Here is a 230,686-nt window from a genome sequence, read left to right as displayed (position 1 = left end):
GGCCCGCAGATACGAGCGCGCCCAGAGTTCGAGAGCGACGTCCCAGGTGACAACGCCGTCCGAGCTCTTCGCCGAGGCGGACGTGCCCTGACTGTCGACGGAGCGGAATGCGCTGACGTCGATGCCGGCGACGATCTGCGCCCGCATCGCCTCGATGAGGTCGTCGCGTCCGCTGATGTGGTTGTAGAGCGAGGAGACCTGCCGGTCGACGCGGTCGGCGAGCACCCGCATCGACAGCGCCTCGGCACCGTCGGAGTCGACGAGGTCGAGGGCGGCGGCGACGAGCCTGTCCCGATTGAGCCGCATGATCACATCCTGATTCGCACTTCCCTCATGTCCGTGACGAGTGTATCGTGCTGAAGGTCACAGATACGAACAGTGTTCGTATGCACGGCAGCGAAAGGATTCCCACGGTGGCGACCACGCTCTTCTCCGGCGGCACGATCTGGTGCGGGGCAGACCGCGAACCCAGCGACGCCCTCCTCGTTGAGGACGGCATCATCGCCGCCGTCGGCGCGAGCGCCTGCGCGGACGAACTCGGCCTCGGCACCGGGGCCGACCTCGCGGCACCGGAGGGTGCCCGGCACGTCGACCTCGCCGGCGGATTCCTCATGCCCGCCTTCGGCGACGGCCACGCCCACCCCCTGTTCGGCGGCCTCGAAGCCGCCGGCCCCCAGGTGAGAGGGTGTGAGAGCGTTGAGGAGATCGTCGCCGAGGTGGCCCGCTTCGCCACCGCCCACCCCGAGGCGGAATGGATCATCGGCGCATCCTATGACGGCAGCCTCGTCGAGGGCGGGCTCTTCGATGCCCGCTGGCTCGATGCCGCCGTCAGCGACCGTCCCGTCGTCCTCCGCGCCTGGGACTATCACACGGTGTGGGTGAACTCCCGTGCCCTCGAGCTCGCCGGCATCACCGCCGAGACCCCGGATCCGGTGCTCGGGGAGATCCCCCGCCGGTCCGACGGGACGCCGCTGGGCACTCTGCGCGAATGGGGTGCCGTCGACCTCATCGCCGCCGTCCAACCACCCCAGTCCGACGACGAACGCCTCCGTGCCCTCGAGCGCACCGCCGCCTACTATCTCGAACGCGGAGTCACGTGGGTCCAGGACGCCTGGGTCGAACCCGCCGACGTCGACACCTACCTCACCGCGGCACGCCAGGACCGCCTCGGGATCCGCTTCAATCTCGCGCTCTACGCCGATCCGCGCCGTTTCAGCACCCAGCTGCCAGTGATGATCGCATCGCGGAAGCGCGTCCGGGACGCCGCCTCACCCCTGCTCACCGCCGAGACCGTGAAGTTCTTCGCCGACGGCGTCGTCGAGAACGAGACCGGAGCGCTCCTCGAACCGTACTGCTCGTCCCTGCACAACCATGGGATGCGGGTGTGGGAGGGAGACACACTGGCCGAGGCGGTCACCGCCGTCGACGCGGCCGGCTTCCAGATCCACATCCACGCGATCGGCGATGCCGCCGTCCGCCAGGCCCTCGATGCGATCGAGTCCGCGATCACCGCCAACGGTCCGCGCGACCGGCGCCCCGTCATCGCCCACGCCCAGCTCGTCGCCGCCGCCGATCTCGATCGCTTCGCCGAACTCGGGATCATCGCCACCATGCAGCCGCTCTGGGCGCAGCTCGATGCGCTCATGACCGTGCTCACGGTGCCCCGCCTCGGCGAGGAGAGGTCCGAGGAGCAGTATCGGATGCGCACGATCCTCGAGACGGGGGCGACCCTCGCCTTCGGATCCGATTGGCCGGTGTCCTCCGGTGCCCCGCTCGAAGGCCTCGCGATCGCGACGAGTCGGCAGACGAGCGAGGGCCGACCGGTGGGCGGGTGGACTCCCGATGAGATCGTCGATCCCGCCCGTGCCCTCGACGCGTACTCGGCGAGCGTGGCCCACCAGGCCTTCGCCGACGCCGCACCGGCGCCCTGGGGTGAGATCCGTCCCGGGGCGAGCGCTGACCTCGTCATTCTCGGCACCGACCCGCGCACCCTCGGCCCGGCGGAACTCGCGGCCCTGCCCGTGCGCGCCACGTACCTGCGCGGGACCCTCCTCCACTCCTCCGACGCCGACCCGGCACAGGCCCGATAAGCCCCGGCACGGGCCCGATAACACGGAATCGATCACGCAAAGGACGATGATGTCCCACCACCCAGACCCTCAGTCACAGCCGACCCCCGCACTGTCAGCGGACGCGACCTCGGCATCCACAGGTCACCTGCGTCGCGCCCTCGGCGTGCCCTCGCTCGTCTTCTTCGGCCTCGTCTACATGGTGCCGCTCACCGTGTTCACCACGTACGGCATCGTCACCGAGATCACCGGCGGCCGCGTTCCGCTCGCCTATGTCATCACGCTCGTCGCCATGGTCTTCACCGCCCGCTCGTACGCGAAGATGTCCGCAGCGCTGCCCTTCGCGGGATCGGCGTACACGTACACGCAGAAGACGTTCGGGGCCGGAGTCGGGTTCGCCGCCGGGTGGGCACTGCTGCTCGACTACCTCTTCCTCCCGATGATCAACTACCTCGTCATCGGCCTCTACCTCTCCGCCGCCCTGCCGATGATCCCGGCCTGGGTCTTCGTGCTCACCGCGATCGTCCTCGTCACCGTCCTCAACATCATCGGCATCGTGTCCGTGGCGCGGGCGAACATCGTCATCATCGCCGCGCAGGGCATCTTCATCGTCACCTTCGCGGTCCTCTCCGCTGTCACGCTCTCCGGATCCGGCACCGTCGACCTCGCCGCACCCTTCACCGGCGACGGCTCGGTCGACGGATTCGGCGCGGTGATGGCGGGGGCGGCGATCCTCTGCTTGTCGTTCCTCGGCTTCGACGCGGTCTCGACCCTGTCGGAGGAGGCGAAGGACCCGACGACCTCGGTGCCGCGCGCGATCGTCATCGCCACCGTCACCGGCGGACTCATCTACATCGTGCTCTCGCTCATCGCGCAGCTCGTCTATCCGTCGAACGCCTTCGCCGACCCCGAATCCGGGTCCCTCGACGTCATGGCCGCGGCCGGCGGTCAGTTCCTCACGATCTTCTTCACCGCCGCCTACGTCGCAGGAGCGTGCGGGTCGGCGCTGACCTCCCAGGCCTCGGTGTCGCGGATCCTCTACGCGATGGGCCGCGACGGCGTGCTGCCCCGGGGATTCTTCGGCCGTCTGTCGAAGCGCTTCCTCACCCCGGTGTGGGCGACGATCACCGTCGGGGTCGTCTCCCTCCTCGCCCTCGCCGTCGATCTCACGTTCATCTCCGAGATGGTCAGCTTCGGGGCGCTCATGGCGTTCTCCGCGGTCAACCTCGCCGTCATCAAGCACTACTTCATCGACGGCGGGCGCCGGGGCGCCCGCGCGGTCCTCAGCTTCATCGTCCTGCCCGGCATCGGCTTCGGGCTCACCGTGTGGCTGTGGACGAGCCTGTCCCCGCGCACCCTGCTCATCGGGCTCGCGTGGCTGGCGATCGGCATCGCCTACCTCGCCGTCGTCACCCGCGGGTTCCGTCGGCCCACGCCCTCACTCGATCTCAGCGAATAGGCCGGCATCGGCGCGCTGAGCCGGCATCGTCGGAGCCGCGGTCCGCGCAGCGCCGGCTGCGCCACCGCTCAGCCGAAGATGCTCAGGTCTCCGCGCCAGCGCGGGTAGTCGGCAGGCAGTCCCTCACCGGAGAACTCGATGCTCAGGGCGGTCTCGATGTCGGTCTCGCTGAGCACGTTGATCGTCGGCAGGTCGAGGAGGAAGGCGGCGTTGACAGCTTCGAGCGCGGTTGCCGCCTCGGCGGTGTCGAAGGCCGAGCGGAAGGTCTCGTCGTCGAGATCCTCCTCGATCGCACGGACGACGAGGTCGAGGTGCTCGCGGGCACCGATGAGCTTGAGCCCCTGCAGCGCGAGCTCCCTCGCCGTGCGGGGCACGCGGTCGCGGTACCAGGCCCACCCGCGCTCGGTCACCGCGGCCTGGTAGAGGTCGACGTAGCTGCTGCGGACGGAGTCGCGGGAGAGATCCTCGATCGTCGCCGCGCGGTCGAGCGAGCGGGCGACGAGTTCGCGATTGCAGTCGACGACCTCGGCCGGTGTCCCGTCGAGTGCCGCCTTCGTCAGCAGCACGGGGTGCGAGGTGTCGGTCGTGCATTGGAGGATGTCGTCGACCTCGGTGTATTCGATGCGGTCGTAGGCCACGCTGTCGTCATTCATGCCCCGACGGTAGGTCCGCCACATGAACAACAGGTGACATGGACCACAATGTCGTTCGAGAGGTCCGGTCAGCCGTCCGCCCGGCTGCTGACGACCGTGAACTTCGCGGTGCGCGCCAGCTGCTCGCTCGGACCGATGAGCGACTCGAGCCGGTCACGGTAGCGCAGATGAGAGTTGAAGACCGTGACCACCCGTCCGCCGGATCGCAGGTGCGCGGCCGCGGTGCGCATGAGCGCGCCTGCCGTGTCCGTCTCGATGGCCGTGCCGTGGTGGAACGGCGGGTTGAGGAGGATGAGGTCGAACTCCCCGGTGAGAGCATCGGCGTCGGTGGCATCGGCGAGGATCGTCGCGATGTCGAGTCCGTTGGCCGCCGCCGTCTCCTGCGCCGAGGCGACCGCCGCCCGGGAGATGTCGACGCCGACTCCCGTGCCCGCCCCCGTCACGCGCAGTGCCGCGGTGAGCAGCCACCCGTTGCCGACGCCGAGGTCGAGAACGGAGGCCGGACGGGTCAGGGCGGCCGGCGCATCCGGGGCGGCGCCCGCCTCGGCGAAGGCGGTGAGCAGAAGCGTCGACCCCTCGTCGGCTTTCGTCCCGGAGAAGCACGCCCCGTGAGCGCTGACCTCGAGGGGGCCGGTCGCGGTCGCCTCGATCGTGCCGCGGCGCGGGAAGGTCGTCAGCGACGGTGTCGACAGCGGGCGGCTGCCGATGATGAGCCGGTGCTTCCCGACGCCCGGGGAGACGTCGACCCGGCCGAACCCGCGCGCGAGCTCCTTGTTCACCGCCCGGCTCATGACGTCGCTGCGGCCGATGACGATGAGCGTCGACACGAGCGGTTGGAGCACGGCGACGACCTCGGCGAGGGCGCTCGTCGCTTTCGGCGCGTTGACGACCGCCCACACCTCAGGCTCCTCGTGGGCCTCGGACGAGTGTGCGGCTTCCACCTCGGCGAGCCGCGTGGACACGTATCGTCCCAGGTCAGCGACCACCTCGGCGCCGGGAGCCGCAGCGGTCACGGCCTCCGCTTCGTCGAGACGGTCATTGAAGGTCGCGACGGGAGCGAACTCGCTGAGCACGCGCGCCTGCAGACCGTGCGGGTCGTCGACGACGATGATCCGGGCAGGGGCATCGGCGGGTGAGGCGTGCGTGCCGTCGGTCGTCCGACCGGAGACATCGAGGACCCCGCCGCGGCGTCCGATGACGTAGTCGGCGAGCAGCCTGGCCTGCGGCAGACCCGGGGTCTGCGCGGTCAGCGGCAGACGGGCGAGGATCTCGTCGCGGGTGCGCAGAGCCTGGGAGTCGGGGGCGAGGAGGGAGCCGGGCATCCGCTCAGTCTAGTGCGGCGAGGTCATGGCCGCGCTCACGCCAGGTGAGATGTGCTACTAATTGAGGGAGCTCGAATCCCCACACGCATCCAGGAGTGAACATGACCATCCTCGTCGGCTATTCCCCCTCGCCCGAAGGCAAGGCCGCGGTCGCATTCGGCATCGAACAGGCCCGGGCGTTCGACGACACCGTCATCGTGCTCAATGCCGGCATCGGTGAGACTCCCGACGAGCGCGGCGTGGCGACGAACGCCGACATGGAAGAGCTCAAGACGACCCTGCGCGACTCGGAGGTCTCCCACGAGATCCTCCAGTTCCTCCGCGGCAACGATCCCGTCGAAGAGCTCCTGGCGCTGGCCGAGGCGACCGACGACACCCGCATGATCGTCATCGGCTCCCGCCGCCGCTCCCCCGTCGGCAAGCTCATCATGGGCTCGACGGCGCAGCGGATCATCCTCGAAGCCGAGGTGCCCGTCGTCTCCGTCAAGGCGCAGAGCACCCGGTGACGACCATGGACACGACTCCTGCAGTCGTGTATGGTCTAACTTCTGCGCCACCTCGGCGCAGTTGACACCCACTGCCCCGCCACCTCGGCGCGGCACAGATACGAAGGACGACACTGATGGCCACTCTCGCTCTGCAGCGTGAGCAGAAGGGATCGACGCACGTCGAATCCCGCCGTCAGCCGGCCCTTCGGTCGCGCGACATCTGACTCCGACGTCAGATTGCCCCGCACCGATCACCGGTCCGGGGCTTTTCTCTTCTCGCAGCTGTGTCCTCCTTGGCCTCTGCGGTGGTGATCGTCCCGGACATCACCACTGAAGAAGGCAAGGAAAGGAACAATGGAGAAACTCGACAGACGGCTCATCTCCTGGGCCTCTCTCCTCGATGAGAGGACCCGGGAGCAGGCGCACCAGACGGCGCGCATGCCGTTCATCTACCCGCACCTCGCGCTCATGCCCGATGCCCACCTGGGCAAGGGCGCGACCGTGGGGTCGGTCATCCCGACGCTCGGCGCGATCATCCCGGCCGCCGTCGGGGTCGACATCGGCTGCGGCATGATCGCGGTGCGTACCCAGTTCACCCTGTCCGAGCTCGCGGCGCGCGACCTCACAGCGCTGCGGGAGGCGATCGAGCGCGCCGTGCCGACCTCTGCCGGGGCGTACAACCGGAAGATCGTCGCCACCGCGGCCCCGCGCATCACCGAACTCGAGGAGCTCGCGGAGAAGGCAGGCTTCGACCCCGCCTCCTACGCCGGGCACTGGCGCCACCAGCTGGGATCCCTGAGGTCGGGCAATCACTTCATCGAGGTCTCCGTCGACGAGGCCGACCGGGTGTGGATGTTCCTCCACTCCGGATCCCGGGGCATCGGGAACAAGATCGCGACTTTCCACATCAAGGTCGCCGCGAGGCTCAACCGTCAGTGGTGGATCGATCTGCCCGACCCCGATCTCGCCTACCTCGTCGAGGGCACTCCTGAGTTCACCGCTTACATCAGGCAGCTGAAGTGGGCCCAGCACTTCGCGCTGCTCAATCGTGAGGAGATGATGGATCGGGTGGCCAGGCAGCTGTCCGAGACGATGGGTGAGCCCGTTGTCGAGGCGGAGCGGATCAACTGCCACCACAACTTCACGCAGTCCGAGGAGCACTTCGGCAAACGGGTGTGGGTGTCGCGGAAGGGCGCGATCGAGGCCGATGCCGGTCGGCTCGGGCTCATCCCCGGCTCCATGGGCACGGCCTCCTACGTCGTGGCCGGAAAGGGCGACCCGGTGTCGCTCAACTCCTCCCCGCACGGCGCAGGCCGGCAGTTCTCCCGGAGCGCTGCGCGGAAGACGTTCACGCAGGAGCAGCTGCGGGAGGCGATGGTCGGCATCGAGTACCGCGACACGGATGCCTTCATCGATGAGATCCCGCAGGCGTACAAGCCGATCGACCAGGTGATGGCCGATGCGGACCCGCTCGTCGAGGTTCGGCACACCCTGCGGCAGCTCGTCAACGTCAAGGGAGACTGAGAGCCCCGAGGCGGGGCCTGCGCACTGTGACATGTGCACAGGCCCCGCCTCGGCGGTTGGGGTCCGCTCGCTTCCTGGGACTCGGGTCACCCGTCGCCGTCGGCGGCACCCGTCTGCGCGAAGGACTGCCGATACTGGGATGGGCTCGTGCCCACCGCGCGTCGGAAGTGCTCGCGCAATTGGGTGGCTGAGGCATAGCCGACCTTCCGTCCGATCGCATCGACCGAGAGGTCGCTGACCTCGAGGAGCTCCTGCGCGGCCCGGATCCGCTCCTGCGTGAGCCACTGCAGCGGAGTCGACCCGATCTCCTGCTGGAAACGACGCCCCAGGTGACGCACCGACAGATTCGCGTGGCGGGCCAGAGCGGCCGCATCGATGTCCTCGCCGAGGTGGTTCGCCGCCCACTCGAGCGTGGCCGACAGTCCTGAGTCCGGAGTCGGCGGCAGCGGGCGGGCGACGAACTGGAGCTGATTGCCGTGACGGGTGGGAGCGACGACCATCCGGCGGGCGATCGCCGCCGCCGTGCCCGCCCCGAGCTCCCGCCGCACGATGTGCAGGCAGGTGTCGATCGCTGCGGCGGTTCCGGCCGCGGTGATGATCTGACCGACGTCGGTGAAGAGATTCGCCTCGACGACGTCGACCCGCGGGAAGTCCCTGGCCAGCTGCTCCGTGAACAGCCAGTGCGTGCTCGCACGGTGCCCGTCGAGGAGTCCCGCACCGGCCAGCAGGAACGCCCCGCTGCAGAGAGAGACGATGACGGATCCGGCGGCGTGTGCTCGGCGCAGCGCTCGACGTTCCGCCTCGGTGCCGGTGTGGGGCAGAGTCGCACTGACGATGACAACATCCGCCCCGATGAGACCGTCGAGGCCATGAGTGGATTCGACTCGGACTGCCGACACATGCTTCGTCCGCAGCCACCCCGGCCCGCCCTCTGAGCAGACCCGATAGTCGATCGGCGGCACCCCCGCAGCGGTCCGGTCGATCCCGAAGACCTCGGCCGTGACGCCGAATTCGAAGAGGGAGAGTCCGTCTCTGACGAGCACCGCTGCAGTCCACATCGTTCCAGTATGACCGAAATCCGGTGATCCATGTCGTTTCGGCCACTCGTCGGCACAGGGCCTCAGCGGTTGAGTGGAGCCATGACATCTCACCAGCAGCCAGCGGCCGCTCATCAGTCGTCGACACCATCGTCACGCAGACACACTTCCGGGTGGGTGCGGATCGCGGCACTGAGTTCAGGCGTGGCCGCAGGACTCGCCTCCGTCGTCGGGGCCGGGCTCATCGCGGTGCCCGCCGCGGTGCTCCACGAGACGGGCAGTGGCGCCGTCCTCACCTGGCTGGTCGCAGCATTGGCGTGCCTGCCCATGATCATGCTCTTCCGCGACACCGTTGTCGGGTCCGCCCGCAGCGCGGATCCGCTGCGCGCGACGATCCGCGCCGGACTCGGACATCGCGCCGCGGCCATGGTGCCGCTGATGTTCACGATGGTCGTAGTCGTCGGACTGCCCTCGGGCGCGGTCATGGCCGCGCGCAACCTCACGGCGATCGTGCGGGCGCCCGTGCCTGAGATCGCACTCGCCGCTCTCCTCCTCGGCGTTGCCGTCGCGATCAATCTGCGCGGTCGGACGCTCGGCAGCGCAGTCGAGCGCAGCGGCGCAGTAGTGCTCGTCGCGGCCCTCATCGGCGTCGTCACGTGGTCGCTGCTCCACCCGACGCGCTCACCCGACGTCCTCCCCGACGGCCCGGCGCTCGCGCTCGTGCCTGCAGGGGCGCTCATCGCCTTCTGGGCGTTCATCGGGTTCGAGAACCTCACCTTCCTCGCTCGCGAACTGCCCGATCCTCGTCGCGACTTCGCTCCGGTGGCGATGACGACCCTGGCACTCCTGCTCGTGCTTGTCCTCGCCCTCACACTGGCCGTCGTCGTCCAGACCGCTCAAGCGGATCCGGTCACCGGAGTCGTCGATGCCGTGCGGTCCACGCCGTGGGGCGGGACGGTCGCCGGAGTGCTCGCCGCCTCGGGACTGCTGGGCATGGCGCTCAACGCCGTGGCCTGGACGCGGGGTGTGGGCTCGGTCATCTCCGCGGCGGCCGCCGACGGGATCCTGCCTCGGGCATTCGCCGCTGCCCCCGATGCGGCTCCGCGTCGCGCCGTTCTGCTGCTGAGCACCGGCTTCACGGTGTCGCTGACGATTCTCCTCGTGCGACCCGACCTCGTCGTCGACATGCTCGGCGCGGCCAGCGGCGTCTTCGTGCTCATCTACATCATGTGCATCGTCGCCTACGTCCGCACAGTCGGCCTGCGGGTATGGAGCGTGGCGAATCTTCTGCTCGTGCCCCTCATGGCCTGGACGCTCATCTCCTCGGGGAGCCGGGCGATCTTCCCCGTCGCCGTTCTCCTCGTCGCCGCGGTCGTCGCCGTCGTCCGGACGAGGACCGGCTCACTCGCCGACGATCGCTGAGACGAGGGCGTCGACGTCCTCCGGCGTCGTGTCGAAGGCGCACATGAGGCGGACGACGTTCGGCTGCAGCGGCCAGTCGGCGAAGGCGAAGCGCTGTCGGGTGCGGGCGGCCACCTCGGCGGGCATGCGAACGAACACGACGTTCGCCTCCACCGCCTGGACCACGGAGAGCCCGGGCACACGGTTGTCAGCGGCCACCTCGGCGAGTCGATCGGCAAGGTGCACGGCCATGTCGTTGGCGTGATTCGCCGAGGTGCGCCACAGCTCACCGTCATAGAGAGCGCCCAGCTGGGCGGAGAGGAAGCGCATCTTCGACGACAGCTGCAGGTTCATCTTCCGCAGGAACCGCATCCCCTGCCCGATCTCGGGGTTGAGGACGACGACCGCCTCGGCGCCGAGGAGGCCGTTCTTCGTCCCGCCCAGGCTGAGGATGTCGACGCCGACGTCGGTGGTGAGCTCGCCGAGGCCGGTGCCGAGGAACGCTGCCGCATTGCCGAGGCGGGAGCCGTCGATGTGGAGGATCATGCCCTGGTCGTGGGCCGCCTCGGCGATCGCGCGGATCTCCTCGGGCGTGTACGTCGTGCCCCATTCCGTCGACTGCGCGATGCTCACGGCCAAGGGCTGGGCATTGTGCTCGCTGCCGCGGCCGATCACGGCGGCGGCGATAATGTCCGGGGTGAGCTTGCCGTCGACGGTCGGGGCGCCGATGATCTTCAGTCCGCCGACCTTCTCGGGGGCGCCCGTCTCGTCGTAGTTGATGTGGGCGCTGACGGCGGTGATGACGGCCGCCCACCGCGGCAGCGCGGACTGCAGGGCGAGCACGTTGGCGCCGGTGCCGTTGAAGACGGGGAACGATTGCGCATCGGGACCGAAGTGCCCGCGCATGACCTCGTGGAAGTGCGCCGTCCACGGATCACCGCCGTAGGCCGGAGTGTGGCCGACGTTGGCCTCGGTCAGCGCCGCCATCACTTCGGGATGGGCGCCGGCCCAGTTGTCGGACCCGAAGTTGCGCGGGTGATCGGCGGGATCGGAGCTGACGACGGGCGCGGTGACGGTGGTGGCGTTCTTCTGTGCTTCAGCGGTCGCGGATGAGGGCGTGGCGTCATTGTTCACCCGCTCAGCGTATCGCTGTCAGTGAGCAGACAGCGAAGAGGGAGCGACCGCGGTCGCTCCCTCTTCATTCCCCCTCAGGTGGTGCTCGGTCGGATCAGCTGTCTGCGCTGATCTTCCGACGCCGGACGAGTGCCATCGTCACGAGACCGGCCACGAGCAGTGCTGCGCCTGCGGCGAGCGTGCCGAAGCTGTCGACACCGGTCCGGGGCAGGTCGCCGCCAGGGCCGGGAGCCGTCGGCTTGTCGGTCGGAGTGTCGCCCGGTCCGGGAGCCGTCGGGGTCTCAGTCGGGGTGCCCGTCGGAGTCTCGGTCGGGGTCTCGGTGGGAGTTTCCGTCGGAGTTTCCGTCGGGGTCTCGGTGGGAGTTTCCGTCGGAGTCTCAGTCGGGGTCTCAGTCGGAGTCTCCGTCGGAGTCTCGGTCGGGGTCTCAGTCGGGGTCTCGGTCGGAGTTTCTGTCGGGGTCTCCGTCGGAGTCTCCGTGGGAGTTTCCGTCGGAGTCTCGGTCGGGGTGGGCTCTTCGTCACCGTCGCCGGTGCCGCCGCCGCCCTGGCGCACGACCTTGCCCTTCTTGATCACGGTCTCTTCGCCCTCGATCTCGAACTTCGCCGAGTTCGTGTACGAGTCAGACTTGCCGCCGTCGGTGACGGTCGTGCGGTAGATGACGGCGTAGACCCAGCCCTCTTCCGAGGTGAAGTTCACGGTCGCGCCATCGTCAGAGACGGTGTAGAAGTCCTGGGGCTTCGGTCCCCAGCCCACGGGCTGACCGTTCTCGTTGAACGTGTTCGTCCCCGACAGACGGGTCTCGCCCGGGATCAGCTCGATGTTCTCGCCGCCGAGGTCGGTGACGGTGACCTTCTGGCCGCCCTTCATGCCGCCGGCGGGCGACTTGATGTTGACGTGCCACTGGATGTAGTTCTCGTCGTAGTTGTAGTTGCCCCACTTGTACGAGTCCTGACCCTTCCACTCGCAGTCGCCGACGCACGGGCCATCGGGCGGAGTGACGGTCACGGTGTCCGAGACGTCGCCGAAGTCGTAGGTGACTTCCTTGGTCTCGGTGGTCTCGGTCTGCACCGACACCCAGAAGTAGAACGTGCCCTGGATGTTGAGCGGGTTCGCGTTGAGGTAGTCCGAATCGAGATCGCAGTAGAGCTGCGTCTCGGTCACGGTGCACTGTCCCATGGTCACGCCATCGGGATCCTTGAGTTCGAAGGAATCAGTGCGTCCCTGGAGCTCGTCGGGAAGATCGACGACGAAGCCGGCGGGCGTCTGAGGATTGTCGGGAAGGCTCCACGTGCCGTCGATGCGAGCAGTCGAGCCGCTCTTGATCGATTCCTCGTGGAACTTCAGCGAATCGATGTTCGCGTTCGTCTGGTATGGCGGTGCTGCCACAGCGGGGATCGCAATCAGCGCGGTTGCCACGAGGGCAAGCATCGCAAGGATTGCGGCAGCTGCGCGAGATGTCGCAGTTGTCATGTGATTCCTTTGTGTTGGTCGACGCAGACCGGCACCAAGGGTGCAATCCGGGAGGGGGACCGGGGCCAGCATCGAACGGGGACTGAGCTTCCAAGGTAACAACTTGGATACGATCTCCACAAATCATGCAAGTTTCCCGGGTGTGGCGGATCGCGATGGTTGCGCCCGAGACCGGGCGACCGCCCCGGCGCGAGGCGCGCACAGGACCGGGCGACCGCCTCGGCGCGAGGCGCGCACAAGACCGGGCGACCGCCTCGGCGAGGAGAGGCCCGGACAGCACGAAGCCCGCCTCCGGGTCAGCGGAGGCGGGCTTCGGACGGATCGCCGCGGAGCGCACTCAGCGCACCGCGGCAGCGCCTGATGTCGCAGACCGACGGTCAGCGCATCAGGCGCGCAGGCTCACTTGGCGTTGAGGAGTTCGCGCATGAGCTCAGCGGTCTCGGTCGGGGTCTTGCCGACCTTGACGCCTGCGGCTTCGAGCGCTTCCTTCTTCGCCTGGGCGGTGCCCGAGGAACCGGAGACGATGGCGCCGGCGTGGCCCATGGTCTTGCCCTCGGGGGCGGTGAAGCCGGCGACGTAGCCGACGACCGGCTTCGTCACGTTCTCCTTGATGTAGGCCGCGGCGCGCTCCTCGGCGTCGCCGCCGATCTCGCCGATCATGACGATCGCCTCGGTCTCCGGGTCGGCCTCGAACGCCTCGAGGGCGTCGATGTGCGTCGTGCCGATGACGGGGTCACCGCCGATGCCGATCGCGGTCGAGAAGCCGAGGTCGCGCAGTTCGTACATCATCTGGTAGGTCAGCGTGCCCGACTTCGAGACGAGTCCGAGCTTGCCCTTCTTCGTGATGTTCGCCGGGATGATGCCGGCCAGGGACTGCTCGGGCGAGATGATGCCCGGGCAGTTGGGGCCGATGATCCGGGTGGTGTTGCCGGCCTTCTGGGCGCGGGCCCAGACCTCGGCGGAGTCCTGGACCGGGATGCCCTCGGTGATGATGACGAGCAGGCCGATGCCGGCGTCGATCGCCTCGATCGCCGCGTCCTTCGAGAAGGCGGGCGGAACGAAGGCCACGGACACGTCGGCACCGGTCTTCTCCATCGCCTCGGCGACGGAGGCGAAGACGGGAAGCTCGATGTCGTCGCCGTTCTTGTCGACGTGCTTGACGGTGGTGCCGGCCTTGCGGGCGTTGACGCCGCCGACGACGTTCGACCCGGCCGCGAGCATGCGGGCGGTGTGCTTCGTGCCCTCCCCGCCGGTGATGCCCTGGACGATGATCTTCGAATCGGAATTCAGGAAGATAGACATGGGTGTGAGAGACCTTTCCTTACTTGGCGGCTGCCAGTTCGGCGGCCTTGTCGGCTCCACCGTCCATGGTGTCGACCTGGGTGACGAGCGGGTGAGCGGCCTCGGCGAGGATCGCCCGGCCCTCTTCGACGTTGTTGCCGTCGAGGCGGACGACGAGCGGCTTGGTCGCCTGGTCGCCGAGGATCTCCAGGGCCTTGACGATGCCGCGGGCCACCTCGTCACAGGCGGTGATGCCGCCGAAGACGTTGACGAAGACGGCCTTGACCTGGTCGTCGCCGAGGATGACGTCGAGTCCGTTGGCCATGACCTCGGCCGAGGCGCCGCCGCCGATGTCGAGGAAGTTCGCGGGCTTGACGTTGTCGTGCTTCTCACCGGCGTAGGCGACGACGTCGAGCGTCGACATCACGAGGCCTGCGCCGTTGCCGATGATTCCGACCTCACCGTCGAGCTTGACGTAGTTGAGGTCGAGTTCCTTGGCCTTGAGTTCGAGCGGGTCCTCGGCGTCGATGTCGCGCAGCTCTTCGTGGTCGGGGTGACGGAAGTCCGCGTTCTCATCGAGCGAGACCTTGCCGTCGAGGGCGAGGATGTCACCGGCACCGGTCTTGACGAGCGGGTTGACCTCGACGAGGGTGGCGTCCTCCTTCTCGAAGACGGTCCACAGGGAGGTCAGCACAGGAGCGACCTTCGCTGCGGTCTCGGCGTCGAAGCCGGCCGCCTCGGCGATCTCCTTGGCTTTGGCGTCGTCGATGCCGTCGATGGCGTTGACGGGGATCTTCGCCAGCGCTTCGGGGCGTTCGACCGCGAGCTGCTCGATCTCCATGCCGCCTTCCTTCGAGCACATGGCGAGGTAGGTGCGGTTGGAGCGATCGAGGAGAACGGAGAAGTAGTACTCTTCGGCGATGTCCGCACCTTCGGCGATCATCACCTTCTTCGTGATGTGGCCCTTGATGTCGAGACCGAGGATCTCGTTCGCACGTGCTTCGGCCTCGTCCGGATTCTTCGCGACCTTGACGCCGCCGGCCTTGCCGCGGCCGCCGATCTTCACCTGCGACTTGACGACGACCACGCCGCCGCCGAGCTCTTCAGCTGCCTTCTTCGCTTCTTCTGGTGTCGTGGCGACCTGGGCCTTGAGCACGGGCACTCCGTGCTTCTCGAACAGGTCACGCGCTTGATACTCGAAAAGATCCACGTGTCTTCCTTCGTTTCGTCTGCAGGGATTTTCCACCCAGCATTCGTACGGGGTCGTTTGGCCCCGCAAGAGCGTTGACGGATGCAACAACCAGGCACCACTTTATTCCCAACAGCACCCGAGCATCCAAACACGCAGGCCGCGAACGTAACGAATATCTCGTGAAAAAGTATCTTGGTCGTCAAGATTCTTGATCTGGACGTAATATCGGATCATGGATGAGGTGGATCGGATCGTCGCCGCGTGGCGACACGAACGTCCTGACCTCGATGTCTCCCCCATGGAGATCCTCTCCCGCGTGAGCAGACTGTCGCGTCAGCTCGACCGCGCACGGAAGTCGAGCTTCTCCGACTACGGCATCGAGAGCTGGGCCTTCGACGTGCTCTCGGCCCTGCGCCGCTCCGGCGAGCCCTACCAGCTCTCCCCCTCGACGCTCCTGCAGGAGACGCTCGTGACGAGCGGGACCATGACCAACCGCATCGACCGCCTCGTCACCGCCGGCTGGGTCGAGCGTCTGCCCGATCCCGACGATCGCCGCGGAGTGCTCGTGCGCCTCACCGAGGCGGGGCGGGCGACCGTCGACTCCGCCCTCGCCGATCTCCTCGTCAAGGAGCGCGACATCCTCGCCGGGCTCACCCCGGCCGGCCGACGCAAACTCGCGTCCCTGCTCCGGGAGCTCTCGACCGGCTTCGACGGCGACGAGGACTGAGCACGATGGCCGATCCCACTTCTGCCGCCGAGGCGACCGCCGACTCCCTGCGCCACTGGACTCCGGTGGCGCCGCCTCGGCGGGAGACGATCGTCGGGACGTCGGTCGACCTCGTGCCGCTCGATCCCGCCCGGCACGGCGACGGCCTCTTCGCGGCCGCGATCGCCCCCGGCGCCGAGGAGCGCTTCGCCTACCTGCCCGAGCACCCGCCGCGCGATCGCGCGGAGTTCGACGCGTGGCTCGACACTGCTGCCGCCTCGGCCGATCCTCTCTTCTTCGCCGTCGTCGACCGCGCGACCGGGCGGGCCGAGGGACGACAGGCCCTCATGCGCATCGACACCGCCAACGGCGTCATCGAGATCGGCAACATCCTCTGGGGTCCGGCGATCGCCCGCACCCGTGCGGCCACCGAGGCATTCTTCCTCACCGCCGACGCCGTGTTCGCGGCCGGGTACCGCCGGTTCGAATGGAAGTGCAACAACGACAACGCGCCGTCGAAGCGGGCGGCCACCCGGTTCGGCTTCACCTTCGAGGGTGTCTTCCGCCAGCACCTCATCGTCAAGGGACGCAACCGCGACACCGCGTGGTTCTCGATCCTCGACTCCGAATGGCCGGCCCTGCGCGAGGCGTTCGTCGCATGGCTGGCTCCCGACAATGTCGATGAGACGGGCGCTCAGCGTCGTCGGCTCGAGGATGTCAGGTCCGCCCGGCTGCGCTGAGCGCCGATGACGGCCCTCCCAGCGCGTCCTGCCCGGGTGTGAGCCGACCGCCGATTACGCTGGAGAGCGGGGTCGGTCCTCGGCGCGGAACCGCAGCGGATCCCGCGCCGTCCTCGCCGCCTCCCGCCGGTCCCATCCGACCGTGTCCGCTTCCCACGACCCGCACGAGGAACCATGCGCTTTCGCTCTCTCGCCGCCCTGACCACCGCCGCCGTTCTCGCCACCTCCGCGTGTGTGCCCACGTCGAACGAGACCCGACCGCAGCCCCGGCCCTCGGTCAGCGAGGAGGAGGTCACCCCGATCGCCACCCCCGACGACGCCCCCGCCGTCACGGTCGTCGACTCCTCCCCCGGCGGTGCGAAGGACACCGATCCGCTGTGGCAGGGGCTCTCGACCGCCGCGGCGGATCAGACTCCTGCGTACCTCAAGGTGTGGGTGCGCACGGCGAACCCCGACCTCCCGGAGTCCGGTGAGGTCACCGTCACCGCCGACACCCCCAACAGCGTGAGCGTCACCGTCGACGGCGCGAACGTCAACCGCGACAAGTCCCCGTTTCTTCAGATCCACGGCCTCTTCGACGTCGAGGAGATCGGCGAGTCCGCGTACACGCTGACGACCGTCAACTCCGATGACATTCCCGAACTCGACCCGCAGGGACCGAACGACGAGGAGCGCTGCACGGCCGATGATGCCCAGGATCGGATCTCCCTGGCCGCCGAGGACCTGTCGAACGACCCGTCGAAGCGCGAGGAGTTCCGTCAGCAGTGGGGTGCGTCCCCGCAGGTGTGGAGGGGCATCCAGAGGACCGCTCAGAGCCTCAGCCAGGAGGGCGGCGTGGCCGGCGACTACCTCACCGAGGCGTGCGGGGAGTACCTCGGTCAGTGACGTCCCGGCGGAGACGCTGACGGCCCAGCGGGTTCAGGCCGCGGACTGACGTCGGTTCATTCGGCGAGCGCGCGGTTGTAGGCGTCGACGACCGGCGGGGTGAAGTAGCCGAGGATGACGGCGATGGCCGTGATGAGGCACGCGAGGCCGAACCACAGCGAACCGCCGATCGTGCTGAAGCCGAAGACGATGACGAGGAGTTCGAACGCGATCGCCGCGGGCCGGGCCCAGCGGTGCAGACGCCACGACCCGCGGGCGGCGGCGAGCAGCCCGGCGGTGAAGATGAGGAACATGACGGCGAGCCCGATGAGGGAGGTCGCAAGCGATCCCGCCGAGAACGCCGTGACGATGAACGACACGGCCGTGCCCGCGAGGACGAGGGCCTGAAGGAGGAGGACGATGACGGGGAGGAGCATCGCCCGCGGCGTGGGAACACCGTGTCCGGCGGGTTCGACTCCCCCGCCGGATCCAGCGTCGGTGCTCCCCGGTCTCACACCGTCACCCGGGCGAATCCGGGGATGAGGATCTCGTCGAGCATCCGCTCGCGCACGTCGAGGGGAAGGAACGCCGCGGTCACGGCGTTGACGGTAGCCCATTCGAGGTCGGTCTGCGTCCAGCCGGCCTCGTCGACGAGCAGCCGCATCTCACGGGTCATCGAGGTTCCGGACATCAGGCGGTTGTCGGGGTTGATCGTCACAGCGAAGCCGAGGTCCTTGAGGCCGGTGATCGGGTGGCTGGCGATCGTCCCGCCGATGTCGGTCTGGAGGTTCGAGCTCGGGCACAGCTCGAGCGGGATCTGCTGGTCGAGGACCCAGGCGGCGAGGCTGCCGAGCTGACCCTCCCCGTCGACGATGTCCATGTCCTCGACGATCCTCGCGCCGTGCCCGATGCGCTGTGTGTGGCAGACGGTGACCGCCTCGTGGATCGATTCCTTGCCGGCGGCCTCACCGGCGTGGATGGTGAGCGGAACGTAGGCCTGGTGGAGGGCGTTGAACGCCGAGAGGTGGACAGACGGCGGGAAGCCGTTCTCCGGTCCGGCGATGTCGAAGCCGACGACGCCGGTGTCCGCGCCCTTCTCCCGGTGGCGGATCGCGAGTTCGGCGATGGCCATCGAGTTGTCGGCCTGGCGCATCGCGGTGAGGATCTGTCCGACGGTGATGAGCCTGCCCTCAGCGGCCGCCTCGGCGACACCGGCCTCGAGGCCCTCCTGCACCGCTTCGACGACCTCGTCGAGGTCGAGTCCCCCGGCGAGGTGCTGTTCGGGGGCCCACCGGGCCTCGGCGTAGAAGACGCCGTCGGCGACCTGGTCGAGCACCCATTCCCGCGCGACGCGGATGAGGCCCTCCCGCGTCTGCATGACCGCGGTCGTGTGGGCGAACGTCTCGAGGTAGCGGACGAGGTCGCCGGAGTTCGCGGAATCGGTGAACCACTGGGCCAGGGCGTCGGGTTCCGTGGCGGGCAGTTCGTGGCCGATCTGCGCGGCGAGTTCGATGATCGTCGCCGGCCGCAGACCGCCGTCGAGGTGATCGTGGAGGGAGACTTTGGGCAGCTGCAGGATCGGATCGTCGTGGGCGACGCCGGCGGGAGTATTCAACACGAGCCAAGTCTATCGGTCATCACCGCAGCAACGGGTCGTTCTCACTCCTGCGTCGGATCGATGTCGCCGCTCTTGATCCGCTCGCGCAGGTCGGTGATGCTGCGCCCGGCGTCGGAGACCCGGCTGAGGAAGCCGTCCTCGGCCGAGATCCCGATCCCGCCGTTGTCGATCGTGCCCTCGTACCGGCGTTCGGCGACGAGGATCCCGTTCATCTCCTCGGGGTCGACGTCGCCGGGTTCGACGATCTCGTCGGGGTTCTTGCTCTGCGGCCACTCGGGGAACATCGTGCGCAGGCCGCGGCGGATGTTCGGTTCGATCGTCGCGACGACGGCATCGCTGAAGTCCCCGGAGGCGCCATACCAGATGAGCTTCGGCAGCACCGGCGGTTCGGCGTCGTCGGCGGGGTCCGGGGTGGCGGTGGCCGCAGCCGTCCGCGTCTCGTCGGCGGCGCCGAGCACGCCCATCGCGGCCGCCGATCCGAAGGGCACGATGACGTCGGCATCGGCGCGGGATGCGGAGTCGAAGAACTCCCGTCCGCCCTCCTCGGTGTCGTCGACCGTGCGCGCGGCGATCCGCGAGTCACGGAACGAGGTGACGTCCGCGGTCTCCTCGTCGGCCTCCTCGTTGTAGAGGGCGACTCCCGCGTCGAAGGCGGAGAGGATCTCCTCGGCCTGGGGGAAGCCGCGGGAGACGAACGCGGCGACCTCACCGGACTCGCTCGCCGTCGCCGCGATGTAGCCGGCAATGAAGGCGGGGGGCACGAGGTCGAAGTCGATGCTGAGCACATTGTCGGGCAGATCCTCGCGCCCGCTCGCGACCCCGAGGAAGAGCGCGTCCGGGTTCTCCCGCGCGTAGGAGTCGAGTTCCTTCGCCCCGCCCGGTCCGACGACGGTTGTCAGCGTGCACTCCTCCCCCGGTGTGCGGGCGAGTGCCGCCGAGGTGGCCGAGACATCCGAGACCCGCTGGCTCGAGGTGGCGGTGAAGACCCCGGCCGACCGGGCGAGCTCGGTCTCGGCGAGGGTGAGCGCACCGGCCGAATGGTCCTCGAATCCGGCGGGTGCGGAGATCATGCAGGCCGTCGTCGGATCAGGGGCCGCGGCGGGGGTCGTCACCGAGCACGCACTGGCGCCGAGGAGGCTGAGCACCCCGAGGCCGGCACCTGCCATCCTGGTCACGAGCGTGGTTCTCATGACAGACAGGGTATCCGGCTGGGCTGAGTGCCGTCCGTCAGGCCGGTCGCGGGAGGGCAGGCGGCCGCCCAGTGCTGTCCCGTGGCTATCCCGTGGGCTGGAGCGCCTCGCGCTTGCCGTCGAGGACCTTGAGCGCGGTCGCGGTGAAGATCCGTGCGGCGATCGGCACGCTTCCCTCGTCGATGAGGAGGTCGCCCTGGTGGATGTCGTACGTGATGCCGCCGGGGGTGCGGGTGCCCATGCGCACGAGCGCGCCCGGGCAGTGCGTGAGGTACCACGCGAAGTCCTCGCCGCCCATCGACTGCGGGGTCAGCTGCACGGAGTTCTCGCCGAGTTCGGTCCGCACGGCCGACTCGATGAGGGCGACCTGGTCCTCGGTGTTGACCACCGGGGGGACGCCGCGGCGGTGCTCGAGGTCGACCTTGACCCCGTACGGGCCGGCGATGCGCTCGACGAGCTCGGGGAGCACCTCGGCGACCTGATTCCATCCGTCGACGTCGAGGCACCGCAGCGTCCCGCGGAGGATCCCCTCCGAGGGCACGACGTTCGCGGCGTGACCGGCGCTGATCTCGCCCCAGACGAGCGAGATCGCATGGCGGGGGTCGATGAGGCGTCCGAGCGTCGAGGGCAGGTCGGTCGCGAGCTTGCCGAGGGCGTAGACGAGGTCCTCGGTGAGGTGGGGCCTCGAGGTGTGGCCGCCGTGGCCGGTGAGCCGGATGGTGACGGTGTCGCCGGCCGCGGTGATCGCACCGATGCGTGAGCCGATCCGGCCGACGTCGACGTTGGGGTCGCAGTGGACGGCGTAGATCTCCGGCACGTCGTCGAGGGCGCCCTGGGAGATGACGCGCAGCGCCCCGCCCGGGGTGACCTCTTCGCCGGGTTGGAAGATCAGGCGCACCCGCCCGCCGAGGCCGCCCGGGGTCGTCTCGTGGGCCCGCTGCAGGGCGATGCCCGCGCCGAGGAGGCCCGTGAGATGGACATCGTGACCGCACGCGTGGGCGACCCCGGGCACAGTGGAGGCGAAGTCCTCGGCGATGAGGTCGTCGATGGGCAGGGCGTCGATGTCGGCGCGCAGGGCGAGCGCGATCGGTCCCTCGCCGACGTCGCAGACGAGACCCGAGCCCTCGAGGCGCCGCGGAGTGAGCCCGGCGGCCTCGAGTCGGGCGGCGAGCTTGTCCGTCGTCGCGAACTCCTGGAAGGACAGCTCCGGGTGCGCGTGGATATCGCGGCGGAACTCGAGGAGTTCGGGCGTGAGCTCGGCGATCGCGGCTGCCGTGGTGGCGTCGGGGGTGGAGGTGCGAGCCGCATCGGCGCGGGGCGCATCAGCATTCACCGCTTCCGGGCGTGCGGCATCGTTGCCGGCCGCCTCGGCGTCGGCCGCATTCGGGCGGGTGGCGGTCGGGCGGTCCGCGTCGGCCGTCGCCGCTTCGGTGAGCGGCGCACCGCCTGCGGTGCGGGGATCGGGGTTGAGTGACATTGAGGCCATGCTAGACACTCGGACGCGGGTGTGGGCCTCGGGTGACCAAATTCGACACGATCGGTGACGTCGAGTGACCATCGGTGGTCGCCGGCATCGCGCGGCCGGGCCCGCCGCTCAGGCCGGTTGGGCCACGCCGCTCAGGCTGGTTGGGCCACGTCGCCGGCGGCCTGCAGGCGGAGTTCGCAGGTGGTCGCGGTGAGGAACGGCTGGACCTCGGCGACCCGCAGGGGCCCCGGCACCTGGGCGAGAACATCGTGGAGCAGGCGCGCATGCACGGCGCACGCCATCGTCCGCTCATCCCCGACGAGCTCGAGGTGCGGGCAGGCGGCCAGCGCGATGCCCAGACCGGTGTCGTCGGCGACGGGCTCGAGTCCGGAGTCGTCGAGATGATCGACGAGTGCGTCGAACTGCTCCCCCGCTCCGTCACCGAGCCTCCGGACGGGCTCGGGCACACACGAGTAGCCGACCCGCGCGAGCACCGGCCCCAGCGCCCTCGCCCGGTCGATCCGACTCTTCGCCGCCGGGTTCATCTCCGCATCGTCGACTGCGCGGTAGACCGTCGGTGGTCGCCCCCGGGTTCCCGACGGTCGCGGCCGCGCACTGACGAGTCCTTCGTCGATGAGGACGCCGAGGTGGTCCCTGGCCGTGTTGATGTGAAGGCCGACCGCCTCGGCGAGGTCCTTGAGAGTGCGGTCAGGCCCCTGCTGAACGGCACCGAGGAGGCGGACGCGGTTGAGTTCGGTGAGACCGCGGTAATCGGTCGTTCTGCGCGGCATGGGGACATCCTCGAAGTCGGAGAGTCGTGCACTGCATCTGTGATTCTACGCCGTGTAGAAAAAAGGGGGCCAGCCTCCCAGGTGGGGCGGTGTGCCCATGCCGCAACCGCCTCGGGACCGCCGAGGCGGTGAGCGCCGGAGACCGCACCGAGATCCCGACAGCCTGCGAATAAACACGGTCGAAAGGCGCGCGGGCCGCCTCGGCGAACCGGCACCCTGGAACCGCCGAACCGTCCTGGGCCCGCACACCGCACCCGGCACGGTTCACCCGGCCGTCGGCTCCACCGCCACCCGCCGCCGGGGATGAGCACCTCCCCTCGCCGCCCGGGCGCCCACCCATCGCCACCGCAGAGACCGCACTCACCACCCACCGATCGACAAGGATGACCATGGAACTCAGCCCCCGCTCCCACGAGGTCGTCGCCGCGACCGCCGGTGTCGTCGCCGAGCACGCCGACGAGATCACCTCGGTGTTCTATCCGACGATGTTCGAGGCGCACCCCGAGCTGCTCGGCATCTTCAACCTCGCCAACCAGGCGATCGGCGAGCAGCCGAAGGCACTGGCCTCCTCCGTGGTCGCCTTCGCCGTCCAGCTCATCGATCCCGACGCCCCGGAATTCGCGCCCGTCCTGCGGCGGATCGCGCACAAGCATGTGTCGCTCGGTGTCCGCGCCTCCGAGTACCTCATCGTCGGCCACTACCTCCTCGGCGCGGTGAGAACCGTCCTAGGCGATGCCGTCACCGAGGAGGTCGCCGCCGCCTGGGACGAGGTCTACTGGCTCTTCGCGACCGCGCTCATCGCCGAGGAGGCCCGACTCTACGCCCTCGGCGGCACCGAGCCTGAGCATCCATGGCGCGACTTCCGGGTCGTCGAGCGCTTCGACGAGTCCGACGAGGTCTTCTCCCTCCTCCTCGCGCCCGTGTCCGGCGAGGTCCCGGCCCACCTCACCGGGCAGTACGTGGCGATCCTCGTCGACCTGCCCGACGGATCGACGCAGCCGCGCCAGTACACGATCTCCTCCGGTCCGCGCGGCGATACCCTGCGCGTGACGATCAAGCGGGTGCGCGGCGTCGGCGGCGCCCCGGACGGCGTCGTCTCGGGGTGGCTGTTCGACAACGCGCAGCCGGGCACCGTGCTCACGGTCTCCCAGCCCGCCGGCGACGTCGTCCTCGAGGAGTCGGACTCCCCGCTCGTCCTCGTCTCCGCCGGCATCGGGATCACCCCGATCGCCGCGATCATGGAGGACCTCTCGCGGCGGCAGCCGAACCGGACCGTCCGCCTCTACCACGCCGATCGGTCGCACGCCCATCATGCGCTCTACGCCGGTCTGCGCCGCCAGGTGCTCGCGATGGCCGACGCGCAGGCGATCAACTGGTACGAGGAGGGCGCGACCGAGGCCCCGACCCTCCATCCGGCCCGCAGCGGTTTCATGGATCTCAGCGGTATCGCCGTGCCCGCCGAGGCGGAGGTGTTCATGTGCGGCCCGCTGCCGTTCATGCAGGCCGCCCGCGCCGAGTTCATCGCCAAGGGTGTGCCCTCCGAGCGGATCCACTACGAGGTCTTCGGCCCCGACCTCTGGGCCCAGAGTCCCGCATAGGGGCAGCGTGCTCCTCCTGCGAGCGCCGTTCGGCTCACCCTGGTTTCGGGGGCTCAGTTTCTGAACAGAGCCCTCGAAACCAGGGTGAGCCGGAGCGCGTTCGCCGGGCCGCGCGGCACCCGCAACGGTGCGAACGAGGCTCCTCAATTCGGCCGAGACTCCTCAGAGCAGGTCGTCGAGTCCCCGTTCCCCGGCCAGGGACACGGCCTTCTTGACGTCCTGCGCGTGGGAGCGGGAGGTGATGAGGAGGACGTCCTCGGTGTCGACGACGACGAGGTCCTCGAGGCCGACGATCGCGACCGTGCGGGGCTGCTCGGAGAAGACGACCCCCGAGGCGTCGACCTCGAGGAGGTCGCACGAGCCGCCGATCGAGATGACCCCGCGCGGCTCCCCGGGCACGGGCTGGCGGAGCCGGGCCACGGAGTCGAAGTCCCCGACATCGTCCCACCCGAAGTCGCCGGGGATGACGATGACCCGACCGGCCTCGGCGGCGGGTTCGGCGACGACGTAGTCGATCGCGCGCTTCTCGAGCCCCGGCCACACCTCGGCGAGGACGGACTCCTGGGCATCCGTCCCCCACGCCTCGGCGATCCGGGACAGGCCGGCGAAGAGCGTGGGGTCCTCCTCGGCGAGGATCTCAAGCAGCGCTGAGGCCTTCGCGATGAACATCCCGGCGTTCCACCGGTAGCGGCCCGAGTCGACGTAGCGGCGGGCCGTGCTCGCCGCCGGCTTCTCCGCGAACGCGAGTGCGCGGCGGGCGGTCGGGGCACCGGCGATGCCGAGGGGTTTGCCGGTCTTGATGTAGCCGTACGCGGTCGCGGGGTTGCGCGGCATGATGCCGACAGTGACGATGTCGCCGGATTCGGCGGCGACGCAGGCCTGTTCGATGACGGAACGGAATTCGTCGACGTTCGTGATCGAGTGATCGGCGGAGAAGGACCCGACGATCGCCTCGGGGTCGGTTCGGTGGATGAGGAGGGTCGCCAGCCCGATCGCGGCGGCCGAGTCCTTCGGGGAGGGTTCGGCGACGATGCGGCTCGGGCACAGCTGGGGAAGCTGTTCGGCGACCTGCTCGGCGTGGCTCTCACCGGTGACGACCCAGACCTTGTCGTCGCCGACGAGCGGGGCCACGCGGTCCCAGGTCGACTGGAGGAGGCTGCGACCGGTGCCGAGGACATCATGGAGGAATTTCGGGGACGCCTTGCGGGAGAGCGGCCAGAGTCGGGTGCCCGATCCGCCCGCGGGGATGATGGCGTGGAAGTGTGTGTTCACCCCCTCAGTGTCTCAGAGTTCGGGCATGACATCACCGATGTTGTCCGCCGTGTCGGGGTGAGGAGAACCAGAACACATCGCCGAGGGAACACCCGCGTCAGACCGGGCGACCGCTTCGGCGACAACGGATTCCGCACCGCCGTTCCGCACCCGCGAATTACCGCACACGTTTGTGCGGTAAATGTCCGCCGTGAGACGCGGCGTGACCGATTGTGAGAGAACTGCCAGGGTGACAATGTGATCCAGCCCGCTCAACGGGGAGCCGACTGGCAACTGGGCGGTGTTCGGCGTACTTTCATGATGTACATCGTCGATTCATCCAAGATGGAGGATGCTCCGTGGCCCAAGCGTCTACGAGCACTCTGTACCGAGGTGGAGAAGGAATGTGGTCCTGGGTCGCGCATCGCGTGACAGGGGTCGGGATCTTCTTCTTCCTGTTGGTTCACGTGCTTGACACTGCACTCGTTCGCGTTTCCCCCGAGGCGTACAACGCCGTCATCGGAACCTACAAGACTCCGGTCATGGCCTTCGGGGAGATCGCACTCGTCGCCGCGATCGCCTTCCATGCGTTCAATGGCCTGCGGGTCATCCTGATCGACTTCTCCAAGGGCGGCCCGAAGAACCAGCGGAAGCTGTTCTGGGGTGTCATGATCCTCTGGCTGATCATCATGATCGCGTTCGTCCCTCGCCAGCTGATGCACACGTTCGGAGGCTGACATGAGCACAACATCGATTCCGGCTCCGCGCACCGGGTACTCGCGCAACAAGTCCACGAGCTCGAAGTTCGAGATGTTCGCGTGGCTGTTCATGCGCATCTCGGGCATCATCCTCGTCGTCCTCATCTTCGGTCACCTCTTCGTCAACCTGTGGGCCGGCGAAGGCGTCCAGCAGATCGACTTCGGCTTCGTCGCCGGCAAGTGGGCCAGCCCGTTCTGGCAGATCTGGGACCTCCTCATGCTGTGGCTGGCGATGCTGCACGGCACCAACGGCCTGCGCACGATCATCATGGACTACGCCGAGAAGCCGCGCACGAGCATGGCGCTCCAGCTCATCCTCTACATCGCCTCGGCCGTCGTCCTCGTGCTCGGCACGCTCGTCATCTTCACCTTCGATCCCTGCCCGGCCGGAGCCGACCCCGCTCTGCTCGCGTCGTTCTGCCAGGCCTAAAGGAGAAACATGCAGGTTCATCACTACGACGTCGTCATCGTCGGCGCCGGTGGCGCTGGCATGCGCGCCGCCATCGAGTCGGGCCAGCGGGCACGCACCGCGGTCCTGACCAAGCTCTACCCCACGCGTTCCCACACCGGCGCAGCCCAGGGCGGCATGTGCGCGGCCCTGGCCAATGTGGAAGAGGACAACTGGGAATGGCACACCTTCGACACCGTCAAGGGCGGTGACTACCTCGTCGACCAGGATGCCGCCGAGGTGATGGCGAAGGAAGCCATCGACGCCGTCCTCGATCTCGAGAAGATGGGGCTGCCGTTCAACCGCACGCCCGAGGGCAAGATCGACCAGCGCCGCTTCGGCGGTCACACCCGCGACCACGGCAAGGCGCCGGTGCGCCGCTCGTGCTACGCGGCCGACCGCACCGGCCACATGATCCTCCAGACCCTCTACCAGAACTGCGTCAAGCACGGCGTCGAGTTCTACAACGAGTTCTACGTCCTCGACCTCGTCATGACCGAGGTCGACGGTGAGCGCCGCCCCGCCGGCGTCGTCGCCTACGAACTCGCCACCGGTGAGATCCACGTCTTCCAGGCGAAGTCGGTCGTCTTCGCGACCGGCGGCGTCGGCAAGGTCTTCAAGACCACGTCGAACGCCCACACCCTGACCGGCGACGGCATGGCCGTGACCTACAACCGCGGCATCCCGCTCGAGGACATGGAGTTCTTCCAGTTCCATCCCACGGGCCTCGCCGGACTCGGCATCCTCCTCTCCGAGGCGGCCCGCGGTGAGGGCGCGATCCTGCGCAACTCCGAGGGTGAGCGCTTCATGGAGCGCTACGCCCCGACGATCAAGGACCTCGCCCCGCGTGACATCGTCGCCCGGTCGATGGCCAACGAGGTGCGCGAAGGCCGCGGTGCGGGACCGAACAAGGACTACGTCCTCCTCGATCTCACCCACCTCGAGCCCAAGCACATCGACGAGAAGCTGCCCGACATCACCGAGTTCGCCCGCACCTACCTCGGTGTCGAGCCCTACACGGAGCCGGTGCCGGTGTTCCCGACCGCGCACTACGCGATGGGCGGCATCCCGACGAACATCGAGTCCGAGGTGCTCGCCGACAACGACACCGTCATCCCCGGCCTCTTCGCCGCCGGTGAGTGCGCGTGCGTGTCCGTCCACGGCTCGAACCGCCTCGGCACGAATTCGCTGCTCGACATCAACGTCTTCGGCAAGCGCGCGGGAATCGCCGCCGCCGAGTACGCCAACCGCGCCGAGGTCATCGACCTGCCCGAGGACTCGCAGGCCGACACGGTCGCCGTCCTCGAGCGCCTGCGCAACTCCGACGGGCCCGAGCGCATCGGCGCGATCCGCAAGGACCTGCAGGAGATCATGGACGCCAACGTCCAGGTGTTCCGCACCGACGAGACGCTGCGTGCGGCACTCGCGGAGATCGAGAAGCTGCGTGAGCGCTACGACAACGTCGGCATCCAGGACCGCGGCAAGCGCTACAACCTCGACCTCCTCGAGGCCGTCGAGCTCGGCTTCCTGCTCGAACTCGCCGAGGTCATCACCGTCGCGGCCATCCACCGCAAGGAGTCCCGCGGCGGACACTTCCGCGAGGACTTCCCGAACCGCGACGACGAGGGCTTCATGCACCACACGATGACGTACCTCGACCCGGATTCGGAGGCCGAGGGGGTCCCGGGCATGCGCCTGGAGACCAAGCCCGTCGTCGTCACCCGTTACCAGCCGATGGAGCGTAAGTACTGATGAGCACCGATACCGAAACCCCGGAGCCGGCATCGAAGGTCGACCTGCCCTCGCACCTGAGCGGTGAGGGCGGGGAGATCCCGTCCTTCGACTGCACCTTCCGCATCGCGCGCTTCGACCCGGAGACGGACGAGGCACCGCACTGGGAGGAGTACAACGTCACGATGTACGGCACGGACCGCGTGCTCGATGCCCTCCACAAGATCAAGTGGGACATCGACGGCTCGCTGACCTTCCGTCGCTCGTGCGCCCACGGCGTCTGCGGCTCTGATGCGATGCGCATCAACGGCCGCAACCGCCTGGCCTGCAAGACGCTGCTCAAGGACCTCGACACGTCCAAGCCGATCACCGTCGAGGCGATCAAGGGCCTGCCGCTGGAGAAGGACCTCATCGTCGACATGGAGCCCTTCTTCCAGTCGTACCGGGAGATCATGCCGTTCCTCATCACGAGCGGACACGAGCCCACCCGTGAGCGCCTGCAGTCCTCCGAGCAGCGCGAGGCCTTCGACGACACCACGAAGTGCATCCTCTGCGCCTCGTGCACCTCGTCGTGCCCCGTGTTCTGGACCGACGGCCAGTACTTCGGTCCCGCGGCCATCGTCAACGCGCACCGCTTCATCTTCGATTCGCGTGACGAGGGCGGGGACATGCGGCTGGAGATCCTCAACGACAAGGAAGGCGTGTGGCGCTGCCGCACGACGTTCAACTGCACCGATGCCTGCCCCCGCGGCATCGAGATCACCAAGGCGATCGCCGAGGTCAAGCAGGCGATCCTCCAGCGCGCATTCTGAGACTGCGCTGAGGTCGACCTGACCTCACCAGCGCCGAGGCGGCTGTGCACTTCATCGTGTGCGGCCGCCTTCGTCGTCCCCGGAGTTCTCCTCCCGGCCACGAAGTCTGAGGATCCGCGATACCCGGGATCCGTACACTGGTGCGCATGCGTTCTCCGTCCTCGACTCCTTCTTCAGCGCGTGCTCACCTGCGCACCGCGGCCGCAGCCGCACTCGCGCTCCTCCTCGTCGTCGCCTCGCTCGCCCTCTCCCCCGGCGCGGTCCAGGCCGCACCCGAGCCGGGTGAGAAGATCTACGTGAGCCCGAACAACCTCGGTGACGGAACGCCGCCGCCCCAGCCGATCGGCACGTCGTGGCTCGTCGGCGACCTCGACACCGGTGAGCTCCAGGTCGCGGAGAACATCGATGTCAAGCACGCGCCGGCCTCGACGATCAAGCTGCTCACCGCGCTCGCGCTCATCGACGTCCTCGACGACCCCGAGCAGAAGGTCGAAGCGGAGTTCGAGGACATGGAGATCGACGGGACGAAGGTCGGCCTCATGCAGAAGAACGAGTACACCGTCGACACGCTCTTCCACGCGATGCTCATGTCGAGTGCCAACGATGCCGCGAACGCCCTCGGCCGCGCCGCCGGGGGTCAGGAGAAGGCCGTCGCCCTGATGAATGAGAAGGCGAAGTCGCTCGGCATGACGAACACGAACGCGATGAACACGTCCGGCCTCGATGACCCGAATCAGTACACGACCGTCGCCGACATGGCGAAGCTCGCGTACGCGGTGACGGAGAACCCGACCCTCATGGAGATCATCGGGACGACGACGTACACGTTCCCGGGCGGGACGAACCCTGAGACGAAGGAGAAGTTCAAAGGCTACGAGATCCAGAACCACACGCAGATCGTCGGCAACGTCGAGGGCGGGCTCGGGCTGAAGAACGGGTACACGAAGACGGCGAAGGGCTCCTACATCGCCGTGGCCGAACGCGACGGCAAACGCGTCGTCTCAGCACTCCTCGGAGCGGAGAACAATTCGCGTCAGGCCGCCGTCGACCTCCTCGAATGGGACTTCGCGCAGACGACCCCGGAGACCGTGGCGACGGTTCCCGTCGGCGCCGCCGCCGCCCCGACGCCGACGGCCACCGCCTCGGGCAGCGGCAGCGACGCCGGCAACAGCTCCGACGACCAGGCGGACGACACCGGCACGGCGAGCGATCCCTCGGCCTCGTCGACCGGGGGCGTCGATCTGCTGCCGCTCGGCCTCCTCGGCGGGGGCGTCATCATCCTCCTGCTCGCGGGTCTGCTCTGGTTCCGGCTGCGCAAACGCCACCGCACGCAGTGACGGGAGCCGCGGCTCGGACGTCGCGCGGCCTCCCCGGGTGCCCGCGACGGCGCCGCTGCAGCCCGGCACCGTCGACGTTTTGACTTCGCCGCCCGCACCGCGTTATGCTGTTTCCTTGCGCTGACGCCATCGGCCCAGTTCATCGGAGTGCATCGACCGATCGGGCAGCGACGGCAGGCCGCTGGGTTCCGCTCCAGCCGACCTTGTCGCAGCGCATCTCCCCCACCGTGAGGGACTGACCCAGATCACGGCGACCTCCCACAGGCCACTTCGTCGTCGACGTCCTGTGAGGTCAGGCGACTCCCCCGTCGCCGCCACAGACCACCTGGCTAAACGGCATGCGTCGACGCATGCCTGTTCGCCGACGAGAGAAAGGAATGGAACCCATGACTGAGTTCCCACAGTGGGTGCAGCGTGCCGTCGAGCACGCCGGCCTCATCGACCCGCAGATCAGCACCGCGGACGGGGAGGTCACGATCAGTGACTCGACCGGTCGCACCGTGCTCTTCACGGGGTCGTCGCTGCGTGAGACTACGCCGCTGGCCGCCTGAGAGCTGTCCCCGGTGAGCCCCGCGACAAGGTCTGTGCTGCCGGGTATGACGCAGCACTGATCCGACGGGCTTCACCCGAGCGCCCGGCTTGCACTCCTCCTCGTGAGGAGCGCAAGCCGGGCGCTTCTGTCTGCTTGCGTTTCCGAATATCAGTAAGTTACCTTGTTTTCGTCGCATCCTCACGGTCGGCTTTCGCACGGTGTCACACGCCCACCGAGGTGGACCGCAGCCCACAATCGGCCCCGGCCTGCGCCGCAGACCGCGGCGCTGACCAGCGACGCCGGCCAGCGCGCCGACCCTGAACACTGCGTGAAAGCGAGGCAACCCTCCCCGATGACCTCACATCCCAGCAGCATCATCGAGTTCTTCCGTCGTCCCGAGGTCGTCACCGACATGCTGCAGATCGCCAAGACGGTGATCGCTGCGACCCTGGGCTGGTGGCTGTCGGTGTGGGTGCTCGACTCCCAGATGCCGTTCCTCGCCCCGTGGGCGGCTCTGCTCACCGTCCACGCCACGATCCACCGGACATTGGTGCGCGGGGCGCAGACCATGGCCGCCTCCGTCGCCGGTGTCGCCCTGTCCTTCGTCATCGGCCATTTCCTCGGCGTGAGCCTGTGGACCTTCGCCCTCGCTCTGCTCGCCGGAGTCGTCCTCGCCCGCGTCCCGTGGATCCGCGAGGAGGGCATCGCGATTGCGACGACGGCGATCTTCGTCCTCGGCAGCGGGTTCGGCAGTCAGCAGCCGTTCCTCGACGAACGCCTCCTCGAGCTCGCGCTCGGGGTCGGCGTGGGCGTGGTCGTCAATCTCCTCATCGCCCCGCCGCTGCGCGATGAGCAGGCAGCGCGGCACATCAACAGCGTCAATCGGCGGATCGGCGAGGTGCTGACGAACATGAGCGACGAGTTCGCGACCTCGTGGGACACCGACCGCGCCCACGTCTGGTTCGCCGAGACCGAAGCGATGAGCAGAGATCTCGACGCCGCGTGGCAGACGGTCAACCTGGCCAACGAGAGCCGCCTGGCCAACCCGCGCCCCCGCCTGCGATCCCTTCGTCGGGCGCTGCTGCGCAGCCGCGGCACAGACGCCGTCGAGGAGGAGCTCAGCCCTGAGAACATCCTCCGGCGCCTCGACGAAGGCGTCTCCCACCTGCGCCACCTCACCCGCACCTTGGAGGCGGCCACCTACGACGACAGCAGATGGGATGATCGGTTCCGCACCGAATGGGCGGACATCGTCCGCGCGGCCGGCACCGCGATCGCCGACCCGGACATCGGCGTGGAATCGATCTATGATCGCCTCGACGCGCTGTCGGTCGGGATCGCCGACGGCGACGATCTGCCGAAGACTGCGTGGCCGCTCTACGGCGCACTCATCACGAGCGTGCGCCACATCGCCGTCATCGTCGACGATGTCGCCACCGCGCGCGAGGTCCGCAGCGAAGCTCACCGAGGCGGGTGACCGCAGGCAGACGCGCGTCACCTGCCTGCGGTCAGTGGCTCAGGACTGCGGGTGATCCTCGTCGTCGAAGCCGACGTCGATCGCCTGCTCGGCCACATCCGCGCTATCGGCCTCGACGACAGCAGGCGCCGACCCGGTCGGTTCGGCATCCTCACCGGTGAGGACCTCGGTGGATTCGATGTCCTCGGACTGCTCCTCCCGATCGGCTTCGGGCACTTCGCTCAGCGACGGATCCGTACTCACGATCTCCTCCTCGGTGCGGGGCCACGGCCGCGCCGCCGCAAAACGCAGCGACGGCGGGTACTCGTGATGGTAATCGTGTGGGTGCGCATGTCAAGGACGACCGCCCACACTCAGTACTCACTCCTCGTAGGCGATGACGCTCATCATCCCGGCCTCACCGTGGTAGATGTTGTGGCAGTGCGTGAGCCACCGGCCCGGATTGTTCGCATCGAACTCCACGGTCAGCGTCTTTCCCGGCAGGACGATCGCCGTGTCCTTGCGCGGTCCCCCGCCGGTGAGCTGGAACGTGTGCCCGTGGAGGTGGAGGGGATGCCACATGTCCGTCTCGTTGACGAAGGAGAGTCGCACCCGCTCCCCCTCGGCGATCGCCTGGGCAGTGTCCATCGGCTTATTGTGGTCGTACGGCGTCTCGTCGAACGCCCAGTCGTAGGCGGACATCGACCCGGTCAGCCGCAGGGTGAGCTCCCGGTCGGCGGACTTGGTCGGCAGAGCGACATCGCTGCGGGCCTGCAGCGCCTCGGCGGACAGAGGTGCGGCCGCGAGTTCCGGGACGTCCCCGTCGGTCGAGGGCGCTTTGCCGGATCCCGTGCGGACGACGGCGTGGACGCGTTCCTGTTTGCCCTCCGCCTCGGCGACGAGGCCGAACACGCCGTCGCCGAGCGTCACAAGTGCGTCATAGCGCTCCCCCATGCCGAGGAGGAGCGACTGCGTCTCGGCGGCTTTCCCGTCGACGGGGAAGCCGTCGGTGTGGGTGACCGTGAGCGAGTGCCCGGTCAGGGCGATGCGGAACGCGGTGTCGCCGCCGGCGTTGATGATCCGCAGCCGCACCTTCGCGCCCGGCTTCGCCTCGAAGGTCGCGGGGTCGTCGGCGGGGCGACCGTTGATGAGGTACGTGGGGTAGTAGACGTCGCCGGCGTCGCCGCCGAGGACGTCCGAGGCGGCGCCCATGAGCATGTTGCCCATCCGCATCGGCCCGCCCATGCCGCTGTGGTCCATCCCGCCCATGCCGCTCATGTCGCCCATGTCACCTGAGCCTGAGCCTGAGCCGCCCATGTTCCCGTGGTCCATGTCGCCCATGTCGCCCGAACCAGAGCTCGAACTGCCCATGCCCTGCTGGAGCTCCGTGAGCACCTCGGCGGGCGTTGCGGTCACTCCGTCGAGCCAGTCGTCGAGAATGATCACCCACTCGTCGTCGTACTCGAGCTGCTCGTCGGGGTCGTCGACGATGAGCGCGCCGTAGAGTCCGCGGTCGATCTGCGTGCCGACGTGCGGGTGGAACCAGTACGTGCCCGGGTCGGGGGTGATGAAGTCGTAGGTGAAGGACTGACCGGGGGCGACGGGGTCCTGGGTGAGCATCGGCACGCCGTCCATGTCGTTGCGCAGCGCGAGACCGTGCCAGTGGATCGTCGTGTCCTCGGTGAGGTCGTTGGTGAGCGTGGCTTTGAGCCGATCGCCCCGGCTCATCCGGATGATCGGGGCGGGGATCTCCCCATAACTCCATGTCTGCGCAGTGGTGGTGCCGAGCGTGAGCGCCGAGGCGGCCGCCGTGAGGGCGACCTCCACTGTCCTTCCCGTCGTCTCACGGTCGTCCTCGACGTCGGCGACGCGTTGGGAGTCGGGCATGAGGAAGGCTCCTTCTCCCCGCGGGGTGCACGCGGCCAGGGCGAGCACGCTCAGCGATCCGACGAGGAAGCTGCGGCGGCCGGGGCGGCGTGACGGGCGTGCGGGGTGGATGTGGTCGGGGGTTGTCGGGGTCGCTTCCGTGAGCGATGGACTGGTCGGCAGTCCGTCGAAGCGGCGTTCGGCAGTGTTCTCTGATGGGTGGTTCACGGTGTGTGCTCTGCTTTCGTTCGCAGGCCCATTCCGCGCATGCCGTCGTTCCCGGACAGCGCGTCTGGGGGCGCTCAGGTCCGTGGTGCCCAGCGGGGCGCTGGTTGCGCGCGCTCTGGTCGGCCGTGGTCGCAGTCGCGTGCGGTCACGGTTTCGGTTGGTCGGGGACTGGCGCGAATGGGCCGAGTTCATCGGTCGGCTGATGCATCGAGAAGCCTCGATGCGGGGACGCCGGCCTACGTGCGACTGATGCAGAGGTCGGTGATACTCGGCGCGCGGGCGTGCCCGGGTGACGGGTTCGGCACGAAGGGGGTGGCGCGGTGCCACAGGCCGGCGCGGGGAAGCAGAATCGCTGTGCGACGCAGCATCCGCAGGGCGATGATGAGCAGGACGACGCCGACGATGCACATCGTCGCGAGTGCGCAGACCATCACACTGTCCCCGCATCCGGAACCGGTGCACTGCCCGGAGTCGGCGTCGTCATCGGCCGCCGCGCCGGGGTCACTGTCGGGGGCCTCGCCCGTGGGCGGTGCACGGTGGGCAGACATGGCGTCCATCGCCATCGAGTCCGCGCTGTGGCCCATCGCCGCCGGTGACTCAGCACCCTCACCTTTGCCCGACGAGACCGCATGCGTCATGCCCATCGAGGCGCCGGGTTCCATGCTCATCCCCATGCTGATGGGGAGCACGACGATGCCGATGACAGCGGCAACCGCAGCGACGAGGTTGAGGATCGCTCCGGCGAGCTGAGGTCGGACGCGACGACGATCCTGCATCGCGCCCTCCTCCCGACGATTGCCTGAATACCCTCTGAGGGTATCGTCTCGGATTCCGCGCGGCAACGTCGGCACACCGTCGACGCGGCGCCCGGCCGCCGCGGTGTCTGAAGGCTCTGCCTTCTTGACAACAGAGCTTTGTACGAGCGCCACGCCGGGTCAGACCGTTGGGAAGGGCTGGACGCTGCGACTAAGCACCTAATCGATGACGTCGTGATTCAAGAATCCCAGCATGCTTTAGGCTCCCCGGATTCCCGCGGCATTTCGACGTCGTCGTCGAGTTAGTGAGGTCTACACACCACTTTCCCAAACCTTCAGCAGTCCCGAGCCGGTGGTAACTTTCCGCGGGCGAGGCGACATCATCACATCGTAGACAGCCCGTCAGTGTCCCACAAGCGAACTCTGCAACCCTGCCACCAGCACCAATGCGACAGAAACCACAGTAACCCCGATCAGTTGTGGAAGTCAGACCTCAGGTTGCAAGCTTGTTACAGATAGATGACTTCAGCTGGGGTATGTAGGTTATGTCAGTGGCCCGATCGTATACTGTCCTCAGCCCCCGGGAGTGAGCAAGCCCACCCGGCCCAGAAACACGTGAGGGGCATTTTTCCTTCACTGTGAAAGGCTTGAAGTCTGTGAACATTTGGTCAGTCCTCACGTGGACTGTGTTCGGAATCGCCCTGGCCGGCATCGTTGTCTTCTTCATTCAGTTCCTTATCGCTGCGGTTCGCGAGAACAGAGCCGCGAAATCACGGATCTCCGAAGTCCACACTCTGTTGGATGCAGCAAAGAACTCACGCCTCCAAGCGCGACAAGAAGCCGCAGAAGCCTCAGCTGCGGTCCGTGATGTCTGGGTCGAGTTCGATGAAACTCTCGTCGATGACCTGCAAGCGGGAAGGACTCGGTCGACAATAGACGCCGCGTTCTTCTTCAATTCTCACTCCCTGGCATCCCCGCTGTTCGAAAATCGATGGATCCAGGCACTGCCGGGAACGCTCATCGCCATCGGCGTGGGTGGAACGTTCTTCAAGCTGACCTTTGGACTCATGGGTCTCGATCTGACCGGCGACACAGACATAGACGCATTGCAAGAGAGCGTCATGACGCTCCTGACAACAGCTGGCCTGTCGTTCTCTGCATCTGGCGTCGGTGTCCTGATGAGCTTGATCGCCACAGGCATCCTCTCCAAAATTCAAACTCGCACTGCGCTGGCGATCAACGGACTGGTGTCAGAGATCGACAGCTACTTCGAGCGCTACTCAGCTGAGTTTGGCATTCAGAGAGTCGACCAGAACACGCGAGAGATCGCTCAGTCCCTCAATGAGCTCCACGAGAAGATCGGTGTTGAGTTCCAGAAGTCCGTACAGGGTCTGAGCAGCGACATGCAAAATGCCATCATCGGCGCCATCAACCTGGCTCTTGCGCCGGCGATGGAGAATCTCTCCGAAGCGACGTCTCGGCAGTCGGGTGAGGTGTTCGACAGCCTCGTAGGTCGTTTCAGCGAGGCATTCGAGGGCATGGGCCAGTCACAGGCGACTGCGATGAAGTCCGCATCTCGGGATCTCGTTGAATCAGTCACGTCGTTGAGCAGTCAAGTAGAAAGCACGCTTGAACGAATCGAGAAGACGACCGCCGACAGCTCTCTGGCGACCAGCTCAGGAATCAGTCAAATGCTAGCGGCGGCGCAGGAACAGGCGAAACAAGACCGCGAGCACCACGCTCTCGCCTCAACAGCTGCGCGGGAGCAGGCTGAGGCCGACCGTGTTACCTACAGTGAAGCACTTTCACAGCTGCAGACGTCGTCGGCTGAGTCCTTGGCACGATTGAGGGCCGAAGCCAGCGAACAGACCGATGTGCTCCAACGGCAGTTCGGCGAGCTGGCCGAAAAGGCTGACGATCGTCAGCAGTCACTTGAGGCGAACATCGCACATCTCGCTGAGCTCACATCCCGGACCCAGGCACTGATGGAGACCTCCGCAAAGAGTATGGCGGCAAGTTCTGCTGATCTCAAGTCAGTCGCCGACGGATTCTCGACAACGACAAGGACAGTCGCTGGCAACCTCTCAGACGCAGTCTCGAGCATCCAAGCGATCAGCCAGCAGCAATCACAGTCCTTGCGGGCTCTTGATCAACACTCAAGCGCCATCAGCCAGATCACCAGTCATTCGAACAGTGCGGGCGAACAGCTCGCCGCGGCCGCCCATGAAGCAAAGACAGCCTTCGACGAGATGCGTCAGCACCAGACAGAGTTCCTCCTGGGCCTCGGCGACTCACTCGATGGAGCGAAGACGAACCTGACCCAAAGCATCGAGCAGTCTGCGAAGAAAATGGCCGATTGGCTTGCCGCATATTCGGACGCGGTGAGTTCGCAGACCGATGAACGACTCAACGACTGGAACAAGCAGAGCACCGAATACGCCTCCAGTATGCTCCAGATCGCCAGATCCCTTGCGGGCGTCATCGACGAACTCGAGGGGGTGAACAAGAGTGGCGCTTACACGCGGAAGGCGGTCGTCCGCTGATGGGTCACAAGAGACCAACTACTGGTCTTCATTCACCGATGTGATGACTGGAGTGCTATTCGTCTTCATCCTGGTTGTTGTAGTCCTCGCGATTCAACTGATGCAGGCGCAGAAGGACTTCAAGGCTCAAACCGACGACCTCAGCGAGCAGATCGAGAATTCGAGCAAGGCGGAGACCATCCGCAAAGACATGCTTGACGAGATCCGCGACCAGCTCGAATCACAGGGCATCGAGGTCGTCGTCGCTCAAAACGGTTCGGTCATCAGCATCCCCAATGACTCACTGGGTTTCGACCGCGGCTCTTACGAGATCAAGGAGCAGTACAAGGACGAATCGCTGGCGATTGGCAAGGTCATAGCTACGGCCATCGAACAACACAATGGCGCCAAATTCCTCGACACGGTGTTCGTCGAAGGTCACACTGACAACGCGAACTACGAAGGTCTGGAGGGCACAGGCAACTGGGGGCTCTCGACATTTCGGGCCATCTCGCTCTGGAAGCTCTGGGAGGACGATCTGCCCAGCAATGAGCAGCTGGCAAAGATGCAGGGACCTGACGGTAACCCATTGTTCTCGGTGTCGGGCTATGGCGAAACTCGACCGATGAACGACGACCAGTCGACTGACGCCGGTGCCGCGGCCAACCGCCGGATCGACATCCGTTTCACGATCATGCGAGCAGACTCCGACCAGCTCAAAGAGATCGAGCGCGAAGTCACAGAACGATGACTCTGGACTTTCCGCTCCCACCAGCGCACGCGAGCCTTCTTGGGTGGAACAACGATGACAAGACGGCTTGGGACAAGCTGACTATGGACGCTCAGGCAATGAGCAGAAGAATCGACAATCCCGGCCTGAGCGCGAAATCAAATCAAACGGCACGAGCTGTGCTCGGATCGGAGCGCCCCGAGCTGCACCCCGAGTTAGCTGACCGCAAGATCTGCCGTGCAATCGTCACGCTGTGGTCAGGCGACAGAAAGCTTGCGGAAGCATCCATGAGGACCCCAGTTCTCCAGACAGTCTGCGACAACGGCAGTTTCACCAGGCTCTTCACATTCGCTCTCGCAAACGTGTACTTCACATACTTTGATTGCCTAGACGACTGGGACGTTGGGCTGTTCACAATGACGGCAGAACGGCTGCAGCAAGCCGTCTCACAGCAGTCGACCACGCACAGCCGGGACGTCCTGTTTGCTGTCCGTGCGCGTCCCGAGGTCACCATCGGCAAGGACGCTCCGAGCGCAATAGCACGGCTCGCTCTCGAAGAGGATCGAGACCTGCCCACCGTGATGAAGGATGCGGGGCTAGGGGACTATGCCACAGGGCGCTATGCCGAAACGGCCCGGCAGCAGCTCTACCTCGATCGCATTGCTCAGGCCGATCCTCAGCAGTCTTACGACTGGTTGTCTGATCTGTATCAGTCCGAAATCGCTGACGCACCCGCATCCGGAGGACGCCGTTTCGGGCATCTCGTCCTTGAAGCGATGACCAACCACCGTACGGACAACCCGAGCCGCGACTGGGAGAGCACGATTCTCAAGATCGGGGATGATCCTCGCGCGCGCGGAACTGTCAATTGGAACAAGTGGTGGGCACGTATTCCGCTCGAAAACGTGCGACGAGTCATCGCGTGGCTCTCCGGGGAAGACATCAGACTGTTCCTTGAGGCCGTCGAGGTCTACGGCAGGAAGAATCACCATTCGGATCTCCTCCGGATGTTCTCCGATCGTGAGCGGTTCTTGAAGGGACTTCTCGAACTCAATATGGTGAAGGAGACTCGACTGTTCGCGGGTCGCTCGGCACGGTCTGCGATTCGACAGATCATGGGCACAGACCTGAGGACGAGCATTACGCCGATCACCGGAGGCAACTACAGCAGCACTGCAGTGATCTTCATGAACTGCGGTGATTTCCACATCGTTGAGGGATCCCACAACTTCAAAGTGCGAGTGCTCCGCGGTGATCCGCCTGAGATCATGTCCGACTGGGAAATGGCACAAATCGACAACTACTCCTTCCTCTACGGCGTCGAACGGGACCGCCTCTACGGCGAAGACTACGTCTCACTCACGCACGACGTGCACAAGAAGTGGATCTCGGATGCGCTCCTCTTCATCGAGCAGGCGGGCCAATATGTGTCCCCTGAAGACGTGATGACAGCCGAGACCTATCAGCATGTCTCTGCCACGAGACCGCTGCCCGTGCGGCCGAAGAATTGGCAACGCCCCAACCGGAGAGGACAATGATGAACCTCCGTGAGACTCTCAAGCGCATTCTCGGGGAACGAGCCGCTCCGGCGGCGGACGAGCAACCGTTGCCCGAATTCGTCCCCGATTTCGACTCAACTGCTGCGAACTTCCGCATCGGTGCTCAGGGGTGGGCAGAACTGTCAGAGGGCGGCGGTTCTGGCCGTGCTTTGCAACAGTACACGGTACTCGGACTGTTGGAAGAGCAAGGGGATGCGATCCGTCTCCCGAATGGATTTCGAATGGAGTCGAGGAATGTCTCTCGACTCGATGCTGAGATCTCTGCTCTCCTCGGGCTTCCTGGCCATGTCCCTGGTACCTTGCGCACGGAGGTCACAAGCAACACCACAAGCAGCCATTTTCGTGTCACACCGTATTTCGAGGTCGAAGGCATTCGAGTACCTGTCGAACGGCACGGCGCGGTCATCACCATTGGGACAGGCGAACATGTTCTCACGCTCACGGAACTCGACGTCCTTGAAGCGATCGAGCACCACGCATGTTTACCGCCAGCTGAACGCACCGAGGCCGCAAATGTATCCTTAGTTGCTCGGCTTCACGAAGCGAGACATCAGTCGTTGAACGACTACCAAGGCCGCCCCTTGGACATCGACCTGGGTCACCTCGAGAAGTTTGCCACGACGGCGCCGAACAAGGTCGAAGTGACCGTCACACAGCACTCTGACGGCTCTCTTGAGCTCAGCCCCAACCTCGGCGAGGGCACCGAAGACATCGATGTATTGGATTACGAACAGCAGCTCGAGAGAAGTGATGTCCTTCGGATCGACGACCGCTTGATCCTGCTTCACGAACAGCAGAAGGCTGGGGTCCGAGAGATCAGCCGCAATCGCAGAATCTCGGCGACGCAACGCGACGCGTTTCTTGCTGCCCCCGGCGAATTTCTTGACCCGTCGCTCGTCGACCTCGAAATCACCTTTGGGATCCGCGTCGAAGGCATCGGCGCAATCGTGCCACTCACCTTTGCCGAAGCCGAGAAATCGGGAATCGATTGGTTGACGGCGGCCTCGGAGATCCTTGCTCCCGAAGCCCTCGAGGGGCTCATCCGTTCCGATGAAGAACTCGAGGATGTTAAAGAGAAAATCCAATCAGCACGGCAACTCGAGCAGTCGACGATCACCCATGAAGAGAAGATCGTGGACATCTCCGACCCGGAGACGACGGACGAAGCAATCAATAAGGCAGCGAGGAAGGTTGCTGCACGGACTGACGAAACCGATCTCCCTGAAGCCACGAACGATACCGTGCAAGTCGGCATGTACATCTCCGACAGCCGCGATCGTTCCGAAGAGCTGCGAGTAATGGCTGAGAACGCGGCGAAGAATTATGCGCCCGACCTCTCGAGGCTCAGGTTCACGCCGTTCCCCCACCAAAGAGACGGGATCGCCTGGGCTGCGGGAATGATGGCGGCATCCCTGGCCGCTCAAGATACTCAGACACGAGTCGAAGGCGGTCTTCTCGCAGATGACATGGGGCTGGGAAAGACTTTCATGACGCTGGTCGCGCTACGAGACTTCATGTCCGAGCAGCAACACAGATCCGGCCAGGCAAAGCCGATTCTTGCGGTCCTTCCGCTCTCACTCATCGAAAACTGGGAAGACGAACTCCGAAACGCTTTCGAGGAGCACCCCTTCGACGACGTAGTCGTGCTGCAGTCCTCTAGGGATCAGGACAGGTTCCGGATTCAGGGCCGTGGGACCGAGTCCCGAGCATCAACGACTCTGCTCGATGACCATGGAATGGTGGACGAGTCAGCGCTTCGACTCTCGCTTCGAGTAGGTGAGACTCAGAAGGAGCGCCGCCTCGACATGCCTGGCAGATTGGTGCTGACCACCTATCAGAACCTCGGGCGCTACCAGCTGTCATTGGGTCAGGTGGATTGGGGTGCTGTCATCTTCGACGAAGCTCAGCAGATCAAGAACCCAGAAACACTCGCGTCTCGAGCTGCCAAGGGTCTGAAAGCTGACTTCAAGCTGCTCTGCACTGGTACGCCTGTTGAGAACTCGCTTCGTGACATCTGGAACCTTCTTGATACTGCTCAGCCGGGTCTGTTGGGTGACTGGAGGACCTTCCGGGAACGGTGGATCACGAGTGCCGAGAACGAAACTGCTGAGGACCAAGCCACGCGCGGCAGGGAACTTCGCAAATTGATCGGCCGTTTCATGCTGCGGCGAACTAAGGAAGACAGTATCGACGCGCTCCCGTCGAAGACCATCTACACCGGACTTGGCAGCAGCTCCTCAGCCTCAGCTCTGGGACAGGGGTACGAATACGATGATCGACTGTCGAACGAGATGCCTTCAGCCCAGAGAGCGGCATACGATCGCGTCCTTCAGATGCATCGTCCTCGGAAGGGCAGTGCGCTCGAAACTATTCAACGTCTGAAGAACGTGAGTCTGCACCCGGCGACGCTCTCCGAATCGGGCGCGGCCTGGGACCCGGAACTGTCCGCACGTGTCAACGGGATGGTTCAGGTCATCGATGACATTCGAGATGCCGATGAGAAGGCAATCATCTTCGTCATCAGCAAAACCGTCCAGGCGCGCCTGGCAGTTTGGCTCCACGAGCGATACGGATTCACCCCCAAAATTGTCAACGGTGAAACAAAAGCAGTCGAGAGCAGCTCTTCGAAGACGAGAGGAACTCGCAAAAGCATCATCAACGACTTCGAATCTAAGCCGGGATTCAACCTCATCATCATGTCGCCTTTGGCAGTCGGTGTCGGGCTGACCGTTGTCGGTGCGAACCACGCCATTCATCTGGAGCGGCATTGGAATCCGGCCAAAGAAGCTCAGGCAACAGACCGTATCTACCGGATCGGGCAGACGAAACCCGTGCATGTCTACCTGCCTCTGGCGAATCATCCAACTCTCAATTCGTTCGACGTCAACCTAGATGCCCTGTTGCGTTCGAAGACTGATCTGAAAGACTCTGTGGTCGTTCCGGGAAAGGTCGAAGACGAAATGATGCATCGGATGGGTATTTTAGATGCAAAGCAGGCCGTCACCAGCACAGACTGAAAGTAGGAGATTCTGGGACTGCTGATGATTTGGTTGGCTCCGGGCTTGTTCCGCCAGGGCGACCGGCTTGCGGTGAACAAGTTCGTACTCAACCGGGTCAAATTACCCAAACCCCGCTGCCGACGTTTCCGGTGATGCGTCTCCTCGACCCAGTATACGATCGCCGGCCCGGTCTGATCGATTGTGCCGGTCTTGGTTGCCGCCGGCATTACGACCATGATCATCAGGCAGAATCTCCGGGCGAACGATAGTCGGTAGCGATGGGTGCCCCGGCGGTTCGAGCGGAGTACTCAAACCACAGGGACACATTCACTCGTGGCCGTCGAGCAAGTCTCGATATCGGCCCGGCCGATGTTTGACGGCGGATTATGGGTATTCGCCTCGGCGTCCCGCACACTCGTGACCGTCACCCTAGTGGCACGGGAACGTCGCGGTCGGCTGCTCGAAAGTCTCCCAGTCGCAGGCGCGCAACTCCTCATCCACGGTCGTAGTCGAGAACCCCGACGCCAAATGAGTCTGCTGATGGTGCGTTAGTGCCCCCGTGCCATACCGAACGGATACCGCCGCCCGTCCCTGACCATTTCTGTTCGTCGAGCAAAGGCACGGAAAAGGCCCGGACCTCACAGATTCCTGCAGGTCCGGGCCTCTCGTCAGCCTATCCGGGCCCCAAACAAGCGCTGGGTCTCAGAAGTCCCAGTTCTTGCCATCTCAGAACGCCCAGTCCTCGTCCTCCCTGATGAGAGGCGGGAAATCCTGCGGCTCCTCCAGCTCCGATGGCTGCTCGTGCCATCTACGTGCCACTCACGATCAAAGCCGCTCTCGCCGACCAGATCGCTGCCGTCGCACATGCCCAGTTTACCGCCGGGCAGCTCCATCCGCACGGGAACTTGTGGGGCTGTGCGCAGCGCGACGCACGTTCTCTCCGCCAGCTCTGGTTCACCCGGGGAGTTCGCTGGCTCTTCCCATGGTCGGGGGCGACCGAGCGACCTCGTACCGGGATGTTGTCTGCTGTGGCGGGTTACTGAGTCGTCATGCCTCAGTTGCCCCAACCACGCTGCGTGTTGCCTCCGGGGGCCTCGCGCATTAGGGAAGCACTCGGACGCGTTGGTAGCCGTGCACCTCCAAGTACTGGCCACCGACCCAGGAGGAAGGACCAACCATGAAGATCACCGACCACACTGGCGGATACGCTGTCACCCAAGTCGAAGAACTACATACCGGCGCGTTCACTGCACGAATACTTCGGAACGGCAAGCACGTCCTCGACGTCGAGAATGAAGGGCGTGGCGGAGTAAACCGATACTACGCCGCGTCGCCCGATCAAAGAGGCGAAAAACAAGCCCTGTCTACCTATGCCGCAAAGGATTTTGGAGATTTCGAGCCAGCAGACGCTTTCGTCAACGCACTCATGGACATCGACATCGTCCGTCGAGCCGCGCGCCGCAATGGAACCACCTTCGCGGAGGAGGCCGAGGTGATCATCACGGATTTCGAAGAGACCTCGTACCCGGAGTTGATCCCCGAAATGAAGCCGCACTTTGACCTGTTGCGCAGGATCGGGGCAGCGCAGAACGCGGACGAAACCCCGGCGCGCGCTTCCTCCGTTCAACGATCAGCGCGCCGAACCCTGCCGTCGGATATCGGGGCCCCGTCTCGTCGCGGAGGTACCTCGGATCCTCGACGGGATCCGTTGGGCCTCTGAGTACACGCAGACGGGCCCCGGTAGATGACTAAGAACCTATTGGCGCCCTTCTCCGCCACCCGACATTTCTCTCTTCACGTGTGTCCGGGGTGCTACCGCCGCTGATGTGTCGGCGCAACGTCGCCGCTCTAACGTTCGCTGTTCATGCCTAGTCTGCCTACAGATCTATCCCCTCATCCTGGAGCTAGTCCTTCCTGTGTCCCCTCGTCGCCACTTCGAAACTGCTGTGCTTACGAAAAGGCGAGCTACCGCATCCCACGGATCCGCTTCCAATCCTGCCAAATCTGCTTGAGATCGCGCGCTTCGTCCGCCTGCAGTGATACCCCTCGCTCACCTGTACGACGGGTACGCCCACGAATCGTCATCATTCTCGCCGTGAACAGCCTCGACGCCGCCTGCTGTTGAGCTTCCTCGAAGAACGTTGCGTCGATGCAACCGGTACCGTCGTCGAGGCTGATGAATACCGTTCGCCTACCGCTGCGCATGGGAGGCGTTTGGGTTGCGACACGGACTCCAGCAACGAGCACTTCCGTACCTGAGCGAAGGCCCAATAGTTCTGACGCGCGGGTGATGCCGAGTTCGTCGAGCATCGGCCGGTACAGGTCCATCACGTGGCCATCGACCTCGGTGGAGAGCACGTCGAGGTCGGTGGCGATTCGTTCCTCGGCACTGGGGTCGGGAATGGTCGCGTCGAGGAGCACCTCATCGCCGAAGAGCGGAATCTGATCCGGCTGCGGCGCCGGCGTCTTCTTGTGAGTGCGGGCGGTGAGTTGTCGGACGTAGGCGATGATGCCACCGCGGCTGGCTTGTCCGTGCTCGTCGCGGGTGAGGTTGTCGAACGCGCCGATGCGCGCCAGGCGCATCATCAGAGGTCGTGACGGGCGTGCGCGTTCGTAGAGGTCGGTGATCGAGGTGTACGGCTGGCCGTTGAGGATCCGGGTGAGCTCGGGGCCGGTGATGCCAGTGATGTCCCGAAAGGAGAACCGGATGGCCTTGGCGCCAGGCGATACTCGTTCCACACGGTACTGATCGGAGGACGCGTTGATGTCGACTGGCAGCAAGGTGATTCCGAGACGGCGGGCCTCAGCGGCCAGGAGTCGGCGCGGGTACATGCCGGGGTCGTGTTCGAGGATGCCGGTGAGGAACTCCACCGGGTAGTGCTGCTTCAGCCAGGCGCTCTGGTAGGTCGGCAACGCGAACGAAGCGCCGTGGGCTTTGCAGAACCCGAACGACCCGAAGGCGACCACGTTGGTCCAGATGCGGTCGATGTCGCGGTCCCGGAACAGCCGCCGACCCCGCTGGTCGACGCGGGCGGCTGTCCGTATACGGAAGCGGTGTTCGATGGCCGCGGTGTCGGTGGCAAGGGCGCGGCGGATCTCGTCTGCTTCGGCGAGGCTGATGTCCATGCAGTCGGCCAGCACCCGCATCAGCTGCTCGTGGTAGATCAGCACCCCGTACGTCTCCGCGAGGAACGGCCGGAACCTGGGGTGCAGGTAGGTGACCGGCGCGTAGCCGAGTTTGGCGTCGATGAACGGGGCAACCATGTTCGCCTGCATCGGGCCGGGCCGGAACAACGAGATGTCGGCGACGAGGTCTTGGTACTGATCGGGTTGCATCTTGCCGAGGAGTTCCCGCTGTCCGGGTGATTCGATCTGAAAGCACCCGAGCGTGTGCGTGGACCGGATGAGCTCGAACGTGGGCCCGTCATCGTGCGGAATCTGCTCGAGGTCGATCCGCCCATCGGCGGCGACATAGGGAGCATCGACAGGCAGCCGGCCTTCGACCACGGCGGTCGCGCCGTTGACGCGAGCGATCTCGGCGAGGGTGTGAGCGATAGACGATTGCATCCGGACGCCGAGGATGTCGAGTTTGAGTAATCCGGCATCGTCGATGTCGTCCTTGTCGAACTGCGACATCGGCAGCCCCATCCCGGACGGCTGGGTTGCAGTTAGCGAGAGAAGGTTGCTGTCGCCGAGGATCACGCCACACGGGTGCATCGAAATGTGCCGCGGGAGCCGATCGAGACGGGCCGTGAGGTCAATGAGTAAGTCGAGTTGCGCGTCGGTCTTCACCTGCGCGGCGATATCACGCAGCTCGGGCTTCGTGTCCAATGCTTGCCGGAAGTCCTCCGGGTTGAATCGCCAGATGTTCTTCGCGATCCGGTCGATCTGTTCGAGGTCGAGACCGAGGGCGGCACCGGCGTCGCGGACAGCACCACGCGCACGGTACGTCGACTGCATCGACAGCAGCGTCACCCGGTGGTGGCCGTAGCGGTCGAAAACGGCTTGGTAGATGTCGTGGCGGCGGGCGGACTCGACGTCGATATCGATATCCGGCAACGTGCTGCGGGCGTTGCCGAGGAACCTCTCGGAGAGCAGGCTGTGTTCGATCGGGTCAACGGCAGAGATGCGCAGCAGGTGGTTGACGAGACTGCCGGCGCCGGACCCGCGCGCCTGGACCCGGATGCCCATGTCGCGGATGAGGTCGACGACGTCAGCGACGGTGAGGAAATACGCCTCGAACCCGAACCCGCCGATCGTGGCGAGCTCGTCATCGAGCCGGTCCCGCACCCGGCGCAGGCTGGCGCCGTAGGCGTCAGGGAATCGGTCGGTTATCGCGGCCTCGCACCGCTGCCGCAGCACCCGCACCGGATCGGCGCCGGCCAGGCCGATCGCCTCGAGCTCAGGCACTTTCGGTCGCCGCCACCGTAGGTCACTCTCTGGGTCGAGACGACACTTGTCGGCGACCTGCTCAGTGTGGGCGAGCAGATCGATGGCATCGTCGCGGCACCGCCCGGCGTATTCGCAGATGCGGAAAGCCAAGTCGTGCATGGCCGGGGCGGGCTTCAACCATGCCTGGGCGGGCTGAGGTTCGAACGTCCCGAGGGGCTGCAGCAGTGCGGCGGCGTCGAGCACGTCACCGGTGATCGCATCGTCGGGGCGAAGGAACCGGACGGCATTGGTGAGCACGGCCGGCACCCCCTGGGTGCGGGCGAGCTGAAGCATGTCAGCGGCATGCCGCAGGCTCGCGCCCATGCCGGGGCGGGTGTGGTGGCAAACGATCTCCACGACGACTCCGCCGGGCAGCCTCCGCTCCCACGCCTCGAGCAGGGCTTGGGCGCGCGACCGCTTGCCTTCGAGGACGGCGCGACCAACGTCGGAGCGCGGGCCGAGGAGCACTGCGGCGACGGGACCGGTATCGCCGAGCAGGAACGCGGGTGCCTGGTCGGGGGTGATCCAGGCGCTGCGGTGGGCGGTGCCGTGAAGGGTGCGTTGCCGGCGTCGCGGTGAGTGCGAGGCCGAGATGAGCCGAACCATGCCCGCCCACCCGGCACCATGGTTGTGGCCGCGCGCGAGCACGGTCACCGTCGAGAGCCCGCCCTCGTCGTCACGGATTTGCAGGTTCGCGCCTACGATCGGATCGATCCCGGCCGCAAGGCAGGCACGGACGTGCCGGATCGCGCCGTAGATGCCGTCGTGGTCGGTGATCGCCGCCGCGTCAGCGCCGCCGTCGACAGCCGCTGCCACGAGTGCTTCGGGGTGCGCAGTGCCGTGGTGAGCGGTGAACGCCGAAGCAACATGGAGATGAGTGAAGGAGGGCACGGACGGTCTTAGTCAGAGACGACCCGGATCGACCAGTGCGGCCCGTCGGCGACCGCGAGGTCAAAGATGAGCATCTCGCCATCGTCGAGCGCCTTGGCCTGGACCTGCCACATCGGCCGCTCGACCATCCGGGCGTTCCTTGCGCCCACGAGGTCTGTGTTGTCCTTCCACCAGCGCACACGAGCCATCCACGGGATCGGGCGGGCGCAGACGACGAAGCGGCGACGGTGCCAGATGAACCGCTCCGGGGCGCCAGAGATGGTCGTCCAGACGGTCGCGACTTCCTCGCGGTGCATCGTGTCCATGGCCCACTCCCTCCAAATCGAACATATGTTCGATGCTTCAGTGTAGATCCACGCACCGACATGGCCAAGGCCCCGGCCCCACTTGCACGGGTCCGTTCGTGCAGTTATCGGGCGGCGTGGACGGTCCTTGGGCTGGTGAGACGGCATGTCAGGGCTCTTCACGCACAGAGAGCGCAGCCCGCATGCGGAGCCCCGCGCTCGAACCCGAACACGTCGTCTGGCCGTAAGGGAGCAGTACCTCGACGGACTGGGACCACGCTGGCTGCAGTCTGGTGTCGCTCGATCGCGTAGAAGCAGAGCAAGGCCGGGGGAAGATGCCAACGTCGCGGAATGCGATACCGACGGCAGGAAAAGCGTGCTCGCGGTATCGGCAGGCGATGCCTAGACCGCCCGGAAACAGCCATATTACCCACTGTCGCCCTTCTCTCCAAAGGAATGGCGCCGGCGGCGGAGAGTATCGATGATCAGAAGCACATAGCTCAGGGCTGGCGAGACATCACGGCAGAGACTGCGGAGTGTGAGATAACGCTCGGCGAGCCCGAATGGCACGATACTTGCGATGGAGCGTTGCGCCGATGGCACGTGCAGCATGAAAGTCTGAAGAGATACCGTGGCGGTCTCGCGCGACGCTTGGCACTCAGTTGATCTACGTGCAGGTGGGATCACCTCTGGCAGCATCATTTACCGTGGAAACTGGAGTGCCGGCCCCATGGCGGAAACCCTAGGGCCGGCACTGAACCCTATATCGAGCCAAAGTCGCTACCCGTCGACCAGCGCGAACGCTCAAAACATTAGAACGGTTGGACCGCAAACATCCTGCTGGTTATCTCGGGCCTCTAGTCTGTGGGCTCAGTCTCGGCTACTGCCCGGTAGCGAGGAAAACCGTGGCGCGAGGCCAGCACGACGATAAGCGTTGGCAACAGTAGGACAGGCAGGGCCCAAGGGAGTGACAAGGTGCCCAGGCCTGCGAGGATAAGGCCGCCCGCTATGCCCCCCAACGCCATGGACAGGTTCCAAAGGGTAACCAGCATTGACTGAGCCGTGTCAGCCGCCTTCCCCCCAGCGTCGTTGGCAGCGGTCTGGGTCAACGTCGGGACTCCGCCCCAGCCGAGACCCCAGACGATCACAGCCACGTAAATCAGTACGTGGTTGTCGAAGACGAGCGCTAGCGCCGTCGAGGCAACTCCGACGAGCACCGTCGTGAAGATCATAAGCGCTCGCAAATGCGTCTGGATGAACGTTCCTGTCACCCAGATGGAGACAAGGGAAGCGAGCCCGAAGGCGAGCAGGACCAAGTCGACCTGTGCTCCAAGCCCCACTTGATGTAGATATGTTGCTATGTAGGTGTACCCAATGGTGTGGGCGAGGACGAACAAGAGCACGACGACCAGAACCGCGACAACGCCGGGAGTTGCAAGCGTTGCCCGTACTCCGGTGCTCCGATCCCGTGTTGTTCCTGCCTGATCCGGAACAAACAAGAGCACCCACAGGAGGAGGATGAGCGTGAGCACGGTCATCGCGAGGAATGCCGCCCGCCAGTCGATGAGACCAGCGAGGAAGGCGCCTGCAGGCACGCCGAGGCCCAGAGCAAGCGGGATTCCCGTCATCACCACTGCGATGGCCTTCCCCTGCAAGGAAGGTACGACCATCCGGCGCGCGTAGCCTGCAATCATTGCCCAGGCCAGTCCGGCCGCTACGCCGGCCGCAAATCGGGCGATCATGGTGAGGAGATAGTCGCTGGAGAAGGCCGTTACCGTGTTGGCGACAGCGAACAGAGCCATGGTCACCAGCAAGAGTGGCTTTCTGCGCCACTTCGCAGTGAGAATGGCAAGAGGGATCGTTGTCAGCGCAGTCGCAATCGCGTAGATGGTCACAGTCTGGCCTACCGCCGCCTCGCTGGCTCCGAGACTTGCACTCATGCCCGGAAGCACACCGGCTGGCAGAGTCTCGGTGAGGGCTGTAATGAACACTGCTGTACCGAGCGCGAGCAAGGAGCCTACGGGCAGCCGCTCGGAAGGCGGACGACCAACGCGCGTTGACGTAGTTGTATCTGTCATGCAACCATGGTGAAACCCTCACATAAGTGTGAAGGTCAAGCCGAATCTGAAAGTGAGATGCGACACATGCGCATTGGCGAGCTCTCCGAGAGGACTGACACTTCGCGGCGGCTGCTGCGCTACTACGAAGAGCAGGGGCTCATCATGGCCGAGCGTAGCGAAAACGGCTACCGCTGGTATGAGGAGGCCAACATCGACCGAGTGTTGCAGATCCGTGGGTTGCTCGATGCAGGGCTCCCAGTGCGCATCATCAAGCAGGTCCTTCCCTGCCTGGATAAGCCGCGAACGATCTTCTTCAAGGATGCAACGCCGGAGATGTTGGCGCTACTCAGGCATCACCGTGATCGTATGGATGAGCGTGTTCGATGCTTGGCGAAGAATCGGGATGCCATCGACGAATACCTCAGCGAGGTTGAGAGCTGCGCTGCCGACAAGATTGCGTAGGAGGTCTCTCAGCTCCGGTGGCCTGAAGTCTCTCTTCGCGGCCAACGTGGTTCGCATCGTGGCGCGGTCGGCAGCATGGGGGATGGCTGGGGCGCGCTGCACCTCTTCCAGTGGGCCCGAGCGACGCTGCGCACGAGGGGCGGTTGGGGTTTCAGGCCACCATTCACTTCCCGCCTACGCTTGACGGGGCGCTCGCCGTTTGCAGCGGCAGGGCATGTATGTGAATTGCGCTTTCCGACCACCCGCGAGAGCACGTGGAAGGTGTTCGCACCTTCCGCAGTAGCCCGTCAATGACAGCCACTACAGGCCGGGCTCGGGACCGAGGTGATTGCCCGTTGCTTGCGAGCACTATAAAAGTATGCCTGTCGGGTCGATACTGTGCGGGTTTACTGAACTGCGAGTCTTAACCTCGGATTCGTGGCATTACTTCTTCAATGATTCGGTTCACGTCTTCGGGGATGACGGCTGGTCTCAGGCGAACTCCCGAAAAGCGTTCATGCTGGGTCCATTCCTGGATGAGGTCGATCAGTTCCGGCGGTGTGCCGACGAAAATGTGAGTATCGGAGCTCCATTCGCTTCCCAGACAGCCATCGAGTTCTTCTTTGCGGGATCGGGCATGCTCTTGCGAATCGCCCAGAATCACAATGAGGTCACAGTAGATGCGTGAGGTTGAGGCCATAGGGCTCAGTTCCTCAATGTCTTGTAGCACGCTGAGGATTTTTGCCAGTGATGTGTCGCCGTCCGGGGTGACAAGGACGCTGTCTGCGGCGATGGCCGCGAAGCGATATGGCTCGAGGGCGTGATGTGCGAGTGCCATTGTCTCGGGTGGTTGGAACACTGGCACGTTCAGAGGTCCGGAAGCCTTGTGCTGGCCTGCAGTTATCGGATCCCTTGATATACGGGAAGGGTCTAGGAAATCTCTCGGGGCGCTTGTGGTTTCGGTAGACAGAGCTGAGCCGGGGAAGGTTTGCCATAGTGCTTTGACGACCGCGACGAAGTCTGCGGCGTCGTCAAAGAGTGAGCGGAGCCTGTGGGCGATCCGCGTGGGGACGTAGATGTCTTCGGGCATGAGGGATGGTGTGGGTTTTCCTCCGATGATGGCACTGTCAGCGGCGTTGGACGACACCTGGGGGCGCCACCCAACCCGCCCCGGGGCAAGGTTAGCCACCGACGCGAGTTGGGAGGCGACGAGGAATGCTGCCGTGTGGGTGACGTTCCGCGACATGATGACTTTGAGGCACGATGTGGCATTGAGCATCACGGTACCGAGGACGAGAGAGTCCATGCGTCCACGATATTGATCGGCTCTCTGGTCAGCGAAGCCGAATGATGACCCTTGAAGGCTGATCCCGTCCTCGATGGTGGCGAAGTCGACTTCGGCCTGGTCGAGGCGCAATGCCATGTCCTGCCAGAAGCGAGGCTGGAACAGCTGCTCGGGCTTTGTGATGGAAGAGGCCGACCAGGATGCTGGGTGCCAACCAGACCCTTCGAGTGCGATCCCTATGTGGAGGCGCCTCGGTAAATTCATGTCTGTCCCTTCAGGTGTTACAGGGATGTCTCGACAGAATGGATAGTGTTTGTCAGATTCACCCCGTGCTCGGGGATGCTGATGGAGATCGTGTCCTTATCGGCGATGCGGAAGCCGTCATGGAAGCTCGCCAGGTCCGCCCCGAGGTAGATGTAGTTGACCATACCAGGGCGGTGCATGGCGGGGAAGGTAAACAGGTGGGAGACCATGGCGTCCACGGGGAACTGTAGTGCGTCTTCGCCGCAGTCGAACGTGCCCTCCCAGACCGGCTGGGAGTCCCGCGAGATGCGGGTCGTTCCCTCAGCATGGGCTGGGGGCCGACCTGTGCGAATCCCGTCCAGGATCGCCGTGTCGCAGAGCTTGCAGTAGGGGTTCCATCCTGGGTTCTGGCGGTGGAGGCCGATGTCGCAGAGGTCGTTGCCGAAGGTGTAGCCAACGTAGTGAGGGGTCCCCTCGTCGTCGTTGATGTAGACAACGACGAGTTCTGGTTCTTCGATGAGGGCTACGGCGCGCTGGGGCACGACGAGGTTTTCGCCGTCGAGCTTGAGCCAGCTGCCGAAGCCTTTGAAGAACCAGTTCGGCGGGAAGCCACTGCCTTCGGGCTCGCTATCTTCGAACTTGGAACGGTGGGTTCGCATGAAGCCGCTGACGAGTGACTCGCGACCGTCGCGGGGCAGTGCGGGGATGAGGCGGTCGACGGTGGCAGGGCCGGCGGGCTCGACGGGGTCAGTAGCGTGTTTGAGTGCGTCGATCGCGAGCTCTAGCGATCCGTGAGCGATGGTGGCTTTTCCGAGGTCGAAGTCCGGTGCCTTGTAGAGGAGTGTGGAGGTGCTGTCGGAGACGCCAATGTGGCGCTCACCCTGGTTGACGCACTCGAAAACTGTGATGGTCATGATGTTCTCCTGTTGGGTTTAGTCGGTGGACATAAGGGTCTTAAGGGCTGCTTCGAGCCGACGGATGGGCTCTTGGACCCAGGGAAGTGTTGTGGGGTCGTGTGACTTCAATGACTCCTCTTGCTCCTGTGCTGTCTCTCCGTAGAGGTGGGAGACGCTGAATCGCAGTGTCAGGCGATCAGGTGGGTCACCGAAGGCGTTGCCGGGCAGGCAGTAGATCCCATGTTGGAGGAGTGCTTTCGCGAGTTCGTCACTTGTGTGGATCTGCTTATGCTGCGCGAGTTTGTCGGCGAGTCGATCGAACGAGGGATAGAGGTAGCAGGTGGCCACCGGGTGTGGCAGGTCCGCGCCGATGTTCGAAAGAGCGGCAGCGAGGGTGCCTGTCACACCTTGGTGGAGCCGGCGGGCGGCTGAGACCCACGATCGCACTTCGGCGGGTTCATTGAAGGCAAGGACTGCTGCTTGTTGGATTGGTGCGGCCACGCTGGACCAGACTTGGCTGGCGACGGCCTTGATCGCGCCATGGACTCGCGCGCCGAACTCTGTGGCAGGCGTGCGGAGCACTCCGAGCCGCCATCCGCCTAGGGCAAGGGACTTTGTCAGGCCGGTGGTGGTGATCGTTCGTTCGGGGGCGAAGCTGGCCGGGTGAGGTGCGGTGCCTTCGAACACGAGGTCGGTGTAGATCTCGTCGGAGATGATCACCAAGTCCAGCTCGCGTGCTACCGATGCAAGGTCTTGAAGCGTGTCCGAGGATGCCACGTCGCCTGTCGGGTTGTCCGGGATTGTCACCACGACGATGCGCGGGTCAGCACCGGCGCTTCGGGCCGAGCGAATGCGGTCCGCGAGAAGTGCGGGGTCCGGTATGCCCCCTTGAGTTGATCTCGTCGGTACCCGGTGGACACGTTTGCCGGCGAGTTCCGCCTGGACGGCGTAGCTCACCCATGAGGGCTGGGGCACAACCACCTCTCCTTGCATCGCGGAAATGGCCGCGTAGATGAGAGGTTTAGTTCCGGGGCCTGCGATCAGCTGATTGGGGCCTGTGGCGAGTCCGCGTCTAGTCCAGTAGCCGGCGGCCGCTTGAAGCATGTCGGGATTCCCGCCGACCGGCCCGTATGCAGACTCTCTGGTGCTGAGCGCGAGCTCGTCGGCGAGAACTGGTAGTGCGGGCAGTCCAATCTCTCCGCTGGCGAATGAGATAATCTTTCGCCCCGCTTCCGTGAGCGCTCGCATTTCTGCATCGGCTGCGAGGGTGGGTGAGGTGGGCAAGGTGGTGAGAGAAAGGTTCGGAATATGGCGACTCAACGTGGCTCCAACCTGGTTCGCAGTTCGGCTTTTCTAGCCTTCCCGGTGAGGGTGCGCGGGATTTCGGGAACGATCTGCACCTCGTCGATAGGGAAATCCGTGAAGTCGATACTCAGAGCTTCTTGGACTTCGGGAAGGGGCACGTTGCGGCGCGCAACGAGGACGACGGTGACAATGGGGTGATCGTCTGCCGTGCTACGGCTGAGGACGACGGCGTCGTTGACGGACGGAACCTCGAGGAGGCTTGCTTCGATGTCGGCGATGGGTGCGACCTTGCCGTCACGAACGATGGAGTCCGTCGCCCGACCGAGGATCTTGATCTCACCGGCTGCGTTGCGCCGCGCAAGGTCGCCGGTATCGAACCACCCGTCTGCGTCGAGTGCCTCGTTCATCTTGTCTGGTGTTCCGGCGTAGGTGATCGCGCGGGAAGCGCCTTTTGCGTAGAGCCGGCCCGTTCCGTCCGTGGCCGGGGGGAAGTCCTCGAGCTTGAGGGCGACGGAGTCCGCAGGACGGCCGTTCGTGCGAGTTGTCTTGTCATCGAGAAACAGGGGCACGGTTGTCGTGATGGGGCCGAACTCTGAGAGTCCCCATACAGAGAAGACCCGGGCGCGAAAAGCGTGTCTGACGGTATGGAGCAGTCGCGGAAGAACTGGTGCTGTTCCGACAACGACGCGGGTGAGCGTGTCTACCGCGCTGCCCGTGCACGTTTGCTGGAGTGCTGCAATTGCTTCGATCTTCTTCGGCGGACCGTAGACGAGGGTTGCGGAGTTTCGCGAGATCAGTTGCAGGTGGTCCTCAGGTTCGTTCTGTGGCGTGAATGCGGCGGTCGCACCAGCGTGGATGGTTCCAAGGATGCCCTGTCCGATGCCCGAATAGTGGACGAGAGGTGTGGTGATGGCCGTGACGTCCTGGTGGGTCAGTAGGAGAATGTCGACGTAGGCTCGTATCGCTGCGTAGAGCGTATTGCTGGTGTGCACCACTCCCTTTGAGAAACCTGTCGTGCCGGAGGTGAAAAGGATGAGCGTGGGGTCATCAGAATTGATCGATTCAGCACGTCTGTGTGTAGCTGGTGGCTCCGGTTCAGCGGGGTTCCCTGCGTTGAGCTGGGTTAGGGCGTCGACATGCAGGACTGTGACTGAGGTGGGGATGGTGCTGTTCTCGCAGTCGCGTAGCTCCTCGTCTGCGTCGGCGGGGGGCGGCTCATTGGAGGTGATGAGGAGTTTGACATCCGCGACGGTCAGTCGATGGCTGAGTTCGCCCGTCGGGCACTCGGGTGCGATCGGGCAGAACACCGCGCCAACGCGCATACATGCGAACAGCAGTATCGGGAGTTCTCTCCGATTGCCGAGCTGAACAGCGACGACATCCTGGGCGCCTATTCCAATGCGGAGGAGTGTCTCCGCGTGAATGTCGACCGCTGCACTCAGCTCGTGATAGCTGACGTGGGTGGAACCTTCAGGCCGCATCTCGATGAGAGCAGTCTTGAGCGGCGTCTCGCGGGTATGCCGGTCGAGGTCGTCGAGGAAGGTGACGTCGCGCCACCAGCCCTGCGACCGGTAGGTGTCTGTGTCAGGAATCGTTCGTGGGTTCACAGCACAGCCTTCTTCCGATTCGTTAAGAGGTCAGCGATGGGGTCGTCGCTGGTCTTGGCCGCTTCCAGCAGGTCGCGTGTGTTCACAGCGACTCTTTCGGCCACCCAGTTGAAGACCCATGCCTTGCGCTCCGGGCCGGGCAGTTCGAAGGGGACAGTGCGTGTAAGGGCAAGGCCGGCTGCGGCCGCACCGCCTACGTTGGCGATCGTGTCGTGCACCACGGTGATGCCACGTTCGGCCAAGCGCTTACGGGCGCCGGGGCTGATGCACTGGTTCCCGCCTTCGACGACGATGGCTGCGTCGACCTGGTCGACGTTGTCGTCGTTGATGGCGTGCTGGTTCGCGGCGAGCACGAGGACGTCTGCGGGTGTTGTGAGCCATCCCGGCACATTCTCGACCGTGTGAGTTTCTGGGAGGAGCTGGTCGCGGTCGATGACTCCGAAGCGGTTGGTTGCGGCGAGGAGCTTGTCCAGCGGGAGACCTTGCTGATCGATGACGGTGCCTCGGACGTCGGCCACACCGATGAGCCGATGTCCGTGGGCGACGAGGAATGCCGCGACGGCACGTCCGACGCTGCCGAACCCTTGAAGGACGACGGAGCGCGCCGCTCCCTCGCCGAGCTGGTCCAGTGCTGTCACGGCCGCGGTTCCTACGCCGTGGCCGGTGCAGTCTTCGAGGGGTTCGTAGTAGGTTCGCCAGTCGTAGGGCATGTCGACGCCGTCGAACTTGCGACGAGGGTCGTAGTGAGCTGCGGAGAAGAAGGTGGCACGATCGGCCGGGGTGACTCCCATGTCGACGCCGAGGTGAATTCCGCCGTGCAACAGTGGGGCGACCGTTCGGCCGAAGGACTGCATGGTGTGGTCACGATCGGTACCGTCGGAGACGATGCCTGCCTTGGCGCCGCCGATCGGGAGGCCGACGAGGTGGAGCTTGCTGGTCATCACACGTGCGAGTGCGGCGACTTCCGACAGGGAGACGTCTGGGGTCATTCTCGTTCCGCCCATGGCGAGGGAGTCGACGAGGGAGTCGACGACGACCCACCCGTTCAGGTCCCCATCGGCTCCGTTGAGATTCACGGTGAAGACCGGGTCGCGGTGCGTCTGGTGCTCAGGCACAGTTCTGTTCCTTTCGTGCGGTGTCGAAGGCCCTGCTGGGTCCTTCGGTGATGCGGTCTGCGAAGCCGCGGAGAATTTGTTTCCCGTCCGGCCCGAATTCGAGGTGTGCTTGGGAGCCGAAGATTCGGTGGTCGTCTGAGCGGACGAATTCGACGGGGGCGAGCTCGGATCGACCGATTGATGTGAAGCCCGGTGGCACTGTCTTGACGTAGAGAGTGTGGCGATGGAATACCCGGACGGCCGTGTCGACGTAGTCGAAGATTCGCTCGTCCTTGTTCACGGTGGCCCAGTGGCCTCCCACTCGCTGTTCTCCGGGTTCGAGCTGAGCACCGCGCGCGGTGAGCATGAGCTGCATTCCGCCGCAGACACCGAGAACAGGCTTGTCGGTGTTGTCTACAACGTGCAGGAGATGTCGGTAGTGTTCCGTGTCGTAGGCCCTTACCTTGGTGCCGCTGAGTACCAGAGCGTCGAAACCGGAGAGGTCAGGCGCTACGTTTCCGACGTCGACGGTGCGTGTGTTTGCGCCGAGTTCGTTGAATCGGGTGACCAGTTGTCTTAGCGAGAGCGTGCCGTTGTTGACGACGAGGACTGTTTTGCCGGTAAGGGGGGCTGGGTTGAGGATAGTCATGGAGAAATCACCGTTCCGGTCTTTTGGGAGTTCAAGGACGTGAGCGTGCCCGAACCGATGTAGACGCGCTCTACGCCGGCCTCGATCGCTTCACCTGCTGCTCGGAGCTTCTTGCGCATGCCTCCTCGGGCGTTCGTGTCTCGGACTCGAAGCGCTTCGGCGAGGGACAGCTGGCGCTGCACTTTACCGTCGGCGATGACGCCTTCGACGTCCGTGATGAGGTGGAGATTGGGAGTTGCCGTGGCGCCGGCTATTGCTGCGGCTGCCCGGTCGGCGTCGGTGTTTACTTCGAGTCCCTCGGGGTTGCGCGCTAGAGGGGTGATCAGGTGCACGGTTCCAGGGAGCGGCTCTGGTAGAAGGCTGCTGTCGACTTGGTCGATGGGGCCGACGCGGTTGTCGAAGTGTGTGAGCTTCTTGTTGATCCACCATTTGGACTCACTTGGCCCTGTGGTGAGGAGACCGTCTGTTCCGAAGTGGTGGATGAGGTTGATGCCGCGCGCCCGAAGTTGGCTGCATACGCTAGAAGCGATTACGCCGCTGACGTGTCGTATGTCATCGATGACGTCTTGCGTAGTGAGCCTGCTCTGGTTTCCGTAGCGGTCTGTGATGAGCACCGTTTCGACGCCTTTTTTCTGCTGGAACTCTCGGAGGGGTTTGGACCAGCCGTGCACAGCGATAACAGGGTATGTGAAGGCATGCGAGGCGAAGTCATCCCACCAAGCCGTGGCCATTCCTTCGAGTTGACTGCCTCCGAGTTTGATAACGGATGCGGCATTCATGCCGGGAACACCGGCAGCTGGCCGATTCCTTCCTCTTCGGGTCGGCCGAAGGCGAGATTGGCAACTTGGATCGCTTGACCGGCGGCCCCCTTGATGAGGTTGTCCAGGGCTGCCATGACGACCAACGGTCCTCCGTTGGGGTCGCGAGCGACGGTGATGTCGCAGTAGTTGGACGCGACGAGGGCGTGCGGATCAGGGAGTGGGATGGTGGATTCGGTGTGAGAGCGGACCCGGACGAAATGTTTCCCTCGGTAGTGACCGAAAAATAGCTTGCGCGCTGCCTTCTCTTCGAGGTCGGTCTGCGGGAACAGGTACGAGGTGGCGAGGAGACCTCGTACGTGAGACACACCGTAGGCGGACATTGAGATGCTCGCGTTCGAGGTTGGTTCCCGGTCGTTAAGAAACTCTTCGACCTCGGCGGAGTGGCGGTGGCCTGCGGGCGCGTAGGGAGTGACTGATCCCGTGCGGATGGGGTGGGAAGCCCCACTGCGTCCTGAGACTCCGCCGCCGCTGGATCCGGTCTTTCCGTCGACGATGACCCGCCCGAGCGGGATCCCGCTGTCGACGAGCGGGGCCAGGCTCAGTGCGATCGCGGTAGCGAAACAGCCCGGGAGGCTGATGAGCTGCGCTGAGGTCCACTCGGCGTCCGCGACGAGTTCGGGCACTCCGTAGAGGAATCGCGTCGCGAGGTGCTCGTTGCGGTGGACGCTCGGGTACCACCTGCTGTGGGTTGTGGCGTCCTTGATGCGGAAGGCACCGCTGAGGTCGATGACGCGGGTCGTCGTCTCTGCGAGCAGCTCTGCGATCCGGGAGGACTCTGCTGGCGGGGTCGCGAGGAAGACCACGTCGCACTTCTGCTCGATGTCGTGGGGGTCGATTGGTTGGACGGTCAGTTTGGTAGCATCACGGAGGTTGGGATGCAGTTGGTGGATGAGCTTCCCAACACTGCCGGAGCCGCAGACGATGGTGATCTCGAAAGAGGGGTGTTGGGTGAGCAGTCGGACGAGCTCGCCTCCGGCCAGGCCGGATGCGCCGACTATGCCTGCGCGAATCATAGGTCCATCCCTTCGATGTATCGGCAAATCTCGTCACTCACATCGACGCCGGAGCCCTCTGTGACGCCCCGGAAGCCGGGCGCGTGGTTGATCTCATTGACGACTCCGCCGTCTCCTCGACGGAAGATGTCGATGCCGTAGATTCCGGGTCCGATTTGATCGACGACGCCGCGAATGACTTGCTGGACCTTGGGAGTGAGTTCCAGTTCGTTGTGACCACTGCCCAGTGCGGCGTTGCTGCGCCAGTCGCCGGGCGCGGGTTGGAACTCCGCGGCGGCCACGATGCGTGTTCCCACAACGAGCACGCGCCACGAGTTCTCGCTCATGTACTCCTCAAGGAGACAGGCTTGCTCGAAGCCGTGCCCGAGATCCGCTACATAGTCGAAGACGGATTCTGCGGTTCTCTTGTCCGTGAGGAGGGTGACGCGCTTGCCGAGTCCTCCGTATATGGGTTTCATGACGACGGGAAAGCGCATGGCTTCAACGGCTTCACGAAATGATTCTCTCGAAAACACCAGCCGGTACTCTGGGACTGGAATCCCGGCTCTGCTGAGAGTCTGACGGGTGATGAGCTTGTTCTCGCAGATCTGTATGGCGGACGCGGTGTTAAGCATGCGCGTGTTTCCGGTGGATCCGGAAGCTGCGATAAGTCCGCCTCGTACGTAGCTCTTTGACCTGACCAACGCGACATCGAACGGTTCGAGTGCCCGAATCCCGTGTTGGTCGATGGGCAAAGATGCGTCGTTGATCCACTCAGTTCGCATCCCCATCGCTGCTGCGCGATCGACGATTTGGCGTTCTTCCCAGCCGACTCTGTCGGAGAGTATTGCTATTGATTTAGTCATCTCGTGGAGCCTTCCTGTCTGGCCTGGGCAGTCTCACTGACCCCAGTCGCGGAGGTCGACTTCGACCGCAGTCAGGGAGAGCGCTCGTTCGGGCGTGACCTCATCGACGCGCAGGGTCAGCAGGCACTCAGGGCAGGCAAGGGTTTCGCCGGCTGTGAGGTCTTCGGCTTCGATGGTGAAGTCGCACTCGGGGCAGGTTCCTGCGAGCTGGGTGGTTGCATCAGACATGGGTAGCCTCCTGAAGGGTTGTGTGGGTGAGATATGTGCGGGCGAGTTCAGCGATCTGGTGCTCGTCGATCTCGTTCCGTCCGTTGGTCTCCTGGTGCTCGACCAGCCAGGCGGTGAACTCGGATAGGTCGATGTCCAGGGTGGTGTCGGCGCGGTCGAGGGCGACCTGCACGAGGGCTGGTGTGATTCGGGTGCGAACTCTCAGGGAACGGTGGTTGCCGACCGTTTCGGGACCCAGAGTTTCGTAGGCGGTCGGGTGAGTCAGCTGACCGGGGAGTTCGTATGCGAACGCGTGGTCAGTCGTGGGGCCGGATTGGAACTGATTGCCGAGGCCTGAGCCGGCGAGGGCGATACGGGTGAGGTCGGTCAGCGGCGTGAGGTCATAACGGCGGATGCCGTATGTGATGCTGAGCGTGGCGAGCACCTCGGCAAGTGGCGCGTTTCCTCCCCTCTCGCCGATTCCACCAACTGTGGCCGAGACCCATTGAGCACCTGCGCGGCAAGCAGCAATGGAGTTGGCGACGGCCATCCCGAGCATGTTGTGGGAGTGGATCTCGACCTCGCCCTTGTCCATATCGACGAGAGGTCGGACCTTCTGCTCCATTTGCCAGGGTGTGAGCGTGGCAACGGTTTCGGCGAGCCGGAAACGGTCACCGCCGGCGTCGAATCCGCTGGCCACGTAGTCACGGAGACGCTGATCTTCGGTACGAGCTCCATCTTCGCCGCTAAACACGACGGTCATTCCGTGTCCTTTGGCGGTCTGAATTGCGTGGCGGGCGAGGTTCATAACGAATGCCGCGCTTCCCGATGCAAGCTTGAGGGCGGCGTGCTCCTCCGAGGTCGGAATAGAGAACATGACGGTCTGAACGTCGAGTCGCTTGGCTTCCTTGAGTGCCTCTTCTACCTGCCTTTTCGTACGTACCATGACAAGCGACATGGCGCGCTCTGGACCGATTGCGTCGTGGACTTCGCGTATGAGTCGCGAGTCGGCGGAGTTTGATCCTGAGATCATCCCGACCTCCACGAGCTCGACACCCACACTCGTAAGCAACTGCGAGATCTTACGCGCGTGGCGTGGATTGAATTCGACCCCGGCCATATGAGCGGAATCTCTGAGCGTCGCATCGGACAATCGAGGAATCTGTGGCAGTATCTGCGAGTTTTCTCCGGTGGTCATTGCGTGTGTTCCCTTCGCGGTCGGGAAACCTTGAGTAGTGATGCCTCTGAAAGACAGTCACCCTTGGGTTCTTTGACGGATGCGTGCGCATTTCCAGCTTCCCGATGTTTCACGACAATGAACAACACGTGATATGTAAAATCTTCGACAAACAATCATCAACGTTCGCGCTAGTTGTCACGTGAGCGTCAATCTGAGACCTCGTTCAACATCGAGGCGCCGCGTTGACGCCAAAGGGTGACTCAATACGGTGCTCACGATGGGCACCGTGGATGATGCTGGCCGACAGTTTCGCAATGCCACGACCGACGATGGTCGGTTCCGGCAGCGGAGCTCCGCTGTGCGGGCGAACCCTGAGTGCCATGGATGTGATGGGAGTCGATCTAGACTCCGCCCAAGCGGCGAATGGGCCAGACAGGCATCGAGTAGACGTCGCTACCCCGTCCACCGTCGCCACCCCGAGGGTCGACGGACATGCGGGGACGGGGGCAGTGGTGTCGTAGATTAGTGCTTCTAACGTCATGAGGAGAGTGATGGGCGCCACAGCGAGGTATGTTGATCCTGAACCGGTCGGCAGTGGGCCTGCGGCTGGCCTGGGAGCTAAATGAGTCGCGAAAGGATGTGAACAAGCGATGATCAGATCGGGGCGAACGTCGTCACCACCATGCACGTGGCAGCCACGAAAGCAGGACGCGGTTGCTATGGTGCTCTGCCCAATCAGTCACAGCTCAGCGTTGAGCGGCCGCGGGAGCCGCAGTCAGTGCCAAGAGCTAGGCGAGCGGCGGTACGGTGGCCGCTCGCCGCATCCGGGGAAGGTCATGGAATGGTCGCCATACTGAAGACCGTTGGGGCAGCGCTCGATGGTGATGTGACGAAAGGGCTGCTCGCGCTCGGCCACCAGATCGTCGCAGTTCCCCTCGAGGAGTTATCGAAGAGGATCACGCAAGAGACAGAGTTAGTCTTGCTCGATATGGGTTGTGACGAGACCCAGGCAATCGAAGTTTGCCGGCGCGTCCGCGAGAAGACGAGGGCCCCGATCATCGCGGTTACGGGCGAAACGTCCGATATGTTCGTAGTGCTCGCACTTCGTGCCGGAGCGGACGATTGCGTCAACGGGGATTGCAGTGTCCATGAGCTTGCCGCGCGGATTGAAGCGGTGACCCGACGAGGCCTTTTGAAGACCGTGGCGAATGAGTGCAGAGCCCTTGCGCTCGGCGGGGTTCATGTCGATCCCACAACACGATCCGTCCATGTGAATGGCTCAAAGGTTGCCCTCACGAATAAGGAATTCGAGTTGATCCGTCGACTTGTCTGCAACTCCCCGCGAATTGTGAGCCGGGAGGACTTGATTGAATGCGTGTGGGGTGACACTTGGGCACCGCGGAGCCGAACTCTGGACACACACATCAACAATCTGCGCGTCAAACTGGGTCCGACGGTGTGTATCAAGACTGTTCGGGGGATTGGGTTCCGTCTAGAGACGGAAGTCGTTGGTTCACCGAATGACGAGGAATCCCCCCCCCCCCCCGCAGAATGACATCCAAGCAGAATGACATCCAACGGGAGCCCCGCACAAGGAGTTCAAGGAGGATCCCCCCCCCCGAGTGACGGCAGCATCTAGCTTGGATCCGCGTGGTTCGAGAAGGGGTCGGAGCCTCACAAGCAGGTGTCGCTGATAGAAGCGAACTCTGAATTTGAGAGTTGTCCTCATCAGCCTCTAAGTCGTTATACGGTGTGAGCTTCGAACACGAGTTGGCGTTCAGGGTGTCACGGTCGTGGGTCCGAACAAAGAGAGATCTGAAAGCTTCTTCGCTCCCAGACTGCTCCAGTTTCCCGACAGGCGATGGGCGGTAACCGCGGATGCAAGGTTCGAACTTATGGCGAGACGGCCGTCTCGCCTGAGGTCACGCATGACAGCAAGCGTCCGCATACCCGTGCCAGAGAACAGGAATGTCGTATTCTCTGGCACCTCCGTCGATAGCAGATTGTCGCGAATACTTTGGGCTGTGATGGCGTATGGGTTAAATCCGACTTCGGCGCCCAGTTGCATGGTGCCTTCGACTTCGACACCAGCCTCACGCCAATACCGTTCGGCAACGTTGGTCAGCCAAGGTTCGTAAGGGGAGACAAGGAATACCGAGGAAACTCGAGTCTCAGTTAGATAAGCGAGGAGTGCCTGTGTCGCTGGAACGACGGGGTACCCGGCTCGATCCGATAGCTCTGCAGCAAGCTTTTCGTCTTTTTCAGGCCCAAGCAAGTAGTGGGAGCCTGTACAGGAGATTATCTGTCCTGAGAGTTCCATTCCGTCAAACCCGTCGATGGCTTCTGGGACCACCTCGTTGTAGTAGGAGAGCATGCCGTGTAGGTCGCGCCCCGGCGTTGGCGGAAACCGGGCGACAAAGGTGTCAAGGGCAGTTCCGAGCAGTTCTCTGAGCTCAGGCTCCAGGGTGGGATTGGCAGGGGGAACGATGAAGCCGACTCGGCGCGCGTCATCCGGCATGAACGGAACCTCTCTTAGCATGAGTGAGCTCGATGAACGGGACTTCACTCAGCTTGCAACGTTGACACTTGTGTGAAGGTCAATGCACGTGGCAGACGAGGTTCGGCGGGGCTCGAGGACGTGGACCGAGACGGCTGCTGCTCGCAGGTCGTCATGGTCCGCCCAGAAAGTGGTCGAACCTGAACTCGGAGCATTCGACGGAGTCCGCCGGCAGCACAGCTTGCAGGCCTGAATCTGTCACCCGAGACGGGCGATGGGATGCTCACTTCAGCCAGCTGGGCCGATGACACGTCGTTACAGGTCGCGCTCAGGATATCGGCGCTCAGAGGTGCGCTGTGGCGGAGGGGTCACAGCCGAGGAGTGCTGCGCCCGTAGACGCGAGTAGGCCCTCAGGGCCGCGCGTCGCTCGTCCGCCTGTTGCGGGGACTTCACTTCCTCATCTGCCCCTAACGGCGCCGGCCCATGGATGCCGTAGCGCTGCCGGTACAGCGCAATCGTCACCGCGTAGCCGCGCAGCTGCTCGCGCTCCCCCACTATGGTCGACGGCGTTTCGAGCTGAGCCACCCAGGCGGCCTCATGTTCTATCGCCTCTTCGAGAGCAGCACTAGCCGCCGCGACGATCATATCTTCGCGTTGGCCCAGTGCAGTGCTCAGGTCCTCGTCCAGGGGCCCTGCGGGACGGGCGATGAGACCAGCGACCCGTCCCCGAGTAGAGGTTCTGCCGCGGGGCAACTGGACCGTGGCGGTATCGATCATCGAGGCCAGCTGTACGGCGGGGTCGGCGTCGTCACTGGCTGGTTGGAGACGTGGAGCTAGTGCGGTGAGGATGCGGGTGGGCGAATGCCCGGTCGCTTCGTGGCGGGTGATGGCGGCTTCGAGTTGTTCATAGTGCGGGCTGGTGAACACGTCGTCCGCGACGGCTTCAGGGAACGGCGCGACGTCCAGATAGGTGGCCACCCGCTCGACCTGCGCTTCCCGGGCAAGCACATCGTACTCATCCAGCAGCGTGGCCAGAGAGGCGTGCCGGTCGACTTCCTGCTTCAGGGTCTCGGTGGCCGAAAGGTCCGCCTCGCTGCGGGCCAGCACGCGATGCAGCTGCTCGATCCGGGTTAGCGGTTCCGTCGTCTCCAGATGGGGTTCGATCTCATGGGGGTCCGGCTGGAGGATGTAGGCGGCGTTGTTCTGCTTGCCCCGGGTCATTGCCACGTAGAACAGCTCGCGGGATGCGATCTCGGGGTCGACGAGGGCGTGGGCGGTATCCACGCTCGCACCCTGAGCGCGGTGGACTGTAGTGGCATACCCCAGCTCGACTTCCTCAGCCACGTACTGAGCAGGCAGAACCAGCTCGGAGCCTGCGGGCTGGTCGCCCGAGCCGAGGCGACGGACTGCCAGTCCTCCGTCGTCGAGACGACGCGCTACCTGCCAGCGGTCTCCGTTCTTCACCCAGGACCGGCCGATGCTCAGCTTCCGCTCGTTGGACCGCGTCACGATCAGATCCCCCACCCCGGCAGTCGTCCCATCGTGCAGAGCGGCTCCGTCGCGTTCGACGGCCCCGGCGGCAATGAGGTCCTCACGGGCGCGGGTGTTCAGTTCGGCGACCATCTCGGCGTTGCCCGCGATCATCAACGTCGACAGCCCCTCGCTCCGGTCGTGCTGCCAGTTGGTGTAGGCGGCGTCGAGCATGGCTTCTAGGCTGCCGTCGGTGAGCCTCCCATGGTGTTCGTAGTCGTCGAGGACGTCCGGTTTGCCATGGCGCAGGTCGAGGCTGGCCTTCTTCTCCCACTCGTGGATGAACCGGCGCGCGTCGGTCAGGGTGGGCACGTTGGAGCGGTGGCGCACGAGCATGCCGAAGGCGCCGCCGGTCTCGACCGAGCTCAGTTGCGCCCAGTCGCCGATGAGTACGAGTTTCGCCCCGACCTGAGCGGCATGGTCGGCGATCCGGTCCAAGGTAAGGGTGCCGGCGAGACTGGCCTCATCCAGGAGGATCAGTTGGCCAGGGCGGAAGTCCCAGCGGTCCTTTCTGTGTTCGTGGAGGAATTTGGCGGTGTTCTCGGCCCGCACACCGAGGGAGTCGCCGAGGACTTCCGCCGCGGCCGCCGACGGTGCGAGACCGATGACCGAGTCCTTGCCGTGGCGGGCGATCCACGCCCGTCGCAGACCCCGCAACGCAGTGGTCTTACCGGCACCGGCCGGGCCGACCAACAGGTCCAGACTCCGGCCGGAGCGAGCGATCCGGGTGATGGCTGCGGCCTGGTCAGAAGCGAGGGTGACGCCCTGGATCTTTCGGAAGAGGTGCCGGGTCACCAGCCTGGTCGGCAGACGTGCAGCGGTGGTGTCCTCGGAGTGGGCGAGCAGGCGTTCTTCGGCGTCGAGGATCTCCTGGCTGGAGTAGGCGATCTGGTCAGTCGACTGGAAGCGGTTCCCGTTCTGGTCCCGGTAGTGCCCTGGCAAAGCGCGGTCGTAGTCCGGGGTCAGGCGCAGCGACTGTGCCTCGGCACCGGTCACGATCTGGTCTAGAACGGTGGTGCGTTCGGTCGGGGTGGTGAAGCGGGTGGACATGAGCTGGCGCATGGCTTCGGCGTGCAGGTTCCAGCGGGTCCAGGTCGCGCGGCGGTCGGCCACCGTCATGAGCACGAGCATTGCGAGATCCTCGATCCGTTGCGGGTCGATGTCATCGGCGCGCAGCCGCCCGCTTGCGGTGGTTTGCGCGAGCAGGGTGTGTGCCCAGATGGTTGCATCGGTGCCGAGCAGGCTGGTTGCACGCTCGCGCCAGTCTGCGGTGAGCTCGGCGAGAGAGTGCAGTTCTTTCTCGGGTCGAGTCTCGAGAGTGGCTTGCTGGCGTAGCCGGGCGATGGTGTCCGGGCTGGGTCCATGGCCGTGGGTCTTGGTGTACTCGGCGATGAGACGGTTCTTCGCCTCCTCGATGCCCTCCACTCCCGTGCTGCCACCGGTGGTGCGGCGGGAGAACTCCGTGATCAGCTCCGGCGGGACGCCGGTGAGCTCCCATCCGGTGTTGCGGTCCTTGCCGCGGTCGACGGCCTCCCAGCTCAGGCCGAGGAGGTCTGCGGTGTGGTCGGTGAGGTAGGCGTTGTAGGAGGCAGACAGCGCCACCGTCGCCTTGTGCAGTCGTCGAGAATCCAAGGTCCGCCACTTCCCGTCTTCGCCTTGGACTTTGTTCGAGACCACGAGATGCGTATGCAGTTGGGGGTCTGATGCTCTGGAGTCGTAGTGGGCGAAGGCCACGGCGATGACGCCGGTGACGGGCATCCGAGCGATCCCGCCCTTGCCGACCCGGGTGGAGGCCACCCTCTCCTCGAGCAGCGCCACCGTGTCCCGCATGGCCGCGTGGTGTGCTTGCGCGAGGAGCTCTTGCGTCGGGGCATCGGCCACGCCCCACAGTGCGCTGAGTGACTTCGGAGGTGAGAACGTCAGGTCGAATCCTGCAATCGCGGTGCGCGGCTTGCGTGCAATTTCTTCCTCGCGGATGTCCTGGATCGCAATCTCACGTTGCGCGGTCGGTAGCCCGGAGCTGAGCTTGGCAACCCGGTCGGCAATCCTCTGGCGTGGTGGCGGCAAGGCTGGGTAGGCGTGGCCGAGCTTCTGCCCGGTGATCGGGTGCACGCCCTGGCCGAGGAGGCGGACGAGGTGTTCTTCGGTGACGGTCGCTCCCTCGGGAATGCCGGTGCCGGTGCCGTCGTTGAGGGCGTTGAGGCCGGTGCCGAGCCAGGTGCCGGGCGGACTGCCGGACTCGGTGTAGTAGCGGGTCAGGGGCGTGCCCATGTCTCGGTCGCCGTCGCCGGCGGCCACGGTCTTCAGGAGGTACTCGTAGCCGCGGCCTGAGGACATGGGGCGGATCGTCATCACCACGATGGCCCCTCTCCGAGACGGGCTCAGGAAGGGGCCGCCTCAGCGGGCAGGTGCGCGCAGCGTACCGAGTCGCACCCTGGTGCCAACCGTGTGTGGATCTCTCTGTGGTCGAAACGCTATGGGAGTGGCGACTGCACGTCGCGGTCGCAGCGGCTTAGTTCTCCATGGACAGCAAGGCCATCGATACGCAGTCCTCTCCTGCAGGATCTGTCCCGTGGGGAGGGCCGCTGCAGTAGCGATTCGTAACTCAGGGCCAGGGCGCCGGGGGTTCGAGTCTCCAGGCAACCCGGAGATGACTCTCACCGCACCACATCCCGTGCGAATCCAGCGAGACCGCCTCCCCAGTGGCAGTCGACATCACGATGTCCCGGTGCGCGTCCGCGGTCGGCGAGGGTGTTGAGGCGATGCCGAAGGGCATCGCTTGCAGCCCCACCCCTAGGGCCTTGCCAGCAGCCTCCTTGGCTGTCCAGATCTCAGTGGCGGTGCACTCCTCCGCAACCTCGCCTACAAGCTCCCTGCCCTCCTCGGGGGACCATGCCCAGGCAAGATCGGAGCAGGCCTGCCGGGTGAGTCGCTGTTCGACGTCGACGCCAATTGGCACCCCCGCGACCACGACCACGGTGGTCGCCGGGGAGTGAGCTACTGAGAAGTACCGACCCTCATAGAAAAGAGGGAAACACCGCTCTGAGCTGCGAAAATACTGCCGCGCCTGGGATCCAAGAGCGTACTCCACTAGGCGAGCGGCCACGTCCTCGCCGTCGACTGAGGGGGCACGCCAGAGGCCGCAGTCCGGGGGTGATCTGCGACATACTTCGAAAAATTCTCCGTCACGACTTGATGCATGCACATGCACTAGTCTAGGTTGATGCATGTACATCAATCAAAACGCCGAGAGGCCAGCACCTGGCAGCCAGGAGAGCCCACTCCTCTCGGACGAGACGAACAGGAAGGAGCACCCATGACCCTGACTGCGACAACTGCCAAAGCAGCGGCACCTCGCCTCGAGCTGTCCGCCGGAACCATCGTCGAAGGCGAGGACAAGCGCACCGACGACGTCGCCAGCCTCGAGTACGGGATCTACCGCGCGACCAAGAACCGTCGGCTCATCGATGAGTGCGCCGAGGTCCTCAACCGCGGAGGCGTGGCAGCATTGGTCCCGACCACAGCCACGGAGACCTATCTGAAGTCGGTTGCCGAGCAGGTCGAACAGTTCGCTCGGTCCCGGCACCAGGCAGAGGGCACCGCAAGCGGCGGGATCCTCGCTCTGCCCACCTCCGGCTCGACGGGCACCCCAAAACTCGTCGCCATCCCCGTCGCAGGGCTTGTGCAGTTCCTCCAGTGGGGACAGGACTACTTCAACTTCGACGCGACGACCCTCTCCCTGAGCCTGAGCCCCTGGAACTTCGACGTCTCCCTGCTGGACACCTGGGCAGTTCTGTCCTCCGGTGGCACCGTGGTCGCCGCCGAGGCCGCACGACTGCACGACGCTGCCTACCTGGCGCGCCTCCTCGATGAGCACCGGCCGACCTTCGTCCAGGTCGTGCCGTCCACGTTGGACGCGCTGATCAACGCCGCAGGTGGCGCGACCTACCCCTCGATTCGCAATGTCGTGCTCACCGGTGGAGTCGTCGCACAGCCAGCGCGTGCCGCCGCGGCCAAGTTGTTCCCCGAGGCAACCTTCCACAATGTCTACGGCGCAACCGAGGTCAACGACTGCCTCATCGAAACGCTCTCAGCCCAGCAGTTCGCCGGCACTGAGACGTTGCCGCTCGGCATGCCGATTGCCGGCTGCGAGATTTACCTCGATGCCGACGGGGAACGCCAGCCGCTCCATGAGGCGGCTGAGGCAACTCATGGAGAGTTGCTCGTACGCACCCCATGGATGGCTGACGGCTACATCCACGAAGGCAGCATGACGCCCTTGCCCGTGACGGCCGATGCGCTCTATCCGATGAAGGACCAAGCCCTGTGGGCCAACGGACAGCTGATGTATCAGGGCCGACGCGATCGAGTGGTCAAGGTCCGCGGTCAGCGCGTCAACCTCGAAGAACTCGAGAACGCCGCACGCCGGACAGGGCTGGTGGGAATGGCTTGCGCTTGGCTGACGGACACTGCACCCGCCGAAGAACTGCACATGGCCTACACCACTCCAGACCATGGCACAGCCACAACCGGACTGCAGCTACGCATGGCGATGAGCGCGACTCTGCCCGCCTTCGCGATGCCGAACCACCTCCACGCATTTGCCGGACCGTTCCCGCTGAACGGCAACGGAAAACCAGATCTTCCCACCATCAAGTCCCGAGTAGAAAGCGAGTAACTCATGCCCACCATCAACGACGTCAAGCAGTACATCGCCGAAACCTTCGCCACCGACATCACGGCGGACCAGCTGCCCTCCGATGTCGATCTGCTGAGCACCGGCATCCTCACCAGTGTGACCACCGTCCAGCTGCTGGGCTGGTGCGCGAGGACCTACAAGATCCCGATCAACACCATCCCTATCAACCCCGATGAGCTGAAGACGCCAGAAGGCATCGCCGGGTTCATCGAGACCAACCGCACCGACTCCGTGACTGCCTAGTCCACATATCCCATCAACCATCAGACACATCAACTCAATTTAGAAGGAGTACCACCATGTTCACCAGGTCCAAGAATGACGTTTCCGCCGTCGAGTGGGGCAACGGCACCAGCCACCGCCTTCTGGTCGAAAAGGACAACATGGGCTTCGCCGTCGCCCACACCCTCGTGCGAGCCGGCACCGAGTCCAAGCTCGAGTACCAGAAGAACCTCGAAGCCTGCTACTGCATCCGCGGCTCGGGCAACGTCGAAGACACCGAGGGCAACTTCTTCGAGGTCACCCCTGGCGTGGTCTACGTCCTGGACGGCAACGAGCCGCACTACCTGCGCGCGTCGGACCACGAGGATCTCGAGCTCGTCAGCATCTTCAACCCGCCGATCCGCGGGGACGAGAAGCACGTCCTCAGCGCCAACGGCTTCAGCACCTACTGAGGAGGCGAGCATGAGCACCACCACACTGACCGACGATCCGTGGTCGGGCTTCCTCGACCACCTGCGCGATCGCACCTCCACCACCTCGCGTTCGCGGGCAGAGGGTTTCTCCACTGAACTGTGGAACGCCACGGCTGGCAGCGGACTGTTCAGCACCCTCGCTGTCGAAGGCATCGGAAGCAGCGGAATGCGGGCCGCCATCGACCGGATTCGCGCGCTTGGACGTACCAGTCCCGACCGAGGCCTGACCTTCTCAGCTGTGACCCAGCTGGCCAGTACCATCTACTGCCTGCGGGCCTTTGCGGACAAAGAACTGCAAGAGCACTACCTGCCTGCAGCCGAGGCTGGAAACGCCATCGGCGGTCACGCCATCACCGAAGCTGGAGCAGGCTCCGATGTGATGAGCATGAGCACAACGGCGAGCCTTCGAGACGGACACTACGTGCTGAACGGCACCAAGCGGTTCATCACCAACGCACCGATCGCCTCGACTCTCGTCGTCTACGCCAAGACCGTCGAAGACGGCGTCGACAAGGGGCTCTCAGCGTTCCTCATCGAGACAGGGTGGCCTGGCGTCGATACCTCACAGCCCATGCCTACCGCGGGGCTGAGCACATCCCCCATCGGGGAAGTCTCGTTGCAGGACGTCCAGGTGCCGGCGCGGAACCGCATCGGCCACACCGGCGCCGGACTGCTCATCCTCGACCAGGTCATGAAACGCGAGATCCTGCTCGCCTTCGCCGGCAACATCGGCGAGATGGAGCAACTGGTCTCCCGCTCGGTCCGCTACGTCAACGACCGCAAACAGTTTGGTACCAGCATCGGCAGCAACCAGCTCGTGGCCGACCGGATCGTCGAGACCCAGATGGCCATCGAGCTCGGCGGGGCCCTCCTGGAGTCGATCGCGGAACGCCTCGACGGGTTCGAGGACGTCACCATCCCGATTGCGGCGGCAAAGGTATTCATCAGCGAGGCCAATGTCGACTCTGCGATCAACGCCATCCGAGTCCACGGTGGCAACGGCTACCTGGCCGCATCACCGCTGCCCACCTTCCTGCTCGATGCCATCCCCGGAGCAATCTACTCCGGTTCGAATGACCTCCTGCGCACCAAGATCGCCACCATGTTGGGAGTGACCTCATGATCGCCCACGACCCGCAGCTCACCGACGCAACCGCGGTATTCGACTACGAGGACCCTGCCGTCTCCCGGTTCGTTGAAGAGGCCGGCTGCTACAGCGAAACGAACATCGCCAAGGCTGTCGAGCGCCTGCACGATGCAGTCCGCGACACCATCGACTACAACGTCTTCAACGTCCCGCTGAACACAGAGCTCAGCGCCTCCGGCGTCGTCGACGAGCCCTCCGGCTTCTGCCTGCACAAGAGCATCCTGTTCGTTGCCGGCTGCCGCCGGCTGGGAGTGCCTGCCGTCCTCTGCTCCGACGTGGTCACCAACCACGTCGCCGACGCGGCAATGCATGAACTTGTCGGAGGAGAGGAGTTCCTGCACTGGTACGCACGGATCTACCTCAACGGTCGCTGGATCAAGGCCGCTCCGATCTTCAACACCCTGCTGTGCATGCTCTACGGAATCGACGTCCTCCGCTTCAACCCGAGCGGCGACGCCATCGAGCAGCGCAACAGCGACAGCACGAAGATGCACTATCGGGGCGAGCAACGCTCCTATTCCGACCCGACCATGGCCGAGCTGCTGGAAGCCATTACGACCAAGCACCCGAAGATGGTCACCGATCACGGCCGGACACCGACCTCGCTCAGCCTGGCCGGAACGCCGCTGCCGAACTAGAAAGGAAGACACACATGTGGAAATACGACGGATGGGAATCCGACTTCAAACTCGGAATCGTCACCCCTCACGCTGACATCGGCCCGGAGGCCGAAGCCCAGGCGATGCTCACCGGCACGCGCAGCACTGTCCATGGAGCCCGTGTCGATTTCAGCCCGATGCACCCGGGCGGGACGATCGACGAGAAGATCGCCCATGACCCGGTTTTGCAGTTCATCTCCCCGGAAATCATCGACCGCACAGTTGAGAGCCTCTCCAGCTCACCGCTGGATGCGATTGGGCTGGCCTTCACCAGCTCCTCGTTCAAGATCGGCGCCGAGCGCGAGCAGGAGCTACTTGCGAGACTGTCCGGGGTCAGCCATGGAATCAAGCTGAACACCACCGGCACGGCGGCCAGCGCAGCGATTCGGCAGCTGGGGCTGGAGAAGATCGCAGTCATGGCCCCTTCCTGGTTCGACGAGGAGCTCTGTGCTGCTGGGGACTCCTACTTCCGAAACCAGGGCTTGGATATCATCTCGGCAACGCCCAGTGGCCCTGTCGGAGGTCCGCTGACGATCGACCCGGCCTCGACGGCCGCCGCCGTGGAGAAGCTGGTCGCAGACACCGGTGCAGAGACTGTCTTCATCGCCGGCAACGGGCAGCGAGCGATCGGTTCGATCGACTACCTCGAACGTCATCTGGGAATCACCGTGCTCACCGCCAACCAGGTTCTCGTATGGGCCAGTCTGGAGGGCACTGAACTGAGATCGCAGGTGAGAGGATACGGATGCCTCTTCGAGCAGGGGTGACCCGGAAGCACACCCATGGTACTATTACGTGCATGTACATGGAATCTTCCGAGTCAGTAGAGACCCCCCCGGTCCGCAACCTCAGCGCGTCGTGGGCGCAGGTTGCAGCGATCGTCGCCGCGGTCGACGCCACACTAGGTAAGTGGCTGGTCGACAACTACAACATCGGCCTCACCGAGTACCGAGCCGTGCTTCATCTGAGCCGTACATCCGATCGGGAGCTGCGGATCACCGAGCTCGCGAACCGGGTCGGCCTCACCCAGAGCTCGGTGACTCGACTGGTCGGACGCATGGAGGACAAGGGGTTGGCCTTCCGAGACACCTGCCCTGACGACGGACGAGGGGTGTACGCGGTCATCACCGATACCGGCCTGGACGCCGTGACGGAGATTCGTGAGCCATACGAAACGAAAATCTGCGAGCTGCTCAGCGGTGCAGCCAAACAGTATCCGCAGCTGGACCTGGTTGATCTCGACCAATCGTTCGAAGCGATCAGCAAGCTCATCTCCTAAGAGTCACCCCGTCAGTCGGGGCCGACTTGCACCCATATACATGTATGCACATGCACACTTAACAATCACTGAATTGAAAGGACTGATCCATGACTACGAAGATTGATGTTTTTGTTGACTACGTCTGCCCCTTCTGCTTCCTCGTGGAGGGAGCCATCGAAGAGCTCAAGCAAGACCGCGACGTCGAGGTGACCATCCGGCCCTTCGAACTACGCCCCGACCCTGTCCCCACTCTGCGACCCGAAGACGACTATCTGCCGCGGATCTGGAAGGACGCGGTCTACCCGATGGCCGAGCGCCTCAATGTTCCCATCAGCCTCCCGACGATCTCCCCCCAGCCACGCACCGAGAAGGCGTTCATGGTGCTCCAGCTGGCCCAGGAGAACGGCAAGGCCGATGCGTACTCCGAGGCAATGTTCAAAGCGTTCTTTCAGGACGACCGGAACATCGGCGATGACGACGTGGTCGTTGACGTCGCCACCTCGGTAGGACTTGACGCGAGCGAGGTTGAAGCCGCTCTGCACAGCGAGGACCGACGGGCCAAACAGCAAGCCGACCAGGACTACGCGGTCAACGCCATCGGCGTCACCTCTGTGCCGGGCATCATGGTCGACGGACACCTTCTGGCCGGAGTGCCCAGCGCCACACGGCTGAAGAAGACCGTCGACGACCTGACCACCGGAACTGCCACGAGCGAGGTTCGCTCATGAGCGCGACTTCCCCGAACGCCCTCGCCGAAGTCATGGACCAGGCCGTTGAGAGGTGCGTGGAGCACGTCGAGGCCGGAGGGTTGCCCTTCGTCGGCGTAGTCATCGATGACTCGGGCATCATCTCCGGCTTCGGGGTCAACCGAGTTCGCGAGACTCGCGACCCAAATGCTCACGCCGAGATCGTCGCCATGCGTGAAGTCCTCGAGGAGGACGGCCGGGAGGACCTATCCGGAACCACGCTGCTGGCCACCGGCGAACCCTGCGGGCTCTGCTATCGCTTCGCCCTCGACCACGGCATCGAAGCCATCTGCGTGGCCGTCGACCGCGACGTCGTCGCCAGATGGGGGTTCGACTATCGCGCCAGCTACCCCTCGCTGGGTATCACCGATGGGCTCCGGTCCGCCGTCTTCAATCATCTGCCCACCGAGCGCGGCAACGAGCCGTTCTCTCGATACCTCCAGACACAGAACAACCACGGACGCTAACCAGCGCTCCTGTGCCCCCCCCTGAAAGGAAACTCACCATGAGTTGGCTCTACCTCGGCATCGCCGTCATCTTCGAAGTCGCAGTCGGCATCTCCGCCGGAAAGGCACAAGGCTTCACCAAACTCTGGTGGAGCATCGCCACCCTCGTCAGTGGCGGCATCGCCACCTTCTTCCTCAGTCTGGCCCTGCTGACCTTCGACGTCGGCGTCGGCTACGCACTGTGGACCTCTCTAGCCGGCGTCGGAATTGTCATCCTCGGCGCGCTCTTCCTTTCTCAGAAACTGACTTGGAAGAAGCTACTGGGTATCGGCGTCGTCATCGCAGGCGTCGTCGGGCTCAACCTCGCCGGTACTGCCTAATCACTCTCCCCTGCCCAAGCTTAAGAAAGGAGTGCAGTCATGACCACCACTGCGACCCGCGACACCACCGCCCCGGAAACCACTGAGAAAAAGGCGGGCCCCTGGCTGGCCCTGCTACTCGCCGGAGGATTCGAAGTTGGATATGCCCTCAGCGTTAACGGCAGCGAAGGATTCACCAATCTCACTTGGTCCCTCGTAGCGATCGTCTTCTTCCTCTTCACTCTGTTCTTCCTCAGTGTGGCTCTGAAGAAGATTGACGTTGGCATCGGTTACGCCGTCTGGGCTGGCATCGGCGCCGTCGGCGCCGCCCTACTGGGACCTGTCTTCTTCGATGAGACCCTCACCCTCGTGAAGGCGTTCTGGCTGGCGGTCATCATCGGCGGTGTCATCTGGCTCAAGCTCGCCGACAGCCCAAAGCTCGAGGCGAAGAAGGGCGATGACCAGGCCATCGCGGCCCCGGAACAGCACCAGTGACATCCCGTCGGCCCGCCCCCGCCCGCTCTGTGGCTCGAATCGCCACGGCAGCGGGCGGCGGGTTCGCCGCGTTCTACACTTTCTACACGACAGCATCGAGCACTCTCGATGGAACCGGGATCTCAGCCGGTACCCGCGTCGGCATCGTGATGTTGGTTGTCGTCGCCGTCCAACCGCTCCTGCTCCTGGGACGAAACTGGGTCAAGAACCGGCGCCTCGCCGTCATGCTCGCACTCACGTCGATGGGGGTGGGAAGCGCGGTTTTACCGGTGGCGAACCAGTGGCCAGGTTCGCTCCTTCTCGGTCTCGGCTTCGGGGTCTTCGTAGTGATGAGCACCGTCTGGGTAAAAGAACAAGCGGCACCGGGGCAGACAGGCCGTGCCCTGGGCACATACGGCTTCGGTTCGGCAGCGGGTGGAGCTTTAGGCGCTCCGATCGGCCTCTACGCTGTCGAGCAGGGGGGTCAACTGGCTGTCGCCGTCGTCGGTTGCGCCTTCGCACTGTGCGCCCTCCTCCCTGCCTGGCAAGCGAAGGCAACGACAGGGCACCGTTCTGATTCACAGGCAGGTCACGGACCCGAGGAGGCCACGGTCGCGGACCAACTAGCGGGTCCGCGGGCCTCTTCCGCTACTGCAGTTGTCAGTATCAGTCTGCTTGGTCACCTACTCGCAGTGAGCCTCTACGCCGCCGTTCTGTCCTCCGTAGGCAATACAAGCGGCGCTTGGCTGCCCGTCCTGGCCGCATTGATCATCCAGGTGACCTTGGCACCAGGCCGCCTGGTCGGAGGACATCTCTCCGATCGGTACCCACCACTGCTCATCCTGGTGCTGGCTGTCGGGCTCCTCACCCTGTCAACGGTGGGCTTCTCTGTCATCACTTCTCAGCTGGGCATCCTCGTTGCCGTTGCAGTCATCGGATTTGCCTCAGGTGTAGGCCAGACGGCTGCCCTGACCGCCATGATGCGGCGCGCCCGGACCTCCCGAGCGACGGAAACGGCCAGCGCAGGATGGAATATCGCCTTCGATGGCGGTTTAGGAATTGGCGCACTTGCCGCCGGCTGGCTGACGATTCAAGGCTAGTTGCAAACCGTAGACGAGGCATTTTTCTGAGTACCACAGTCCGGCTCCTAGTTAGGAAAGGATCATCTTCGAGAGAAGGGAAGCAGTATCCGTCCCGCACAAGAAATGGAACACGACGACCCCCGATAGGACATAGGAGATCCTCTCCCCTGCGCGTACGCAAATTGATCGAACGCTCAAGCCGAAGGTTGAGAACAGGAAACCGGAAACCACGAAGGAGACAGGCGAAATGTCAAAGAAGATCATGGTGTCAATTGGTATCGATGTGGACGCCGTCGCAGGATGGCTCGGCTCCTACGGAGGACAAGACTCCCCAAGTGATATATCCCGCGGGATGTTTGCGGGAGAGCTGGGCGTACCACGACTGCTCAAACTAGTGAACGATCGCAGGGTTTCAGTGACGTGGTTCTGGCCCGGACACTCGATTGAGACGTTTCCCGATAAGTTCGAAGCTACGGTAGCCGCGGGCCACGAAGTCGGGATGCACGGCTACAGCCACGAAAACCCGCTGTCGATGACGCCTGAGCAGGAGGCAGAAGTCGCAGACTACTGTCTGGAGCTGTTCGAGTCACGCATGGGAGAGCGACCGCTGGGTTACGTGGCACCCTGGTGGGAGTTCTCAACGGCCACCCATGAGATCCTGCGCGAGCGCGGGTTCCTCTACGACCACTCGCTCATGCACCACGATCACACACCGTACTATGTGCGCGCCGGAGATGAGTGGACGCCGATCAATTATGAGGCGGCTTCCGCGAAGGAGTGGATGAAGCCACTCGTGCGCGGCACAGAGACCGACCTTGTTGAGATCCCGGCAAGCTGGTATCTGGATGATCAACCTCCCATGATGTTCGTCAAGGGAAGCGCGAACAGCCACGGATATGTAACTCCTCGGGCAATCGAGTCGCTATGGCAGGATCAATTCGACTGGGTATACCGCGAGATGGACTACGCCGTCTTCCCCATGACAATCCATCCGGATGTGAGCGGTCGCCCACAGAACCTCCTGATGCTGGAGCGGTTCATCGAACATATGTCAAAGCATGACGGTGTCGAGTTCATGTCTATGAAGGACGTCGCATTCGACTTTAAGCAGCGGTTCCCTCGCAACGAGTCCTGATGGGCTCACATGACTCGTGGGTTGGGGGCGCCAGATGTATAGCTTCTCTCTGGCGCTCCCAGCCAGGGAGTTTCACTTGGCTATAGAAGTCCATAACGGAGAGGGAGACGGAAGGCGCTTCCAGGTTCATGATCCAAGACTCCCGGAGGCGGGACGTGTCATTACTCGTCGCATCACGAATAGGTTTATCCGCTCTTATAGATCGCATAGAAGTCAATCGTGACTTCCCCGGAAATGTGTTGGCAGGGATCGCAGCGATCAGGCGATGTGGATCTCGATCCGTATGCGATGGCGACTCGGTCTAGCACTGGGATGTGTCAGCGTGGCACATCTTGGTTTCGACCTATCGTTGCCCGGACCACCACGGTCTACCGACCGTCAGGCCCTTTTGCATATGACTGTGTGAAGCTCATTGTTGTCCGCGACGGCTCCGCAATCCTCTACAGCCACTACTTTGGTGAACACCACATTAAGCTGGGCGACGCGGTGCTTTTGGGCCCTGGTGTCCTTTGCGGTAGCGAGCCCGAAGGGCATAACACGGTCACTACGATCTACCTCGATATCGACTACGTGCTAGACCAGCTCTTCTGGCAGCACGTGGGTGTCCTGAACAGTAGGCTCGACGCCTATACCTTGGCCAACACCCTCTATACCGAGCCCGCCCAGGTGCTCTCACTTGGTGAGGAACAAGCGAGCCTTCTCATGCCCTGGCTAGATGAGCTGGTCGGCCTCAGCGTCGCCGGGGCCCCGAGAGGTCGCTTCCACAGAATGCAGTCGCTCTGGGCATCGATCGCTGATCGTATCGCGCCGTTCGTCCAGACCAGCACGCCACAGACGTTCGTCGGGTCCGGTCCGAGTCTGACGACGCGTTACCGCCGTTTTCATCCGCTACGACGAGAAGCACAGAAGGTCTATGAGGCGATCACGGCTGACCTGGCTCGGCGTTGGACGGTGAAGGAACTGTCAGACGTCGCTCATCTCTCCGAACGTCAACTTGCACGTGTTTACCGCGAGGCCTATGGGAAAACGCCGCTGGCACACCTGGTGTTGCTCAGGGTGCAGGAGATGGCTCGTCTACTCCGGGAAACAGACCTCACGATCGGTGAGATCGCTCTCTCGGTGGGATGGCGCTCGCGTGATCACGCCTCGAAAGTCTTCCGCGCGGCTACCGGAATCTCGCCGCAACGGTTCCGAAGCATGGAGGTCAGTGCCGAGTCGACCCGTCGGATTTAGACATCGGCACGTGCTGATCAGACATCTTTCGCAACTCTCATCACCACGCGGCTTCTTGGCTTGCTATGCCAGATGAACGTCAGATGCGACACGCGGTCTGACGGCCAGACTACTCACCGACCGTGAGTACGACCGTCTCGACTCGCCGGGTTCCACCCGCGCACCTGCCGGTAGCAGGACTTATCCCACACCCCGGGATAGGAACTGCGGTGAGGAGACCTGGTGATGAGCACACGATGGAGCGGAGCACACAAGAGCGACGCTAGCCCCAGAGTCGAGAGCGTGGGCATGCGCTTCACGCGAGAGATGCGTGCGTGATGGCTGAGCACGGCGCCGTCTCCTCAGTCCTCCTGCAGATCGACGATTCGTGGCCGACCGGTGCGGCTGCACGCGAGTTCGCCCGTGCCGGGGTGCCCATCTTCCCCTGTGCGCCGAACGGCAAGCGCCCTCTGACCCACGGTGGGTTCCATGACGCGACCGCGGATCTTCATCAGATCCGGACGTGGTGGGATCAGATCCCCAACGCCAATATCGGCCTGCCTACCGGCGGCACCAGCGGCGTGGTCGTGGTCGACGTCGACCTGCACGAGCGAGTCAACGGTTTCGACGCGATCAACCGTGCTCACGACGCGGGCATGCTCGGGCATTGGGAAGTCGTCACTCGTACACCCTCGGGCGGGGCCCACTTGTTCTACCCCGCCACGCCTCAGACCCCGCAGCGTTCCTGGCAAGCAGCGCGTGCCGGTGTCGATTTCCGCGGGGACGGCGGCTACATCATCGTCCCGCCGTCTCATCGCAGCATCGACGGGCAACAGCGTCACTACACGCTCGAGCAGATCAATCACGGGCCCGCCTCCGCTTTGGATGCCCAGCGGTTGCGGGACTTCCTTGACCCCAGGCCGCAGGTCCCTGCCCCTGAGTCGCGCGGGGCACCCCGTTCCGCGAATGTCGCTGCCCTGGCTGAGCGGGTGGCGAGTCTGCGCGAAGGCGAAAGGAACCTCGGTCTGTTCAAGGCTGCCTGCCGTCTCGCCGAGAACGGGACGTCTCCCAACGATGCTCTGGACGTTCTCGGTGCTGCCGCGGGTCAGGCGGGTCTAGGGCAGCGGGAGATCAGCCGGACAGTGCGCTCGGCTTACGCCAATGTCCACGGCACTGGGGCACGCCAAGGCTCATCCGCGACTGATCAGCAGAGCTCGTTCACTCCGGCACGAACGGGCCCATCGCATCCGCCGGTGTACCGGGTGATGTGATCATGGTCGGTTCGCAACGGTGGGGGTGGGCGGTCATCACGGCTGCCGGCGGAACGATCGGCATCGCCCTGGGCGCATTCTGGCTGTCCTTCACCGCCCTGGCGGATCTGGCCCGGCGCTCCGGTATCGCCGGCTCCCAGGCATGGGTGTGGCCGCTGCTGGTCGATGGGCTCATCGTCGTTGCCACCATCGCTGTCGTGGCCCTCGATGGACGCCCCGGCGCCTGGTACCCGTGGGGGTTGCTGGTCGCCGGTGCTCTGGTTTCGGTCACCGCCAACGCGATGCATGCCGTCGTCGCCGCTGAGGCATCAGTACCGGGTCTGCTGGCCTCGGTCATCGCCTCGGTCCCGCCGCTGGTGCTGCTGGCCTCGACACACCTGACCGTCGTCCTGATCCGCTCCACCCACCACACGCCAGCCTCGGAGCCGCCCGGCGCAGAGGCGGTCAGCGCTCCGCCCAGGCCCGACCGCCTCCTCGAGGTCGACGTGAGCGAGGAGCGGCAGACCCCGGACGAGGCTGTGCTGACCTCGGCCACCGTGGCAGACCTGCCCGCGCCGGCCCTGACGCCGACGGCACCGGAGCAGGCCGAACAAGACTCAGCCGCACCCCGCCAGACGACATCAGACGAGAGAGCCCACGTCGCCTGGCCAAACGCCGACTCTGAGACTCCAATGCCGGATCGGAGGGCTGAGGCGGCTCGGCTGTGGGAGGCCGGGTGGTCGAACAAGGCCATCGCCGCGCACCTGAACGTTCACCCCTCCACCATCGGACGCTGGCGCACCCGCCAGACCACCACCGCCCCATCCCACCCGGACGAGGCTGCAGAGAAGGAGAGCACATCATGGGTTCCGAGAACGCCTGGGCGGCAGAGAACTGGGACAGCTTCACCCCACCCGATCCCGAACCCTGGGACGCGCTGAACACCGCGCCCACCCCGGACTCAGGCGCCGACCACACCCCGGGGCGGGACCTGCCCGAACCGGAGCCAGAGCAGGAGACCGCGCGGATCGCCGAGGGACACGGCACCGGTACCCCGGAGGCGATCGAGCACGAGAAAACCGCTACGCGTCGGGCCAGCCTCCTCCAACGCCTGAAGGCACCACAGGGCCGCGGGGTCGACTGGGTGCGCCCGACCGATCTGGTCGCCCGGTCCTCGGCGGCGATGGCCGGACGCGGGATCGCCCTGCAGGAGCACCTGGCCCGCAAGGTCGACCGCGGCCTGGCCACCGCCGGGAAGACGGCAGGGGCCTATGCGGCGAAGAAGCTGCCCTCGCTGAAGTCTTTCGGCCGCGGATTCACCCGCGAACCGGCCACCCGGTCGGCCCTGGGACGGAACTAGGCGATGAGCACCCATGAGACCCCAACCGACCCCCATCCGCATCCGTGGGCAGCGATGTGCACCTGAGTATCAGGAGGTAACCCCGATGAAGACCAGCTTGCTCGAACCCGAAGACTTCACGACCAGCGAGGGCTTGCGCGCCCTACTGAACCGCCTGCACGAGACCGGCGCCGAAGCCTGGCGGTCTGATCCCGTGGCGGCGGATCTGATGGAACACGCTGCCGCGAAGTACGCGCCGCTGGCTCGCAAGCACGGCCTCGACCCCTGGGAGGCGGCGAGCGCTGCCTTCGATGTCATGCGCACCCGCTCGGCGAGGACCGCGACAGACCCGTGGGGCGTGATCACCCATGCGGTGCGGATCACCTGTATCGCCGAAGAACGCGCCCAAGGCCTGCTGTGCTCGGTCCACCAGGCGAGGCGCCCGCATGTCTCGGCCTTCCACGACCCCGAACGGATCTCCGACCGGGAGAACCCGCTGACGGACTATCACGAAGCGTTCCACGTCACCGATCCTGATCCCACCGAGGATCCCGTCGAGCACGACGAGAACGAAGACCGGCGGGAGTACGACACCTACACCACCGCGACCAGCCTGATCGAAGACACCGTCGCCTTCGTGACCGCGATGACCTGGCCACCGGCACTGGCCCGGGCCGCCGTCGAGCACGTCTGCCAGGAACTGGGCCGCGCCGGCTCCCGGCGCACCGCCTATGAGTCCCTGCGCCGGGACAAGCACGCCCAGGCACTGCTGGATATCGAGGCCGAATCCTGGTCGGTACTGCTCAAGGCCATGCTCGGCCACCCGCACCCGGCCTACGCCTCGACCAACACCGGCCGCGGCATCCTGCTGCGGCTGCTCATCGGCGAAACACTGCCGATCCTGATGCGCGATGACGACCTGGTCCTCACCCTGTCCCTGGCCGCCCCGCACCGGAGAGGATCGCACTGATGGGCCAGGGACACGGTCACATCGAGCTCCGGCGGGCCGTCGCCTCGATCACGATCGGGCACCGGCACCGGACCGATCTCGGCGACATCGAGGCCCTGGCCGCATCCATTTCTGAGCTCGGGCTGCTGCAGCCGCCGACGATCACCACCGATGGGAACCTGGTCTGCGGCGCTCGCCGCCTAGCGGCGGTGAAGACGCTGGGATGGCGAACGGTGGATGTGTGGGTGCGCTCGAGCATCTCGGATCGGCTCGGACACCTGCTGGCCGAACAGGATGAGAACACCCAGCACAAGGACCTCACCCCTGTCGAGGCCGCTGCCCTGTACCGGGAGTTGAAGGCGCTCATGGCCGAAGACGCCCACCGACGCAAGCAGGCCAGCCAGTTCAGTGATCAGCAAAACCCCAGGTCAGACGGTCCCGCAAAATTTGCGGGACCGTCAGGGGCTCTCGGCGAGGCCCGTGAGCAGGCGGCGGCGATGATCCCGGGCGGGGCCTCTCACACCACGCTGGACAAGATCAACTACCTGCACCAGCTCGCCACCGACCCCGAGACCCCTCAGGCACTGCGGGACCAGGTCTCAGCGGAGCTGGAGGCGATCAACGACGGTGGCCCCGTCCACCCGGCCTATGAACGCATCCGTGCTCTGCAGCAGTCCGAGGCCACGATGGCCGGGACTCCGAATTTGCAGAGCATCGCCGACGAGGCGCTGGCCAGGGTTCACCGGGCCAAGGACGCCCCGGCCCCTACCAGCCGTGACGACACGGGTGCTACCGGTGAGGAGCCGGTGGCCCGGATCGTTCGCTGGCCGCTGCGGGCGTTCCTGGCGACCTGGCTTGAGCTGGAGAACTGGTGGGTCCACTACAACGCCGAAGCCCTGGCCGCTGAGCTGACCGAGGAACAGATCACCAGCTTCCTGGCCACCGCGGAGGGGACCAGCGAGTTCGCCCACCAGCTGCGCGCCGCCCGCGACGAGCAGGACGACGACCCCCGACGAGGCCACTTGCGCGCCCTGTAGGGACCTACTGCTTCGACCGCCGTGGGTGCGAGGGTGCACCTGGGTGGTATGACGAGAACTGATGACTCACCGCGGCTACGCCGCCGCCACATCGCCCTGGCCATCGCCGCGATCATCCTGCTGATCCTCACCGGGGTCGGGGTCTACGGCATCATCATCGGCCCCGCCAACCCCGAGCGCACCGCCCCAGATCCTGGCCCTCTCATCACCGAGGCACCAACGCCGTCGGGGAACCCTGCCGAGATCGAGATCCCTGGCATCACTGCCTCCACGGATCCGGAGGTCTTCGCCCGCAGTGCCGCCGAGGCCCTGTTCACCTGGGACACCGCCAGTGGGATGAGGCCTCTGGATTACACCGCCACGCTGTTGGAGTTCGCCGACCCCAGCGGGAGCGAGCAGGCCGGACTGGCCTCTGACATCGCCGGCTACCTCCCGACCCGCGAGGCCTGGGTGGAGCTGCGCAAGTACTCCACCCGCCAGCACCTGAGCATCGAGAAGGCCTACGTGCCCGAGCAGTGGGATGAGGCCCTGGAACAGGCCAGGCCCGGGCAATTGCCCGAAGGGGCCACGGCCATCACCATCGAAGGCACCCGACACCGAGACGGCATATGGAACGAGGAACCGGTCGCCTCCGAGCACTCGGTCGCCTTCACCCTCTTCCTCACCTGCCCACCGGCCACCAGCCCAGCAGAGGCCACCGCGACTGGGTCTCCTTCTGCTGACGGGCAGGAGGCGTCGTGCTTTCTGATGCGGCTCTCAGCTCTCGATACGCCTCTGCGCTGAGTCGGTGGGATCACGATGAAGAAGGCCCTTGCCGCTCTGGCCGTGCTGGTGATGCTCGGGCCGATGTTCGCCCTGGTCGGGGTCGGCCTGGTCATGAACCCGGCCGCCTCAGCTCAGTGTCTGGACCCCGGAGACAACGTCGACGTCGGTGATGTCCCTGGCGAGCTCACCGCAGAGACCGTCAACGGGGAGACGATCACGCTGGGCAAGAAGCAGCTCGAGCACGCGGCCACGATCATCGAGACCGGCTCGAACACCGACGGCATCACCCGTGACGGGATCCAGATCGCCCTGATGGCCGCCTTGACGGAGTCCGTGCTCAAGCAGCTGTCCAACACCAGTGCTTACCCCGAGTCCGGTGATCTGCCCAATGACGGTGATGGCGGGGACAACGACAGTCTCGGTCTGTTTCAGATGCGCCCGCAATCCGGGTGGGGCAGCGTCGAAGAACTCATGGACCCCGACTACCAAGCGGCAGCCTTTTACGGCGGCCCGGACGGGCCGAACGAAGGCTCACCGCGGGGCCTGCTGGATATCGACGGATGGGAGGAGATGAGCAAGGGCGAGGCCGCCCAAGCCGTCGAAGTCTCCGCCTACCCCGACCGGTACGCCAACTACGAGCCCGTGGCCGAAGCTATCCTCGCCGAGCTCTCCACCACAGGAAGCAACGACGACGGTGCAGATGACAGCGCCCCGGACGTTGAGCCTGTCGCCGCGGAGACCTCGCGTGTGGTCTTCCCTCTGCCGGAGGGTACGTGGGTGGCGACCTCACCGTTCGGGCCGCGCACACACCCGATCACCGGGGAAGAGACGCTGCACACCGGCGCCGACTTCGCCGCCGAGGACGGCACCGAGATCCTCGCCGCCGCAGACGGCACGGTCACTCAGGCCGACTACACGGACTCCGGTGGTGGGGTCATCGTCATCGACCACCAGATCGACGGGCAACGCGTGGCCACGGCTTACATCCACATGTGGGAGGACGGCATCCACGTCCAGAACGGAGACGAGGTCACCGCGGGGCAGCACATCGGTGATGTCGGAAGCTCCGGCCAATCCACGGGCGCGCATCTGCACTTCGAGGTCCGCGAGGGCGGACCCGATGGGGACTACACCGACCCCGCGGTGTGGCTGAACGATCACGACGCGGCCGATCTACCTGAGGCCGAAGGCGGTGACCCCGGTGAAGGTGAAGACGGGTGCGAGACCGAGGACGGTAGCGGCACGGGTGACGAGCCGGGTGACTTCGACGGGGAAGATCCCGGCAAGATGGTTGATGACCCCACCAGCGACGGGCAGATCACAGCACGCATGCTCCACGTCCACGACCAAGCGTTGGAGGCCTACCCCGATACGTCTTGGGCCTGCTATTCACCACGTCCCGGTCAGAAGTCCGAGCATCCGCTGGGTCGGGCGTGCGATGTCACGTTCGGCAATCCCATCGGGCAGATGCCCACACCCGAGCAGCTTGAGGCCGGCTGGGATCTGACCCACTGGATGCAAGACCACGCTGAGGCACTGGGCGTGGAGTATCTGATCTGGCAGGGCAAAATCTGGTCCGTGGGCAGCGACAAGGACGGATGGCGCGACTACGACGGCGGAGGCATGCACAGCCCGGAGGACATCACCGGCGGACACTACGACCATGTCCACATCACCGTGAAGGAGAACTAGCAATTATTACACTAGATGTAATCGGCTACAGCAGGGAAAAGACGGATGCTTCTTTCCAGCGGTGGATTCCACAACGGGGCCCGAAGTGTTCACTTTCGTCTACCAGACGCCGCGGTCTCTCCACTTCTCAGCGAGCTCGGTTCTAATCGCATCCTCCGCTGTCTGAATAGCAGAATCAAGCGAGAAGGATGCTGAGGGCACGAGGGCACGGATGCCTGACACCGCGGGAAGTAAGAGATATCGGACTGCCGCAGGATGATGCCACAGGTCGGGCGAGACCGCAGAGCCCACAATCGCCAGCACGGTCCCCTTCTCACGGGCCGTTACGGTGGTGGTCGACCACGCGCTTGCTACCGGTTTTGCAGCAACGGAGACGGCGTTCGGGTAGGTCATCTCCTTGATCATCTTTACTGTGTTACCGGCGTTGGCACGCGGGTGGCGAGCCTGATCGAACACCGTAGAGACGCTGCCGGGGAACGACCCGATATCGGCAGGCGACACGCTGGAACCCAACGTTTGGGCGCCGGATGCTGCGGCCAACATGGATCCCCAGAAGTAGCCGCTGACTTCATCGTGGGGACCAGCGATGGCCGCAATCTGCGTCACGATCGACCCCCAACTCGCCTGAATGGTCAATGCATTCAGAAGGCTCGACCACCCGGGCTTTGAATGCGGTGGCATGGCATGCACGATACGCAATAGGTCGCGCAGAGCGACGTCGACGACGCGTTGTTCAACCTGGCTTCGTTTCTTAGCGGTCGACGCCGAGGCCATCGGCTCCCAGTTATCGCGTCGATCTCGGTCCGGCGGAACGGGGTCCATGGACAGGGTCGTGAATGGCGAACCGAAAAGTCGGGTCAACTCACGGTCGAAGTCTGCAGGGGTGCCGCGAGACTCGAATGCGGCAATGAGGACGTCGCGTTGGTGCATCATGCCATCGCACATGCAGTAACAGTCGGGAGATGCCGCGCGCTCGCATGAACTCTCGTGAACGGCGGGTGCCGGACCTTGGCTGACTGCCATCGTTCCTCCTCGTTGAGGTAGTGGCCTGCCCGCACTCGTATTGCTGGCGTGTACGAGCCTGTCTACTTGCCAGGCTAGCTACTCTTCACCGCCGGTAGGACTCCGTTTCCCAATTGTGTCCTGCCGTGTTCAATCTCCATCTGGGCAACCCTCCCTTGCATCAGGGCAAAGGCGTGTGCAGGCGGGCTCAGCAACCGGTGGCGTACCTGGCCGGCATGGATGTGTTCCCCGACTTCGAGGGTATGAGCGGCATCGGTGACCTCATGGAGGTTGCCGGTGCCCTGCTCATGGCCGCCCTGATCATCGCCGTGCTCATGGTCCTGATCTCCGCGATCATCTGGGCCATCGCCGCCAGCACCGGCAACTACAACCTCGCCACCAAAGGCCGCATCGGCGTCCTCGTCTCCCTCGGCGGCGCCGTCCTCACGGGTGCGGCGACGGCGTGGCTGAACTGGCTCATCGATCTCGGCGAGCAACTCTGAGACTGCCCCCAGCCCCTTGCGGGGCCCAGGCGCCCACCCGGTCACCGGGTGGGCGCTTCTTCATGCCGTGAGACCGCCCGCGCACCTTCTCGCAGACAAGCACCAACGTCTCTGCGTGAAGGAGCACCCGTCGTGATCGACATCGACCCCAATGACTCCGGGCTTCCCGGTATCGACCAGCTGCGCGACATCGTCGGCGCCGTGATGACTGTGGCCTTGATCCTGTCCGTGCTCGCTTTGATTATCTCCGCGGTGGTTTGGGCTTACGGCTCCAACTCGAGCAACCCGAACCTCGCGGGACGAGGGAAAGTGGGCGTGCTCATCTCCTGTGGCGCTGCCGTCCTGTCGGGGGCAGCCGTCACGTTGATCAATTTCTTCTGGGACGTCGGACAGGGCGTCTGAGATGGGCTTCTGCGATGTACCCGTCCTCTCCTCGGTCTGCGATACCGCAGGAGAAGCCGCGGCCAGTCTCATCTCCGCACCGTTTGAGTGGCTGGCCGCGGGCATGGGCGCGGCAGCGGAGTGGATGTTCGAGTCCGTCTGGCAGATCTTCGACACCACCACCATGGTCGATGTCACCAGCGGTGAATACGTCGAGGTCTACAACCTGATCTTCGGTATGGCGATCTTCGTGATGCTGATCTTCTTCTGCCTGCAGCTCATCACCGGCATGATCCGGCGAGAACCCGGCGCGCTCTCCCGTGCTGCGTTCGGGCTGGCCAAGAGCGTCCTGGGCTCCTTCGTCGTGCTCACCTTGACGGGATTGCTGCTCGAGATCGTCGATCAGCTGTGCACCGGCATCATCCAGGCCGCCGGCGAGACCACCGAGTCCATGGGCGCGAAGATCACCGGCCTGGTCGCCGCCCTGGCGACCTTGAATCTGACCGCGCCGGGCGTCGGCGCGATCATCACCATTTTCCTCGGCGGGCTCGCGATCTCCGCGGCCGCGATCGTCTGGCTGAGCCTCCTCATCCGCAAGGCACTGCTGCTGGTAGCGGTGGTCCTGGCCCCGTTCGCGTTCTCCGGGGCCTCCTGGGATGTCAGCCGCGGATGGATCGGGAAGTGGGCAGGATTCGTCCTCGCACTGATCCTGAGCAAGTTGGTCCTGGTCATCATCCTGCTCGTGGCCGTCACCCAGGTCTCGGCACCGATCGACGGAGATCTCGCCTCCGTTGCTGACCCGCTGGCCGGGATCGTGCTCATGGCGCTGGCCGGATTCGCGCCATATCTCACGTATCGGTTCCTCTCGTTCATCGGCGGCGACCTCTACAACTCGATGGGCTCCGAGCAGGAAGCCAAGTCCGCGCTGAACCGCCCCCTGCCCACGCCGGGCAAACAGCAGGGCAACAGCCCGAGCAAGGTCCTCGACGACAAGGGCAGCAAAGACGGCAGCGGAGGTGGCGGGAAGAAGTCCGGCAGCAGCTCCGACCCGAGTCCGAAGCCTGGCCCGAGTGGAAACACCGGCGGCGGTACGGGAGGCTCCACCGCCTCCGGGTCCACGGGTGCGGGAACCGCGGGCAGTGCCGGAGCTGGCGGGGCAGGTGCTGGTGCCGGTGCGGGTGCGGCGGCAGCCGGACCGGCCGCGGCAGTCGTCGCTGGTGCTGCGGTCGCGAAGAAGGCCGCCACCGCCGGGCCCGAAGCAGGTCAGGCCCTGGCAGGTCAGGCCGAGACCGCCACCGACGGGGCAGAGCAGCCAGGCCAGGAGTCCACGACGTCGAAACCGGCCCCGGCGAACACCCCGGCGCCGCAGGCAGGTCCGGTGACTTCGCCGCTGCCGAAGACCCCACCGGATACGCCCTCACCGAAACCCTCCGCGCCGCGACAGGACCCGAAGCCGTCCGGCCGGACTGGTGGGAAGGAGTAAGCCCTCATGTCCACGGGAACGAACACCGAGACCACCGGGGCCGAGCTGGTGCCGGCGAAGTTCAGCCGGCTGACCCGACGGGGCGTCTTGCTCGGGCTCTCGGCCTCCCAGCTGGTGACCCTCGGCATCGCCGGGGCGAGCCTGGTCGCCTCCTTCTATGGCGGCGGCGGGATCCTGTTCCTGCTCACCGCCCCGATCTGGGTCCTGGGCGCGGCACTGACCTGGATTCCCGTTGCCGGACGCCCGGCTGTGGAATGGGTGCCGATCGCCGGCTGGTGGCTGTGGCGCACGAGCGTGGGCCAGCTGATCTACCGGCGCCGCATCGTCATGCCTCGCCCCACCGGCACGCTGGCCCTGCCCGGTGATGCGGCCCGGCTGCGCGAATACTCCGATCCCGAGACCGGGGCAGGGATGATCCACGACCCCACCGGGGCGACGCTGACGGTGATGATCGAGCTGAAGCATCCGGCGTTCGTGCTGCTGGACCCGGCCGAGCAGAACCGTCGCGTCGAATCCTGGGGCCGCGTGCTGGCCACCATCTGCCGCTCGGGTCGAATCAGTCAGCTCCAGGTCCTCGAACGCACCCTGCCGGACTCCGGGCAGGGCCTGGCCGAATGGTGGGCCGCCCACGGCAGCGACGACGGCTCCTGGGCGGCGACGACCTACGCCGAGCTCATTGACCGGGCAGGACCGGCCGGGGAACGGCACGCGACCACGCTGAGTCTGAGCCTGGACATGAAATCCGCCGCCCGCCAGATCCGCACCGCCGGTGGTGGCCTGCGCGGGGCGGCGAACATCCTCCGCCAGGACATGGCCACCCTCGCCTCGGCCCTGCGCGCGGCCGACCTGTCGTTCACCGACTGGCTGAGCACCGGTCAGATCGCGGTGATCCTGCGCTCGGCCTACGACCCGGCCATCGCTGCGACTCTGGAACGCCACGGCGAGATCGGCCAGGATCTCGCGACCGCAGGCCCCGTCGCGGTCACCGAACGCTGGGGGCATCTGCGCACCGACTCCGCCTTCCACGCCGTGTTGTGGATCAGCGAATGGCCCCGAGCGATGGTCCACCCCGGCTTCCTCTCACCGGTGCTGCTCTCGACCGGTATCCAGCGCGCGTTCTGCCTCATCTGCACCCCGCTGCGCACCGATCAGGCTGCCCGCGACATCCGGAAGAAGAAGGTCGAGTACATCTCCGACCGGACCCAACGCGCACGGATCGGCCAGATCGAAGACGCCGGACACACCGCGGAATTCCAGGACGTCCTGCAGCAAGAAGCCGACCTGACCGCCGGCCATGGAGTGGTCCGCTACACGGGCCTGATCTCCGTGTCCGCGGAGACCCTCGATGACCTCGACCGGGACCTGGCCGCGATCGAACAAGCGGCAATCCAAGCCTCGTGTGAGACCCGCCGCCTGGTCGGCCAGCAAGCCCGAGCCTTCACCGCCGCCGCCCTGCCGCTGTGCCGCCGGGTCTGACCCGCCCAGCGACTTGCGCACCCGATTCTCAGTCCCGCCCGGCACCGGTGCGGGCCCGTCCGTTACCGACTCAGGAGACCTGATCATGCCGACCTACTCCGATCCCACCAGTGATGCCGCCGAAACCGCCGACGCCACTCGCGGGCTGGCCCACGCGATCCACGACCTTCACCGGCCCGAGGTCATGCCCGGCATCGTCGGTGATCTGCTGGCAACGACCCGTCACCTGCGCGAGACGCTCGACGCGCTGGCACGAGCCCACGTGCACTACATCGACCGGGCCAGCACCGATGCCGGAGACCTGAAGACCGGTGAGGCCCACGCCTGCGCCACTGCAGACGCGCTGGACGAGGCCGTCACGCTCATCGATGACGTCGAGGCACGCCTGGACTGGGCCAGCACCCACGCGCACCTGATCGCCTGGCAGCCGGCCCTCGCCCCGGAACCGCAGTGGCTCAGCGTGGTCTTCCTCCAGGGCCAGGACGCCGATGACGTGCTGGCGCTCATTGACGAGGAGGGCGAGGCCGCCGCAGTCGGGCACCTGCAGAACTTCGACTACGGCACCGAGACCACCGACGCGGCCCTGTCCAACGGCTACGTCTACGCCACCCCTCCGACCACGGCACTGGCCACCAGCGTCCGAGGCGAGGACTACACGATGGTCTACGACCGGGCGTTGGGTCACGTCGGTCTCTACCGCACCTTCACCCCGGACCCCGACGACGCCCTCGACACGACGGACCCGCCCACGCAAGCACCGGAGCGTGCTGCGCACGTGCCGGGGGCCCCGCGCCCGGTGATCAAACCGGCTCCGCGCCAGGCGCCGACCGGCCACGCACCCACCGACCAGCCCGGTGCCTCCCGGCGGGATGCGTCCTGGTTCGAACATCCTGGTGTCGCCGCGGTCAAGCAGAGCCGGGGGCTGGGCCGATGAGCCGGGACGAGGACGAGCGGCTGCACACCTCTGTGCTGGTGGCACCGACTGCCGAGCGGCGTCGTTCGCGCAAGGCCCGCCAGGCGGCGGCCGCCGCGATCCAGGCCAAGCGGCACCGCAAGCGCATGGCCGAGGCCAAGGCGAAAGCTGAGGCCGAGCGCGCCGAACGCCGCACCCGCGCCTACCTGCCGACAGCGGGCGAAGCCGGCCCGGCTGCCCTGCGCACACCGGGCAGGTTCCGGCTACCCCGGCATCAGGACACCACTGCCAGCCTCGCTGCCGCCTACCCCTTCTTGGCCGAGGGCGGGCTGGGCAGCGAAGGGGTATTCATCGGCCAGGACCTCTACTCGGGCGCTTCGTTCGTCTACGACCCGTGGGTGCTCTATGCCCGCGGCGTCATCACCGCCCCCAACGTGGTCGTCGCGGGCATCGTCGGCTCTGGCAAGTCCGCCCTGGCCAAGAGCTTGTATACGCGCAGTTTGCCGTTCGGGCGGCGCGTCTATGTGCCAGGCGATCCGAAAGGGGAACATACGCGCGTCGCCGAGGCTGTTGGTGGTCGGGCTATCGCTCTGGGCCACGGCCTGCCCAGCCGGTTGAACCCTCTCGATGAGGGCTACCGGCCCAGCGGGATGACCGATGCCGAATGGGCCTCCACCGTCGCGTCCAGACGCCGCGATCTCATCGGGGCGCTGACCGAGACGGTGCTCACCCGTGCGCTGACGCCGCTGGAGCACACCGCCATCGATACCGCTTTGGCCGCGACCGTGCGGGAGAACACGACGCCGATCCTGCCCATGATCGTCGACCACATCCTCAACCCGGCAGAGGACACCGACGGGCGGCTGGCCGAAGACGGCCGCATCGCCGGCCACGCCCTGCGCCGGCTGGTCGTCGGAGACCTCGCAGGGCTGTTCGACGGACCCTCGACGGAGGTTTTCGACCCGACGTTGCCGATGATCAGCCTGGACTTGTCGCGGGTGACGGAGAACAACACGTTGATGAGTGTGCTCATGACGTGTTCCTCCGCGTGGATGGAAGCGGCCTTGCTCGATCCCCGTGGAGGGCAGCGTTGGTGTGTCTACGACGAAGCGTGGCGGATGATGAGCCATCCACCCCTGTTGCGGCGGATGGACTCGCACTGGCGTCTGGCCCGGCACTACGGGATCGCCAACCTCATGCTCTTCCACCGGATCTCCGACCTGGAAGCCGTCGGTGACCAGGGTTCGGCGATGCGCTCGATCGCCAACTCCCTGCTGGCCAACGCCGAAACCCGAGTCATCTACCGACAAGAAGCCGACCAGCTCGGCTCCACGGCGAAGGCCCTGGGCCTCTCCGGCACCGAACAGGCCTTGCTGCCGACTCTGGGGGTGGGGCAGGGGCTGTGGAAGATCGCATCGAGATCCTTCGTGACTCAACACCAACTCCACCCCGCTGAGATGGAATTGTGGGACACCAGTGCCCGCGCGGCTGGCATCAATCCCGGCCCGGACCCTCTCGATGAGGCCCAGCCGTGAGCCCCGATACCGACCCGGAGCGTGAGCGCCTGGGCGGCTTCATGGACCGACTCGACGCCGGACTCAAAAGCGTCCATCGGGACTATGGCCGGTTCGTTGATCTGGTCGATGAGGATCCGGAGACGTTCGGGGGCGGGCACTTCGTGTTCTATCGGCCTGACAATGAGGCCCGGTTCGCCATCGAAGAGCAGTACACCGACACGGATTGGTCGGATCCTGACCGGTTACCGACCTCCTGGTCCTGGAGGGCCGAGGAACTCCGCAGCCGTCCCGATGGGAGCGGGGTGTGGGAGGTCCGCGATCAGGGCCACGTCCAGGCCGCAGACGTTGACACGCTCATCACCACGGCACGGGCTTGGGCGAGCTCGGTGCGCGCCGAGGCACTGCGCGCTGAGTCGTTTGCAGCGACCGGGCGAGCCGGACCCGATCCGCATCCGCCAGGTCATCGTCTGTGACCGGTGAGGCCCGCCAGGACTGTCCCTGGCGGGCCTCCCGTCTGTCTGCACGTGGTGGGGTGTGAGGGCGCGGGTGCACCTGCCGGCATGAGCAAGAATCCCAGCCCGACCGGCCCGCCGGTGTCCATGCCCACTGTCGTCCTCGATGTCCATGACGACGGGACGATCACCGTCACCGTCGACGAGATGATCCTGCCGCCCCCGCCGGACTTCGGGGTATGGCGGCGTGGCGCGTTCGCCCAGATCATCGACACAGCCTCCCAGGACCGGGCATTCCCGGTGCGGGTCGAGGTCCACGAGAACGACGGGTCCACCTTCACCGATATCGTCCCGGCGATCATCCGCCGCACTCCAGCCCCGGACCCCCTGGCCCCTGACGCGGACCTCGAACCCGACACCACCGCCGATGAGGACGAGAAGGCGCCGGCGGTGGCCACGCATGCCGGAGTGGCAGACCGGGTGGAGATCACTGCAGGCCGGGCTGGGTTCAAGCCCGGTGAGGCCGTCGCGGTCGCGGTGATCACCGGGCAGACCGAGGCCACCGAACACGGCGAGGCCCTCGCGCAGCTCGACCGTGACCTCGTTGACGGGTTGGGCATCAGCGAGGTGATCCTGCTCGGGCGAGCCTCGGGCACCCTGACAATCCGGGAGCTCTCGTGAGTTCGGCGGCCGGACGCCAGGCCGGTTCCATGGGTGATGAGCTGACGACGTTCGCGATCATCGGGCTCATCGGCCTCTTCGCCGTTGCCCTGATCCTCCGCCTGGCAGGCACCCTCACCGCCGTAGTGACCGGTGCTACTCAGCCGAAGGCCGGTCCGGCCGCCGGTGCGCTGGTCCTTTTCCACCCCCTGGACCCGGGTGCACCGCTGGAGGCCGAGGGACTGAACGCGCTCGTGTACTGGCTGATCGCAGCGCTCCTGCTGTCCTTGGTGGCCGCGGGCATCACCTGGGTGTGGACGCTGATCCGGCGGCGCAGCCACCGGGTGGAGAAGGACCCGAGGCGTCTGGCCGGAGTCGCCACCCGTCAGGATCTCGCCCACGCCACCTCGCCCAAGGCGCTGCTGGGGCGTGCCGGGAACCTGCGCCCCTCGGTCGAGGAGCCGACACCCGAGGATGTCGGCTACCTGCTGGGCACCTCGCACGGCAAGCAGGTCTGGGCCTCGGTCGAAGACTCCCTCTTGCTCATCGGTCCGCCGCGTTCCGGGAAGGGCCTGCATGTGGTCATCAACGCCATCCTCGATGCCCCCGGCGCGGTCGTGACCACCAGCACCCGCCCGGACAACCTGACCGCGACCCTGCGGGCGCGCAAACGCATCGGCCCGGTCGCCGTGTTCGACCCCCAACACTTAGCCGAAGGCCTGCCCGCCGGGCTGCGCTGGTCACCGATCCGCGGCTGCGCCGACCCGCTGACAGCGATGATCCGCGCCAACGGCCTGGCCGCGGCCACCGGGCTGAGCTCCGGCGGCGTCGAAGGCGGCGGCTTCTGGGAAGGCAAAACGCGCTCCGCCCTCCAGGCTCTGCTGCACGCGGCCGCCATCGACTCCCGCCCGCCGGAGGAACTCTTCCGCTGGACGCTGGACCCCAGTGCTGCCAGCGACGCCGTCGCGATCCTCACCAACTCTCCCCAGGCCGCCGGCGGGTGGGCGGACTCCCTGCAATCGATGATCGATGCCGACCCGCGCACCCGCGACTCCATCTGGCAGGGCGTGAGCCTGTCGCTGAGTGCTCTGGCCGATCCGCGCGTGCTCGATGCCGTCTCCCCACGGCCTGGGGAGGATTTCGACCCGGAAGAGTTCCTGCGCGAGTCTGGCACCTTGTACCTGCTGGCCACCGGGTCCGGGGCCGGGGCCAGTGCTGCGCTGGTGGCCGCACTGGTGGAGGACTTGATCGAGACCGCCCGCCGCATGGCCGCCCGCGCGCCCGGCGCACGTCTGGACCCGCCGATGCTGCTGGCCCTGGACGAGATCGCCAACCTCGCACCGTTACCGAGCTTGCCGACGTTGATGGCTGAAGGCGGCGGCACCGGCATCACCACGATGCCGGTCCTGCAGTCCCTGGCTCAGGCCCGCGATAAGTGGAACGAGCACCAAGCCAACGCCATCTGGGACGCCGCGATCGTCAAGATCATCCTCGGCGGGGCCTCGAACAGCAAGGACCTCCAAGACCTCAGCAGTCTCATCGGCGAGCGCGATGAGTACACCGACAGCGTCACCCTCGGTGACCACGGGTCACGGTCTAGCCAGCGCTCGATCCGCCGGGTCTCGGTCCTGCCGCCCGAGCGGATCCGTCTGTTGCCGTTCGGGACCGCGGTGACGCTGCTGCGTTCGGCCCCGCCGATCATCACGGACCTGCGCCGATGGCCCGACCGGTCGGACGGGAGGCAGCTGGCCAGTGATCGAGGCGAGATCGAGGCCCTGTTGCAGACCACCGATGACACCTGACCTACCCACCCCACCACCGTTCGGCCACCGCACCGGGTGGCGGGTGGGGTGCGGTGTGCTGCTTGAAGGAGGCTCCTATGGCACGGCGTAGCCGCAAGCCCGATCCCGGACAGCTGGAATTCGACCTGTGGGGTACTGCCGAAACCGAGGCGCAGACCCAGATCGACAACGACCGCACGCCGTCCAACCCAGAGGCCGGAGAGGCCATGGTCGAGCCGGCGATGCCGGAGGGAGAGGACGCAGATGAACCACTACGGCCGGAAAGCCCGGGAGCACTGGGCCCAGCACGACCCGCAGAGGCTGGCCCAGATCGAGGATCAGGAGACGTTCTTCACGGACTTGGGCGAGCAGATCGCGACGCAGATCAGCCTGCTGGCCAGCCAGCTGGAGAGCAGGCGCTTCGGGCCCCTGGCGATGGCGGGCTCTTCGCGAGAGAATGGGAGGTACTTGCAGGAGGTGTCGCGTCGGATGACGGCGCGCAGGATCGCGGAGGAGGTCGTGATGGACGAACTGGTCTGGATGCACGACCCGAGCCTGTCGATCGACGAGGCCCGCGAGGAGTGGGAGCAGACCCGGCCGGCGGATTCGAATCTGATCAGCTGGGCCGAGAGGATCCAGGACGCCCCGGACCTGGCACCGGCGACGGTGGAGCTGGAGCAGAAGGCCAAGGACTGGGCTCTACCGGTCTGGTTCCTCGAGGGCCTGATGGCAGCGGAGATCCCGGGCCAGTACGCGAGGGCGCACCAGCAGGTCCTGGAGGAGGCCGCCAGCGTGCGGTTCCTGCGCGAAGTCCACTAACCCCCACCCCTGAACGGTTCGATCCGCGGACCCATGCGGGTGTGCCCAGCGGGGCACGGGCACGGTTTCGCGCCAACATCGACGCCCTGACCCTGGCCCGTGCACTCGACGAGCAACAGCGCACGGCCACCGCGGAGGAACAGGCGGTGCTGGCCGGGTGGTCCAGCTGGGGCGCCCTTCCTGAGGTCTTCGATGCTCGCAACGAGCAGTGGGCGGACCAACGCGAGGAACTGCGCTCCCTCCTCTCACCCCAGGAATGGGATGACGCGGCCCGGACCACGATCAACGCCCACTACACCGACCCGCACGTCGCCGAGGAAATCTGGACCGCTCTGAGCTCGTTGGGCTTCAGCGGCGGTCAGGTGTTGGAACCTGGCTCCGGATCGGGCAGCTTCATCGGCCTGGCCCCACCATCGGCGCAGATGACCGGGGTCGAACTGGACCCGGTCACCGCTGCCATCAGCGGTCACCTCTACCCGCACGCTGAGATCCGGGCGGAGTCCTTCGCCGATACTCGCCTGGCCCGCGGCGGCTTCGACGCCACCGTCGGCAACGTCCCCTTCGGGAAGGTCACCCTGCACGATCCGATCGACAACCCCACCCGGCAGTCGATCCACAACCACTTCATCCTCAAATCCCTGCGCCTGACGCGCCCCGGCGGCCTGGTCGCGGTGCTCTCCTCCCACTACACCCTCGATGCCCAGAACCCCGGAGCGCGGCGGGAGATGAACCAGCTGGCCGACCTCGTCGGCGCGGTGCGCCTGCCGACCGGCACCCACCGGCGCACAGCCGGCACCGATGCCATCACCGACCTGCTGATCCTCCGCCGCCGAGAAGACGACCAGCCACCGGCAGATGACCTGTGGGAGACCGTCACCCCGATCACCCTCGAGGGAACCGAGCTGAGGATCAACCGGTACTTCGACGAGAACCCCTCGCACGTGTTGGGCACCCTGGGCACCAGCCACGGCATGTACGGCGCCGAGACGCTGAGCGTGACCGGGGACCTCGACCACGTCGCCGAGGACCTGCACACCACCCTCGAGCAGATCACCTTCACCGCCCGCCGGGTCGGCCTGACGATGACCGAGCGCACCACCCCGATCGCCGACGCCCCACCAGTCGCGGCAACAGGCACCACACCGGAGCGGTGGGATGGGACCATCGTCGCCACCGACGATGGCGGCTTCGGCACCGTCAACGGTCAGAGCATCGAGCCGCTGAAAGTCCCGAAGAACGCCACCGGTGAGATGCATGCCCTGCTCGGCCTGCGCGAGAGCGCGACCCACCTGCTGGAGCTGGAAGCCGCGAGTGCCGATGACACCGAGGAGATCACCTCCACCCGGGAGAGCCTGTACCGGGACTACCGGAAATACCTCGGCACCTATGGTCCGCTGAACCGCTACACGCTGCGCAGAACCGGGCGCACCAATGAGACCGGGGAGGAGACCTACGCCCGGGTCATGCCCACCCCGCTGCGCCTGCTGCGCACCGACCCGTTCGGGGCGCTGGTCACCGCCTTGGAGGAGTTCGACGATTCCACCCAGACCGCGACCCCGGCGACGATCCTCACCCGCCGCGTCGTCGCCCCGCGCGCCGAAGTCCAGGGCGCGGACACCCCTGCCGACGCGGTCGCGCTGAGCCTGGACCGCACCGGTGGCATCGACCTGACCCTGATCGCGGACATGCTCGGCATGGCCGAGGACGAGACCCGCACCGCATTGGACGGGCTGGTCTTCACCGACCCGGCCACCGACACCCTCGTCCACGCCCCGGAATACCTCAGCGGCGACGTGCGCCAAAAACTCGCCCAGGCCAAGGACCGCGCCACCGAGGCACCGGAGTTCCAGACCAACGTCGACGCGCTCACGGCCGTGCAACCGGAAGATCTGGGCGTGGAGGACATCACGGCCCGGTTCGGTGCAGTGTGGATCAGCCCGGCCATCCATCAGCAGTTCCTCAACGAGATCCTGCGCACCGAACAGGTGAAGGTGGAGAACCCGCTGCCGGGGATGTGGGAAGTCCGCGGCGGACGCGGTGGCCTGCAGTCCACCAGCGAATGGGGCACCGAGCGCCGCCCGGCCCCGGACCTGGCCAAATCGCTGATGGAGCAGAAAGCGATCATCGTCAAAGATGAGATCGAGGGCCCCGACGGCAAACCGCAACAGGTCATCAACGGTACCGAGACCACCGCGGCGCAGGAGAAGGCCGAGCAGCTGCAGGCCCGGTTCTCCGAATGGGTGTGGGAAGACCCCGAACGCGCCAAGACCCTGGTCGATGAGTACAACACCCGGTTCAACAACATCGTCTTACGCGACTACTCCGGCGCCGGGGAGTACCTGAGCCTGCCGGGGGTGGCCGAGACCTTCACCCCGCGCCCGCACCAGCGGGCCGCGGTCGCCCGGATGATCGCCGAACCCTCGACCGGGCTCTTCCACGAAGTCGGCGCCGGAAAAACGGCCGAGGCGATCATGGGTGCGATGGAGATGCGCCGGATGGGCCTGATCAACAAGCCTCTGATCGTCATCCCCAACCACATGCTCGCCCAGTTCAGCTCCGAATGGCTCCAGATCTACCCCCAGGCCAGAATCCTGGCGGCCTCGAGCAAGGACGTCACCGCCGATAAGCGCCGCGCGTTCGTCGCCCGTGCTGCAGCCAATGACTGGGACGGGATCTTGCTGACCCAGTCGGCGTTTTCGAAGATCGCCCTGCGCCAGAGCACCCAGCAGGACTACATCCGCGGACAGGTAACCGCCCTGCGGCGGGTCTTGGAGAACGCGGAGGCCGATGATGCGATGAGCGTCAAACGCCTCCAACGCAAACTGGTCAACCTGGAGAACAAGCTCAAAGAACGCCTGGACACCAGCCGGGATGTCGGCGTGTGCTTCGAAGACACCGGGATCGATTACTTGATCATCGACGAGCTGCATATGTACAAGAACCTGGCCACGGAATCAAATATCTCCGATGCCGCGATCGAGGGCTCCGTGCGCGCCAGCGACCTGGACATGAAGCTGAACTACCTGCGCTCGCAGGGCAACGAGCGGGTGGTGACCGGGATGACGGCCACCCCGATCTCGAACAGCATCAGCGAAGCCTTCGTCATGCAGAAGTACCTGCGCCCGGACCTGCTCGACCGCGCCGGTACGGATGCCTTCGACGCGTGGGCGGCGACCTTCGGGGAGACGAACACGGACATGGAGATGTCCCCGACGGGCAGCTTCCGGCTCAAGACCCGCTTCTCCCGGTTCACCAACGTCCCAGAGATGTTGCGGATGTGGTCCACGTTTGCTGACGTGAAAACCGCCGAGGACCTGCACCTGCCGGTCCCGGAAATCATCGAGCGCGAGGACGGCTCCCGCGCCCCGAGCACCGAGGTCGTCCAGCCGACCGTGGAGCTGGAGGACTTCGTGGCCAGCCTCGGTGATCGGGCCGAGAAGGTCGCCGCGCGCCTGGTCTCCCCGCGTGAGGACAACATGCTCACGATCTCCACCGACGGCCGGAAGGCAGCACTGGATATCCGCCTGGTCCTCGACGATGCGCCGTCGGGGCCGACGAAAGTCGACGTGGCCGCCGATACGATCGCTCGCGTCTGGGAGCAGACCCGAGAGAACGATTACCTCGACCCCGTCACCGGGGAACCGGCGGCGACGCGGGGGGCACTGCAGCTGGTCTTCGCTGACATCGGCACCCCGAACCCCGATCAGTGGAACGCCTACGACGAGTTGGCCGCACAGCTGGTGCTGCGCGGAATGCCCGGCGAGTCGATCCGGTTCATCCACGAAGCGAAAACGGACGTCGACAAAGCACGGCTCTTCTCCGCCGCTCGCGCCGGGCATGTCGCCGTGCTCATCGGCTCGACCCAGAAGATGGGCGTGGGCACGAACATTCAGGCGCGCGCCGTGGCCTTGTATCACATGGATTGCCCGTGGCGTCCCTCGGATATCGCCCAGCGGGAAGGGCGGATCCTGCGCCAGGGTAACCAGAACGAGGAAGTCGGCATCGTTCGCCTGGTCACCGAGAAATCTTTCGATGCGTACATGTGGCAGGCCGTGGAACGTAAAGCGCGGTTCATCTCCCAGATCATGCACGGCTCTCTCGATGCCCGCGAGATCGAAGAGATCGACTCCGCCGAGCTCTCAGCCGCCGAGGCAAAGGCGATCAGTTCCGGCAACCCGCTGCTGCTGGAACACTCCACCATCCAAGCCGAGGTCGCCAAACTCCACCGCCTCGAACGCGCCCACTCCCGTAACGAGTCCATGCTCGAACACACCCGTGCCCGCGCCCGCGAGGACATCGCTACCCACCAGGACGAGATCACCGGGCTGGAGAACGCCACCGGGCAAGTCCGGGACACCTCCGGTGAGAACTTCCGCATGACGGTGGCCGGACAGGCCCTGGATTCTCGCACCGATGCCGGGCATGCGGTGGCGCAATGGGCCCACCGCGAGGGGCTGAAGTGGGCGCCGAAACACGTCAGCCGCGACTACGGCACGCTCGGGCAGATCAGCGGCTTCGACATCACCGTGGCGACCGTGCCCTCCCTGGGCACGGATGCCTCGGTCGAACTCGCCCTGGCCGGTGTCCCGCGCAGCGGCACGATCCTCGGGCGGGAAACATTCCTGGCCGGTGGGGCCGGGGTGATCCAGCGGATCGAGAACCGCGTCTCGGGCATCCCGACACTGTTCGAACGGGCCCGGAACGACCTGAGTGAAGCCGAACAGGCGCTGACCGATGCCCAGGAGCGCATCGGTCGGCCCTTCCGCCACGCCGAGGCCCTGGCCGAGGCCGAGCAGAAGCTCCACCAGGTGGAGAAGAAACTGGCCGCCTCCCGGAAGAAGGACAACCCCGATCGCACACCACCGACCGACCAGCCTTCCGGAGGGCAGCGGGAGCTGACGGTCGAGACCGTGCGCGCTCACCGCCCGGCCCTGGGGGTGCGTGCTGATGCGTCCAGGACCCCACCGTCGGCTCCAGAGCCCCGGCGTGCGAGCACTTCTGCCGGGTTCGACCGCCACCTGTGACTTCTCGGGTGCTGGGTGTGCACCTGTCAGCCAGCAGCGAGCAGAAGTCCTGGTCGCCACGCACACCGGAAGGAGGTCGCGTCATGGCCATGAAGACCGGCTCATCGGTCTCGGGGTTCATCGCCACGGACCCACAGTTGACCTATGGGCAGCAAGGAGTCGCCCGGTTCTACGCCCGGATGGGCATCGAACACTACAGGCGCGAAGACGACGGCACGTTCACCCAGCTCGAGCCGAGCTTTCACAACCTCGTCGTCTACCGCAAGACCGCCGAACACGCCGCCGAAGCCTTCGCCAAGGGGGATCGCTTCGTCGCCGACGGGTACGTGCGCGAGTACACCTACGAGCGTGAGGGCCACCAGCACGGCGGCGAGGAATTCGTCGCCCGCAAGATCGGCCACGACGCCGCCCGCTCGAACTACACCGTCGAGCGGACCCCGCAGAACGAGGGAGTCACGCAGGAGCAGGTCACCGCCCAGCGCTCCCAGGCGTTCGAGGCGCCCGAGCGGCCGGCGCAGCAGCCCGAGACCGTCGCGATGGGCCAGTAGGAGGACCCCATGGATGAGGACGACCTGACCCCCGGCCCCGAGGAAGCGCCCGAGCAGGACGAACCCGAGCCCGACGCACCGGCCCGTCCCACTGGCGGGCCCGCGGCTCTGGATGAGCCGCCGGGCCCGGTCAACTGGAACCTCCTCGGTGCGGAGGAGGCCGAAGAAGCCTGGCTGGAGCTCAACCGATGGGTGGACTGGTTGCGTCACGAGTTCGGACTGCCGGCGGCGGTGATCCCTCCGTACTGGCACCGTCACCCGGAGCTGGTCTGGGAACTCAGCGCCTTGCACGTCCACTGGTTGTGCGCTTATGACCCGCAGCAGAACGGGTCAGCACCCATCGGGTGGCTGCGGGACTTCGCCGAGTCCCGGCAGCGGCTGCGCGACTGGGTCGCAGCGTCGGGGACCAGGCTGGATCGGGACCGCCCGACCCGGCAGACCGTCTGGCCCGGGGAGGAGCAGTCAGAACCGATCGAGGACACCGCGATCACGGACCGGGATGCCGACTTCGTGAACTTCGTCGTCTCCGACGTCGCTCGCCGGGAACAGATCGAAGAGGACATCTACGCCCGCCTGAACCCCGAGACGGGCGAACTGACCTGAGCGCCGATCACACCAGGTGGGGGCCGGAACCGGTATCGGTTCCGGCCCCTCATCATGCCTAGGATCACCGGGTTAGATCATGCCCGGCGGGCCTCGTGTGCCCGGCCGGGGAAGCGGGAGTAAACGGGCGGAGCTCGCGCCGCAGTGCCGGAGAGGTGGACTCTGCCAAGGCAGGTCGTTCGAGGGCGGTGTGGGAGATGTCGTAGCCACCCCACGGCGAGTAATGGTGCACGTGCCGGGTGCCGTGGGGGCTGCGCTCGGTGATGATCGGGGCACCAGGGACTTGCATGTGCTGTGGGTAGCGTTCGGTGATCCACTTCATCGCCAGCTTCGACAGTGTCGCTCCTCCATCGCGGACGCGGATCGTCGCCGGGAGCACCGGCAACTCACGCCAGCCGGGCACCGCGTGATCGTGCCACGCTTCCACGGCCGCGTTGTCGTCCTCCGCGATCACGTGCCACTCGCAGGGCTCGCAGATCATCTGCGTGAGCATGCCTCCGGGACCCTCGTGCCCGTCCTCTGGGCCGAGTTCGGCGCCGACAATCTCGCCACGGTGGTCACCGAACTCGGTGCCGTCGCCATTCCATCCCTCGCGATGCCACATGTGGCTGCGCTTCCAGGAGCCGAGAGACCCGTTGAGGAACTTCCAGTGCTCGAAAGCTTCATTGAGCTGAGTAGGCGTGAAATAGTCGCGGGTGAAGCCCAGCGGTGCGCCTTCCCATTCATCTAGGCGTGCGCGGGCGTCTTCGCGGGCCATCGCGTCGAAATCAAAGGCGAGTTGCCCATCAGTGTGCTCTGTCATGGTGGTGACCTCCCTCGCAGGGCAGGTACACCCTGCGCCGCGCAACGCAGAGCACTCGACGAGGACTGCACAGACCCGTCGCCCTTCCAACGTGGTGGATGAGTCGGTAGGCTGTGGCGTAGGCGATACAAGTTAGCTACGCTGTCGCATTCTCTGGGTGCGGTGGTTGACAGTTCAGGGGACACCGCCCCTGACACGTCCCTCCCGAAGATGAGTCGCCTCTTTGGAGGACTGTGTCATGCTCCGCACCATACTCGTCACCAGCATCCGTACCCGCGGGATCCTGCGGGCCTGGCTACCGAGCAACATCCTGCTCGACGTCATCCGCACACGCGCTGGCCTGAAGTGGGGCATGCCGGCCATGCTCATCGGCGGGCTCTACTTCGCGATCGCCTACTGGTGCACCATCACGATCGACAACGACGGCCCCGGATGGCTACACCTGGTCTTCCTCGTGTGCGTCTGGTCAGGGTTCAGATTCATCATCATGGGACCGGTCAGCCTCATCACCCTAATTGCCGTTCGGGCAAGAGAACGCACCCATGGTGGACGCGACAATAGCTACTAGCGGCCCACCCGGTGGACGGATTTCACAAGCGTGAGAGCGCCGTAGCCGCGTAGGCCTCCGGCTTTCTCGCTGCGCTCGCAGCTGGATTGACAGACCGCCCAATCACATCTCAAAGACCTGGCCAATAACTCCAGCGCCCCAACATCGCTACTGGTTCCGCCACGCACCCCGAGGAGCGCCGGATTCCGGGCGGAAAACCAGGTGCAACCCGCCTGAACTTTGGTATCCGATTCTCCTCGCTATCGCATCCTGCAGGGTGGTGGTCTCCAACGAGTGCTTAGCTCGAGCCCGGCGCAAGTGCCTAAGGTGACAGGTCAGTGTCCCCAACGACACGTTGAAACGTTGTCACAGACTTGCCCGGCCTTCGCGACAGCCGTCATCCGGAGGAAGTTGGAAGCAATCTGCTGCTCCGCAGAGCAGGGAGCTAGACGCTGCAGCGCACCCGACGCCTGGGAGGCACGAAACGACATAGGCTAGACAAAACGTTGCAAAGTTGCACGGGGAGGGACTACATGCCCAATATCGCTTGCGAGCTCAGGGATTTCACACGTACCAATCTGTCGAGACTACAGACAGTGATGGTGACACCGAAGATGCTCATGGACTGCGCGGCGACAGTTGGGATGCCGACGATCGTCTCCCATCCAGCTCACCGTCGGCCATTCGCTGAGATGCAATGGCGCATGGGCATAGTCGCCGCCAATCTGCGCCCTACCACCTCTGGTAAAGGTTGGACCCGGACGAAGGCATACAACCGTCTTGATCCATCCGAGAAGTCCGCTGTGAGCTATTTCCTGGGCATGACACAAGCTGCTCTTACAAGCCGGTACGTTCTCGGTTACCCGCATCTAGTCCATGTGGACCTGCTACTTCAACACGCTAGCCACCCATTGTCTGGTAGTCGCCCAGACTTTGTTGCCGTTGACCCTACTTCGAAGCTTCGCAATGCCTATAGTGCGGTAGTCGAGGCGAAGGGTCGCACTAATGGTTTCGACGAAGGTCCGCTCGATCGGGCAAAAGCTCAGGTCGCAAAGACTCCCACGATTCGCAATCTTTCTCCGGTTGAAGGTATCGCGTCAGTGGCCTACTTTGACGATAACGACCATTGGGCGTCCGTCTTGAAAGATCCGGAAGGGGCCGGAGAGGAGTTGGATCTCGGGCTCGAGAGCTTCCTCCTTCTCTATTATCGAAACATTATCGAGGCCGGTCGTCAGAGTCAGACCTGGGAACTCGTGAACGGGGCCTACGAATTCTTGGTAACGGACTTCCAGCTGGCGTTCCAAATCCCAGAATCGCTGGTCGATGCGTATGATGCCTCTTCTGAAATCACGACCACCAGAGCACGCGACGCTGAGGCACCGATTCTCAACACCTACTATGAACTCGTAGAGTCATCAGTTCATACTGGCGACCTTATCTCAAGCACCTTCCGCGAGGGGTCCAGCGAGGAATCATTGGCCACGCTGCTCGAAATCTACAACGAGGAGTAGGCAATGCAACTGGGGGACGGCATCCTTCTCTGCTGCCGTCTCCCAGCGCATTGCATCACCGACAGAAGGGGATGCTAATGCAGGCGGGCATGCCACCTGCTCGCCACTCATCGTGGAATCAGCTCACCGCCGGCATTTCAACCAGTAGTCGTTCACGCAGCTCCTTCATATCGACACGGATGAGTCGCCCTACTCGGTAACCGTGAATGGTTCCGTCTGAGATCCTGCGCCGCAGCGTCTTCACCGAGACACCGAACTGTTCCGCCGCGTCCGCAAGCGACACCAAGTCGAGCCCCGATGACCCTGATTGACTCCCAACTTCCATGACCTGTCCTTTCAGCTAGTGGGTTCCTCTCCCTCATAGGTGTCCATCGGTGTCCGGTGAAGACTCTGCTGACTCACTTGTCTTACTTGCGAGCTGTGCCTCGACACGGTCGCTCATCCGGTTGGCCAGCTCCCGGTCTCGGGTCATCGTGGAATGCTGGTAGCGGATCACTACTCGCATGTCAGCGTGACCGCCGCGGCGCATCAGCTCGGCTAACGTCGCGCCCTCTTGCGCAAAGAGGGTCAGTCCAGTGTGCCGAAGATCATGGAACCGGAATCCCAGCGGCACGCTCTTGGCCGCATCGCGGGCGTCACCCCAGAGGTGCCCCCACTTCGTGTGAGATAGCGGCACGCTGCCGCGGACATTGGTTGGAACCACTGGAGCCTTCGCCTCGGGCGCGACGTTGTCTCGCAGATGCTCCTTGAGACGCTCCACCATGACCCGCGGAATGCTCAGCGATCGCTTGCCGGCCTCGCTCTTCGGATCCGACATATCGCCCGTGTTCGCGTTGAACTGCCGGCGCACATGCAGAGTGGCAGTGCCGTCGTCGTGCCACTGGATGTCCCGGCGCTGCAGTCCGAGGCACTCGCCGCGGCGCAGCTGGCACCAGGCGGCCAGGAGGACCATGATCGAGTACAGATCCGGCGTCGCCGCGTAGAGTGCTTCGACATGTTCAGGACTTGCAACGTCATCTTCTGGATCATGGTCGTGATCATGCCGTACCGATTCCTGTTTGGGGATCGAAATGGGAGGTGCCGCCGGGATGATTCCGTCTCGAGCTGCCTGTCGCAGGATCATCATGAGCACGATCAGGACAGGACGGGTGATGCCGTTGAACTTCGACTTCGGATTCAGCGGTGCTGGAATCTGATCCAGACGATGGGTCATGACCCGAATGCGAGCCATGTCAATGTGTCGGATCTCCGTGTCGCCGAACTCTGGAATCAGGTATCCGGTGACCTTGCTCTTGTAAGAACGCACCGTGGCGATCGCCCGCTTCTTCCCTCCGCGGGTCGGTTCGATACGCACGAACTCAATCCACCGCTCGGCGTACTCGGCGAAACCGATCGACCTCGCCTCCATTGCTTCCGCCTCTGCTCGACGGCGAGCAGCAACCGTCGCGGCTGACTCCCATTCCCCACGCGCGATCTTCGTGTGAGTGCTAGCGAGCCATGTGCGGGCGTCTGTCTTGGTGAGGAACGTCAACGGCTTGTCGTCCTCCGTGCGGGCCGAGTGCATCTGCCCGTCGGGGGCCGGGTAGCGTGCCTGCCACCGTCCTGACGGGAGCTTCCGAAGGCTTCCCCAGGTCTCGCGCTTAGCCGCCGTCTCACGCTTCTTCGTGGTGCTCATCGTGTCCTCCAGGTGCCGCGATTGGACTCACGCGGACCGTCGTGCCACTCCGTGCCACTAGGTCGTGCAATCCCTTCGAACCGGCCTCTCACCTGGCCTTTTACGGGCCATGACGCAGGCCCAATGGCACGCTGTGGCACGCAGCCGGAAGCGCGCTGCCCCCAAATTTCGGGCTGCGAGCCACCCCGCGCTTGACTGGAAGGTGTGCTCGTGCCACCCCCGTGCCATACCGAACGGGTCGTGATGTTCATCTGTGCTCTCCTCTGTCCTTCGGATGGAGGCACGAAAAAAGGCCCGGACCTGCAGAAACCTGCAGGTCCGGGCCTCCCATCAGCCCTTTCGGGCCTCAAGCAAGCTCTGGGGTCTTAGAAGTCCCAGTCCTCGTCCTGGGTGTTCTCGGCCTTGCCGATGACGTAGGACGAACCCGAGCCGGAGAAGAAGTCGTGGTTCTCGTCGCTGTTGGGCGAGAGCGCCGCGAGGATCGCCGGATTGACGTCCGTGACCTCCTTGGGGAACATCGCCTCGTAGCCGAGGTTCATCAGCGCCTTGTTGGCGTTGTAGTGGAGGAACTTCTTGCAGTCCTCGGCCAGCCCCACCGAGTCGTAGAGCTCGTGAGTGTAGGAGACCTCGTTCTCGTAGAGCTCGAAGAGGAGGTTCATCGTGTAGTCCTTGAGCTCCTGACGGCGCTCAGCGGACTCCTGCTCGAGACCCTTCTGGTACTTGTAGCCGATGTAGTAGCCGTGCACGGCCTCGTCGCGGATGATGAGGCGGATGAGATCTGCGGTGTTCGTCAGCTTCGCGTGCGAGGACCAGTACATCGGCAGGTAGAAGCCGGAGTAGAAGAGGAACGACTCGAGCAGCGTCGAGGCGACCTTCCGCTTGAGCGGATCATCCCCGCGGTAGTAGCTGAGGATGATGTCGGCCTTCTGCTGCAGGTACGTGTTCTCCCGCGACCAGCGGAACGCCTCGTCGATCTGCTTCGTCGAGGTCAGGGTCGAGAAGATCGACGAGTACGACTTCGCATGCACGCTCTCCATGAACGCGATGTTCGTCAGCACCGCTTCCTCGTGCGGGGTGACCGCATCAGGGATGAGCGAGATCGCACCGACGGTGCCCTGGATAGTGTCGAGCAGGGTGAGACCGGTGAAGACGCGCATCGTCAGCGTCTTCTCCTCCTCGGTCAGCGTCGCCCACGAAGGGACGTCATTGCTCAGCGGCACCTTCTCGGGCAGCCAGAAATTGCCGGTGAGGCGATCCCAGACATCGTCATCGACCGGGTCGACGACGCGGTTCCAGTTGATGGCATCGACATGCGAGGCCAGGGTCAGGTTTTCCAACGCGATCTTCTCTCTGTCTTCGAAAGTTGGTGCGAGGTGCCGCGGAGTCGGCGTCGGCCGACCCGCGGCACCCCAGCGGATGTCACACGGTCACAGCATGCAGGAGACGCAGCCGTCGACCTCGGTGCCCTGCAGCGCGAGCTGGCGGAGGCGGATGTAGTAGATCGTCTTGATGCCCTTGCGCCACGCGTAGATCTGCGCCTTATTGATGTCGCGCGTCGTCGCCGTGTCCATGAAGAACAGCGTCAGCGACAGGCCCTGATCGACGTGCTTCGTCGCCTCGGCATACGTGTCGATGATCTTCTCGTAGCCGATCTCGTACGCGTCCTGGTAGTACTCGAGGTTGTCGTTGTCCATGAAGGGCGCCGGGTAGTAGACGCGCCCGATCTTGCCCTCCTTGCGGATCTCGATCTTCGAGGCCACCGGGTGGATCGACGAGGTCGAGTTGTTGATGTAGGAGATCGATCCCGTCGGGGGCACGGCCTGGAGGTTCTGGTTGTAGATGCCGTGCTCGGCGACCGCGGCCTTGAGCTCACGCCAGTCGTCCTGCGTGGGGATGTGGACGCCTGCCTCGGCGAAGAGCTCCGCGACCCGCGCGGTGCGCGGCTGCCAGGCCTCCTCGGTGTACTTGTCGAAGTACTCGCCCGTCGCGTACTTCGAGCGCTCGAAGCCGGCGAACGTGCGTCCGCGCTCCTTCGCGATCTCCATCGACGCCCGCACGCAGTGGTAGGCGACGGTGTAGAAGTACATGTTCGTGAAGTCGAGTCCCTCGTCGGAGCCGTAGTAGACGTGCTCACGGGCGAGGTAGCCGTGGAGGTTCATCTGCCCCAGCCCGATCGCGTGCGACATGTCGTTGCCGCGGGCGATCGAGGGCACCGACTGGATGTCGGAGGTCTCGGCGACAGCGGTGAGGCCGCGGATCGCGGTCTCGACGGTCCGGCCGAAGTCCTCGGAGTCCATCGTCAGGGCGATGTTGAGTGAGCCGAGGTTGCACGAGATGTCCTTGCCGACGACGTCGTAACCGAGGTCCTCGTCGTACTGGCTCGGTTCGGAGACCTGGAGGATCTCCGAGCAGAGGTTGGACATGATGATCTTGCCGTCGATCGGGTTCGCCCGGTTCACCGTGTCCTCGAACATGATGTACGGGTAGCCGGACTCGAACTGGATCTCCGCGAGCGTCTGGAAGAACTCACGCGCGTTGATCTTCTTCTTCCGGATCGACGCGTTGTCGACCATTTCCTCGTACTTGTCGGTGACGTCGATGTCGGAGAACGGCACCCCGTAGACGCGTTCGACGTCGTAGGGGCTGAAGAGGTACATGTCCTCGTTGCGCTTCGCGAGTTCGAAGGTGATGTCGGGAATGACGACGCCAAGCGAGAGGGTCTTGATGCGGATCTTCTCGTCTGCGTTCTCCCGCTTCGTGTCGAGGAAGCTGTAGATGTCGGGGTGGTGCGCGTGGATGTAGACGGCACCGGCGCCCTGACGCGCACCGAGCTGGTTGGCGTAGGAGAAGGAGTCCTCGAGGAGCTTCATCACGGGGATGACGCCCGAGGACTGGTTCTCGATCTTCTTGATCGGCGCGCCGGACTCGCGGATGTTCGTCAGGCTGAAGGCCACACCGCCGCCGCGCTTGGACAGCTGCAGGGCGGAGTTGATCGAGCGGCCGATCGACTCCATGTTGTCCTCGATGCGCAGGAGGAAGCACGAGACGAGTTCGCCGCGCTGCTTCTTTCCGGCGTTGAGGAACGTCGGGGTCGCCGGCTGGAAGCGGCCGGTGATGATCTCGTCGACGAGCTGTTCGGCGAGCGTCTCATCCCCGCGGGCGAGGAAGAGCGCGACCATGACGACGCGGTCCTCGAAGCGCTCGAGGTAGCGCTTGCCGTCGAAGGTCTTGAGCGTGTACGAGGTGTAGAACTTGAACGCGCCGAGGAACGTCTGGAAGCGGAACTTCTGCGCGTACGCGCGCTTCGACAGCGCCTCGATGAACTCGAACGAGTACTGCTCGAGGACCTCGGGCTCGTAGTAGTCCTTCTCGACGAGGTAGTCGAGCTTCTCCTTGAGGTCGTGGAAGAAGACGGTGTTGTTGTTGACATGCTGGAGGAAGTACTGGCGAGCGGCCTGCTTGTCGCGCTCGAACTGGATCCGCCCATCCACGTCATAGAGGTTCAGCATGGCGTTGAGCGCATGGTAGTCGAGATCCGTCTCTTCGCGGATGATGTCCTCTACATTGCGGTCTTCAGCGAGCTCACGCACAGTTTGTCCAATCCTTGATTCACAGCAGCGACGTCCTCGGGGGTTCCGAGGAGTTCGACCCGATAGAGCACGGGCACTTGGCACTTCACGGCGATCTTGTGCGCCGCGCGGCAGTATTCTGCGCCGAAGTTCGTGTTTCCGGCGCCGATCACGCCGACGAGGTGCCGGCGATTCGATTCGATATTGAGGAACTTGACCACCTGCTTGGGGACGGCCCCGCGGTTGGGACCGGCCCCGTAGGTGGGGGTGACGAGCACGAACGGCTCATCGACCAGCAGCGTCTCGTCCTTCGTCAGCAGGGGCAGACGGCGGGCGGGATGATCGAGTTTTCCGACGAAGCGGTGGGTGTACTCGGAGCTGCTGGAGTAGTAGACCAGGAGCATCTCAGGCCACGACGGTCGCCGTCGTCTGCTGGCCGGCCAGGGCGGCGATCTTGTCCGGACGGAATCCCGACCAGTGGTCGTTGTCGGTGACGACGACCGGAGCCTGCATGTAGCCCATGGCCTTGACGACGTCGAGGGCGTTCTCATCGACGCTGAGATCGACCGAGGTGTACTTCAGGCCCTTGGCATCGAGCGCGCGGTAGGTGGCGTTGCACTGGACACAAGCGGGCTTGGTGTACACGGTGATCATGATGACTCCTCGATTCTGCGCTGCGGCTTGGGATTTCCACGGTCGGCCACGCCGTTTCCGCGGCCTCCCGACGTGGGAGGGATCACGGTGAAGGGGACCGGCTGTGACCACTAGATGTTGTGTTCGGGTAAAACCCTACCCCTATATCCAGTGTTAAACCAGTGTCATTTACACCATCCACAAGGTGTGTTCTCAGCCCTCCACAGTCGTCCACAGGGTGTGAACGACACCTGTGTAGTTCGGTCACCTGCGCGGACACGGGCGACACCGCGGATTCCACCGAGATCCCGGCCGCGCCGGCCCGAGGTTATCCACCGTCGTCCACAGGAAAAATTCCTTCTTGTGGGCATGTCGTTCGGCGTGTCGGACTCGACCTCGACGTGATCGGCTCCACCCCGCTGACCACCCCTTTCCGTGGTAGCGGACCACCGAGGCGACGATCTCTGCCAACCGGGCGACCGCCTCGGCGATTCCTCTGTTCTCACCTCTCCACACTATGTGTCGGTACTGACACGGATTCACCCAGTCACATGTCAGGGTCGGCCCATATCCTTGTGGAGACGGCCATCACAGCACCGGCCGCCGCACCACGAACGACACCGAGAGGGCCCTGAGACGCATGACGGCAACGGCAACGGCCAACACGCAGGAGATCGCGCACGCCAAATCCCTCCTCAGCGGACTCGAGTCCTATCTCGACCACTTCGTCGTCGGCCAGCAGCGACTGCGCGAATCCCTCCTCATCGGCCTCCTCTCCGGCGGACACCTCCTCCTCGAAAGCGTCCCCGGACTCGCGAAGACGACCGCGGCCGCGGCTCTGGCCAACGCCGTGGACGGGAAGTTCTCCCGCATCCAGTGCACCCCCGACCTGCTGCCGGCCGACATCATCGGCTCGCAGATCTACAACGCCCGCGAAGGCTCGTTCAACACGGTGCTCGGACCGGTCCACGCCAACATCGTCCTCCTCGATGAGATCAACCGGTCCTCGGCGAAGACGCAGTCGGCGATGCTCGAGGCGATGCAGGAGCGGCAGACGACGATCGGCGGGCAGCGCTTCGACCTGCCGCGGCCCTTCCTCGTCATGGCCACGCAGAACCCCATCGAGCAGGAGGGGACGTACCAGCTGCCCGAAGCGCAGCTCGACCGATTCATGATCAAGGACCTCCTCACCCATCCCAGCCCCAATGAGGAGGTCGAGATCCTCTCCCGGCTCGACTCCGGCGTCTTCGACAAGGACTCGGTGCCGGCGGCGAGCTGCACGCTCGACGACGTCATGACGATGCAGCGCTACGCCCGCACGATCTACATCGACCCGTCGATCACCCGCTACCTCGTCGAACTCGTCCATGCGACGCGGAACACGCAGAAGTACCTCGGGCGCCTCGCCCCCTACATCGAGTACGGTGCGAGCCCGCGCGCCTCGATCGCGTTCACCAACGCCGGCCGGGCGCTCGCGATGATCCGGGGCCGCAACTACGTCATCCCCGAGGACATCAAGGACCTCGCCCACCGCGTCCTCGCCCACCGCATCCAGCTCAACTTCGAGGCCGCGGCGGAGAACATCACGAGCGCCCAGGTCGTCGATGCCCTCCTCATGGCCGTGCCGACCCCGTGACCCGGTGATGACATGACGGCTCTGCTCAATCGGATCAAGGCGCGGATGACCATCCACGCCCACCGGCGCACGCGCAGACTCCTCGACGGCGACTACTCGTCGGTCTTCCACGGCCACAGCCTCGACTTCGACGACCTGCGCGACTACATTCCCGGCGATGAGATCCGCGACATCGACTGGAAGGCCACCGCCCGCCACGCCGATCCGCTCGTCAAGCGCTACGTCGCCCACCGCCGCCATATCCTCGCGCTCGTCGTCGACTCCTCGCGCGGCTTCGACGCGATCACCTCGGCGGGCGCGGACAAACGGCACCTCGCGATCCTCATGGCGGGGATGACCGGCTACCTCGCGGTGCGCCACGGCGACGACGTCATGCTCATCCACGGCAACGCCGAGCAGACCATCGCCTCCCCCCGCAAGGGCAGCGAGGCCCACCTCGAGAACCTCCTCCAGCAGATCCTCGCCGAGTCCGGCACCGCGGTCGACGGGTCGATCAACACCCAGCTGAAGTGGATCGCCGACCACATCACCCATCGCATGCTCGTCGTCGTCATCTCCGACCAGGCCCCGCTCGGACCTGAGGAGGAGGCGACGATCAAGCGCCTGCGCGCCCAGCACGAGATGCTGTGGATCACGATCACCGACGCCGATCTCGCGGAGCTCGCGACCGCCTCGGCGCCCTATGACGTCGCCCGCGCCGAGGTGGGGCTGCCGATCTCGGTGATGTCCGATCCGAAGGTGCGCGGTGAGTTCGTCGCCGCCGAGGCGGCCCGCCGACGCCAGCGTCTCGACCTGCTCACGAAGCTCGGCATCTCCCACACCGAGGTCGCCGACCCCGAGCAGGCCCTCGGAAATCTGCACGCACTGCTCTGGAGGCATCGTCGTGGGTCCCGCTGAACTCATCGGTCCGCTGCAGATCTCGGTGTGGTGGTACGTCGCCGCCGCCGTCGTGCTGCTCGCGGCGCTCATCAACTTCTCCGCCCCGCTGCTGCGCGCGGCCTCGGGTGCCGGAGCCCAGAAGCCGTCGCGGATCCCCATCCCCGTGCGCAGCACGTACATGGCGCGGATCTCCGCCGTCGAATCCGACCTCGCCGCAGGTCAGACGGATGTGCGGGAGGGCGCGAAGGAGCTGGCGAAGATCGTCCGCGAGTTCGCCCGCGACGCGTGGGGCGTCAAGGCCGAGCACCTGACCTACCGCGACGCCGCGGTTGCCGGGCTCGACGACCTCGCCGACTCCCTCTGGGGCCTCTACGAAGCCGAATTCGCCGAGGACGATGCGACGGACCTCAGTCCGCAGATCGCCGAGGCGAGGAAGCTGGTGGCGCGATGGTCCTGATGCTCTGGTGGCTGGCGCTGGGCCTCCTCGTCCTCGCCGGCATCGCCGTCTTCGTCTTCCGCCGTCCCCGGCGCACCGAGTCCTCCCTCGCCGTCGCCCACAGCGGCCGGATGACGCAGCTGCCCGGCTTCCGCCGGGCGATGCGACGGAAGTTCCTCACCACCGCCGCGTTCCTCGGCGTCATCGCCATCACCGGTCTCGGAGCGCTGGCCGGGGTGGCGCGCCCGGCGTGGGTCGAGACGGTCAACCCGGAGAAGAAGCTGCGCGACGTCATGCTCTGCCTCGATGTGTCCGGGTCGATGCTCGGCTACGACGCGGATCTGCTCGCCGCCTACCAGCAGCTCGTCGACCGCTTCGACGGTGAGCGCATCGGGATGACGGTGTTCAACGCGACCGCGGTCTCGGCGTTCCCGCTCACCGACGACTACGACATGGTCCAGAACTACCTCGAAGAGGCCGAACAGGGCTTCCGGACCTGGGGGTCGGAGGGCACCGACTACTCGTGGTCGACCTCGCCGCCGAACATCGGCGGATCCTCGCTCATCGGCGACGGACTCGTGTCCTGCATCGACAACTTCGACCGCAAGGACGAGGACCGGTCCCGCTCGGTCGTCTTCGCCACCGACAACATGCTCGCCGGCGAACCCCTCTTCGAACTCGACGAGGCGACGAACATCGCGATCGACGCCGGCGTCCGCGTCTACAGCCTCTCCCCGCCCTCGATCCTCGCGACGACCCAGACCCAGGAGCTGCGCTCGGTCTCCGACCGGACCGGCGGTGAGCAGTTCGAGATGGGCTCGGCGACGACGATCGACAGAATCGTCTCGGAGATCCAGAGCCAGGAGGCGGAGAACACCCCGGGACGTTCGTACACGATCGTCCACGACATGCCCGCCGTGCCGCTGGCGATCGCCGTGTTCGGGCTCATCGGCGTCTTCGTCCTCGCCTGGAGGGTGCGCTCATGATCTTCGACCCGCTCTTCGGATGGATCGGCGTCGGCGTCGTCGTCGCGATCCTCCTGGCCCTGTGCATCATCCCGCTCGTGCGCGGAGACGGCCCGCGGTGGAAGTGGTGCGCGCGCATCGGCGTCGTCGCCCTCCTCGGGCTCGCCCTCGCCCGGCCCGGCTTCCCCGTCGAGTCGACGACCGAGGAGTACGAGGCCGCCGCCGACGCCTACTTCCTCGTCGACACGACGACGTCGATGGCCGCGGAGGACTACGACGGCGACGGCACCCGCCTCGACGGCGTCAAAGACGACATGCTCGAACTCGCCAAGCAGCTGCCGGGTGCGCGCCTGAGCATCATCACCTTCGCCTCGACTGCCTCGACGGCGATGCCGCTGACCACCGACCATGCCGCATTCGCCTCCGCCGTCGACGTCCTCTCCCCCGAGATGTCGCAGAACTCGAACGGGTCGTCGATCACCGAGGCCGGCGATGAGCTCGAGGAGCGGATGAGCGCGAACGCCGAGGACCGTCCCGACAACCAGACCCTCGTCTTCTACTTCGGCGACGGCGAGCAGACCGCGCAGGGCAGCCCCGATTCGTGGTCGTCGTTCGCCTCCCGCATCGACAGCGGCGCCGTGTTCGGCTACGGCACGAGCCAGGGCGGACGGATGAAGGAGTCCCAGCCCTTCGGCTACGGCCCCGGCAGCGGCCAGGACGGCACGGGTCAGGGCGGCACCGAGGAGTACATCCGCGACGCCCAGGGCAATCCGGGGATCTCACGGATCGACGAGGGCAACCTCCAGCAGATCGCCTCCGACCTCGGCCTGCCCTACCACCTGCGCGACGCCTCGACACCGCTGGCCTCGGTCTACACCGCTCCGACCTACGATCAGCGGCTCGTGCAGAAGGACGGCCGCCTCACCGTCGACGAGTACTTCTGGGTGCCGCTCATCCTCGTCTTCGCGTGGATCGCCGTCGAGATGGTCTTCGGCGTCCGTGAGCTCATCCGCGTGCGCTCGGTCATGCCCCCGCGCCGAGGCGGTCGCCGGGCGAATGCAGCACCGCCGTTCCCGGGTGGTCCGGGCACCGGCGCTGCCGGCTGGGGTGGTCCTGGTCCCGGGGGCGCGGGCCCCGGGGGTACACCTGCCCGCACGCAGCCTGAGCCGGTGAACGGAGGACGGTCGTGAACAGGATCACGGGTCTGTGGACGCGGCGGCGCCTGGTGACGAAGGTCAACCTCATCATCGGCACCGTGCTCACCCTCGTCTTCGCCTATATCGCGACCATCGTCTACTTCGGCGCTTCCTCCCAGGTCCGATACGACTCGAACGACTTCCCCGGGGCGGAGCGGGCCGCGACGACGTTCCTCGCCCTCAGTCCGCTCGAGCGGCACATCGGGTACTTCAACCGCGGCACCGCGAAGGCCGCGGTCGGCAGCTTCGAACCGGCGCAGGAGGACCTCGAGACCGCGCTCGACCTCACACCGCCGCGCGACGAGTGCGCGGTGCGCATCAACCTCTCCTACGTCTACGAGAAGCTCGCCGATCAGATCGTCGATCAGGATGAGAAGAAGTCCGGGGAGCTCTACGACCAGGCGCTGCAGACCCTCGCCGACGCCCCGGCCGAATGCCGTCCCGACAACAGCGAATCCCAGCAGAAGAGCGACGAGGCCACCGAACGCGTCCAGGACAAGAAGGACGGCGGCCAGTCCCAGGACCAGGGATCGAGCAGCGACGATTCGCAGGACTCGCAGGGCGATGACCAGCAGAACGAGGGTGACAGCTCCGGCGGCCAGACCGACCAGGGCGATCAGGGTCAGAACGACCAGGGCAGCGAGGATCAGTCGGAGAACAGCGACTCGGGCCAGCAGACCGAGGAGGAGCAGAAGCGCGACGAGCTGCGGCAGCGCGGCGAGGATTCGAACCGCGAACAGCAGCAGCAGGGACCGTTCGGCAGCGGAGGACGGACGACGCCCGACAAGCCGTGGTGAGCGTGTGCCATCATGAGTCCATGACGACTCCTGAGCCCTCCGTCGACCCTGCCCGCCTCCCCCGTCTGCGGGCGGCCCTCGACACCTTCCCGCCCTACATTCCCGGCCGACAGCCGCAAGAGGTCCCGGGGCTCACACCGCTCAAGCTCTCCTCGAACGAGAACCACCTCCCGCCGCTGCCGGCCGTCAGCGAGACGATCGCTCAGCACATGTCATCCCCCGCTTCCTACCCCGACGATGCGGCCACCGCCCTGCGCACGGGACTGGCCGACCGCCTCGGCGTGAGCGTCGACAACCTCATCGTCACCACCGGTGCCAGCGAACTCCTCGTCGCCCTCACCCAGATCACCTCCGATGCGACGACCGAGGCGATCTACCCGTGGCCGTCGTTCGAGATGTACCCGCAGACGACGGGGCTCGCCGGTGCCACCCGCATCGAGGTGCCGCTGCGGCCCGATGGCACCCACGACCTCGAGGCGATGGCGCAGGCGATCACCGAGGCGACGACGCTCGTCATCCTCTGCTCCCCGAACAATCCGACCGGACCCGCTCTGCGCGAGACCGAGGTCAGGGAGTTTCTCTCCCAGGTCCCCGATCGCGTGCTCGTCGCCCTCGACGAGGCGTATTGGGAGTTCGCGACCGCCGAGGGCGTCGTCGACGGCCTCGGCCTCGTCGCCGACTTCCCCAACGTCGTCCTGCTGCGCACCTTCTCCAAGGCCCACGGTCTCGCCGGACTGCGCGTCGGATACGCGGTCGCCGCTGCCGGCGTCATCGCCGGCCTGCTCAAGGCCGTCATCCCGTTCGGCGTCACCGACCTCAGCCAGGCGGCGGCCCTGACCTCGGTGCAGCACTGGGATGAGGTGATGGCCCGCGCCGCCGAGATCGCCGAGCTCAGGGACTGGTTCGCCGCCGAGCTGCGGGGCCAGGGCTGGGACGTGCCGGAGGCACAGGGCAACTTCGTCTGGCTGCCACTCGGTGAGCTCTCCGACGCCTTCGAAGAGGCCGCCGTCGCCCGTGCGGTGGCCGTGCGCAACCTCGGCGACGGGGTGCGCATCAGCATCGGCGATCGTGCCGGTCTCGACCGGGTCCTCGAGATCACCGCGGACTTCCGCGCCGCGCACTTCGCCTGAGCGCCGCGGGCGCGAGCGCCGCAGGATCACAGCGTCGCAGGGTCAGGGCACTGCGGGCTCACAGCTCCGCGAGCTCGAGGGCGATCGCGACGGCATGGACCGTGTCGGGTCGGGAGAGGTCGCGGCCGAGGAGCCGCTCGATCCGCTGGACCCGCGCCCGCACCGTGTGCCGGTGGATCCCGAGCTCGGCGGCCACGGCGTCACGGACCCCGCCGGAGGCGATGAACGAGCGCAGGGTGACCAGCAGATCCTGACCGTCCTGCGAGGCGAGGAGCGCGCCGAGGACCTCATCGACGAAGCGCACCGCCGCTGCCTCGTCGATCACCGACAGCAGCGCCCTGACATCGGAATTCACTGTCTCGTTCTGCGTCCGCCACACCGTCCACGTGTGATGGACCTGCGTCAGCGGCAGCGACTTGACGAACAGCCGGTCGACTCCGGTCACCTCGGCGACCCGGGCGACGAGGGGATCCCCGGAGTGGAGGACGCCGATCATCGACCCGGCCCGGGCGGTGAGCGTGCCGCCGCCGAGATCGCCGAAGAGCTGCTCGGCGACGTCCCCACGGACTCCGCCGACGATCGTGAATTCGGCACGCGAGAGCGCCGGGGTGCCGGTGCGCTGCACCCATTCGGCGCGCGCCTCGGAGGCCGACAGGGTGGTCGAGAACAGCGTCGACTCCCCGGCGCGCGGCGGCTGGTCGATCACCGAGAGGCCGAGGAGTGCGGCGGCGGTCGCGAGCAGCAGTCCCCGGGTGCGCGAGGCCACCGCCGCGTCCCGCCCGGCAAGCAGCCACCCGCTGACCCGGTCGTCACCGATCGGCACCGCCTCGAAACGCCCGCCGACGGCACGGAGCAGCCGCGGGGCGAGTGACGTCCCGACCGCCTCGGCGATGAGTTCGGCACGCACGTCGGTCGGGGCGTTCTGCCCGGTCAGCCCCCTGCCGGTGGGAGAGACGAAGTGGACTTCGGAGCCCAGGGCGGCAGAGACCTCGGCGACGAGCGCGGCCGGACCCTGCCGCGCGAGCGCGGTGGCGAACCGACGGCCCGCGCTGCCGGCCCGGCTGACCTCACGGTTCGACTCCTCCTCCCGCATCCGCGTGAACGCGTCGACGACGGCGACGAACGGCACGGGTTCGGGCACGCCGAAGAGCGCGAGGTCGTGAGCGCGGGCGTGGGCGATGAGCGAGGGCGGCAGCTGCGCCGACGGCAGGTCGCGACCCAGACCGATCCCCAGCGCATGGACGCCCACCCGCTTGAGTCTCGCGATGTAGTCGCCGGCCGAGTCCGCGGTGAGATCCTGACCGACGCCGATCGTCAGGAGCACCTCTCCCCCGGCCAGCCATTCGTCGACCTCCGGCAGCTCGGAGGAGTGGACGATCGTGACCTCCCGGTTCCTGGCTCCGACCGGGTCGACGGCGATCTCGAGGGCGAGTTCGCGCCGCGCCCACAGCTGTCCCAAGGTGACCATGACGCCCAGTCTATCCACTGTGGACATCTGAGGGTCCGCTCCTGTCCAGACTGGATATCTGTGACGGGGATGACAGGTCCTAGGCTGATGGCACATCAGTCCCGAACCGCGCCGGCTTCCCCGGCGTCGTGCCAGCTGCAAGGAGAGTCAATGCCGTCTCAGCCCCTCGGCCCTGCCGACTACAGCCAGACCCCGCGCTTCGCCGGACCCCCGACCTTCGGACTCCTGCCCCGCCTCGACGAGGTCGAAGCCCAGCGCCCGGGCGAGAAGATCGACGTCAAGGTCGTCGGCATCCCCTTCGACGCCGGTGTCAGCTACCGGCCCGGCGCCCGGTTCGGGCCGGCCCACATCCGCCAGTCCTCGAAGCTGCTGCGCCCCTACAACCAGGCCACCGGCGTCCACCCGTTCACGTGGCAGCAGGTCGCCGACTGCGGTGACTTGGGCGTCAACCCCTTCGACATCGAGGAGGCCATCGCCACGGTCGAGGAGAACGCCGACGCCCTGCGCGCCGACGGCGCGAAGGTCCTCACCCTCGGCGGCGACCACACCCTGGCCCTGCCCAATCTGCGGTCGCTGCACAAGACCCACGGCAGGATCGCCGTCCTCCACTTCGATGCCCACCTCGACACGTGGGACACGTACTTCGGCGCCCCCTACACGCACGGCACCCCGTTCCGCCGGGCCAGCGAAGAGGGGCTCATCGACCTCACCGCCTCGATGCACGTCGGCATCCGCGGGCCCCTCTACGGCAAGAAGGACCTCGAGGACGACGATGTGCTCGGCTTCCAGATCATCCGCAGCGACGACTACCAGTTCACCTCGGTCCAGGACGTCGTCGCCCGCATCCGCCACCGCCTCGGCGACGCTCCCGTCTACCTCTCGATCGACATCGACGTCCTCGATCCGGCCGCCGCCCCCGGCACCGGCACTCCCGAGGCCGGCGGCATGACGAGCCGCGAGCTGCTCAATACGATCCGCGGCCTGCAGGGGCTCAACGTCGTCGGGGCTGAGATCGTCGAGGTCGCTCCCGCCTACGACCATGCGGAGATCACCGGCATCGCCGCCGCCCACGCCGGCTACGAGATCCTCTCCCTGTGGGCGGCCGACGCCAACGGGATGACCGAGCCCTCGGGGCCGAGCGGAGGAGTCCACAGTGCCTGAGGCCGATCGCTTCCGCAACGGCGGCAGGGCCGTCGTCGCCGCACTCGCCGCCCACGGTGTCGACACGATCTTCGGGATCCCCGGCACCCACAACCTCGAGTTCTACCGGCACCTGCCGGAGTTCGGGATCCGCGCGGTCACGCCCCGCCACGAGCAGGGCGCCGGCTACGCGGCCGACGGCTACTTCCTGCTCTCGGGCAAGCCCGGGGTCGTCATCACGACCTCGGGACCGGGGCTGACGAACGTCGTCACCGCGGCGGCGACGGCGTATGCCGAGTCCCGCCCGATGCTCATCCTCTCCCCGGGTGTGCCGACCGGGCTCGAACGCGCCGACATCGGGATGCTCCACGAGACGAAGGACTCCTCCGGGGCGCTGTCGCACCTGCTCGTGTCCTCCCAGCGCACCCGCACCGCCGAAGGTGCGGCCCAGGCCGTCGCCGAGGCGTTCGCACTGTTCGCGTCATCCCGCCCCGGTCCCGTCCACATCGAGGTCCCCCTCGATGTGCTCGAGGGCGACTGGCACGGCAGTGTGCCCGCGCCGATCCCGGCGCGGCGGCCCGGACTCGACCGCCAGGCCGTCACCCGTGCCGTCGACGCGATCGGCAAGGCCTCCCGTCCGCTCATCGTCGCCGGCGGCGGCGCACGCTCGGCTGCCGCTGAGGTCCAGGACCTCGCCGAGGCGATCGATGCTCCCGTCGTCACCACCGCCAACGGGAAGGGCATCGTCGCCGAGGACCATCCGCTCTCGCTCGGATCGAATGTCCGCTTCCCGAGCGTCCAAGCCGAGTCGGCCGCCGCCGACGTGCTCATCGTCGTCGGCTCCGAACTCGCCGACTCCGACCTGTGGGGTGGTGTGATCGGCGCGCAGACGGCTCCCGGGGTCCGCGACGACCGGGCTGAGCAGGTCGTCATCCGCTGCGACATCGACCCCGACCAGTTGGGGAAGAACCTCCGCGGGGACATCCTCGTGTGCGCCGATGCCGGCGAGTTCCTCTCGGCTCTCATCACCGCGCTCGACGAGGCTGGAGAGACCGGGTCGGGAACCGCCTCGGCGGGGGAATCCGGAGCCGCGCGCACGGCTGGACTCAAGGAATCCTGGGCCGAGGATTTCGATGTCGAGTCGATCGGGGCACGGGTGACCCGCCTCATCGCCGACGGTGCGGGATCCGATGTCGTCATCGCCGGGGACTCGTCCCAGGTCACCTACGACGGGACGGTTCACGCGCTCGAAGCGCACACCCCCGATCAGCTCCTCTACATGCCGGGATTCGCCACGCTCGGGTACGGGATTCCCGCCGCGATCGGGGCGAAGCTCGCCGCACCGGACCGCCCGGTCGTGTGCCTCCTCGGTGACGGGGCGGCGATGTTCTCGATCCAGGAGATCATGACGGCGACCGAACTCGGCCTCGGGATCCCCTTCGTCATCGTCGACAACGGCGGGTACGCCGAGATCGAAGCGCAGATGGTCGACCGGGACATGACGCCCTTCGCCGTCGAACTCGCGCGCCCCGACTTCGCGAAGCTCGGGGAGTCGATGGGCGGGGTCGGGGTGGCGATGGCCGAGTCGCAGATGCCGGCCGAGCTGCCCGACGCCGTCGCCGCGGCACTGTCCCGCACCGTTCCCACGATCATCCACATCACCGTCGGCACCTGAGCCTGCGGACCTGAAGATCTCAAACGGAAAGAAGGAGTCACCGTGGACTCACTCGTAGTCATCGTCTACCTCGCCGCAATGGTCGGCTTCGGCATCTGGGGCCGATTCAAGGCGAAGAACCAGGACGACTTCCTCGTCGCCGGCCGACGGCTGGGCGGACTGCTCTACACGGGCACGATGTCCGCCGTCGTCCTCGGCGGGGCCTCGACGATCGGCGGGGTGGGCCTCGGCTACACCGCAGGCCTGTCGGGGATGTGGCTCGTCTTCAGCATCGGCCTGGGCATCATCCTGCTCTCGCTGCTCTTCGCCCCGAAGATCCAGAAGCTCGAGATCTACACGGTCTCGCAGATGCTCGAACTGCGCTACGGCAAGGGCTCACGGCTCGTGTCGGGGGCGATCATGACCGCGTACGGTCTGATGATCTCGACGACGTCGACGGTGGCGTACGCGACGATCTTCCACGCGCTCTTCGACCTCGACAAGTTCTGGTCGGTCATCATCGGCGGCGGCATCGTCATCACGTACTCGATGCTCGGGGGCATGTGGTCGATCACGCTCACCGACTTCGTCCAGTTCCTCATCCAGACCGTCGGCATCTTCCTCATCATGCTCCCGCTCGTCCTGCAGCGGGCCGGCGGCCTCGGCGAGCTGTTCTCCGTGCTCCCACCCGAGCAGACGTCCCCAGTGGGCATCGGCTGGCAGGCGATCCTCGGCTACATCCTCATCTACACCCTCGGTCTGCTCATCGGCCAGGACATCTGGCAGCGCGTGTTCACCGCCCGCACCCCGGCCGTCGCCCGCTGGGGCGGGCTGTCGGCAGGCGTGTACTGCCTGCTCTACGCCGTCGCCGGGGCGCTCATCGGCATGGCCGCGCTGCGGATCGTGCCCGGCATCGCAGTGCCCGACGATGTCTTCGTCGCCGTCGTCGATGCCTCGATGTCACCGGTCGTCGCCGGCTTCGTCCTCGCCGCGGCGCTCGCGGCGATGATGTCGACGGCCTCGGGGTCGCTGCTCGCCGCGTCGACCGTGTGCCGGCAGGACATCGTCGAGCCGCTGCTCGCGAAGCGCCAGATCGTGCCGGTGGCGCAGACCGCTGAGAGGGCGGACGGTGCCGATGCGGCGACCTCCGCTGGCCCGACGCGCACGTTCGCTCAGTCGCTCGTCCGCGAGACCGGTGATGAGGTGCGCGATTCGCGCATCTATCTCATCGGACTCGGCATCGTCACCCTGGCGCTCGCGCTCATCATGCCGAGCGTCGTCGAAGCCCTCACCGTTGCCTACAACCTGCTCGTGGCCGGGCTCTTCGTGCCGATCCTCGGCGGACTCGTCTTCCGCCGCGGCACCATCGTCGGCGTCATGGCCGGCATGATCCTCGGCTCCGTGACGACGATCGTCATCATGATCACCGTGGACATCTACGCCAACGAGGCGATCTACTTCGGCCTGCTCGCCTCGCTGCTCGGCTACCTCGTCGGCTCGCTCGTCTCGAAGCCGACGTCGCCGGAGATCATGGCCGCGTGGCGGGAGCGTCTCAGCCGGTAGGGGGCGGGAGCGGTGGTCAGTGTCGGCCGGAGCCCTTCCGCTTCGGCCGGCAGACCTCCCACACCGCGTAGGCGATGAGGAGGCCGGCGACGATCCAAATGCCCGTGCGCTTCTGGTCGGGAGTCGTCAACTGGGCGACGTAACCGACGAGAGGGACGTGGTAGCGGACGACACCGCGCACCTGCACGCTGCGCACCGGGTCGGGGTCGGGTGCGTTGTTCGCGTCGCCCTGCGTGCGGTAGACGGTCTCGCCGTCCACCTCGGCGACGTCGATGATCCGGTGGGTGATCATGTCGTCCGTGCCCGGTCTGCGCAGGTACGTGATGATCTGCCCTTTCGTGAGCCCCTGGGTCTGCTCCGGCCGCAGGGGTTTGACGACGACCTGCGACCCCGGCGGGATCGTCGGCTCCATCGACCCGGTGAGCACCGTGAGCGGCACCCATCCCATGGCGAGCGGCACGACGACGGAGGCGAGGAGCACCCCGATGATCGCGGCGAGCAGCACCCCGCACAGCCAGGAGATGACCGTCCGCAGGCGACGCTTGGGTCGAGGCCGTCGCATCGGGTGAGCGTCAAGGTGCGTGGGGGCGGCGCCGAGGCGGTCGGCACGTCCGTCGGCGTGAGAAACCTCGGTTGCTTTCACGGTCATATCGTCGTCTCTCCCCTCTCAGCGCGGGGTCGGCGGGCGCCGGCGATGAGGACGGCACCGAGCCCGATCGCGATGCCCGCGAGCGCGGCGAGTCCGGCGCTCTCAAGACCGGTTCGCGGCAGCGCCCCTCCCCCTTCGCTCGTGCTCGTCGCCGAGGCGTCATTGGCCGTCACCGCCTGCGCCGAGGTGGTTCCGCCGGCGGCCACGTCAGCGTCGGTTCCGTCGGCGTCGGCGGTGTCGTCGGCACCGGCCGTGTCGTCGGCACCGGCACTTGCGGTGTCGTCGCCTCCAGCATCGGAATCGGCCGAGGACGCCGCATCCGCTCGGACGTCGGCCTGCGCATCCTCGGCTGCGCATTCGTCGCCGGCGCCGACCCCGAGGGTGAATCGCAGCGGCCATGTGCGCCTCTGCGTGTCGTTGTCCCGCTCGTCGACCGCCGGCAGTGCGACGTCGACGGCGAGAGTCTCGCGGGCACCGGGCGCGAGGGAGCCGAGTTCGATGCTCGTTCCGACGATGTCGCGGTAGGTTCCCTCGGCGACGGTGCGACCGGCCCACGTGATCGTCACCTGGAGGTCGCGGTCGGGATTCTCCACCGGCGTCGTCTGCGGTGCGACCCGGAGCGTCGCGGTCACCGGCACCTCGGCGATCGAGCGGATGGCCAGTGCATCGTCGGCACCCGCACCGGGGGCGAGCAGCTCGGGCACATCGGGGAAGGCCCGGGCGAGATCGCCGGGCGCGGTCTCCTCGCCGCCGTCGGTCTCGGACACCCGGATCGCGTCATCGATCGATGACGGACAGGCAGCCGCCGAGGCGGGGACGGGGACCAGGGCGAGCGCCCCGGCAACGGCGAGCGCGATGAGCACGGTCACCGTCCTGCGCAGCGCCGTCGCGGCCGGGAGGACATCGCTGATGCGCTGAACTCCTCTCATAGCGACGCCAGACTGACGCTGCAGGTGGGGAAGATGCTGAAGCGCTCGCGCTTCATCGACAGGGTGTACACCGGCGATTGGGTGGCTCGTTCGCCGTTCGGGCCGGGCACATGAGTCCCGGCTCCCCCGGTTCCGCGGATGACGAAGGTGAACGTCAGGTCGTAGCCCTCTCCCACCTCGTACGGCTGGCGGACGACCTCGACGCTGGTGCCGGTGAATCCGGACCCCACATCGGGAATCGGCGCGTAGGACCCGTAGTTGCCCGGGTTCGAGCCCTGCAGCTCCCGGGCCGTCTTCGCCAGTCCGCTGTAGGCCGCCAGCGTCGACGTGTTCACCGAAAACGTGTGGGAGAGGTCGAAGTTGTCGGTCACACTGCAGGCACCTGTGGTGTTCGATCCCGTCGCCACCGTGACCACGGGTCGCTTCACCGTCGCGACGACGCCACGGCACTCCTGTGCTGCGGTGGCCCCGGCCGGGCATGCCGCCCTGTCGCCGGGATTCGGGCCGAGGGCGCCGTGAGGGTAGAGCTCGGCGCTCTCTGCGCTCGAGAGACCGTCGACGCGCCAGTTCACAGCGAAGCGGAAGTCGAACTTCGCTCCCGCGGCCCCGACGAGACGCTGATAGAGGAGTTGAGTCGAGTTCGATTCGACGCCGACGACGATCTTCTGGCTGGCTCCCGGCGCGAGCGTCCAGCTGAGGTTCGCCTCCGGGAACTGTGTCGTCGTCCGTGTCGTCGTCACGCTCGAGGCGATCTGCTGCTTCGCACCGGTCCGGTCGACGACGTACGCCCGCGCTTTCCCCGATGCCTGACCGGTGTTCGCCCCGGTGAGTGCGACGGATCCGATGGCGACGGTGGCGACCATCGCCGTCGGCGATGAGTTCGTCACCGTCAGCGAGGTCTCGTTGGTCTGCCGATCGAACCAGTTCCAGTCGCCGTAGTCAGGCGTGATGACACCCTCGGTCGTCGCCGCAATCTGCTGTGAGGACAGGGTCGCTCCCGAGGAGTCACCGGCCTCGTCGAAGTACCGTGCGAACGTGGCACCACTGGGCACGAGCGCGACGGCGACGACCACGGCGACGAGGGCGAGCACGCACACGGCGGCGAGCACGCGGTGCCTCGGGCGCTGCCTGTGACTCATCGGTCCTCCTGAACGGCTTGCACAGTGATGTCGGGAACTGTGACGTCGCCGAAGGCCGCGGCCCAGTCTCCGGCGCCGACGGGTCCGGAGAACTCGAGTGTGCGCTCCACAGTCACGGTCTGCGCACCGGTGAGCACACCGCCCGGTGTCACCGTGTCCTCACTCGTCCACCCTGGTGAGGGGGTCTGCTGCAGCGGCGTCACCGTGATCGCATACCGCAGATTCGTCCCGGTCGCGGTGACGTCGAACCGGGATTCCACGGTCAGTCGGTCACCGCGCATGAAGCGGAAGTCCCCAAGCTGCGCTGCACTCGCCTCGGCGCAGTGCGCAAAGCCCTGTGGAGCGGTGCACGCAGTCAGCCCCTCGAAGCGGGTGTCGGTCGGATACCTGCCGAGGACCCGATAGGCAACGTCGCTCGAGGCGATGGCGAGTTCGCCGGAGGTCACCGTGATCGGATCGTCGGCGAAGCGCAGCTCCTCATACCACCTGGCACTCGTGCCGAGCCCGCTCGAGAGCAGCACCAAGGCGGCCGCCAGGGCCACGATCACGCGCACTCTCATCCGACAGCTCTCATCCGGTCACCGCAGTCCTCCGGCCGTTGCTGCGGGCCGGAGGACTGTCCGTCAGCGGTCGTTCTGCACCAGCTGCAGCTTGATGTCGCCGGTGTTGAAGGAGTAGTCCGTGTTCTGGTTCTCCTCGCCCCACCACTGTGCGGTGTCGGTGCCGGGGTTGTCCCGGTTGAGGGAGTTGTCCACGGAGTCCTTGAACTCCTTGAAGTAGATGGAGAAGCCGACGTCGAAGGTGTCGCCGTCGTTGGCGGCGGTGAGCACGATCGGGTCGCTGCTGCCGTTGACGGTCGCCTTGAGCACGGCGAAGTCGTCGTCGACGAGCTGCGCGAGGGCTCCGGTGGGCACTGCGGTGAGCGTGGCCCGCAGGTTCTTGCCCTTGATGTTCGTCACGACCTGCGAGCTGCCGGTGCACTCCATGGTGTCGCCGGGCACGACGAGGTCACCGGGGACGACGTTGTCGCCGCCGTTCGCCCACTGGCATGCGAGGTTGTCGATGGCGAAGTTGAGCTCACCGGACTGGACGTTGGCCGCCTCGTTGCCCAGAGATGCTTCGTCGTACCAGCGTGCGAAGGTGAGGCCGCCTCCGATGAGGAGGACTGCGGCGGCTCCGCCGGCGAGGACGGCTTTCTTGTTGACATTCATCGATGTGTCGCTTTCCGGCAGAGGATATTGCCAATAAAGGGTGTCGGAATGAGAGGGAGGGTGCGGGCAGCGCGTTCTCGATAACGCATACCTGTCACAATGAGATTAACATTCATTTCAGTTAGTAACACACTGTCGTTATCGTTTCGCAACCTTGGATGACTCTTTCATTGCGTGCATCACTCCTGCAATGACAATGTTGTCAAACAATTCATTTGTCAGAAGAGATGACGATCACCATGCCTGATCACAAGGCCACTGACCATCCGACTCGGACTCTCTCCCACGCTGCCACCACGGCGCAGTCGCGACTGAGGAATGCCTCGTGAAAGGCATCCGGAAAACCGCAGACGACATTACGACAAGGCCACTGGAGATCTCGGAACTCACCACGGCTTCCGTCGGAGTGCGCCGCCTCACCGGCGAGCAGATCGCATTTCCTGGGACTGATCAGGCATTTCGCAAAGTGATTGAAAAGTCTATTTCCCACTTTATCATCACGCATTCATGGTTCTGTTCAATGGGAATTCAATCACCGTTTGCCAGTCTCCCCGGAACGCATTCATCGAACTCGGCATGGTCCCCCGGACTTGGCACCGGTGCCCGCTGCGTCCTATATTCGTACCTGTCAGGTTCCCGACGCTGCGCCTCATCCAGCGCCCCAGGAGCCGGTGCTCGAAAAAGGAGCGCGAAGCCGCACGCGAGACATATATGGACGGCTCTCCATATCTCGCGAAAGGCACCCTCTTGGCGCACACCTCGGCGCACGTCGCGCACACGCTCGCCCGCCACATCGACGACGTCTTCGGACTCATGGGCAACGGCAACGCCCACTTCCTCGATGCCCTCCTCACCTCCACCTCGGCGACCTACACCGCGGTCCGGCACGAAGCCGGCGCCGTCGTCGCCGCCGATGCCCACTTCCGCACCTCGGGTCGCCTCGCCGCGGCGACGACGACCTACGGTGCCGGGTTCACCAACACCCTGACCGCGCTCGCCGAAGCCGCGCAGGCCCGCGTTCCGCTCGTCCTCGTCGTCGGCGACGAGCCGACCTCCGGTCCCCGTCCGTGGGATGTCGATCAGATCGCGATGGCGTCAGCCGTCGGAGTGCGCACGTACACGGTCGGGCGGGTCGATGCCGCTGCCGCGACGGTGACGGCCATCGAGCATGCCCTGACCTACCGGGTGCCTGTCGTCCTCGCGATCCCCTACGACGTCGCGACGCTCGAGATCGGCGAGATCCCCGAGGTGCCGGGTCCCGGCAGGCCGGGTCCGCTCGCGCCCGGCGGTGAGTCTGCCGACGCCGCCCTCGACCGTCTCGCCGCGGCCTTGGCCTCAGCGCAGCGTCCGCTCCTGCTCGCCGGTCGGGGCGCGTGGCTCTCCGGTGCCGGCGCCGCCCTCGGGGACCTCGCCGAGGCGGCGGGCGCCCTGACCGTGACGACGGCGCTGGGACGCAACATCTTTCCCGCGCCCGAGCACGACCTCGGCGTCGCCGGGGGCTTCGGGGCGCCTGCGGCGATGGACCGCGTCCGCGAGGCCGACGTCGCCGTCGTCATCGGTGCTTCGCTCAACCAGTTCACGATGCGGTTCGGGGAGCTCTTCGGCCCGACCACCTCGGTGTGGCAGATCGACGTCGACGACCGGGCGACCCACGCCCGCGTCGGAGGCTTCATCCGCGGTGACGCACGGCTGACGGCGGAGGCGCTGACGGAGCGCCTGCGGGGACTGACCGGTCCGACGGATACGTGGCGGGGCCGGGTCGACACCGCCGCTGATCGGGTCTATGACCAGGGTGGGGAGTTCGGCTCCGACGGTCGTCTCGATCCGCGGGCCGCTGCCGCTCGCCTCGGCGAGCTCATGCCTGCCGAGCGGGTCGTCGTCTCCGACGGCGGGCACTTCATCGCGTGGGCGAACATGTTCTGGGAGCCGGCTGCACCGGAGCGGATCGCCATGGTCGGCACGGCCTTCCAGTCGATCGGGCTCGGCTGGCACAGCGTCGCCGGCGCCGCCCGGGCGAACCCGGAGGCGACGATCGTGCTCACCACCGGCGACGGCGGTGGGGTGATGGCGCTGTCGGACCTCGACACGGCGATCCGCTCGGCCGGCGGCCGGGGCATGGCCGTCGTCTTCAACGACGCCGCCTACAGCGCCGAGGTGCACCTCTACGGGCGCAAGGGCCTCGCCGCTGCCCCGATGCTCATCGACGAGATCGACTTCGCGGCGCTGGCGACCGCGGCCGGTGCCCAGGGTGTCGTCGTGCGCTCGCTCTCCGACCTCGACGTCGTCACCGAATGGGCGGCGACACCGGTCGAGCAGCGACAGTTCCTCGTTCTCGACCTGCGCGTCTCGGGCACCGTCGTCGCGCCGTATCAGGAGGAGGTCATTCGCGTGAACTCGTGAGGGGTCGGGTTCGACCGACCCCGCCTGTCGGGGTCGATGAACCCATCCCGCCCGCGGGGCATCATGGGACGACAACGGCCCCGGCAACTCGGATTCAACCGAGCGGCCGGGGCCGTGACATGAGTGGAGATGGCGGGAATCGACACCGTCAAGCCGCTCACCAGACGAAACGTCACCGGACCCCCGCGATAGGGGCTGCATGGGGGCCGAACGTTATCTCACGCCGCCTCCCACTCATCCGCCACCGAGCGCATCTGGGATGCCATTCACTCAATGTCAGCTGCTCCAGCTGATCTCTAGAAACGCTTAGGTCACCGACAGTGCATCGGCCTGCTCACCTTTACACCGTGACGCCCTCCACTTCTCGACAGGCCGGGAGTCGGCTACGAGTTGCCGCGCGTCCGCGTGCCTCGGCCGACAGTGCGTATGGTTGCGACCCGGAGTCAGGTGCGACAACATCGTGTAGGCTCACCCACTCGAAAAGCAGCCTCCCCAAAGTGTCCAATATGTAAGCGACGTGGCTCAACTCGATACGCACCACGCGGCACCAGTTGGACCGGATACGGGTGGTCACCAAGTCCGTGGACGCCCCGTCCACACCAAGGCCGGTGACGTGATCGACACCAGAGCATTGCGCACGATCCGCCCGAGCGTGGATTCCCTCCAGCGGCACGCGTTCGACCACACGAGCGTCTGACCCCACGAACCGGGTGCAGTTGGGAGAGGAATCCGACCGCACCCACCTGGGAGAGATCGGGGTAATCCGACAACGGCCCTTCCCTCCCATAAGGTGTTCCTGTGGGCACCCACTAGACACCAGGAGACAATATGACCCCCATCCGCATTGGCGCGGCCGCTGTAGCCGTTGCCGCACTGACCCTGACCGGTTGCGGCAGCAACGAACCCTCCAACACCCCCGCAACCACACGGGCCGCCGTCCCGTCCGCGACGGAGACACCCGTCACCGACGAGGAAGCTGCCGCCGCGACCACGACCGCCCCGGACGCCGATGGCGTGAAGGAACTCGCCGGGACGGGAGACGAACTGTTCGAGTTCGGGGACCGGGTACGCGCCCCCGACACCGGAATCATCGTCAGCGTCAAGTCCCTCGGACCACAGCCCGTCAGCGACATTGCGGCCACCGACGCGTCCGAAGCCTACGTGTTCGAGGCCACCATCGAAGTCCCGGAAGGGTCACCGTTCAACGCGGAGCCAGCGACCGTGCAGGTCACCGACGCGACCGGAGTTGTTGACGTGGTGATCGACGGCGACAATGACTGGGCCGCGGTCCCCGACTTCGGGACTATCGAGGGCGGGGACTCCAAGACCGTGACCCTCGCCTACGCGATCAGCGACCCGTCGTGGGTGCAGTTCGGGATCGCGCCCAGCTTCGCCCCCGACACCTTCTACTTCGGCGGGGAGAACATCTGATCCCACCGTGTACGGCGCCCGTCTCAGAACTGCCGAGGCGGGGCAAATACTGTTCTGCACGTCATGCCCGAGGCATGTGCGAACGTGGGCGTTGGTACCGGTACTCGCGGGTCTGCACGGTCCTGGGCCTCCGGTTCACGCGCCGAATCCTCTTCGGTACACTGGTCGGCCGCGGACCGATATTCTCTGGCGGTGGTCATGGCGTTCGTCGGGAACACCTTCGACGGTCGGGTGCCGTCGGGCGCGTTGTACCGTGCGCGCAACCGCCCGTTTTTGGTCTCGATGGTGCCGAACTGTCTGGATGCCAGTGTGTCTCCTCGGGTGCCTCCCCGCCCTGGGAGGTGTGTGGTGGCCCGTGGGGGCTGAGTGGGGGCTGAACTACCGCCACCCGTTTCATACTGTTTCATATTAATCGAACGCAAACCACCCGGTCCGTGTCCCGAAATCCCAGCCCAGACACGAAGAAGCCCGGCAACTCAAGGGTCTGAGTCGCCGGGCTCTAATCGAAAGTGGAGATGGCGGGAATCGAACCCGCGTCCGTCGGCAGATTGTCAGGACTTCTCCGGGCGCAGTTCGTGAGGCAGTTTCTTAGGTTCTGGTCATCGCACGAACACGTAGACCAACGAACGGAGTTGGGTAAGAGTCCCTCAGATGCCCCCAACGTGCATCCGAAGCAGTGGCCTCTTAAGCGACGCCAGGATCTAGAGCAGAGGCAACTCTAGGCTGACGGATTCGCAGCTCGCGCTCTATCAGGCAGCGAGGGCGAAATCGGTGCGGTTTTCAGATTTAGCACCTATTGTTTTGCAGAGGACATTAACGAGGTGACTCTGCATTCTCGGCCCGCTTCTCCCGACGCAGTGTCCAACGTCGAAACCGATCATCCCCATATTCTGTTGCCAACCCTGCTCACCGACATCACCTGGACGAACAGGCTCTGCCGCTGGGCAGGAACACCAGCATACTCTCTCAACACCGACCGGGCCAATTGCATTCCCGGGGGGTCCGGTGAAAGGCTCAGAGGTACTGCTTGGACTTCATCGCCCGCTCGGCCTCGCGCTTGTCCTGGGCTTCGCGCAGCGACTGCCGCTTGTCCCAATCGCGCTTGCCGCGGGCCAGAGCGATCTCGACCTTGACCCGGGACCCTTCGAAGTAGAGTTCGAGAGGGATGAGGGTGCGCCCCGATTCCTTGACCTTCTGCGAGATCTTGAGGATCTCCTCCCGGTGGAGCAGCAGCTTGCGCCGGCGCCGGGCCGCGTGGTTCGTCCACGTGCCCTGAAGGTATTCGGGGATGTAGACGTTCTCCAGCCACGCTTCGTTCTGGAAGATGAGCGCGAACCCGTCCGTCAGCGACGCCCTGCCCTCACGCAGCGACTTCACCTCGGTGCCGGTGAGGACGAGGCCGGCCTCCCACGTGTCCTCGATGTGGTAGTCGTGGCGTGCCTTGCGGTTCCTCGCGATGACCTTCTTCCCGGTGTCCTTCGGCATGACCGGCCTCCTCTCTCTCCTCTTGTCCGATGCTCTCGTGTGATGCTCGTGTCCGCTGTGCCCGGTGGGCGGTGCGATGACCGCCACGGACCTGCACACGCAGACCCACCAGTCTATCCCATCTGCAGTTCCGGCGCACCCGCCGTGACCGCCGGAAGAAGCGACTTACGAGATGAACGGCATCGCGTTGACGTAGCCGCCGTTCTCCATGATCTCGAAGTGGAGGTGGCAGCCGGTCGAGGCGCCGGTCGTGCCCGACTGGGAGATGACGTCGCCCTTCTTCACCTTCTGCCCGGCCTTCACGCTCAGGCTCGTGTTGTGGTTGTACGTCGAGGCGATCGACTTGCCGTCAATCTTGCCGTGGGAGATGACGACACGATTGCCGTAGCCTCCGGCCCACCCGGCGCTGACGACGACGCCGTCACCGGCCGCCCGGATCGACGTTCCGCAGGGCACTCCGAAGTCGGTGCCGGTGTGCAGCTTCCGGTTGCCCGTGATCGGGTGGATGCGGTAGCCGAACTGCGAGGTGATCGGGAAGCCCTCGGCGGGGTTGGCGAGGACACCGTCGCCGTAGACGAAGTTGCCCTTCGCCTCCTGCTCCTTCTCCCACTCGCGGACCTCCTTCGCGAGCCGCTCCTGCTCCGCCTTCTCATCGGCGAGCTGCTGCTCGGTCTTGTCCTTGTTGTCCGAGATCGTCTGCTCGGCGTCGTCCTTGGCGGAGATGAGGTTGTTGAGGTCGTCGGCCTTCTTCTTCGCGTCGGCCTGGGCGGCCTCCTTCGCTATGACCGCCTCGGCGGCCTCATCCTTGAGATCCGAGATCTCATCGGTGACCCCGGAAAGGCGCTCCTCGTTGTTCTCATTGAGCGCGCGCTGCTCGGAGAGGTCATCGATCGTGCGCTGCTGGGACCGCACCGCGGAGTCGACGCGGCCGATGCCGCCGTCGGCACTCGTGCCCTCGGCCATCTGGAGCAGCATCGCGAGGTCAGAGGTGATGCCGGAGTTCTGGTACGCCTGCCGACCGATCCGCGCCGCCGCGGTGCGGTTCTTCTCGATCTCGTCCGTGCCCTGCTGGATCTCGTCCTTGAGATCGGACTGCGCGTTCTCCGCCGAGGTCAGACGGGCGGCGAGGTCCTCATCCTTCTGCACCGCCTCGGCGAGGGCGTCGTCAGCCTTCTGGGACGCTTCCTCCGCGGCCGGCAGGGCCTCCTTGGCCTCGTCGCGTTCGGCGATGACCCGGGCGAGGTCCTCGTCGAGGCCCTCGAACTCCTGCTGAAGCTCCTTGACGCGTTCGTCGACCTTGTTCTTGTCGTCGCGCGGATTCGCCGTCGCCGAGGTGACCGGCATGACGACGGCAAGCACAGCAGCCGTGACGAGAAGGGGAAGCCTGCGTTTCATCTCAGACCTTCGTGTACTTGTTGAGTGTGATGAGGGAGGAGGCACCGGCCATGACGATGCCGATGACGAGGAGGATCGGGGCGACGATGAGGACGTCGACGCCGGAGATGAGACTGAACCCGGTCGCCTGGTCCTGCAGCCAGCCGCTCACCCCGAAGTGGACGAGCAGGCCCAGCGAGCCGGCGGCGAGCCCCGCACCGATCGCTGCGGCGATGACGCCTTCGAGGAGGAACGGGAGCTGGATGAAGGAGTTCGAGGCGCCGACGAGGCGCATGATCCCCGTCTCCCTGCGTCTGGCGAACGCGGAGAGGCGGATCGTCGTGGCGATGAGCAGCATCGCGCACAGGAGCATGATGCCGGCGATCGCGATCGCGACGACGGTGGCGACGTTGAGGACCCCGAAGAGGCGGTCGAGGAGCTGATTCTGGTCGACGACCTCTTCGACGCCCTGGGTCGAGGAGAAGTACTCGTTGATGATCTGGTACTGCTCGGCGTCCTTGAGCTTGACCCGGAAGGACTCGTTCATGTCCTCCTCGGGCACGGTGCCCTCGAGGCTCGTGCCCGCGAACTGGTCCTGGAAGCGCTGGTAGGCCTCGGCCTTGTCCTCGAAGTAGACGGTGTCGACGTACGGGGCGAGATCGGAGCTGGAGAGCGCGTCCTCGATGTTCTTCTTCTGCGTGTCGGTGACCTCGCCGTCGACGCAGTTCGTCGCCTCGGAATCCGGCGGGCAGAGGAAGATCGAGACCTGGACGCGGTCGTACCAGTAGTCCTTCATCTGCCCGACCTGCATCTGCAGGAGGATCGCGGCGCCGACGAAGAGGAGGGAGACGAAGGTGACGAGGACGACGGAGAGGACCATCGAGAAGTTCTTCTTCAGGCCCGATCCGACCTCGGAGAGGATGAAGCCGGCTCTCATGAGGCGACTCCGTACGTGCCGTGCTCGACGTCGCGGACGATGCGGCCCTCTTTGAGCTCGATGACGCGCTTGGCCATCCGGTTGACGATCTCCCCGTCGTGCGTGGCCATGAGCACGGTGGTGCCGTTGCGGTTGATCTTCTCGAGCACCGACATGATGTCAGCGCTGGTCACGGGGTCGAGGTTGCCCGTCGGTTCGTCGGCGAGGAGGATCCCCGGCTTGTTGACGACGGCGCGGGCGATCGCGACGCGCTGCTGCTCACCGCCGGAGAGCTCGTACGGGTAGCGCTTCTCCTTGCCGGCCAGGCCCACGGTCTCGAGGACGTCGGGCACGAGCGTCGACATCGACGCCCGTGACTTGCCGATGACCTGGAGGGCGAAGGCGACGTTGGCGAAGACCGTCTTGTTCGGCAGCAGCCGGAAGTCCTGGAACACCGTGCCGATGCCGCGTCGCAGGTAGGGCACTCGCCAGGACGGCATCTTCACCACGGACTTCCCCGCCACGGAGATCCGCCCCTTCGTCGGCACCTCTTCGCGGAGGATGAGGCGGATGACCGTCGACTTGCCCGATCCTGAGGCTCCGACGAGGAACACGAATTCCCCGCGGTCAGCCTCGAACGAGATGGAGTCGAGGGCCGCCCGGGTGCGGGTGTCGTAGGACTTCGAAACGGAGTCGAATGTGATCAAGAGGGTCTTCAATCGTGTCGCGGATGGCTCGGCCGCTTCCACTGTACGTAACAGTTCCGTGATGTGCGCGGAGGCGGCGGGGCGTGTGTTGCGCATCTGATGAAGTTCACAGTCCCACCACGATGCGTTCACCCGCGCCGAGGCGGTGGCGGCGTGGGGTCGGTGCGTTCCCACTCCAAGAGGTCTGGATTCCATCGCTTCGCTGCTGTGGTCTCGGCGAGAGCGTCGTCGATGAACGTCCTGACGAGGTCGACGGCGTCCGAGATCGTCGGATGGCGGCGACAGTGGGTGATCCGTGCCGCTTCGACCGCATACCGCGCACGCCAGTCCTCAGCTGGTATACGACCGGCGATATCATCGTCCGGCAGGCGCCTCAGCCTCATTTCCGCTGCAATGGCCTGCGCCAACGGTCGGCTCTCGAACGCTTGTGTCGAGGCATACGTGACTATATCGACCAAGTCCCTGGACCTGGTCGATCGGCGGCCACCCGAATGCACTTCGGTCATCGCGGCGACCTTGTCCGCAATCTGATCGACCAACGGGTAAAGGCGGAACTGAACACGCGGGCTAGGAACCTGTTCCGGTATTCCATCTGCATCATCGCATCGACAGTGGTGTTGAGAATCAGTGCATGACGCTTTGCCGCCGCGGTGATGGCCTGCAGCACAGCTCGCGGACTCGAGTATTCACTCGTCGCGCTCATGCGACATCCTGCGCAGCCATAGAGGCCCTCTCCCCGATCACTTCGGCCCTGCCGCGGTGATTCGGGACGAGTCGCGGTCGGCGGACAGAGAGGTCAGACGCGCGGCCTCGAGCAGTTCGGCCTCGCGTCGCGACCCGCTGATCAGGAGTCTGAGAAGATCGCTTCCCGATTCGCGGCCGTTCCTACGCGCGAGCGGTTCGAGAAGATCCGATAACTTCTCGAAGTCAATGGAGCCGGGCTCCGCATCAGCGACGACATCGGAGACCAGCGACAGGTCCTCCCGCGATTCGACAAGATCGGCGATGGTTCGCTCAACCGTCGTACACGGCAGTCCTGCGATGATGGCAATGTCGTCATTGCCGATCGATCTACGACGCAGGCGCACCTGCTGCAGTCCGGTGCGCTTCCGCCTGGTCGACACGAACTCGAGCTTGTCGGGAACCATCTGGCCCAGGCCCATGAGCTCTGCAGCGGAGCGGTGAGTGACCGTGAATCCCTCGGGGCCCGCGCCAAGTCGTTCATGGGCGAAGCGTTCGGGCTCAAGAGACAGCCACGCAGCGATCAGTTCGATGTGAGGCCCTGTCGCCCCTTCGAGAGTCGCGTAGACGCCATGTGAGACGCGCTCAATGATGCCCTGACCCGCCAGCCGACTCAGGGCAAGGCGGGAGATGCCCCGCCGCTGCGCCTGGTGCGTGGTAAGAAGACCCTGCTGTTCAGCGGCAAGCTCGAGGACGTCGACAACCGCTTGCGCCATACCCCGATTGTATCTCTATTCGATACATTCGGGGTAGGTCACCGCAAGGACCGTGTCGGTTGCGCTTCAACCTCGGGCACCGAGCTCGCCGAGGCGGTGGCGCGGCGGCGTCACTCCTCCTCGGCGTTCTCCTGCTGCTTGCGCCAGCGGATGCCCGCTTCGATGAGTCCGTCGAGGTCGCCGTCGAAGACGGCCTGGGGGTTGTTGACCTCGTACCCGGTGCGCAGATCCTTGACCATCTGGTAGGGGTGCGTGACGTACGAGCGCATCTGATCGCCCCAGCTCGCCTTGATGTCGCCGGCGAGCTCCTTCTTCTGCGCGGCCTCCTCCTGGCGCTTGCGCTCGAGGAGGCGTGACTGGAGGACGCGCATCGCGGCCTCCTTGTTCTGGATCTGCGACTTCTCGTTCTGCATGCTCACGACGACGCCGGTCGGCAGGTGCGTGATGCGCACGGCGGAGTCCGTCGTGTTGACGGACTGGCCGCCGGGTCCCGAGGACCGGTAGACGTCGATGCGCAGGTCGTTCTCGTCGACCTCGATGTGGTCGGTCGACTCGATGAGCGGGACGACCTCGACGGCGGCGAAGGAGGTCTGGCGGCGGCCCTGATTGTCGAAGGGGCTGATGCGCACGAGGCGATGCGTGCCGGCCTCGACCGACAGCGTGCCGTAGGCGTAGGGGGCGTTGACCTGGATCGTCGCCGACTTGATACCGGCGCCTTCGGCGTAGGAGGTGTCGAGCTCCTGGACATTGTAGCCGCGGCCCTCAGCCCAGCGGATGTACATGCGGATGAGCATCTGCGCCCAATCCGTCGCGTCGTCGCCGCCGGCACCGGAACGGACGGTGACGACCGCCGAGCGCTCATCGTATTCGCCGGAGAGCAGGGTCGAGATCTCGAGCTCGCCGAGCTGATCCTTGAGCTTGGCGATATCGCGTTCGGCTTCGACGAGCGAGTCCGAGTCGCCTTCGGCCTCGGACATCTCGATGAGGAGCTCGGCATCGTCGATGCGCTCTCCGAACTTCTCGAGCTTCTCGAGCGTGCCCTGCTTGTGCGAGAGCTTCGCCGAGGTCTTCTGCGCCGAATCGGGGTCGTCCCAGAACGTCGGAGCCGATGCTTCCTCGGTGAGCTCGGCGACCTCGTCACGCAGAGTCGGCAGGTCGGAGACGTCGAGGATCGCCTGATAGGTGCTGCGGAGGTTGGCGATTTCGGAAGCGTGATCAGTCGTGGCCATAATGCCTCGATTCTAGTCCATGGGACACACGCCGTCGGAACTGCCGACCGCCCGGACGCGGACAGCAGACGGATCAGGACGCACAGCACCTCACCGGAACGCGTCCTTAACTACATCCATGGCATTTCTCTAACACCACCCGAAGTTATCCACAGATTGTGAGAAAGTCTGGATAAATGGGAATTTCGCGGATACATTGACAACCTATTGCCCGCCGCTCACACCGACGGACTCGCCGATCGCCACCGAGGGATTCACTGTGGAAGCCACCGAGGTCATCACCAGCGAGGTCCACAAGAGGATCCGAGACCTCGACGTGGATCCGCGAACCGATGTGCAGCGCTCCCGCGAAGTCATCCGCTCGGTGATCTCCGAGTACGACGAGCGCAGCCTCACCGCTGACCTTCCGCCGCTGACGGACAAAGAGGCGACGTTCCGATTCATCGACAATCAGCTCTCCGGCTACGGAGCTCTTCAGGACTACTTCGAGGACCCCCGGGTCGAGGAGATCTGGATCAACTCGCCGAGCGAGGTCTTCATCGCCGTCGACGGTGTCCACCAGCTCACGACGACGAAGCTGACCGGCGGCGAACTCGATGACCTCATCGAGCGGATGCTGCGCACCTCGGGCCGCCGTGTCGACCTCTCACAGCCCTTCGTCGACGCCATGCTTCCCGACGGCTCCCGGCTCCACGTCGTCCTCCCCGACATCACCCGATCCTCCCCGGCAGTGAACATCCGCAAGTTCATCCAGCGGCCCCGCAACCTCGCCGCCCTCGTCGCCCAGGGATCGCTCACTCCCCCGGCCGCCCGCTTCCTCGACGCCGCCGTGAGCTGCGGGGCGAACATCCTCGTCTCCGGCGCCACCCAGGCAGGGAAAACGACGATGCTCAACGCTCTGGCCGGGTCGATTCCCGCCCGCGAACGCATCGTCAGCTGCGAGGAGGTCTTCGAACTCAACCTCCCCAGCCGCGACTGGGTCCCGATGCAGTGCCGCCAGCCCTCGCTCGAAGGCACCGGTGCCGTGACCCTCCGCGCACTCGTCAAGGAGGCCCTGCGAATGCGCCCGACGCGGATCATCGTCGGAGAGGTCCGGGAAGCCGAGAGCCTCGACCTCCTCGTCGCCCTGAATTCGGGCCTGCCCGGCATGGGCACGATCCATGCGAACTCCGCGCGTGCGGCGATCACGAAGATCTCGACCCTGCCGCTGCTCGCCGGGGCGAACATCTCCTCATCGTTCGTCGTCCCGACGGTGGCGGTGAGCATCGACGTCGTCGTCCACCTGCGCCGCGACAACAGCGGGATCCGCCACGTCGACGAGATCTGCGCCGTGCCCGGCGGAGTCGAAGGCGACGTCATCGAACTCGACACCCTCTTCCATTCCCCGCACGGGACGCTGGTGCGCGGACAGGGATTCGGCCACCTCGGCGAGCGCTTCTCCGCGATCGGCAAGGACCTCCACCAGATCTTGGAAGCGGCATGAGCTACTCGCAGCTGAGCCTGCTCGTGGGAGCCTGCCTCGGCGCGGGACTGCTGCTCATCTGGATGTCCCTGTGGGAGCAGACGGCGAGGCGACGGCAGCAGCGGCGGTGGATCCGCGAACTCGACGACGTGCTCACCGGTGCGGGATTCCCCCGCCTGCGTCCCCTCCACCTGCTCCTCCTCACGATCGCCGTCTTCCTCACCGTCACCGTCGTCGCCACCGTGCTCACCCGCTCGTGGGCGATCGCGCTGTGCTTCGGCCTCTTCGCCTCATGGCTGCCCTACCGGTATCTGCAGCACCGTGCGCGCTCGAAGCAGGTGCTGCGTCGCGAACTCTGGCCCGAGACCCTCGACCATCTCAATTCCGGCGTGCGCGCGGGACTCTCACTGCCCGAAGCGCTGAGTTCGCTCGCCCACCGCGGACCGGAGCCGCTGCGGCCGCTCTTCGAGGTCTTCGCCGAGGAGTACCGTGCGAGCGGCTCGTTCGCGATCGCCCTCGAACGCTTCCGCCAGGTCAGCGCCGACCCCGTCGCCGACCGCATCGTCGCGGCCCTGAGCGTGACCCGGCAGGTCGGCGGCAGCGACCTGGGCACGATGCTGCGGGCTCTCGCCCAGTTCGTCCGCGACGACGCGCGCACCCGCAACGAACTCTCCGCCCGCCAGCAGTGGACCGTCAACGGCGCCCGCTTGGCCGTCGCCGCCCCCTGGGTCGTCCTCGCGTTCCTCTCGACCCGCCCTGAGACCGCTGCGGCCTACAACTCACAAGCCGGGCTCCTTCTGCTCGCCGCCGGATTCGTCGTCTCCCTCCTCGCCTACCAGGCGATGAAGCGGATCGGCCGCCTTCCGCAGGAACCGCGCGTCATCGAGGGCTCCTCCCTGACCCGGTCCCCGTTCCACCGCAGCGCCGAGGCGGGTGAGGCCTGATGATCGACCCGCTCACTCTCCTGCTCCTCGGCACATTCAACGGCGTTGCCCTCACCGTGTTCGTCCTCGCCCTGCCTCCGCTGCGGCGCCCGACCCTGTCGTCGCGGATCGCACCGTACCTGCGCGATCAGGAAGCACTCGTCGACGTCTACGCCCCGCCGACGCCCCGGAAAGAGGGCCTCCTCGGGGCGCTGCGGCAGGCGGCCCTGACGGCGACGACATGGGTGACCTCGCGCATCACCACCGATGCGACCCTCAACCTGCGCATCGGCCGCCTCGGTGGGCGAGCGACGATCGAGCGCTTCCGAACGAATCAGATCCTCAGCATCCTCGTCGGCATGATCGCCGGCGGCGGCCTCGCCGGTCTCATCACCGCACAGCGCGGGTTCTCCGCCATCGTCGTCATCGTCCTCGTCATCAGCGGTGGGGTCGCCGGCCACATCGTCAACGACTGGCGTCTCAGCCAGGCGATCGCCCGCCACGAATCCCGCATCCTCGCCGAGTTCCCCACCGTCGCAGAACTCCTCGCTCTCTCGATCACCGCAGGTGAGGGGATCGTCGAAGCACTCGAGCGGGTGTGCCGGACCTGTTCGGGCGACCTCGTCGACGAACTGCGCACCGCGCTGTCGGCGACCCGGACCGGCACTCCCCTCGTCGAGGCCCTCGACCAGATGGCGACGCGCATCGCGATCCCGGAGATCGTCCAGTTCGTCGACGGACTCGCCGTCTCGATGACCCGCGGCACCCCACTCGCCGAGGTGCTGCGCTCCCAGGCCGCCGACGTCCGCGAGCAGTCGCGGCGGCGTCTCCTCGAACTCTCCGGACGCAAGGAGATCGGCATGCTCATTCCCGTCGTCGTCTTCGTCCTGCCCGTCACCGTGATCTTCGCCGTCTTCCCCTCCCTCGCCGTCCTCGACCTCAGCCCCTGACCGAGGCATCCATCCGCTTTCCGCTCCCCTGCCCGACCTCCCCGCCCACCGACCGTCGCAACGAAGAAGGAGACATGATGTTCCACCGGTTCATGACACACCTGACCCTGCTCACCCTCGGGTGGATCGGCGACGACGTTGCCCCGCCGGGAACCCGACACGGCACCGGCGACGACGGGCACCGCGGCGACCGTCCCGATCGCGGCGATGTGCCCGGCTGGGTGCTCATCACACTGATGACCGCGGGCCTCGTCGTCGCCCTCTGGGCGCTCGCCGGCGAAGCCTTCACCACGATGTTCGAGGACGCGATGAACAAGGTCCGAGGTGCCGGGTGAGCCGAGCACTGCGCGGCGGGTCCCCTGATGCTGCGTCCCCGCCGACGAGTGACGCGGCTACGTCCCCGCCGACGGGTGACGCGGCCGAGGTGGGTGCGGTTTCCGAGGATGGCGTGGTCGGGGGCGCCGACACCGGATCCGCGATCGCGGAGTTCGCCCTCGTCGCGTCTCTGCTCGCCCTCGTTCTCGCCGGCGCCCTGCAGATCGGCCTGGTCATCCACGTCCGCAACACCGTCATCGACTCGGCCATCGCCGGTGCTAGGCAGGCCGGACTCGCCGATCAGACGGCCGGCGACGGCAGGCGGCTGACCGCGGAGCTCATCACGGCCGCGCTCGGCGAACGGTATGCCGAGGCGATCTCCGTCGACACCGAGAGCAACGGGAGCGTCGAGATCGTCGAAGTCCGGGTCCGCACTCCGCTGCCCGTGCTCGGGCTCTGGGGACCCGCCGAGGTGTGGGACCTGCGGGGACGCTCGATCGTCGAGGACATCGACCGTGACTGAACCCGCCGTCCTCCCGTCCCCCGGCCCTGCCGACCCACCGGACGCCTCGGCGGCCGAGTCGCAGGTCAGGTTCGCTCTCCCCGATGCCGGGACTGCGGTCATCGAGTTCATCTTCGCCGCCGTCATCCTCCTCATCCCCGTCGTCTACCTCATGCTCGCGCTCTCCCAGTTGCAGGCGGCCGGGTACGCGACGACCTCGGCGGCAGTGTCGGCCTCCCGGATCGCCGCCCGCGACGCGAACCCCTCACAGCAGCGCGCCGAGGATGTCGCCGCCATGCACTTCGCCGACTTCGGGCTCCGCGATGTCCCTATCACCATCACCTACTCATGTTCAGGACCCTGTGGACGCGCGGGGTCTCTCGTCACCGCTGACGTCGAAACGCGGGTTCCGCTGCCAGGGATCCCCTTGATCTTCGGCTCGGAGAACTCCCCGCACATCACCATGCGTGCCTCGCATTCCGATGTCGTCGCGACCACCGGGAACGGGTGAGCCGGTGATGTCCGTGTCGGCGAGGTCCACCGGTTCCAGTCACCGCCTGGCCGACGAGGGGTCGATCACTCCCCTGGCGATCGGCTTCGTCGTCATCGCGCTCCTCCTCGCGTTCCTCATCGCCGCCCTCACGGACCTGCACATGGCTCGTCGCGAACTCCAGGCGATGGCCGATTCGGCAGCCCTCGCGGCCTCCGACTCGTTCGAACCCGCCCCTGACGGAGAACCCGGACTCGTGTTCTCACCACCGGCGGCACAGCGCGCAGCCGCGCGCTACGTCTCGGCCGTCCCCTCACCCGAAGGACTCGACAACGTCGGCATCCGGGCCGAGGTCGACGGTGAGGCCTCGGTCGTCATCCGCCTGCGCGCCGACTACACCCCCGCGTTGCTCTCCCCCTTCGTTCCCGGGCTCATCGAACTCAGTGCCACCGCCTCGGCGCGAGGATCACTGCGGATCTCATGACAGCGGTGCCCGCGGACTCGCGTGCCCGGACCTGTGGACAGCGGATGGACTCGCGTGCTGTGAGCCTGTGAACGCCCAGCGGCCATCCACAGGGAGAAAATGACCGCTTGCCGACCGGCGCCGGTTCGACAGACCCTGATGCGATGAAGGTCAGCGGAGTCGTCCAGCGAGTCGAGGTCAGCGGTGCCGTGCGCACAGACGTCCTCGACGCCGACGGCGAGCAGCCGGTCCTCGACGTGCTCCGCTCCGTCATCGACGAGCCGGTCACCGTCGACGATCTCCTCGCCTCCAACCCGGGCGCCCTTCCACCACCCGATGATCCAGCTGCCCGGGTTGAGACGATGACGTGGGGTCAATGGCGCGGACTCCACCCGGTCACCCTCCTCGGGGGCGGGGCCTTCGACCACGGCAGCGGCAGCACGACGGTGACAGTGCTCGCCGGCCCCGATTCGGGCTACACCCTCGCCATCGACCCCCGCCAGACCCTGATCGGTCGTGTCCCGTCTCCCGACAGCCTCCTCGTCGCCGACCCCTGCCTCTCGCGCACTCCGGTCAGACTCCGCCTCGCCCCCGCGGGGCTGCGCACGCAGAGCCTCTTCGGGTCCACCGTGTTCCTTCCCGATCTCGACCGTGATCAGCTGCCTGAGGCTCCGACCGGCGGGGCACTGAGCACCGTCGGCAGCGACACGATCCATGTCGCACCGCACGCGGTCGAGGAACCGCGCGCGGCCCGTCCGCCGCAGTGGTGGGCGTTTCTCATACCCATCGGCATCGGCGTCGCCCTCGCGCTGCTCACCGGCATGTGGTGGTTTCTGCTCTTCAGCCTCTCGGCACCCCTATCGGGATACATCGCCCACCTCGTCGAGAAGCGCCGCTATGCCCGGGACGTAGAGAGGCACCGGCTCGAGCGCGCACACGCGATCGACGATGCCTCGTCGAGAGCGTTCGGTCTCATCGCGCAGCGACAGCGCACGGCACGAGCCACACCGGGCCTATGTCTGGGGTTCGGCGCGATCCTCAGCCGCATCACACTGGCACCCGAGATCGAGGACCGCATCGATCGCTTCGACGACCACGCCGTCGTCAGCGACGTCCCCATCTGCATCGACCCGCGATCGACCACAGTGGTCGTCACCGGTGAACGCGCGCACCTGCTGCCGATGATGCTCGCCTGGCTGGCCGACCGCCGGTGGGCGTGGGCACCGTCGGCCGAAGTGCAGGCGCTGCCGGAACTCGTCGGCGCGCTCGCTGAGGACGAACCCGCCACCACGGCGACTCACTCCTCGGAGCGCATCGGCGTCGACCTGCGGACCGAGGGCACCGTGTCCACCCTCCGCCTCGGGGCGCCCCAGTCGAAGCGGACCGTCTCCCTTGTCCTCGGCGATCTCGCGCAAGCGCGGACGACGACGTCGACGGCGCTCGAGGGCCCGGTGCCCGGCCGAGCGTTCACGGCGACCCAGATGCCGCCGGCCCGATTCCTCACACTCGTGCGCGCCGGGAGGCCGTCGGCCGGCGCGGACTCGTTCCCCTGCCACGGACTCGGAGAGCTCTGCGATGATGACCCCGAACGCATCGCGACCCGCTGGCGGCAGCCGCATCCGGGGGCCGTCCCCGTCGGCCGTGGACCTCTCGGGACTGTCGGCATCGACCTCTTCGGCGACGGTCCGCACGCTCTCGTGGCCGGCACCACCGGCAGCGGCAAGTCGATGCTCCTCCAGTCGTGGCTGCTGTCACTGGCCCTGCACCATCCACCCGAGCGGTTGACCCTCGTCCTCATCGACTTCAAGGGCGGAGCGACGTTCGCTCCCCTGTCACGACTGCCGCACACCGACTGCGTCCTCGACGACTTCGACTCGGCGGCGGCGTTCCGGGCGCTTGTTTCCGTTCGTGCGGAGATCACCCGGCGCGAACGACTGCTCGCCGACCGCGGGTGCGCTGACATCCTCGACCTCGACGATCCTCCCCCACGGCTCGTCGTCGTCATCGACGAGTTCCACGCGCTGATGACCGCACATCCCCGGGCCGCGGACCTGCTCGAGCATCTTGCCGCCCTCGGCCGGTCTCTGGGCGTCCATCTCATCCTCGCGACCCAACGACCGCTCGGCATCGTCACCGGGCACATGAAAGCGAACATCAGCATCCGGATCTGCCTGCGCGTGCGCGACGACGCCGACTCCTCCGACGTCATCGGCGTTGCCGATGCCGCCCGTCTTCCGCCGGACCGTCCCGGGGCCGCTCTCCTCGATGCGGGGTCCGCGCTCGTTCGCTTCCGGGTTGCCGTTCCCCTCACCGAGGAGGCGCCTGAGTCGGCCGCGCAGCGTCCTCGACTGCGACCGTGGCAACCCGGTCGTGCCGTGCAGGCGAGCGCTGCCCTCACGGGGATCCGCATCGACAACCTCCTCACCGCGGCGCGCTGGCACACCGGCGATGCGCCACGGTCCGTCGTGCCCCCTCCGCTGCCGACGGTCGATGACCTCCCGAGCACCACGGCGAGCGCGCCGTCCCGGCCGCCTGTCACCGGGATCGTCGACCTCCCCGCCGCCCAGCGGCAGATCGAGTGGTCCTATGATCCCGCGCAGGACGGGTCGACCATCGTCATCACCGACGACGACCCGACCGCCATCCTCGTGACGCTGGCTGAGTCGGCGGCCGGCACCCACCGCATCGTCGCGCTCGGCCGGATCGCCGAGGTCATCGACGAGGCGGCGATCTCCTGCGGGATGCATGCCGGGTGGCGCCTCCATGCGATCCTCGACCATCTGGACCGCCCACCGAGTTCGGGCTCGGCCGGCAGTGCCCGGGCTCGGCCGCCGACTCTCGTCGTGTGCGGGAACTGGGGTGAACTCATCGATTCCCTCGACCATCACACGGCGGCGACGCTGGAGGGTCTCCTCTCCCATTCCCGCGACCTCAGACTCACGTTCCTCCTTGCCGGGTGCCGCCCGGGGCTGCGCGTCTCCTCCCAGTTCCGCACTCACCTCATCTTTCCGCCGAGTGCCGGCGGGGACGGTCTCAACGTCGGTCTCTCCCGCCACCGATTCCTCGGAACGTGGCCGCGTCTGCGTGCCGTGCTCGTCGGCCCCCACACAGCTGAGTGCGGGAGCGACGGCGCCGACGTCCAGCTCCTTCCGTCCCGCAGCGGTGCCGGCCCGTCGGCTTTCTCACCGAGGTGGCGGGGACTCGACGAACCGGGTGATGCTCCCCAAGCGTCGCCGAGTCGGAGGGGGGACGGAACGATTCCGCTCGGCAACGACGCCTTCGGAGAACCCGTGTCGTGGGACCCGGCGAGGGACGGTCCCGTGCTCACGGTGCGCGGATCGGCACAGAGCGGGAAAACGTCTCTGGCCCGGACGCTCAGCGGAGGCGAGCGCGCGCAGCTGACGATCCACGACGACGCGCATCGCGAGGAGCCTGCGACGCTCGACCTCACGGGTGCAGGCCTCCACGTGGTGACGATGCCGCTGCGTTTCACTCCCGGCTACGGCTCGCCGCTGGCGAGCGCACAGACGCTCGGACCCACCCTCATCCTCGGCGGTCACACCGCTCAGGACCTCGCCGCTCTCGGATTCGCCCGCCTGCCGCCACTCGACGGCACAGCAGGGACGGGCTGGTTCGTCACCGACTCCCGAGCACGAGCGATCAGAGTCGTCGAGTCACCGCCGGGCGGAACGGCAGCACGATCGGCCTTCCCGGCCGTGGAGACAGCATGATGATCGCGACGCGGCGGCGATCACATCGAGTCATCACACCACCTGTGAGCGGGTTAGCGCCTACAACATGCGCCAACTCGACGGCAGGCGGGCGGCTTGTGCGTTCAGCGCAGTGACTGTCTCGCGCAGACGGCGCTCACAGGCCTCGAGATCCATCTCGGCGAGGGCACCGGAGACGGAGAGCGCGGCGATCGGTTCCTCGCCGCCGCGCACCATGATCGGCGCGGCGACGCACGCAACACCTTCCCCTGACTCCTCCCGTTCGATCGCGACGCCTTGTGAGCGGACCCGCCACAGCTCCGCGCGCAGACGGTCCCCGTCGACGATCGTGCACGGTCCGACCCGCTCGAGGCCGCTGTCGATGAGGGCTTCGGCGACGCTCGGCGGGGAGTGGGCGAGAAGCACTTTGCCCACGCCGGTGGCATGCGCCGGAAGGCGACCTCCGACCCGACTGGGCAGATGCGGGATCCTCCGCGAACGCCGAATCTCGATGTAGACGACATGAGCGCCGTCGAGGACTGCCAGATGCACCGTCTGACCGGTGGCGTGCCGCAGGCGCTCGAGATGAGCGTGGGTGAGCCGGCGCAGGTTGCGCGGCCGGGATGCGACCTCCCCGAGTTCGAAGAAGCGCAGGCCCAGGACGAGACCGTCGTCCTCCATCTCGAGCAGACCATGGGGCAGCAGAGAGTTGACGATCCGCGACGTCGTCGACTTCGGCAGTCCCGTTCTCCGCGCCACCTCACTGATCGACACCGGTGCGTCATCGGCGGCGACGCAGTTGACGATCGAAGCGATCCGATCGACGACCGCGATCGGACTGTCCTGCTCAGCGGGATGCCTCATCGTTCCCTCCTCTCCCAGGAACCGCACAACCGACACCTGGCGTTCCGGAGTCCTCAGCGCCTCCGTCTCACCAGTGTCGGTCATTTCGCACACCGGGTGAATACCCCGTCCCACTCACCAGCACGGCCGCTGACATCGCGCGCTCGCCCGATGCTAGCTTCGTCACACATTCCGCCCCGCCCCGGGGCGATCACCATGAGGATCAGAGTCGATCAGGAGGCACGCCCTTGACAGCCGAACACACGGAGACAGCGTTCGACGCCGAGGTCATCATCATCGGATACGGACCCTCGGGAGTCGTCGCGGCCAACACGCTGGCCTCCTACGATCACAATGTCATCGCCTTCGAACGCGATGTCGACATCTACCCTCGTGCCCGAGCGGTCACCGTCAACGACTGGACGATGCGCATCTTCCAGGAACTCGGACTCGACGAGGAGGTCCTCAAGGTCGTCGACCCGCAGCGCGCACTGCGCTGGGTGACCTACGACGGCACCGAACTCATGCGCGTGAGCTTCACGCCCTCCACACTCGGAACCGTGGAAGGCACCCGGTTCTACAACGTCTACCAGCCGGCTCTGGAGCCTGTGCTGCGTGCCGGCGGCGATCGATTCGCTGATCAGATCGATGTCCGCTATGGCTGGGAGGTCACCGCCGTGACCCAGGATGACGAAGGTGCCACAGTGACTGCACAGAGCGTCAGCACCGGGAAAGTGGGCACCTTCCGGGCGAAATACGTGCTCGGCTGCGACGGCGGCAGCAGCGTGGTCCGACGCCAACTCAACCTCCGGCTGCTCGGAGACACCCACGATGTGCTCTGGATCGTCATCGACTGCCGGGTCAAGCGCTGGTGGCCCGACCGCGACTACCTCACCTTCTGGTCGGACGACCGCCGACCTGTCGTCGACATTCCACTGCCGTTGGGCAACCACCGCTGGGAGATACCGCTGCGTGCCGGTGAGACCGAAGCCGACTTCGACACCCAGGAGAAGATCTGGCCTCTCCTCTCCGACCTCGGCGTGACCGAGGACGACGTCGACATCCACCAGCACGCCTTCTACCGTCACCATGAGCGCATGGCCGAACGCTGGCGGCAGGACAGGGTGTTCCTCGTCGGCGACGCTGCGCACCTCATGCCTCCGTGGGCGGGAGCCGGAATGCAGTCGGGCATGCGCGACGCCTACGACATCGGATGGAAGCTCTCCCGTGTCCACGACGGCACCGCGCCCGAATCGATCCTCGACACCTACGAGGCCGAACGTCGCCCCAACGTCGACTTCTACACCCAGCTGGCCGTCGGCCTCGGCAAGATCATCACCCAGGAGATCACCCCCGACGACCTCGGCGAGACCCCGCCCCCGCCCGGCGCTCCACAGCCCGATCCCCCGCTCATCGCCCCACCCGTCCTCACCGCCGGATGGCTGCGCGGTCGGCCGAGCGAAGACACCGTCATCGGACGGATGATCCCCCAGCCGAAGGTCGAGACCACCGACGGACGGATGCTCCGTCTCGACGATGCGCTCGGTCGAGGCTGCGTCCTCCTCGGCGACGGTATCGACCCGGCCGACCTGCTCACTGCAAGCGAACGCAGGGACTGGGACAGCCTCGGTGCGCGCTACGTCACCGTGCGTCAGCGCAACGAGGCAACGGTCACTGCCGAAGAGATCGTCGACCTCCACGGCGTGCTCCGTGAATGGATGACCGGCTTCGGAGTCCGCGCGGTGGCACTGCGTCCCGACCGCTTCGTCGCCGCCGCCGACACCTCCGGCCTCGCCGTCCCCGCCTGGCCGTCGACCGCACCGACCGCTCCCGCGTGAGACCCGTCCATCGCCACGCACCGCCGCACCGCCTGCCGGTGCACATCGACTCTGCCCCACTGAACCGACAACACGGAGGACACACCATGCCCGCTCATTTCCACCCGGAGATCGCCAAACTCGGCGCCGCCCACCTCGTGACTCCCGACCTCGAGAAGTCCCTGTGGTTCTTCCATGAGGTCATCGGCCTCGAGATCACCGCGCGGACCGAGACCAAGGTCTACCTGCGTGCTGCGATGGAACGCGAGCACCACAGCCTCGTCCTCGAAGCCGGCGACCGCGCCCGCCTCGACCACGTCTCGTGGCGGGTCAGACGACCCGAGGACCTCGAGGGCTTCCACACGCTCCTCACCGACAACGGCAACGACGTCGCCGTCGACCCGGCGAACAGCGAAGACGGCTATGGAGAGTCCCTGCGGATCAGCTCCCCCGCCGGTCACAGATTCCGTCTCTACTACGACGTCGACAAGCCAGGCGTTGCCGAGGCGGACCGTTCGGTGCTGCTCAACCAGCGGTACCGCTCATGGAACCACGGCATCGGCGTGCGCCGCATCGACCACGTCAATCTCTGGACCACCCACGACCCCGAGGTCCAGCATCGGTGGCTCAGCGACAACCTTGGCTTCCGGCTGCGCGAATACATCCAGACCCCGGCCGGCCGGGTCGGCGGCTGGATGAGCGTGACCCCGCTCGTCCACGACATCGCCGTCATGCAGGCCGGCCCGCAGGAGGCCAGCCCGGCACGCATGCACCACCTCGCTTTCTGGCTCGACAACGCCGCTGATGTCCTCCGGGCTGCCGACATCGTCGTCGAGGCCGGTCTCACCCCCGATCAGGGCCCGGGCAAGCACGGCGTCAGCCAGGCCTTCTTCCTCTACGTCCGCGACCCGGGCTCAGGTCATCGCGTCGAGATCTTCAGCAACGGCTACCTCATCTTCGACCCCGACTGGGAACCGGTCGAATGGGGACCCGAGGACATCGCGATGGCCCTGACCATGTGGGGACCCACCGACTACGTCCCGCACACCGACGACAACATCATGAACACCACGACGGAGGCCTGATCATGCCGCACTTCACCACCGAACGCGTCCGGACCGGGGACTTCACCACCTCGTACCTCGATTCCGGGGGCACCGGCGACGTCGTCGTCCTCCTCCACGGCGGCGGCCCGGGGGCGAACTCCGTGACGAACTGGGCCGAGTTCATTCCCGGCCTCTCCGATGACTATCGGGTCATCGCACCGGACATCTACGGGTGGGGAGCCACCGACCATCCCGGCGAGGACGCCCTGCCCGGATCAATGACCGCGTGGGTGCGCGCCCGAGTCAACCAGATCCTCGACCTCCTCGACGCCCTCGACATCGACCGCGCCCATTTCGTCGGCAACTCCGCCGGCGGCGCACTGTCGCTGTGGATCACGCACACCGCACCCGAACGCGTCATCGACCTCGTCCTCATGGGCAGCGCCGGCGGTCAGATGGCAGCTCCGACCCCCGAGGTCATCCGCATGGTCTCCTTCTACAAGGATCCCTCGGAGGCAGGCCTGAAGTCCCTCACGCGCTGGTTCGTCTACGACGAGGACAGCCTCGGCGACTCGCTCGACACCATCGTTGAGAACCGCCTCGCCGAGGTGCTCCGGCCGGAGGTTCGACGCTCGTTCCAGTCGATGTACGCCACCCCCACCTCGCCGGCGGAGATGACCGTGCCACCGTCGGCCCTGCGCCGGATCACGCACAGGGTCCTCCTCGTCCATGGCCGGGAGGACCGGTTCATCACTCCTGACTCATCCGTCTACTTCAGCCAGCACCTGCCCAACTCCCAGGTCCACATCTTCGACCGATGCGGTCACTGGGTGCAGATCGAACGCCGTGATCCCATGCTCTTCCTCGTCCGCGGCTTCCTCACCGGGGAACTGTGACGATGAGTGCCACAGACCCCCGCATCGCGGCCCTCGCCGATTCCCTGCAGTCGGCAGCCGAAACCGGCCAGCCCATCCCCCGGCCCTCCGCCGCCGACCCCGATCTCAGCCTCGCCGACGCCTACCGCGTGCAGGAGACGCTGACCGCCGCACGGCGCAGCCGCGGAGAAGTCGTCGTCGGACGCAAGGTCGGACTGACCTCGACGGCGATGCAGCGCCAACTCGGCGTCGACCAACCCGACTTCGGGATCCTCACCGACGCCATGGTCGTCGACAACGGGGAGAGCATCAGCCTCCGCACCCTCATCGCGCCGCGCCTCGAACCGGAGTTCGCCTTCCGGTTCGCGGCCCCCGTGCCGGCCGACCTCACGCCGACCGAGGTGCGTGACGCGATCGACGCCGTCGCGATCGCGATCGAGATCATCGATTCCCGCGTGGAGAACTGGGACATCGGCCTCGTCGACACTGTCGCCGACAACGCCTCCTCGGCTGCCGTCGTCCTCGGCCCGTGGCGGGAGGCCTCGGCCGAACTGCTCGACGCGCTCATCACCACAGAGATCACCCTGACTTCCGACAGCGGCGACTCCGTCTCCGGTCCCGGATCCGCCGTCCTCGGCGATCCGACCACAGCCGTCCAGTGGCTGGCCGGAGCTCTCGGCGGCTTCGGGGCGACGATCACCGCGGGCAGCTTCGTCATCGCCGGTGCTGTGACGGCGGCCGTGCCGGCCCCACCGGAGACTCGGTGGACCGCCTCGGCGCCTGGCTTCGAATCCGTGGAACTCGGGGTGACACCTTGACCGCACCCAGGACGCCTGAAACCCCCGGCGCAGACGACAAGGAGACAGCGACGATGACAGGGACGAAGGTCGCGATCATCGGATCCGGCAACATCGGCACCGACCTCATGTTCAAGGTCATGCGCCTGAGCACAGCACTGGAGATGGGAATGCTCGTAGGCATCGACCCGGACTCAGACGGTTTGGCCCGTGCACGCAGCATGGGCGTGCCCACCACCCACGACGGGGTCGAGGGACTCATCGCGAGCCCCGACTTCGACGACATCGCCATCGTCTTCGACGCCACGAGCGCCGCCGCCCACCGCACGAACGCCGAGAAGCTCCTCCCCCACGGCAAACGGCTCGTCGACCTCACTCCGGCCGCGCTCGGTCCCTACGTGGTCCCGGCGGTCAACCTCGACGCCCACCTCGACGCCGCCGACGTCAACATGGTCACCTGCGGCGGGCAGGCGACCATTCCGATCGTCCACGCCGTCTCCCAGCTCGTGCCCGTCCTCTATGCCGAGATCGTCGCCTCGATCGCCTCCCGGTCGGCCGGTCCGGGCACCCGGGCGAACATCGACGAGTTCACCGAGACTACAGCGGCGGCCCTCGAACAGGTCGGCGGGGCCGCCCGCGGAAAGGCGATCATCGTGCTCAACCCCGCCGATCCCCCGATGATCATGCGCGACACCGTCCAGATGCTCACCTGCCGTCTCAGCCCCGCTGAGGCGCAGGGGGTCGAATCCGCTGTCGAAGCCCGAGTCGCCGAAGTCGCCCGTTACGTGCCGGGCTACCGGCTCAAACAGCGCGTCGTCATCGACGACGAGTCCGCCGACGCCGGGCGTCTCATTCCCACGACTGCTCAGCAAGCCGACGGATACTCGCGCATCAGCGTCTTCATCGAGGTCGAGGGCGCTGCGATGTACCTGCCCGCCTATGCCGGGAACCTCGACATCATGACCTCCGCGGCACTGCGCACCGGTGAGAGCATCGCAGCCGCGACGACAGGACCCGCACCGACGAAGGAGACACTGTGAGCCCCAAGGTGTATCTGCAGGATGTCACCCTACGCGACGGCATGCACGCGATCGCGCATCGCATCACCCCCGAGTCCGTCGGGCGTATCGCAGCCGCGCTCGAGGCAGCCGGCGTCGACGCGATCGAAGTCGCTCACGGCGACGGTCTGGCTGGGGCCAGTCTGACCTACGGGCCGGGGTCCCATGATGCTCTCGCCTGGATCGATGCGGCCGCCGAGGCGGTTGACCGTGCCGTGCTCACGACGCTGCTGCTGCCGGGCATCGGCACACTGCGCGACCTTCGTGAAGCCTACGACCACGGAGTGACCTCGGTGCGCATCGCCACCCACTGCACCGAGGCCGACGTCGCCGCCCAGCACATCGACGCCGCGAAGTCGTGGGGCATGGACGTCTCAGGCTTCCTCATGATGGCCCACCTCGCCGAACCTGCACAGCTGGCTGAGCAGGCCGCTCTCATGGAGTCCTACGGCGCAGACTGCGTCTACATCACCGACTCCGCCGGCCGTCTGACGATGGACGGAGTGCGCGACCGCGTGCGTGCGTATCGCGACCGCCTCGACGCCGGGACGCAGATCGGCATCCATGCCCACCAGAACCTCTCACTGGCCGTGGCGAACTCGGTCGTCGCCGTCGAGGAAGGCGCGTTCCGGGTCGACGCCTCACTGGCCGGTCACGGCGCCGGGGCGGGCAACACACCGATCGAACCCCTCGTCGCGGTCGCCCAACTGCTCGGCTGGGACACCGCGGCTGACCTCTTCAGCCTCCAGGATGCCGCCGACGACCTCATCCGACCGCTCCAGGACCGACCGGTGCAGGTCGATCGGGAGACACTGACGCTCGGACTCTCCGGCACCTACTCGAGCTTCCTCCGCCACGCCGAGAGGGTGGCCGACACCTACGGTCTCGACGCCCGATCGCTGCTCGTCGAGGCCGGGAACCGTGCCCTCATCGGCGGCCAGGAGGACATGCTCGTCGACATCGCCCTCGATCTCTCGACACGGAGCTGACGTGCAGTACCACCGCGACGGCTTCCGGTCCGGCGACCCCCGTCGTCATCCGGCGACGCGGGTCGCCGGTGAGGACCGCGACGAGACGGATGTCCTCATCGTCGGCGGCGGACCCGCAGGTCTCCTCCTCTCGGCCTACCTGTCCCAGTTCTCCGACCTCACCACATGCCTCGTCGAGAAGAGCCGCGGACCGCTCGAGCTCGGCCGAGCCGACGGCGTCGCCTGCCGCACCGTGGAGACGTTTGCGTCGTTCGGACTGGCCGGTCGGCTCATCGACGAGGCGTACTGGGTCAACGAGACAGCGTTCTGGCATCCGGACGCAGACGACCGCGAACGGATCGTGCGCACCGGGCTCGTCCAGGACGTCGAGGACGGGCTGAGCGAGTTCCCCCATGTCATCGTCAATCAGGCGCGGATCCAGGATCTGCTCCTCGGGTTCATGGACAACAGCCCCACGCGTCTGACCCCGACCTATGGCGTCGAGTTCTCCTCCCTCACCATAGACCGCGCCCGCACTCACCCCGTCGAGGCCGTGCTGCGGGATGCGGACAGCGGGGAGACACGCACAGTCCGGGCGAAGTACCTCGTCGGTGCCGACGGCGCCCGGAGCGCCGTGAGACGGGCCATCGGCCTCTCGCTCCACGGTGAGGCCGCCGGGCATGCCTGGGGTGTGATGGACATGCTCGCCGTCACCGACTTCCCCGACATCAGGAGGAAGGCCGCGATCCAGTCGGCGACCCACGGCAGCATCCTGCTCATCCCGCGCGAGGGCGGTTACCTCGTGCGGCTCTACGTCGACCTCGGCGTCGTCGACGACGAAAACCGCGCTGCGGTGCGCCGGACGACGCCGGAGCAGATCATCGAGATCGCCCGCGACGTCATCCGCCCCTACTCCCTCGACATCAGGGAGATCGTCTGGTCCTCGATCTACGAGGTGGCACAGCGCACCGCCGATGCCTTCGACGATGCGGGCACCGACCTCGCGAACGGGATTGATCCCCGTGTCTTCATCGTCGGGGATGCCTGCCACACGCACAGCGCCAAAGCCGGGCAGGGAATGAACGTGTCGATGCAGGACGCGTTCAACCTCGGATGGAAACTCAGCGGAACCCTGCTCGGCCGCACTGCCCCGGCAATCCTGCGAACGTACTCCCAGGAGCGCCAACCGGTGGCCCAGGAGCTCATCGACTTCGATCGTTCGTGGTCGCAGCTGATGGCGCAGGCTCCGGCGGACCCGGATCATCCCGAACGCGGCGGGGTCGACCACGCGACGCTCCAGGACCACTTCGTCCGCGCCGGTCGGTACACGGCAGGCCTGGGCATCGAGTACCCACCGGGACCGCTCATCGCAGGCGCCACCTCGCCCACGGCAGCCCGCGGGTACCCGCCGGGTCAACGCTTCCACTCGGCACCGGTGACCCGTGTGAGCGACGGACTGCGCACCGAGCTCGGCCACGTCCACCTAGCCGATGGACGGTGGCGCCTCTTCCTCTTCGCCGACAGCGACCGCCGTCTCTTCGATCAGGCGTGCGCCTGGCTCGCAGAGGCGCCCGAGTCACCCGTGCTGCGGCACACCCCGGCGGATGCGGACATCGACGCCGTCATCGATGTCCGCGGCATCGTCCAGGACCACCACCGCGATGTCGCGCCCTCCGACGTGCCGGCCCTGCTGCGGCCGCGCACCGGACGACTGGGCCTGGTCGATGAGGAGAAGCTCTTCAGCGCGATCAGCAGGCAGGCCGGCACCCCCGATCGCGACATCTTCGACGACCGCGACATCGACCGGTCCCGCGGCGCCGTTGTCCTCGTCCGTCCCGACCAGTACGTGGCCGCCGTCGTCGCGGTCGATCAGGTGACCACGCTCACCGAGTTCTTCGGCACCTTCATGTCTCAGCCCGGTCCACAGCCGGGACCGTCTCATACGGTGTCCGCGGGAGGTCCCGAGAGAGTCTCGTAGCGGTAGAGTTCGCCGGCCTGACCGGCGGCGAGGAGCCGATCGGCGAGCGCCGAGACCACGGGCATGCCGCTGGTGACTTCGATGACGACATCGGCATCGACCGACAGCCTGGCCAGCAGCAGCTCGGCATCGGCGACAGCGGCCTCGAACTGCTCAGACGAGGCGTCAGCGACGTCCTCACGGGTCTCGAACATCGATCCGAGGATGAGCTCGGTCGCCGGCTCCTCCTCGGCATTCCCGGGCAGGTTCGCCGCGGCATCCTGCCCACCGCCGACCGGTGCCGGCTCCGCCTCGCGCGCATAGGAGACGGCGAAGGCGCTCAGCCCGCTGCCCGACGCGCCCTCACCGGCAGCCGCGGAGTCGCTCATGAGCATCGCCGCACCATGGGCACCGGCCGCCTCGGAGAGGAACGCACTGCTCACCTGACCGATCGTCAGCGGCGCGACCGCATCGTCGCGGTTGACCGCGGTGTACCACTCGAGGAAGGCCTTCGTCAGCTTGACCGACCCGGTCGAGACGATCTCGAGGTCCTCGGCGCGACCGCCGCCGCTGGGCGGCAGGGCCCCGGCGGGAATCTTGATGACCCGCGTCGTCGTCAGCGGTGTGAAACCGAGCGCCTCGGCGAATTTCTCCCCCACGCTGCCGGCCTCGACCCGGGCCCGCAGGTCGAGGCCCTCCAGCGGGGTGCCTGCGGTCTCGGCCGACACCGCCTCGAAGAGCTCACGACCGAGCCCGTGGCCGCGCTCCTCGGCAGCGACCTCGACGTTGACCCACGCCCGGTACGGGTGGAGCGGGGACTCGGCGATCGCAGCCGCGCCGACGGGAACCTCGGGGACCACCTCGGCGATGACCGACCGCAGCAGCGGGGACTCCGCGGCCGGACGGAACAGGGACCGGGCCATGTGACCGGCCGGTGTCGCCGCGTCGGAGAACACCTCGTTCAGTCGCAGATCGTCGCCGTCGGCAAGTGGTCGGATCGGCATGGTGAGCGCTCCTTGCGGCATGTCAGATGTTGATAATCTTGGCGTCATGACTGACTTAAGCGATCCTACCGCCGCCGCGCAGGCAGCGGCCACGACCATCAACTCCGCCGCTGGGATCGAGTCCCATGACATCGCCCTCGTCCTCGGATCGGGATGGGGCGGAGCGGCCGAGCTGCTGGGCGAGACGATCAGCGAAGTCCCCGCCGCCGAGGTCCCCGGCTTCCACGCTCCGGCCGTCGCCGGCCACGTCCCCACGCTGCGCACCGTGCGCATCGCCTCGAGCGGGAAGCACGCCCTCGTCCTCGGTTCGCGCACCCACTACTACGAAGGCAAGGGCGTGCGCGCCGTCGCCCACGGTGTGCGCACCGCTGCCGCCGCCGGCTGCACCAGCCTCGTGCTCACCAACGGCTGCGGTGGGCTCAACCGCAATTGGGCCCCGGGCACCCCGGTCCTCATCTCCGACCACATCAACCTCACCGGCACCTCCCCCATCGAAGGCGCGAACTTCGTCGACCTCACCGATCTCTACTCGCCGCGAATGCGGGCCATCGCCAAGGAGATCGACCCGACCCTCGACGAAGGCGTCTACGCCCAGTTCCGCGGCCCCCACTACGAAACCCCGGCTGAGGTGCGGATGGCGGGCATCCTCGGCGCCGACCTCGTCGGCATGTCGACGACGCTCGAGGCCATCGCCGCCCGGCAGGCAGGACTCGAACTCATGGGCATCTCGCTCGTGACGAACCTCGCCGCAGGCATCCAGGAGACCCCGCTCTCCCACGCCGAGGTCATCGAGGCCGGAGCCGCCGCGGCCCCGCGGATCTCCCAGCTGCTCGCCGACATCGTCGGACAGCTCTGAGGCCGGTGGGCGAATCGATGAGCGAATCGAACACGAGCCCGGTCCGGGTCGCCGACCGCTTCACGACAGGCTTCGACGCCGACATCGTCCGTGCGTGGATCGCCGATGACCCCGATCCGCAGACAGCCACGTCGCTGACGGCCATCCTCGCCGAGGCGGAGGCCGGTGACGCAGCCGCGCTCGCCGACCTTGCCGACCGGTTCTCCGGTCCCCTCGTCTTCGGCACTGCGGGCCTGCGCGGGGAGATCGCCGCGGGGCCCAACCGGATGAACCGCTCCGTCGTCATCCGCGCCGCGGCCGGACTCTCGGCGTTCCTCCGCGACACCGTCGGCCCGGGCTTCCGCGTCGTCATCGGCTGCGACGCCCGCTACAAGTCCTCCGACTTCGCCCGCGACACCGCGGCCGTCGTCACCGCCGCCGGCGGGGTGGCCATTCAGCTGCCCGAACAGCTGCCGACTCCGCTCACGGCGTTCGCGCTCTCCCACCTCGGCGCCGATGCCGCGGTCATGGTCACCGCGAGCCACAACCCTCCCGCCGACAACGGCTATAAGGTCTACCTCGGGGAGCGGCCGCTGCTCGCGATCGAACCGGACCCGGTCACTGCCCGTGCGGGTGCGGGCGCGCAGATCGTGCCCCCGGCCGATGCGCTCATCGCCGAGAGGATCGCCGCCGTCCCGTCCGTCGCGTCGGTGCCGCGCGCCGAATCGGGTTGGGAGCACCTCGATGACACGATCGTCGAGGCCTACCTCGAGAGCATCGAGGCCCTCGGCGTGCGCGCGAGCGCGGACCTGTCGATCGTGCTCACCTCGCTCCACGGCGTCGGGGCGACCGTCGCCGAGGCGGCGCTGGCGCTCACCGGGTTCGAGAACCTCCACCCGGTGGCCGCTCAGCAGCAGCCGGACCCCGACTTCCCGACAGTCGCCTTCCCCAACCCGGAGGAAGCCGGCGCCCTCGACGAGGCGTATGCCCTGGCCAGGGAGGCCGGCGCCGATCTCATCATCGCCAACGACCCCGACGCGGACCGGTTCTCCGCGGCGATCCCGGATCCGACCGCGGCGCCGGGATACCGGCAGCTGTCCGGGGACGAGGTGGGCCTCCTCCTCGGCGAGGACATCGCCTCCCGGCTTGCGGCCTCCGCGTCGCCAGCAGGGACTGCCGGGGACGCAACCGCCGATGTCGCGACCGCCTCGGTGAATGAGTCCGGCACGGCCGGGCCCGTCTTCGCGAACTCGATCGTCTCCTCGCGGGGGCTCGCCGCCGCTGTGCGCGCCCACGGCTTCCCCGCAGTGCAGACGCTCACCGGCTTCAAGTGGATCTCGCGGGTGCCCGGCCTCGTCTTCGGCTACGAGGAGGCTCTCGGCTACTGCGTCGACCCGACCGTCGTCCGCGACAAGGACGGAATCTCCGCGGCCGTGACCTTCGCCGCGCTGGCGTCGCGCCTCAAACGGGACGGGGCAACGATCGATGCCGAGCTCGACCGCATCCGCACCCGCGACGGCTTCTTCGCGACGGCACCGCTGAGCTTCCGCCTCGACGACGTCTCCCTCATCGCCTCGGCGATGGACAAACTGCGGCAGGCTCCGCCGACCGCGCTGGCCGGGTCGCCCGTCGCCGAAGTCCACGACCTCTCGACCGGGTACGACGGGCTGCCGCCGACTGACGGCATCCTCCTGCTCTCGGAGTCGAACTCGCGGGTCATCGTCCGTCCGTCAGGCACCGAACCGAAGCTCAAGTGCTACCTCGAGGTCGTCGGCGCCCCCTCCCTGGGACCGTCGCTGCAGGAGCGACTGAGCACGATCACGACAGAGCTCAAGGCCTACTTCGGACTCTGACCTCGGCACGAGGTGCTCGCACGGAGCTGTGGGGACTTTGCTCGATCAAGCGCTGGTGCGGATCGCGGGCCGTGCACGGGCCCGCATCCGCGCTGCCGCTTGATCGAGCGGCCGCCGGTCCGTGGGCCCTGTGGCGTGCCGGTCCGTGGGCGCGCCGCACGCACCGGGGCGCGTCAGTCGGAGAGTCCGGCGAGGATCGCGGCGGACCCGGACAGGCCGAGGCGCGAGGCACCGGCGGCGATCATCTCCTCGGCCGCCTCGACGGTGCGGATCCCGCCGGAGGCCTTGACGCCGAGGCGATCGCCGACGGTCTCGCGCATGAGCGCCACCGCGTGCGCACTGGCCCCACCTGCCGGGTGGAATCCGGTCGAGGTCTTGACGAAATCGGCCCCAGCCGCCTCGGCGCGCCGACTGACCTCGACGATCTGCTCGTCGGTCAGTGCCGCGGATTCGATGATCACCTTGACGAGCGCATCCCCGCTGGCCTCGACGACCCCGCGGATGTCGGCCTCGACGGCGTCGAAGTCCCCGGCGATCGCCTGCCCGATGTTGATGACCATGTCGACCTCAGCGGCGCCGTCGGTCACGGCCCGCTCGGTTTCGGCGGCCTTGATCTCCGGCTTCACCTGACCGCTGGGGAACCCGACGACGGTCGCGACGACGAGGTCGCCGGTGTCGGTGAGCGGCAGCATCGACGGCGAGACGCACACGGCGAGGACGCCGAGGTCTTTCGCCTCGTCGACGAGCGCGTCGACGTCGGCCCGCGTCGCCTCCGGCTTGAGCAGGGTGTGGTCGATCATCGCGGCGACGTCGGAGCGGCTGGTCATGGTGTCCTCCAATGGATGTGTTCGGAAATGCTGTGTGCGGTGGTGGAAGGGCGGGGCCGGTGGCAGGTCACGCCGATGACGGCCCCAGCGGCAACGGCCGCCAGCCTACGTGATCGTCTCGAGGACGATCGAGTCCGGCACGGCAGCGGCATCGCCGCCGATCTCGTAGGCCCCGACGAGGGACTCGAGGGCCCGTTCGAAGCGCTCAGGCGTGTCGGTGTGCAGGGTGAGCAGCGGGTCACCGGCTGCGACGGTGTCACCGGGCTTGGCGTGGAGCTCGATGCCGGCGACCGCCTGCACCGGATCCTCCTTCCGCGCGCGTCCGGCGCCGAGCCGCCACGAGGCAACCCCAACGGAGAGCGCATCGAGCTTCGTCAGCACCCCGGATTCGGGGGCGAAGACGACCTCGGTGTCGGAGGCCACGGGCAGCGGGGCGTCCGGATCGCCGTCCTGGGCGCGGATCATCGCCTTCCACTTGTCCATCGCCCGGCCGTCGGTGAGTGCGGCCCGGACGTCGACATCGGTGCGTCCCGCCAGCCGCAGCATCTCCTCGGCGAGGGCCACTGTGAGGTCGACGACATCGGCAGGCCCGCCTCCGGCGAGGACCTCGACGGACTCGCGGACCTCGAGGGCATTGCCGACGGTGAGCCCGAGCGGCGTCGACATGTCCGTGAGCAGCGCCGAGGTCTTCACCCCGGCCGCCTTACCGAGCCCGACCATCGTCTCAGCGAGCCGGCGCGCCTTGCCGATGTCCTTCATGAACGCCCCGGACCCGACCTTGACGTCGAGGACGAGGCCCGCGGTGCCCTCGGCGATCTTCTTCGACATGATCGATGAGGCGATGAGCGGCACGCAGTCGACGGTGGCCGTCGTGTCCCGCAGGGCGTAGAGCTTCTTGTCCGCCGGGGCGAGCCCGGAGCCGGCGGCGCAGATCACGGCCCCGATGTCCTCGAGCTGCGTGAGGATCTCCTTGTTCGACAGGTTCGCCTGCCACCCGGGGATCGCTTCGAGCTTGTCGAGCGTGCCGCCCGTGTGTCCGAGGCCGCGCCCGGACAGCTGCGGGACGGCGACGTCGAAGACCGCGACGAGAGGCGCGAGCGGCAGGGTGATCTTGTCCCCGACACCGCCCGTCGAGTGCTTGTCAGAGGTGGTGCGCGTCAGCGACGAGAAGTCCATCCGCTCCCCCGAGGCGATCATCGCCTGCGTCCAGTCGGCGATCTCCTCGGACTCCATGTCGTTGAGGAAGATCGCCATCGCGAGCGCCGCCATCTGCTCGTCGGCGACGACCCCGCGGGTGTAGGCGTCGATGACCCAGTCGATCTGGTCCTTGGACAGCGCCCGGCCATCGCGCTTGGCGGCGATGACGTCGACGGCGTCGAATGCCTCTACGGTCACAGTGGGTGAACCTCCGGTGGTCGGTGGGAAGTGGTCAGAGGGATAAGGTCAGTGCTTCGGGTGCCCGGTGCCCTCGCCGAGGCGGTCGACTCCGAGGTCGTCGGGACCGAAAGCGTCGGGCAGGACCTCGGCCATCGTCTTCCGTCCCGAGGGCATGTTGAGGATGAGGTCGGCTCCCCCGTGCTCGAAGAGCAGCTGGCGGCAGCGCCCGCACGGGGCGAGCGTGGTGCCGTGGCCGTCGACGCAGTCGAAGGCGACGAGCCGGCCGCCGCCGCTCATGAACAGATCGGAGACGAGCGAGCACTCGGCGCACAGGGTCACCCCGTACGAACTGTTCTCGACATTGCAGCCGGCCACGATCCGCCCGTCGTCGACGAGGGCCGCAGCCCCGACGGGATAGCCCGAATACGGGGCGTAGGCCCTGCCCATGGCGGCGACCGCGGAGGCGCGCAGCAGCTCCCAGGACTCTTCGGTCACCTCGGCGGGGATCACCTTCGGAACCGGCTCACACCAGGTGGGGTCGTCCCCGAACGCCTGTGCTCTCGTCATCGCATCCTCCGATCTCCGTCACACTGTCATGACTTCACGTAGGGCACGCCCTCGGCGGCCGGCGGGCGGACCCGTCCGACGAAGCCGGCGACGGCGAGGATCGTGACGATGTAGGGCAGCATGAGCAGCAGTTCGTTGGGCACGGGGGTGCCGATCGACTGCAGCGTGTTGCCGAGGCTCTTCGAGAAGCCGAAGAGCAGGGCGGCGAAGAGCGCGCCCTTCGGGTTCCACTTGCCGAGGATCATCGCGGCCAGCGCGATGTAGCCCTGTCCGGCCGACATCTCCTTGCCGAAGGCGAGTCCGGAGCCGACGGTGAAGAACGCGCCGCCGAGGCCGGCGATCGCCCCGGCCATGATCGTGTTGCGCACCCGCGTGAAGTTGACCTTGATGCCGACGGTGTCCGCGGCCTTCGGGTGCTCGCCGACCGCCCGCATCCGCAGTCCCCACTTCGAGCGGAAGACGAAGATCTGCAGGGCGATGACGACGACGTACATGATGTAGACGAGGATGTTCTGATCGAAGAGCACCCGCCCGAGGATCGGAATGTCCGAGAGCAGCGGGATCGGCAGGTTGGGCAGCTTCTGCCGGGAGTTCCACAGTTCGGGGTTCTCGGTGAGCACCGTCGAGTAGAGGAAGTTCGTCAGTCCGACGACGAGGACGTTGAGGACGACGCCGATGATGATCTGGTTGACCCAGTACTTCACGGCGAAGAAGGTGAGCACCACGGCGACGAGGGCGCCGGCGATCGGGGCGGCGAGCAGGCCGGCGTAGGGGTTCTTCACCACCGAGGCGACGACCGCGGCGAGGAACGCACCGGCGAGCAGCTGACCTTCGATCGCGATGTTGATGATGCCCGAGCGCTCGCCGATGAGACCGCACATCGCACCGAAGATCAGCGGCACCGACAGGGCCAGAGCGCCGGCGAGCAGAGTGGTCAGCGGGATGACGCCGCCGCTGCCGCCGCCGGCCCACGCGAGGAACGAGAGGACGAAGACGATGCCGAAGGTGACGGGGAACCACGAGCCGAGGTCGTCCCTGCGGGTCGCGAACCAGATGGAAACGGCCGCCATGACGACGAGGATGAGCGAGAGCACGAGGCCCGTGGCCTTCGCGGACACGACGAGGTCGGGGATGGCGAAGAAGTCACCGCCGGTGGCGATCCGGAAGGTCGTATCACCGGCCCGGCCGATGAGACCGAAGAAGATCAGCGCGATGAGCGCGAGCACCGAGTAGACGATCGGGTACTTCCACGCGATCGGCGCGACCACCTTCGTGGGCGCACCGGTGGGGGTGTCAAGAGTCTGTGCGCTCATATCAGGACTCCTTCCGCTTGAGCACCGGTGCGGGCAGGTGGAAGATCGTCCTCACGAGCGGCGGGGCGGCGATGAGGAGGACGATGACCGACTGGACGACGAGGACGATGTCGATCGGCGTACCCGTCTGCGACTGCATGAGGTAGCCACCGGCCTTGAACGCGCCGAAGAGGAGACCGGCGAAGAACGTCCCCAGCGGCTTCGACCGTCCCAGCAGCGCCACGGTGATCGCGTCGAAGCCGATGGACCCGGCGATCCCGCCGGTGAGCTTGTCCTCCGTGCCGAGCACCTGTGTGGCCCCGGCGAGTCCCGCGAGGCCACCGGCGATGACCATGACGAGGACGGTGACCTTGGCCACCGAGATGCCGGCGGTGCGCGCGGCATGCGGGTTCGCGCCGACGGCTTTGAACTCGAAGCCGATCGTCGAGCGCTCGAGCAGCCACCACACGAAGATCGTCGCGAGGATCGCGAGGATGAACCCGAAGTTGAGGCGGAAGGGCAGCGGAAGGAGGAGGAACATCTGCGCCGATTCGTCGATCGTGCGCGACTGCGGGTTCGCCGACTGCGTGTGGGTGAACCACGACTGCTTGAGCAGGTACCCGAGGAGGTAGCCGGCGATCGAGTTGAGCATGATCGTCACGATCACCTCGTTCGCCCCGGTCCGCGCCTTGAGCACACCGGCGATGCCCGCCCAGATCGCCCCGCCGATGATGCCGCCGACCGCGGCGATGAGCATGTGGACGATGGGCGGCAGGCTGAGTGCGTAGCCGAGGAATCCGGCGACAGTGGCGCCGAGGATGACCTGGCCCTGGCCGCCGATGTTGAACAGTCCCGAGCGGAAGGCCAGGGCGATGCCGAGGCCGGTGAGGATGAGCGGGGTGCCGTTGACGAGCGATTCGGTCAGCGGGCGGATCGCGCGTTCCGGGGTGCGGGCGTTCCAGTCGAAGATCGCCCCGCGGAAGAGCGCGGAGTAGGCGTCCCCGACGGTCGAGAAGACCGTGGAGAAGAACGCGCCGGGCGCGGAGAAGAAGTTCCTCGCCGCTGCGATGACCTCCGCGTTGGCGAAGGCGATGAGGACACCGCCGACGAGGAGGGCGAGCACGATGGCGAGCACAGTGACCAGCCACGATCCTGAGAGTATCTCCTGGATGAGGGTCTGCTGCCGCCCGGGCTTCGCCTCGGCGGTCGGCGGCGGGGCCGGGGACGGCGCGGCCGGTGAGATGTCAGTCGTCATTCGCTCTCCTCCGCCGAGGTGGTCGCTGAGTCTGGGGTCGCGCCGGTCGCGGTGCCGGCGTCGGAGGGGGCACCTGCCTCGGGTGCGGTGCCTGCGGAGGCCAGCGCCTCCTCGGCGGGGACACCGGCCATCATGAGGCCGAGCGCCTCACGGGAGGTCTCGGGTCCGACGATGCCGACGATCCGACCGGAGTACATCACGGCGATGCGGTCGGCGAGTCCGTAGACCTCGTCGAGTTCGGTCGAGACGATGATGCACGGGGTGCCGGTGTCGCGTTCGGCGATGACGCGCTTGTGGACGAATTCGATCGATCCGACGTCGAGGCCGCGGGTCGGCTGGCTGGCGATGAAGAGGCGCAGCTCCCGGCCGAGCTCGCGGGAGAGCACGACCTTCTGCTGGTTGCCGCCGGACAGCGTGGAGATCGGGTCGGCGATGCTGCCGAGGCGGATGTCGAACTCCTCGACTTTCTTCTCCGCCTCGGCGGTGATGACCGAGGAGCGGAGGTTGGGGCCCTTCGCGTACGGCGGGCGATCGTAGACGTCGAGGATCATGTTCTCGCGGATGGAGAACTCGGCGATGATGCCGTCGGTCGACCGGTCCTCGGGCACGAAACCGATCCCGTCGCCCAACCGGTCCTTGACGGACGTGCCGACGAGGTTCTTCCCGTCGAGGGTGATCGTGCCCAGGCGCGGTTCGCTCAGCCCGATGATCGTCTCGGCGAGCTCGGTCTGCCCGTTGCCCTGGACACCGGCGATGGCGAGGATCTCGCCGCGGCGGACGTCGAAGCTGACATCGTCGACGACGACGTTCTCGGCCCGGTCGACGACGGTGAGCCCGCGCACCTGGAACGTCGCCTCACCCGGGTCGGCAGGGCTCTTGTCCGTCGTCAGGGACACGTTGCGCCCGACCATCTGGCTGGCGAGCTCCGCCTCGGTGGAGTCCGGGGAGGCTTCGCCGACGATCTTGCCCCGGCGGATGACGGTGATCGAATCCGCGATCGCGCGGACCTCGCGGAGTTTGTGGGTGATGAAGACGATCGAGGTGCCCTGCTCCTTGAGCTGGCGCATGATCGAGATGAGCTCGTCGGTCTCCTGCGGGGTGAGCACGGCGGTGGGCTCGTCGAGGATGAGGATCTCCGCGTCGCGGGACAGGGCCTTGATGATCTCGACCCGCTGCTGCGCGCCGACGGGCAGATCCTCGATGAGGGCGTCGGGGTCGATGTTGAACCCGAACCGCGCGGAGATCTCCGTGACCTTCCTCCGCGCCTCGGCGACGTCGATGAGGCCGAGGCCCTTCGTCGGTTCGTAGCCGAGCGCGACGGATTCGGCGACGGTGAAGACCGGCACGAGCATGAAGTGCTGGTGGACCATGCCGATGCCCGCGGCCACGGCATCGCCGGGTCCGGCGAAGCTCACCGGCTTGTCGTCGATGAGGATCTCTCCCCCATCGGGGTCGTAGAGGCCGTAGAGGACGTTCATCATCGTCGACTTGCCGGCGCCGTTCTCACCGAGAAGGGCGTGGATCTCACCGGGTTCGACGGTGAGATCGATGTGGTCGTTGGCGACGAATGATCCGAACACCTTCGTCAGCCCGCGAAGCTCGAGTTTCACTGCTCGCAGCACTCCTCACAAACTTGAAAACTGCAGGGCCGAAAGACTTCGACCCTGCAGTTTAACCCAGGTGATTATTTGGGCGAGTTCTCCGACTCGACCGTGATCGTGCCGTCGATGATCTGCTTCTTGAGCTCCTCGACCTTCGTCTTGACGTCCTCGGGGACCTCGCCGTCGAAGTCGTGGTAGGGAGCCAGTCCCACACCTTCGTTCTCGAGCGTGCCGACGTAGGGCTCGGAGGTGAAGTTGCCGTCGACACCCTGCTTGACGGTGTCCTCGACGGCGTTGGCGATCTCCTTGACCACCGAGGTGAGGATGATGTCACCGTATTCCGTCGAGTTGTAGCCGTCGGTGTCGACCCAGACGAGCTTGACGTCGCCGGCTTCCTTCGCCGCGGCCGCGGCACCGAGGCCGACGGGGCCGGCGACGGGCATGACGATGTCGGCGCCCTGGGAGATCAGCTGCTTCGTCAGCTCCTGGCCCTGACCCTGGTTCTCGAAGTCACCGGAGAACGATCCCTGCTGGCTCTCCTTGTTCCAGCCGAGGAGTTCGACGTTCTTGCCGTTGTCGTCGTTGAACTTCTTCACACCGTCGGCGAAGCCGTCCATGAAGACGGTGACCGAGGGGATCTGGATGCCGCCGAAGGTGCCGACCTTGCCGGTCTTCGACATCGCGGCCGAGACGTAGCCGGCGAGGTACGCGGCCTCAGCGGTGTTGAAGACGAGCGGCTTCGCGTTCTCGACCTCGGCCGGGTTGCCGTCGGGGTCGGAGAACGTCGAGTCGATGAGGGCGAAGTTGAGGTCGGGGTTCGCCTCAGCGGCGGTCTGGATCGCATCCTCGAGGAGGAAGCCGACGCCGAAGGTGAGGTTGCAGCCCTGCTGGACCATGTTGTCGACGTTCGGGGTGAAGTCCGCGTCGCCCTGGGATTCGGCGAGGCTCTCCTGAATGCCGAGGCTGTCCTTGGCCTTCGTCAGTCCCTCACGGCCCGACTGGTTGAACGACTGGTCATCCCAGCCGCCGGAGTCGGAGACCATGCAGGCGAGGTAATCCCCGCCGGCGCTGGAGTCGCTGCCGCTGCCGCCGGAGCCGCAGGCGGAGAGCACGAGGGCGGATGCGGCGATCATCGACACCGCTGATGCGAGCTTTTTCAAGGTCTACTCTTTTCTCGAAGGACCAACACTGGCGTCGGCGGTGGACCGCCGGCCGACTCATCGCGAACCTGTGAGACGACTGGGCGATCGGTCACATTTCGATGAGTTTTCGGCCAGTCTAATGCACGTGAGCCACGTCTCCCGCGCGCGTAGCACGCGAATCCGCGACACCGATATGAAAACGCAATCAAGTGTCACAGTCGTAGTCCGTTCGACAGGGGCCGCTGTGCCTTCTCACGAGCCGATCGCGTCCGCTGCAGCTAGGGCAATCCCCGGTGCTCTAGGCTGGTGGGCGTTATGGCACATCTTCTCGGGGCCGAAGCCCTGCACCTCGAATTTCCCACGCGCATCGTCTTCGACTCGGTCACCCTCGGCGTCGACACCGGGGACATGATCGGCATCGTCGGGCGCAACGGCGACGGCAAATCCTCGCTGCTCGGGATGCTCGCCGGCACGATCACGCCCGACGCCGGGCGTGTCACCTACCGCGGGGGCCTGCGGCTCGGCATGCTCACCCAGCGCGACGAACTCGACGACGAGGCGACCGTGGGGTTCTCCGTCGTCGGCGACAAGGCCGACTACGAGTGGGCCGGGGACGCGAAGATCCGCGACATCATCGCAGGCCTCATCGCCGACCTGCCGTGGGAGGCGCGGATCGGCAGCCTCTCCGGCGGTCAGCGGCGGCGCGTGGCCCTCGCGGCCCTCCTCGTCGAGGACTGGGACCTCATCATCCTCGACGAACCGACGAACCACCTCGACGTCGACGGCATCGCCTGGCTGGCGCGGCACCTGAGGAACCGGTGGCCGAAGAACTCCGGTGCCCTCCTGCTCGTCACCCACGATCGGTGGTTCCTCGACGAGGTGTGCACGAAGACGTGGGAGGTCCACGACCGGATCGTCGAGCCCTTCGAAGGCGGGTACGCCGCCTACGTGCTCCAGCGCGTCGAACGCGACCGGATCGCCGCTGCCACCGAGGCGAAACGGCAGAACCTCATGCGCAAGGAGCTCGCGTGGCTGCGTCGCGGGGCTCCCGCCCGGACGTCGAAGCCGAAGTTCCGCATCGAGGCGGCCAATCAGCTCATCGCCGATGTGCCCGAGGTCCGCAATCCCATCGAGCTGAAGAAGATGGCGACGGCCAGGCTCGGCAAGGACGTCGTCGACCTCGAGGACGTGTCCGTCCGCTTCGGTGACCGTGACGTCCTCGACGACGTCACGTGGCGCATCGGTCCCGGCGAGCGCACGGGCATCCTCGGCCCCAACGGCGCCGGGAAGTCGACGCTGCTCGGGCTCGTCGCCGGCACGCTCGAACCGACCGCGGGGCGGGTCAAACGCGGCAAGACCGTCAAGGTCGGCGTGCTCGATCAGCAGTTCGCCGATCTCGCCCGGATCGGCGGCAGGCGGGTGCGCGAAGTCCTCGCCGAGGCGAAGACGACGTTCACGATCGAGGGCAGGGACTTCACGCCGGCCCAGCTGCTCGAGCGCTTGGGGTTCGCCACGGAGCACCTCTCGGCCCGGGTCGACGACCTCTCCGGGGGTCAGAAGCGACGCCTGCAGCTGCTCATGCTCCTGATGTCCGAACCCAATGTCATCATCCTCGACGAGCCGACGAACGACGTCGACTCCGACATGCTCGCCGCGATGGAGGACCTCCTCGACTCGTGGCCGGGCACCCTCATCGTCGTCTCCCACGACCGCTACCTGCTCGAGCGCGTCACCGATCAGCAGTACGCGATCCTCGGCCACCGCCTGCGGCACGTGCCCGGCGGCGTCGACGAGTACCTGCGCCTGCGCGCCGAGGAGGCCGCGGGGTCGGGCCCGGCAGCGGGGTCGAACAGTGCGGGTGCGGCCACCGCCTCGGCGGAGGAGTCGTCGGCACCGAAGCTCAGCGGCGCCGAAAGGCGGGCGGCGTCGAAGGAGGTCTCGGCGATCGAGCGGCGCATGGACAAGCTGAGCACGCAGGTGGCCGCCCTCCACGAGGAGATGGCCGTCCACGATCAGGCCGACTTCGAGGGCCTCGCCGCGCTCACCGCGCAGGTCCGGGAACTCGAGGACGAGACGGCAGCCCTCGAGGAGCGCTGGCTCGAGGCCACCGAGGCGCTGGAGGCGTAGCGGACAGGCGGCGGCAGGCCGGAGAGGAGTGGGAAGCCCACCACCTGGGTCCACCGTCCCGGATGACAACGGTGAGGTCTCAGCCGTCGACTTGGCATACAAGGTGCATGGGGTGACCATCAAGGTCCTCCACAAACGCCATAAGCAGCGTGTCGCGGTAGATGTGGGGCGCTTGAATATCGCGTGCCCCGGCGTCGAGTGCGAGTTTGTAGGCTGCCGGCACATCGTCGGTCCACAACACCACGACCGCACGATTGGGTTTGGAATTGGCCTCAATCGCATGTGCTGCTGCTGCGGACTCGGGGGTCGCCAGCCCCAAGGTGAAGTCGCCATGCGTCATCTCGATCTTCACGGGGTTGGCCTGTGGGGTGCGGAAGGACTCCACGAACCCGAACGAGCTGTAGAACGTCGCGGCCTGCTCAGGATCGCGGACGAAGAGAATGACCTGAGGTTCTGTGAACTGGACCACAAGTCAACCGTAACACTCTCCAGACACGGCAATCAGTCCCCTGGTCGCCGGTGGCCCGCATCAGGTGGTGGCGGTCGATTGAGTCTCGGATGCAGATGAGTGCTGTGGTCTCCATGGCAGCAGGTGCTCGTCCTGTATCTGCTACCGGAGTGCTTGGTGAGCCGACGAACCGCCTCGACGTCGACGACATCGCATGGCTGGCCCGACTCCTGCTGTACCGGTGGCCGAAGAACTCCGGAACCCTCGTTCTCGTCACCCACGACCGGTGGTTTAGGCACCGGCACGGGATTAGGGTCATGTGCATGGCCGATGACCAGTGGCTCGAGCGACTCCGTCAAGAGGAGGCGGAGACCCGTGCGCTGCTCGCGTCGCTGAGCGCCTCGATCGACAGTCTCTCCGCAGCCCGGCAGGGCGACAACAGCGACGACGAACACGACCCCGAAGGTGCGACGATCGCGTTCGAACGCAGCCAGGCCGACGCGATGCGGCAACAGGCCCGCGAGCGTCTCGACGCGATCGCCGCTGCGGTGACCCGGCTCGATGACGGGACGTTCGGGATCTGCGCCGCCTGCTCTCAGCCGATCGCTCAGGCGCGACTCGACGCTCGCCCCTCCGCGGCGCTCTGCGTGACGTGCGCGAGCAGGGACACCGGGAGGTAGACGATGGCCGCCGGAGTCGTCCTCATCGCTCTGCCTCCGCTGCTCCTGCTCCTCGCCGGCGTGCTCGTCCTCGTCCAGGCCGCCCGGGGCCGGCGCACCGCGTCGACGCCCGGTTTCGTCCTCCGCCTCATCGCCGGCATCGGCGTCCTCCTCTGCGCCCTCCTCGCACTGTCGGGGCTGTGGCTCGAGATCAACTACGCCGTGGTCTTCCTCCCCGTCATCGCACTCATCCTCGGCGGGGTGTGGCTCATCGCCTTCCTCGGCACCGCGCTGCTCGCCGACTGGCTGAGCGCCCGCCGCGGCGGGAACTGACGAACCCCGCACGAAGGTCGAGGTGCCTGGGCAGGTCGGGCCGCCTCGGCGACATGACCTTCTGTGACGGAATGCGGCGCGAATCTGACCTTCTGTGACGGTCGACGGCGGACGGCGACGTTGCCTGTGATGAGCTGGCCGAGTCCTCAATGCGACGGAGCTCGGTCACCGGGCCCGACGATCTCAGCTCTACCGGGAGAACTCATGACACAGTCCAACGCACTCACCGAGCGCCTCGACGCCGGCCCCGTCATCTGCGCAGAAGGCTTCCTCTTCGAACTCGAGAAGCGCGGATACCTCTCCGCGGGAGAATTCGTGCCCGAGGTCGCGCTCGAGTTCCCCGAGGCGCTGCGCAGCCTCCACGTCGACTTCCAGCGCGCCGGCTCCGACATCGTCGAGGCCTTCACGTACAACGGGCACCGCGAGAAGATGCGGGTTATCGGCAAGGAGGACCTCCTCGAGCCGCTCAACCGCTCGGCCCTGCAGATCGCGCGCTCCGTCGCCGACGCCAAGCCCGGCAACTTCATGGCCGGCAACATCTCGAACTCGAACATCTGGGATCCCGCCGACCCCGCGAAGCAGGACGAGGTCCGCGCGATGTTCTCCGAGATGGTCGGCTGGGCCGTCGAGGAGGGTGCCGACCTCATCATCGGTGAGACCTTCTACTTCGCCGGTGAGGCCATCGCCGCCGCCGAGATCGCGAAGGCCAGCGGCCTGCCCGTCGTCCTCACCCTCGCGCCGATGGCGTTCCAGGAGATGGCCGACGGGGCAGGGATCGTCGAGACCGCCCAGCGTCTCGAGCAGCTCGGCGTCGACGTCGTCGGCCTCAACTGCTTCCGCGGACCGGCGACGATGCTGCCGTGGCTCAAGGAGATCCGCGCAGCCGTCTCATGTCACGTCGGCGCCCTGCCGATCCCCTACCGGACGACCGAGGAGGAGCCGACGTTCTTCAACCTCTCCGACCCCCACGCCGCGGTGCCGTCCCCGCACGGCCGCACCTTCCCCACCGCGCTCGATCCGCTGCAGACCAACCGCTACGAGATCGGCGCCTTCGCGAAGGAAGCTCACGAACTCGGCGTCAACTACCTCGGTGTGTGCTGCGGTGCGACCCCGATGCACATCCGCGAGGTCGCCGAGACGGTCGGCCTGACGACGGAGGCGAGCCGGTTCTCGGAGAACATGAGCAACCACTTCATGTACGGCACGAACGAGCGTCTCGCCGACAACGTCGTCGCCCTCGGCGACCGGGCATAAGCGCGCCTCGAACGGACCAGTGCAGGGGGCGGTCGGCGGCGGGTGCCGTCGGCCGCTCTACTTCGCGGTGACGTCGAACCGGTCGAGGGCGGTTTCGAGGCGGGCGACGGTGCCGTCGATGTCACCGAGCTTGTCGAGGCCGAAGAGCCCGATGCGGAACGTCGTGAAGCCCTCCGGCTCCCCGGTGTGCAGCGGCACCCCGGCCGCGACCTGGAGTCCGACCTCCTTGAATGCCGCGCCGTTGGCCAGCTGGGGGTTGGTCGTGTGGACGACGACCACACTCGGCGCTTGGTACCCCGGGGCCGCCACCGAGGGCAGACCGCGGGCGGCGAAGACCGCGCGCACCCGTTCGCCGAGTTCGAACTGCGCCGTCTCGAGCTTGTCGAAGCCGCGCTCCTCGGTCTCGCGCATGAGCGCGGCGTTGTGGGCGAGCGCATCCGTCGGCATCGTCGCGTGGTACGGCGCGCGACCGGCCTCGTACTCGTCGGCGATGAACAGCCACTTCTTCAGATCCATCGCGAAGCTCGTCGAGGTGCCGGCCTCGACCGCGGCCCGGCCGGCCTCCCCGAGCATGACGTAGCCCGCGCACGGCGATCCGCTCCACCCCTTCTGCGGGGCGCTGATGAGGACGTCGACGCCGAGGTCGGCCATCGACACCCACACCGCACCCGAGGCGATGCAGTCGAGGACGAAGACTCCCCCGACGGAGTGGACGGCATCGGCGACGGCCCGGATGTCCTCGTCGGGCAGGAGCATCCCCGAGGCCGTCTCGACATGGGGAGCGAACACGACGGCCGGGCGTTCGCGCTCGATGGCGGCGACCACCTCGGCGATCGGGGCAGGCGACCACGCGGCCTGGACATCGTCGGAGTCCGGCTGGGCCGGGAGGACGACGGTCTCGCTCGCGATCGATCCGGCGTCGAGGATCTGCGACCACCGGTAGGAGAAGAGCCCGTTGCGGATGATCAGGCACTTGCGTCCCGTCGCGATCTGCCGGGCCACCGATTCCATCGCATAGGACCCGCCACCGGGGACGATGGCGACACTCTGCGCGTCGTAGGCGGTCCGCAGGATGCGGTTGATGTCCTGCATGACGGAGACGAAGCGCGCCGACATGTGGTTGAGCGAACGGTCGGTGAAGACGACCGAGTACTCGAGCAGACCGCCGGGATCGACGTCGTCGTGGGGCAGGGTCGAATCGTGGGTCTGCGGCGCATCATGTGGCTGAGTCATAGATCCCACAGTGCCACGTTCCCCGCGCCGGGGCCACCGGCGGCTCAGACCTCGACTTCGCTGCGGTCACCCGACCACAGCGTGTGGAAGACCCCGGGACGGTCGACCCGACCGTAGGTGTGCGAGCCGAAGAAGTCCCGCTGGGCCTGGATGATCGCCGCCGAGGACCGGGGCGTGCGGAGGCCGTCGACGTAGGCCAGCGCCGAGGCGAGCGCCGGGACCGCGATCCCCGCCGCGACCGCGTCGCCGACGGTCGAGCGCAGAGCGGCCTGGTCGGCCTCAAGCGACTGCCGGACATCATCGGCGGCGAGCAGGGAGCTGAGCTCCGGCTGCGCCTCGTAGGCGGCGACGATCCGGTTGAGCACGCGGGCGCGGATGATGCACCCGGCCCGCCAGATCGACGCGAGCTCGCCGAGGCTGATGTCCCAGCCGTGCTCGCGGGCGCCCGCGGCGATCTCGTCGAAGCCCTGGACGTACGCGAGGATCTTGCCCATGAACAGAGCCCGGCGGACCGTCTCGATCGCCTCGCCGAGGCGGTCGGCAGGGGCTGTGTCGGCAGGGGCCGGCCCGCCGAGGGCCTCCCCCTGGGCGCGCAGATCCGCCGCCTGGGACAGCGACCGCGCGAAGACCGCCTCGGCGATCGTCGGCACGGGGACCCCGAGGTCGAGACCGGACTGCGCCGTCCACGCCCCGGTCCCCTTGGCCCCGGCGGCATCGGCGACGACGTCGACGAAGGGACGTCCCGTTGCGGCATCCGTGTGGGCGAAGACCTCGGCGGTGACCTCAATGAGGTAGGACTCGAGTTCGCCCGCGTTCCATTCGGTGAGCACCGCAGAGATCTGCGCGGGAGTGAGTCCGAGTCCGTCGCGGAGGATCGTGCACGCCTCGGCGATGAGCTGCATGTCGGCGTACTCGATGCCGTTGTGGACCATCTTGACGAAATGACCGGCGCCGTCGGTGCCGATGTGGGCCACGCACGGGACCGGTGCGACCGACCCCGGCACCTCGGCGCGGGCGGCGATCGGAGTGAGGAGGGGGCGCAGGCGCTCCCATGCGGCGTCGGAGCCGCCGACCATGAGCGAGGGCCCCTCGAGCGCCCCGACCTCACCGCCGGAGATCCCGACACCGACGAACTCGATGCCCGTCTCGGCCAACCGTCGCCCGCGGGCGATCGTGTCGGTGAAGTGGGAGTTGCCGCCGTCGACGATGATGTCGCCGGGGGCGAACACCTCGGCGATGCTGCCGATCGCGGCGTCCGTCGCGGCCCCGGCGTTGACCATGAGGATCGCGACGCGGGGCGTCCGCAGCATTCCGGCGAGCTCGGCGGGAGAGGTCGCGACGAGGAACTGAGCCTCGGGGTGGTTCGCGGCCACCGCCCGGGCGCGGTCGACGTCGAGGTCGTAGAGCGCGACGCGCAGACCCTCCTGCCCGGCGAGGTTGCGAGCGAGGTTCGAGCCCATCACTCCGGTCCCGATCACAGCGACATCGGCGTTCATCAGCAGTCCTCTTCGTTGCAGGGTCACGTTGTTGACAGTCTTCCGCAGAAGAAATACGGTTCAATAACTCTGATTTATTCTGCAGAGCATATCAATATCATCATATGTTTTCGAGAGATTCTTATGGACCTGGGACAGACCCTTCCACCACTCGTCATCATGGGGGTGTCGGGGACGGGCAAGACCGTCGTCGGCCAGCAGGTCGCCGAGGCTCTCGGGGTGACATTCATCGACGGCGATGACCTGCACACCCCGGCGAACAAGGCGAAGATGGCCGCCGGCATTCCGCTCACCGACACCGACCGGATGCCGTGGCTCGCCGCGATCGCCACGGAGCTCAGCCGCTTCCCCGCCCCGCTCATCGCCTGCTCGGCGCTCAAACGCCGCTACCGAGACCGCCTGCGCATCGATGCGCCGACGACGTTCTTCATCCACCTCGACGGCCCCCGCGCCGTCATCGCCGACCACCTGGCCAGACGCGCCCACGAGTTCATGTCGCCGACGCTGCTCGACTCGCAGCTGTCCACCCTCGAGGCCCTCGAACCCGACGAGGCGCACATGGTCGTCTCGATCGAGCAGAGCCTGCCCGCGGTGCGGCAGACGATCCTCGATCTCCTGCCCGTCGAACTCGCTCGCATCGCCCTCCACCGCCGCACCCGCCTCGAGGAAGAGGATCAATGACCGATATCGAACTCGCGTGGACGCTGCCGGCGCCCGCGCTGCTCGGCCTTGCCGCCGCGGCGATCGCCCTCCTGCTGCTGCTCATCATCAAGCTGCGGCTCCACGCGTTCGTCGCCCTCGTCGTCGTCAGCGTCCTCACGGCGCTCGCGGCCGGCATCACCCCCGGTGACCTCGTCACCGTGCTCTACGACGGGTTCGGCTCGACCCTGGCCAGCGTCGCCCTCCTCGTCGGCCTCGGCGCGATGCTCGGGCGCCTCCTCGAGCTCTCCGGCGGCGCCGAGGTGCTCACCGACCGTCTCATCAAAGCCTTCGGGGAGAAGCGCGCGCCGCTCGCGCTCGGGGTGACGTCCCTGCTGTTCGGATTCCCGATCTTCTTCGACGCCGGCCTCGTCGTCATGCTCCCGATCATCTTCACCGTCGCGCGCCGCCTCGGTGGCTCGCTGCTCCTCTACGCGATGCCCGCGGCGATGGCGTTCTCCGCGATGCACATCTTCGTGCCCCCGCACCCGGGTCCCGTCGCCGCCTCCGGCCTCCTCGGCGCCAATGTCGGTCTCGTCCTCATCTGCGGCATCCTCATCGCGATCCCCGCGTGGTACCTGTGCGGGTACCTCTTCGGGCTCTTCATCGGCCGGCGCTTCGACGTTCCCGTGCCCACGATCCTCTCCGGCGGCGGCGATGACGAGTATGCGAGCTTCAAGTCGACGCCGAGCCTGACCACCGTCATCACCCTCCTCGTCCTCCCCCTCATCCTCATCTTCTTCAACACCGGACTCGGCTTCGCCGCCGAGGCAGGCTGGGTCGACGGCGAATCCACACTGGTGACGAGCCTGCGGATGCTCGGCGAGACGCCGATCGCGCTGCTCATCACCGTGCTTGCGGCGATGTGGCTGCTCGGGTGGCGGAGGAACAAGAGCCGGTCCCTCGTCGAATCGATCGTCGACTCCGCGCTCGGCCCGGTGTGCTCGATCGTCCTCATCACCGGGGCCGGCGGCATGTTCGGCGGGGTGCTGCGCGCCAGCGGCATCGGCGACTCGATCGCCGACTCCCTCTCCGCGCTCGGCCTGCCGGTCATCGTCGCCGGCTTCCTCATCGCCGCCATCGTCCGCGTCGCCCAGGGCTCGGCGACCGTGGCGCTGACGACGGCCGCCGCGCTCGTCCAGCCGATCGTCGTCGGCAATCCGGACTTCTCGAGCCTCCAGGTCGTCGCGATCGTCCTCGCCCTCGCCGCCGGATCCGTCTTCGCCAGCCACGTCAACGACTCGGGCTTCTGGCTCGTCTCCCGGTTCTTCGGCATGGACACGAAGACGACGCTGAAGACGTGGACGGTCGGGCAGGCGCTCCTCGGCATCGTCGGCTTCGCCTTGAGCCTCATCCTCTACGCAATCGTCAGCGCGTTCTGAGGCGCGCGGGCGTCAGCGCTCTGCTGCGCCGACTCTCACGTCCGCCGGGGCTCGCCGTCCCAGACCGAGGACATCTCGTCGTAGGCCTTCGCGACGATCTTCGCCATCGCCTGCCGGGCCCGGTCCGGCTCCTCCCCGCCGATCGCATCGGCGACGTCGAAGTGCCACTGGAGCGCGTCGGGGTGGGGGAACTGCGGCTGCAGCCCTTCCGCGGTGCGGCCGGCGAGGATCTCGGCGACGACGGTGTCGAACGACGCGAAAAGCTCATTGCCCCCGGCGCGCAGGACAGCGCGGTGGAACGCGGCATCGGCGTCGAGGAAGGCGCTCACGTCCCCGGTCCGCCCGGCCGCCCGCATCCGCGCGGCCAGTCGCATGATCTCCTCGGCCGCCTCGGCGTCGGCATAGGTCGCTGCGAGACCCGCGGCCTCGGGCTCGATCGCCACCCGCAGCTCGGTCAGGGACCGCAGCTGGCGGGCGGGACGGACCGCCATCCGCCAGCGGACGACGAGCGGATCGAGGATCGTCCACTCCGACATCGCGAGGATGACGAGACCGAGCCGGCGCACCGGTCGGACCATGCCGAGGGATTCGAGGACGCGCACGGCCTCCCGGATGACCGAGAGGGACACGTCGTAGCGGGCGCGCAGCTCCTCGGCCTTGACGACGACGCCCGGGGGCAGCGCCTCGGAGACGATGTCGCGTCCGATCGCCTCGACGACCTGCCCGTGGAGGTTCTCCCGCGCCGGCGGGTTCGCGTCGGCGGCCATCAGCCGCTCGAGACCACGTGGGCGCCCGCCGCGGGACCCGTCGTCCGCAGCGCTTCCTTGACTCCCCGCGTGGCCTGGAGGAGGACGGCGAGGTCGAGGGCGTGGTGGGCGTCGCGGGCGAGGAACCCGATCGTCGGTCCCGAGCCGCTGAGCAGGGGCAGGACCGCCCCGGCCTCGCGCCCGGCCTCGAGCACCTCGGCGAGTTCGGGCCGGAAGGACACCGCCGCCTCGGTGAGGTCGTTGCCGGCGGCGGCCGCGAGCGCGTCGACGTCACCGGCGGCGAGCGCCTTGAGCACCTCCGGAGGGACCTCGGCCGGGCCCGGGTCGGGGGTGAGTTCGTCGAAACGGCCGTAGACCTCAGGGGTCGAGAGCTGTCCCGCCGAGGTGGCCATCACCCAGTGGAAGGACCCGCGGGTGAGGACGGGGCTGAGCTTCTCCCCGCGGCCGTGACCGATCGCCGTGCCCCCGCGCAGGAGGAACGGGACGTCGGCGCCGATGTCGACGGCGAGGTCGGAGAGCACCTCGGTCTCGACTCCCCCGATGAGGTGGGCGGCGCCGGTCAGTGCCGCCGCGGCATCGGCGGAGCCGCCGCCCATCCCGCCGGAGACGGGCACCTGCTTGTCGATGACGATGTCGAGCCCGCGGAGTGCGTCGACGTCCCGTTCGCCTTCGAAGGTGCTGATGAGGAGGTCGACGGCACGGCGGGCGAGGTTCGTCTCCCCGCGCGGCACGGTGTCATCGGCGTAGCGTCCCTGGACGATGATCGCGCCCGTCCCGCCGGGGATGAGGGTGAGCGTCTCGGTGAGGTCGAGGGCCTGGAAGACCGTCGCGAGCTCGTGGTAGCCGTCCTCGCCGACTCCTCCGACGCCGAGGTGGACGTTGATCTTGCCCGGTGCGCGCACTCTCACCGGGGTCGGGGCGCCGGGGCGCGGGGGCAGCTGCTCGGTCATGCGGAGCGACCGTCCTCGGGAGCGGCGGCGGCGAGGCGTTCGAAGTCGGCGACGCCGAGCGCCTCACCCCGGGTACGGGGGTCGATGTCGGCGGCGCGGAGGACCTCTTCGGCGCGGGCCGGGCTGCCGGCCCACGTCGCCAGGGCCGCGCGCAGGGTCTTGCGGCGCTGCGCGAATGCGGCGTCGACGAGGGAGAAGAGACGCGTGCGCGCGGCGGGATCCCTCTCGGTGCGGGTGACGTCGATGCGGACGAGTCCCGAGTCGATGTTCGGGGCCGGCCAGAAGACGTTCTTGCCGATCCTCCCGGCCAGACCGACCTCGCCGTACCACTGGGCCTTGACGCTCGGCACACCGTACGTCCGGGAGCCCGGTCCGGCGGCGAGGCGCTCGGCGACCTCGAGCTGGACCATGACGAGAACGGTCCTCAGGCTCGGGAAGATCTCGAGGAAATGGAGGAGGACGGGCACGGCGACGTTGTAGGGCAGGTTCGCCACGAGCGCGTCGGGGCGCTGCGGCAGCTCGGTGACCTTGAGCGCATCGGCGCCGACGAGGTGGAACCGGTCGACGGCTTCCGGGGCGAACTCCGCGATCGTCGCGGGCAGTCGGGCGGCGAGCGCCTCGTCGATCTCGACGGCGGTGACGGCATGGCCGGCTTCGAGCAGGCCGAGGGTGAGCGACCCGAGTCCGGGACCGATCTCGACGACGTTCTGCGCCTCGGCGAGGTCGGCGGCGGCGACGATCGAGCGCACGGTGTTGGGGTCGATGACGAAGTTCTGGCCCTTCTGCTTCGTCGGGCGCAGACCGATGTCAGCGGCGATGTCGCGGATGTCGCGTGCGGTCAGTAACGTCACACCCAACAACCTACCTCACGGTCTCGGGGATGCTCGCCGTGACGGCGCCCGTGATCCCCCGTGACCTGCCGGTGACCCGGGAACGTTAGGCTGGCCCCCATGGATCGCACGACTCTGGCCGAACTCCTCGACGTCTCCGTCCTCGACCGTCTCGATCGGATCGACGATCTGCCCACAGGCGACCTCGCCCGCTCCGCGGCGCTGCGCAAGGAGGGATTCTCCGCCGAGGTGACCGCGGCCCTGCTCACGCAGGCGCAGCTGCGCACGGAGGCAGTCGGCAAACTCGGCCCCTATGCCGCGGAGATGCTCTTCACCCGCGACGGCCTCGCCCAGGCCACCCGCCTGCCCGTCGCCGCCCACCACGCGCAGCGGCTGCTCGCCGCCGGACGGGCTGACGGCTCCGACTCCCCCGTCCGCATCGCCGACCTCGGCTGCGGGATCGGCGTCGACGCGTTCGCCTTCGCCGGCCTCGGCGCCGAGGTCCGCGCCGTCGACGCCGACGAGGTCACCGCCGCGATCGCCGCCTTCAACCTCCGGCACCTGCCCGGGGCCGAGGTCGCTCACGGGCTGGCCGAGGACGCTGAGGTCGACGACGTCGACGCCCTGTGGTTCGATCCGGCTCGCCGCCGCGTCGGCCGGGCGAATGCCCGCGGGGCGACCGCGCGCATCGCCGATCCCGACGAGTTCTCACCGTCCCTGACCTGGGTCGTCGACCGTGCCGCGGAGGCCCATGCGGCCGGGGTCAAGCTCGGCCCGGCCCTCGACCATGACCTCATTCCCGCCGGCGCGGAGGCCCAGTGGGTCTCCCACGACGGCGACGTCGTCGAGGTCTGCCTCTACTTCGGGGCGGCCCGGCAGCGCCCCGGGCGCAGCGCGCTCGTCATGGGCGAGCGCACCCTCCTCGTCCACGAGGACGATGTGCCGGCGACCGACGAGGACGGCATCGGCCGCCTCGGCGAGTATCTCCTCGAACCCGACGGCGCGATCGTCCGCGCGGGACTCGTCAGAGCGCTCACCGGCCCCCTGCAGGCGCGCCGTCTCAACCCGTCGATCGCCTACCTCACGACCGATGTCGCACCGGTCGGACCGGCCGCGGCCGGGGTCACCGCGTACAAGATCGTCGATGTCCTCCCGGCGAAGATCCCGAGCCTGCGCAAGGAGCTCATCGCCCGCGGCATCGGCTCCGTCGTCATCAAGAAGCGCGGCGCAGACATCGTCCCCGACCAGGTGCGACGCCAGCTCAAGCTGCCGAAGGGCGAGCGCGCCACCCTCGTCTTCACCCGCCTCGGCGACAAGCACGTCGTCCTCCTCACCCAGCCGGTCACGGAATCCGGGACTGCCCCGGAGTCCTGAGGGGACGTAGAGTCGAGCGTGGAGGCGATCGCAGGAGATCGACCCGAGCCAAGGAGATCCGATGACCCGAACCGATGTCCTCATCACCGCTCAAGAGCTCCTCACCCAGACGCTGGGCAGGACCCCGCCGAGGCTGCTCGACGTCCGCTGGACCCAGCTCAAACCCGATGGCCGGGACGACTTCACGCGCGGTCATCTGCCGCACGCGCTCTACGTCGACCTCGACACCGACCTCGCCGATCACAGTCAGACCGATCCGCGCGCCGGCCGCCACCCCCTGCCGAGTCCCGAGCAGTTCCAGACCACGGTCCGGGCCTGGGGCATCACCCCGGAGACCGAGGTCGTCGTCTACGACGACAACGCCGGACTCGGCGCGGCGCGAGCCTGGTGGCTGCTGCGCTGGGCGGGGTTGAAGGCCCGTGTCCTCGACGGTGGGATCGACGCCTGGGTCTCCGCCGGCGGCGACCTCGAATTCGGTAAGGCCACGGCCGTCGACCCCTCCACCGTCGTCATCACGCCCGGGTCGATGCCCGTCATCGACGCCGACACCGCCGAGTCGTGGGACGGTGTGCTCCTCGACGCCCGCGCCCCCGAGCGCTTCCGCGGGGAGACCGAACCCCTCGACGCGGTCGCCGGCCACATTCCCGGAGCGAGGAATGCTCCGGCGACGGAGAACACCGCCGACGGCTACGTCCTCTCCGAGGTCGACCTCCGCGAGCGCTTCGGCGACCTCGGCGCCCTCGAGGAGTCGGTCGCCGTCTACTGCGGGTCCGGGGTCACCGCGTGCCACAACGCGATGGTGCTCGCGACCCTCGGGGTCGGCTCCAGCCTCTACTCGGCGAGCTGGTCGGGCTGGTCCTCCGACCCGGGCCGCGGGATCGCCACCGGCAGCTGAGGATCCGGGCCGCGGTCACGGCGATTGTGCGCCGCGGTCGCGGCGATTGTGCGCCGCGGTCACGGCGGTGCGGGGCCTCAATTCCGCCATGAATCGTCCGCAGAATCTGCGGGCCGCCCCTGAAGCGGCTGGCGGGCTGCGGGCAGACCGACGGCGACGCGGAGGCCGCCGCCTTCCAGCGGGGTGAGGGTGAGACGGCCGCGGTGGGTGGCGACGATGCGCGCGACGATCGCGAGGCCGAGGCCGACTCCCGCGTGGCTGCTGTCACGGGTGCGTCGGCCGCCGCGATGGAACGGTTCGGTGAGGGTGGCCGCGAGGTCGGGGCTGATGACGGGTCCGGTGTTCTCGACGCTCACCCACGCCCACGGGCCGGTGCCGCTCGGTGCCGGATCCCGGCCGGTGCGCACGCGCAGGCTGCCGCCGGCCGGAAGGTTGTGGACGATGGCGTTGTGGACGAGGTTCGTCACCACCTGGGACAGCAGCACCGCCGACCCCAGCACGGTCGCCGGCTGGGTGTCGAACTCGACGTCGATCCCCCGCGATTCGGCGAACGGCAGCAGGGTCTCCACGGTATCCTCGGCGAGGAGGGAGAGGTCGACCGGCTCGACGTCGCGGATCTCATTGCCGGCGCGGCTGAGCAGGAGGAGCGCCTCGGTGAGTGCGATCGCACGGTCGTTGACCGCGCGCAGCTGAGCGAGATCGGCGCTGTGCTCACGGTCGGGCTCGCGCTGTGCGACATCGAGGACCGCCTGCGTGATGGCCAGCGGGGTCCGCAGCTCGTGGGAGGCGTTCGCGGCGAAGCGCTGCTGTTCGGCGACGTGAGCCTCGACCCGGGTGAGCATCGCATCGAAGACGTCGGCGAGCTCCCGGATCTCGTCCTGGCGCCCGCTCATCCGGATGCGATGGGAGAACTCGCCGGCAGACACGGCCCGGGCCGCGCGGGTGATCCTTGCCAGCGGGGTGAGCATCCGGCCGGCGAGGAACCATCCGCCGGCGAGCCCGACGACGAGGAGGAACCCCAGGGTCGCCGCCGCGGCGGGGAAGAACGCCCGCTGCAGATCGGAGCGATTGGGGACGAAGCCGTCGGGAGCGCTGATCGGCACGTTGGGGACATAGCGCAGGAGGAAGATCCAGACGACGGCGAGCAGGAGGATGCCGGCGACGAGGAGGAACCCGGCGTAGCTGAGCGTCAGCTGCCACCGGACGCTCAGCCCGCGGGGTCGCGGCTCAGCCACGGCCGGCCGCCTCGGCGCCCGGGTTCGCGATGCGATAGCCGACACCGGGCACCGTCGCGATGAGCCAGGGCTCGCCGAGGCGCTTGCGCAGGGCCGAAACCGTGATCCGCACGGCATTGGTGAAGGGGTCGGCGTTCTCGTCCCAGGCCTTCTCGAGCAGCTCCTCGGCGCTGACGACTCCCCCGTCGGCGCGCATGAGCACCTCGAGCACCGCGAACTGCTTGCGGGTGAGCGCGACATACCGGCCGTCACGGTAGATCTCCCGGCGGAACGGGTCGAGGCTGAGGCCGGCGACCTCGAGCACCGGCGCCCGGTGCTGGGACCGGCGCCGGTCGAGGGAGCGCAGCCGCAGGACGAGTTCGGCGAGCTCGAAGGGCTTCGTCAGGTAGTCGTCGGCGCCGAGGGCGAACCCCGTCGTCTTGTCGTCGAGGCGGTCGGCGGCAGTGAGCATGAGGATCGGCATGCCGGAGCCGGTGGCGACGATCTGGCGGGCCACCTCGTCGCCGGAAGGTCCGGGGATGTCACGGTCGAGCACGGCGATGTCGTAGTCGTTGACCGCGAGCATCTCGAGTGCCTGGTCACCGTCCCCGGCGATGTCGGCGGCGATGGCCTCCAGGCGGAGTCCGCTGCGGACGGCCGCGGCCATCTCGGGTTCGTCCTCGACGATCAGTACGCGCATAGGGATCAGCGTATCGGCCCGGATGTATCGCGAACGTATCGATTTCCGCATACGCTCCGGCAACAGCCGACTGCGTTGACTGAGGGCATGACCACGAGAACCGCAGCATCCGCCCAGCCGTCCACCGACCGCCTCGGCGCGATCGACCACCAGGACCCACTCCACCACACCGAGGCGGGGCCTCGGTCGACGATCCGGCGCGAGCCGGCCGGTGCATGCCGGGTCGGTTTCACCCAGAGGCGCCTCGGTGCCGTCCAGCGCGGTCTCGGCGTGGTCGCCGTGGGAATCGGACTCGCCGTCCTGCTCGTCGCCGCGCTCGCCGGCTGCGCGGTTTCGCAGACCGGCGAGCCGGGCGTCGGGGCGTCGATCGACGCCGACGTCCGCGACACCGACAACGGCGCCCTGCCCGACGACGCCCGCATCACCGACACCGAGCTGCCGGGCATCGCCGGGCTCGACGCCGATCTGCGCGCAGCGGTGACCGCGGCCGCCGAGTCCGCGCGCCTCGACGGCGTGACGTTCACCGTCAACAGCGGGTGGCGATCGGCGGCCTACCAGGCTGGACTGCTCGACGACGCGGTCTCCAACTACGGGTCGAAGGCCGAAGCCGCACGGTGGGTCGCCACCCCCGAGACCTCGCCCCACGTGTCCGGAGACGCCGTCGACATCGGCCCGATGGACGCCTCGAGCTGGCTCGCGCAGCACGGTGCCGACTTCGGGCTGTGCCAGATCTACGGCAACGAGGCGTGGCACTACGAACTCCGGCCGGCAGCGCCGACCGACGGCTGCCCGCACCAGTACGCCGATCCGACCGAGGACCCCCGGATGCGATGATTTTGCGGTGGTTCTGCGCCGCGGTCATGGCGGTGCCGGGCCCCCTTCCCGCCATGGACCGTCCGCACAATCCGCGGTGCGGGGTGAGGGGCGCGAGGTGAGGGGCGCAGGGCGAGGGGCGCGGGATGAGTCTCATTCATTGATGCGCAGGGCCGTCCGCCCCACTCCTTAGGCTAGGCTAATCATGCACGCCGATTCCCTGAGAGCGAAAGAGGACTGCTCCGTGCCCGAGACCCTGCCATCCGGCTCCCTTCCCACCGGCTTCCGTCCCGACAGCGCCCGCCGTCGCCCGACACCATCGGGTCGACGCACGGCCGTGCGCGGCAGCCTCGCGCTGTCGGCCGCAGTGCTCACGGTCAGCGTCCTCAGCGGGTGCGGCTCCGACACGGAGACGGCGGGGGCCGCCTCGGCGAACACCTACTCCGTGGAGACCGAGCTCGGCACCTTCGAGGCCCCGACCGACTACGAACGGGTCGTCGTGACGTCGACGGCGCTGCTGGATTCGAGCGTCGCCGCCGGGGTCACGCCCGTCGGCTCGCCGATGTCGTTCGCGGGACTGCCCGACTACGTCGGTCTCGACGACGACTCGGTCACGCGCATCGGCGACTCCGACGAGGAGATCGACCTCGAGTCCGTGGCCGCGCTCGAACCCGACCTCATCCTCATGAACGCCTCGAGCGGTGCCGGCCTCGACGACACGCTGTTCGACGAGTACTCCGACATCGCTCCGACGGTGCCGGTCGTCGTCGGCGAGCAGGATCCCAAGGGACTCGCCGCGCAGGTCGGAGCCGCACTCGACCGCACCGCGGAGATGGACGAGGCGGCCAAGGCCTACGAGTCGCGCGCCGCTGACCTCAAGGCGCGGCTCGCCGATGATCCCGAAGCGGCCAAGCCGGTCTCGCAGGTGCGCCTGCGGCCTGACGAGGTGCGCGTGATGATGGAGGAGACGAACGCCGGAGTCGCGATGACCGACGCCGGACTCACGTTCGCCCCGCCGGCCGAGGGCGCGAGCGTCGGCGACGGCGGCTACGTCGAGACGAGCCTTGAGCTGCTGCCGGGCAGCCTCGGCGACCACATCTTCGTCTACAGCACGGAGGAAGGGGTCGTCGATGAGGTCGCGGACTCACCGATCTGGCAGAGCATCCCCGCCGTCGAGGCCGGCAACGTCCACACCGTCGACTTCGAGGCGTGGATGCGCGGCCAGGGCTACCTCGCACTGAACACCGTCCTCGACGACATCGCCGCCGCGTACGGCAAGCAGCTCGACTGACTCACCCACTGCACGACGGTGCCGCGTCGCTGCCGTCGTACTCGACCGGCAGCGATCCTGTCGCGGTGAGGTCGCCCTTGAGCCACTTCGCGACCGCCTCGAGCGCATACGGGTTGGAATCGTAGGCAGTGACCGCGGTCTTCGCCGGGGTGCTGCGCATCGTCCACGGAGCAGCGGTGCCCACGGCCACCTCGGCGGCGGTCTTCGGACTCAGGCTCACCGTCGTTCCCCCGGTCCCGACGGTCAGACCCGCGGACTCGGCCGCCTTGCCCAGGGCGGCCTTCTCCGTCTCGCTGCCGCCGACGATCGAGATCGACTCCGTGCCAGTGAACTCGCAGTCGCCCTTGAGCACGGTCAGCGACTTCTCGGCGACCTCGGTGAGCACGGCATCGGGATCCTCGGCGCCGGTGCCGGCGTCGGACTCGGCCGCGCCCTTCTGCGCCTCCGCGGTGGCGAGCTGCATCGCGACGACCCGACGGGACTTCTCGACGAGGTCGTCCTTCGTCAGCGTCCCGTCCTTCATCGCCGCGACGATCGCCTTCTGCGCGGCCGCGGCGTCCGGGGGCATGAGCGCGAGATCGGCGCCGGCCTTGAGCGCGGTCACGGTCTCCCCGCCGTTCTCGTTCTGGGGCACGGCCTCCATGTTGAGCGCATCGGTGATCGCGACCCCGTCGAAGCCGAGCTTGTCGCGCATCGCCGCATAGGCGTCCGGGTTGAGGCTCGCCGGGGTCGTCTTCGCGTCCGGCAGGCCGATGTGGCCCATCATCACGAGCGGCACCCCGGCCTCGACCGCGGACTTGAACGGCAGCAGATCCGTGCTCTCGAGCTCGTCGATCGACTTCTCCGACACCGGCAGGCTCTCGTGCGAGTCGACGGTGAGGCGGCCGTGGCCGGGGAAGTGCTTCGCGGAGCTCGCGACCCCGCCGGCTGTGTAGCCGTCGACGGCCTGGGCGACCACCTCGGCGACGGCCTTCGGGTCGCTGCCGGCCGACCGCACGTTGATCGCGACATCCTCGGGTCCGACGGTGACATCGGAGTCGGGAGCGAAGTCGATCGTGAAGCCGAGGTCGGTGAGGTTCCGCGCCTGCACCGTCGTCGCCGTCGTCGTCAGCTGCCCGTCCCCGGTGGCGGCGAGCGCCATGAGCGGCGGGAACGGCAGGGCCGCAGTGCTCAGGCGCGAGACCGGGCCGCCTTCCTGATCGACGCCGATCGACACCGGCTGGCCCGTGGTCCGGGCGCCGGCGATGTCCTTCGTCAGCGCGCTCACCTCGTCGGCCGTGGGGGCCTCCGTGAGGTTGTCGGCCATGACGATGACTCCGCCGAGGCTGTTCTGCCTGACCATGTCGACCGCACCCTGGGAGCCGGCTCCGGCCCAGGTGCCGATGATGAGGGACCCGGCAAGCTGCTCGTCGGAGAAGGAGTCGACGATCTCGGCGGCCTCGTCGGCGAAGTCCGCAGGCTGTGCCGGGGGCGCGCTCGACGGTGCACTCGTGGGCGCGGCCGAGCCTGCCCCCGCCTCGCCGCTCGAGGGATCCGTCGTGGCATCCGACTCCCCCGCGCTGCCGCCGGAACAGCCGGCGAGGACGAGGGTGAGCGCCGCGGTCAGTGCCGTGAGGGTGAGACGTGTTGGCATGCTCCCATGCTAGTGGGCGCGCCTGAACCCGGTGCGCACGCTCGGCCTGCGGGTGGGAGACCGATCTCATGTCCGTGTGGGCAAGACGGCGTCTCGAGTCAGGGACGCACGCCACTATGATCGATCCATGGTCGATTTCGCACGTTCACCCCGTTCCACCCTCGGTGTCGAATGGGAACTCGCTCTCCTCGACGGGGAGAGCCTCGATCTCACCCCAGCAGCGGAGAGCCTGCTGGCCGACGTCGCCGACCGCGCACCCGCTTTCGAGAAGCGGATCGTCGGCGAGATGCTGACGAACACGATCGAGCTCGTCACCGATGTGCAGACGACGGTGTCCGGTGTCGCCGAGGACCTCGCGACGTCGATGGGCGCACTGCGGACGCTGACGGAGGATCGCGGCATCGAGCTGATGTCGGCGGGCACCCACCCCTTCGCCCAGTGGCAGACGCAGGAGGTGCGGGCGAAGGACCGGTACCTCGAACTCGTCGACCGCACGCAGTGGTGGGGTCGGAACATKCTGATCTTCGGCGTCCACGTCCACGTCGGCGTCGATTCGCGCGACAAGGTCCTGCCGATCATCAACGCGCTCCTCGCCTACGTCCCCCACCTGCAGGCGCTCAGTGCCTCCTCCCCGTTCTGGGGCGGGACGGACACCGGGTACGCGTCGAATCGGGCGATGATGTTCCAGCAGCTGCCGACGGCCGGACTGCCGTTCCAGTTCGATTCGTGGGCGGCGTATGAGAAGTACGTCGACGACATGCTCACGACCGGCATCATCGACCATCTCAACGAGATCCGCTGGGACATCCGGCCCGCACCGAACTGGGGCACCGTCGAGGTGCGGGTGTGCGACGGACTGCCGACGCTCGAGGAGATCACCGCGGTCACCGCGTTCATCCAGTGCCTCATCGACGACTTCTCCGCCCGCCTCGACGCCGGTGAGACCCTGCCGACGATGCCCGACTGGTTCCACGACGAGAACAAGTGGCGGGCTGCGCGGTACGGGATGGACGCGATCATCATCGAGAACGCGCAAGCCGATGAGCGGCTCGTCACCGAGTGCATCGCCGACGAGCTCGTCCGACTGGCTCCGGTGGCCGAGAGGCTCGGGTGCGCCCGCGAGCTCGCCTCGATCAGCGATCTCATGGAGCGCGGGGTGCCTTACCAGCGCCTGCAGGACGTGTTCCACACGACCGGATCGCTCACCGAGGTGACCCGCTCGCTCATCCGGGATCTGCGCACGTCGTACGAGTGAGGCGCGCGGCTGCCTAGAGGTGCGGGGCGAGGAGCTCTTCGAGTTCCGGCAGGCTCGCCTCCACTCCCGGGTGGAGGTCGAGGTCGCGGAGTTCGTCGAGCGGCACCCAGCGCAGTTCGATGCTCTCGGGGTCGTTGATCACCGGCTCGAGGTGTCGCAGGGTCTTCGCGATGACCGTCGTGTACGACCATGTGCCGAGGTTGAGGACATGGCAGTCGACGATCGTGAAGTCGTTGCCGTCGGGGTCGGGAACGCCCGCCTCCTCGTGGGATTCGCGGATCGCGGCATCGATCGCCGATTCCCCCATATCGCGGGCCCCGCCGGGGAATCCCCACGTGCCGCCGGCCACCGACCACAGCGCCCGGTGCTGCATGAGCACTCCGCGGTCGGGGTCGATGAGCATGAGTCCGGCCGCGCCGTTGAGACCCCAGTGCTTCTGTCCGTCGGAGCCGACGGTCCACCCGTCACCCGAGCGCCGAGGCGGCAGGGAGTCGGGCAGGCTCTCGGACCGGGCGGCCTCCGGGGCCTCGTCAGACGAGGACATCATCGACATCCAGCGACGAGACCGCGGCGAGGCCGAGATCGCTCGGGGCGGCACCGCGGGAGACGAGTTCCGCACCGAGGGCGGCGACCATCGCCCCGTTGTCGGTGCAGAGGCTGAGCGGCGGCACCCGCAGGGTCACACCCGCCTCGGCGCAGCGGGCGGCCAGCACCTCGCGCAGGTGCGCGTTCGCCGCCACCCCTCCCCCGAGGACGACGTGGTCGATGCCCGTGTCAGAGGCGGCGAGTAGGGTCTTCGTCACGAGGACGTCGACGACGGCGTCTTCGAACCCGGCGGCGATGTCGGCCACCCTCAGGTCGCTGCCGAGTGCCTCAGCCTTCGTCACCTCACGCAGGGCAGCAGTCTTGAGCCCGGAGAAGGAGAAGTTGAACCGACGCTCGGGGTCGCGCAGATCGTCCTTCTTCGCGAGCCCGCGCGGGAACCGCACCGCTGTGCGGTCACCGGGGACACCCGTGCCGTCGAGGAGACCGAGCGCGGCCTTCGAGATGTTCGGGCCGCCGGGGTAGCTGAGCCCGAGCAGTCGTGCGGTCTTGTCGAACGCCTCACCCGCGGCATCGTCGATCGTCGCGCCGAGGAGCTCGATGTCGTCGACGATGTCGCCGATGCGGAGGATCTCCGTGTGCCCACCCGAGACGAGCAGGGCGATCGTCGGCGTCTGCAGACCGTCGATGTCGTCGGCGACGAGGTCGACGGCGACGTGGGCGGCGAGATGGTTGACGCCGTAGAGCGGCAGCCCCAGCGCCGTGGCCAGCCCCTTGGCGGCGCCCACACCGACCATGAGCGCCCCGGACAGTCCGGGTCCTGCGGTCACCGCGATCGCGTCGAGATCGCCGAGGGCGACCCCGGCCTCATCGCAGGCGGCGACGATCGCGGGGCCGATCGCCTGGACGTGTGCGCGGGAGGCGACCTCAGGGACGACACCGCCGAACCGGACGTGGTCGTCCATCGACGACGACACCGTGTTCGTCAGCAGCGAGCGCCCGCGCACGATGCCCACCCCGGTCTCGTCGCACGAGGATTCGATGCCGAGGACGAGGGGGTCGCTCATCGGCTCTCCGTACCGCTGTGCGGCTCGCCGACGCGGGCGTCCTCCGGTTCAGCGGTCCCAAGATCGTCGAGATCCGGATCGCCGAGGTCGTCCTCGACGGCGTCATCGACCTCGAGTTCGAGGTCGGCGTAGGTGCGCAGCAGATCGTCGTCGTCGGCTTCGGGAGCGTCGACGCCGAGGCTGCGGGCGAACATCCGCAGGTGCGTGTCCCACATCGGACCGAAGTCGGCGGCCTTGTGGCGGGCCGCCTCGGCGTCGGTGGCCGACTGGGTGAACACGAGGACGGTGCTGTCGGTCTCATCCGCGGCAGCCACGGTCGCCGCCTCCGGACCCAGCGACGGGTCAGCGGATGCGGCAGCGGCATCGACCGCGACGGGCAGCAGCTGGATGCCGAGGACGCCGAATTCGACGAACTCGACGAGGACGTGCTCCTCGTCCTCGCAGCTGAGGATCTCCCCGACGAGTTCGGTCTGCCCGAGTTCGGAGACGCCGAGATCGAAGGACACGGAGTCGCCGTCGACGGTGAAGGGGGCGAACCAGTCACCGGCGCGCTCCCCGTCGGTCAGGCGTGCCCACGCCGCCGCCGGCGTCACCGTCAGCGGCAGCTCGATGACGAGGTCGGTGCCGTTCTCCCAGGTCACAAGGCGCGGAGCCGGCGCGATCATGCCTCGGCCCACGCGTCGTTGAGCTGCCCGATCTCGGCATCGGTGAGGGTGAGCTCGGTCCCGGCGAGGAGCTCGGTGAGCTGCTCGGGCACCCGCGCCGAGGCGATCGTCGAGGGGATGAAATCATGGCTGAGCTGCCAGGCGATCGCCGTCGCGGTCATCGACGCATCGTGGGAGGCGGCGACGTCGTGGAGGACTTCGAGGGCCCGGAGGGCGTTCTGGTCATCGAGGAGGTCTCCGACCCGCTCACCGCGCACACTTCCGGTGGCATCACCGCCGGTGTGCTTGCCGGTGAGGAAGCCCGAGGCCAGCGAGTGGTAGGGCAGTTCGGCGATGCCGCGGCTGCGGAGATACTCCTGCTTGTCGGCATCGACGGCGGCCCGGGAGACGAGGTTGAACTTGTCCTGGACGACCCGGTAGTGCGCGAGCGAGTACTTCTCGCTGATCTTCATCGCCGACTTCAGCCGGTCGAGGGAGAAGTTCGAGGCACCGAGGTAGCTGACCTTGCCCGAGCGGACGAGCGCGTCGAACGTCTCCGCGACGGCGACCTGATCGACCTTCTCATCATCGATGTGCGCGTAGTAGAGGTCGACGCGGTCCGTGCCGAGCCGACGCAGTGAGGCATCGAGAGCCTCACGGATGTTGACCGGGTCGAGCCCCTTCTGCTTCGGGAGCATGCCGACCTTCGTCGCGATGACCATCTCGTCGCGGTTGCCGCGGGCGGCCATCCATTCGCCGATGATCGTCTCCGACTCCCCACCCGAGTTGCCCTCGACCCAGACCGAGTAGGCATCGGCGGTATCGATGAAATTGCCTCCCGCCTCGGCGTAGGCATCGAGGACGGCGAAGCTCTCGTCCCGATCAGCGCCCCACCCGAACGGATTGCCGCCCAGCTGCAGGGGATGAACCATGAGATTCGTGTCTGCCAGTTGCACTCGTGTCATGCCTCCACCTTACTCGCCGAGGCGGTTCTCCGTCCTCAGGTCGGGTTGAGGATGGAGGCGGTGCGAACCCAGCGGTCACGGAGCCTGCCGCGATAGACTCTGTCCACCCGGCGACATCAGAGGAGCAGCCATGACCGACCCGTTCTCCGCTCGCCTCAAGGGCAGCACGGCGACGATCCACGACGAGGTCGAGCACACGGACTTCATGGTCGAGCTCATGGAGGGCCGGCTCGATGCGGTCGCATACGCGACGCTGCTCACGCAGTACGAGGTCATCTACGCAGCCCTCGAGGCTCGGGCCCGTGACTTCGCCGCCTCTCCCGTGTTCGCCCCGTTCCACGACCCCAGGCTCGAGCGGTCCGCGCGGATCAGCGCCGACCTCGCCGCTCTCGGCCACGTCGACGGCATCGACGTCTCCGGGATCGCGGTGACGACGAGTGCGCAGGCCTATGCCGATCATCTGGCCGCCCTCAACACCCCCGAGCAGATGATCGCGCACCATTACACCCGCTACCTCGGCGATCTCTCCGGCGGGCAGGCGATCGGCACCCTCATGGGCAGGCATTACGGCCTCCCCGAGGCGGCGCTGACGATGTGGGACTTCACCGCACTCGGCAAGGGGAAGCCGTACAAGGACGCCTATCGCGGTCGTCTCGACGCGGTCGCGGCGACCGGCGGCGACGAGGAGGCCGTCATCGCCGAGACGCTGCGGGCCTTCGACCTCAACGGGGCGCTGCTCTCCGAACTCACCGACCGGCCCGCGCCCGTCGCGTGAGTCCCTCGGGTTCTGTCGCTCGAGGCGATCTCGCTAGCGCAGGCTGCGGCGCATGAGGATCGCGTCGGCGCCCGGGTAATAGTCGGGGCGCCTGCCCCATTCCTCGAAGCCGAGCGACCGATAGAGACCGAGCGCAGCGTCGTTGCCGTCGGCGACCTCGAGGTGGATGACCTCGGCACCCTGGCCCGCCGCCCAGTCCATCCCGGCGGCGAGGAGACTGCGGCCGATCCCGCGTCCGCGGGCCGCCTCGGTGGTCGCGATCGTCATGACATCGGCTTCCGCACCGATCGCCGACATGACCACCCAGCCGGCAAGCGCTCCGGGAGCCTCATGACCGGTGGGCCCGCCGGTCTCCTCCTCGTCGTCCTCGACCGCGACCTGCGGGAGACGTGCAGCGAACATCGCCGTGCCCGGTTGGGCCCGGACCGCCCAGTAGTACAGGACGGTCCAGGCGGTGGGGCCGAAGATGCGCGCATCGGCCTCGGCCACCTCGGCGAGGTCCCACCAGGGGAGGTCGACGATCTGCACGGGCGCGGCTACTTGAGCGTGCTCTGACGCACAGGCGTCGCCGCGGCATCGGGTTCGCGGAGGTACTCGGGCACCGGTTCGCCGAGCTCGCGCCCAGCCGCGAGGTCACGGGCGACGGCGAAGGCGAGGTACTCGGCCCTCGGGTCGACGATGTCGGGTCGAGTCGAGGAGCCGAGGAGCTCGGAGTAGAGGGCGAAGCCGCGCCCGAGACGCTCGCTGATCGCGCCGTCATCGACGCCGTGGGCGGCCAGCTCCGCGGCGAGGTCGGCGGGCTTCGCGACGAGGGGGCCGGCGACGAGATCCGCGGCGGGCGAATACACGCTCGCGTAGACCTCCTTGCGGCGCGCGTCCCCGGCGATGAGGACGAGTCCCGGCTCACCGCCGGCAATGTCCGACGCGGCGACGTCCTCGGCACCGGCGCCGGTGCTGCCGTCCGCGACCGTGCCGACCGCATCTGTGTCGTCCGTGCCGGTGCCGTCGGCATCGGGGCGTGTGGTCAGCCGGCGGAACTCCTCGGCGATCGCTGCCTGCGAATGGAGACCGTGGACGGGGATGCCGCGCGCGAGACCGACCGCGATGCCCGCGGCGATGCCGACCCGCAGACCGGTGAACGGTCCCGGGCCGGTGCCGGTGACGACGAGGTCGGGGGCCGCGGGGTGGGCGAGCACTCGCTCGAGTGCCGGTCCGATGAACTCGACGTGTCGGCGCTGGTCATCGGCCTGTTCCGCCGCGAGCACCTCCCCTGAATCGGTGTCGACGAGTGCCACCGAGGCGGCCTGAGAGGTGTCGATTCCGAGAATGATCATGCGTGCTCCTCCTTACGACCCGTCGTCCCCGCGGTCGGCGTCGCCGGACCCGCGGGTGGATTCGTCGCGCCTGTGGGCCGGCCCGTCGTCCCCGGGAGCACCGGCGACATCCCCGGGCCCATCGGCGACGTCGAATCCGGCGGTGCGGATCACTGTGACAAGATCGCTGAGGCGGCGCTCCCATCCGGGCCCGTGGCCGACGATGTCGACGGTGCGGTTCTCGTCGACGAGGTAGTCGTCATCGGCAGGATCGTCGAGGTCGAAGTCGCCGGTCGCCTCGGTGTCGCCCGCACCGGCGTTGCCCACTCCGCCGTCCGCGGAATCGGCGTCGTCCGCGGACGCATCCTTCGCCGCAGCACTGTCCGCACCAGCACCGGCGGCACTGTCGGCATGGGTGATCGTGAGATCGAGGTAGTCGGCACTCAGCTGCTCGGCCAGTCCCTCGCCCCACTCGACGACGGTCACCGAGTCCTCGAGCTCCGAGTCGAGGTCGAGGTCGGAGAGCTCCTCGGCGGCTCCGAGGCGGTAGGCATCGACGTGGACGAGCGCCGGCCCGCCGTGCGTCGACGGATGCTCCCGGGCGATGACGAACGTCGGCGAGGTGATCCGCCCCGCCACCCCGAGGCCGCGACCGAGGGACTGCGTGAACGTCGTCTTCCCCGCCCCGAGATTGCCGGTGAGGATGAGCAGGTCACCGGCGCGCAGCTGCCCGGCGACCGCCTCGGCGAGGGTGCGCATCCGCTCCAGGGAGGTGACGCGAATTCTCATGCCGCCCCCTCACGCCCGCCGGCGATGTCCGTCCCGCTGTCGGAGACGCCGCTGCCGTCGACGTCGACATCGGCACGGGTGACGTCGACGCCGAGGCGGTCGACGCGGGCGCTGATGCGGGTGACGATCTCGTAGTTGATCGTGTCCGCCCACGCTCCCCATTCGTCGGCGCTCGGGCCGTCGGGACCGAAGATGACGACCTCGTCGCCGACAGCCACCTCGGCGTCGCCGACGTCGACGATGAACTGGTCCATCGCGATGCGCCCGATGACGGGGAAGCGCTGCCCGCGGATCGTCACCGCTGCGCGGTTCGACGCCGACCGCGGCAGGCCGTCGCCGTAGCCGCCGGGCACGAGGGCGAACCGCGTGTCGGTCTCCGCGGTGTATGTCAGTCCGTAGGAGGCCCCGTGACCTGCGGGGATGTCTTTGAGGTTGACGACCTCCGAGACGAGGCGCATGACCGGGGTGAGCCCGAGGTCGCGAGCCGACCGGTCCTCGAGCGGAGAGAGCCCGTAGAGGGCGAGCCCGACCCGGGCCGCGGTGCCGGGCACGGGCCGCAGGGTGAGCGCGGCCGGGGAGTTCGCGATGTGGATGTCGAGGTCAGATGCCTCACCGAGGCGACCGCCGGCGGCGTCGAGGACGGCGACGAGATCGTCGCGCACGGCGTCGAAGACCTGCTGCTGCTGCGCGGTTTCGGGACGGTCGGGTTCGTCGGCGACTGCGAAGTGGCTCATGATTCCGGCGACGACGAGGCGGGGGCGGTCCACGGCGGCGTAGTCCCTGAGTGTGGCGAGCACGTCGGCGACATCGTCGGGGGTCAGCCCGTTGCGCCCGAGACCGCTGTCGATCTTGAGGTGGATCCGCGCGGTCGTGCCCGTCCGCGCGGTCGCCTCGAGGATCCGGTCGAGGGCCCCGAGCGTGGACACGCCGAGAGCGATGTCGGCGTGCAGGGGGGCGTCGAGATCGGATTCGGGACCGTAGAGCCAGGCCATGATGTTCGCGTCGGGGCCGAGGAGGCCGCGCAGATGCAGCGCCTCATCAAGGGTGGCGACGCAGAATTCGCGGTGTCCGGCGGCGTGGAGGGCGGTCGCGACGATGTCGACGCCGTGCCCGTACGCGTTGGCCTTGACGACGCATTTGAGTCTGGCCGGCGCGATTCCCGCAGCGAGGACGGCGGCGTTGGCGCGCAGGGCGGCCGCATCGATCTCAGCTCTGACGACAGAGCCCTGGGATTCGCGTGAAGTCACTGGACAAGGATACCGTCCGCGGCCTCGGGTCCGTGGACGAGGGCGGTCGTCACCGTGCCGGTGGCGGCGACGAGCTGTTCGGCGTTGATCGACACCTCCCCGGCCGCATTGTGGAGCAGCACGCCGAGGCCGGCCGTGTGCGCGGCGGCGCGCGCAGGCAGCGGCCCGTCGTCGCCACGGGTCCGCCGCCCAGCCTGCGCCGCGGCGAGCAGGGTGCCGATGATGCCGGTGAGGACGTCGCCGGACCCGGCCGTCGCGAGGCTCGCCGGCCCCGGCGACGGGAGAACCGCGAAGCCGTCGGGACACGCGATGACCGTCTGCGCGCCCTTGAGGAGGACGACGTGCCCGGTCACCGCCGCGGCCTTCCGCGCCCAGTGGAGGGGGTCGGCCGCGACCCGCCGGGAGGTGATGATCTCGCCGAGGAGGCGGCTGAGCAGGCGGGAGAGCTCACCCGCGTGCGGGGTGAGGACGACCGGTCGGTTCGCATCGGGCTCGTCGTGTCCGACGAGGTCGAGGGCACCGGCGTCGAGGACGAGCGGCACCGTCGTCTCCGCGATCGCGCCGAGCGCGGCCTCGACGAACCCCTGCTCGGGATCCCCTGACCCGACGACGAGGGCGTCGATGCGACCGGCGGCGAGGACCACCTCGGCGTGCCGGTCGAGGATCCGGTCCCCGACCTCGCCGTCACCGAGGTAGCGGACCATCCCGGCGGCCGTGTTCACCGCCGCACCCGAGGTGAGCACGCCCGCGCCCGGGTACATCGCGGACCCCGCGACGACGCCGAGGACCCCCCGGGAGTACTTGTGATCGGCGGCGATGGGACGAGGGAACTCGGCGATGAGGTCACCGATGTCGAGGACCTCGGCGACCGCCTCGGCGGGGTCGAGATCGAGCCCGATGTCGACGACATCGACGGCCCCGGTGAAGGCGGCGGCGCGGGGGTCGACGAGGTCGGCCTTGAGTCCGCCGAAGGTGAGCGTCGCGTCGGCGTGGATGCGGGTGTCGGGCGCTGTGTCGGCGGAGGTGTCGAGGTCGGAGGGGACATCGACGGCGATGACGGCACCGGTCGGATCGCCGGCCCGCCAGTTGCGGATGAGCGCGGTGACGGGGCCCGGCAGTCCGCGCCGACCACCCGTGCCGAGGATGCCGTCGAGGACGAGGTCGGCGCGATCGAGTGCGGTGAGCGCCTCGGTGTGGGCGTCCTCACCGGCGGCGAGGACATCGGCACCCGCACGCTGTGCGGCGGTCAGTCCCTCGACATGTGTGCGGTCGAAGAGGGTGATGACCTCGACGAGGGCCCCGCGGCGGGCCAGAGCGGCGGCGGCGAAGAGCGCGTCGCCGGCGTTGTTGCCGGGTCCGGCGAGCACGCACACCCGGGCTCCGGCGACCTGTCCGCGCGCGGAGCGCAGGGTCTGCGCGGCATACCGTGCGAGGGCCCCGGCCGCGCGAGCCATGAGTGGGACGCCGGCCTCGAGGAGGGGCACCTCGGCGTCCCTGATCACCTGACTCGGATACGCGAACGTGCTCATCGTCGGCTCACTCCCCCGCCAGCTGCGCGAGCTTCCGCCCGGCGAGATGGGCGAGGAAGAGCGCCTGGTCGGCCAGGCCCTCGTCGCTGTGCCGGGCACGCGGTGAGTGGTTGGCCTCGCGCTCGGCGACGGGCAGGGTGGGCAGGGCGACGCCGAAGTGCCCGTAGGCGCCCGGCACCTCGGCGAGCACGCGGGAGAAGTCCTCGGACCCCGGCAGCGGGTTCGCCCTGGTGACGGTGCGGTCGGCCCCGAAGAGGTCGGCGAAGGTCGCGAGGAAGAAGTCCGCCTCGGCGTCGTCGTTGATCGTCGGCGGGAGGATCCGCTCGTAGTCGACCTCGGCTTCGAGCCCGTGCGCGGCGACGAGCGTGGTGACGAGATGAGGCAGCTCCGCCTCGGCGCGGGTCGTCACCTCGTCGGAGAACGTGCGCACGCTGACGACGAGGGTGGCGAAGTCGGGGATGACGTTGGGGGCGGTGCCGCCGTTGAACTGGCCGACGGTGACGACGATGGGGTCGAAGATGTCGAAGCGGCGGGTGACGTACTCCTGGAGCTGGCCGACGAGCATCGCCCCGACCTCGATCGGGTCGCGGCCGCTGGCCGGGCGGGAGGCGTGCGTGCCGAGCCCGCGGACGGTGATCGTCATCTTCGCGAACGCCGCCATGTACGACCCCCGCCGGGAGGAGCCGACGCCGAGGTCCTGATCAGCGGAGACATGGATGCCGTAGGCGGCTTTGACCCGCGGTCCGGCCGCGTCGAGGACGCCTTCGTCGAGCATCCGCCCGGCACCGTCGTAGCCCTCTTCACCGGGTTGGAACATGACGACGACGTCACCGGGCAGCTCGGCGCGCGTGTCGTGGAGGAGTCTCAGCGCCCCGACGAGTCCGGCGGTGTGGAGGTCGTGGCCGCACGCGTGCATGTTCCCGTTCGTCGCGGCGAAGTCGAAGCCGGTCGCCTCGGTGATGGGGAGGGCGTCCATGTCACCGCGGAGGAGGACTGCGGGCACGACGCCGGTCGCGTCCTCAGTGCGCTTGCCGCCGCGGAGGACGGCGACGAGGGAGGACAGCGCGTGGCCTTCGGTGAGCTCGATGTCGAGATCGGCGATGGCGTCCCTGACGAGGGCCTGCGTCGCGGGCAGGTCGAGGCCGACCTCCGGATTCGCGTGGAGGGCGCGGCGCAGGGCGACGAGGTCGCCGGCGATGGCCGCGGCGTCGGCGGGGGTGGGGAGGCCCGCCGGGGTGGTGGACGGGAGGGGCGCCGAGGTGGTGGACGCGGGAGACTCGAGGTCGCGGGGGTCGGCGGCGGAGGTCATGGGACGAGTCTATTCCTCCGCGCGGCGGGCGCCTGGACCGTTTTCCGGACGCAGAGTGTCGATGTGCGAGTCCGAAATCGACACTCTGCGACCTCGATTCGGTGGCTCCGGCCGGGACCGCGGGACTGAGCCGGGCCTGGATGCGCTTGCGCACTGCCGGGCGCCGGGGGCGCGGGCGCCAGGTCCGGCGACTAGCCGAAGTGGTTCGCGTCCCACTCGACGCCGGGGCTGAGCGAGGGCCCCTCACCCTCGGCGATGACGAAGGTCATCGTCACGTTCGCGTCGTGGGTGATCGAGAGGTGGAGGTTCGTGCCGCCGATGAGGCGGAAGTGCTCGAGGACGAGCCCGCGCAGGCGGAACGAGGGGGCACCGGAGCGGGCGGGGACCACCTCGGCGGACTGCCACGGCAGCCATCCGGGGAACCCGATCGCCTTCTTCAGCGCCTCCTTCGCGGAGAACCGCGCCGCCAGGGAGGCGTCCGTGCGGCGCTTCCCGTTGCGTTTGAGCTGTTCGGCGGGGGTGAGGAGACGGTCGAGGAGTTCCGGCACGCGTTCGATGTGCTCAGCGAAGCGCGGCACATCGGCGATATCGGTGCCGATTCCCAGAATGGCCATGGCCTCCCCCGTTCTCCAGTGCGACAGTTCTCCAGTGCGGCTCACATGCGAGCCGTGCGACCGTTCTCCGGTGCGACTCGAGCCCGGGCCGCACCATGCGCGGCCCGGGCTCGAGGATGCGTCATTCGACGGTGACGGACTTCGCGAGGTTGCGGGGCTGGTCGACGTCGAGTCCCTTCGCCGTCGCGAGCTCCATCGCGAAGATCTGCAGCGGCACGGTGGTCAGCAGCGGCGCCATGAGCGTCGTCGTCTCGGGGACGTAGATGACCTCGGAGGCGAACTCGCGCACCTCGTCATCCCCCTCCTCGGCGATGACCACGGTGTTCGCACCGCGGGCGCGGACCTCCTGGATGTTCGAGATCACCTTCGCGTGGAGTGAGTCGCGGCCGCGCTTCGACGGCACGACGATGATGACGAGCTGACCGTCGTCGATGAGCGCGATCGGGCCGTGCTTGAGCTCACCGGCGGCGAAGCCCTCGGCGTGGATGTAGGCGAGCTCCTTGAGCTTGAGCGCACCCTCCATCGCGACCGGGTAGCCGACGTGGCGGCCGAGGAAGAGCACCGAGCCGACGTCCTCGTTGCGCCGCGCGAGCTCGAGGACCTGGTCCTTGCCCTCGTCGAGGATCCGCTGGATCTTCTCCGGGATCGTCTGCAGCTCCTTGAGGATGAGCGAGATCTCGTCGCGGAACTTGTTCCCGCGCAGCTGCGCGAGGTAGAGGCCGAGCAGGTAGCAGGCGACGACCTGCGAGAGGAATGCCTTCGTCGAGGCCACGGCGATCTCCGGTCCGGCGTGCGTGTAGAGCACGGCGTCGGATTCGCGCGGGATCGTCGAGCCGAAGGTGTTGCAGATCGCGATGACCTTCGCGCCCTGCTGGCGGGCGTGGCGGACGGCCATGATCGTGTCCATCGTCTCGCCCGACTGGGAGATCGCGACGATGAGCGTCTTCTCGTTGACGACGGGGTCGCGGTAGCGGAACTCGTGGGCGAGTTCGACCTCGACGGGGATCCGGCACCAGTGCTCGATCGCGTACTTCGCGACCTGGCCGGCGTAGGCGGCGGTGCCGCACGCGACGACGACGATCTTGTCGATCGTCTTGAGGACCGCCTCGTCGATGTTCATCTCGTCGAGGGAGAGCTTGCCGTCGGTGTCGAAGCGCCCGAGCAGGGTGTCGCCGACGGCCTGCGGCTGGTCGTGGATCTCCTTGTCCATGAAGGAGGAGAATCCGCCCTTCTCCGCCGAGGCGGTGTCCCAGTCGACCTCGAACTGCTCACCGGGCACGACCTTGCCGGCGAGGTCGGTGATGACGACCGAGTCGGGCGTGATCGTCACGACCTCGTCCTGGCCGATCTCCACGGCGGTGCGCGTGTAGTCGATGAATGCGGCGACGTCGGAGCCGAGGAAGTTCTCCCCCTCGCCGAGGCCGATGACCAGCGGCGAATTGCGGCGCGCGGCAACGACGGTGCCGGGCAGGTCGGCGTGGACGGCGAGCAGAGTGAAGGCGCCTTCGAGCTGCTGCGCGGTCTCGCGCATCGCGGCGGTGAGGTCACCGGTGGCGCGGTAGTTCTTCGCGAGCTGCGCGGCGGCCACCTCGGTGTCGGTCTCCGAGGTGAACTCGAAGCCCTCGGCGACGAGCGGAGCCTTGAGCTGCGCGAAGTTCTCGATGATGCCGTTGTGGATGAGCGCGAGGCGTCCTCCGTCGGCGACATGGGGGTGGGCATTGACGTCGGTCGGTCCGCCGTGGGTCGCCCACCTGGTGTGCCCGATGCCCGTCTGCGCGAGCGGCAGCTCGTTCGCCTCGAGGTCATCGGTCAGGTTGGAGAGCTTGCCTGCCTTCTTCGCCGTGGCGAGTTCGCCATCGGGGGTGACGAGGGCGACTCCAGCGGAGTCATATCCTCGGTATTCGAGCCGTTTGAGTCCGGCGAGCACAACGTCGAGCGCAGTATGGTCGACATCGGCGACCGGCGCACTGGAGACATAACCTACGATTCCACACATGAGAGGAATTTTACTGGGCCGCGTCAAGCCCACCTCTCACCGGGTCCCCCGCCCTCCCGCCGAGGTGACCGCCCCCACTGCGCGGGCGTGACCGGCCCCACTGCGCAGCCGTGACCGGGCGCACGACACGGGCGTGAGGCGGTTGCACGACGCGGACGTGACCGGTGCACCTCACCGGGGCGACCGCCCGACCGCACGGCCGTGACGACCGCCTCCCCCACCTCGGCGCGGACACTTCCGGTGACCGGGTGCGCACGGCATCTCACATGACGCATGACACAATTGTCCCCATGCCTCATGTCGACCCCCAGCTGGACCGTGCGCGCCGCCTCGCCGGACTCAACACCGCGAAGAAGATCGAGGACCAGCCGAGCTCGCCGTTCTGGGAGTTCGACCGCGAGGTGTGGGGGAAGCTCGCGCAGTCGACGCCGCTGCCGCTGACTCAGCGTGACATCGAGCGGCTGCGCGGCCTCGGCGATCGCATCGACCTCGACGAGGTGGCCCAGGTCTACCTGCCGCTCTCCCGCCTGCTCAACCTCTACGTCTCCGCCCGGCAGGGCAAGCACCAGATGACGCGGGAGTTCTTCTCCCCCCTCCACGAGCTCGGCCTCGAACCGCAGGATGCCAAGCGCACCCCGTTCGTCATCGGCGTCGCCGGGTCGGTCGCGGTCGGCAAGTCGACGACGGCGCGCGTGCTCCGCGAACTCCTCGCCCGGTGGCCCGACACCCCGCGCGTCGAGCTCATCACCACCGACGGCTTCCTCTACCCCAATGCCGAACTCGAACGCCGCCACCTCGGCGGACGCAAGGGTTTCCCCGAGTCGTACGATCGCCGCCGGCTCCTCCGGTTCCTCTCGGCCGTGAAGTCCGGTGCCCCCGAGGTCCGCGCGCCCGTGTACTCCCATCACACGTACGACATCGTTCCCGGCGCCGAGGTGGTCGTCCGCTCCCCCGATGTCCTCATCGTCGAGGGCCTCAACGTCCTCCAGCCGGCCCGACCCCGCCCCGACGGCACCGTGGGCCTGTCGACGAGCGACTACTTCGACTTCACCGTCTACGTCGATGCCCGATCCCGGGACATCCGCGAGTGGTACGTCTCCCGCTTCCTCAAGCTCAAGCACGGCGCATTCCAGGACCCCGACTCCTACTTCCACCGGTACTCGAAGCTCAGCGACGACGAGGCGGTGACGCTGGCGACCGAGATCTGGGACTCGATCAACTTCCCCAATCTGCGGGAGAACGTCCTGCCCAGCCGAGGCCGCGCCGACCTCGTCCTCCACAAGTCCGCCGACCACACGATCCGCAAAGTGCAGCTGCGCAAGCTCTGACCGCCTCGGCGAGGCATCTTCTGCCGATCTCGGAAATAGAATCGCCCCGCAAATAGTTGCACAGGGTGCACAGTTTGAGATCTCCGAGGAGGCGATGCGCCTTCGCCCGAGCCGCTGCGCGATCACGAGCACGCGACGCCGACGGGCGAGAAGAGGAAATGAGGCCGCAATGAGCATGCAGTCAGCCCACCGCCTGATGTACACGTCGGTGAAGAACAAACGCACCCCGGACACGAAGATCCAGCCGGGCACCTACCGGCGGATCGTCGGCTTCGCCAAGCGGCACAAGAAGAAGCTCGCCGTCTTCCTCACCCTCTCCGTCGGATCGGCGATCATCGGCGTGCTCAACCCCGTCCTCGCCGGTGACGTCGTCAACGCGATCACCGGCGGCGGGCCCGTCGCCACGGTCGTGTGGATCGCCGTCGCCATCGGGGCGCTGGCGATCGCCGACGCCGCGATCAGCATCTCCAACCGCTATCTGTCCTCGCAGATCGGCGAGGGCCTCATCTTCGACCTGCGCACGGCCGTCTACGAGCACGTGCAGTCGATGCCGATCGCGTTCTTCAACCGCACGCGCACCGGCGCGCTCGTCTCCCGGCTCAACACCGACGTCATCGGCGCGCAGCGGGCGTTCTCGAACACCCTGTCAGGGATCGTGTCGAACATCGTCTCGCTCATCCTCACCGTCGGAGTGATGGTGACGATCTCGTGGCAGGTCACCGCTCTGTCGATCCTCCTGCTGCCGCTCTTCATCATTCCCACGAGGCTGCTGAGCGGGAAGCTCGCGGCCCTGCAGTTCCAGGCCGCGGAGAACAGTGCGGACATGTCGACGCGGATGACCGAGCGGTTCTCCGCCGGAGGTGCCACGCTCATCAAGCTCTTCGGCAACCCCGCCACGGAGAACCGCGAGTTCGCCGATCGCGCCGGTCAGGTCCGCGACATCGGCGTCAAGGTCGCGATGCTCCAGTCGACGTTCGTCTCCTCGCTCACCCTCGTCTCCGCCCTCGCCCTCGCTCTCGTCTACGGCATCGGCGGCGCCCAGGCCGTCCTCGGCAATCTCAACGCCGGTCAGGTCGTCACCCTCGCACTCCTGCTCACCCGCCTCTACACGCCGCTGACGATGCTCGCGAACGCCCGGCTCGACATCATGAGCGCGGTCGTCAGCTTCCAGCGGGTCTTCGAGATCCTCGACCTCGTGCCCTTCATCAAGCAGCCGACCGAGCCCAAGGCACTGCCGACGACCGGCCTCGACATCCGCTTCGACGACGTCAGCTTCGCGTACCCGAGCGCGCAGGAGGTCAGTCTCGCGAGCCTCGAGGACGTCTCCGTCCTCGACTCCCGCGGCGGTCAGGAGGTCCTCCACGACCTCGACTTCACGATCCCCGCCGGGCACACCGTCGCGCTCGTCGGATCCTCGGGAGCCGGCAAGTCGACGATCGCCTCCCTCCTGCCGCGCCTCTACGACGTGACGAAGGGCGCGATCACGATCGGCGGAGTCGACGTCCGCGACCTCTCCGCCGAGACGCTGCGCCGCACCGTCGGCGTCGTCACCCAGGACGGTCACGTCTTCCACGAGTCGATCCGCTCGAACCTGCTGCTCGCGAAGCCCGACGCCACCGAGGCCGAACTCGCCGACGCCCTCGACCGGGCCCAGCTGCACACCGTCATCGCGAGCCTGCCCGACGGCCTCGACACGGTCGTCGGCGAGCGCGGCTACCGCCTCTCCGGCGGTGAGCGCCAGCGCCTGACGATCGCGCGGATGCTCCTCGCAGCCCCGGAGATCGTCGTGCTCGACGAAGCCACCTCGGCGCTCGATTCGACCAACGAGGCGGCCGTGCAGCAGGCGCTGACGCAGGCGATGTCGGGTCGCACAGCGCTCGTCATCGCCCACCGGCTCTCGACGATCCGGCAGGCCGACACGATCCTCGTCGTCGAGGGCGGGCGCATCGTCGAGTCCGGCTCGCACTCCGAGCTGCTCGCCCGCGGCGGCCGCTACGCGGAGCTCTACGCGACGCAGTTCTCCGCAAGCTGAGGCGCGCGCCGGGAGCCGGGGCGGGTGCGGGGCGCGGGGAGCCCTGCTGGGTTGCGAGGCGCGCCGTCGCTCAACACTTCGCGTGAATATCAGCGCTTCCCCGAGCTCGAACTCGCTCGGTCAACAGTTGGCGCGAAAAAGCGGCCTTTGGAGACCACTTTTTCGCGTTAACTGTTGAATGAGGGAGCGCCGAGGGAGCAATCGGCGACTCCAGCCGCACTCAGCCTACAGTTGAGCGAGCAGGCCGCTGCGGTGTCCGTCGTTCGATCGCCGCTCTGATCCGGAGGAACTGGGTCGCGGAGAAGAGGTCCTGCCATGTCAACCGGAACACTTCGTATCCGAGGTTGCGGAGGGCGTACTCTCTGCGCCGCTCCTGTTCGAATGCCTTCTTCGGGTCCACACCTTTGAGGTGGTATTTCCCTGCGCCATCGAACTCGGCAACCACCTTTGCCTGCCTGTTCGCGAAGTCGGTGCGCGCGACGAATCGGCCGTTCTCGTCGACGATGACGACCTGTGGTTCGAGCCCCGGAACGGAGAACTCCACGAAGCGGACTGCGGTGATCGACTCTCCCACCGATTCGCGACGCCCGTCGACGTTCTCCAGCACGGTCTCGATCCGTCGCTGACGGGTGCGCACTGGATGGTCGGCGACGTAGGTCTGGAACTGCTCCTCGGTGATGACCGAGCGATGCAGGGCGTCGTCGATCGCTGCAACAGCGAGGGCAAGCGGATAGTCTCGCGCGAGATCGAACAGAGTGCGGAGGACCGAGGTGACGGGAATCCCGTCGACAGGAACGACGTCTTGTTCGTCGAGCGAGCGGCGCCTCACCTGCATCGACGGCCTGCGCAGGCCACAGCGGGGATGGACCGATTCGGCGAACACATCGCCGTCACGCTCGATGAAGGGGACAGCGAGTCCGTGGATGATGAGCGCACTCCGGTGGGAGAACACGGCATGCGGCAGAAGCTTGCCGACGTACGACCGGACCATGATGCGCAGATCTTCGTTGCGCTTGAGCTGCCCTTCTGTCTCGCGAGGGAGGTCGGTGGCGTCATCCGAAGCGACATCCGAGACGAACCGGTGAACACTCACCGCACATGACTTGGTGACGACGTAGATCCCGCGCCGGACGCGCCGCAGGCAGCACTTCTCGGCTCTGAGAATGTCGTACTCGCTCAGGCCCGCCGTCCTGAGCTCCGCAGCGCTCATACATATGAACATGCATCAAGAATGATCAAAAGACAGCTCTGTGACAATACCTCTGGATCAATCTGTGGATAACCTGTCACTTGAGTGCACAAGTTGCGCGACCTCGGGGCTGGAAGCGGGAGAGATCGCGAGCTGCCGCTCAACACTTCGCGTGATTATCAACGCTTTCCCGAGCCTGACCTCGCTCGGTCAACAGTTGGCGCGAAAAAGCGGCCTTTGGGGACCACATTTTCGCGCCAACTGTTGAATGAGCCGAAGACTCCGGGAAGGGGCCGTCACTGCCGAGCCGCGTCTGCTTCAACCGCATGCCGGGCGTGCGGCGCGGCCGGCCCCGCGGTGCCGGCCGCGGCTCAGCTGCGGAGGCCGAGGTACGCCGGGATCTCCGCGACCGAGGACAGGGACTGCGCTCCGTCCTGCGCCGCGAAGTCGGCGGCGGTGAGCTTGCCGGTCTCGACACCGAGGACGACACCGGCACCGGCGGCGGCTCCGGCCTCGACGTCGACGACGGTGTCACCGGCGACGAGCACCGTGGCCACGTCCTTCGTGCCGGTGCGCTCCATCGCCCGCTGGATCATGTACGGGTAGGGGCGTCCGGCGGCGACCTCGTCGGAGCAGACGACCGCGTCGAGGTTGCCGCCCTCCCCCGTCGCCCAGCCGAGTCCCTCGAGCAGGGGTCCGGCGACATCGGTCGAGAATCCCGTCGTCAGCGCCACCTTGACGCCGTTGCTGCGGAGTTCGGCGAGCGCCTCGGGGATGCCGGGCAGCGGCTCAGGCGGGGTCGCTGCGTAGAAGTCGCGGAGCAGCGCGCGGAAACGGTCGAACGAGGCCGCCACCGTCGCCTCGTCGCCGGCGTGCCCGCCGAGGCGGAGCAGGCTGCGGATCGCCTCGACCTTGTCGGCACCCATCCACGTCTGGAGGTTCTCGTCGGTGACCTTGACGCCGTTCTCCTCGACGCTCTGGCGCAGTGCGCGGTAGACGTCGCCGTGTTCGTTCAGCGTGGTGCCGGCCATGTCGAAGACGGCGAGTTCGATGGTGGTCATGGGTGTGCTCCTTGAGTGCGGTGTCAGGTGTCGGGAATGAGCTGAGTGCGGTGTCAGGTGTCGGGAATGAGGCGGACGACGGAGTTCGCCGCCCCTGCGGTGTTGTTGATCGTGAAGGTGACCTGGTCGGGCAGATAGTGGTCGTCGGAGTACTCGACGGGCACGCCCGACCCGGTCGAGGTGATGCGCCGTTCGCGCAGCAGCGGCGAGCCGACGGGGACGTCGAGAAGTTCGGCGTCGACCTCACCTGCGCCGATCGCGTCGAAGGTGTGCCGGGCGGCGACGAGTTCGACGTCGTTGGCCTTGAGGTGGGCGAAGATCGACCCGCTGTCGGTGTCGAAGTCGAAGAGGTGGCGTCCCGCGTCGAGGGTGAACGCCGTGCGCTCGACCATGACGGGCACCTCGTCGAGGAGGCGGAGGCGGATGATCTCGACGACGAGCTCTCCGACCGGGACGCCGAGGTTGAGCGCGACGTCCTGATTCGCCGCGCGCTTGGCGAGTTCGACCGTGCGCTGGCCCGGGGTCCGGTTCGTCGAATGCGCCCACTCCGAGAACGAGAGGAAGCTCGTCATCGACTGCGTCGGGATCGAGCCGACGACATGCGCGACCGCTCCCTGACCGCCGGCGATGATCCCCTCGGCCCGCAGCGCCGACAGCGCCTGACGCACCGGACCGCGGGAGACGGAGAACTCACGGCACAGCTCGGCTTCGCTCGGGACCGCGGCTCCGATCGGCAAGCGGCCATCGGTGATCCGCGCACGGAGTTCGTCGCCGATGACCCGATGCAGCGCGGTGCGCGGCTCCATAGGTGAACGAGAACTTGTCATCATAGGTTCGACCCTAACCCACTCCCCACGTCCCGACCGGCTTCACGTTTGAACGCCGGGTGAACAGATTCTGACTCTGCGGGATCGTATATGAACGGCTCGACAACTTATATATACATGCCCCGAATCGGCTTGTCCCAGACGTTCCCGACACGGCAGTCTCGAGGCATGAACCATTCTCACATCATCGTCGTCGGGGCCGGCATCGTCGGTCTCGCCCACGCCCGGGCCGCTGCCCGGCGGGGGCATTCGGTGACGATCCTCGACGTCGACACCGCCCCGCGCGGTGCCTCGGTGCGCAACTTCGGACACGCCTGCATCACCGGACAGACCGACGAGTTCGCCGAGCTCGCCGCCGCCGGCCGCGACCAGTGGATCGCCGCGGCCGCGGAGTCGGGCTTCTGGGCCGCGGAGACCGGGGCGTACGTCGTCGCCACCTCCCACGCGCAGATGGCCGTGCTCGAACAGGCCCGACTGTCCAAGGCGCCCGGCGCCATCGACCTCCTCACCCCCGAACGACTCGCGACCGCCGTCACCGGTGACCCGCACGCTCGCCTGCGCGGCGCCGTCGGCGGCGCCCATCTCACCGCCGACCTCCGGGTCGACCCCCGCACCGCGGCTCCGCGGATCGCGCAGACCCTGGCGGCCGCCTCGGCGATCGAGCTCCGCACCGGAGTCCGGGTCAGTCGGGTGGGCGACGGCGTCGTCGAGACCAACCGGGGCACGTTCACCGCCGACCATGTCATCGTCTGCACGGGCCACCAGCTGCCTGCGCTCTTCCCCGAGCTCGCCGCCGAGGCGGGCCTCGTCGAATGCGCGTTGTCGATGACCCTGGCCGCGACCCCGGAGCACATCCGCACCGACGCCGCGATCCTCTCCCGCACCTCGTTGCTGCGCTACGACGCGTTTTCCACGATGCCCGCCGCCGAGGCGGTCCGCGACGAGGTCGCCCGCAGCGCTCCCGAACTCCTCGCGGTCGGCGCGAACGTCATGTTCGGCCCCCGGCCCGACGGGACGATCATCATCGGCGACTCCCACGTCTACGGGGAGAACGTCGACCCGTTCCTGCCCGAATCGACGACGGAGGTCCTGCTCGCCGAGGCGGCCGCCGTCCTCGATCAGCCCACCGGGTTCTCGATCCGCCAGCGCTGGCAGGGGGTCTACGCCTCGAGCGAGTCCCGCCCGCTCATCGTCGAGAGCGTCGACGAGCGGACCACGGTCGCGACCGTGGCGACCGGGATCGGGATGACCATCGCCTTCGGCCTCGCCGAGCGCACCCTCGCCGGCATCCGCCGCGCCGACCGTCCCGCCGCCTGAGGCGGCAGCGGGCGCGGCAGAATCCGCCGCGCCCTCACCGCCCGCGCCCACAGACCAGACCCGACCTGACCGCCGACCACTCAGCCGTGCCGACAACCGTGTCCTGTCCGCGTGCTGACCGAACCCTGTCCTGTCCACACCACAGTCCTGTCCACCGCTCCGTCCTGCCCGCATCCGACCCCGTCACCAGACGCCAACCTCCAGACACCAATCACCACACACCAGAAGGATCGCCATGAAACGCTCTCACATCGCCCTTGCCTCCGCCGCTCTCGTCCTCGCCCCCGTCGTCCTCGCCGGCTGCACCTCGGCCGCAGAAGCAGAATCGGCCACGTGCCCTGACGGCAAGATCACCTTCGGCATCGAACCGTTCGAGGATCCGCAGAAGCTCGAACCCGCCTATCAGGCCGTCGGCGCCTCACTCGGTGAGGCCCTCGACTGCGAGGTCGAGGTCCAGGTCCTCGAGGACTACTCCGCCGAGGTGCTCGCCATGGAGAACGGCAAGCTCGACATCGGACAGTTCGGTCCGCTCGGCTACGTCTTCGCCTCCGAGCGCGCCGGGGCCGAACCGCTCGTGTCCTTCGGCACCGCCGACGGTGAGCTCAGCTCCTACACCGGCGGCATCTGGGTCGCCAAGGACTCCGACATCGAGACGCTCGACGATCTGCGCGGCAAGGACCTCGCGCTCGGCAGCGTCGGCTCGACCTCGGGCGACGCACTGCCCCGCTTCGCGCTCGCCGAGGCCGGCATCGCCGAATCCGATCTCAACCTCAACTACGCCGGCGGTCACCCCGAGTCGCTGCTCGCCCTGACCAACGGCGCCGTCGACGCCGCGCAGATCAACTCGCAGACGATGGGCACCGCGATCAAGGAGGGCACGTTCAACGAAGAGGACTTCCGTCAGATCTGGCAGTCCGATCCCATCCCGAACGACCCGATGACCGTCCGGGAGGACGCCGATCCTGAGTTCAAGGCCGCCGTCAAGGACGCCCTGCTCAACATGCCCGCCGAGGACCTCGAAGAGGTCGCCGGCTACCTCGGCGTGACCCCGGCCGGTCAGCTCATCGAGGTCGACAAGTCGACCTACCAGCCGCTGTTCGACCTCGCGGAGACGATGAACCTCACCGAAGAGGACGTGTGAGCATGGCGACGAAGACCGTGAAGCCCGCGTCCGCCGAGGAGGCGGCCGGGTCAGCGGGAAGCGACGACGCGTCGTCTCCCCTCCTCCGGGTGGACGGCCTCGCTGTGTCCTTCGGGGCGAAGCGGGTGCTCGACGATGTCAGCTTCAGCGTCGCCCCCGGTGAGCTGCTCGCGTTCCTCGGCGCCAACGGCTCGGGCAAGTCGACGACGCTGCGTGCCGTCGCCGGTCTCACCCCGTACCAGAGAGGGGACATCGAGGTCGGCGGCAGCCACGGCCGCCCGGCCATGGTGTTCCAGAAGATCCACCTCGTGGCCCGCCGCTCGGTGCTCGACAACGTGTGCGCGGGAGCGCTGGGCCGGATGTCGACGGTCGCCTCGCTCCATCCGTGGCTCTTCCCGGCGGCGATCCGCCGGGAGGCCATGGTCGCCCTCGACCGCGTCGGCCTCGCCGACCGGGCGACCGACCGGGCCGGCACGCTCTCGGGCGGTCAGCAGCAGCGCGTGGCGGTCGCCCGGGCCCTGTGCCAGGGCGCCGAGGTGCTGCTCGCCGACGAACCCGTCGCCGCCCTCGACCCGCAGGCCGCGCGCACGGTGATGTCCCTGCTGCGCGATCTCGCACACGACGAGGGCCTCGCCGTCGCCGCCGTCCTCCACCAGCCGGATCTCGCCCGGGAGTTCGCCGATACGATCATCGGCCTGCAGTCCGGGGAGATCGTGCTGCGGGGCACCGCCGAGGAGATCTCCGCCGAGGCGATCACCTCCCTGTACACGACCGCCCCGATCGCGGAGGACGAGTAGATGAAGACGATTCCCGACACCCGCGGCACCACCCTGCGCACCGTGCCGCTGAGGAACACGACCTCGGCGCTGCAGCCGCCCATCCGCCGTTTCGGCGGGTGGCAGCTGGCGACGGCGATCGTCGTCATCGTCCTCCTCCACGTCGTCGCGATCCGGGAGACGGACTTCTCGTTCGTCACCCTTGTCGACGGCCGTCAGGGGATGATCAACTTCCTTTCCGAGGCGTTCCCGCCGAACCTCAGCTGGGAGGACACGCTGTGGCCGGGCATCGAGGCCACGGGCATCACCCTGTGGATCGGCCTGCTCGGGACGACCCTGTCGATCCCCACCTCGGCGCTGCTCGCGGTGCTGGGATCGCGCACGACGTCACCGAACCGGTTCGTCTACCAGATCGCGCGCTCGATCATGTCGTTCCTCCGCGCGGTGCCCGACATCGTCTTCGCGCTCGTCTTCGTCACCGCGGTCGGCCTCGGGCCCTTCCCCGGCGTGCTCGCGCTCATCTTCCACAACACGGGAGTCATGGGCAAGCTGTGGTCGGAGGCGATCGAGGAGATCGATCCGGGGCCGTCGGAGGCGCTGAAGACCGCTGGGGCCTCCCGCGGCCAGATCGTCGCGAATGCGACGTTCCCGCAGGTCGTCCCCCAGCTCTTCGGGCTGCTCCTCTACCGGTTCGACGTCAATGTCCGGTCCTCGCTCGTCCTCGGCCTCGTCGGGGCCGGCGGCATCGGACTGCTCATCAACCAGGCGATCAAGTCGTTCCAGTTCGACTCGATGCTCACGTACATCCTCATCGTGCTCGTGCTCATCATCGCCGTCGACCTCTTCTCCGCCGGCGTGCGCAAGAAGCTCGCCCTGTGAGGGGATGATCCCGCCGAGGCGGTCGCCGAGGCTGATCGCCCGTCAAGTCCGGTCGCCCGCCGAGGCGGTGTGTCTGACCAGCGTGAATGACCGAGGGGCCCGGCAGCAGATCTCTGCTGTCGGGCCCCTCGTCGTGTGCGCTCAGAGAGCGAGGTGCTCCTTGACGACGGCGGCGAGGCGCTCGGCCTGCACCTGCGAGACCTCTTCGGTCTCGGCTTCGACCATGACGCGGATGAGCGGTTCGGTGCCCGAGGCGCGCAGCAGCACCCGACCGGTGCCGTTGAGTTCGGTCTCGACGGCGGCCACCTCGGCGGCGACCTCCGGGATGTCGACCCGGTGCTTGTCGACGCCCTTGACGTTGACGAGCGCCTGCGGCAGCTGCGGGATCTCGGCGGCGAGATCGGCCAGGGTCCGCTTCGCGTCGGCCATCCGCTTCATCAGGTGCAGGGCCGTCTGCACGCCGTCACCGGTCGTGCCGTGATCGAGCATGAGGACGTGACCGGACTGCTCTCCGCCGAGCGCGAAGTCATCGGCGAGCATCCGCTCGAGGACGTAGCGGTCGCCGACGGCCGTCTGCACGGTGCTGATGCCGTGCTTGTCCATCGCCAGGCGCAGGCCGAGGTTCGACATCACCGTGGTGACGAGCGTGTTCCCGCGCAGTTCGCCGAGCTCCTTGAGCCCGATCGCGAGGATGCCCATGAGCTGGTCGCCGTTGACGACACGGCCGAGGGAGTCGACGGCGAGGCAGCGGTCGGCGTCACCGTCGAAGGCGACGCCGAGGTCGGACTGGGTCTCGACGACGAGGCGCTGGAGGGATTCGAGGTGGGTCGATCCGACACCGTCGTTGATGTTGAGGCCGTCGGGTTCGGCGGCGGAGACGATGACCTCGGCCCCGGCCTGACGCAGTGCGGCGGGACCGACGATCGACGCAGCGCCGTGAGCGCAGTCGGCGACGACCTTGAGGCCCGAGAGAGGGCGCACGCCTTCGGGCGCGATCGAGCGGACGAGCTTCTCGGTGTATTCGTCAGCGGCAGCCGGGTACCGGGAGATGCGGCCGACGTCGGAGCCGATGGGGCGCTCCCAATCCTGGTCGAGGATGTCGAGGATCGCGTCCTCGACGGCGTCGTCGAGCTTCGTGCCGCCGGCGGCGAAGAACTTGATGCCGTTGTCGGGCATGGGGTTGTGGGAGGCGGAGATGACGACGCCGAAGGCCGCTCCGGTGTCCTTGACGACGCTGGCGATGCCCGGGGTGGGCAGCATGCCCGCGTCGAGGACGTCCACGCCTGCCGAGGCAATGCCCGCACTCGTGGCCGCGGAGAGGAACTCTCCCGAGACGCGGGTGTCGCGTCCGATGACGGCGAAGGGGCGGCGGTCGCCGTCCCAGGAGCGGGTGAGCACGCGGGAGGCGGCGACGGAGAGCTGAAGCGCGAGCTTCGCGGTGATGTCGCGATTGGCGAGTCCGCGCACTCCGTCGGTACCGAAGAGTCTGGCCATGGGCAAGTCCTTTCCTCAAGGTTCGTATCGATGTTAGTCGATGGTCATCTGCGCGTTGAGGAGCGCGCGGTGACCATTCGGCGGTGAATGCACGAAATGCGGCCCCGAACGGGTTCGGGGCCGCACGTGCGCCGCCGACTGCGCATCAGTGGCAGACCATGCGCAGACGGTGGGAGCGGATCAGCGCTTCGAGAACTGCGGAGCCTTGCGGGCCTTCTTGAGACCGGCCTTCTTGCGTTCCTTGACGCGAGCGTCGCGGCGCAGGAAGCCTGCCTTCTTCAGTTCGGGGCGATTCGACTCAGCGTCGATCTGGTTGAGCGAACGAGCGATGCCCAGACGGACGGCACCGGCCTGTCCGGAGGGTCCGCCGCCCGAGATGCGCACGACGACGTCGAAGCGGCCTTCGAGGTCGAGCAGGCGGAAGGGCTCGTTGACGAGCTGCTGGTGCAGCTTGTTCGGGAAGTACTCCTCGAGAGTGCGTCCGTTGATCGTCCACTCGCCGGAGCCCGGGATGAGGCGGACGCGGGCGATCGCCTGCTTGCGGCGGCCCACTCCGTTGCCGGGGGCGGTGAGGGACTGTCCGCGTCCACCGGCGGTCTGGTCGCCCAGGCCGGCGTCTGCGGGGGTCTCGGAGGTGTATTCGGTCAGTTCTTCGACTTCGGTCGCGTTGGCGGTGTCAGCCACGGTTCTCCTCGGTATCTCTGTGACTCAAGCGCGCTTACTGCGCGACCTGGTTGAGTTCGTACGGCTGCGGGTTCTGCGAGGCGTGCGGGTGCTCGGCACCCGCGTAGACCTTGAGTTTCCGCATCTGGGCGCGTCCGAGGCGAGTCTTCGGAACCATGCCGGCGACAGCCTTCTCGACTGCGCGCTCGGGGTTCGACGCCAGCAGCTCGGCGTAGTTGACGCTCTTGAGGCCGCCCGGGTAGCCCGAGTGGTGGTAAGCGCGCTTCTGCTCGAGCTTCGCGCCGGTCAGCGCGACCTTGTCGGCGTTGATGATGATGACGAAGTCACCGGAATCGATGTGCGGGGCGAACGTGGTCTTGTGCTTGCCGCGCAGCAGGCGTGCAACCTGGGTGGCAAGACGACCGAGCACAACATCAGTGGCGTCGATGACGTGCCACTGGCGCTCGACATCGCCGGGCTTGGGGGTGTACGTACGCAAAAGTAGCCTTCTTTTCGTATCTCATGGGGCCAGTGCCTGGGCGGACTCATCGGGTCGTGAGGCTGATGCGTCCGAACACTGTCTGTCTTCAATCGGGTCCGTTCGTCGAGTGCTTCCCCACCTACGGGCCTGCAACGCAAGAGGCTATGCAAGGGAGCACGACGAGCGCACACAACGACAATCAAATATACATGCCCCGCGGCCCGGTGAGCAAACGTCCAGGTCGGGGTCAGGAGGGTGAAATGCCGCACCCGATACCATTGTCCTGTGCCGCCTCAATCCGTCCTGCCCCGCCGCCTTCCCTCCCACCGGCTCCTGGTGCTGGGGATCATCGTCGGGCTCGTGGCACTCTTCGTCTCCCCCGCCTCATCTCCCGCGTGGGCTCAGTCGACTCCGACGCCCCCCGCCGAAGCGCCGGCCGACTCCGACGACAGCGCCGCAGCGGCCGCTGAGAGCAAGACGGTTGTCTTCGGCATACCGGGCCTGACCATAGGAGACATCGATCCGGAGCGGACTCCGAATCTCTTCGAGATCTTCCGCACCGGGGCGGCGGCGAACCTCAACGTCCGCACGATCGGGTCCGCGACGTGCCCGGCATCGGGCTGGTTGTCCTTCGGATCCGGTGCCCGCGCCGAGGCGGGTCCCCCTCACGAACCCGACGTCGACAACCCTGCCCGCTGCCCTGCCCTCATCGCCCCGTCGACGAGCACCGAACCGGCCGGCGGCGACGAGGTCGAGGTCGCCGGAGGGTTTGAGGGTGATGAAAGTCTCCTCACCCGCCCCGGTGAGACGGTGCCGGCGACGATTCCCGACTTCGACGCCGTCAGGGAGCCGAATCAGGGCACCGGCTACACCGTCGACTACGGAATGCTCGCGCGCCTCGTCGGTGAGGCGGGGGCGCCTGCCGGCCTCGACGCCTGCGTCGCCGCCGAGGGCCCGGGGGCGGCGTACGCCGTCGCCGATGAGAACGGAGAGATCGCCGACTACACCGAGGACGCGATCGCGGCGAACTGCCGCCTCGCGCTCGTCGACCTCGGATCGATCGGCTCCCGTTCGTGGCTGTTCGACCCGATCCCCAACTACTCCTACACCGTGCCCACCGACTACGACCGGCGGGCCTCCGTCGAGGAGGCCGACCGCCGCCTCGGCGACCGGCTCGAGCAGCTGCGAGCCCAGTCGGAGACGGAGCCGACCGTCATCGTCGCCGGTCTCGGCGACAGCTCGAGCTCTCCCCGACTGCGGGCATTCCTCGCCTCGGGACCCGGCTTCGTCCCGGGCACGCTCTCTTCGGCGTCGACGCGGACGGAGGGCCTGCTCCAGATCACCGACCTCGCCCCGGGCATCCTCGAGCGCCTTGGGATCGATTCCCCGAGCGGGATCTCCCTCGACGTCACCCCGTCGTCGGCGTCACCGGAGGACCGTCGCCTCGATCTCGAGACCGAGGCGACGAAATCGGAGTTCGTCTACGAGAACCTCTCCACGTTCTCCCTCTTCCTCGACATCGCCTTCTACGTCCTCGTCGTCCTCTGCGGTCTCCTCCTCAGCACGATCTTCATCGACCGTTGGGCGCCCGGCCTCCGCAGCGCCATCGCCCGCCGCGTCGGCCGTCGCGACCGCGCCCGCGCCCGCCGCAGCGACCGCGCCGGTCACCCCGGTCGCACGACCGCAGCCCGCACCGCGGAGGCCCCGGACGCCGGCGGAACCGGACTCGCCGTCGCCGCGCCGCCCCAGACCGGCGGCGCCTGGGTCCACCGCACACTGGCCTGGTTCGCCTTCGTCCTCGCGACGATTCCCATGGGTGCATTCCTCGCGGGACTGCTGCCGTGGGCGCGGTTCCCGCATCCGCAGTTCGGTCTCTTCCTCTCCGTGGCCCTCGGGGCCGCCGCGATGCTCCTCCTCTCCCTGCTCCCGCCGTGGGGTCGGACGTGGCGGGGACGCGTCGCCGCGCTCTCGCTCCTCACCGTCGTCGTCATCGCCGTCGACCTGGCGACCGGGTCGCGGCTGCAGGCGAATTCGCTGCTCGGCTACAACCCGATCGTCGGCGGCCGCTACTACGGTCTCGGCAATCAGGGTGCCGCGATCTTCATCGCGAGCCTCTTCGTCTTCCTCGGCCTCCTCGTCTCCCGGCTGCGTGCCGCAGGCCACCGGCGGCTCGTCCTCATCGTCCCCGCCGTCATCGGCCTGCTCGCGGTGTTCGTCTCCGGGAATCCGTCGTGGGGGGCGAAGTTCGGCGGCACGATCGCCACTCTCGCCGGCCTCCTCGTCCTCCTCGCCCTCGTCAGTCGCATCCGGCTCTCGGTCCTCCGGCTCGGCCTCATCGGCGTCGCGTCACTCGCGGCGCTCATCGGCATCGCGTTCCTCGACTGGCTGCGACCGGCCGGCAGCCGCTCCCATTTCGGGAACTTCTTCGACCAGCTCGTCACCGGTGAGGCGCTGCAGGTCGTCGGCCGCAAGCTGAGCGCGAACCTCCACATCATCCAGGTGAATCCGGCGCTGTCGATCGTCACCCCTCTCGCGGTCATCGCGATCCTCGTCTTCCTCCGCTACCTCCTCCACTTCCCTCGGTTCCAGGGGCCGACCCGGACTGCGCGATTCCTCGACCACTGGCGGGGTCGCCTGCCCGAGGTCTTCGCCGACGAGGACGTCCACTTCGGCTTCCTCGCCGCCGTCACCGGACTCACCGTCGGTCTCGTGCTCACGGACTCCGGCATCGCCGTGCCCTCCACCGGCGCCATGGTCCTCCTGCCCTACCTCCTCGCCCTCTGCGCCGATGACCTCACCGTCGCACACGGCACTGACGCGAGACGCGGTGCCACAGCCCTCCTCACGCCCGCCGCCGACGCTTCCGGGGAATCGGGCCGATGAGCGCTGCTGTGCGTCCGTGGCTGCTGCGCGTCCTCCTCGGGGCGCTGGCCGCCCTCGTCCTCATCACCGGCCTGCCGCAGGCCGGGCAGGCAGCCGGCACCGGACAGGCAGCCAGCACCGGACAGGCTGCTGGCGCCGGACAGGCTGCCGGCGCCGGGCAGGCAGCCAGCACCGGACAAGCTGCCGGCACCGGGCAGTCCGCCGACAGCCCTCGTCCCGCGGAGAACGCCCCGATCCTCATCGGCACCTCGGGGTTCACGTTCGAGGACCTCGACCCGCAGACGACTCCGAACCTCTGGGCGATGATGCAGTCCTCCCAGATCGGGACGATGACCCCGCGCAGCGTCCGCTCCGTCAGCTGCCCCGTCGACGGGTGGCTCGCCGTGGGGTCGGGCCGCCGTGCCGCCGACGAGCCGCGGCAGCAGTGCCGCAAGCCCCAACCGCCGCTCGACGGCTGGGTCGCCGACTGGGACGTCTATCAGCAGGTCGCGCGCGGGGACAACTACGACGCCGCCCTCGGCGGTCTCGCCGATGCCGTCCCGGCGATCTCCGCCTACGGTCCGGGAGCCGCGATCGCCGCAGCCGATCCGAGTGGTCGCATCGACCAGTGGGAGCCGATCGCCGATGACATCGGCCTCCGAGCCGCCTCGGCGTCGGAATCCGGCGAGCTCGCCATCGTCGACCTCGGCAATTCGGAGGCCGACGGCTACTCGCTCAAGGACCTCGACCGCCGGGTCGGAGCGATCCTCACCGCGACCGGCTGGCTCGGCGCCGACCCGACGGCCGGGATCGGTGAGGGCACCTCGCCGATCATCTTCGCCTCGATCGCCGACGGCACCCACGACGGGTCCTCGATGCAGGCGACGATGATGCTCGAGCCCGGGGCCGAGCCGGGTCTCCTCACCTCCTCATCGACTCGACAGCCGGGGCTGATCCAGGTACCCGACATCGCGCCCACCCTCGTCCAGCTCAGCGGCGGGGAGACGATGGGCAACGTCGCGGGGGCGCCGATGACGTCCAACCCCGGCGGGTCGTGGGAGTCGCGCTTCCAGTCGGTGCTCGACCGGCAGGTCGCGGTGACGACGCAGAACGAGATCTCGACGTGGTTCTTCCCCGTCGTCGCCTCGCTCATGGCAGGGCTGCTCGCCCTCGCGTGGTTCCTCCGCCGCCGCCACCGGGAACTCGTCCACTCCACGGCGTACCGCCTCGGCGTCGTCTTCGCGGCGATGCCCGTGTCGACCTACCTCGTCAACGTCCTGCCGTGGGAGCGGGCGACGAACCCGGACATCGCGATGCTCGGCGCACTCGTCGGGTGGTCCGTCGTCCTCGGAGCACTCGCCCTCCTCGGACCCTGGCGCCGATCGCAGCTGGGACCGGTCCTCTTCGTCTCCGTCGTCACGGTGGGCGTGCTCGCCTACGACGTCATCACTGGCTCGCAGCTGCAGATGTCGACCCTCCTCGGCGAGCCTCTCCTCATCGCCTCCCGGTTCTACGGGATCGGCAACTCCGCGCTCGCGCTCTACTGCTGTGCCCTGCTGCTCGCCGTCGCCGGCTTCGCCTCCCTAGCGAGACGACCGCTGACGCGTCTGGCGATCGTCCTCGTGCCCGTCCTCCTCTCCTGTGTGCTGCTCGCCGCTCCGGGTCTCGGCACGAAGTTCGGGTCCGTGCCCACGCTCATCATCGGCGTCGCCTACCTCGCCCTCGCCTCGGCGGGCATCCGCTTCTCCGTCAAACGGCTCGGCCTCACCGTCGGCATCGCCGGCTTCGTCATGCTCCTCGTCCTCTTCCTCGACTGGCTGCGTCCGGCTGCCCAGCGCACGCACTTCGGCCGCTTCTTCGACTCGCTCATCAACGGTGAGGCGCTCGGTGTGCTCGCGCGCAAGATCGACATGAACATCGACATCCTCACGCAGTCGTGGATGACGGTCATCCTGCCGCTCATCATCATCGCCGTGTTCTGGGTCGCGCTCACCCCCGCACGCTTCTCGATGCACGGGCTCACCGCCCTCTATGCGCGCTTCCCGCTGCTGCGCGCGGCGATGATCAGCCTCGCCATCCTCCTCGGCGTCGGCACCTTCATCAACGACTCCGGAATCGTCGTCCCCGCCGTCGGCATCCTCTTCCTCGTCCCCGTCCTCGCCCATCTCGAGACGCACCCCCGCGCCGAGGCGACCGCGGGCCCCGGGCGCGCAACGCCGGGTTCCGGCGGGGCACGGGGTTCCGGCGGGGCTGCCGGTGGCACTGACCGTGCCCCCGGTAACGCTGACCGGGCATCCGGTAACGCTGACCGGGCCCACGGTGACGCTGACCAAGTCTCCGGTGGCACGGACGCGTCGGGTGACGCTCGTGCGAGGTCGGGGGCGGACCGTCATGCGTCGGTCGGCTCCGAGGCGCCGGCCGGTCGGAAGGACGCGGGGACCCCCAGCGATCGTCAGTCGTCCGACTGACCCCACCGCGAACGCGAAGCGCTGACAGCAGCGACGCCCCGACACCTGCGACAGTTTCCCGGCACTTGTGGGCTACGCGCGTGTTGACGATGCCGACGCCGGCGACAGTATCCCGGCACCTGCGGGCTGCGCGCGTCCGGACGTTCCCGACACCAGCGACGCCCAGACGTTCCCGACGTCGGCGACGCCCGACGTCAGCGACGGTGAGAACCAGGAACGCAGTCGGGAGTGCAGCGAGGGGCCGGGGAGATCACTCCCCGGCCCCTCGACTGAGCACCCATGTCACGCGCTGAGTGCTCTCACTCTCAGATGCTGATGTTCGCCTTCCGGCGCCGCACCACGGCGATGGCGGCGCCGCCGGCGACGATGAGCGCGAGTGCCGTGGCGACGAGGTTGAGGGCCTCGAAACCGGTGCGCGGCAGGTCGCCGCCGTCCTTCGAGCCCGACGCGTTCGACGCCGTGTCCGAACCGGCCCCCGAGCCCGCTCCCCCGCCGTTCGACGAGGCGTTCGCACCGTTCGCCGAGGCGTTCGCACCGTCGGCGGAGTCGTTCGCATCAGAGGAGCCCTGGTCAGAACCGTCGGCGCTGCCGCCGTTCGACGAGGCGTCCGAGCCGCCCTGATCCGAGCCATCGGCGCCGCCGCCGCCGTCGGCATCAGCACTGCCGCCGTCGGCGTCGGCTCCGGCGTCGGAACCGGACCCGCCGACGATCTGCGCCGTCGCTTCGAACGGGTGCGGCAGCGGCATCGGGTTGTTGTCCCACCAGTCGGCGTCGCCTGCCTGGAGCGTGGTCGTCACGGTGACCTCACCGGAGGCGTCCTCGGGTGCGGTGACGGTGATCGGAACCTCGTTCGTCCCCGCCGGGATCCCATCGAGCGTGATCGTCGCGGCAGCGGCCTGGGCCCCCGCCTCGGCGGCAGACGTCCCGGCCTCAGAGGTCGTGGCCGTCGCTGCCTGCGCGGTCCCCGCCTCGACGCTGTAGCCCTCGGGCACGTCGACGGTGACGTCGATGGGTCCGGGCACTTCACCCTGGGAATCCGTCTTGAGGACGAAGTCGCCGCTGGCTCCGGGGGCGATGCCGTCGGCCGGGGCGGTCAGCTCGGCGGTGAGGTCACCGGTGCTGATGACGTCCGTGGCCGCGTCGGCCTGCCGTTCGGACTTGTCGGGAGCCACCGGCGAGTTCTTCTGGAAGTAGTTCGTCCACGTCTCGAAGTCCGTGAGGCCGGAGAGCTCGAACGACCCCTTCGCAAAGGAGGAGAAGTTGTCACCGCCGGCGGCGAGGAAGCTCAGGGTCGCGACGCGGTAGTCCCGGTTCGGATCGATCTCCTCACCGTTGACCTTGACCGACTTCACACGCTCGCCGCGGGCCGCGGTCGAATCGTAGACGACGTCGAGCTCCTTGGAGATGCCGAGGTGGAGGAAGGGACGCGAGGCGCCGTCGGGCTGCCACTGCTCCTCGAAGAGACCGATGACGTCAGAGCCCTTCATCGTCACGACGCCGTGGTCGTTGGCGAACGGCAGCACCGCGTTGAGTTCGGCGGCCGTGACCTCGCACGGCTTCTCGTTGTTGTAGATGTCGTCGCACTTGAGGTCCGTGCGCAGTCCGCCGGGGTTCGTGATGCCGAAGTCCGCGGGCGCGAGCTGGGAGTCCTCGACCCCGTCCTTGAGTGAGTCGGCGACGAGGTTGCCGAGCGTCGACTCCGCCCCGCGGTCCTCCGCACCGTCCTCGGTGAACGCGCGCGTGATGTCCTCGGTGATCGTGCCCTCGACGACGGAGCCCGGGCCCTTCGCCTGCTCCTCGGCGTCAGCGACGATCTGCTTGACCTCGTCGACGACCGGCGAGGCGTAGTCCTTGTCCTCGGTCGGCAGCAGGTCCGAACTCGACGTCGTCCAATTGCCCGCACCGTCGGATTCGAGCTTGATCTGCCCGACGTAGGAGCCGTAGTTCCCGGCCTGGAGAACCGGCCGCGTGCGCTCGGGGTCACCGGGGACCGGGGCGTTGAAGTTCGATGCGAGGTGCGTATGGCCCGTGAGCAGGGCGTCGACGGAGGCATCGGCCTCGGTGACGAGCTTCTTGAACTCCGCGTTCGAGGCCTCCGCAGCCTCGAGGCTGTCGGTGGCAGAAGCGCCGAGGTGGGCCTCGACGACGGTCATGTCCGGCTGCTGATCCTCCGGCAGGGCCTCGAGCTCACCGGCGACGCGGTTGACGGCGTCGGTCGGGTCGCCGAAGTCGACATTGGCGATGCCCGCCGGGGAGACGAGCGAGGTGGTGTCCTGGGTGACGACGCCGATGACGGCGATCTTCACTCCGCCGACGTCGATCGTCGTGTAGTCCTCAAGACCGTCGACGACATCGGTGGTGCCCTTGTCGTAGACGTTCGCGGCGAGGTAGGGGAAGTCGGCCTCGGAGGCGACGCGGCCGGTGAGGTCGTCGATGCCCCTGTCGTATTCGTGGTTGCCTGTGGCCGAGCCCTGGAGTCCGATCGCGTTGAGGACGTCGATCGTCGGGGAGTCCTCCTGCGAGGACGACACGTAGGTCGAGGCCCCGATGCTGTCACCGGCGGCGATGAAGGCGGTGCCGGCGGCGTTGTCCTCGGCCGCGAACTTCGCGCGCTCCTCTTCGACCACCGAGGCGACCTGGGCTCCGGCTTCGGAGATCCGACCGTGGAAGTCCGTGATCCCCATGAGCTGGACCTTCGTGCCGGCCGGAGCGGCATTGGGGTCGGCGGTCGGCGCGGTCGTCGGGGCGGCCGAGGCTTCGCCGGGATCCGGTGCACCGGTCTCTGCCGGCGCGCTGTCGTCGGCGGGCTCCTGGGTCGAGGTCGATGATGACTCTCCGAGTCCGGCCGCGGCGACCGGCGCGGTCCCCGGCAGCGTCAGCAGCGAAACGGCGGCGCCGGCGGCGAGCACCTTGGGAAGAAGCTTCGACATAGATTCGCATCCTTGTGGTCGTGGTGTCCGCCGCCGGGCGGCGGGACGAGAAGAGGAACGAGCGTGATCATCGTGTCGCAGCGAAGCGAACGATGAGTGACGTGTACGTGAATCTACACAGGATTCTCACACCTGGGAAGAGGATTCCTCTCAAAATCGCGAGCGATGACGACAAGGACAGCAGTCGGAAACCACATTGTCGGGCCGCCGTCCTGGGCACGACGAGCGGCGCACGACCCGTCGTCCGGGCCGTGCGCCGCCGTCTCCGCTCAGTCCGAGCCGGGTTCGGTCCGAGCCGGGCTCAGTCCGAGCCGGACTCACCATGAGTTCAGCTCAGTCCGAGCCGGACTCAGGGCAAGTCGGACTCAGAGCTTCGCCTTGATCTTGTCGATGCGCTCCTGGCGCTTCTCCTTGCGTTCGGCCTTCTTCTCCTCCTTGACCTTCTGACGCGCGGCTTCGGCGGCGGCGTTGGCGGCGTCTTCGGCCGCGGCGACCTCGGCGAGCACGTCGTCCTCGGGACGGCGCAGCAGGGACGCACCGGTCGACTTCGCGAAGTCGTCGAGGACGGTGGGATCGGATTCGACGACCTCGGCGATCACACCGGTCTTCCCCGCCGGCAGAGCCGCACTGAACACGGAGAGCGCGTCCTCGGCGTCGAAGGAGCGCTCCGCGTCGACCGTCGAGCCGATGAGCGCACCGGCGGCGAAGCCGAGGAGCATCCCGAGCGGTCCGCCGAGGACGCCGATGAGCGCGCCGATGCCGCCTCCGCCGAGCGTCGAGAGGCCGAGGTCGTTGTCCTGGCCGTCGGTGACCCGCAGCTGGCCCTTGTCATTGCGTTCGACGACCGCCGAGGCGACGATCGAGAGCGCCTCGGAGTCGAGGTCGCGGAACTTGCTGAAGGCCTCATAGGCGGATCCTGAGTTGTACCAGGTGAGGAGAATGATATTGGTTTCGGACATGGCACGCACCTGCTTTCTCCACGCGGCTCGGTCAGCCGCGAAGGTGGGGATGGAACGCCCCATCGGGGTCGGTGGGGTACTGAGAACTCCACCATCCCTGTAGTGGAGGGTCAATGACAGGTCATCAAGACGGATTGTTTTCCCAGGGGGCGGTCAGACTCGGCGACGAGGCGGCCGACGGGCGCGTCGCCACGGTGCCGTCGGTGCGGTGCCGTCGGCAATGTGATCCGCAGTCGAGCCGTCCCCTGCTCAGCCGAGGTCGCGGCGGGCCATCGTCTGCGCGGCCCGGGCCGCGTAGTCGGCCGGATCCGGGTAGCCCACCCCGGTGAGGACGAGACCGTGGGCCGGGGTGACGTGCATGGGTCCGGTCGCGGTGATCCCGGCGTCCGCCTCGGCGAGGAGCTCCGCGGGCCGGGTCACCGGCCACGCCCCCGACCCGACGCGGATGAGCCCGCCGACGAGCGCGCGGACCATGTGATGGCAGAACGCGTCGGCGCGGAGGTCGATCGTGATGACGGCGTCCTGGTCGCGGGCGACGTCGAGGTCGTGGAGGGTGCGGATCGTCGTCGCCCCGTCCCGCGGCTTGCAGAAGGGGAGGAAGTCGTGGAGCCCGCGGGCCTCATGCGCGGCCTCGGCCATCGCCTCGGCGTCGAGCTCCCCCTTGTGCCGGGGCGTCATCGCGGTGAGCAACGGGTCGAGGAACGACCGGTGGTCGGCCAGACGGTACTGGTAGGAGCGCCACAGTGCGGAGAAGCGGGCGTCGAAGTCGGCGGGCACCTCGGTCACGGCGTGGATGACGAGGTCGTCGGAGCCGTCGACGGTGAGCACACCGCGCAGGCGGGAGAGCAGGGCCTGCTCCGGCGACCGGGCCGATCGTCCGATGAGCTTGGCCAGTCCGGCCTCGTCGACGTCGATGTGGACGACCTGCCGCTGGGCGTGGACACCGGCGTCGGTGCGGCCGGCGACGACGGTGGCCACCTCGGTGCCGGTGACCCGGGCGAGCCCGTCCTCAAGGCTGCCCTGCACGGTGCGCTGGCCCGGCTGCTTCGCCCAGCCGTGGAAGTCCGTGCCCCGGTAGCCGAGGTCGAGGCGGAAACGGGTCACGCCTCGACCACTCCCCGCTCCGGTCCCTGGTCGGCGCTGTCGGCATCGCGCGCCGAGGCGGTCGCGCCGGTTCCGCGGGGCACGGTCGTGTCCGTTCCGTGGGGAACGGTCGTGTCCGCGACCGCCTCGGTGAAGTGCTCGCGCGGGGTGAAGACCCGGCCGAAGAGGCGCGAGAGAGTGCGCCGGCGCTGGTGGTGGTAGCGGTCGACGTTGGCGTTGTAGAGCCGGGAGACAGCGATGATGCGCTCGGAGAGGACGCTGAGCTGACCGTGGAGCAGCTGGACGGTCATGTCGAGTTCGTCGCGCATCCCCGTCGAGGCGTCGGGTCCGCCGGTCGCCTCGGCGCGGCGTCCCGGGAGAGCCGCGGCATCGTTGATCTCCGCCGTCAGGGCGTTCTCCGCGGCCGCTCCCCGAGGGCCGAACGGCGCGCGTTCGGCGGAGGCGAGCGCGAGTTCGAGCGGGGAGAGATCACGCGTCGTCACCTGCTGGAGGGTGCCGAGGTAGGCCGGGACGAGGGCATGCCGGGCGCGGAGTTCGACGACGAGCTGCCGTTTCGCCTCGTCGCAGAGGGAGCGGGCCATCGAGAGCTGGTTGAACCGGAGGATGATGAGCATGACCGCGGCGACGACGAGAACCGAGACCGCACCGGCGGTGACGATGGTCCAGAACACCCGGGCTCCTCTCACGTGCAGTCGGCCGAGGTGCCGGCGACCGCCTCGGCGGTTCAAGTTTACGCAGGGTTCACCCTCGTCGCGAACGCGTCGACCCCCGGTCACCTGGCCGGGCCGATTTCCGACAGTGGTCGCCGACACGTCGCCTGTCCGTCGCCGTGTCTTCACTCTGGCGGCGTGGACTGAGTGCTGTGAGAGTAGCGATCATTGCAGAATCCTTCCTCCCCAACATGAACGGGGTCACCCACTCACTCCTGCGGGTCCTCGAGCATCTGTCCGATCGCGGCGACGAGGTCCTCGTCATCGCCCCGGGCACTCGCCGCGACGGCCCCAAAGAGGTGTCGGGGGCGAGGATCGTGCGCGTCCCCTCGATCGCCCTGCCGAAGTACCGGCGCATCCGCGTCGCTCCCGGCGGCGTCACCCGGATCCGGCGTCTGCTCGAGAAGTTCTCCCCCGATGTCGTCCATCTCGCCAGTCCCTTCGTCCTCGGGTGGCGCGGGGTGCTCGCCGCGCAGAGCCTCGACCTGCCGACCGTGGCGATCTACCAGACCGAGGTGCCCGCCTATGCCGCGCGCTACGGGATGCACGGCATCGAGGCGATGCTGTGGACCCACGTGCGCAACATCCACCAGCACGCCTCCCTCACCCTCGCGCCCTCGTCGTACACGATCGCGCAGCTCCAGGGTCTCGGCGTCGCCGAGGTCGATCACTGGGCCCGCGGAGTCGACTCGAGCCGCTTCGACCCCAGCCACCGCTCCGAGCAGTGGCGGCGCTCGGTGGCTCCGAACGGGGAGCGGATCATCGGCTTCGTCGGTCGGCTCGCCGCGGAGAAGCAGGTCGAGGACCTCAGCGTGCTCGCCGATGTGCCCCATGCCAAGCTCGTCATCGTCGGCGACGGTCCGTGGCGGTCGAAGCTCGAGCGTCTGCTGCCGAACGCCCACTTCGCGGGCTTCCTCGGCGGGGACGCCCTCGCTCAGGCGGTCGCGAGCTTCGACCTCATGGTCGCTCCCGGTGAGCTCGAGACGTTCTGCCAGACGATCCAGGAGGCCATGGCCTCCGAAGTGCCGGTCATCGCCCCGGCCCGCGGCGGTCCCCTCGATCTCGTCGACTCCTCGCACACCGGGTGGCTGTATGCACCGAAGGACCTCGCCGCAATGCGTCAGCACGTCGTCGATCTCCTCGGCGACGAGGCCAAGCGCCGGGCCTTCGGCGTCGCCGGACGCCAGCAGGTGCTGTCTCGGTCGTGGAAGAGCGTGTGCTCCCAGCTCGTCGGCCACTATTCCCGCGCAATCGAGAATCCCACCCCGCAGGTCATGGGCCGCAGCTTCAACGTCCTCGCCTGGGCGGGTGCGGAAGGCACCACGACCCGCTGACGATCGAGCCGCCAGTGCCGGTGGCAGGCTGCGCACCCGGCCAACGCACCCGGCTGCGGCTCACTCCGTGCCGTCAGCGTTCGCGCCCTGCGCACGGGTGACCAGCCACGCGACATAGAACGAGAGGGGCAGCGCAGTGGCGTAGATCGCGATCG

At 67.0% G+C, this 230,686-nt stretch carries 205 protein-coding genes and 1 other RNA gene (2 of these 206 only partly in view); 109 read left to right on the top strand and 97 right to left on the bottom strand.

Annotated elements, in window-relative coordinates:
- Positions 1-306 carry the start of a TetR/AcrR family transcriptional regulator gene (locus tag FJ887_RS04730; protein ID WP_137826406.1) on the bottom strand. Its footprint begins 351 nt before the window's first position, so the window shows 306 of its 657 coding nt (coding positions 1-306); the start codon lies at positions 304-306; its stop codon lies off the left edge, out of view.
- Between the two features lie 107 nt (positions 307-413).
- Here FJ887_RS04730 and FJ887_RS04725 point away from each other — a divergent pair, with 107 nt between their 5' ends.
- Together FJ887_RS04725 and FJ887_RS04720 are read left to right on the top strand one after the other, a co-directional pair.
- Positions 414-2,090 (top strand): amidohydrolase, encoded by a 1,677-nt coding sequence (locus tag FJ887_RS04725; RefSeq protein WP_140954732.1) that lies wholly within the window; start codon positions 414-416, stop codon positions 2,088-2,090.
- A gap of 49 nt (positions 2,091-2,139) precedes the next feature.
- A complete protein-coding gene (locus FJ887_RS04720) occupies positions 2,140-3,528 on the top strand; it encodes an APC family permease (protein ID WP_249356858.1) in 1,389 nt (462 codons plus the stop codon).
- 68 nt (positions 3,529-3,596) lie between these two features.
- Here FJ887_RS04720 and FJ887_RS04715 read toward each other — a convergent pair whose 3' ends face one another.
- A complete protein-coding gene (locus FJ887_RS04715) occupies positions 3,597-4,181 on the bottom strand; it encodes a DMP19 family protein (RefSeq protein WP_137826408.1) in 585 nt (194 codons plus the stop codon).
- 68 nt (positions 4,182-4,249) lie between these two features.
- Positions 4,250-5,503 (bottom strand): class I SAM-dependent methyltransferase, encoded by a 1,254-nt coding sequence (locus FJ887_RS04710; RefSeq protein ID WP_137826409.1) that lies wholly within the window; start codon positions 5,501-5,503, stop codon positions 4,250-4,252.
- Positions 5,504-5,604: 101 nt separating this feature from the next.
- Between FJ887_RS04710 and FJ887_RS04705 the strand changes: the two genes are divergently transcribed.
- Positions 5,605-6,009 (top strand): universal stress protein, encoded by a 405-nt coding sequence (locus tag FJ887_RS04705; protein ID WP_137826410.1) that lies wholly within the window; start codon positions 5,605-5,607, stop codon positions 6,007-6,009.
- A 336-nt stretch (positions 6,010-6,345) separates the two neighbouring features.
- Positions 6,346-7,515 carry an RtcB family protein gene (locus FJ887_RS04700; RefSeq protein ID WP_140954733.1) on the top strand — a complete coding sequence of 390 codons (1,170 nt, stop codon included), beginning with the start codon at positions 6,346-6,348 and terminating at the stop codon, positions 7,513-7,515.
- A gap of 86 nt (positions 7,516-7,601) precedes the next feature.
- On the opposite strand, the gene FJ887_RS04695 is transcribed toward FJ887_RS04700, so the two are convergent.
- Positions 7,602-8,573 carry a GlxA family transcriptional regulator gene (locus FJ887_RS04695; RefSeq protein WP_171007085.1) on the bottom strand — a complete coding sequence of 324 codons (972 nt, stop codon included), beginning with the start codon at positions 8,571-8,573 and terminating at the stop codon, positions 7,602-7,604.
- A gap of 30 nt (positions 8,574-8,603) precedes the next feature.
- Between FJ887_RS04695 and FJ887_RS04690 the strand changes: the two genes are divergently transcribed.
- Positions 8,604-9,974, top strand: coding sequence for an amino acid permease (locus FJ887_RS04690; RefSeq protein WP_137826413.1), 1,371 nt, complete (start codon positions 8,604-8,606; stop codon positions 9,972-9,974).
- Here the strand turns inward: FJ887_RS04690 and FJ887_RS04685 are convergent.
- The 4 genes from FJ887_RS04685 to sucC form a co-directional block, all read right to left on the bottom strand.
- Positions 9,954-11,087: a threonine aldolase family protein gene (locus tag FJ887_RS04685; protein WP_137826414.1), complete on the bottom strand. Its 1,134-nt coding sequence runs from the start codon at positions 11,085-11,087 to the stop codon at positions 9,954-9,956. The two genes, FJ887_RS04690 and FJ887_RS04685, sit on opposite strands and share 21 nt — an antisense overlap.
- A gap of 94 nt (positions 11,088-11,181) precedes the next feature.
- A complete protein-coding gene (locus tag FJ887_RS04680) occupies positions 11,182-12,474 on the bottom strand; it encodes a collagen binding domain-containing protein (RefSeq protein WP_140954734.1) in 1,293 nt (430 codons plus the stop codon).
- 483 nt (positions 12,475-12,957) lie between these two features.
- Positions 12,958-13,860 carry a succinate--CoA ligase subunit alpha gene (gene sucD, locus FJ887_RS04675; RefSeq protein WP_140954735.1) on the bottom strand — a complete coding sequence of 301 codons (903 nt, stop codon included), beginning with the start codon at positions 13,858-13,860 and terminating at the stop codon, positions 12,958-12,960.
- A 19-nt stretch (positions 13,861-13,879) separates the two neighbouring features.
- Positions 13,880-15,049, bottom strand: a complete 1,170-nt coding sequence (gene sucC / locus FJ887_RS04670) for an ADP-forming succinate--CoA ligase subunit beta (RefSeq protein WP_137827096.1) — start codon at positions 15,047-15,049, stop codon at positions 13,880-13,882.
- A gap of 214 nt (positions 15,050-15,263) precedes the next feature.
- On the opposite strand from sucC, the gene FJ887_RS04665 reads away from it, so the two are divergent.
- From FJ887_RS04665 to FJ887_RS04655, 3 genes are all read left to right on the top strand, one after another.
- Positions 15,264-15,758, top strand: coding sequence for a MarR family winged helix-turn-helix transcriptional regulator (locus tag FJ887_RS04665; RefSeq protein WP_137827097.1), 495 nt, complete (start codon positions 15,264-15,266; stop codon positions 15,756-15,758).
- A gap of 5 nt (positions 15,759-15,763) precedes the next feature.
- Complete coding sequence (locus FJ887_RS04660) at positions 15,764-16,477, top strand: GNAT family N-acetyltransferase (protein WP_140954736.1); 714 nt, start codon at positions 15,764-15,766, stop codon at positions 16,475-16,477.
- A gap of 174 nt (positions 16,478-16,651) precedes the next feature.
- Complete coding sequence (locus FJ887_RS04655) at positions 16,652-17,362, top strand: hypothetical protein (RefSeq protein ID WP_140954737.1); 711 nt, start codon at positions 16,652-16,654, stop codon at positions 17,360-17,362.
- A gap of 56 nt (positions 17,363-17,418) precedes the next feature.
- On the opposite strand, the gene FJ887_RS04650 is transcribed toward FJ887_RS04655, so the two are convergent.
- The 5 genes from FJ887_RS04650 to FJ887_RS04630 all read right to left on the bottom strand — a co-directional run bounded on the left by FJ887_RS04650 (position 17,419) and on the right by FJ887_RS04630 (position 22,405).
- Positions 17,419-17,856, bottom strand: a complete 438-nt coding sequence (locus FJ887_RS04650; RefSeq protein WP_249356834.1) for a hypothetical protein — start codon at positions 17,854-17,856, stop codon at positions 17,419-17,421.
- A complete protein-coding gene (locus FJ887_RS04645; RefSeq protein WP_137826178.1) occupies positions 17,853-18,959 on the bottom strand; it encodes an adenosine deaminase in 1,107 nt (368 codons plus the stop codon). The genes FJ887_RS04650 and FJ887_RS04645 overlap by 4 nt, the downstream gene beginning before the upstream one ends.
- Positions 18,960-19,000: 41 nt before the next feature.
- Positions 19,001-20,149 carry a BMP family ABC transporter substrate-binding protein gene (locus tag FJ887_RS04640; RefSeq protein ID WP_137826177.1) on the bottom strand — a complete coding sequence of 383 codons (1,149 nt, stop codon included), beginning with the start codon at positions 20,147-20,149 and terminating at the stop codon, positions 19,001-19,003.
- A gap of 85 nt (positions 20,150-20,234) precedes the next feature.
- The gene (locus tag FJ887_RS04635; RefSeq protein ID WP_249356833.1) at positions 20,235-21,626 is read right to left on the bottom strand and encodes an amidohydrolase; all 1,392 of its coding nucleotides are present in this window, start codon (positions 21,624-21,626) and stop codon (positions 20,235-20,237) included.
- Between the two features lie 140 nt (positions 21,627-21,766).
- The gene (locus tag FJ887_RS04630) at positions 21,767-22,405 is read right to left on the bottom strand and encodes a helix-turn-helix domain-containing protein (protein ID WP_137826176.1); all 639 of its coding nucleotides are present in this window, start codon (positions 22,403-22,405) and stop codon (positions 21,767-21,769) included.
- A 389-nt stretch (positions 22,406-22,794) separates the two neighbouring features.
- On the opposite strand from FJ887_RS04630, the gene FJ887_RS04625 reads away from it, so the two are divergent.
- Positions 22,795-24,003 carry a globin domain-containing protein gene (locus FJ887_RS04625; RefSeq protein ID WP_140954738.1) on the top strand — a complete coding sequence of 403 codons (1,209 nt, stop codon included), beginning with the start codon at positions 22,795-22,797 and terminating at the stop codon, positions 24,001-24,003.
- A 162-nt stretch (positions 24,004-24,165) separates the two neighbouring features.
- Here FJ887_RS04625 and FJ887_RS04620 read toward each other — a convergent pair whose 3' ends face one another.
- Positions 24,166-25,275: a mannose-1-phosphate guanylyltransferase gene (locus tag FJ887_RS04620; protein WP_137826174.1), complete on the bottom strand. Its 1,110-nt coding sequence runs from the start codon at positions 25,273-25,275 to the stop codon at positions 24,166-24,168.
- Positions 25,276-25,613: 338 nt separating this feature from the next.
- On the opposite strand from FJ887_RS04620, the gene sdhC reads away from it, so the two are divergent.
- From sdhC to FJ887_RS04585, 7 genes are all read left to right on the top strand, one after another.
- The gene (sdhC, locus tag FJ887_RS04615) at positions 25,614-25,991 is read left to right on the top strand and encodes a succinate dehydrogenase, cytochrome b556 subunit (RefSeq protein WP_137826173.1); all 378 of its coding nucleotides are present in this window, start codon (positions 25,614-25,616) and stop codon (positions 25,989-25,991) included.
- Between the two features lies 1 nt (position 25,992).
- The gene (locus FJ887_RS04610) at positions 25,993-26,442 is read left to right on the top strand and encodes a succinate dehydrogenase hydrophobic membrane anchor subunit (RefSeq protein WP_137826172.1); all 450 of its coding nucleotides are present in this window, start codon (positions 25,993-25,995) and stop codon (positions 26,440-26,442) included.
- A gap of 9 nt (positions 26,443-26,451) precedes the next feature.
- Positions 26,452-28,212 (top strand): succinate dehydrogenase flavoprotein subunit, encoded by a 1,761-nt coding sequence (sdhA, locus tag FJ887_RS04605; RefSeq protein WP_137826171.1) that lies wholly within the window; start codon positions 26,452-26,454, stop codon positions 28,210-28,212.
- On the top strand, positions 28,212-29,003 hold the full coding sequence (locus tag FJ887_RS04600; RefSeq protein ID WP_137826170.1) for a succinate dehydrogenase iron-sulfur subunit: 792 nt from the start codon (positions 28,212-28,214) through the stop codon (positions 29,001-29,003). Before sdhA ends, FJ887_RS04600 begins: the two co-directional genes overlap by 1 nt.
- Before the next feature lie 146 nt (positions 29,004-29,149).
- Positions 29,150-30,340: a D-alanyl-D-alanine carboxypeptidase family protein gene (locus FJ887_RS04595; protein WP_137826169.1), complete on the top strand. Its 1,191-nt coding sequence runs from the start codon at positions 29,150-29,152 to the stop codon at positions 30,338-30,340.
- A gap of 386 nt (positions 30,341-30,726) precedes the next feature.
- A complete protein-coding gene (locus FJ887_RS04590) occupies positions 30,727-30,891 on the top strand; it encodes a hypothetical protein (RefSeq protein ID WP_171007076.1) in 165 nt (54 codons plus the stop codon).
- A 333-nt stretch (positions 30,892-31,224) separates the two neighbouring features.
- Entirely contained in the window at positions 31,225-32,349 is a 1,125-nt protein-coding gene (locus FJ887_RS04585) for an FUSC family protein (protein WP_137826168.1), read from the top strand.
- Positions 32,350-32,388: 39 nt separating this feature from the next.
- Here the strand turns inward: FJ887_RS04585 and FJ887_RS04580 are convergent, their stop codons facing one another.
- The 3 genes from FJ887_RS04580 to FJ887_RS04570 form a co-directional block, all read right to left on the bottom strand.
- A complete protein-coding gene (locus FJ887_RS04580; protein WP_137826167.1) occupies positions 32,389-32,592 on the bottom strand; it encodes an Rv3202a family protein in 204 nt (67 codons plus the stop codon).
- Between the two features lie 117 nt (positions 32,593-32,709).
- Positions 32,710-34,422: a multicopper oxidase family protein gene (locus tag FJ887_RS04575; RefSeq protein WP_349290522.1), complete on the bottom strand. Its 1,713-nt coding sequence runs from the start codon at positions 34,420-34,422 to the stop codon at positions 32,710-32,712.
- Positions 34,423-34,658: 236 nt separating this feature from the next.
- Positions 34,659-35,198 carry a hypothetical protein gene (locus tag FJ887_RS04570; RefSeq protein ID WP_137826166.1) on the bottom strand — a complete coding sequence of 180 codons (540 nt, stop codon included), beginning with the start codon at positions 35,196-35,198 and terminating at the stop codon, positions 34,659-34,661.
- A 665-nt stretch (positions 35,199-35,863) separates the two neighbouring features.
- On the opposite strand from FJ887_RS04570, the gene zorA reads away from it, so the two are divergent.
- The 5 genes from zorA (at position 35,864) to FJ887_RS04545 (ending at position 44,707) form a co-directional block, all read left to right on the top strand.
- Positions 35,864-37,720: an anti-phage ZorAB system protein ZorA gene (gene zorA / locus FJ887_RS04565; protein WP_137826165.1), complete on the top strand. Its 1,857-nt coding sequence runs from the start codon at positions 35,864-35,866 to the stop codon at positions 37,718-37,720.
- Between the two features lie 43 nt (positions 37,721-37,763).
- A complete protein-coding gene (locus FJ887_RS04560; protein WP_137826164.1) occupies positions 37,764-38,450 on the top strand; it encodes an OmpA/MotB family protein in 687 nt (228 codons plus the stop codon).
- Between the two features lie 83 nt (positions 38,451-38,533).
- A complete protein-coding gene (locus tag FJ887_RS04555) occupies positions 38,534-39,967 on the top strand; it encodes an EH signature domain-containing protein (protein WP_171007075.1) in 1,434 nt (477 codons plus the stop codon).
- On the top strand, positions 39,964-43,005 hold the full coding sequence (locus tag FJ887_RS04550; protein WP_137826162.1) for a DEAD/DEAH box helicase: 3,042 nt from the start codon (positions 39,964-39,966) through the stop codon (positions 43,003-43,005). Before FJ887_RS04555 ends, FJ887_RS04550 begins: the two co-directional genes overlap by 4 nt.
- A 1,159-nt stretch (positions 43,006-44,164) precedes the next feature.
- Positions 44,165-44,707 (top strand): hypothetical protein, encoded by a 543-nt coding sequence (locus FJ887_RS04545; protein ID WP_140954739.1) that lies wholly within the window; start codon positions 44,165-44,167, stop codon positions 44,705-44,707.
- A 245-nt stretch (positions 44,708-44,952) separates the two neighbouring features.
- Here the strand turns inward: FJ887_RS04545 and FJ887_RS04540 are convergent, their stop codons facing one another.
- The 3 genes from FJ887_RS04540 to FJ887_RS04530 all read right to left on the bottom strand — a co-directional run bounded on the left by FJ887_RS04540 (position 44,953) and on the right by FJ887_RS04530 (position 50,671).
- Positions 44,953-48,309, bottom strand: a complete 3,357-nt coding sequence (locus tag FJ887_RS04540; protein WP_140954740.1) for a DNA polymerase III subunit alpha — start codon at positions 48,307-48,309, stop codon at positions 44,953-44,955.
- Between the two features lie 8 nt (positions 48,310-48,317).
- The gene (locus tag FJ887_RS04535) at positions 48,318-48,614 is read right to left on the bottom strand and encodes a DUF6504 family protein (RefSeq protein WP_140954741.1); all 297 of its coding nucleotides are present in this window, start codon (positions 48,612-48,614) and stop codon (positions 48,318-48,320) included.
- A gap of 836 nt (positions 48,615-49,450) precedes the next feature.
- Complete coding sequence (locus FJ887_RS04530) at positions 49,451-50,671, bottom strand: MFS transporter (RefSeq protein WP_140954742.1); 1,221 nt, start codon at positions 50,669-50,671, stop codon at positions 49,451-49,453.
- Between the two features lie 66 nt (positions 50,672-50,737).
- Here FJ887_RS04530 and FJ887_RS04525 point away from each other — a divergent pair, with 66 nt between their 5' ends.
- Positions 50,738-51,115, top strand: a complete 378-nt coding sequence (locus FJ887_RS04525) for a MerR family transcriptional regulator (protein WP_140954743.1) — start codon at positions 50,738-50,740, stop codon at positions 51,113-51,115.
- Positions 51,116-51,518: 403 nt separating this feature from the next.
- Here FJ887_RS04525 and FJ887_RS04520 read toward each other — a convergent pair whose 3' ends face one another.
- The 11 genes from FJ887_RS04520 to FJ887_RS04470 all read right to left on the bottom strand — a co-directional run bounded on the left by FJ887_RS04520 (position 51,519) and on the right by FJ887_RS04470 (position 62,257).
- Positions 51,519-52,400 carry an LLM class oxidoreductase gene (locus tag FJ887_RS04520; RefSeq protein WP_250786153.1) on the bottom strand — a complete coding sequence of 294 codons (882 nt, stop codon included), beginning with the start codon at positions 52,398-52,400 and terminating at the stop codon, positions 51,519-51,521.
- Between the two features lie 260 nt (positions 52,401-52,660).
- Positions 52,661-53,536, bottom strand: a complete 876-nt coding sequence (locus FJ887_RS04515; RefSeq protein WP_140954745.1) for a fumarylacetoacetate (FAA) hydrolase — start codon at positions 53,534-53,536, stop codon at positions 52,661-52,663.
- 18 nt (positions 53,537-53,554) lie between these two features.
- On the bottom strand, positions 53,555-54,766 hold the full coding sequence (locus FJ887_RS04510; protein ID WP_140954746.1) for a pyridoxal phosphate-dependent aminotransferase: 1,212 nt from the start codon (positions 54,764-54,766) through the stop codon (positions 53,555-53,557).
- Between the two features lie 68 nt (positions 54,767-54,834).
- Positions 54,835-56,430 carry an AMP-binding protein gene (locus FJ887_RS04505; protein ID WP_140954747.1) on the bottom strand — a complete coding sequence of 532 codons (1,596 nt, stop codon included), beginning with the start codon at positions 56,428-56,430 and terminating at the stop codon, positions 54,835-54,837.
- Positions 56,427-57,545: a Glu/Leu/Phe/Val dehydrogenase dimerization domain-containing protein gene (locus FJ887_RS04500; RefSeq protein WP_140954748.1), complete on the bottom strand. Its 1,119-nt coding sequence runs from the start codon at positions 57,543-57,545 to the stop codon at positions 56,427-56,429. The genes FJ887_RS04505 and FJ887_RS04500 overlap by 4 nt, the downstream gene beginning before the upstream one ends.
- Positions 57,538-58,173, bottom strand: a complete 636-nt coding sequence (locus FJ887_RS04495; protein WP_140954749.1) for a type 1 glutamine amidotransferase — start codon at positions 58,171-58,173, stop codon at positions 57,538-57,540. Before FJ887_RS04495 ends, FJ887_RS04500 begins: the two co-directional genes overlap by 8 nt.
- Positions 58,170-58,952 carry an amino acid kinase family protein gene (locus tag FJ887_RS04490; protein WP_140954750.1) on the bottom strand — a complete coding sequence of 261 codons (783 nt, stop codon included), beginning with the start codon at positions 58,950-58,952 and terminating at the stop codon, positions 58,170-58,172. Before FJ887_RS04490 ends, FJ887_RS04495 begins: the two co-directional genes overlap by 4 nt.
- Entirely contained in the window at positions 58,949-60,007 is a 1,059-nt protein-coding gene (gene argC / locus FJ887_RS04485) for an N-acetyl-gamma-glutamyl-phosphate reductase (RefSeq protein ID WP_140954751.1), read from the bottom strand. The genes FJ887_RS04490 and argC overlap by 4 nt, the downstream gene beginning before the upstream one ends.
- Positions 60,004-60,852 (bottom strand): ATP-grasp domain-containing protein, encoded by an 849-nt coding sequence (locus FJ887_RS04480; RefSeq protein WP_140954752.1) that lies wholly within the window; start codon positions 60,850-60,852, stop codon positions 60,004-60,006. The genes argC and FJ887_RS04480 overlap by 4 nt, the downstream gene beginning before the upstream one ends.
- A 33-nt stretch (positions 60,853-60,885) precedes the next feature.
- Entirely contained in the window at positions 60,886-61,080 is a 195-nt protein-coding gene (locus FJ887_RS04475; RefSeq protein ID WP_140954753.1) for a paraquat-inducible protein A, read from the bottom strand.
- On the bottom strand, positions 61,073-62,257 hold the full coding sequence (locus FJ887_RS04470) for a hydroxymethylglutaryl-CoA lyase-like TIM-barrel protein (RefSeq protein ID WP_140954754.1): 1,185 nt from the start codon (positions 62,255-62,257) through the stop codon (positions 61,073-61,075). The genes FJ887_RS04475 and FJ887_RS04470 overlap by 8 nt, the downstream gene beginning before the upstream one ends.
- An 823-nt stretch (positions 62,258-63,080) precedes the next feature.
- Between FJ887_RS04470 and FJ887_RS04465 the strand changes: the two genes are divergently transcribed.
- The gene (locus tag FJ887_RS04465) at positions 63,081-63,794 is read left to right on the top strand and encodes a response regulator transcription factor (protein WP_250786152.1); all 714 of its coding nucleotides are present in this window, start codon (positions 63,081-63,083) and stop codon (positions 63,792-63,794) included.
- Between the two features lie 222 nt (positions 63,795-64,016).
- On the opposite strand, the gene FJ887_RS04460 is transcribed toward FJ887_RS04465, so the two are convergent.
- The 3 genes from FJ887_RS04460 to FJ887_RS04450 form a co-directional block, all read right to left on the bottom strand.
- Positions 64,017-64,757, bottom strand: a complete 741-nt coding sequence (locus FJ887_RS04460) for an aspartate racemase/maleate isomerase family protein (protein ID WP_140954756.1) — start codon at positions 64,755-64,757, stop codon at positions 64,017-64,019.
- 294 nt (positions 64,758-65,051) lie between these two features.
- Complete coding sequence (gene mobF / locus FJ887_RS04455; RefSeq protein ID WP_250786166.1) at positions 65,052-68,618, bottom strand: MobF family relaxase; 3,567 nt, start codon at positions 68,616-68,618, stop codon at positions 65,052-65,054.
- Between the two features lie 253 nt (positions 68,619-68,871).
- A complete protein-coding gene (locus tag FJ887_RS04450; RefSeq protein WP_219993817.1) occupies positions 68,872-69,372 on the bottom strand; it encodes a 4'-phosphopantetheinyl transferase superfamily protein in 501 nt (166 codons plus the stop codon).
- A gap of 210 nt (positions 69,373-69,582) precedes the next feature.
- Here FJ887_RS04450 and FJ887_RS04445 point away from each other — a divergent pair, with 210 nt between their 5' ends.
- The 21 genes from FJ887_RS04445 to FJ887_RS04345 all read left to right on the top strand — a co-directional run bounded on the left by FJ887_RS04445 (position 69,583) and on the right by FJ887_RS04345 (position 87,213).
- A complete protein-coding gene (locus tag FJ887_RS04445) occupies positions 69,583-70,944 on the top strand; it encodes an AMP-binding protein (RefSeq protein WP_181365606.1) in 1,362 nt (453 codons plus the stop codon).
- Positions 70,945-70,947: 3 nt separating this feature from the next.
- On the top strand, positions 70,948-71,208 hold the full coding sequence (locus FJ887_RS04440; protein WP_140954759.1) for an acyl carrier protein: 261 nt from the start codon (positions 70,948-70,950) through the stop codon (positions 71,206-71,208).
- 56 nt (positions 71,209-71,264) lie between these two features.
- Positions 71,265-71,639: an ectoine synthase gene (locus tag FJ887_RS04435; RefSeq protein ID WP_140954760.1), complete on the top strand. Its 375-nt coding sequence runs from the start codon at positions 71,265-71,267 to the stop codon at positions 71,637-71,639.
- 10 nt (positions 71,640-71,649) lie between these two features.
- Positions 71,650-72,783 carry an acyl-CoA dehydrogenase family protein gene (locus tag FJ887_RS04430; protein ID WP_140954761.1) on the top strand — a complete coding sequence of 378 codons (1,134 nt, stop codon included), beginning with the start codon at positions 71,650-71,652 and terminating at the stop codon, positions 72,781-72,783.
- Positions 72,780-73,445 (top strand): transglutaminase-like domain-containing protein, encoded by a 666-nt coding sequence (locus tag FJ887_RS04425; protein WP_140954762.1) that lies wholly within the window; start codon positions 72,780-72,782, stop codon positions 73,443-73,445. The genes FJ887_RS04430 and FJ887_RS04425 overlap by 4 nt, the downstream gene beginning before the upstream one ends.
- Before the next feature lie 14 nt (positions 73,446-73,459).
- Positions 73,460-74,233: a maleate cis-trans isomerase family protein gene (locus FJ887_RS04420; RefSeq protein ID WP_140954763.1), complete on the top strand. Its 774-nt coding sequence runs from the start codon at positions 73,460-73,462 to the stop codon at positions 74,231-74,233.
- A 32-nt stretch (positions 74,234-74,265) separates the two neighbouring features.
- On the top strand, positions 74,266-74,745 hold the full coding sequence (locus FJ887_RS04415) for a MarR family winged helix-turn-helix transcriptional regulator (RefSeq protein ID WP_250786151.1): 480 nt from the start codon (positions 74,266-74,268) through the stop codon (positions 74,743-74,745).
- An 89-nt stretch (positions 74,746-74,834) separates the two neighbouring features.
- Complete coding sequence (locus FJ887_RS04410; RefSeq protein ID WP_140954764.1) at positions 74,835-75,455, top strand: DsbA family oxidoreductase; 621 nt, start codon at positions 74,835-74,837, stop codon at positions 75,453-75,455.
- Positions 75,452-75,940: a nucleoside deaminase gene (locus tag FJ887_RS04405; protein ID WP_140954765.1), complete on the top strand. Its 489-nt coding sequence runs from the start codon at positions 75,452-75,454 to the stop codon at positions 75,938-75,940. Before FJ887_RS04410 ends, FJ887_RS04405 begins: the two co-directional genes overlap by 4 nt.
- A gap of 38 nt (positions 75,941-75,978) precedes the next feature.
- A complete protein-coding gene (locus FJ887_RS04400) occupies positions 75,979-76,299 on the top strand; it encodes a DMT family transporter (RefSeq protein WP_131333037.1) in 321 nt (106 codons plus the stop codon).
- A 39-nt stretch (positions 76,300-76,338) separates the two neighbouring features.
- On the top strand, positions 76,339-76,773 hold the full coding sequence (locus tag FJ887_RS04395) for a DMT family transporter (RefSeq protein ID WP_140954766.1): 435 nt from the start codon (positions 76,339-76,341) through the stop codon (positions 76,771-76,773).
- Complete coding sequence (locus FJ887_RS04390; protein ID WP_140954767.1) at positions 76,770-77,852, top strand: MFS transporter; 1,083 nt, start codon at positions 76,770-76,772, stop codon at positions 77,850-77,852. The genes FJ887_RS04395 and FJ887_RS04390 overlap by 4 nt, the downstream gene beginning before the upstream one ends.
- 229 nt (positions 77,853-78,081) lie before the next feature.
- On the top strand, positions 78,082-78,969 hold the full coding sequence (locus FJ887_RS04385) for a polysaccharide deacetylase family protein (RefSeq protein WP_140954768.1): 888 nt from the start codon (positions 78,082-78,084) through the stop codon (positions 78,967-78,969).
- A gap of 402 nt (positions 78,970-79,371) precedes the next feature.
- Entirely contained in the window at positions 79,372-80,202 is an 831-nt protein-coding gene (locus FJ887_RS04380; protein ID WP_250786150.1) for a helix-turn-helix transcriptional regulator, read from the top strand.
- A 317-nt stretch (positions 80,203-80,519) separates the two neighbouring features.
- Positions 80,520-81,452, top strand: coding sequence for a bifunctional DNA primase/polymerase (locus FJ887_RS04375; protein WP_140954769.1), 933 nt, complete (start codon positions 80,520-80,522; stop codon positions 81,450-81,452).
- A 2-nt stretch (positions 81,453-81,454) separates the two neighbouring features.
- Entirely contained in the window at positions 81,455-82,372 is a 918-nt protein-coding gene (locus FJ887_RS04370) for a DUF2637 domain-containing protein (protein WP_140954928.1), read from the top strand.
- Positions 82,294-82,791: a hypothetical protein gene (locus tag FJ887_RS04365; RefSeq protein WP_140954770.1), complete on the top strand. Its 498-nt coding sequence runs from the start codon at positions 82,294-82,296 to the stop codon at positions 82,789-82,791. Before FJ887_RS04370 ends, FJ887_RS04365 begins: the two co-directional genes overlap by 79 nt.
- An 85-nt stretch (positions 82,792-82,876) precedes the next feature.
- Positions 82,877-83,740 carry a hypothetical protein gene (locus FJ887_RS04360; RefSeq protein WP_140954771.1) on the top strand — a complete coding sequence of 288 codons (864 nt, stop codon included), beginning with the start codon at positions 82,877-82,879 and terminating at the stop codon, positions 83,738-83,740.
- Entirely contained in the window at positions 83,740-84,756 is a 1,017-nt protein-coding gene (locus FJ887_RS04355) for a ParB N-terminal domain-containing protein (RefSeq protein WP_140954772.1), read from the top strand. The genes FJ887_RS04360 and FJ887_RS04355 overlap by 1 nt, the downstream gene beginning before the upstream one ends.
- Before the next feature lie 48 nt (positions 84,757-84,804).
- Positions 84,805-85,539 (top strand): hypothetical protein, encoded by a 735-nt coding sequence (locus tag FJ887_RS04350; protein WP_140954773.1) that lies wholly within the window; start codon positions 84,805-84,807, stop codon positions 85,537-85,539.
- Between the two features lie 15 nt (positions 85,540-85,554).
- Positions 85,555-87,213: a M23 family metallopeptidase gene (locus FJ887_RS04345; RefSeq protein ID WP_181365608.1), complete on the top strand. Its 1,659-nt coding sequence runs from the start codon at positions 85,555-85,557 to the stop codon at positions 87,211-87,213.
- Between the two features lie 99 nt (positions 87,214-87,312).
- On the opposite strand, the gene FJ887_RS04340 is transcribed toward FJ887_RS04345, so the two are convergent.
- Entirely contained in the window at positions 87,313-88,236 is a 924-nt protein-coding gene (locus tag FJ887_RS04340) for a hypothetical protein (RefSeq protein ID WP_140954775.1), read from the bottom strand.
- 215 nt (positions 88,237-88,451) lie between these two features.
- Between FJ887_RS04340 and FJ887_RS04335 the strand changes: the two genes are divergently transcribed.
- The 13 genes from FJ887_RS04335 (at position 88,452) to FJ887_RS04275 (ending at position 104,375) form a co-directional block, all read left to right on the top strand.
- Positions 88,452-88,718: a DUF6112 family protein gene (locus FJ887_RS04335; RefSeq protein WP_140954776.1), complete on the top strand. Its 267-nt coding sequence runs from the start codon at positions 88,452-88,454 to the stop codon at positions 88,716-88,718.
- A gap of 132 nt (positions 88,719-88,850) precedes the next feature.
- On the top strand, positions 88,851-89,120 hold the full coding sequence (locus tag FJ887_RS04330) for a DUF6112 family protein (protein WP_140954777.1): 270 nt from the start codon (positions 88,851-88,853) through the stop codon (positions 89,118-89,120).
- A gap of 1 nt (position 89,121) precedes the next feature.
- The gene (locus FJ887_RS04325) at positions 89,122-90,582 is read left to right on the top strand and encodes a conjugal transfer protein TrbL (protein ID WP_140954778.1); all 1,461 of its coding nucleotides are present in this window, start codon (positions 89,122-89,124) and stop codon (positions 90,580-90,582) included.
- A gap of 6 nt (positions 90,583-90,588) precedes the next feature.
- The gene (locus FJ887_RS04320) at positions 90,589-92,058 is read left to right on the top strand and encodes an SCO6880 family protein (protein WP_140954779.1); all 1,470 of its coding nucleotides are present in this window, start codon (positions 90,589-90,591) and stop codon (positions 92,056-92,058) included.
- An 85-nt stretch (positions 92,059-92,143) separates the two neighbouring features.
- Positions 92,144-92,992, top strand: a complete 849-nt coding sequence (locus FJ887_RS04315) for a hypothetical protein (RefSeq protein ID WP_140954780.1) — start codon at positions 92,144-92,146, stop codon at positions 92,990-92,992.
- Positions 92,989-94,506: a putative type IV secretion/conjugal transfer ATPase gene (locus FJ887_RS04310; protein ID WP_140954781.1), complete on the top strand. Its 1,518-nt coding sequence runs from the start codon at positions 92,989-92,991 to the stop codon at positions 94,504-94,506. The genes FJ887_RS04315 and FJ887_RS04310 overlap by 4 nt, the downstream gene beginning before the upstream one ends.
- Positions 94,503-94,961, top strand: a complete 459-nt coding sequence (locus tag FJ887_RS04305; RefSeq protein WP_140954782.1) for a hypothetical protein — start codon at positions 94,503-94,505, stop codon at positions 94,959-94,961. Before FJ887_RS04310 ends, FJ887_RS04305 begins: the two co-directional genes overlap by 4 nt.
- Before the next feature lie 87 nt (positions 94,962-95,048).
- Positions 95,049-95,621, top strand: coding sequence for a hypothetical protein (locus FJ887_RS04300; RefSeq protein WP_140954783.1), 573 nt, complete (start codon positions 95,049-95,051; stop codon positions 95,619-95,621).
- A 29-nt stretch (positions 95,622-95,650) separates the two neighbouring features.
- Positions 95,651-97,402 carry a type IV secretory system conjugative DNA transfer family protein gene (locus tag FJ887_RS04295; RefSeq protein ID WP_250786149.1) on the top strand — a complete coding sequence of 584 codons (1,752 nt, stop codon included), beginning with the start codon at positions 95,651-95,653 and terminating at the stop codon, positions 97,400-97,402.
- A gap of 243 nt (positions 97,403-97,645) precedes the next feature.
- Positions 97,646-98,200 (top strand): hypothetical protein, encoded by a 555-nt coding sequence (locus tag FJ887_RS04290; protein ID WP_140954785.1) that lies wholly within the window; start codon positions 97,646-97,648, stop codon positions 98,198-98,200.
- Between the two features lie 41 nt (positions 98,201-98,241).
- Positions 98,242-103,224, top strand: a complete 4,983-nt coding sequence (locus tag FJ887_RS04285; protein WP_140954929.1) for a helicase-like domain-containing protein — start codon at positions 98,242-98,244, stop codon at positions 103,222-103,224.
- 83 nt (positions 103,225-103,307) lie between these two features.
- A complete protein-coding gene (locus FJ887_RS04280; RefSeq protein WP_140954786.1) occupies positions 103,308-103,772 on the top strand; it encodes a single-stranded DNA-binding protein in 465 nt (154 codons plus the stop codon).
- Between the two features lie 9 nt (positions 103,773-103,781).
- Positions 103,782-104,375, top strand: coding sequence for a hypothetical protein (locus FJ887_RS04275; RefSeq protein ID WP_181365609.1), 594 nt, complete (start codon positions 103,782-103,784; stop codon positions 104,373-104,375).
- 64 nt (positions 104,376-104,439) lie between these two features.
- Here the strand turns inward: FJ887_RS04275 and FJ887_RS04270 are convergent, their stop codons facing one another.
- Positions 104,440-105,177, bottom strand: a complete 738-nt coding sequence (locus FJ887_RS04270) for a DUF6349 family protein (protein WP_140954787.1) — start codon at positions 105,175-105,177, stop codon at positions 104,440-104,442.
- A 238-nt stretch (positions 105,178-105,415) separates the two neighbouring features.
- Between FJ887_RS04270 and FJ887_RS04265 the strand changes: the two genes are divergently transcribed.
- A complete protein-coding gene (locus FJ887_RS04265; RefSeq protein ID WP_140954788.1) occupies positions 105,416-105,745 on the top strand; it encodes a sulfate permease in 330 nt (109 codons plus the stop codon).
- 512 nt (positions 105,746-106,257) lie between these two features.
- A complete protein-coding gene (locus FJ887_RS04260; RefSeq protein ID WP_140954789.1) occupies positions 106,258-107,235 on the top strand; it encodes a hypothetical protein in 978 nt (325 codons plus the stop codon).
- Positions 107,236-107,353: 118 nt separating this feature from the next.
- On the opposite strand, the gene FJ887_RS04255 is transcribed toward FJ887_RS04260, so the two are convergent.
- The 6 genes from FJ887_RS04255 to nrdH all read right to left on the bottom strand — a co-directional run bounded on the left by FJ887_RS04255 (position 107,354) and on the right by nrdH (position 113,133).
- Entirely contained in the window at positions 107,354-107,560 is a 207-nt protein-coding gene (locus FJ887_RS04255) for a helix-turn-helix domain-containing protein (protein ID WP_140954790.1), read from the bottom strand.
- A 33-nt stretch (positions 107,561-107,593) separates the two neighbouring features.
- Complete coding sequence (locus FJ887_RS04250; protein ID WP_140954791.1) at positions 107,594-108,910, bottom strand: tyrosine-type recombinase/integrase; 1,317 nt, start codon at positions 108,908-108,910, stop codon at positions 107,594-107,596.
- A 365-nt stretch (positions 108,911-109,275) separates the two neighbouring features.
- Positions 109,276-110,247: a class 1b ribonucleoside-diphosphate reductase subunit beta gene (gene nrdF, locus FJ887_RS04245; protein WP_137826161.1), complete on the bottom strand. Its 972-nt coding sequence runs from the start codon at positions 110,245-110,247 to the stop codon at positions 109,276-109,278.
- A gap of 90 nt (positions 110,248-110,337) precedes the next feature.
- A complete protein-coding gene (gene nrdE / locus FJ887_RS04240) occupies positions 110,338-112,464 on the bottom strand; it encodes a class 1b ribonucleoside-diphosphate reductase subunit alpha (protein ID WP_181365623.1) in 2,127 nt (708 codons plus the stop codon).
- Positions 112,465-112,469: 5 nt separating this feature from the next.
- Entirely contained in the window at positions 112,470-112,883 is a 414-nt protein-coding gene (gene nrdI / locus FJ887_RS04235) for a class Ib ribonucleoside-diphosphate reductase assembly flavoprotein NrdI (RefSeq protein WP_137826159.1), read from the bottom strand.
- A 1-nt stretch (position 112,884) separates the two neighbouring features.
- Entirely contained in the window at positions 112,885-113,133 is a 249-nt protein-coding gene (nrdH, locus tag FJ887_RS04230; RefSeq protein WP_284710982.1) for a glutaredoxin-like protein NrdH, read from the bottom strand.
- A 619-nt stretch (positions 113,134-113,752) separates the two neighbouring features.
- Here nrdH and FJ887_RS04225 point away from each other — a divergent pair.
- Genes FJ887_RS04225 through FJ887_RS04195 form a run of 7 tightly spaced genes read left to right on the top strand, consistent with a single transcriptional unit; the run spans position 113,753 to position 120,151 of the window.
- Positions 113,753-114,748, top strand: a complete 996-nt coding sequence (locus tag FJ887_RS04225) for an AAA family ATPase (RefSeq protein ID WP_137826158.1) — start codon at positions 113,753-113,755, stop codon at positions 114,746-114,748.
- Positions 114,749-114,760: 12 nt separating this feature from the next.
- Complete coding sequence (locus tag FJ887_RS04220; protein ID WP_137826157.1) at positions 114,761-115,645, top strand: DUF58 domain-containing protein; 885 nt, start codon at positions 114,761-114,763, stop codon at positions 115,643-115,645.
- Positions 115,632-116,084, top strand: coding sequence for a hypothetical protein (locus tag FJ887_RS04215; protein WP_249356832.1), 453 nt, complete (start codon positions 115,632-115,634; stop codon positions 116,082-116,084). The genes FJ887_RS04220 and FJ887_RS04215 overlap by 14 nt, the downstream gene beginning before the upstream one ends.
- On the top strand, positions 116,075-117,049 hold the full coding sequence (locus tag FJ887_RS04210; protein WP_137826156.1) for a vWA domain-containing protein: 975 nt from the start codon (positions 116,075-116,077) through the stop codon (positions 117,047-117,049). Before FJ887_RS04215 ends, FJ887_RS04210 begins: the two co-directional genes overlap by 10 nt.
- Complete coding sequence (locus FJ887_RS04205; RefSeq protein ID WP_137826155.1) at positions 117,046-118,218, top strand: vWA domain-containing protein; 1,173 nt, start codon at positions 117,046-117,048, stop codon at positions 118,216-118,218. The genes FJ887_RS04210 and FJ887_RS04205 overlap by 4 nt, the downstream gene beginning before the upstream one ends.
- Complete coding sequence (locus FJ887_RS04200; protein WP_137826154.1) at positions 118,215-119,021, top strand: hypothetical protein; 807 nt, start codon at positions 118,215-118,217, stop codon at positions 119,019-119,021. The genes FJ887_RS04205 and FJ887_RS04200 overlap by 4 nt, the downstream gene beginning before the upstream one ends.
- Positions 119,022-119,041: 20 nt before the next feature.
- Complete coding sequence (locus FJ887_RS04195) at positions 119,042-120,151, top strand: histidinol-phosphate transaminase (protein WP_140954793.1); 1,110 nt, start codon at positions 119,042-119,044, stop codon at positions 120,149-120,151.
- Positions 120,152-120,209: 58 nt separating this feature from the next.
- Here FJ887_RS04195 and FJ887_RS04190 read toward each other — a convergent pair whose 3' ends face one another.
- A complete protein-coding gene (locus FJ887_RS04190; RefSeq protein ID WP_137826884.1) occupies positions 120,210-121,619 on the bottom strand; it encodes a PucR family transcriptional regulator in 1,410 nt (469 codons plus the stop codon).
- A gap of 150 nt (positions 121,620-121,769) precedes the next feature.
- Between FJ887_RS04190 and speB the strand changes: the two genes are divergently transcribed.
- From speB to FJ887_RS04175, 3 genes are read left to right on the top strand one after another with little or no spacing between them, the layout of a single operon-like run.
- Positions 121,770-122,780 carry an agmatinase gene (speB, locus tag FJ887_RS04185; protein ID WP_137826885.1) on the top strand — a complete coding sequence of 337 codons (1,011 nt, stop codon included), beginning with the start codon at positions 121,770-121,772 and terminating at the stop codon, positions 122,778-122,780.
- Positions 122,773-124,434 (top strand): thiamine pyrophosphate-binding protein, encoded by a 1,662-nt coding sequence (locus FJ887_RS04180; protein ID WP_137826886.1) that lies wholly within the window; start codon positions 122,773-122,775, stop codon positions 124,432-124,434. Before speB ends, FJ887_RS04180 begins: the two co-directional genes overlap by 8 nt.
- A gap of 42 nt (positions 124,435-124,476) precedes the next feature.
- The gene (locus FJ887_RS04175) at positions 124,477-125,976 is read left to right on the top strand and encodes a sodium:solute symporter family protein (protein WP_171007121.1); all 1,500 of its coding nucleotides are present in this window, start codon (positions 124,477-124,479) and stop codon (positions 125,974-125,976) included.
- 16 nt (positions 125,977-125,992) lie between these two features.
- Here the strand turns inward: FJ887_RS04175 and FJ887_RS04170 are convergent, their stop codons facing one another.
- The 5 genes from FJ887_RS04170 to FJ887_RS04150 all read right to left on the bottom strand — a co-directional run bounded on the left by FJ887_RS04170 (position 125,993) and on the right by FJ887_RS04150 (position 129,904).
- The gene (locus tag FJ887_RS04170) at positions 125,993-126,625 is read right to left on the bottom strand and encodes a signal peptidase I (protein ID WP_137826887.1); all 633 of its coding nucleotides are present in this window, start codon (positions 126,623-126,625) and stop codon (positions 125,993-125,995) included.
- A complete protein-coding gene (locus FJ887_RS04165; protein WP_137826888.1) occupies positions 126,622-127,554 on the bottom strand; it encodes a hypothetical protein in 933 nt (310 codons plus the stop codon). Before FJ887_RS04165 ends, FJ887_RS04170 begins: the two co-directional genes overlap by 4 nt.
- Positions 127,551-128,693 (bottom strand): hypothetical protein, encoded by a 1,143-nt coding sequence (locus FJ887_RS04160; protein ID WP_137826889.1) that lies wholly within the window; start codon positions 128,691-128,693, stop codon positions 127,551-127,553. Before FJ887_RS04160 ends, FJ887_RS04165 begins: the two co-directional genes overlap by 4 nt.
- A complete protein-coding gene (locus FJ887_RS04155) occupies positions 128,690-129,241 on the bottom strand; it encodes a hypothetical protein (protein ID WP_250786148.1) in 552 nt (183 codons plus the stop codon). Before FJ887_RS04155 ends, FJ887_RS04160 begins: the two co-directional genes overlap by 4 nt.
- 75 nt (positions 129,242-129,316) lie before the next feature.
- On the bottom strand, positions 129,317-129,904 hold the full coding sequence (locus tag FJ887_RS04150; RefSeq protein ID WP_137826891.1) for an alternate-type signal peptide domain-containing protein: 588 nt from the start codon (positions 129,902-129,904) through the stop codon (positions 129,317-129,319).
- A 747-nt stretch (positions 129,905-130,651) separates the two neighbouring features.
- On the opposite strand from FJ887_RS04150, the gene FJ887_RS04145 reads away from it, so the two are divergent.
- Entirely contained in the window at positions 130,652-132,304 is a 1,653-nt protein-coding gene (locus FJ887_RS04145) for a thiamine pyrophosphate-binding protein (protein ID WP_137826893.1), read from the top strand.
- An 828-nt stretch (positions 132,305-133,132) separates the two neighbouring features.
- Entirely contained in the window at positions 133,133-133,735 is a 603-nt protein-coding gene (locus tag FJ887_RS04140) for a hypothetical protein (RefSeq protein WP_140954794.1), read from the top strand.
- Positions 133,736-134,242: 507 nt separating this feature from the next.
- Here the strand turns inward: FJ887_RS04140 and ssrA are convergent.
- The 8 genes from ssrA to prfB form a co-directional block, all read right to left on the bottom strand.
- Positions 134,243-134,620, bottom strand: a transfer-messenger RNA (tmRNA) gene (gene ssrA / locus FJ887_RS04135).
- 129 nt (positions 134,621-134,749) lie between these two features.
- Positions 134,750-135,220: an SsrA-binding protein SmpB gene (gene smpB / locus FJ887_RS04130; protein ID WP_137826747.1), complete on the bottom strand. Its 471-nt coding sequence runs from the start codon at positions 135,218-135,220 to the stop codon at positions 134,750-134,752.
- A gap of 165 nt (positions 135,221-135,385) precedes the next feature.
- Positions 135,386-136,615 (bottom strand): peptidoglycan DD-metalloendopeptidase family protein, encoded by a 1,230-nt coding sequence (locus FJ887_RS04125; protein WP_137826748.1) that lies wholly within the window; start codon positions 136,613-136,615, stop codon positions 135,386-135,388.
- Position 136,616: 1 nt separating this feature from the next.
- Positions 136,617-137,531: a permease-like cell division protein FtsX gene (ftsX, locus tag FJ887_RS04120; RefSeq protein WP_137826749.1), complete on the bottom strand. Its 915-nt coding sequence runs from the start codon at positions 137,529-137,531 to the stop codon at positions 136,617-136,619.
- Entirely contained in the window at positions 137,528-138,217 is a 690-nt protein-coding gene (gene ftsE, locus FJ887_RS04115) for a cell division ATP-binding protein FtsE (protein ID WP_137826750.1), read from the bottom strand. The genes ftsX and ftsE overlap by 4 nt, the downstream gene beginning before the upstream one ends.
- A gap of 128 nt (positions 138,218-138,345) precedes the next feature.
- A complete protein-coding gene (locus tag FJ887_RS04110; protein WP_283202137.1) occupies positions 138,346-138,804 on the bottom strand; it encodes a nucleotidyl transferase AbiEii/AbiGii toxin family protein in 459 nt (152 codons plus the stop codon).
- A gap of 153 nt (positions 138,805-138,957) precedes the next feature.
- Positions 138,958-139,674 (bottom strand): type IV toxin-antitoxin system AbiEi family antitoxin domain-containing protein, encoded by a 717-nt coding sequence (locus tag FJ887_RS04105; protein ID WP_137826752.1) that lies wholly within the window; start codon positions 139,672-139,674, stop codon positions 138,958-138,960.
- 110 nt (positions 139,675-139,784) lie between these two features.
- The gene (gene prfB, locus FJ887_RS04100; RefSeq protein ID WP_137826753.1) at positions 139,785-140,903 is read right to left on the bottom strand and encodes a peptide chain release factor 2; all 1,119 of its coding nucleotides are present in this window, start codon (positions 140,901-140,903) and stop codon (positions 139,785-139,787) included.
- Positions 140,904-141,162: 259 nt separating this feature from the next.
- On the opposite strand from prfB, the gene FJ887_RS04095 reads away from it, so the two are divergent.
- The 8 genes from FJ887_RS04095 to FJ887_RS04060 all read left to right on the top strand — a co-directional run bounded on the left by FJ887_RS04095 (position 141,163) and on the right by FJ887_RS04060 (position 149,739).
- On the top strand, positions 141,163-142,386 hold the full coding sequence (locus FJ887_RS04095; RefSeq protein ID WP_137826754.1) for a TadA family conjugal transfer-associated ATPase: 1,224 nt from the start codon (positions 141,163-141,165) through the stop codon (positions 142,384-142,386).
- Entirely contained in the window at positions 142,383-143,309 is a 927-nt protein-coding gene (locus tag FJ887_RS04090; protein WP_137826755.1) for a type II secretion system F family protein, read from the top strand. Before FJ887_RS04095 ends, FJ887_RS04090 begins: the two co-directional genes overlap by 4 nt.
- Positions 143,309-144,238, top strand: coding sequence for a type II secretion system F family protein (locus FJ887_RS04085; protein ID WP_137826756.1), 930 nt, complete (start codon positions 143,309-143,311; stop codon positions 144,236-144,238). Before FJ887_RS04090 ends, FJ887_RS04085 begins: the two co-directional genes overlap by 1 nt.
- A gap of 77 nt (positions 144,239-144,315) precedes the next feature.
- Positions 144,316-144,573, top strand: a complete 258-nt coding sequence (locus FJ887_RS04080) for a hypothetical protein (RefSeq protein ID WP_137826757.1) — start codon at positions 144,316-144,318, stop codon at positions 144,571-144,573.
- A 113-nt stretch (positions 144,574-144,686) separates the two neighbouring features.
- Positions 144,687-145,076, top strand: a complete 390-nt coding sequence (locus FJ887_RS04075) for a TadE/TadG family type IV pilus assembly protein (protein ID WP_249356896.1) — start codon at positions 144,687-144,689, stop codon at positions 145,074-145,076.
- Positions 145,069-145,566 (top strand): hypothetical protein, encoded by a 498-nt coding sequence (locus FJ887_RS04070; RefSeq protein WP_249356897.1) that lies wholly within the window; start codon positions 145,069-145,071, stop codon positions 145,564-145,566. The genes FJ887_RS04075 and FJ887_RS04070 overlap by 8 nt, the downstream gene beginning before the upstream one ends.
- Before the next feature lie 13 nt (positions 145,567-145,579).
- Positions 145,580-146,029, top strand: a complete 450-nt coding sequence (locus tag FJ887_RS04065) for a pilus assembly protein TadG-related protein (protein ID WP_171007113.1) — start codon at positions 145,580-145,582, stop codon at positions 146,027-146,029.
- Positions 146,030-146,172: 143 nt separating this feature from the next.
- Positions 146,173-149,739 carry an FtsK/SpoIIIE domain-containing protein gene (locus FJ887_RS04060; protein WP_212743361.1) on the top strand — a complete coding sequence of 1,189 codons (3,567 nt, stop codon included), beginning with the start codon at positions 146,173-146,175 and terminating at the stop codon, positions 149,737-149,739.
- Between the two features lie 60 nt (positions 149,740-149,799).
- Here the strand turns inward: FJ887_RS04060 and FJ887_RS04055 are convergent, their stop codons facing one another.
- Positions 149,800-150,582: an IclR family transcriptional regulator gene (locus FJ887_RS04055; RefSeq protein WP_171007114.1), complete on the bottom strand. Its 783-nt coding sequence runs from the start codon at positions 150,580-150,582 to the stop codon at positions 149,800-149,802.
- 227 nt (positions 150,583-150,809) lie between these two features.
- Here FJ887_RS04055 and FJ887_RS04050 point away from each other — a divergent pair, with 227 nt between their 5' ends.
- From FJ887_RS04050 to FJ887_RS04020, 7 genes are all read left to right on the top strand, one after another.
- Positions 150,810-152,399, top strand: a complete 1,590-nt coding sequence (locus FJ887_RS04050) for a bifunctional 3-(3-hydroxy-phenyl)propionate/3-hydroxycinnamic acid hydroxylase (RefSeq protein ID WP_140954795.1) — start codon at positions 150,810-150,812, stop codon at positions 152,397-152,399.
- 86 nt (positions 152,400-152,485) lie between these two features.
- Entirely contained in the window at positions 152,486-153,463 is a 978-nt protein-coding gene (locus FJ887_RS04045; RefSeq protein WP_137826490.1) for a VOC family protein, read from the top strand.
- 2 nt (positions 153,464-153,465) lie between these two features.
- On the top strand, positions 153,466-154,320 hold the full coding sequence (locus tag FJ887_RS04040; protein WP_137826491.1) for an alpha/beta fold hydrolase: 855 nt from the start codon (positions 153,466-153,468) through the stop codon (positions 154,318-154,320).
- 2 nt (positions 154,321-154,322) lie between these two features.
- Complete coding sequence (locus FJ887_RS04035) at positions 154,323-155,117, top strand: 2-keto-4-pentenoate hydratase (protein ID WP_137826492.1); 795 nt, start codon at positions 154,323-154,325, stop codon at positions 155,115-155,117.
- 53 nt (positions 155,118-155,170) lie between these two features.
- A complete protein-coding gene (locus tag FJ887_RS04030) occupies positions 155,171-156,136 on the top strand; it encodes an acetaldehyde dehydrogenase (acetylating) (protein ID WP_137826493.1) in 966 nt (321 codons plus the stop codon).
- Positions 156,133-157,143: a 4-hydroxy-2-oxovalerate aldolase gene (gene dmpG, locus FJ887_RS04025; RefSeq protein WP_137826494.1), complete on the top strand. Its 1,011-nt coding sequence runs from the start codon at positions 156,133-156,135 to the stop codon at positions 157,141-157,143. The genes FJ887_RS04030 and dmpG overlap by 4 nt, the downstream gene beginning before the upstream one ends.
- A 1-nt stretch (position 157,144) precedes the next feature.
- Entirely contained in the window at positions 157,145-159,100 is a 1,956-nt protein-coding gene (locus FJ887_RS04020) for an FAD-dependent monooxygenase (RefSeq protein WP_137826495.1), read from the top strand.
- Here FJ887_RS04020 and FJ887_RS04015 read toward each other — a convergent pair.
- Positions 159,061-160,083, bottom strand: a complete 1,023-nt coding sequence (locus FJ887_RS04015; protein ID WP_137826496.1) for a GNAT family N-acetyltransferase — start codon at positions 160,081-160,083, stop codon at positions 159,061-159,063. The two genes, FJ887_RS04020 and FJ887_RS04015, sit on opposite strands and share 40 nt — an antisense overlap.
- 46 nt (positions 160,084-160,129) lie before the next feature.
- Between FJ887_RS04015 and FJ887_RS04010 the strand changes: the two genes are divergently transcribed.
- The gene (locus FJ887_RS04010; RefSeq protein ID WP_137826497.1) at positions 160,130-160,939 is read left to right on the top strand and encodes a purine-nucleoside phosphorylase; all 810 of its coding nucleotides are present in this window, start codon (positions 160,130-160,132) and stop codon (positions 160,937-160,939) included.
- A 17-nt stretch (positions 160,940-160,956) separates the two neighbouring features.
- Positions 160,957-162,771 (top strand): phospho-sugar mutase, encoded by a 1,815-nt coding sequence (locus tag FJ887_RS04005; RefSeq protein WP_137826498.1) that lies wholly within the window; start codon positions 160,957-160,959, stop codon positions 162,769-162,771.
- Between the two features lie 173 nt (positions 162,772-162,944).
- On the opposite strand, the gene deoC is transcribed toward FJ887_RS04005, so the two are convergent.
- The 7 genes from deoC to FJ887_RS03970 all read right to left on the bottom strand — a co-directional run bounded on the left by deoC (position 162,945) and on the right by FJ887_RS03970 (position 170,850).
- Positions 162,945-163,598: a deoxyribose-phosphate aldolase gene (deoC, locus tag FJ887_RS04000; RefSeq protein ID WP_137826499.1), complete on the bottom strand. Its 654-nt coding sequence runs from the start codon at positions 163,596-163,598 to the stop codon at positions 162,945-162,947.
- Between the two features lie 105 nt (positions 163,599-163,703).
- Complete coding sequence (locus tag FJ887_RS03995) at positions 163,704-164,993, bottom strand: thymidine phosphorylase (protein WP_137826500.1); 1,290 nt, start codon at positions 164,991-164,993, stop codon at positions 163,704-163,706.
- Between the two features lie 48 nt (positions 164,994-165,041).
- The gene (locus FJ887_RS03990) at positions 165,042-165,542 is read right to left on the bottom strand and encodes a cytidine deaminase (protein ID WP_137826501.1); all 501 of its coding nucleotides are present in this window, start codon (positions 165,540-165,542) and stop codon (positions 165,042-165,044) included.
- Positions 165,543-165,568: 26 nt separating this feature from the next.
- Positions 165,569-166,855 carry an ABC transporter permease gene (locus tag FJ887_RS03985; protein ID WP_137826502.1) on the bottom strand — a complete coding sequence of 429 codons (1,287 nt, stop codon included), beginning with the start codon at positions 166,853-166,855 and terminating at the stop codon, positions 165,569-165,571.
- Position 166,856: 1 nt separating this feature from the next.
- Positions 166,857-168,089, bottom strand: a complete 1,233-nt coding sequence (locus FJ887_RS03980; protein WP_137826503.1) for an ABC transporter permease — start codon at positions 168,087-168,089, stop codon at positions 166,857-166,859.
- On the bottom strand, positions 168,086-169,699 hold the full coding sequence (locus FJ887_RS03975; protein ID WP_137826504.1) for an ABC transporter ATP-binding protein: 1,614 nt from the start codon (positions 169,697-169,699) through the stop codon (positions 168,086-168,088). The genes FJ887_RS03980 and FJ887_RS03975 overlap by 4 nt, the downstream gene beginning before the upstream one ends.
- A gap of 74 nt (positions 169,700-169,773) precedes the next feature.
- Entirely contained in the window at positions 169,774-170,850 is a 1,077-nt protein-coding gene (locus tag FJ887_RS03970) for a BMP family lipoprotein (protein ID WP_249356872.1), read from the bottom strand.
- A gap of 297 nt (positions 170,851-171,147) precedes the next feature.
- Between FJ887_RS03970 and FJ887_RS03965 the strand changes: the two genes are divergently transcribed.
- Positions 171,148-172,959 carry an ABC-F family ATP-binding cassette domain-containing protein gene (locus tag FJ887_RS03965; RefSeq protein WP_137826505.1) on the top strand — a complete coding sequence of 604 codons (1,812 nt, stop codon included), beginning with the start codon at positions 171,148-171,150 and terminating at the stop codon, positions 172,957-172,959.
- Between the two features lie 79 nt (positions 172,960-173,038).
- On the opposite strand, the gene FJ887_RS03960 is transcribed toward FJ887_RS03965, so the two are convergent.
- Positions 173,039-173,428 carry a VOC family protein gene (locus FJ887_RS03960; protein WP_137826506.1) on the bottom strand — a complete coding sequence of 130 codons (390 nt, stop codon included), beginning with the start codon at positions 173,426-173,428 and terminating at the stop codon, positions 173,039-173,041.
- 149 nt (positions 173,429-173,577) lie between these two features.
- Here FJ887_RS03960 and FJ887_RS03955 point away from each other — a divergent pair, with 149 nt between their 5' ends.
- The 3 genes from FJ887_RS03955 to FJ887_RS03945 all read left to right on the top strand — a co-directional run bounded on the left by FJ887_RS03955 (position 173,578) and on the right by FJ887_RS03945 (position 175,653).
- A complete protein-coding gene (locus FJ887_RS03955; protein WP_349290527.1) occupies positions 173,578-174,087 on the top strand; it encodes a TraR/DksA C4-type zinc finger protein in 510 nt (169 codons plus the stop codon).
- A gap of 3 nt (positions 174,088-174,090) precedes the next feature.
- Entirely contained in the window at positions 174,091-174,399 is a 309-nt protein-coding gene (locus FJ887_RS03950) for a hypothetical protein (protein WP_137826507.1), read from the top strand.
- Between the two features lie 204 nt (positions 174,400-174,603).
- Positions 174,604-175,653 carry a homocysteine S-methyltransferase family protein gene (locus FJ887_RS03945; RefSeq protein ID WP_137826508.1) on the top strand — a complete coding sequence of 350 codons (1,050 nt, stop codon included), beginning with the start codon at positions 174,604-174,606 and terminating at the stop codon, positions 175,651-175,653.
- A gap of 57 nt (positions 175,654-175,710) precedes the next feature.
- Here FJ887_RS03945 and FJ887_RS03940 read toward each other — a convergent pair whose 3' ends face one another.
- Entirely contained in the window at positions 175,711-176,886 is a 1,176-nt protein-coding gene (locus tag FJ887_RS03940) for a pyridoxal-phosphate-dependent aminotransferase family protein (RefSeq protein WP_137826509.1), read from the bottom strand.
- Between the two features lie 44 nt (positions 176,887-176,930).
- Positions 176,931-178,382 (bottom strand): NADP-dependent phosphogluconate dehydrogenase, encoded by a 1,452-nt coding sequence (gene gnd / locus FJ887_RS03935; RefSeq protein ID WP_137826510.1) that lies wholly within the window; start codon positions 178,380-178,382, stop codon positions 176,931-176,933.
- Positions 178,383-178,505: 123 nt separating this feature from the next.
- On the opposite strand from gnd, the gene FJ887_RS03930 reads away from it, so the two are divergent.
- The gene (locus FJ887_RS03930) at positions 178,506-179,063 is read left to right on the top strand and encodes a gluconokinase (protein ID WP_137826511.1); all 558 of its coding nucleotides are present in this window, start codon (positions 178,506-178,508) and stop codon (positions 179,061-179,063) included.
- Positions 179,060-180,463, top strand: a complete 1,404-nt coding sequence (locus FJ887_RS03925; protein ID WP_137826512.1) for a GntP family permease — start codon at positions 179,060-179,062, stop codon at positions 180,461-180,463. Before FJ887_RS03930 ends, FJ887_RS03925 begins: the two co-directional genes overlap by 4 nt.
- 35 nt (positions 180,464-180,498) lie before the next feature.
- On the opposite strand, the gene FJ887_RS03920 is transcribed toward FJ887_RS03925, so the two are convergent.
- Genes FJ887_RS03920 through rsmA form a run of 3 tightly spaced genes read right to left on the bottom strand, consistent with a single transcriptional unit; the run spans position 180,499 to position 183,031 of the window.
- On the bottom strand, positions 180,499-181,230 hold the full coding sequence (locus tag FJ887_RS03920; protein WP_137826513.1) for a FadR/GntR family transcriptional regulator: 732 nt from the start codon (positions 181,228-181,230) through the stop codon (positions 180,499-180,501).
- Positions 181,230-182,180 carry a 4-(cytidine 5'-diphospho)-2-C-methyl-D-erythritol kinase gene (locus FJ887_RS03915; RefSeq protein WP_140954796.1) on the bottom strand — a complete coding sequence of 317 codons (951 nt, stop codon included), beginning with the start codon at positions 182,178-182,180 and terminating at the stop codon, positions 181,230-181,232. Before FJ887_RS03915 ends, FJ887_RS03920 begins: the two co-directional genes overlap by 1 nt.
- Entirely contained in the window at positions 182,177-183,031 is an 855-nt protein-coding gene (gene rsmA, locus FJ887_RS03910) for a 16S rRNA (adenine(1518)-N(6)/adenine(1519)-N(6))-dimethyltransferase RsmA (protein ID WP_137826743.1), read from the bottom strand. The genes FJ887_RS03915 and rsmA overlap by 4 nt, the downstream gene beginning before the upstream one ends.
- A 99-nt stretch (positions 183,032-183,130) precedes the next feature.
- On the opposite strand from rsmA, the gene FJ887_RS03905 reads away from it, so the two are divergent.
- The gene (locus FJ887_RS03905) at positions 183,131-184,384 is read left to right on the top strand and encodes a class I SAM-dependent methyltransferase (protein WP_137826742.1); all 1,254 of its coding nucleotides are present in this window, start codon (positions 183,131-183,133) and stop codon (positions 184,382-184,384) included.
- 61 nt (positions 184,385-184,445) lie between these two features.
- On the top strand, positions 184,446-185,279 hold the full coding sequence (locus tag FJ887_RS03900; protein WP_137826741.1) for a sulfurtransferase: 834 nt from the start codon (positions 184,446-184,448) through the stop codon (positions 185,277-185,279).
- Positions 185,280-185,356: 77 nt separating this feature from the next.
- Here FJ887_RS03900 and FJ887_RS03895 read toward each other — a convergent pair whose 3' ends face one another.
- Complete coding sequence (locus FJ887_RS03895) at positions 185,357-186,514, bottom strand: sensor histidine kinase (protein ID WP_212743360.1); 1,158 nt, start codon at positions 186,512-186,514, stop codon at positions 185,357-185,359.
- A complete protein-coding gene (locus FJ887_RS03890; protein WP_137826740.1) occupies positions 186,507-187,193 on the bottom strand; it encodes a response regulator transcription factor in 687 nt (228 codons plus the stop codon). Before FJ887_RS03890 ends, FJ887_RS03895 begins: the two co-directional genes overlap by 8 nt.
- Before the next feature lie 87 nt (positions 187,194-187,280).
- Between FJ887_RS03890 and FJ887_RS03885 the strand changes: the two genes are divergently transcribed.
- Together FJ887_RS03885 and FJ887_RS03880 are read left to right on the top strand one after the other, a co-directional pair.
- Positions 187,281-188,027: a M15 family metallopeptidase gene (locus FJ887_RS03885; RefSeq protein WP_137826739.1), complete on the top strand. Its 747-nt coding sequence runs from the start codon at positions 187,281-187,283 to the stop codon at positions 188,025-188,027.
- A 184-nt stretch (positions 188,028-188,211) separates the two neighbouring features.
- Positions 188,212-189,297, top strand: a complete 1,086-nt coding sequence (locus tag FJ887_RS03880; protein WP_137826738.1) for an ABC transporter substrate-binding protein — start codon at positions 188,212-188,214, stop codon at positions 189,295-189,297.
- Position 189,298: 1 nt separating this feature from the next.
- Here the strand turns inward: FJ887_RS03880 and FJ887_RS03875 are convergent, their stop codons facing one another.
- A complete protein-coding gene (locus FJ887_RS03875; RefSeq protein ID WP_137826737.1) occupies positions 189,299-190,930 on the bottom strand; it encodes a glycoside hydrolase family 3 N-terminal domain-containing protein in 1,632 nt (543 codons plus the stop codon).
- 127 nt (positions 190,931-191,057) lie between these two features.
- Here FJ887_RS03875 and FJ887_RS03870 point away from each other — a divergent pair, with 127 nt between their 5' ends.
- A complete protein-coding gene (locus tag FJ887_RS03870; RefSeq protein WP_250786147.1) occupies positions 191,058-192,185 on the top strand; it encodes a glutamate--cysteine ligase in 1,128 nt (375 codons plus the stop codon).
- 13 nt (positions 192,186-192,198) lie between these two features.
- Here the strand turns inward: FJ887_RS03870 and FJ887_RS03865 are convergent, their stop codons facing one another.
- Genes FJ887_RS03865 through FJ887_RS03850 form a run of 4 tightly spaced genes read right to left on the bottom strand, consistent with a single transcriptional unit; the run spans position 192,199 to position 195,404 of the window.
- Entirely contained in the window at positions 192,199-192,729 is a 531-nt protein-coding gene (locus FJ887_RS03865; protein ID WP_137826735.1) for an NUDIX domain-containing protein, read from the bottom strand.
- Entirely contained in the window at positions 192,716-193,795 is a 1,080-nt protein-coding gene (gene tsaD / locus FJ887_RS03860; protein ID WP_137826734.1) for a tRNA (adenosine(37)-N6)-threonylcarbamoyltransferase complex transferase subunit TsaD, read from the bottom strand. The genes FJ887_RS03865 and tsaD overlap by 14 nt, the downstream gene beginning before the upstream one ends.
- Positions 193,792-194,460 carry an SRPBCC family protein gene (locus FJ887_RS03855; RefSeq protein WP_137826733.1) on the bottom strand — a complete coding sequence of 223 codons (669 nt, stop codon included), beginning with the start codon at positions 194,458-194,460 and terminating at the stop codon, positions 193,792-193,794. The genes tsaD and FJ887_RS03855 overlap by 4 nt, the downstream gene beginning before the upstream one ends.
- Positions 194,457-195,404, bottom strand: a complete 948-nt coding sequence (locus FJ887_RS03850; protein ID WP_249356894.1) for an aldo/keto reductase — start codon at positions 195,402-195,404, stop codon at positions 194,457-194,459. The genes FJ887_RS03855 and FJ887_RS03850 overlap by 4 nt, the downstream gene beginning before the upstream one ends.
- Before the next feature lie 130 nt (positions 195,405-195,534).
- On the opposite strand from FJ887_RS03850, the gene FJ887_RS03845 reads away from it, so the two are divergent.
- Entirely contained in the window at positions 195,535-196,179 is a 645-nt protein-coding gene (locus FJ887_RS03845; RefSeq protein WP_137826732.1) for a biliverdin-producing heme oxygenase, read from the top strand.
- Positions 196,180-196,212: 33 nt separating this feature from the next.
- On the opposite strand, the gene FJ887_RS03840 is transcribed toward FJ887_RS03845, so the two are convergent.
- The 8 genes from FJ887_RS03840 to glmS all read right to left on the bottom strand — a co-directional run bounded on the left by FJ887_RS03840 (position 196,213) and on the right by glmS (position 204,976).
- Positions 196,213-196,707: a GNAT family N-acetyltransferase gene (locus FJ887_RS03840; protein ID WP_137826731.1), complete on the bottom strand. Its 495-nt coding sequence runs from the start codon at positions 196,705-196,707 to the stop codon at positions 196,213-196,215.
- An 8-nt stretch (positions 196,708-196,715) separates the two neighbouring features.
- Entirely contained in the window at positions 196,716-197,513 is a 798-nt protein-coding gene (gene tsaB / locus FJ887_RS03835; protein ID WP_137826730.1) for a tRNA (adenosine(37)-N6)-threonylcarbamoyltransferase complex dimerization subunit type 1 TsaB, read from the bottom strand.
- Positions 197,514-197,525: 12 nt separating this feature from the next.
- A complete protein-coding gene (gene tsaE, locus FJ887_RS18635) occupies positions 197,526-198,281 on the bottom strand; it encodes a tRNA (adenosine(37)-N6)-threonylcarbamoyltransferase complex ATPase subunit type 1 TsaE (RefSeq protein WP_140954798.1) in 756 nt (251 codons plus the stop codon).
- Positions 198,278-199,528, bottom strand: coding sequence for an alanine racemase (gene alr / locus FJ887_RS03825; RefSeq protein ID WP_137826728.1), 1,251 nt, complete (start codon positions 199,526-199,528; stop codon positions 198,278-198,280). Before alr ends, tsaE begins: the two co-directional genes overlap by 4 nt.
- Positions 199,525-201,057: a bifunctional ADP-dependent NAD(P)H-hydrate dehydratase/NAD(P)H-hydrate epimerase gene (locus tag FJ887_RS03820; RefSeq protein ID WP_137826727.1), complete on the bottom strand. Its 1,533-nt coding sequence runs from the start codon at positions 201,055-201,057 to the stop codon at positions 199,525-199,527. The genes alr and FJ887_RS03820 overlap by 4 nt, the downstream gene beginning before the upstream one ends.
- 7 nt (positions 201,058-201,064) lie before the next feature.
- On the bottom strand, positions 201,065-202,366 hold the full coding sequence (locus tag FJ887_RS03815; protein ID WP_140954799.1) for a M20 metallopeptidase family protein: 1,302 nt from the start codon (positions 202,364-202,366) through the stop codon (positions 201,065-201,067).
- A gap of 191 nt (positions 202,367-202,557) precedes the next feature.
- Positions 202,558-202,980 carry a holo-ACP synthase gene (locus tag FJ887_RS03810; RefSeq protein ID WP_137827059.1) on the bottom strand — a complete coding sequence of 141 codons (423 nt, stop codon included), beginning with the start codon at positions 202,978-202,980 and terminating at the stop codon, positions 202,558-202,560.
- A gap of 121 nt (positions 202,981-203,101) precedes the next feature.
- Positions 203,102-204,976, bottom strand: a complete 1,875-nt coding sequence (glmS, locus tag FJ887_RS03805; protein ID WP_137827058.1) for a glutamine--fructose-6-phosphate transaminase (isomerizing) — start codon at positions 204,974-204,976, stop codon at positions 203,102-203,104.
- 290 nt (positions 204,977-205,266) lie between these two features.
- On the opposite strand from glmS, the gene coaA reads away from it, so the two are divergent.
- Positions 205,267-206,304 carry a type I pantothenate kinase gene (gene coaA, locus FJ887_RS03800; protein ID WP_137827057.1) on the top strand — a complete coding sequence of 346 codons (1,038 nt, stop codon included), beginning with the start codon at positions 205,267-205,269 and terminating at the stop codon, positions 206,302-206,304.
- Positions 206,305-206,473: 169 nt separating this feature from the next.
- Complete coding sequence (locus FJ887_RS03795) at positions 206,474-208,336, top strand: ABC transporter ATP-binding protein (RefSeq protein ID WP_137827056.1); 1,863 nt, start codon at positions 206,474-206,476, stop codon at positions 208,334-208,336.
- A 220-nt stretch (positions 208,337-208,556) separates the two neighbouring features.
- On the opposite strand, the gene FJ887_RS03790 is transcribed toward FJ887_RS03795, so the two are convergent.
- From FJ887_RS03790 to FJ887_RS03780, 3 genes are all read right to left on the bottom strand, one after another.
- Positions 208,557-209,546, bottom strand: a complete 990-nt coding sequence (locus FJ887_RS03790) for a type IV toxin-antitoxin system AbiEi family antitoxin (RefSeq protein ID WP_137825621.1) — start codon at positions 209,544-209,546, stop codon at positions 208,557-208,559.
- Between the two features lie 350 nt (positions 209,547-209,896).
- Positions 209,897-210,586, bottom strand: coding sequence for a phosphonatase-like hydrolase (locus tag FJ887_RS03785; protein WP_137825622.1), 690 nt, complete (start codon positions 210,584-210,586; stop codon positions 209,897-209,899).
- Positions 210,587-210,639: 53 nt separating this feature from the next.
- Positions 210,640-211,392 (bottom strand): GntR family transcriptional regulator, encoded by a 753-nt coding sequence (locus tag FJ887_RS03780; protein ID WP_249356767.1) that lies wholly within the window; start codon positions 211,390-211,392, stop codon positions 210,640-210,642.
- Positions 211,393-211,581: 189 nt separating this feature from the next.
- Between FJ887_RS03780 and FJ887_RS03775 the strand changes: the two genes are divergently transcribed.
- The 4 genes from FJ887_RS03775 to phnE all read left to right on the top strand — a co-directional run bounded on the left by FJ887_RS03775 (position 211,582) and on the right by phnE (position 215,526).
- A complete protein-coding gene (locus tag FJ887_RS03775) occupies positions 211,582-212,730 on the top strand; it encodes a TIGR03364 family FAD-dependent oxidoreductase (RefSeq protein ID WP_171007041.1) in 1,149 nt (382 codons plus the stop codon).
- Between the two features lie 235 nt (positions 212,731-212,965).
- A complete protein-coding gene (locus FJ887_RS03770) occupies positions 212,966-213,871 on the top strand; it encodes a phosphate/phosphite/phosphonate ABC transporter substrate-binding protein (RefSeq protein WP_137825625.1) in 906 nt (301 codons plus the stop codon).
- 2 nt (positions 213,872-213,873) lie between these two features.
- Positions 213,874-214,668 (top strand): phosphonate ABC transporter ATP-binding protein, encoded by a 795-nt coding sequence (locus FJ887_RS03765; protein ID WP_137825626.1) that lies wholly within the window; start codon positions 213,874-213,876, stop codon positions 214,666-214,668.
- Positions 214,669-215,526, top strand: a complete 858-nt coding sequence (phnE, locus tag FJ887_RS03760; protein ID WP_137825627.1) for a phosphonate ABC transporter, permease protein PhnE — start codon at positions 214,669-214,671, stop codon at positions 215,524-215,526. It abuts the gene before it with no gap.
- 141 nt (positions 215,527-215,667) lie between these two features.
- Here the strand turns inward: phnE and glmM are convergent, their stop codons facing one another.
- The 3 genes from glmM to rplM form a co-directional block, all read right to left on the bottom strand.
- Positions 215,668-217,020 (bottom strand): phosphoglucosamine mutase, encoded by a 1,353-nt coding sequence (gene glmM, locus FJ887_RS03755; RefSeq protein ID WP_137825628.1) that lies wholly within the window; start codon positions 217,018-217,020, stop codon positions 215,668-215,670.
- A gap of 180 nt (positions 217,021-217,200) precedes the next feature.
- Positions 217,201-217,704 (bottom strand): 30S ribosomal protein S9, encoded by a 504-nt coding sequence (gene rpsI / locus FJ887_RS03750; RefSeq protein WP_009376128.1) that lies wholly within the window; start codon positions 217,702-217,704, stop codon positions 217,201-217,203.
- Between the two features lie 34 nt (positions 217,705-217,738).
- Positions 217,739-218,182, bottom strand: coding sequence for a 50S ribosomal protein L13 (rplM, locus tag FJ887_RS03745; RefSeq protein ID WP_137825630.1), 444 nt, complete (start codon positions 218,180-218,182; stop codon positions 217,739-217,741).
- A 267-nt stretch (positions 218,183-218,449) separates the two neighbouring features.
- On the opposite strand from rplM, the gene FJ887_RS03740 reads away from it, so the two are divergent.
- Both FJ887_RS03740 and FJ887_RS03735 read left to right on the top strand, forming a co-directional pair.
- Entirely contained in the window at positions 218,450-221,047 is a 2,598-nt protein-coding gene (locus tag FJ887_RS03740) for an alkaline phosphatase family protein (RefSeq protein ID WP_250786146.1), read from the top strand.
- The gene (locus tag FJ887_RS03735) at positions 221,044-223,494 is read left to right on the top strand and encodes a hypothetical protein (protein WP_249356769.1); all 2,451 of its coding nucleotides are present in this window, start codon (positions 221,044-221,046) and stop codon (positions 223,492-223,494) included. The genes FJ887_RS03740 and FJ887_RS03735 overlap by 4 nt, the downstream gene beginning before the upstream one ends.
- A 305-nt stretch (positions 223,495-223,799) precedes the next feature.
- Here the strand turns inward: FJ887_RS03735 and FJ887_RS03730 are convergent, their stop codons facing one another.
- The 4 genes from FJ887_RS03730 to FJ887_RS03715 all read right to left on the bottom strand — a co-directional run bounded on the left by FJ887_RS03730 (position 223,800) and on the right by FJ887_RS03715 (position 229,158).
- Positions 223,800-226,424: a 5'-nucleotidase C-terminal domain-containing protein gene (locus tag FJ887_RS03730; protein WP_137825631.1), complete on the bottom strand. Its 2,625-nt coding sequence runs from the start codon at positions 226,422-226,424 to the stop codon at positions 223,800-223,802.
- Positions 226,425-226,789: 365 nt separating this feature from the next.
- Positions 226,790-227,383, bottom strand: coding sequence for a DUF1269 domain-containing protein (locus FJ887_RS03725; protein ID WP_140954800.1), 594 nt, complete (start codon positions 227,381-227,383; stop codon positions 226,790-226,792).
- A 249-nt stretch (positions 227,384-227,632) separates the two neighbouring features.
- Positions 227,633-228,487 carry a tRNA pseudouridine(38-40) synthase TruA gene (gene truA, locus FJ887_RS03720; RefSeq protein ID WP_137825633.1) on the bottom strand — a complete coding sequence of 285 codons (855 nt, stop codon included), beginning with the start codon at positions 228,485-228,487 and terminating at the stop codon, positions 227,633-227,635.
- On the bottom strand, positions 228,484-229,158 hold the full coding sequence (locus FJ887_RS03715) for a LemA family protein (RefSeq protein ID WP_137825634.1): 675 nt from the start codon (positions 229,156-229,158) through the stop codon (positions 228,484-228,486). Before FJ887_RS03715 ends, truA begins: the two co-directional genes overlap by 4 nt.
- A gap of 191 nt (positions 229,159-229,349) precedes the next feature.
- On the opposite strand from FJ887_RS03715, the gene FJ887_RS03710 reads away from it, so the two are divergent.
- A complete protein-coding gene (locus tag FJ887_RS03710; RefSeq protein WP_502799898.1) occupies positions 229,350-230,531 on the top strand; it encodes a glycosyltransferase family 4 protein in 1,182 nt (393 codons plus the stop codon).
- 60 nt (positions 230,532-230,591) lie between these two features.
- On the opposite strand, the gene FJ887_RS03705 is transcribed toward FJ887_RS03710, so the two are convergent.
- A protein-coding gene (locus FJ887_RS03705) for a hypothetical protein (protein ID WP_137825636.1) crosses the window boundary here: on the bottom strand, positions 230,592-230,686 show its final stretch. The gene runs 247 nt beyond the window's last position; 95 of the gene's 342 nt are visible here — the last part of the coding sequence; its start codon lies beyond the right edge, outside the window; its stop codon occupies positions 230,592-230,594.

The organism is Brevibacterium sp. XM4083, assembly GCF_006489205.2.
Lineage (GTDB): Bacteria > Actinomycetota > Actinomycetes > Actinomycetales > Brevibacteriaceae > Brevibacterium.
This window is presented reverse-complemented; position numbering and strand designations above follow the sequence as displayed.

Coding starts and splice junctions, on each gene's coding strand:
- FJ887_RS04720 (WP_249356858.1), top strand. CDS start 2,140: ATGTCCCACCACCCAGACCCTCAGTCACAGCCGACCCCCGCACTGTCA.
- FJ887_RS04715 (WP_137826408.1), bottom strand. CDS start 4,181: ATGAATGACGACAGCGTGGCCTACGACCGCATCGAATACACCGAGGTC.
- FJ887_RS04710 (WP_137826409.1), bottom strand. CDS start 5,503: ATGCCCGGCTCCCTCCTCGCCCCCGACTCCCAGGCTCTGCGCACCCGC.
- FJ887_RS04705 (WP_137826410.1), top strand. CDS start 5,605: ATGACCATCCTCGTCGGCTATTCCCCCTCGCCCGAAGGCAAGGCCGCG.
- FJ887_RS04700 (WP_140954733.1), top strand. CDS start 6,346: ATGGAGAAACTCGACAGACGGCTCATCTCCTGGGCCTCTCTCCTCGAT.
- FJ887_RS04695 (WP_171007085.1), bottom strand. CDS start 8,573: ATGTGGACTGCAGCGGTGCTCGTCAGAGACGGACTCTCCCTCTTCGAA.
- FJ887_RS04690 (WP_137826413.1), top strand. CDS start 8,604: ATGTCGTTTCGGCCACTCGTCGGCACAGGGCCTCAGCGGTTGAGTGGA.
- sucD (WP_140954735.1), bottom strand. CDS start 13,860: ATGTCTATCTTCCTGAATTCCGATTCGAAGATCATCGTCCAGGGCATC.
- FJ887_RS04665 (WP_137827097.1), top strand. CDS start 15,264: ATGGATGAGGTGGATCGGATCGTCGCCGCGTGGCGACACGAACGTCCT.
- FJ887_RS04660 (WP_140954736.1), top strand. CDS start 15,764: ATGGCCGATCCCACTTCTGCCGCCGAGGCGACCGCCGACTCCCTGCGC.
- FJ887_RS04655 (WP_140954737.1), top strand. CDS start 16,652: ATGCGCTTTCGCTCTCTCGCCGCCCTGACCACCGCCGCCGTTCTCGCC.
- FJ887_RS04640 (WP_137826177.1), bottom strand. CDS start 20,149: ATGAGAACCACGCTCGTGACCAGGATGGCAGGTGCCGGCCTCGGGGTG.
- FJ887_RS04635 (WP_249356833.1), bottom strand. CDS start 21,626: ATGTCACTCAACCCCGATCCCCGCACCGCAGGCGGTGCGCCGCTCACC.
- FJ887_RS04630 (WP_137826176.1), bottom strand. CDS start 22,405: ATGCCGCGCAGAACGACCGATTACCGCGGTCTCACCGAACTCAACCGC.
- FJ887_RS04625 (WP_140954738.1), top strand. CDS start 22,795: ATGGAACTCAGCCCCCGCTCCCACGAGGTCGTCGCCGCGACCGCCGGT.
- FJ887_RS04610 (WP_137826172.1), top strand. CDS start 25,993: ATGAGCACAACATCGATTCCGGCTCCGCGCACCGGGTACTCGCGCAAC.
- sdhA (WP_137826171.1), top strand. CDS start 26,452: ATGCAGGTTCATCACTACGACGTCGTCATCGTCGGCGCCGGTGGCGCT.
- FJ887_RS04600 (WP_137826170.1), top strand. CDS start 28,212: ATGAGCACCGATACCGAAACCCCGGAGCCGGCATCGAAGGTCGACCTG.
- FJ887_RS04595 (WP_137826169.1), top strand. CDS start 29,150: ATGCGTTCTCCGTCCTCGACTCCTTCTTCAGCGCGTGCTCACCTGCGC.
- FJ887_RS04590 (WP_171007076.1), top strand. CDS start 30,727: ATGACTGAGTTCCCACAGTGGGTGCAGCGTGCCGTCGAGCACGCCGGC.
- FJ887_RS04585 (WP_137826168.1), top strand. CDS start 31,225: ATGACCTCACATCCCAGCAGCATCATCGAGTTCTTCCGTCGTCCCGAG.
- FJ887_RS04570 (WP_137826166.1), bottom strand. CDS start 35,198: ATGCAGGATCGTCGTCGCGTCCGACCTCAGCTCGCCGGAGCGATCCTC.
- FJ887_RS04560 (WP_137826164.1), top strand. CDS start 37,764: ATGACTGGAGTGCTATTCGTCTTCATCCTGGTTGTTGTAGTCCTCGCG.
- FJ887_RS04555 (WP_171007075.1), top strand. CDS start 38,534: ATGGACGCTCAGGCAATGAGCAGAAGAATCGACAATCCCGGCCTGAGC.
- FJ887_RS04550 (WP_137826162.1), top strand. CDS start 39,964: ATGATGAACCTCCGTGAGACTCTCAAGCGCATTCTCGGGGAACGAGCC.
- FJ887_RS04545 (WP_140954739.1), top strand. CDS start 44,165: ATGAAGATCACCGACCACACTGGCGGATACGCTGTCACCCAAGTCGAA.
- FJ887_RS04535 (WP_140954741.1), bottom strand. CDS start 48,614: ATGGACACGATGCACCGCGAGGAAGTCGCGACCGTCTGGACGACCATC.
- FJ887_RS04530 (WP_140954742.1), bottom strand. CDS start 50,671: ATGACAGATACAACTACGTCAACGCGCGTTGGTCGTCCGCCTTCCGAG.
- FJ887_RS04525 (WP_140954743.1), top strand. CDS start 50,738: ATGCGCATTGGCGAGCTCTCCGAGAGGACTGACACTTCGCGGCGGCTG.
- FJ887_RS04520 (WP_250786153.1), bottom strand. CDS start 52,400: ATGGACTCTCTCGTCCTCGGTACCGTGATGCTCAATGCCACATCGTGC.
- FJ887_RS04515 (WP_140954745.1), bottom strand. CDS start 53,536: ATGACCATCACAGTTTTCGAGTGCGTCAACCAGGGTGAGCGCCACATT.
- FJ887_RS04510 (WP_140954746.1), bottom strand. CDS start 54,766: ATGCGAGCGCTCACGGAAGCGGGGCGAAAGATTATCTCATTCGCCAGC.
- FJ887_RS04495 (WP_140954749.1), bottom strand. CDS start 58,173: ATGACTATCCTCAACCCAGCCCCCCTTACCGGCAAAACAGTCCTCGTC.
- FJ887_RS04490 (WP_140954750.1), bottom strand. CDS start 58,952: ATGAATGCCGCATCCGTTATCAAACTCGGAGGCAGTCAACTCGAAGGA.
- argC (WP_140954751.1), bottom strand. CDS start 60,007: ATGATTCGCGCAGGCATAGTCGGCGCATCCGGCCTGGCCGGAGGCGAG.
- FJ887_RS04480 (WP_140954752.1), bottom strand. CDS start 60,852: ATGACTAAATCAATAGCAATACTCTCCGACAGAGTCGGCTGGGAAGAA.
- FJ887_RS04475 (WP_140954753.1), bottom strand. CDS start 61,080: ATGTCTGATGCAACCACCCAGCTCGCAGGAACCTGCCCCGAGTGCGAC.
- FJ887_RS04470 (WP_140954754.1), bottom strand. CDS start 62,257: ATGACCACCGGAGAAAACTCGCAGATACTGCCACAGATTCCTCGATTG.
- FJ887_RS04465 (WP_250786152.1), top strand. CDS start 63,081: ATGGTCGCCATACTGAAGACCGTTGGGGCAGCGCTCGATGGTGATGTG.
- FJ887_RS04460 (WP_140954756.1), bottom strand. CDS start 64,757: ATGCCGGATGACGCGCGCCGAGTCGGCTTCATCGTTCCCCCTGCCAAT.
- mobF (WP_250786166.1), bottom strand. CDS start 68,618: ATGACGATCCGCCCCATGTCCTCAGGCCGCGGCTACGAGTACCTCCTG.
- FJ887_RS04445 (WP_181365606.1), top strand. CDS start 69,583: ATGACCCTGACTGCGACAACTGCCAAAGCAGCGGCACCTCGCCTCGAG.
- FJ887_RS04440 (WP_140954759.1), top strand. CDS start 70,948: ATGCCCACCATCAACGACGTCAAGCAGTACATCGCCGAAACCTTCGCC.
- FJ887_RS04435 (WP_140954760.1), top strand. CDS start 71,265: ATGTTCACCAGGTCCAAGAATGACGTTTCCGCCGTCGAGTGGGGCAAC.
- FJ887_RS04430 (WP_140954761.1), top strand. CDS start 71,650: ATGAGCACCACCACACTGACCGACGATCCGTGGTCGGGCTTCCTCGAC.
- FJ887_RS04425 (WP_140954762.1), top strand. CDS start 72,780: ATGATCGCCCACGACCCGCAGCTCACCGACGCAACCGCGGTATTCGAC.
- FJ887_RS04420 (WP_140954763.1), top strand. CDS start 73,460: ATGTGGAAATACGACGGATGGGAATCCGACTTCAAACTCGGAATCGTC.
- FJ887_RS04415 (WP_250786151.1), top strand. CDS start 74,266: ATGTACATGGAATCTTCCGAGTCAGTAGAGACCCCCCCGGTCCGCAAC.
- FJ887_RS04410 (WP_140954764.1), top strand. CDS start 74,835: ATGACTACGAAGATTGATGTTTTTGTTGACTACGTCTGCCCCTTCTGC.
- FJ887_RS04405 (WP_140954765.1), top strand. CDS start 75,452: ATGAGCGCGACTTCCCCGAACGCCCTCGCCGAAGTCATGGACCAGGCC.
- FJ887_RS04400 (WP_131333037.1), top strand. CDS start 75,979: ATGAGTTGGCTCTACCTCGGCATCGCCGTCATCTTCGAAGTCGCAGTC.
- FJ887_RS04395 (WP_140954766.1), top strand. CDS start 76,339: ATGACCACCACTGCGACCCGCGACACCACCGCCCCGGAAACCACTGAG.
- FJ887_RS04385 (WP_140954768.1), top strand. CDS start 78,082: ATGTCAAAGAAGATCATGGTGTCAATTGGTATCGATGTGGACGCCGTC.
- FJ887_RS04375 (WP_140954769.1), top strand. CDS start 80,520: ATGGCTGAGCACGGCGCCGTCTCCTCAGTCCTCCTGCAGATCGACGAT.
- FJ887_RS04370 (WP_140954928.1), top strand. CDS start 81,455: ATGGTCGGTTCGCAACGGTGGGGGTGGGCGGTCATCACGGCTGCCGGC.
- FJ887_RS04365 (WP_140954770.1), top strand. CDS start 82,294: ATGGGTTCCGAGAACGCCTGGGCGGCAGAGAACTGGGACAGCTTCACC.
- FJ887_RS04360 (WP_140954771.1), top strand. CDS start 82,877: ATGAAGACCAGCTTGCTCGAACCCGAAGACTTCACGACCAGCGAGGGC.
- FJ887_RS04355 (WP_140954772.1), top strand. CDS start 83,740: ATGGGCCAGGGACACGGTCACATCGAGCTCCGGCGGGCCGTCGCCTCG.
- FJ887_RS04350 (WP_140954773.1), top strand. CDS start 84,805: ATGACGAGAACTGATGACTCACCGCGGCTACGCCGCCGCCACATCGCC.
- FJ887_RS04345 (WP_181365608.1), top strand. CDS start 85,555: ATGAAGAAGGCCCTTGCCGCTCTGGCCGTGCTGGTGATGCTCGGGCCG.
- FJ887_RS04340 (WP_140954775.1), bottom strand. CDS start 88,236: ATGGCAGTCAGCCAAGGTCCGGCACCCGCCGTTCACGAGAGTTCATGC.
- FJ887_RS04335 (WP_140954776.1), top strand. CDS start 88,452: ATGGATGTGTTCCCCGACTTCGAGGGTATGAGCGGCATCGGTGACCTC.
- FJ887_RS04325 (WP_140954778.1), top strand. CDS start 89,122: ATGGGCTTCTGCGATGTACCCGTCCTCTCCTCGGTCTGCGATACCGCA.
- FJ887_RS04320 (WP_140954779.1), top strand. CDS start 90,589: ATGTCCACGGGAACGAACACCGAGACCACCGGGGCCGAGCTGGTGCCG.
- FJ887_RS04315 (WP_140954780.1), top strand. CDS start 92,144: ATGCCGACCTACTCCGATCCCACCAGTGATGCCGCCGAAACCGCCGAC.
- FJ887_RS04310 (WP_140954781.1), top strand. CDS start 92,989: ATGAGCCGGGACGAGGACGAGCGGCTGCACACCTCTGTGCTGGTGGCA.
- FJ887_RS04300 (WP_140954783.1), top strand. CDS start 95,049: ATGAGCAAGAATCCCAGCCCGACCGGCCCGCCGGTGTCCATGCCCACT.
- FJ887_RS04295 (WP_250786149.1), top strand. CDS start 95,651: ATGGGTGATGAGCTGACGACGTTCGCGATCATCGGGCTCATCGGCCTC.
- FJ887_RS04290 (WP_140954785.1), top strand. CDS start 97,646: ATGAACCACTACGGCCGGAAAGCCCGGGAGCACTGGGCCCAGCACGAC.
- FJ887_RS04280 (WP_140954786.1), top strand. CDS start 103,308: ATGGCCATGAAGACCGGCTCATCGGTCTCGGGGTTCATCGCCACGGAC.
- FJ887_RS04275 (WP_181365609.1), top strand. CDS start 103,782: ATGGATGAGGACGACCTGACCCCCGGCCCCGAGGAAGCGCCCGAGCAG.
- FJ887_RS04270 (WP_140954787.1), bottom strand. CDS start 105,177: ATGACAGAGCACACTGATGGGCAACTCGCCTTTGATTTCGACGCGATG.
- FJ887_RS04265 (WP_140954788.1), top strand. CDS start 105,416: ATGCTCCGCACCATACTCGTCACCAGCATCCGTACCCGCGGGATCCTG.
- FJ887_RS04260 (WP_140954789.1), top strand. CDS start 106,258: ATGCCCAATATCGCTTGCGAGCTCAGGGATTTCACACGTACCAATCTG.
- FJ887_RS04255 (WP_140954790.1), bottom strand. CDS start 107,560: ATGGAAGTTGGGAGTCAATCAGGGTCATCGGGGCTCGACTTGGTGTCG.
- FJ887_RS04250 (WP_140954791.1), bottom strand. CDS start 108,910: ATGAGCACCACGAAGAAGCGTGAGACGGCGGCTAAGCGCGAGACCTGG.
- nrdI (WP_137826159.1), bottom strand. CDS start 112,883: ATGCTCCTGGTCTACTACTCCAGCAGCTCCGAGTACACCCACCGCTTC.
- nrdH (WP_284710982.1), bottom strand. CDS start 113,133: ATGATCACCGTGTACACCAAGCCCGCTTGTGTCCAGTGCAACGCCACC.
- FJ887_RS04225 (WP_137826158.1), top strand. CDS start 113,753: ATGACGGCAACGGCAACGGCCAACACGCAGGAGATCGCGCACGCCAAA.
- FJ887_RS04220 (WP_137826157.1), top strand. CDS start 114,761: ATGACGGCTCTGCTCAATCGGATCAAGGCGCGGATGACCATCCACGCC.
- FJ887_RS04210 (WP_137826156.1), top strand. CDS start 116,075: ATGGTCCTGATGCTCTGGTGGCTGGCGCTGGGCCTCCTCGTCCTCGCC.
- FJ887_RS04205 (WP_137826155.1), top strand. CDS start 117,046: ATGATCTTCGACCCGCTCTTCGGATGGATCGGCGTCGGCGTCGTCGTC.
- FJ887_RS04195 (WP_140954793.1), top strand. CDS start 119,042: ATGACGACTCCTGAGCCCTCCGTCGACCCTGCCCGCCTCCCCCGTCTG.
- FJ887_RS04190 (WP_137826884.1), bottom strand. CDS start 121,619: ATGGTCACCTTGGGACAGCTGTGGGCGCGGCGCGAACTCGCCCTCGAG.
- speB (WP_137826885.1), top strand. CDS start 121,770: ATGCCGTCTCAGCCCCTCGGCCCTGCCGACTACAGCCAGACCCCGCGC.
- FJ887_RS04170 (WP_137826887.1), bottom strand. CDS start 126,625: ATGACCGTGAAAGCAACCGAGGTTTCTCACGCCGACGGACGTGCCGAC.
- FJ887_RS04165 (WP_137826888.1), bottom strand. CDS start 127,554: ATGAGAGGAGTTCAGCGCATCAGCGATGTCCTCCCGGCCGCGACGGCG.
- FJ887_RS04160 (WP_137826889.1), bottom strand. CDS start 128,693: ATGAGTCACAGGCAGCGCCCGAGGCACCGCGTGCTCGCCGCCGTGTGC.
- FJ887_RS04150 (WP_137826891.1), bottom strand. CDS start 129,904: ATGAATGTCAACAAGAAAGCCGTCCTCGCCGGCGGAGCCGCCGCAGTC.
- FJ887_RS04140 (WP_140954794.1), top strand. CDS start 133,133: ATGACCCCCATCCGCATTGGCGCGGCCGCTGTAGCCGTTGCCGCACTG.
- smpB (WP_137826747.1), bottom strand. CDS start 135,220: ATGCCGAAGGACACCGGGAAGAAGGTCATCGCGAGGAACCGCAAGGCA.
- FJ887_RS04125 (WP_137826748.1), bottom strand. CDS start 136,615: ATGAAACGCAGGCTTCCCCTTCTCGTCACGGCTGCTGTGCTTGCCGTC.
- ftsX (WP_137826749.1), bottom strand. CDS start 137,531: ATGAGAGCCGGCTTCATCCTCTCCGAGGTCGGATCGGGCCTGAAGAAG.
- FJ887_RS04105 (WP_137826752.1), bottom strand. CDS start 139,674: ATGGCGCAAGCGGTTGTCGACGTCCTCGAGCTTGCCGCTGAACAGCAG.
- prfB (WP_137826753.1), bottom strand. CDS start 140,903: ATGGCCACGACTGATCACGCTTCCGAAATCGCCAACCTCCGCAGCACC.
- FJ887_RS04090 (WP_137826755.1), top strand. CDS start 142,383: ATGAGCTACTCGCAGCTGAGCCTGCTCGTGGGAGCCTGCCTCGGCGCG.
- FJ887_RS04085 (WP_137826756.1), top strand. CDS start 143,309: ATGATCGACCCGCTCACTCTCCTGCTCCTCGGCACATTCAACGGCGTT.
- FJ887_RS04080 (WP_137826757.1), top strand. CDS start 144,316: ATGTTCCACCGGTTCATGACACACCTGACCCTGCTCACCCTCGGGTGG.
- FJ887_RS04060 (WP_212743361.1), top strand. CDS start 146,173: ATGAAGGTCAGCGGAGTCGTCCAGCGAGTCGAGGTCAGCGGTGCCGTG.
- FJ887_RS04055 (WP_171007114.1), bottom strand. CDS start 150,582: ATGAGGCATCCCGCTGAGCAGGACAGTCCGATCGCGGTCGTCGATCGG.
- FJ887_RS04045 (WP_137826490.1), top strand. CDS start 152,486: ATGCCCGCTCATTTCCACCCGGAGATCGCCAAACTCGGCGCCGCCCAC.
- FJ887_RS04040 (WP_137826491.1), top strand. CDS start 153,466: ATGCCGCACTTCACCACCGAACGCGTCCGGACCGGGGACTTCACCACC.
- FJ887_RS04035 (WP_137826492.1), top strand. CDS start 154,323: ATGAGTGCCACAGACCCCCGCATCGCGGCCCTCGCCGATTCCCTGCAG.
- FJ887_RS04030 (WP_137826493.1), top strand. CDS start 155,171: ATGACAGGGACGAAGGTCGCGATCATCGGATCCGGCAACATCGGCACC.
- FJ887_RS04015 (WP_137826496.1), bottom strand. CDS start 160,083: ATGCCGATCCGACCACTTGCCGACGGCGACGATCTGCGACTGAACGAG.
- FJ887_RS04010 (WP_137826497.1), top strand. CDS start 160,130: ATGACTGACTTAAGCGATCCTACCGCCGCCGCGCAGGCAGCGGCCACG.
- FJ887_RS04005 (WP_137826498.1), top strand. CDS start 160,957: ATGAGCGAATCGAACACGAGCCCGGTCCGGGTCGCCGACCGCTTCACG.
- deoC (WP_137826499.1), bottom strand. CDS start 163,598: ATGACCAGCCGCTCCGACGTCGCCGCGATGATCGACCACACCCTGCTC.
- FJ887_RS03990 (WP_137826501.1), bottom strand. CDS start 165,542: ATGACGAGAGCACAGGCGTTCGGGGACGACCCCACCTGGTGTGAGCCG.
- FJ887_RS03985 (WP_137826502.1), bottom strand. CDS start 166,855: ATGAGCGCACAGACTCTTGACACCCCCACCGGTGCGCCCACGAAGGTG.
- FJ887_RS03980 (WP_137826503.1), bottom strand. CDS start 168,089: ATGACGACTGACATCTCACCGGCCGCGCCGTCCCCGGCCCCGCCGCCG.
- FJ887_RS03965 (WP_137826505.1), top strand. CDS start 171,148: ATGGCACATCTTCTCGGGGCCGAAGCCCTGCACCTCGAATTTCCCACG.
- FJ887_RS03950 (WP_137826507.1), top strand. CDS start 174,091: ATGGCCGCCGGAGTCGTCCTCATCGCTCTGCCTCCGCTGCTCCTGCTC.
- FJ887_RS03945 (WP_137826508.1), top strand. CDS start 174,604: ATGACACAGTCCAACGCACTCACCGAGCGCCTCGACGCCGGCCCCGTC.
- FJ887_RS03940 (WP_137826509.1), bottom strand. CDS start 176,886: ATGACTCAGCCACATGATGCGCCGCAGACCCACGATTCGACCCTGCCC.
- gnd (WP_137826510.1), bottom strand. CDS start 178,382: ATGAACGCCGATGTCGCTGTGATCGGGACCGGAGTGATGGGCTCGAAC.
- FJ887_RS03930 (WP_137826511.1), top strand. CDS start 178,506: ATGGACCTGGGACAGACCCTTCCACCACTCGTCATCATGGGGGTGTCG.
- FJ887_RS03925 (WP_137826512.1), top strand. CDS start 179,060: ATGACCGATATCGAACTCGCGTGGACGCTGCCGGCGCCCGCGCTGCTC.
- FJ887_RS03920 (WP_137826513.1), bottom strand. CDS start 181,230: ATGGCCGCCGACGCGAACCCGCCGGCGCGGGAGAACCTCCACGGGCAG.
- FJ887_RS03915 (WP_140954796.1), bottom strand. CDS start 182,180: ATGACCGAGCAGCTGCCCCCGCGCCCCGGCGCCCCGACCCCGGTGAGA.
- FJ887_RS03905 (WP_137826742.1), top strand. CDS start 183,131: ATGGATCGCACGACTCTGGCCGAACTCCTCGACGTCTCCGTCCTCGAC.
- FJ887_RS03900 (WP_137826741.1), top strand. CDS start 184,446: ATGACCCGAACCGATGTCCTCATCACCGCTCAAGAGCTCCTCACCCAG.
- FJ887_RS03890 (WP_137826740.1), bottom strand. CDS start 187,193: ATGCGCGTACTGATCGTCGAGGACGAACCCGAGATGGCCGCGGCCGTC.
- FJ887_RS03885 (WP_137826739.1), top strand. CDS start 187,281: ATGACCACGAGAACCGCAGCATCCGCCCAGCCGTCCACCGACCGCCTC.
- FJ887_RS03880 (WP_137826738.1), top strand. CDS start 188,212: ATGCACGCCGATTCCCTGAGAGCGAAAGAGGACTGCTCCGTGCCCGAG.
- FJ887_RS03875 (WP_137826737.1), bottom strand. CDS start 190,930: ATGCCAACACGTCTCACCCTCACGGCACTGACCGCGGCGCTCACCCTC.
- FJ887_RS03865 (WP_137826735.1), bottom strand. CDS start 192,729: ATGTCCTCGTCTGACGAGGCCCCGGAGGCCGCCCGGTCCGAGAGCCTG.
- tsaD (WP_137826734.1), bottom strand. CDS start 193,795: ATGAGCGACCCCCTCGTCCTCGGCATCGAATCCTCGTGCGACGAGACC.
- FJ887_RS03855 (WP_137826733.1), bottom strand. CDS start 194,460: ATGATCGCGCCGGCTCCGCGCCTTGTGACCTGGGAGAACGGCACCGAC.
- FJ887_RS03850 (WP_249356894.1), bottom strand. CDS start 195,404: ATGACACGAGTGCAACTGGCAGACACGAATCTCATGGTTCATCCCCTG.
- FJ887_RS03845 (WP_137826732.1), top strand. CDS start 195,535: ATGACCGACCCGTTCTCCGCTCGCCTCAAGGGCAGCACGGCGACGATC.
- tsaB (WP_137826730.1), bottom strand. CDS start 197,513: ATGATCATTCTCGGAATCGACACCTCTCAGGCCGCCTCGGTGGCACTC.
- tsaE (WP_140954798.1), bottom strand. CDS start 198,281: ATGAGAATTCGCGTCACCTCCCTGGAGCGGATGCGCACCCTCGCCGAG.
- FJ887_RS03820 (WP_137826727.1), bottom strand. CDS start 201,057: ATGAGCACGTTCGCGTATCCGAGTCAGGTGATCAGGGACGCCGAGGTG.
- FJ887_RS03815 (WP_140954799.1), bottom strand. CDS start 202,366: ATGACCTCCGCCGCCGACCCCCGCGACCTCGAGTCTCCCGCGTCCACC.
- FJ887_RS03810 (WP_137827059.1), bottom strand. CDS start 202,980: ATGGCCATTCTGGGAATCGGCACCGATATCGCCGATGTGCCGCGCTTC.
- glmS (WP_137827058.1), bottom strand. CDS start 204,976: ATGTGTGGAATCGTAGGTTATGTCTCCAGTGCGCCGGTCGCCGATGTC.
- coaA (WP_137827057.1), top strand. CDS start 205,267: ATGCCTCATGTCGACCCCCAGCTGGACCGTGCGCGCCGCCTCGCCGGA.
- FJ887_RS03795 (WP_137827056.1), top strand. CDS start 206,474: ATGAGCATGCAGTCAGCCCACCGCCTGATGTACACGTCGGTGAAGAAC.
- FJ887_RS03790 (WP_137825621.1), bottom strand. CDS start 209,546: ATGAGCGCTGCGGAGCTCAGGACGGCGGGCCTGAGCGAGTACGACATT.
- FJ887_RS03785 (WP_137825622.1), bottom strand. CDS start 210,586: ATGACCACCATCGAACTCGCCGTCTTCGACATGGCCGGCACCACGCTG.
- FJ887_RS03780 (WP_249356767.1), bottom strand. CDS start 211,392: ATGGAGCCGCGCACCGCGCTGCATCGGGTCATCGGCGACGAACTCCGT.
- FJ887_RS03775 (WP_171007041.1), top strand. CDS start 211,582: ATGAACCATTCTCACATCATCGTCGTCGGGGCCGGCATCGTCGGTCTC.
- FJ887_RS03770 (WP_137825625.1), top strand. CDS start 212,966: ATGAAACGCTCTCACATCGCCCTTGCCTCCGCCGCTCTCGTCCTCGCC.
- FJ887_RS03765 (WP_137825626.1), top strand. CDS start 213,874: ATGGCGACGAAGACCGTGAAGCCCGCGTCCGCCGAGGAGGCGGCCGGG.
- phnE (WP_137825627.1), top strand. CDS start 214,669: ATGAAGACGATTCCCGACACCCGCGGCACCACCCTGCGCACCGTGCCG.
- glmM (WP_137825628.1), bottom strand. CDS start 217,020: ATGGCCAGACTCTTCGGTACCGACGGAGTGCGCGGACTCGCCAATCGC.
- FJ887_RS03735 (WP_249356769.1), top strand. CDS start 221,044: ATGAGCGCTGCTGTGCGTCCGTGGCTGCTGCGCGTCCTCCTCGGGGCG.
- FJ887_RS03730 (WP_137825631.1), bottom strand. CDS start 226,424: ATGTCGAAGCTTCTTCCCAAGGTGCTCGCCGCCGGCGCCGCCGTTTCG.
- FJ887_RS03725 (WP_140954800.1), bottom strand. CDS start 227,383: ATGTCCGAAACCAATATCATTCTCCTCACCTGGTACAACTCAGGATCC.